This is a genomic window from Saccharibacillus sacchari, from assembly GCF_037722395.1.
Taxonomy (GTDB): Bacteria; Bacillota; Bacilli; order Paenibacillales; family Paenibacillaceae; genus Saccharibacillus; species Saccharibacillus sacchari_A.
This window is the reverse complement of the sequence record NZ_JBBKAR010000033.1, coordinates 461,371-692,056: the sequence shown is the minus strand read 5'-3', so window position 1 is coordinate 692,056 and position 230,686 is coordinate 461,371. Positions and strand designations below refer to the sequence as shown.

At 52.0% G+C, this 230,686-nt stretch carries 197 protein-coding genes and 3 CRISPR repeat arrays (1 of these 200 cut by a window edge); of the genes, 44 read left to right on the top strand and 153 right to left on the bottom strand.

Features of this window, described 5'->3' with window-relative positions:
- Positions 1–297 precede the first annotated feature (297 nt).
- Positions 298–588 carry a DUF3221 domain-containing protein gene (locus WKI47_RS11905; RefSeq protein ID WP_340227337.1) on the top strand — a complete coding sequence of 97 codons (291 nt, stop codon included), beginning with the start codon at positions 298–300 and terminating at the stop codon, positions 586–588.
- A gap of 92 nt (positions 589–680) precedes the next feature.
- Here the strand turns inward: WKI47_RS11905 and WKI47_RS11900 are convergent, their stop codons facing one another.
- From WKI47_RS11900 to xerD, 6 genes are all read right to left on the bottom strand, one after another.
- On the bottom strand, positions 681–947 hold the full coding sequence (locus tag WKI47_RS11900; RefSeq protein WP_340227336.1) for a hypothetical protein: 267 nt from the start codon (positions 945–947) through the stop codon (positions 681–683).
- A gap of 143 nt (positions 948–1,090) precedes the next feature.
- Positions 1,091–2,197, bottom strand: coding sequence for a hypothetical protein (locus WKI47_RS11895; RefSeq protein ID WP_340227335.1), 1,107 nt, complete (start codon positions 2,195–2,197; stop codon positions 1,091–1,093).
- Between the two features lie 134 nt (positions 2,198–2,331).
- Positions 2,332–2,766, bottom strand: coding sequence for a peptidylprolyl isomerase (locus WKI47_RS11890; protein ID WP_340227334.1), 435 nt, complete (start codon positions 2,764–2,766; stop codon positions 2,332–2,334).
- Positions 2,767–2,957: 191 nt separating this feature from the next.
- Positions 2,958–4,292, bottom strand: coding sequence for a diaminopimelate decarboxylase (lysA, locus tag WKI47_RS11885; protein WP_340227333.1), 1,335 nt, complete (start codon positions 4,290–4,292; stop codon positions 2,958–2,960).
- Between the two features lie 113 nt (positions 4,293–4,405).
- On the bottom strand, positions 4,406–5,236 hold the full coding sequence (locus WKI47_RS11880) for a purine-nucleoside phosphorylase (RefSeq protein ID WP_340227332.1): 831 nt from the start codon (positions 5,234–5,236) through the stop codon (positions 4,406–4,408).
- 54 nt (positions 5,237–5,290) lie between these two features.
- Entirely contained in the window at positions 5,291–6,175 is an 885-nt protein-coding gene (gene xerD / locus WKI47_RS11875) for a site-specific tyrosine recombinase XerD (protein WP_340227331.1), read from the bottom strand.
- 205 nt (positions 6,176–6,380) lie between these two features.
- On the opposite strand from xerD, the gene WKI47_RS11870 reads away from it, so the two are divergent.
- A complete protein-coding gene (locus WKI47_RS11870) occupies positions 6,381–6,545 on the top strand; it encodes a hypothetical protein (protein WP_340227330.1) in 165 nt (54 codons plus the stop codon).
- Positions 6,546–6,593: 48 nt separating this feature from the next.
- Here the strand turns inward: WKI47_RS11870 and WKI47_RS11865 are convergent, their stop codons facing one another.
- The 3 genes from WKI47_RS11865 to WKI47_RS11855 all read right to left on the bottom strand — a co-directional run bounded on the left by WKI47_RS11865 (position 6,594) and on the right by WKI47_RS11855 (position 8,882).
- The gene (locus WKI47_RS11865) at positions 6,594–7,052 is read right to left on the bottom strand and encodes a Fur family transcriptional regulator (protein WP_340227329.1); all 459 of its coding nucleotides are present in this window, start codon (positions 7,050–7,052) and stop codon (positions 6,594–6,596) included.
- Between the two features lie 112 nt (positions 7,053–7,164).
- Positions 7,165–7,728, bottom strand: a complete 564-nt coding sequence (locus tag WKI47_RS11860) for an NUDIX hydrolase (protein WP_340227328.1) — start codon at positions 7,726–7,728, stop codon at positions 7,165–7,167.
- Between the two features lie 26 nt (positions 7,729–7,754).
- On the bottom strand, positions 7,755–8,882 hold the full coding sequence (locus WKI47_RS11855) for a M20/M25/M40 family metallo-hydrolase (protein WP_340227327.1): 1,128 nt from the start codon (positions 8,880–8,882) through the stop codon (positions 7,755–7,757).
- Positions 8,883–9,266: 384 nt separating this feature from the next.
- Between WKI47_RS11855 and prli42 the strand changes: the two genes are divergently transcribed.
- A complete protein-coding gene (gene prli42 / locus WKI47_RS11850; RefSeq protein WP_084778204.1) occupies positions 9,267–9,362 on the top strand; it encodes a stressosome-associated protein Prli42 in 96 nt (31 codons plus the stop codon).
- Between the two features lie 328 nt (positions 9,363–9,690).
- Here prli42 and WKI47_RS11845 read toward each other — a convergent pair whose 3' ends face one another.
- From WKI47_RS11845 to WKI47_RS11825, 5 genes are all read right to left on the bottom strand, one after another.
- Positions 9,691–11,112, bottom strand: a complete 1,422-nt coding sequence (locus WKI47_RS11845) for a dihydrolipoamide acetyltransferase family protein (RefSeq protein WP_340227520.1) — start codon at positions 11,110–11,112, stop codon at positions 9,691–9,693.
- Between the two features lie 67 nt (positions 11,113–11,179).
- Positions 11,180–12,163: an alpha-ketoacid dehydrogenase subunit beta gene (locus WKI47_RS11840; protein WP_340227326.1), complete on the bottom strand. Its 984-nt coding sequence runs from the start codon at positions 12,161–12,163 to the stop codon at positions 11,180–11,182.
- A gap of 1 nt (position 12,164) precedes the next feature.
- Positions 12,165–13,202 carry a thiamine pyrophosphate-dependent dehydrogenase E1 component subunit alpha gene (locus WKI47_RS11835; protein WP_340227325.1) on the bottom strand — a complete coding sequence of 346 codons (1,038 nt, stop codon included), beginning with the start codon at positions 13,200–13,202 and terminating at the stop codon, positions 12,165–12,167.
- A 343-nt stretch (positions 13,203–13,545) separates the two neighbouring features.
- Positions 13,546–14,967: a dihydrolipoyl dehydrogenase gene (gene lpdA, locus WKI47_RS11830; protein WP_340227324.1), complete on the bottom strand. Its 1,422-nt coding sequence runs from the start codon at positions 14,965–14,967 to the stop codon at positions 13,546–13,548.
- 88 nt (positions 14,968–15,055) lie between these two features.
- Entirely contained in the window at positions 15,056–15,268 is a 213-nt protein-coding gene (locus WKI47_RS11825) for a Ni2+-binding GTPase (protein WP_340227323.1), read from the bottom strand.
- 605 nt (positions 15,269–15,873) lie between these two features.
- On the opposite strand from WKI47_RS11825, the gene WKI47_RS11820 reads away from it, so the two are divergent.
- The 8 genes from WKI47_RS11820 (at position 15,874) to WKI47_RS11785 (ending at position 24,631) form a co-directional block, all read left to right on the top strand.
- Entirely contained in the window at positions 15,874–16,725 is an 852-nt protein-coding gene (locus WKI47_RS11820; protein WP_340227322.1) for an STM4015 family protein, read from the top strand.
- A complete protein-coding gene (locus tag WKI47_RS11815; RefSeq protein ID WP_340227321.1) occupies positions 16,722–18,029 on the top strand; it encodes an STM4014 family protein in 1,308 nt (435 codons plus the stop codon). Before WKI47_RS11820 ends, WKI47_RS11815 begins: the two co-directional genes overlap by 4 nt.
- The gene (locus WKI47_RS11810; protein ID WP_340227320.1) at positions 18,026–18,829 is read left to right on the top strand and encodes an STM4013/SEN3800 family hydrolase; all 804 of its coding nucleotides are present in this window, start codon (positions 18,026–18,028) and stop codon (positions 18,827–18,829) included. The genes WKI47_RS11815 and WKI47_RS11810 overlap by 4 nt, the downstream gene beginning before the upstream one ends.
- Positions 18,830–18,849: 20 nt before the next feature.
- Positions 18,850–20,214: an STM4012 family radical SAM protein gene (locus WKI47_RS11805; protein WP_340227319.1), complete on the top strand. Its 1,365-nt coding sequence runs from the start codon at positions 18,850–18,852 to the stop codon at positions 20,212–20,214.
- Positions 20,211–21,101 (top strand): STM4011 family radical SAM protein, encoded by an 891-nt coding sequence (locus tag WKI47_RS11800; RefSeq protein ID WP_340227318.1) that lies wholly within the window; start codon positions 20,211–20,213, stop codon positions 21,099–21,101. The genes WKI47_RS11805 and WKI47_RS11800 overlap by 4 nt, the downstream gene beginning before the upstream one ends.
- Positions 21,098–21,670: an adenylyl-sulfate kinase gene (gene cysC / locus WKI47_RS11795; RefSeq protein WP_340227317.1), complete on the top strand. Its 573-nt coding sequence runs from the start codon at positions 21,098–21,100 to the stop codon at positions 21,668–21,670. The genes WKI47_RS11800 and cysC overlap by 4 nt, the downstream gene beginning before the upstream one ends.
- Positions 21,671–21,786: 116 nt before the next feature.
- Positions 21,787–22,929 carry a DNA alkylation repair protein gene (locus tag WKI47_RS11790; RefSeq protein WP_340227316.1) on the top strand — a complete coding sequence of 381 codons (1,143 nt, stop codon included), beginning with the start codon at positions 21,787–21,789 and terminating at the stop codon, positions 22,927–22,929.
- Between the two features lie 139 nt (positions 22,930–23,068).
- A complete protein-coding gene (locus tag WKI47_RS11785; RefSeq protein WP_340227315.1) occupies positions 23,069–24,631 on the top strand; it encodes a methyl-accepting chemotaxis protein in 1,563 nt (520 codons plus the stop codon).
- A gap of 100 nt (positions 24,632–24,731) precedes the next feature.
- Here the strand turns inward: WKI47_RS11785 and WKI47_RS11780 are convergent, their stop codons facing one another.
- Both WKI47_RS11780 and WKI47_RS11775 read right to left on the bottom strand, forming a co-directional pair.
- On the bottom strand, positions 24,732–24,872 hold the full coding sequence (locus tag WKI47_RS11780) for a hypothetical protein (protein ID WP_340227314.1): 141 nt from the start codon (positions 24,870–24,872) through the stop codon (positions 24,732–24,734).
- 176 nt (positions 24,873–25,048) lie between these two features.
- Positions 25,049–25,960 carry a hypothetical protein gene (locus WKI47_RS11775; protein WP_340227313.1) on the bottom strand — a complete coding sequence of 304 codons (912 nt, stop codon included), beginning with the start codon at positions 25,958–25,960 and terminating at the stop codon, positions 25,049–25,051.
- A 410-nt stretch (positions 25,961–26,370) separates the two neighbouring features.
- Here WKI47_RS11775 and WKI47_RS11770 point away from each other — a divergent pair, with 410 nt between their 5' ends.
- Positions 26,371–28,347: a stalk domain-containing protein gene (locus WKI47_RS11770; RefSeq protein ID WP_340227312.1), complete on the top strand. Its 1,977-nt coding sequence runs from the start codon at positions 26,371–26,373 to the stop codon at positions 28,345–28,347.
- A 125-nt stretch (positions 28,348–28,472) separates the two neighbouring features.
- On the opposite strand, the gene WKI47_RS11765 is transcribed toward WKI47_RS11770, so the two are convergent.
- The 4 genes from WKI47_RS11765 to WKI47_RS11750 all read right to left on the bottom strand — a co-directional run bounded on the left by WKI47_RS11765 (position 28,473) and on the right by WKI47_RS11750 (position 31,311).
- Positions 28,473–29,066: a GNAT family protein gene (locus tag WKI47_RS11765; RefSeq protein ID WP_340227311.1), complete on the bottom strand. Its 594-nt coding sequence runs from the start codon at positions 29,064–29,066 to the stop codon at positions 28,473–28,475.
- A gap of 165 nt (positions 29,067–29,231) precedes the next feature.
- Entirely contained in the window at positions 29,232–30,299 is a 1,068-nt protein-coding gene (locus WKI47_RS11760) for a GTPase (RefSeq protein WP_340227310.1), read from the bottom strand.
- Between the two features lie 93 nt (positions 30,300–30,392).
- Entirely contained in the window at positions 30,393–31,034 is a 642-nt protein-coding gene (locus WKI47_RS11755; protein ID WP_340227309.1) for an SDR family oxidoreductase, read from the bottom strand.
- 28 nt (positions 31,035–31,062) lie between these two features.
- A complete protein-coding gene (locus tag WKI47_RS11750) occupies positions 31,063–31,311 on the bottom strand; it encodes a hypothetical protein (protein ID WP_037289356.1) in 249 nt (82 codons plus the stop codon).
- A 193-nt stretch (positions 31,312–31,504) separates the two neighbouring features.
- Here WKI47_RS11750 and WKI47_RS11745 point away from each other — a divergent pair, with 193 nt between their 5' ends.
- Positions 31,505–32,431, top strand: a complete 927-nt coding sequence (locus WKI47_RS11745) for a copper amine oxidase N-terminal domain-containing protein (RefSeq protein ID WP_340227308.1) — start codon at positions 31,505–31,507, stop codon at positions 32,429–32,431.
- A 4-nt stretch (positions 32,432–32,435) separates the two neighbouring features.
- Here the strand turns inward: WKI47_RS11745 and WKI47_RS11740 are convergent, their stop codons facing one another.
- From WKI47_RS11740 to WKI47_RS11650, 19 genes are all read right to left on the bottom strand, one after another.
- Positions 32,436–32,990 carry a YdhK family protein gene (locus WKI47_RS11740; protein WP_340227307.1) on the bottom strand — a complete coding sequence of 185 codons (555 nt, stop codon included), beginning with the start codon at positions 32,988–32,990 and terminating at the stop codon, positions 32,436–32,438.
- A gap of 244 nt (positions 32,991–33,234) precedes the next feature.
- On the bottom strand, positions 33,235–34,041 hold the full coding sequence (gene spo0A / locus WKI47_RS11735; protein ID WP_340227306.1) for a sporulation transcription factor Spo0A: 807 nt from the start codon (positions 34,039–34,041) through the stop codon (positions 33,235–33,237).
- A 376-nt stretch (positions 34,042–34,417) separates the two neighbouring features.
- Positions 34,418–36,148 carry a DNA repair protein RecN gene (gene recN / locus WKI47_RS11730; RefSeq protein ID WP_340227305.1) on the bottom strand — a complete coding sequence of 577 codons (1,731 nt, stop codon included), beginning with the start codon at positions 36,146–36,148 and terminating at the stop codon, positions 34,418–34,420.
- Positions 36,149–36,302: 154 nt separating this feature from the next.
- Entirely contained in the window at positions 36,303–36,752 is a 450-nt protein-coding gene (gene ahrC / locus WKI47_RS11725; protein ID WP_340227304.1) for a transcriptional regulator AhrC/ArgR, read from the bottom strand.
- Positions 36,753–36,835: 83 nt separating this feature from the next.
- Positions 36,836–37,699: a TlyA family RNA methyltransferase gene (locus WKI47_RS11720; RefSeq protein ID WP_340227303.1), complete on the bottom strand. Its 864-nt coding sequence runs from the start codon at positions 37,697–37,699 to the stop codon at positions 36,836–36,838.
- Between the two features lie 51 nt (positions 37,700–37,750).
- Positions 37,751–39,655 (bottom strand): 1-deoxy-D-xylulose-5-phosphate synthase, encoded by a 1,905-nt coding sequence (gene dxs, locus WKI47_RS11715; RefSeq protein ID WP_340227302.1) that lies wholly within the window; start codon positions 39,653–39,655, stop codon positions 37,751–37,753.
- Between the two features lie 242 nt (positions 39,656–39,897).
- Entirely contained in the window at positions 39,898–40,803 is a 906-nt protein-coding gene (locus WKI47_RS11710; protein ID WP_425355453.1) for a polyprenyl synthetase family protein, read from the bottom strand.
- Positions 40,800–41,081: an exodeoxyribonuclease VII small subunit gene (gene xseB / locus WKI47_RS11705; protein WP_340227518.1), complete on the bottom strand. Its 282-nt coding sequence runs from the start codon at positions 41,079–41,081 to the stop codon at positions 40,800–40,802. The genes WKI47_RS11710 and xseB overlap by 4 nt, the downstream gene beginning before the upstream one ends.
- Positions 41,082–41,088: 7 nt before the next feature.
- Positions 41,089–42,450 (bottom strand): exodeoxyribonuclease VII large subunit, encoded by a 1,362-nt coding sequence (gene xseA / locus WKI47_RS11700; RefSeq protein WP_340227301.1) that lies wholly within the window; start codon positions 42,448–42,450, stop codon positions 41,089–41,091.
- Between the two features lie 15 nt (positions 42,451–42,465).
- A complete protein-coding gene (folD, locus tag WKI47_RS11695; RefSeq protein ID WP_340227300.1) occupies positions 42,466–43,326 on the bottom strand; it encodes a bifunctional methylenetetrahydrofolate dehydrogenase/methenyltetrahydrofolate cyclohydrolase FolD in 861 nt (286 codons plus the stop codon).
- A gap of 407 nt (positions 43,327–43,733) precedes the next feature.
- Entirely contained in the window at positions 43,734–44,186 is a 453-nt protein-coding gene (gene nusB / locus WKI47_RS11690) for a transcription antitermination factor NusB (RefSeq protein ID WP_340227299.1), read from the bottom strand.
- 332 nt (positions 44,187–44,518) lie between these two features.
- Complete coding sequence (locus WKI47_RS11685) at positions 44,519–44,752, bottom strand: DUF2273 domain-containing protein (protein WP_340227298.1); 234 nt, start codon at positions 44,750–44,752, stop codon at positions 44,519–44,521.
- A 12-nt stretch (positions 44,753–44,764) separates the two neighbouring features.
- Positions 44,765–45,304, bottom strand: a complete 540-nt coding sequence (gene amaP / locus WKI47_RS11680) for an alkaline shock response membrane anchor protein AmaP (RefSeq protein WP_340227297.1) — start codon at positions 45,302–45,304, stop codon at positions 44,765–44,767.
- Positions 45,305–45,371: 67 nt separating this feature from the next.
- Positions 45,372–45,791 (bottom strand): Asp23/Gls24 family envelope stress response protein, encoded by a 420-nt coding sequence (locus WKI47_RS11675; RefSeq protein ID WP_037293297.1) that lies wholly within the window; start codon positions 45,789–45,791, stop codon positions 45,372–45,374.
- Positions 45,792–45,872: 81 nt separating this feature from the next.
- On the bottom strand, positions 45,873–47,261 hold the full coding sequence (accC, locus tag WKI47_RS11670; protein ID WP_340227296.1) for an acetyl-CoA carboxylase biotin carboxylase subunit: 1,389 nt from the start codon (positions 47,259–47,261) through the stop codon (positions 45,873–45,875).
- On the bottom strand, positions 47,258–47,734 hold the full coding sequence (gene accB, locus WKI47_RS11665; protein ID WP_340227295.1) for an acetyl-CoA carboxylase biotin carboxyl carrier protein: 477 nt from the start codon (positions 47,732–47,734) through the stop codon (positions 47,258–47,260). Before accB ends, accC begins: the two co-directional genes overlap by 4 nt.
- A 181-nt stretch (positions 47,735–47,915) precedes the next feature.
- Positions 47,916–49,169 carry an aspartate kinase gene (locus tag WKI47_RS11660; protein WP_340227294.1) on the bottom strand — a complete coding sequence of 418 codons (1,254 nt, stop codon included), beginning with the start codon at positions 49,167–49,169 and terminating at the stop codon, positions 47,916–47,918.
- A gap of 342 nt (positions 49,170–49,511) precedes the next feature.
- Positions 49,512–50,069 carry an elongation factor P gene (gene efp / locus WKI47_RS11655; protein ID WP_340227293.1) on the bottom strand — a complete coding sequence of 186 codons (558 nt, stop codon included), beginning with the start codon at positions 50,067–50,069 and terminating at the stop codon, positions 49,512–49,514.
- A gap of 53 nt (positions 50,070–50,122) precedes the next feature.
- On the bottom strand, positions 50,123–51,193 hold the full coding sequence (locus tag WKI47_RS11650) for a Xaa-Pro peptidase family protein (RefSeq protein ID WP_340227292.1): 1,071 nt from the start codon (positions 51,191–51,193) through the stop codon (positions 50,123–50,125).
- Positions 51,194–51,412: 219 nt separating this feature from the next.
- Here WKI47_RS11650 and WKI47_RS11645 point away from each other — a divergent pair, with 219 nt between their 5' ends.
- Together WKI47_RS11645 and WKI47_RS11640 are read left to right on the top strand one after the other, a co-directional pair.
- Positions 51,413–52,414: a DUF1385 domain-containing protein gene (locus tag WKI47_RS11645; protein ID WP_340227291.1), complete on the top strand. Its 1,002-nt coding sequence runs from the start codon at positions 51,413–51,415 to the stop codon at positions 52,412–52,414.
- Positions 52,415–52,420: 6 nt separating this feature from the next.
- Positions 52,421–52,807: a hypothetical protein gene (locus WKI47_RS11640; protein WP_340227290.1), complete on the top strand. Its 387-nt coding sequence runs from the start codon at positions 52,421–52,423 to the stop codon at positions 52,805–52,807.
- Positions 52,808–53,302: 495 nt separating this feature from the next.
- Here WKI47_RS11640 and WKI47_RS11635 read toward each other — a convergent pair whose 3' ends face one another.
- The 12 genes from WKI47_RS11635 to adhE all read right to left on the bottom strand — a co-directional run bounded on the left by WKI47_RS11635 (position 53,303) and on the right by adhE (position 70,941).
- Positions 53,303–54,889 carry a family 10 glycosylhydrolase gene (locus WKI47_RS11635; RefSeq protein WP_340227289.1) on the bottom strand — a complete coding sequence of 529 codons (1,587 nt, stop codon included), beginning with the start codon at positions 54,887–54,889 and terminating at the stop codon, positions 53,303–53,305.
- Positions 54,890–55,059: 170 nt separating this feature from the next.
- Positions 55,060–55,485, bottom strand: coding sequence for a transcriptional regulator MntR (gene mntR, locus WKI47_RS11630; RefSeq protein ID WP_340227288.1), 426 nt, complete (start codon positions 55,483–55,485; stop codon positions 55,060–55,062).
- A gap of 223 nt (positions 55,486–55,708) precedes the next feature.
- Positions 55,709–56,512 (bottom strand): metal ABC transporter permease, encoded by an 804-nt coding sequence (locus WKI47_RS11625; protein ID WP_037289398.1) that lies wholly within the window; start codon positions 56,510–56,512, stop codon positions 55,709–55,711.
- Positions 56,513–56,524: 12 nt separating this feature from the next.
- On the bottom strand, positions 56,525–57,301 hold the full coding sequence (locus WKI47_RS11620) for a metal ABC transporter ATP-binding protein (protein WP_340227287.1): 777 nt from the start codon (positions 57,299–57,301) through the stop codon (positions 56,525–56,527).
- A 77-nt stretch (positions 57,302–57,378) separates the two neighbouring features.
- A complete protein-coding gene (locus WKI47_RS11615) occupies positions 57,379–58,392 on the bottom strand; it encodes a metal ABC transporter solute-binding protein, Zn/Mn family (RefSeq protein WP_340227286.1) in 1,014 nt (337 codons plus the stop codon).
- A gap of 231 nt (positions 58,393–58,623) precedes the next feature.
- Positions 58,624–60,681, bottom strand: a complete 2,058-nt coding sequence (gene metG / locus WKI47_RS11610) for a methionine--tRNA ligase (protein ID WP_340227517.1) — start codon at positions 60,679–60,681, stop codon at positions 58,624–58,626.
- A 441-nt stretch (positions 60,682–61,122) separates the two neighbouring features.
- On the bottom strand, positions 61,123–61,410 hold the full coding sequence (gene yidD / locus WKI47_RS11605; protein WP_340227285.1) for a membrane protein insertion efficiency factor YidD: 288 nt from the start codon (positions 61,408–61,410) through the stop codon (positions 61,123–61,125).
- The gene (locus WKI47_RS11600) at positions 61,407–61,871 is read right to left on the bottom strand and encodes a Fur family transcriptional regulator (RefSeq protein WP_340227284.1); all 465 of its coding nucleotides are present in this window, start codon (positions 61,869–61,871) and stop codon (positions 61,407–61,409) included. Before WKI47_RS11600 ends, yidD begins: the two co-directional genes overlap by 4 nt.
- 226 nt (positions 61,872–62,097) lie before the next feature.
- Positions 62,098–64,515, bottom strand: coding sequence for a copper amine oxidase N-terminal domain-containing protein (locus WKI47_RS11595; RefSeq protein ID WP_340227283.1), 2,418 nt, complete (start codon positions 64,513–64,515; stop codon positions 62,098–62,100).
- 226 nt (positions 64,516–64,741) lie between these two features.
- A complete protein-coding gene (gene pflA / locus WKI47_RS11590) occupies positions 64,742–65,479 on the bottom strand; it encodes a pyruvate formate-lyase-activating protein (protein WP_340227282.1) in 738 nt (245 codons plus the stop codon).
- Positions 65,480–65,584: 105 nt separating this feature from the next.
- Positions 65,585–67,849 carry a formate C-acetyltransferase gene (gene pflB / locus WKI47_RS11585; protein ID WP_340227281.1) on the bottom strand — a complete coding sequence of 755 codons (2,265 nt, stop codon included), beginning with the start codon at positions 67,847–67,849 and terminating at the stop codon, positions 65,585–65,587.
- A 476-nt stretch (positions 67,850–68,325) separates the two neighbouring features.
- Complete coding sequence (gene adhE / locus WKI47_RS11580) at positions 68,326–70,941, bottom strand: bifunctional acetaldehyde-CoA/alcohol dehydrogenase (protein WP_340227280.1); 2,616 nt, start codon at positions 70,939–70,941, stop codon at positions 68,326–68,328.
- A 560-nt stretch (positions 70,942–71,501) separates the two neighbouring features.
- Between adhE and WKI47_RS11575 the strand changes: the two genes are divergently transcribed.
- A complete protein-coding gene (locus WKI47_RS11575) occupies positions 71,502–72,218 on the top strand; it encodes a Crp/Fnr family transcriptional regulator (RefSeq protein ID WP_340227279.1) in 717 nt (238 codons plus the stop codon).
- A gap of 33 nt (positions 72,219–72,251) precedes the next feature.
- On the opposite strand, the gene WKI47_RS11570 is transcribed toward WKI47_RS11575, so the two are convergent.
- From WKI47_RS11570 to WKI47_RS11535, 8 genes are all read right to left on the bottom strand, one after another.
- Positions 72,252–72,998, bottom strand: coding sequence for a hypothetical protein (locus WKI47_RS11570; RefSeq protein WP_340227278.1), 747 nt, complete (start codon positions 72,996–72,998; stop codon positions 72,252–72,254).
- Between the two features lie 153 nt (positions 72,999–73,151).
- Entirely contained in the window at positions 73,152–73,481 is a 330-nt protein-coding gene (locus WKI47_RS11565) for a winged helix-turn-helix transcriptional regulator (RefSeq protein WP_037289418.1), read from the bottom strand.
- A 95-nt stretch (positions 73,482–73,576) separates the two neighbouring features.
- Positions 73,577–74,260, bottom strand: a complete 684-nt coding sequence (locus WKI47_RS11560) for a uracil-DNA glycosylase (RefSeq protein WP_340227277.1) — start codon at positions 74,258–74,260, stop codon at positions 73,577–73,579.
- Positions 74,261–74,514: 254 nt separating this feature from the next.
- On the bottom strand, positions 74,515–75,246 hold the full coding sequence (locus tag WKI47_RS11555; RefSeq protein WP_340227276.1) for a ThuA domain-containing protein: 732 nt from the start codon (positions 75,244–75,246) through the stop codon (positions 74,515–74,517).
- A 44-nt stretch (positions 75,247–75,290) separates the two neighbouring features.
- Complete coding sequence (locus WKI47_RS11550) at positions 75,291–76,259, bottom strand: sugar phosphate isomerase/epimerase (RefSeq protein ID WP_340227275.1); 969 nt, start codon at positions 76,257–76,259, stop codon at positions 75,291–75,293.
- A 474-nt stretch (positions 76,260–76,733) separates the two neighbouring features.
- On the bottom strand, positions 76,734–77,816 hold the full coding sequence (locus WKI47_RS11545; protein WP_340227274.1) for a Gfo/Idh/MocA family oxidoreductase: 1,083 nt from the start codon (positions 77,814–77,816) through the stop codon (positions 76,734–76,736).
- Positions 77,809–78,579 carry a sugar phosphate isomerase/epimerase gene (locus WKI47_RS11540; RefSeq protein ID WP_340227273.1) on the bottom strand — a complete coding sequence of 257 codons (771 nt, stop codon included), beginning with the start codon at positions 78,577–78,579 and terminating at the stop codon, positions 77,809–77,811. Before WKI47_RS11540 ends, WKI47_RS11545 begins: the two co-directional genes overlap by 8 nt.
- A gap of 24 nt (positions 78,580–78,603) precedes the next feature.
- Positions 78,604–79,695, bottom strand: a complete 1,092-nt coding sequence (locus WKI47_RS11535; protein ID WP_340227272.1) for a Gfo/Idh/MocA family oxidoreductase — start codon at positions 79,693–79,695, stop codon at positions 78,604–78,606.
- 183 nt (positions 79,696–79,878) lie between these two features.
- On the opposite strand from WKI47_RS11535, the gene WKI47_RS11530 reads away from it, so the two are divergent.
- Positions 79,879–80,703: a helix-turn-helix domain-containing protein gene (locus WKI47_RS11530; protein ID WP_340227271.1), complete on the top strand. Its 825-nt coding sequence runs from the start codon at positions 79,879–79,881 to the stop codon at positions 80,701–80,703.
- Positions 80,704–80,762: 59 nt separating this feature from the next.
- Here WKI47_RS11530 and WKI47_RS11525 read toward each other — a convergent pair whose 3' ends face one another.
- Positions 80,763–81,149 (bottom strand): hypothetical protein, encoded by a 387-nt coding sequence (locus tag WKI47_RS11525; RefSeq protein WP_340227270.1) that lies wholly within the window; start codon positions 81,147–81,149, stop codon positions 80,763–80,765.
- A 322-nt stretch (positions 81,150–81,471) separates the two neighbouring features.
- On the opposite strand from WKI47_RS11525, the gene msrA reads away from it, so the two are divergent.
- Positions 81,472–82,446: a peptide-methionine (S)-S-oxide reductase MsrA gene (gene msrA, locus WKI47_RS11520; RefSeq protein ID WP_340227269.1), complete on the top strand. Its 975-nt coding sequence runs from the start codon at positions 81,472–81,474 to the stop codon at positions 82,444–82,446.
- Between the two features lie 118 nt (positions 82,447–82,564).
- Here the strand turns inward: msrA and WKI47_RS11515 are convergent, their stop codons facing one another.
- Positions 82,565–83,098, bottom strand: a complete 534-nt coding sequence (locus tag WKI47_RS11515; RefSeq protein ID WP_340227268.1) for an NADPH-dependent FMN reductase — start codon at positions 83,096–83,098, stop codon at positions 82,565–82,567.
- Between the two features lie 237 nt (positions 83,099–83,335).
- On the opposite strand from WKI47_RS11515, the gene WKI47_RS11510 reads away from it, so the two are divergent.
- Together WKI47_RS11510 and WKI47_RS11505 are read left to right on the top strand one after the other, a co-directional pair.
- Positions 83,336–84,628: a hypothetical protein gene (locus WKI47_RS11510; RefSeq protein WP_340227267.1), complete on the top strand. Its 1,293-nt coding sequence runs from the start codon at positions 83,336–83,338 to the stop codon at positions 84,626–84,628.
- A gap of 260 nt (positions 84,629–84,888) precedes the next feature.
- Positions 84,889–85,314, top strand: a complete 426-nt coding sequence (locus WKI47_RS11505) for a DUF2188 domain-containing protein (RefSeq protein WP_340227266.1) — start codon at positions 84,889–84,891, stop codon at positions 85,312–85,314.
- A 143-nt stretch (positions 85,315–85,457) separates the two neighbouring features.
- Here WKI47_RS11505 and WKI47_RS11500 read toward each other — a convergent pair whose 3' ends face one another.
- The 3 genes from WKI47_RS11500 to WKI47_RS11490 form a co-directional block, all read right to left on the bottom strand.
- Positions 85,458–86,159, bottom strand: a complete 702-nt coding sequence (locus WKI47_RS11500; RefSeq protein ID WP_340227265.1) for a YitT family protein — start codon at positions 86,157–86,159, stop codon at positions 85,458–85,460.
- A gap of 388 nt (positions 86,160–86,547) precedes the next feature.
- Positions 86,548–87,048: a Crp/Fnr family transcriptional regulator gene (locus WKI47_RS11495; protein ID WP_340227264.1), complete on the bottom strand. Its 501-nt coding sequence runs from the start codon at positions 87,046–87,048 to the stop codon at positions 86,548–86,550.
- A gap of 21 nt (positions 87,049–87,069) precedes the next feature.
- Positions 87,070–88,044, bottom strand: a complete 975-nt coding sequence (locus WKI47_RS11490) for a helix-turn-helix transcriptional regulator (RefSeq protein WP_340227263.1) — start codon at positions 88,042–88,044, stop codon at positions 87,070–87,072.
- Positions 88,045–88,203: 159 nt separating this feature from the next.
- Here WKI47_RS11490 and WKI47_RS11485 point away from each other — a divergent pair, with 159 nt between their 5' ends.
- On the top strand, positions 88,204–89,082 hold the full coding sequence (locus WKI47_RS11485) for an SDR family oxidoreductase (RefSeq protein WP_340227262.1): 879 nt from the start codon (positions 88,204–88,206) through the stop codon (positions 89,080–89,082).
- 520 nt (positions 89,083–89,602) lie between these two features.
- On the opposite strand, the gene WKI47_RS11480 is transcribed toward WKI47_RS11485, so the two are convergent.
- Entirely contained in the window at positions 89,603–91,066 is a 1,464-nt protein-coding gene (locus WKI47_RS11480; RefSeq protein WP_340227261.1) for a serine hydrolase, read from the bottom strand.
- A gap of 320 nt (positions 91,067–91,386) precedes the next feature.
- On the opposite strand from WKI47_RS11480, the gene WKI47_RS11475 reads away from it, so the two are divergent.
- Entirely contained in the window at positions 91,387–92,427 is a 1,041-nt protein-coding gene (locus WKI47_RS11475) for an LLM class flavin-dependent oxidoreductase (RefSeq protein ID WP_340227260.1), read from the top strand.
- A 406-nt stretch (positions 92,428–92,833) separates the two neighbouring features.
- Here the strand turns inward: WKI47_RS11475 and aspA are convergent, their stop codons facing one another.
- The 3 genes from aspA to ald all read right to left on the bottom strand — a co-directional run bounded on the left by aspA (position 92,834) and on the right by ald (position 95,975).
- On the bottom strand, positions 92,834–94,258 hold the full coding sequence (aspA, locus tag WKI47_RS11470) for an aspartate ammonia-lyase (RefSeq protein WP_340227259.1): 1,425 nt from the start codon (positions 94,256–94,258) through the stop codon (positions 92,834–92,836).
- Between the two features lie 128 nt (positions 94,259–94,386).
- Entirely contained in the window at positions 94,387–94,842 is a 456-nt protein-coding gene (locus WKI47_RS11465) for an OsmC family protein (protein WP_340227258.1), read from the bottom strand.
- Positions 94,839–95,975, bottom strand: a complete 1,137-nt coding sequence (gene ald / locus WKI47_RS11460) for an alanine dehydrogenase (protein ID WP_340227257.1) — start codon at positions 95,973–95,975, stop codon at positions 94,839–94,841. Before ald ends, WKI47_RS11465 begins: the two co-directional genes overlap by 4 nt.
- 301 nt (positions 95,976–96,276) lie before the next feature.
- Between ald and WKI47_RS11455 the strand changes: the two genes are divergently transcribed.
- Positions 96,277–97,356: a bifunctional 3-deoxy-7-phosphoheptulonate synthase/chorismate mutase gene (locus tag WKI47_RS11455; RefSeq protein ID WP_340227256.1), complete on the top strand. Its 1,080-nt coding sequence runs from the start codon at positions 96,277–96,279 to the stop codon at positions 97,354–97,356.
- A gap of 603 nt (positions 97,357–97,959) precedes the next feature.
- Here WKI47_RS11455 and aroC read toward each other — a convergent pair.
- On the bottom strand, positions 97,960–99,015 hold the full coding sequence (gene aroC / locus WKI47_RS11450; RefSeq protein WP_340227255.1) for a chorismate synthase: 1,056 nt from the start codon (positions 99,013–99,015) through the stop codon (positions 97,960–97,962).
- Positions 99,016–99,126: 111 nt separating this feature from the next.
- Here aroC and WKI47_RS11445 point away from each other — a divergent pair, with 111 nt between their 5' ends.
- A complete protein-coding gene (locus WKI47_RS11445; RefSeq protein ID WP_340227254.1) occupies positions 99,127–100,017 on the top strand; it encodes a LysR family transcriptional regulator in 891 nt (296 codons plus the stop codon).
- Between the two features lie 40 nt (positions 100,018–100,057).
- Here WKI47_RS11445 and WKI47_RS11440 read toward each other — a convergent pair whose 3' ends face one another.
- The 4 genes from WKI47_RS11440 to WKI47_RS11425 all read right to left on the bottom strand — a co-directional run bounded on the left by WKI47_RS11440 (position 100,058) and on the right by WKI47_RS11425 (position 107,291).
- On the bottom strand, positions 100,058–101,416 hold the full coding sequence (locus WKI47_RS11440; protein WP_340227253.1) for a serpin family protein: 1,359 nt from the start codon (positions 101,414–101,416) through the stop codon (positions 100,058–100,060).
- A gap of 45 nt (positions 101,417–101,461) precedes the next feature.
- On the bottom strand, positions 101,462–102,739 hold the full coding sequence (locus WKI47_RS11435) for a serpin family protein (RefSeq protein WP_340227252.1): 1,278 nt from the start codon (positions 102,737–102,739) through the stop codon (positions 101,462–101,464).
- A gap of 30 nt (positions 102,740–102,769) precedes the next feature.
- Positions 102,770–103,945 (bottom strand): serpin family protein, encoded by a 1,176-nt coding sequence (locus tag WKI47_RS11430; RefSeq protein WP_340227251.1) that lies wholly within the window; start codon positions 103,943–103,945, stop codon positions 102,770–102,772.
- A gap of 214 nt (positions 103,946–104,159) precedes the next feature.
- The gene (locus tag WKI47_RS11425) at positions 104,160–107,291 is read right to left on the bottom strand and encodes a PAS domain S-box protein (RefSeq protein ID WP_340227250.1); all 3,132 of its coding nucleotides are present in this window, start codon (positions 107,289–107,291) and stop codon (positions 104,160–104,162) included.
- Positions 107,292–107,765: 474 nt separating this feature from the next.
- On the opposite strand from WKI47_RS11425, the gene WKI47_RS11420 reads away from it, so the two are divergent.
- Positions 107,766–109,964, top strand: coding sequence for a hypothetical protein (locus WKI47_RS11420; RefSeq protein WP_340227249.1), 2,199 nt, complete (start codon positions 107,766–107,768; stop codon positions 109,962–109,964).
- A gap of 282 nt (positions 109,965–110,246) precedes the next feature.
- Here the strand turns inward: WKI47_RS11420 and WKI47_RS11415 are convergent, their stop codons facing one another.
- From WKI47_RS11415 to WKI47_RS11365, 11 genes are all read right to left on the bottom strand, one after another.
- On the bottom strand, positions 110,247–110,732 hold the full coding sequence (locus WKI47_RS11415; protein WP_340227248.1) for a NusG domain II-containing protein: 486 nt from the start codon (positions 110,730–110,732) through the stop codon (positions 110,247–110,249).
- 12 nt (positions 110,733–110,744) lie between these two features.
- On the bottom strand, positions 110,745–111,569 hold the full coding sequence (locus WKI47_RS11410) for an ATP-binding protein (RefSeq protein ID WP_340227247.1): 825 nt from the start codon (positions 111,567–111,569) through the stop codon (positions 110,745–110,747).
- Positions 111,570–111,773: 204 nt separating this feature from the next.
- On the bottom strand, positions 111,774–113,270 hold the full coding sequence (locus WKI47_RS11405; RefSeq protein ID WP_340227246.1) for an ABC transporter ATP-binding protein: 1,497 nt from the start codon (positions 113,268–113,270) through the stop codon (positions 111,774–111,776).
- A gap of 7 nt (positions 113,271–113,277) precedes the next feature.
- Positions 113,278–114,063 carry an energy-coupling factor transporter transmembrane component T gene (locus WKI47_RS11400; protein WP_340227245.1) on the bottom strand — a complete coding sequence of 262 codons (786 nt, stop codon included), beginning with the start codon at positions 114,061–114,063 and terminating at the stop codon, positions 113,278–113,280.
- Positions 114,048–115,784: an ABC transporter ATP-binding protein gene (locus tag WKI47_RS11395; RefSeq protein ID WP_340227244.1), complete on the bottom strand. Its 1,737-nt coding sequence runs from the start codon at positions 115,782–115,784 to the stop codon at positions 114,048–114,050. The genes WKI47_RS11400 and WKI47_RS11395 overlap by 16 nt, the downstream gene beginning before the upstream one ends.
- Positions 115,765–117,609 (bottom strand): ABC transporter ATP-binding protein, encoded by a 1,845-nt coding sequence (locus WKI47_RS11390; protein WP_340227243.1) that lies wholly within the window; start codon positions 117,607–117,609, stop codon positions 115,765–115,767. The genes WKI47_RS11395 and WKI47_RS11390 overlap by 20 nt, the downstream gene beginning before the upstream one ends.
- Before the next feature lie 34 nt (positions 117,610–117,643).
- Positions 117,644–118,267 carry an MptD family putative ECF transporter S component gene (locus WKI47_RS11385; RefSeq protein WP_340227242.1) on the bottom strand — a complete coding sequence of 208 codons (624 nt, stop codon included), beginning with the start codon at positions 118,265–118,267 and terminating at the stop codon, positions 117,644–117,646.
- A 175-nt stretch (positions 118,268–118,442) separates the two neighbouring features.
- Positions 118,443–119,450, bottom strand: coding sequence for an AraC family transcriptional regulator (locus tag WKI47_RS11380; protein WP_340227241.1), 1,008 nt, complete (start codon positions 119,448–119,450; stop codon positions 118,443–118,445).
- A gap of 207 nt (positions 119,451–119,657) precedes the next feature.
- The gene (gene cntE, locus WKI47_RS11375; RefSeq protein WP_340227240.1) at positions 119,658–120,875 is read right to left on the bottom strand and encodes a staphylopine family metallophore export MFS transporter CntE; all 1,218 of its coding nucleotides are present in this window, start codon (positions 120,873–120,875) and stop codon (positions 119,658–119,660) included.
- Between the two features lie 69 nt (positions 120,876–120,944).
- Positions 120,945–122,579, bottom strand: a complete 1,635-nt coding sequence (locus tag WKI47_RS11370) for an amidohydrolase (RefSeq protein WP_340227239.1) — start codon at positions 122,577–122,579, stop codon at positions 120,945–120,947.
- Positions 122,580–122,716: 137 nt separating this feature from the next.
- Positions 122,717–124,636: a hypothetical protein gene (locus tag WKI47_RS11365; RefSeq protein ID WP_340227238.1), complete on the bottom strand. Its 1,920-nt coding sequence runs from the start codon at positions 124,634–124,636 to the stop codon at positions 122,717–122,719.
- Positions 124,637–125,124: 488 nt separating this feature from the next.
- Here WKI47_RS11365 and thrS point away from each other — a divergent pair, with 488 nt between their 5' ends.
- Positions 125,125–127,089, top strand: coding sequence for a threonine--tRNA ligase (gene thrS, locus WKI47_RS11360; RefSeq protein WP_340227237.1), 1,965 nt, complete (start codon positions 125,125–125,127; stop codon positions 127,087–127,089).
- A gap of 112 nt (positions 127,090–127,201) precedes the next feature.
- On the opposite strand, the gene WKI47_RS11355 is transcribed toward thrS, so the two are convergent.
- From WKI47_RS11355 to WKI47_RS11335, 5 genes are all read right to left on the bottom strand, one after another.
- Positions 127,202–128,245: a hypothetical protein gene (locus WKI47_RS11355; protein ID WP_340227236.1), complete on the bottom strand. Its 1,044-nt coding sequence runs from the start codon at positions 128,243–128,245 to the stop codon at positions 127,202–127,204.
- A 36-nt stretch (positions 128,246–128,281) separates the two neighbouring features.
- On the bottom strand, positions 128,282–129,385 hold the full coding sequence (locus tag WKI47_RS11350; protein ID WP_340227235.1) for a hypothetical protein: 1,104 nt from the start codon (positions 129,383–129,385) through the stop codon (positions 128,282–128,284).
- Positions 129,386–129,732: 347 nt separating this feature from the next.
- Positions 129,733–130,893, bottom strand: coding sequence for a hypothetical protein (locus tag WKI47_RS11345; protein ID WP_340227234.1), 1,161 nt, complete (start codon positions 130,891–130,893; stop codon positions 129,733–129,735).
- A gap of 160 nt (positions 130,894–131,053) precedes the next feature.
- Positions 131,054–131,227: a hypothetical protein gene (locus tag WKI47_RS11340; protein ID WP_340227233.1), complete on the bottom strand. Its 174-nt coding sequence runs from the start codon at positions 131,225–131,227 to the stop codon at positions 131,054–131,056.
- Positions 131,227–132,594: a DNA-binding protein gene (locus WKI47_RS11335; protein ID WP_340227232.1), complete on the bottom strand. Its 1,368-nt coding sequence runs from the start codon at positions 132,592–132,594 to the stop codon at positions 131,227–131,229. The genes WKI47_RS11340 and WKI47_RS11335 overlap by 1 nt, the downstream gene beginning before the upstream one ends.
- 357 nt (positions 132,595–132,951) lie before the next feature.
- Between WKI47_RS11335 and WKI47_RS11330 the strand changes: the two genes are divergently transcribed.
- Positions 132,952–133,374 (top strand): hypothetical protein, encoded by a 423-nt coding sequence (locus tag WKI47_RS11330; RefSeq protein WP_340227231.1) that lies wholly within the window; start codon positions 132,952–132,954, stop codon positions 133,372–133,374.
- 224 nt (positions 133,375–133,598) lie between these two features.
- A complete protein-coding gene (locus WKI47_RS11325) occupies positions 133,599–133,982 on the top strand; it encodes a hypothetical protein (protein WP_340227230.1) in 384 nt (127 codons plus the stop codon).
- 112 nt (positions 133,983–134,094) lie between these two features.
- Here WKI47_RS11325 and WKI47_RS11320 read toward each other — a convergent pair whose 3' ends face one another.
- The 12 genes from WKI47_RS11320 to WKI47_RS11265 form a co-directional block, all read right to left on the bottom strand.
- The gene (locus WKI47_RS11320; RefSeq protein WP_340227229.1) at positions 134,095–134,760 is read right to left on the bottom strand and encodes a hypothetical protein; all 666 of its coding nucleotides are present in this window, start codon (positions 134,758–134,760) and stop codon (positions 134,095–134,097) included.
- 16 nt (positions 134,761–134,776) lie between these two features.
- The gene (locus tag WKI47_RS11315) at positions 134,777–135,847 is read right to left on the bottom strand and encodes a Kiwa anti-phage protein KwaB-like domain-containing protein (RefSeq protein ID WP_340227228.1); all 1,071 of its coding nucleotides are present in this window, start codon (positions 135,845–135,847) and stop codon (positions 134,777–134,779) included.
- Positions 135,848–135,874: 27 nt separating this feature from the next.
- The gene (locus tag WKI47_RS11310) at positions 135,875–136,285 is read right to left on the bottom strand and encodes a DUF3592 domain-containing protein (RefSeq protein ID WP_340227227.1); all 411 of its coding nucleotides are present in this window, start codon (positions 136,283–136,285) and stop codon (positions 135,875–135,877) included.
- Positions 136,286–136,905: 620 nt separating this feature from the next.
- Positions 136,906–140,346 carry a DUF5704 domain-containing protein gene (locus WKI47_RS11305; protein WP_340227226.1) on the bottom strand — a complete coding sequence of 1,147 codons (3,441 nt, stop codon included), beginning with the start codon at positions 140,344–140,346 and terminating at the stop codon, positions 136,906–136,908.
- Complete coding sequence (locus tag WKI47_RS11300) at positions 140,346–141,569, bottom strand: S-layer homology domain-containing protein (protein ID WP_340227225.1); 1,224 nt, start codon at positions 141,567–141,569, stop codon at positions 140,346–140,348. The genes WKI47_RS11305 and WKI47_RS11300 overlap by 1 nt, the downstream gene beginning before the upstream one ends.
- A 286-nt stretch (positions 141,570–141,855) precedes the next feature.
- A complete protein-coding gene (locus WKI47_RS11295) occupies positions 141,856–142,824 on the bottom strand; it encodes a DUF1186 domain-containing protein (RefSeq protein ID WP_340227224.1) in 969 nt (322 codons plus the stop codon).
- Positions 142,825–142,973: 149 nt separating this feature from the next.
- On the bottom strand, positions 142,974–143,153 hold the full coding sequence (locus tag WKI47_RS11290; RefSeq protein WP_340227223.1) for a glycine zipper family protein: 180 nt from the start codon (positions 143,151–143,153) through the stop codon (positions 142,974–142,976).
- 45 nt (positions 143,154–143,198) lie between these two features.
- A complete protein-coding gene (locus tag WKI47_RS11285) occupies positions 143,199–143,639 on the bottom strand; it encodes a hypothetical protein (RefSeq protein ID WP_340227222.1) in 441 nt (146 codons plus the stop codon).
- A 3-nt stretch (positions 143,640–143,642) separates the two neighbouring features.
- Positions 143,643–143,846 (bottom strand): helix-turn-helix transcriptional regulator, encoded by a 204-nt coding sequence (locus tag WKI47_RS11280; protein WP_340227221.1) that lies wholly within the window; start codon positions 143,844–143,846, stop codon positions 143,643–143,645.
- Positions 143,847–144,059: 213 nt separating this feature from the next.
- Complete coding sequence (locus tag WKI47_RS11275) at positions 144,060–144,287, bottom strand: hypothetical protein (RefSeq protein WP_340227220.1); 228 nt, start codon at positions 144,285–144,287, stop codon at positions 144,060–144,062.
- 14 nt (positions 144,288–144,301) lie between these two features.
- Positions 144,302–145,855, bottom strand: coding sequence for a response regulator (locus tag WKI47_RS11270; protein ID WP_340227219.1), 1,554 nt, complete (start codon positions 145,853–145,855; stop codon positions 144,302–144,304).
- Between the two features lie 20 nt (positions 145,856–145,875).
- On the bottom strand, positions 145,876–147,651 hold the full coding sequence (locus WKI47_RS11265; RefSeq protein WP_340227218.1) for a sensor histidine kinase: 1,776 nt from the start codon (positions 147,649–147,651) through the stop codon (positions 145,876–145,878).
- A 226-nt stretch (positions 147,652–147,877) separates the two neighbouring features.
- Between WKI47_RS11265 and WKI47_RS11260 the strand changes: the two genes are divergently transcribed.
- From WKI47_RS11260 to WKI47_RS11235, 6 genes are all read left to right on the top strand, one after another.
- Positions 147,878–148,408, top strand: a complete 531-nt coding sequence (locus WKI47_RS11260) for a sigma-70 family RNA polymerase sigma factor (RefSeq protein WP_340227217.1) — start codon at positions 147,878–147,880, stop codon at positions 148,406–148,408.
- On the top strand, positions 148,405–149,262 hold the full coding sequence (locus WKI47_RS11255; RefSeq protein WP_340227216.1) for a hypothetical protein: 858 nt from the start codon (positions 148,405–148,407) through the stop codon (positions 149,260–149,262). Before WKI47_RS11260 ends, WKI47_RS11255 begins: the two co-directional genes overlap by 4 nt.
- A gap of 474 nt (positions 149,263–149,736) precedes the next feature.
- Complete coding sequence (locus WKI47_RS11250) at positions 149,737–150,105, top strand: hypothetical protein (protein ID WP_340227215.1); 369 nt, start codon at positions 149,737–149,739, stop codon at positions 150,103–150,105.
- 60 nt (positions 150,106–150,165) lie between these two features.
- Positions 150,166–151,506, top strand: a complete 1,341-nt coding sequence (locus tag WKI47_RS11245) for an ABC transporter substrate-binding protein (protein ID WP_340227214.1) — start codon at positions 150,166–150,168, stop codon at positions 151,504–151,506.
- 114 nt (positions 151,507–151,620) lie between these two features.
- A complete protein-coding gene (locus WKI47_RS11240) occupies positions 151,621–152,493 on the top strand; it encodes a sugar ABC transporter permease (protein ID WP_340227213.1) in 873 nt (290 codons plus the stop codon).
- Positions 152,493–153,323 (top strand): carbohydrate ABC transporter permease, encoded by an 831-nt coding sequence (locus tag WKI47_RS11235; protein ID WP_340227212.1) that lies wholly within the window; start codon positions 152,493–152,495, stop codon positions 153,321–153,323. The genes WKI47_RS11240 and WKI47_RS11235 overlap by 1 nt, the downstream gene beginning before the upstream one ends.
- 68 nt (positions 153,324–153,391) lie before the next feature.
- Here WKI47_RS11235 and WKI47_RS11230 read toward each other — a convergent pair whose 3' ends face one another.
- A complete protein-coding gene (locus WKI47_RS11230; protein WP_340227211.1) occupies positions 153,392–154,519 on the bottom strand; it encodes a YeiH family protein in 1,128 nt (375 codons plus the stop codon).
- 126 nt (positions 154,520–154,645) lie between these two features.
- Between WKI47_RS11230 and WKI47_RS11225 the strand changes: the two genes are divergently transcribed.
- A complete protein-coding gene (locus tag WKI47_RS11225; protein ID WP_340227210.1) occupies positions 154,646–155,524 on the top strand; it encodes a LysR substrate-binding domain-containing protein in 879 nt (292 codons plus the stop codon).
- A 49-nt stretch (positions 155,525–155,573) separates the two neighbouring features.
- Here the strand turns inward: WKI47_RS11225 and WKI47_RS11220 are convergent, their stop codons facing one another.
- From WKI47_RS11220 to WKI47_RS11185, 8 genes are all read right to left on the bottom strand, one after another.
- Positions 155,574–157,088, bottom strand: coding sequence for a glycoside hydrolase family 30 protein (locus WKI47_RS11220; RefSeq protein WP_340227209.1), 1,515 nt, complete (start codon positions 157,086–157,088; stop codon positions 155,574–155,576).
- 37 nt (positions 157,089–157,125) lie between these two features.
- Positions 157,126–158,766: a sugar ABC transporter substrate-binding protein gene (locus WKI47_RS11215; protein WP_340227208.1), complete on the bottom strand. Its 1,641-nt coding sequence runs from the start codon at positions 158,764–158,766 to the stop codon at positions 157,126–157,128.
- A gap of 18 nt (positions 158,767–158,784) precedes the next feature.
- Positions 158,785–159,699, bottom strand: a complete 915-nt coding sequence (locus WKI47_RS11210; protein ID WP_340227207.1) for a carbohydrate ABC transporter permease — start codon at positions 159,697–159,699, stop codon at positions 158,785–158,787.
- 13 nt (positions 159,700–159,712) lie between these two features.
- Positions 159,713–160,690 carry an ABC transporter permease gene (locus WKI47_RS11205; protein WP_340227206.1) on the bottom strand — a complete coding sequence of 326 codons (978 nt, stop codon included), beginning with the start codon at positions 160,688–160,690 and terminating at the stop codon, positions 159,713–159,715.
- 233 nt (positions 160,691–160,923) lie between these two features.
- Positions 160,924–161,928, bottom strand: coding sequence for a LacI family DNA-binding transcriptional regulator (locus WKI47_RS11200; protein WP_340227205.1), 1,005 nt, complete (start codon positions 161,926–161,928; stop codon positions 160,924–160,926).
- A gap of 209 nt (positions 161,929–162,137) precedes the next feature.
- Positions 162,138–163,487 (bottom strand): serine hydrolase domain-containing protein, encoded by a 1,350-nt coding sequence (locus WKI47_RS11195; RefSeq protein WP_340227204.1) that lies wholly within the window; start codon positions 163,485–163,487, stop codon positions 162,138–162,140.
- A 104-nt stretch (positions 163,488–163,591) separates the two neighbouring features.
- On the bottom strand, positions 163,592–163,819 hold the full coding sequence (locus WKI47_RS11190) for a hypothetical protein (RefSeq protein WP_340227203.1): 228 nt from the start codon (positions 163,817–163,819) through the stop codon (positions 163,592–163,594).
- On the bottom strand, positions 163,800–164,771 hold the full coding sequence (locus WKI47_RS11185) for an ATP-grasp domain-containing protein (RefSeq protein WP_340227202.1): 972 nt from the start codon (positions 164,769–164,771) through the stop codon (positions 163,800–163,802). Before WKI47_RS11185 ends, WKI47_RS11190 begins: the two co-directional genes overlap by 20 nt.
- Before the next feature lie 297 nt (positions 164,772–165,068).
- A CRISPR array of direct repeats spans positions 165,069–165,832; the repeat unit is 32 nt; unit sequence GTCGCACCCCGTGCGGGTGCGTGGATTGAAAC.
- Between the two features lie 202 nt (positions 165,833–166,034).
- Between WKI47_RS11185 and WKI47_RS11180 the strand changes: the two genes are divergently transcribed.
- Positions 166,035–166,529 (top strand): hypothetical protein, encoded by a 495-nt coding sequence (locus WKI47_RS11180; RefSeq protein WP_340227201.1) that lies wholly within the window; start codon positions 166,035–166,037, stop codon positions 166,527–166,529.
- A gap of 14 nt (positions 166,530–166,543) precedes the next feature.
- Positions 166,544–166,771 (top strand): hypothetical protein, encoded by a 228-nt coding sequence (locus tag WKI47_RS11175; protein WP_340227200.1) that lies wholly within the window; start codon positions 166,544–166,546, stop codon positions 166,769–166,771.
- Between the two features lie 249 nt (positions 166,772–167,020).
- On the opposite strand, the gene cmr6 is transcribed toward WKI47_RS11175, so the two are convergent.
- The 21 genes from cmr6 to WKI47_RS11070 all read right to left on the bottom strand — a co-directional run bounded on the left by cmr6 (position 167,021) and on the right by WKI47_RS11070 (position 193,054).
- On the bottom strand, positions 167,021–167,830 hold the full coding sequence (cmr6, locus tag WKI47_RS11170) for a type III-B CRISPR module RAMP protein Cmr6 (RefSeq protein ID WP_340227199.1): 810 nt from the start codon (positions 167,828–167,830) through the stop codon (positions 167,021–167,023).
- On the bottom strand, positions 167,827–168,228 hold the full coding sequence (cmr5, locus tag WKI47_RS11165) for a type III-B CRISPR module-associated protein Cmr5 (protein ID WP_340227198.1): 402 nt from the start codon (positions 168,226–168,228) through the stop codon (positions 167,827–167,829). The genes cmr6 and cmr5 overlap by 4 nt, the downstream gene beginning before the upstream one ends.
- A complete protein-coding gene (gene cmr4 / locus WKI47_RS11160) occupies positions 168,228–169,136 on the bottom strand; it encodes a type III-B CRISPR module RAMP protein Cmr4 (protein ID WP_340227197.1) in 909 nt (302 codons plus the stop codon). Before cmr4 ends, cmr5 begins: the two co-directional genes overlap by 1 nt.
- Positions 169,133–170,485 (bottom strand): type III-B CRISPR module-associated protein Cmr3, encoded by a 1,353-nt coding sequence (gene cmr3 / locus WKI47_RS11155; RefSeq protein ID WP_340227196.1) that lies wholly within the window; start codon positions 170,483–170,485, stop codon positions 169,133–169,135. Before cmr3 ends, cmr4 begins: the two co-directional genes overlap by 4 nt.
- Positions 170,454–172,361: a type III-B CRISPR-associated protein Cas10/Cmr2 gene (gene cas10 / locus WKI47_RS11150; protein WP_340227195.1), complete on the bottom strand. Its 1,908-nt coding sequence runs from the start codon at positions 172,359–172,361 to the stop codon at positions 170,454–170,456. The genes cmr3 and cas10 overlap by 32 nt, the downstream gene beginning before the upstream one ends.
- Positions 172,298–173,785 (bottom strand): type III-B CRISPR module RAMP protein Cmr1, encoded by a 1,488-nt coding sequence (gene cmr1, locus WKI47_RS11145; protein ID WP_340227194.1) that lies wholly within the window; start codon positions 173,783–173,785, stop codon positions 172,298–172,300. Before cmr1 ends, cas10 begins: the two co-directional genes overlap by 64 nt.
- Positions 173,786–173,811: 26 nt before the next feature.
- Positions 173,812–174,828 carry a DUF6602 domain-containing protein gene (locus WKI47_RS11140; RefSeq protein ID WP_340227193.1) on the bottom strand — a complete coding sequence of 339 codons (1,017 nt, stop codon included), beginning with the start codon at positions 174,826–174,828 and terminating at the stop codon, positions 173,812–173,814.
- 407 nt (positions 174,829–175,235) lie between these two features.
- Positions 175,236–175,526, bottom strand: a complete 291-nt coding sequence (gene cas2, locus WKI47_RS11135; protein WP_340227192.1) for a CRISPR-associated endonuclease Cas2 — start codon at positions 175,524–175,526, stop codon at positions 175,236–175,238.
- A gap of 16 nt (positions 175,527–175,542) precedes the next feature.
- Positions 175,543–176,571 carry a type I-C CRISPR-associated endonuclease Cas1c gene (cas1c, locus tag WKI47_RS11130; protein ID WP_340227191.1) on the bottom strand — a complete coding sequence of 343 codons (1,029 nt, stop codon included), beginning with the start codon at positions 176,569–176,571 and terminating at the stop codon, positions 175,543–175,545.
- Positions 176,572–176,586: 15 nt separating this feature from the next.
- The gene (cas4, locus tag WKI47_RS11125; protein WP_340227516.1) at positions 176,587–177,243 is read right to left on the bottom strand and encodes a CRISPR-associated protein Cas4; all 657 of its coding nucleotides are present in this window, start codon (positions 177,241–177,243) and stop codon (positions 176,587–176,589) included.
- A gap of 35 nt (positions 177,244–177,278) precedes the next feature.
- On the bottom strand, positions 177,279–178,184 hold the full coding sequence (gene cas7c / locus WKI47_RS11120; RefSeq protein ID WP_340227190.1) for a type I-C CRISPR-associated protein Cas7/Csd2: 906 nt from the start codon (positions 178,182–178,184) through the stop codon (positions 177,279–177,281).
- Between the two features lie 26 nt (positions 178,185–178,210).
- The gene (gene cas8c, locus WKI47_RS11115; protein ID WP_340227189.1) at positions 178,211–180,166 is read right to left on the bottom strand and encodes a type I-C CRISPR-associated protein Cas8c/Csd1; all 1,956 of its coding nucleotides are present in this window, start codon (positions 180,164–180,166) and stop codon (positions 178,211–178,213) included.
- Positions 180,163–180,834: a type I-C CRISPR-associated protein Cas5c gene (gene cas5c, locus WKI47_RS11110; protein WP_340227188.1), complete on the bottom strand. Its 672-nt coding sequence runs from the start codon at positions 180,832–180,834 to the stop codon at positions 180,163–180,165. Before cas5c ends, cas8c begins: the two co-directional genes overlap by 4 nt.
- Before the next feature lie 25 nt (positions 180,835–180,859).
- Positions 180,860–183,202 (bottom strand): CRISPR-associated helicase Cas3', encoded by a 2,343-nt coding sequence (gene cas3, locus WKI47_RS11105; RefSeq protein WP_340227187.1) that lies wholly within the window; start codon positions 183,200–183,202, stop codon positions 180,860–180,862.
- Positions 183,203–183,519: 317 nt separating this feature from the next.
- Positions 183,520–185,086: a CRISPR direct-repeat array (repeat unit 32 nt; unit sequence GTCGCTCCCCGTGCGGGAGCGTGGATTGAAAC).
- A gap of 284 nt (positions 185,087–185,370) precedes the next feature.
- The gene (locus tag WKI47_RS11100; protein ID WP_340227186.1) at positions 185,371–186,246 is read right to left on the bottom strand and encodes a DUF4261 domain-containing protein; all 876 of its coding nucleotides are present in this window, start codon (positions 186,244–186,246) and stop codon (positions 185,371–185,373) included.
- Positions 186,247–186,330: 84 nt separating this feature from the next.
- Complete coding sequence (locus WKI47_RS11095) at positions 186,331–187,083, bottom strand: esterase family protein (RefSeq protein WP_340227185.1); 753 nt, start codon at positions 187,081–187,083, stop codon at positions 186,331–186,333.
- Positions 187,076–188,248, bottom strand: coding sequence for an ATP-grasp domain-containing protein (locus WKI47_RS11090; protein WP_340227184.1), 1,173 nt, complete (start codon positions 188,246–188,248; stop codon positions 187,076–187,078). Before WKI47_RS11090 ends, WKI47_RS11095 begins: the two co-directional genes overlap by 8 nt.
- A gap of 200 nt (positions 188,249–188,448) precedes the next feature.
- Entirely contained in the window at positions 188,449–189,309 is an 861-nt protein-coding gene (locus WKI47_RS11085) for a GNAT family N-acetyltransferase (protein WP_340227183.1), read from the bottom strand.
- A 364-nt stretch (positions 189,310–189,673) separates the two neighbouring features.
- Positions 189,674–190,453 (bottom strand): glucose 1-dehydrogenase, encoded by a 780-nt coding sequence (locus tag WKI47_RS11080; RefSeq protein ID WP_340227182.1) that lies wholly within the window; start codon positions 190,451–190,453, stop codon positions 189,674–189,676.
- Between the two features lie 331 nt (positions 190,454–190,784).
- Positions 190,785–192,371 carry a HAMP domain-containing sensor histidine kinase gene (locus WKI47_RS11075; protein ID WP_340227181.1) on the bottom strand — a complete coding sequence of 529 codons (1,587 nt, stop codon included), beginning with the start codon at positions 192,369–192,371 and terminating at the stop codon, positions 190,785–190,787.
- Positions 192,368–193,054, bottom strand: a complete 687-nt coding sequence (locus WKI47_RS11070; RefSeq protein WP_340227180.1) for a response regulator transcription factor — start codon at positions 193,052–193,054, stop codon at positions 192,368–192,370. The genes WKI47_RS11075 and WKI47_RS11070 overlap by 4 nt, the downstream gene beginning before the upstream one ends.
- A gap of 223 nt (positions 193,055–193,277) precedes the next feature.
- Here WKI47_RS11070 and WKI47_RS11065 point away from each other — a divergent pair, with 223 nt between their 5' ends.
- Genes WKI47_RS11065 through galU form a run of 3 tightly spaced genes read left to right on the top strand, consistent with a single transcriptional unit; the run spans position 193,278 to position 197,716 of the window.
- Positions 193,278–195,593 (top strand): glycosyltransferase family 39 protein, encoded by a 2,316-nt coding sequence (locus tag WKI47_RS11065; RefSeq protein ID WP_340227179.1) that lies wholly within the window; start codon positions 193,278–193,280, stop codon positions 195,591–195,593.
- 39 nt (positions 195,594–195,632) lie between these two features.
- On the top strand, positions 195,633–196,793 hold the full coding sequence (locus WKI47_RS11060) for a glycosyltransferase family 2 protein (RefSeq protein ID WP_340227178.1): 1,161 nt from the start codon (positions 195,633–195,635) through the stop codon (positions 196,791–196,793).
- Positions 196,793–197,716 (top strand): UTP--glucose-1-phosphate uridylyltransferase GalU, encoded by a 924-nt coding sequence (gene galU / locus WKI47_RS11055; RefSeq protein ID WP_340227177.1) that lies wholly within the window; start codon positions 196,793–196,795, stop codon positions 197,714–197,716. The genes WKI47_RS11060 and galU overlap by 1 nt, the downstream gene beginning before the upstream one ends.
- Positions 197,717–197,967: 251 nt before the next feature.
- Positions 197,968–198,598: a CRISPR direct-repeat array (repeat unit 32 nt; unit sequence GTCGCTCTTCATGCGGGAGCGTGGATTGAAAC).
- A gap of 1,061 nt (positions 198,599–199,659) precedes the next feature.
- Here galU and WKI47_RS11050 read toward each other — a convergent pair.
- Positions 199,660–200,505: a hypothetical protein gene (locus tag WKI47_RS11050; RefSeq protein WP_340227176.1), complete on the bottom strand. Its 846-nt coding sequence runs from the start codon at positions 200,503–200,505 to the stop codon at positions 199,660–199,662.
- Positions 200,506–201,029: 524 nt separating this feature from the next.
- Between WKI47_RS11050 and WKI47_RS11045 the strand changes: the two genes are divergently transcribed.
- The 4 genes from WKI47_RS11045 to WKI47_RS11030 all read left to right on the top strand — a co-directional run bounded on the left by WKI47_RS11045 (position 201,030) and on the right by WKI47_RS11030 (position 205,520).
- Positions 201,030–202,229, top strand: coding sequence for an alanyl-tRNA editing protein (locus tag WKI47_RS11045; RefSeq protein WP_340227175.1), 1,200 nt, complete (start codon positions 201,030–201,032; stop codon positions 202,227–202,229).
- 190 nt (positions 202,230–202,419) lie between these two features.
- Positions 202,420–204,135, top strand: coding sequence for an ABC transporter ATP-binding protein (locus WKI47_RS11040; protein ID WP_340227515.1), 1,716 nt, complete (start codon positions 202,420–202,422; stop codon positions 204,133–204,135).
- A gap of 64 nt (positions 204,136–204,199) precedes the next feature.
- Entirely contained in the window at positions 204,200–204,535 is a 336-nt protein-coding gene (locus WKI47_RS11035; RefSeq protein WP_340227174.1) for a hypothetical protein, read from the top strand.
- Positions 204,536–204,884: 349 nt separating this feature from the next.
- A complete protein-coding gene (locus WKI47_RS11030; protein WP_340227173.1) occupies positions 204,885–205,520 on the top strand; it encodes a YtxH domain-containing protein in 636 nt (211 codons plus the stop codon).
- 69 nt (positions 205,521–205,589) lie between these two features.
- Here WKI47_RS11030 and WKI47_RS11025 read toward each other — a convergent pair whose 3' ends face one another.
- From WKI47_RS11025 to WKI47_RS10925, 21 genes are all read right to left on the bottom strand, one after another.
- Positions 205,590–205,940 carry an ATP-binding cassette domain-containing protein gene (locus WKI47_RS11025; RefSeq protein ID WP_340227172.1) on the bottom strand — a complete coding sequence of 117 codons (351 nt, stop codon included), beginning with the start codon at positions 205,938–205,940 and terminating at the stop codon, positions 205,590–205,592.
- 17 nt (positions 205,941–205,957) lie between these two features.
- A complete protein-coding gene (locus tag WKI47_RS11020; RefSeq protein WP_340227171.1) occupies positions 205,958–207,259 on the bottom strand; it encodes an ABC transporter ATP-binding protein in 1,302 nt (433 codons plus the stop codon).
- Between the two features lie 99 nt (positions 207,260–207,358).
- A complete protein-coding gene (locus WKI47_RS11015; RefSeq protein WP_340227170.1) occupies positions 207,359–208,864 on the bottom strand; it encodes a hypothetical protein in 1,506 nt (501 codons plus the stop codon).
- 58 nt (positions 208,865–208,922) lie between these two features.
- Positions 208,923–209,702, bottom strand: coding sequence for a glycosyltransferase family 32 protein (locus WKI47_RS11010; protein WP_340227169.1), 780 nt, complete (start codon positions 209,700–209,702; stop codon positions 208,923–208,925).
- Positions 209,699–210,781 (bottom strand): glycosyltransferase, encoded by a 1,083-nt coding sequence (locus WKI47_RS11005; RefSeq protein ID WP_340227514.1) that lies wholly within the window; start codon positions 210,779–210,781, stop codon positions 209,699–209,701. Before WKI47_RS11005 ends, WKI47_RS11010 begins: the two co-directional genes overlap by 4 nt.
- A gap of 309 nt (positions 210,782–211,090) precedes the next feature.
- Positions 211,091–213,043, bottom strand: a complete 1,953-nt coding sequence (locus tag WKI47_RS11000) for a fructose-specific PTS transporter subunit EIIC (RefSeq protein WP_340227168.1) — start codon at positions 213,041–213,043, stop codon at positions 211,091–211,093.
- Positions 213,044–213,184: 141 nt separating this feature from the next.
- A complete protein-coding gene (gene pfkB, locus WKI47_RS10995) occupies positions 213,185–214,096 on the bottom strand; it encodes a 1-phosphofructokinase (protein ID WP_340227167.1) in 912 nt (303 codons plus the stop codon).
- Between the two features lie 3 nt (positions 214,097–214,099).
- Positions 214,100–214,846, bottom strand: coding sequence for a DeoR/GlpR family DNA-binding transcription regulator (locus WKI47_RS10990; protein WP_037289568.1), 747 nt, complete (start codon positions 214,844–214,846; stop codon positions 214,100–214,102).
- Between the two features lie 38 nt (positions 214,847–214,884).
- Positions 214,885–215,160 (bottom strand): hypothetical protein, encoded by a 276-nt coding sequence (locus tag WKI47_RS10985; RefSeq protein ID WP_340227166.1) that lies wholly within the window; start codon positions 215,158–215,160, stop codon positions 214,885–214,887.
- Positions 215,161–215,167: 7 nt separating this feature from the next.
- On the bottom strand, positions 215,168–216,253 hold the full coding sequence (locus WKI47_RS10980) for a suppressor of fused domain protein (protein WP_340227165.1): 1,086 nt from the start codon (positions 216,251–216,253) through the stop codon (positions 215,168–215,170).
- 157 nt (positions 216,254–216,410) lie between these two features.
- Positions 216,411–218,396, bottom strand: a complete 1,986-nt coding sequence (locus tag WKI47_RS10975) for a methyl-accepting chemotaxis protein (RefSeq protein WP_340227164.1) — start codon at positions 218,394–218,396, stop codon at positions 216,411–216,413.
- A gap of 51 nt (positions 218,397–218,447) precedes the next feature.
- Positions 218,448–220,427, bottom strand: coding sequence for a methyl-accepting chemotaxis protein (locus WKI47_RS10970; RefSeq protein ID WP_340227163.1), 1,980 nt, complete (start codon positions 220,425–220,427; stop codon positions 218,448–218,450).
- 427 nt (positions 220,428–220,854) lie between these two features.
- On the bottom strand, positions 220,855–221,634 hold the full coding sequence (locus WKI47_RS10965) for a hypothetical protein (protein WP_340227162.1): 780 nt from the start codon (positions 221,632–221,634) through the stop codon (positions 220,855–220,857).
- Positions 221,627–222,505, bottom strand: a complete 879-nt coding sequence (locus WKI47_RS10960; RefSeq protein ID WP_340227161.1) for an ABC transporter ATP-binding protein — start codon at positions 222,503–222,505, stop codon at positions 221,627–221,629. The genes WKI47_RS10965 and WKI47_RS10960 overlap by 8 nt, the downstream gene beginning before the upstream one ends.
- The gene (locus tag WKI47_RS10955) at positions 222,502–222,879 is read right to left on the bottom strand and encodes a GntR family transcriptional regulator (protein WP_340227160.1); all 378 of its coding nucleotides are present in this window, start codon (positions 222,877–222,879) and stop codon (positions 222,502–222,504) included. The genes WKI47_RS10960 and WKI47_RS10955 overlap by 4 nt, the downstream gene beginning before the upstream one ends.
- A gap of 423 nt (positions 222,880–223,302) precedes the next feature.
- Positions 223,303–225,315 carry a serine hydrolase gene (locus tag WKI47_RS10950; protein ID WP_340227159.1) on the bottom strand — a complete coding sequence of 671 codons (2,013 nt, stop codon included), beginning with the start codon at positions 225,313–225,315 and terminating at the stop codon, positions 223,303–223,305.
- A gap of 130 nt (positions 225,316–225,445) precedes the next feature.
- Positions 225,446–225,913 carry a hypothetical protein gene (locus WKI47_RS10945; RefSeq protein WP_340227158.1) on the bottom strand — a complete coding sequence of 156 codons (468 nt, stop codon included), beginning with the start codon at positions 225,911–225,913 and terminating at the stop codon, positions 225,446–225,448.
- 95 nt (positions 225,914–226,008) lie between these two features.
- Positions 226,009–227,208, bottom strand: coding sequence for a slipin family protein (locus WKI47_RS10940; protein ID WP_340227513.1), 1,200 nt, complete (start codon positions 227,206–227,208; stop codon positions 226,009–226,011).
- A 1,169-nt stretch (positions 227,209–228,377) separates the two neighbouring features.
- On the bottom strand, positions 228,378–229,148 hold the full coding sequence (locus WKI47_RS10935) for a DUF4253 domain-containing protein (protein ID WP_340227512.1): 771 nt from the start codon (positions 229,146–229,148) through the stop codon (positions 228,378–228,380).
- A gap of 215 nt (positions 229,149–229,363) precedes the next feature.
- Positions 229,364–230,557 (bottom strand): hypothetical protein, encoded by a 1,194-nt coding sequence (locus tag WKI47_RS10930; protein ID WP_340227157.1) that lies wholly within the window; start codon positions 230,555–230,557, stop codon positions 229,364–229,366.
- Positions 230,554–230,686, bottom strand: partial view of an ABC transporter ATP-binding protein gene (locus WKI47_RS10925; protein ID WP_340227156.1) — the 3' end only. It continues 803 nt past the right edge of the window; 133 of the gene's 936 nt are visible here — the last part of the coding sequence; the start codon falls outside the window, past its right edge — the gene reads right to left on this strand; it ends in the stop codon at positions 230,554–230,556. Before WKI47_RS10925 ends, WKI47_RS10930 begins: the two co-directional genes overlap by 4 nt.

Below are 230,686 nucleotides of genomic sequence, written 5' to 3'. Positions count from 1 at the left end.
TGTCTCACTGGGAAAAGTTGATTGAAATTTTGAGTTGAAGTTTTCCAAGTTCAAAGGCGTCTTTCACTGAATTTCCCTCTCCGTCTTCTCGCTTCCAGCTACGTTTAGATTTCTCGACAATCTGAGGTCACACAAGTATCCTATTTTAAAATATTTAATTTTTTTAAGGGAGTGACGACATGAAAGCTTTTTTTTAAGTGGGTTTTGTTGGTAGGCGTCGTTAGCGGTTGTGCGGAGGAAGCGGAGACAAGGATTACGGCAGAGCAGAACTTGTCTGAAGGCATACGAAATTCTGGCGTGATTATCGATAAGCAGGATGGGCGTGTTCTGTTGGTTCGTAGTGCGGAGAAACAGGATATTTTGAATGGCGCTATCGATAATATATTGGCCGAAAATAACGAAAATGCGATCTGGGTCCGTATTCCGAAAGATGATTATTTATCCGTGTCCAAAGGAGATATTATCCGATATTTTGGGAAAGAAATAAACGCGGTCGATATGTCTTTTCCTGCGCAAACGCAAGCGGTTCGGATCGAAGTGATGACTCCGGCTGATTGGACTGATGAAGAGCGTACAAGGTTGGAGTGATTTGGATAAAAAAAGAGACTGTCCCAAGCTTTAATGTTAGCTTTGGAGACAGCTTCTTTTTGTTTACGCAAATTATTGATCGAAATCCGGAATCAACGCTTCTTTTTCCGGTTTTGGTTCGACTTCGGTGCTGCCGATCCGCCTTTGTTGTGTGGATTTCGCTTGACGTTGGGCGTCGGAGCAGGCGGTGCCGAGCTGAATTTATGCTTTTTCCCGGAATACCAAAATCCCCAGGCGCAGATGACGAGGATCATGAACGGATACATGGCGGTGCCGTTCGGCCAGGGAAGAACAAGCAGCATAAGAAGCGCGATCACGAAGAAGATGGCGTAGCCGATTTGAAAAATGCGATGCATCATGGGATAAAGCTCCTTTTTCGGATGGTATCGGATGTGCAAACTTAGTTCATTTAACTATACACCATCTGTTGCGAAAACGGTTAACTTTGGCGTTCCATAAAAAAGCATACCCTTAAGTTTAGCAGGTATGCTTGACTTCTTCTTTATAAATCCATCCAAGAGTCCAAAATTCCGTTGGTGAAATTCAAATACGTATCGCCGTAAATCCAAGTATCTGTCGAGATGTAAACTCCACTGTAACTGCTGGTATCATCAGGATTTCCCCAAGCCATCAACACCATATCCTTTGTCATTCCTTTTGTGATTTTTTGTCCGGCTATTAGCTCCCAGGCTTTCGATTTCCATGCCGGATACATCTGCTTAGGATCGGTCACGTAAAAATGAGTCGCGATGACTCCTCCGGGGAAACCTCCTAAAGGAACTCGAAAAGATACGACAGATCCACCGGCTCTTCTAGCTTGGATAACTGCATCACCTTTATCGACATCCAGATTTAGTATTTTGATTTTTTCAGTATGGTAAAGCGGATTAGAATATGGCAATGCATGTTTATCTGCCCATACTATTTTGTTTTTAAAAGCTCCTTTAATCGATTCATATTCGGCATACGTACAAAAAGTATCAGGATCATGTCCGTAAACGATTTTTTCGATCACTTTCCCGTCAACCATTTGTATCGTAAACTCGGTCACTTCAGTTCCCCATGACGAAACATCAGTCACCCAACCTGATTGTCCTTGTTCGTAAACGTATACTTTTGCACCCATGTACCATCGTACTTCGTTATATACTTGTTTTGCATTATTTATTTTTTTGATCGTATTCTGATAAGACTCGTAATCTTTCCAAAAAAACACGGAACTCAACTGCGGCTCGTATCTTCCGGAATAGCCCGTTACGGACGTAAACTTTTCAATCGTGACATACGTAGTGTTTTTGTAAGCGATCGAATTAGATTTGTCGATCGTAAATGTACCTTTGGAAGATTTGACTTTCAAATTTTTTCCGCCCTCTAAAGTCACTCCTTTCAAGCGACTTATCGTTTTGATCGGTACATATACCTTATTGTTTTCGGCAAAATAAGTCTTTTGTGCAGAAATCACAATATTATTGTCTATAAAAACTCCGATTTCCTGCAAATAGTACGCATTGTTCAACGGGTCTCCGGCTGCGTCGGCGGATTTCGCAAAAATGTTTACCGTTAACGAACAGAATACAATCAAACATAAAATTTTAGCTATCTTTCTCATCGTTTCAACCCCTGATCTCTTTTTAAATGAGTAATAACCTAACTAACTATACTACATATTTTGGTATAAACTCTTATTAAAAACAAAAAAGCTACCGGAAATTTAATTCCGATAGCTTTTCTATTCGGTTAGAATTACTCCGTTACAACCTTAACTTCTTTCATCTTGTCGCCTTGTTTGACGCCGTCGATCAGTTCCATGCCGCTGATGACTTTACCGAACACCGTGTGGACGCCGTCCAGGTGCGGTTGCGGGCCGTAGCAGATGAAGAATTGGCTGCCGCCTGTGTTTTTGCCCGCGTGAGCCATCGACAGAACGCCTTTGGCGTGCTTCGTTGTGTTCGTCGAAGTTTCGCAGTCGATCTGCCAGCCCGGGCCGCCTGTGCCGGTGCCGTTCGGACATCCGCCTTGAGCGACGAAGCCCGGGATTACGCGGTGGAAAGACAGTCCGTTATAGAAACCGGAGTTTGCCAGTTTCTCGAAGTTCGCGACTGTGTTCGGTGCTTCTTCCGGGTAAAATTCGATTTCGACGTTGCCGCCGTTTTGAAGCTCGATATATCCTTTTTTCATCAAATTCATCTCCTTAAAGTTCGTATGCTACGCGATTTGGCCGAAAGCTGTTCAAACCGAACGCTTCGGCGACCTTAACCAGTTTACCCGAAACGTGCGCACAAAGCAAAGTGTACGGAAAAGAAATGAAGGGCTTGTCAAAAGCAAATCAAAAAAGACGGCTTCCGCCGCCTTTTCCGGTTAGCTACGATTTATTTCGCTTCGACGCCTTGTTTTTCCAAACGAGCCGGAATCACGTCATTGCCCGTGATATTGTCCAGACTCTCACGACGCACGATCAGATCGCTGGAACCGTCTTTGACGAATACGACGGCCGGACGGCGAATACGGTTGTAATTGCTCGCCATCGCATAGTTGTAAGCGCCTGTGCAGGCTACAGCCAACAGATCGCCGGCGTTCGGCGTCGGCAGCTCCAGATCCCAGATCAGCATGTCGCCGCTCTCGCAGCATTTGCCGGCAATAGAGACCGTCTCTTCGTTCGCGTCACCGGCACGGTTGGCCAACAACGCTTCGTATTTCGATTCGTACAGAGCCGGACGCGGATTGTCGGTCATGCCGCCGTCTACCGCGACGTATTTGCGTACGCCCGGGATATCTTTGCTCGTGCCTACGGTATATAGCGTCGTACCTGCATCGCCTACGATGCTGCGGCCCGGCTCTACCCAGATCTGCGGCAGCTGTGCGCTGATTCCGGCAAAATGCTTCTTCACCGCATCCGTGATCGCTTTAACGTATGCTGCCACTTCCAGAGGCGTATCGCCTTCCGTATAACGGATACCGAAACCGCCGCCCAGGTTCACGACTTTGAATTCAACACCCAATTGCTCTTTAACTCCACGCGCAAAACCCGCTACGCGCTCAACCGCCATCTCGAAACCGTCCGTCTCGAAAATTTGCGAACCGATATGCGAGTGCAGACCCAGCAGTTCCAGGTTAGGCAGCGATGCAGCAGCTTTTACCGCTTCGATCGCCGTTCCGTTTTGGATATCGAAACCGAATTTCGAGTCCGTCTGGCCTGTGGAAATGTATTCGTGCGTGTGCGCTTCGACGCCCGGCGTTACGCGCAGCAAAATGCTCACCTTCACGCCGCGGCCTGCCGCGATCGCCTGAAGCATTTGCAATTCCGTGAAGTTATCCGCCACGAAGCAACCGATATTGGCATCCAGCGCCATTTCGATCTCGTCCGGCGTCTTGTTGTTGCCGTGGAAATGGATACGCTCCGCCGGGAAACCGGCTTGCAGCGCGGTGTACAGTTCGCCGTCGGATACAACGTCGAGCGACAATCCTTCTTCGTCGGCGATGCGGCACATTGCTAGCGTACTAAAGGCTTTGCTCGCGTAAGCAACCTGGAAAGTCAAACCGGACGCCTCGAACGCTTGACGGTATTCGCGGGCGCGACGGCGGATCAGTTCTTCATCCATAATATACAGCGGGGTTCCGTACGTTTGCTTCAGTTCAACAACGTCGCAACCTCCGATTTCCAAATGCCCTGCGGCATTGATTTTGCTGGTTCCGTGCAGATACATGTGAATTCCTCCGATGTGTTCCGGGATTTGTACCCAGTATAACAGACCTTACATCTGGCACTGAATGGATTAAAGCGCAGTTGTTTTGTATTTTTGTTCGATAGCCAACCTGCTTACATATTTGGGATGATCTCCAGTACGAGATCGAGGAACTTTTCTTTTACCAATTCCGCTGTCTCCATCACTTCGCTATGGGACAAAGGCTGATCCAGAATGCCGGCAGCCATATTGGTGATACAGGAAATGCCAAGCACCTCGATGCCTGCATGACGCGCGACAATGGTCTCGGACACGGTCGACATGCCTACGGCATCGGCACCCAGCGTGCGCAGCATACGAATCTCGGACGGCGTCTCGTACGACGGGCCGAGCAGACCTGCGTATACGCCTTCTTTAAAAGTAAAGCCTTGCTTGCCCGCCGCTGTTTTCGCCACTTCGCGCAGTCTGCGACTGTATGCTTCGGACATGTCCGGGAAACGAACGCCGAGCGTATCATCGTTGGGGCCGATCAGCGGACTTTTAGCCGTCAGATTGAGATGGTCCGACAATAACATCAGATCGCCTGGATTGAATGAAGTGTTGACACCGCCCGCTGCATTCGTTACCAACAGCCCGCTTACGCCAAGAGCTTTCATCACGCGCACCGGAAATGCCGTAACTTGCGGGCCATAGCCTTCATACATGTGAAAACGGCCTTTCATCATCACAACAGGGCGCCCCTGAACCGTACCCAGCAGCAGCTCACCTTCGTGTCCTTCCACGGTCGATGTCGGAAAATGCGGAATATCTTCATAAGCAATGGATACAGCATTTTCGATCAGATTGGCAAGAATCCCCAGACCCGAGCCGAGAATCAGACCGATTTCCGGCTTCAGATCTGTTTGTGAACGGATATAATTCGCCGCTTCCTGGATGCTGCCTGCGATCATTTGCGGTGTGGTCATAATCTTTCACGCTCCATTCCTGTATTTCGAGCATGCTCCGGGCACAGCTTCCCGCTATGCGCGCGGATGATGCAGCTCGTAGACTTCCTTCATATTTCGCTTCATCACATGGGTATAGATCTGCGTAGTCGAAATATCCGAGTGCCCGAGCATCTCTTGAACCGAACGCAAGTCCGCACCGTTTTCAAGCAAATGAGCCGCAAAAGAATGGCGCAGCGTATGCGGCGTAATGTCTGTCTCGATTCCCGCAGCGGAAGCATATTTTTTGATAATCTTCCAGAATCCTTGCCGAGTCAACCGCGTACCCAGCTGATTCAAAAATAAGGCTTCTTCTCCGCTTCGCTTGACCAGTTGGTCGCGCATCGGGCCAAGATACGCCGACACGGCCTCTGCCGTCATCCTGCCAATTGGCACAATCCGTTCTTTGCCAGCCGCACCGCAGCGCAGAAACTTAAGCTCCAGATCGATGTCCCCCAGATTCAACGATATCAGTTCCGATACCCGAATGCCTGTCGCATATAACGCTTCCAGCATCGCCTTGTCCCGAACGCCTTGGGCAGCGGATAGATCCGGGGCTTCCAACAGGCGTTCCACTTCCGATACGGTCAATACGACCGGCAACTTTTTCTCCGGCTTCGGTGTGTCCAGATCCATCGACGGATCTTGCACCACGAGCGATTGCCGGATCAGATAATGGAAAAAGGAACGAATGGAGACTGAAGCGCGAATGACCGTGGACGACGCCTTGCCAGAACGCTTCATCTCATTCAGATAAGCAGCGATATGAGACTTGCGAACCTCGTCCACAGCCGTCACCCCTCGCCCCTCCGCAAACGCAATAAATTGCGCCAGGTCACGTCGATACGATTCCAACGTGCTCGCGGAACGTCCTTTTTCCTCCGACATGTAGGTGATAAACGCGTCCAGATGCGTATTCACTAATGGACCTCCTCCAAACTTTCCTCAGGAAAGCCGCTTGCTCCCCCGTCCAGGCGGGCCGCCGAATCCCTTTTGAACATAAAGATTCCACGGAGAAAAGTAATTTCCTGCTTAAAAGATGAATTTCCGTATTTGAGTGATAACGAAAATAAGGGAACTCATCTTACAAAAAAACGAATTTCCGTATTGGAGCGACAGCGAACATATGGAAATTCGCCCGGCGAAAGATGAAATTCCGCGTTTGAGCCACCAAGCGAAAACAAGGAATGTCATCGAAAGCCCTGCTCTTGATACTATTAATGCCATTGAAATTTTCACCATCAAAAAAAGCCCCGACGGATCACTTGCGATCCATCGGAGCCGACTTTAACATACATAATCGCCTTGCATCGAACGAAATCAACCTGGAATTTGCCGCTTACGCGTTGTCGCCTTCTTCTTTCGCTCTGCAACGATGGCAGATCCCCTGAAAGTCAAGTCGGTGATCCAAAACGGTAAACCGGTATTCTTTCTCCAGTCGTTCTTCCAGCGGCAACAGCCAGTCTTCACGAATCTCGTCCATCGTTCCGCACTGCACGCAGATTAGATGATGGTGGTGGTGCTTGTTCGATTCGCCCCGTAGATCATAACGCGAAACGCCGTCCCCGAAGTTGAGTTTCTCCACCACGTGCATTTCGCTGAGCAGTTCCAGCGTGCGGTACACGGTTGCCAGGCCGATCTCCGGCGCCTTCTCCTTGACCAGCATGAACACGTCTTCCGCGCTCAGATGGTCTTCTTCGTTTTCCAGCAAAACGCGAACGGTGGCTTCCCGCTGGGGCGTCAATTTGTATCCTTTGGACTGCAGTTGTTGTTTAATTTTATCGATCCGCGCTTCCATAGCTTCTCCTCCCCCTCGGAGCATGCCCGTTCTTGCCGGCCGTTCTCCAGTCAAACTCACGTTCCCTATTATAGAAGTTACAGGGGTTTAAAGTCAAACGTTTACGGCACGTTTACAGCGGCCATTTTCCCGTCAACTCGCGGATTTGCCAAGCGTATACGGCCATAATCGTTTTCGCATCGCTAATCCGTCCTCCGCGAATATGAGCAAAGGCCTCGTCCAACGTGATTTCAGTCAATTCCAAAAACTCATCTTCATCCGGCTGAAGTGTTCCGGCCGTCAGTTCCTCTGCAACGTAAAAATGGATAATTTCATCCGCGAATCCCGGCGAAGTATAAAAAGAAGACAGGTGGATCAACTCCGGCGCTTTGTAGCCCGTCTCTTCTTCCAGCTCACGCGCCGCCGCTTCGCGAGGATCTTCGCCCGGCTCTAGTTTACCTGCCGGAATCTCGATCTCTGTACGGCCAAGCGGCTGACGGAACTGCTCGACAACAAGCAGCTTGCCTTCACGGATCGGCAGCACGGCTACCGCACCCGGATGCTTGACGATTTCGCGGCTGGCTGTTGTCCCGTCGGACAACTCTACCGTATCGATCTGCACCTTGATAATTCTTCCGTCGAAGATCGGCTGACTGCCTACCGTTTTTTCCCACAGTTTTTCTTTGCCTGCTTCCATAACGTTCTCCGCCTCTCCTAGTGGATTTAGCCGCGTACCGATTGACGAACGATCTCGACGATAAAGTCGGCCAGCTTGCTCAGGTCTTCGACCTTGATTTTTTCTTCCGTCGTATGAATATTTTCGTATCCTACCGATAGATTAACCGTAGGCACGCCGAAACCGTTAAATACATTGGCATCGCTGCCGCCGCCCGATTGGAAGGTCCGGCCGCTAAGACCCAACTGTGCCGCTGCCTTTTTTGCCAATTGAACGACTTCAGCGTCATCCGTATGATTGAACGAAGGATACACGATCACGCTCTCGAACACGGACTTCGCTCCAAATTCGGCACATGCGGATTCCAGCGATTCCTTCATGGAAGCGATCTGCGCCACTACTTTTTCCTGCACGGTGCTGCGCGCTTCGGCATACAGCTTCGCAAAATCGGTCACTACGTTGGTCGCGCCCCCGCCCGAAAAACTGCCGATATTCGCTGTCGTATCTGGATCGATCCGTCCCAGCTTCATGCGCGAGATCGCTTTGCCGGCAACTTGGATCGCGCTGATTCCGTCTTCCGGATTTACGCCCGCATGCGCGGACTTTCCGTGAATCTCCATCGAAATTCTGGCCTGGGCGGGTGCCGATACGGCGATCTCGCCGATCTTGCCATTCGAATCGACCGCAAATCCGAGATCCGCGTCCAGTAGCGAAGCATCCATCGCACGCGCGCCCATCAGACCGGATTCTTCGCCTGCCGTAATGACGAACTGGATCTGCCCGTGCGGAATGTCCTGTTCACGCAGCACGCGGATCAGCTCCAGCAATGCGGCAACCCCCGCTTTGTCGTCGGCGCCCAGAATGGTATCGCCCGAGCTTGTGATCCAACCGTCCTCATGCACGATCGGCTTGATTCCGCGTCCCGGCAGTACCGTGTCCATATGGCAGGTAAAAAACAGCTTCGGCGCATCCACGCCTTCCGTCGCCGGAAGAAGCGCAATCAGATTCCCCGCTCCGTGACCGGAACGCGATGCCGAGTCGTCTTCGACAACCTCCAGGCCATGCAGCTTGAATTTGCTTGTGAGCACGTCGGCGATTAACCGCTCGTTTTTCGTTTCGCTGTCGATTTGCACCAATTCCAGGAATTCGTGCACCAATCGCTGTGTATCGATCATAAAACTTCCCTCCGCTTTCCTGATACGTTAAAATAGATGCTATGACGGAACGCTCGCTTTCCTCCGAGAAAAGCGGCCATGCCGTTTCTTTCTCTATCTTACTCAAAAAGAGGGGAAAAACCAAAGAGGGGTGTGCGTGGGGTGCGTTTGTGGGGGGCGGCTGCGGGAGGTGTCTGTTTCGGTCGCGTGTTGAAAACGGGAAATTGCGATCGTTTCACTCCTACACAGACACCTCCCTCCGCCTACTACGCACGTATTTGGTAAGGGGTAGGGAAAAGAGAAAATGCCTTTGAAGAAGCTTCTTCAAAGTATGCGATTTAGCGTTTCACTTTTTATTTAAACGGCTTATACACTTACATTCATGAAAAGAGGTTTGAAGGCTTCATGCAGAACAAAAAATGGTTTAAAATTTTCATTTGGTTAATGATCGTCGCAATGGTAGGTTCGGTATTCCTCGGTTTGCTTCAAGTTTTCGTATAAAATTATTTACAGCACTATTCATACTCACTTGAAAAAGGAGCCTGTGACGATACAAGTCACAGCTCCTTTTTAGCATGTCTTTGTTCTTGCCTTATATCTTGTGCAACCAAACAGAGCCCGGACAGCTAAGTCCGGGCTCTGTTCTCCCCCAAAGAAAGTCCATTTGAAGCGAAGCGAATAGGCGGAGGGAGAAATTCAGTTCAGGACGCCCTTGAACTCGGAAAGATTCCGCTAAAATTTCAATCGACTTTTCCGAGTGAGACAGCGGCCTGAACGAATTTCTTCCGCAGCCGCCTTCAAGCGCCCTTACGAACAGGACTTTCAAACCTTAATAGAGTTTCGTCTCCGCCGAATAGCCTTCCAGGTTTTCTTTGACCCGCTGCAAGAAGCGGCCGCAGATCAAACCGTCCAGAATCCGGTGGTCCAAAGACAGGCAGAAGTTTGCCATGGAGCGCACGCCGACCATGTCGTTGATCACGACCGGACGCTTTACGATCGACTCGAACGTCAATTGCGCGGCCTGCGGATAATTGATGATCGGCTGCGACAGAATCGAGCCGAAGGAGCCGGTATTGTTCACGGTGAACGTGCCACCCTGCATATCGTCCAATTTCAAGGTACGCTCGCGCGTGCGGCGGGCCAAGTCGTCGATTTCCATCGCCAGACCGGCGATGTTTTTCTGATCGGCTTTTTTGATCACGGGAGTCAGTACGGAATCCTCCGTGCCTACCGCCAAGGAAATATTGATATCGCGCTTCACGATGATTTTGTCTACCGCCCATACGGAGTTCATGATCGGGTAGTCTTTGATCGCGTTGACGACCGCTTTGATCACGAACGCAGGGTACGTCAGATTGACGCCTTCTTTGCGCTTAAACTCGTCTTTATGCGTATTGCGCAGTTTGACCAGATTGGTCATATCGACTTCGATCATCATCCAGCCGTGCGGAATCTCGGCCACGCTTTGACGCATCCGCGTCGCGATCGTGTTGCGGATCGGCGTGATATCGATGTACGTTTCGTTGCTGCCGCGTCCGCCGTCTTCGATCTCGATTTTCGGCAAAGGCGGATTTTCGCTCAGATGCAGACCGGAGTGGCGAACCTCGTTTTGCGGCGACGAAGGTGCGGCAAAGATCGGAGGCTGCGGCGCGCCCGACGAAACTACAGTCGGCTGCGGCGTCGATTGCACGGCGGGAGCCGTCGGCGCGGGCGCTTGAGTCGCTCCGCCACGCTCCAGGTACTGAAGCACGTCTTTACGCGTGACGCGTCCTCCCATGCCGCTGCCCGGAATAACAGCCGGGTCCAGGTTATGCTGTGCCGCCAACGCTTGGACAGCCGGCGAATACCGGGCTCTCATGCCGCTTTCGGCATTACCGGAAGACGTCGCACCCGGCGAAGCAGGACGGGGAGCAGGCGTCTGCACGGCAGACGTTGCAACAGGAGCTGCCTCCGATCCCCCTTGCGGTACGGATGGCATCGAAGCCGAGTCGGCCGCCCCGCCTTCTGTCACGATCCGGCAAATGATCTCGCCTACCGCGATCTCCTGGCCTTCGGAGGCCAGCAGTTCGCCCATGACGCCTTCTTCCGTAGATGGAATCTCGGCGTTGACTTTATCGGTGATGACTTCGCAAATCGGTTCGTACATCTCGACGGTATCGCCCGGACGTTTCAACCACTTGGCGATCGTCGCCGATACCAGCGATTCGGCCAGTTGCGGCATCGTAATCTCTTTTTGCGTGGAATTCGATATACTCATTACGTTCACTCCTTTATGGCTGCAAACCGAAACTTCGTTGAACCTTTGTCGGTTTTTCCGATCAATACAGCGCCAGTTTGCGCATCGCGTCCAACAGTTTGTCTTTGCTCAACATGAAGAACTTTTCCTGCGGCGGGTTGATCGGCATAGCCGGAGCATCCGGTCCGCAAAGACGTCGAATCGGCGCGTCGAGGTCATATAGACATTCTTCGGCGATAATCGCAGCCACTTCGGCGCCTACGCCGCCTGTTTTGTTGTCTTCATGCACAATCAATACTTTGCCTGTGCGACGAACGGCTTCGACGATCGCTTCGCGATCGAGCGGCTGAATCGTGCGCAGATCGAGGATATGGCTGGTGATGCCTTCCTGCTCCAGCTCTTCGGCTGCCTGCATAGCGAAATGCAGCGGCAGACTATAACTGATGACCGTGATATCGTCGCCTTCGCGCAACAGATTGGCTTTGCCGATCGGAACGATGTAATCGTCTTCCGGCACGTCTTCTTTGATCAGTTTATAGCATTTTTTATTTTCGAAAAAGAGTACCGGATCGGGATCGCGTACCGCGGCTTTAAGCAGTCCTTTGGCATCGTAAGCCGAGTAAGGCGCGATAATCTTCAGTCCGGGAGTACCGAAAAAGATCGATTCCGGACACTGCGAGTGGTACAAGCCGCCGAAGATCCCGCCGCCGATCGGCGCGCGCACCACGATCGGGCAATCCCAGTCGTTGTTGGAACGGTAACGGATTTTGGCCGCTTCGCTGATAATCTGGTTCGTCGCCGGAAGCATGAAGTCCGAGTATTGCATTTCCGCGATCGGCTTCATTCCCACCATAGCCGCTCCAATCGCCACGCCTGCAATCGCCGATTCGGCCAGCGGCGTGTCGATCACCCGATCCTCGCCGAACTGATCCTGCAATCCTTTGGTTGTGGTGAATACGCCGCCTTTAACGCCGACGTCTTCGCCAAGCACGAAAACGGAAGAATCGTTCTCCATTTCTTCCTTCATCGCCAAGCGAATGGCATCAATATACTCCATCATCGGCATATCAGTTATTCCCTCCCTGTCCGTCTTCATCGCCCGCATAGACATGCAGCAGCGTATCTTCCGCACGCGGATACGGAGCCTTGTCCGCATATTCCGTCGCTTCTTTCAGTTCCTGGGCCACTTCTTTGAGATAAGCTTCTTCCTGCTCTTCGCTCCAAAGTCCGGCTTCGATCAGGTACTGCTTATAGCGCGGAATCCCGTCTTTTTGCCAGTTCGCATCGACTTCTTCTTTGGTCCGGTAAGCCAGATCGTTGTCCGACGTGGAATGCGGTGACAATCGGTACATCATCGCTTCGATCAAAGTCGGTCCTTCGCCGCGAACGCCGCGTTCCCGAGCTTCGCGCACGACACGGAACATTTCCAGCGCGTCATTGCCGTCCACCTGGAATCCCGGGAAGCCATAGCCCAGCGCGCGATCGCTCACTTTGCCCGCAAGCTGCTTGGCAATCGGAACGGAAATCGCGTATTGGTTATTTTCGCACATCATAATGACAGGCAATTTCTGCACGCCTGCAAAGTTAGCCCCTTCATGGAAATCGCCCTGGTTGCTGGAGCCTTCGCCGAACGTCACGAACGATACGGCACCTTCGCCGCGCATTTTCGAAGCCAGCGCCGCGCCTACCGCATGCGGAACCTGCGTCGTTACCGGGCTGGAGCCTGTCAATACGCGCAGACGCTTGCTGCCGAAGTGACCGGGCATCTGACGGCCGCCACTGTTCGGATCTTCCGCCTTAGCGAACGCAGACAGCATCAGCTCGCGTGGAGTCATGCCGACGGCCAGCATAAATCCGTAATCGCGATAGTAAGGCAGGAAATAGTCTTTTTGCGTATCGAGCGCGAAAGCTGCGGCTACCTGCGCGGTTTCCTGTCCGATACCGGATACGTGAAAATTGATTTTGCCCGCTCGTTGAAGCAGATGGCAGCGCTCGTCGAATTTGCGTGCGAGCAGCATATATTTGTACATGTCGACGGCACGGCGGTCATCCAGACCAGCCGCCTCGTGCAGAGTCTGCGGTACGATCGTTCCTTTTTGGCTCATTACGGGAACCTCCTTAATTGTCGTCAAACGAAGGGTTGATGTTCGATTTCCTTTTACGAGGTTGAAGCCGTTAACTGCTTCTAACACAACGTCTTAAAACCTGGTACTAATTCTTAACCCGAACCTATTATAATCCTTTTTTCGCCGAAAAGAAAAGCGCCGCTTTAACGCAATGTCGTACACGGTGCAAAAAGTCGGAACGTTTAAGCGCACGACGTCTATCGAATAACACACTTCTTTCGATTTTATTGTCCTCTTTTCTGCCCGACGACGCAAACAGGCCTGCTCCTCGGGATGAGAAACAGGTCTTTTCGGCTTGCGATCATCTCGCATTTAATTCGGTTTAGACATTGATCGCGTTCCCGTCAATCGCCAGCATCGCTTCACCCAGCGCCTCCGAAAGGGTCGGGTGCGCGTGCACGGAGCTTCCTACTTCCCACGGCGTCGCATCGAGCACAGCGGCAAGCGCAGCTTCGGCAATCAGCTCGGTTGCATGAGGCCCGATGATTTGCACGCCTACAAGGTCGCCCGTTTCCGTATCCGCTACGACTTTCGCAAAGCCTTCCGCATGTCCTTCAACAAGCGCTTTGCCAATCGCGGAAAAAGGCACTTTTGCTGATTTGACGCTACGTCCCAGCTCGCGTGCGCGACTTTCGCTTAAGCCGACGCTCGCGACTTCCGGCTGCGAATAGACACAACGCGGGATAAAGGCCGGATCGTACGCATGCGTTTTTTCGCCTGCCAGGTGCATCGCCGCCGCGATGCCTTCATGGCTCGCCGCATGCGCAAGCTGCAAGCCGCCGATGCAATCGCCGATCGCGTAAATATGCGACTCTCCGGTTTGGAAATTGGCGTTGACCGCAATATTGCCATTCACGACGCGAATATCCGTATTTTCCAGGCCGATTCCTTCCACATTGGCAGCACGACCAACCGAAACGAGCAGCTGCGAAGCTTCAAATACCTGTTCCTCGCCTTGCTGCAGCGCTTTGATCGAAATTCCTTTTTCCCCCGTCGAAAAAGTGTCGGTCTGAAGCTGAATCCCGGTTACAATCTTCACGCCGCGACGTTCCAGAGATTTGGCCAGCTCACGCGCGGTTTCTTCATCTTCACCCGGCAAGATCTGCCCGGCGAGTTCAACCACCGTAACTTGAACGCCGAAATCGCATAGCATGGATGCCCATTCGATCCCGATCACGCCTCCGCCGACGATAAGCAATGATTCCGGAAGGCTTTCCAGCTCTAGTGCTTCATCGCTGCTGAGTATGTATCGACCGTCCGGCTCCAGACCCGGCAGGACGCGCGGGCGCGAGCCGGTGGCAATAATCAGGTTCGCGGGTACGATCGTTTCCATCTCACCATCCGGAAGCTCAACAGCAACAGCCCCGCTGCGCGGCGAAAAAATCGAAGGGCCAATAACGCGTCCGCTGCCTTCGATCACACGGATTTTATTTTTGCGCATCAAATACAGAACGCCCTGGTGCAGCTTATCGACGATCCCGCGTTTACGCTCCTGTACTTTCGGGAAAACCAAGCGGCTGCCCGCACTCTCCACGCCGTATTCTTCCGCATTTTGCAGCAGCGAAAAGACCTCGGCACTTCGCAGCAGCGACTTGGTAGGGATACAGCCTTTATGCAGACAGGTTCCCCCCAACTTCGCCTTTTCGATAATGATGACTTCCTTGCCGAGCTGTGCAGCCTTGATTGCGGCTACATAGCCCCCGGTTCCCCCGCCAAGCACCGCGACATCGCATGTAATGGTCATAACTCCTATTCCTCCGTCTATGTTCGATTCGCTCAGGCAGTAGTTCAGCCTTTCGCGTTCTTCTGCTTAAATACGTGCTTATTGCAGATCACTCATATAAAGCGTCGCGCAGTTTGGTCGACATTGTCGGTTTGCGACCATTGGCCTTCAACAGCGCTTCACGCAATCTTTTGTTCTGCGCTTCGGTCTCTTTGAAACGATGCAGCACATCCGCAATCCATTCGGCGTCTTCCGCTTTTAGCGCCCCGGAATGTTGTAGATGTTGCAGACGTTGTACATCTTCAGCCCGATATTCGCTCATATTCCTTCATCCTTCCGTTTCCTCTTCAAAGCTGTCGCTTATCCACCATGCGCCTCTGTATATTCAGACTTCCATGCCGGTTTCAAACCGTATTATCTAGTAGCTTGTCTTGCTTTAATCTGGGGTTTTCGCTTGCCTGAAACGTGCATGGTTCTAGTACGTTTCAGGCAAGCGTAACCCTACATTAACTCGAGACAAACTATTAGTATCTTGACCGCATCAAATCTAAGGTTTGCGTTCATCGGAAACCCGTACGGTTTGAGCGGGGTTTCGAGGGGCGTAGCCTAACCTCTTAAGCGGTCAAGGTACTAGGGCATGTTTGAAAACTCAACGACGTGCATCTTTTACCGCCTTTTCGCCCGAGTTCGAGCACACGTCCTAGCATACCACGAGTCTACTTATTTTTCTCCGCTGGTGTTGATTGTGTCGAAAAATCCGCAAGTTCCGTGGAGTCGATATGCCGATATGCGTTTTTTGCGATCTTTTTTACCATGAATAAAACAGGAACATAAGTTCTTATTTTTAACTTGACTCCGTTCTCTGACGATGTTAGGTTGTTTTTAGGATGCTGATTAACCATTTCACCATTTTCGGGAGGGATTGACATGACGGAAATCAAACTTACGATCGGATATGACGAGTACGAAGACGGACAAAAGATGGAGACTTTGATTGCGGAATTGGCAGAAAAACCGGAGGCCGCGCAATTATCGAGTCTCATTATAGGCAGTTGGGGCGGCGCTTACGAAGATTCGTCGGAGTCGATCGTGGCCGAACTTGTGCGTCAGAAAGATCGCTTCCCTGCACTTCGCAGCCTGTTTGTCGGCGATATGGATTACGAAGAATGCGAAGTCTCATGGATTATGCAGTCGAATCTGAATCCATTATTCGCTGCATTCCCGGAACTCCGGTCGCTTACCATCAAGGGCAGTACCGATCTGGCTCTGGGCGAGGTCAGACATGCCAAGCTTGAAGAACTGATCATCATCTGCGGCGGCCTTGGCAAAAGCGTGCTGGCTTCGATTGCCGCCGCCGAACTCCCAGCGCTCAAAAAGCTCGAACTCTACATAGGCGTGGACAATTACGGCTTCGACGGTGGAATCGAAGACGTCATGTCTGTGGCCAAACCGGGACTTTTCCCAAATCTCACTTATCTCGGCCTAAAAGACAGCGAAATTCAGGACGAAATTGCGGTCGCTATCGCTCAATCCGATATTCTCGACAATCTGGAGACGCTGGACCTTTCCGACGGAACGCTCAGCGACGAAGGCGCGGAAGCACTGCTTGCCAGCGAAAAGATTCGTCGTCTGCCGCAACTTGATCTTCATTACCACTTCATGTCCGAGGCTATGACCCGTCGCGTTGCGACAGAACTGCCCAATGCAGACGTAAGCGATCGCCAGGAAACGGAAAAGTACGACGGCGAGGAATACCGTTACCCTGCTTTGACCGAATGATCGGGCAAAACGCCGGAAGTCCTTTTCCCGGGCTTCCCGACGCCAGAATTACCCCGCTGCTTTTGATCGCCCATGCCGACGGAGAACGCACGGACGGCTTGAGACGGGCAAGATTGTCGCTGGGTTTGCCGGAGCCGATCATCGTTTCGTACGAGCAGCTGCTTGCGGGCGTTCCTTTGCATGCAGCCGCTGAAAAAGCCGGACTGCCGACAGGAACCGCGCCGTTCATTCGCCTGGATGCGCCCGGCGAACACTTTGGCGTCGAACGGGCTTTGATCGCACTCGGGTCGCCCGAGCACGATGACGGCGATTCCCTGCTGCCGCTGCGCGAACGACGCGATCCGTATCGACTCTCCGAAAAAGCCGCATTGTCGCTACAGGAACAACCGATCCGACTCATGCACCCTTCCCAATGGTTTCGCGGGTTCTGCCGATTGTTGGATCGAATTCGCGGCGAAGCCCTTCAAGCTTGGCCGCAAGCCCGGTTCTGGCATGACCCGGCTGATATCGCGACGATGTTCGATAAGCGGGCTTGCCATCGTCACCTCAGCGCAGCAGGCGTTAAGGTTCCGACCTTGCTGGCCGAACCGGAGACGCTGACGGGATACGAAGCCGTGCGCGAAGCCATGCTGGGCAAGCGGATACATCGGGTATTTCTGAAGCTGGCTTTCGGCTCGGGAGCTTCGGGCATTATCGCTTACCAGATCAATCCAAAAACCGGGGCGGAGATCGCCACAACCACGATGGGGGCGGAAGTTTATGTTCAACGCCCCGGCATCTTTTACAATTCCAAAAAAGTCCGTTCGCTGACCGACTCCGAGTCTATTCGGACGCTGATCGGCTATCTGTGCGGACACGGCATCCATGCCGAACGTTGGATTCCCAAAGCTTCGCTGGACGGTCGGCCGCTCGACCTTCGTCAGCTCGTCGCTTTTGGCGAAGCCGGACATACCGTGGTTCGCGTCGGCGAAAGTCCGATCACGAACCTTCATCTGCGCAGCCAGCGAGTAACTCCCGCTGCATCGGGTTTGTCCGATGAAGTGCTCACGGCAGCCAAAAATGAAGCCTTGGCTGTCATGCGTGCGTTTCCCGCTTCTTTTTCGGCCGGAATCGATGTGCTGACGGAACGCCATACCGGGCAGCCCTATATCGCGGACGTCAATCCGTTCGGCGACTTGCTGCGGCGGGTGCTGCACGACGGACTTGATCCCTATGCGTGGGAAATGCAGCGCTGGACGGAATCCGGCGGCGCAGAAGCGGATACGGATACGATCGGAAGCCTGCAAGGAGGAACACAAGAATGACGCCAGAACAAAGTTCCATCGATATGAACAAGGTCGTGGGGACGCACGATATGATCATGATTACGCTCGACACCTTGCGCTTTGACGCAGCCGTGCTTGAGCAGGACAATTGCCCGAACCTTTGCGGCAGCGGTCCCTGGGAAAAGCGACACTCGCCCGGCAGCTTCACGTACGCGGCACATCATGCTTTTTTCGGCGGCTTTTTGCCAACGCCGGCCAATACCGATAAAGCTTCGCATGTCCGCTTGTTTCATTCGCGGGGCACGGGACTGAAGACGCATCCGCACACCTGGCTATTCGACACGCCGGATATCGTCTCGGGTCTTGCGGCTGAAGGCTACCGGACGCTTTGCATCGGCGGCGTTATCTTTTTCACGAAAAAAGTACCGCTTGCCCGCGTGCTGCCCGGTTACTTCCAACGCAGCTTTTGGCGGATGAACTTCGGCGTCACCAATCCGCAATCCACGAAAAACCAGGTGGATCACGCGTTAAAACTACTGGCGGATATCCCGACGAATGAACGGTTCTTTTTGTTTATCAACGTCTCTGCGATTCATGGACCTAACCATATGTTTTTGCCCGGCGCCAAGCGTGATTCCGTAGACAGCCAGCGGGCTGCACTTCGTTACGTCGATGCACAGCTGGGCCGATTGTTCGATGCGGTTCGCGCCCGAAACAATCCGGCATTTTGCATGGCCTTCTCCGATCACGGCACGGCCTACGGGGAAGATGGCTACGAAGGACATCGCCTGGCGCATGAGACCGTTTGGAACGTCCCGTACCGGGAATTTATGCTGTAAAAAGAAAAGGAGCGATTACCATGACCGAAACGGCCATCTATGACATCGAGCAGGTCCGGGCCTGGAAACGGGAACTGGACGCCGCTCCTTACCGTTCTTATCTCTATTCCTACCCGCATAAGACTGCGTATCGTCCGTTCGAAACGCCGAAGCCGTTATCCGGGCTTTGGCAAAACGAACCCGCGGAAAGTTTTTTTCTATATATGCATATTCCATTTTGCGGAGCACGCTGCGGATTCTGTAATCTGTTTACCCTGCCGGATAAACGCGAGGATGTGCATAAGCGCTATGTGGACGCGCTTGAACGCCAGGCCAGGCAGTGGGCGGGTCTCGCTTCGCGTCCTTTTGCGCGCTTCGCGATCGGAGGCGGTACGCCGACATTGCTGCGTGCCGACCAACTAAGCCGACTGTTCGACATCGCGGAAGATATCATGGGCTTGGACCCGTCCGTGGCTTCGATTTCGGTGGAAACTTCACCCGAGACGGTTGATCCAGAGCGACTTCGTATTCTCAAAGAACGGGGAACCGATCGCGTGAGCATGGGCATTCAAAGCTTTATCGAAGCGGAAGCGGCCGCGATCTACCGCCCCCAAAAGCCGGACGAAGTCCGCAGAGCTTTGGATTTGTTGCAGCGCTTTGATTTTCCTTTGCTCAACCTGGATTTGATCTACGGTCTGCCGGGACAGACATTGGAGACCTGGCTTTATTCGCTGGAGCAAGCGTTGAGCTACGAACCGGGTGAGATTTTTCTTTATCCGCTTTACACGCGGGAGCATACTATTCTCAAGCCCGGGGACGTGCAGGGCGGAGGTCCGCAGGATCTGCGCATGGACATGTACCTGGCGGCTTGCAAGCGGCTAGAGGAATGCGGTTACGAACAATTTTCGATGCGGCGATTTGCCCGCAAGGAGACGGTCGGTTATGACCCTTCCAAACGTCCGCTTGCCTATGGCTGCCAGGAGGAAGGCATGATGGGGCTGGGTTGCGGCGCCCGTTCGTACACGCAGCATGTGCATTACGCTTCGCGTTACGGAGTCAGCCGCAAAGCGACGGAAAGCATTATCGCCGATTACGTGGCTGCGGAACGTTATGATCAGGCGGATTACGGCTTTGAACTGAACGTGGAAGAACGTCAGCGGCGCTTTGTGCTTAAAGGCATTCTGCATAGCGAAGGGCTGCCTCTGGATGAGTACGCGCAACGTTTCGGTAGTGATGCGTTCAGGGATCTGCCGCAACTTCATCTGTTGACCGAATCCGGATTGGCCACGATAAAAGACGGCATTTTGCGGATGGGCCGCGAAGGTCTCGGCTACTCCGATGCGGTCGGCGACTGGTTGATCTCCGAACCCGTTCGCCACCATATGCATGAGTTCGTGCTGCCATGAAAGCAACTCTTTATTTCCGCGGTTCATTGTCGTCTTGCAACTACTCTTGCCCGTATTGCCCGTTCAGCAAAACGACGGATAGCGCCGAGACACTGGCCAAAGATCGGCGTCAGGTCGAAAAGTTCGTCGAATGGGCGGCCGCTCAGGAACACTCGGGACATCGACTCTCTGTATTTTTCAATCCTTACGGCGAAGGACTTGTTCACTCGTGGTATCGGGAAGCGATCATTGCCCTCTCCCATATGCCGCATGTCGATCGGGTTGCGATTCAAACCAATCTGTCCGCCAAGCTGGACTGGACCGATCGGTTGAACCGGGACACAGCCGCATTTTGGGCCACCTATCATCCGGGCGAGGTTAGCGAAGAACGGTTTCTCGGCCGCTGCCTCGAATTGCATCGGCGCGGCATTTTGTTTAGTGTCGGTAGCGTAGGCGTACGAAGCGCGTTCGACCGGATCGACTCGCTCCGGCGCGCGCTGCCGGAAGAGGTCTATCTGTGGATCAATGCGTTCAAAGACCGCAAAGATTATTACGAAGAGCATGAGATTCGACAATTACGCGCAATCGATCCGTTGTTCGAGCTGAACCTGCCGGATTACGCCAGTCTCGGGCAATCTTGTCGAACCGGGGAAACGGTCTTCTTCGTTCAAGGCCCCGGGATCGTCAAGCGCTGTTATAGCGACCGACGCGTCATCGGTCATTTGTATCGGGACGGTCTCGAAGGGTTGTCGAAGCAACGCCCTTGCGGAATGAAAAGCTGCGGCTGTTATATCGGTTACGTGCATATGCCGAAGCTAAGCATGGAAAGTCACTACGGAGACGGCTTGCTTGAACGGCGCGGCTTGCGAGAACAGTTCGTCACTGCTTATTCGGGAGGTAGCGCATGACTCATTATCAAGCAACGGAAGCGGGTCGTACGTTCTGGTTGACGGGATTGCCCTGTTCAGGCAAAACGACGACAGCGCTTGCGTTCGCGAAAGCCCTTTCCGAACGTGGAGCCGCAGTCGAGATCCTCGACGGAGACGAGCTGCGTCGCCGGATCGGCGGCGGTCTGGGATTCAGCCAGGAAGACCGGATGGAAAATGTACGCAGAGCCGTTTATCTCTCAGGGCTGCTGAACAAACACGGCGTAACTACGATTGTTTCTTTAATCAGCCCCTATGCGACGATGCGCGATTACGCCCGTTCCGAACTTTCGGGATTTGTCGAAGTGTACATCCAATGTGCATTGGAAGAGTGTGAGCGCCGCGATGTCAAAGGCATGTATGCGCTAGCCCGCCAAGGCAAAATCACCTCGTTTACCGGCATATCCGATGTGTACGAGCCTCCTGTATCGCCGGAATTGACGTTGCGCACAGACCAACATTCCGTTCAGGAAAATGTATCGAAATTGTTGCAGCTATTCGATCATAATAAGCTTGGAGAGCGTATTCGTACGGAATCAGCGACGCCTTAGAAATATGGGTACCCTATCGTGTAAACCCGGACATTCTTATGTCCGGGTTCTTCTGTTAGATTAGAGAAAACGTATCATATACATCCGCGATCCGCGCGGTTCCAAGGAGGCATTCTATGCCAGAACCATTAAAGCTTATGTACAACCGCAGTTTTTTGCAGGATTTTTCGGCCAAAGTCAAATCTGCCTACCCTCCTTTTCAAGACGCTGATTTCGTTACCGATGTGCTTGACGGAGACTGGGAAGAACTTGAATTAAAGACACGGATGCGCCGTATTTCGATCATACTTGGTCGTTATCTGCCTGAGCCTTTTACTGAAGCACTCGATATTCTGTATCGGATTGACGAATCCTGCGTCGGATTCCCCTATCTGTTCTTCCCCGACTTTGTCGAAGTCCATGGACAGGCTGAATACGATTTTGATTCTGCTCTTGACGCCTTGGAACGGTTCACATCGAAATCTTCATCCGAGTTTGCCATACGGGTCTTTCTATTACGCGATCCAAAACGTACGATGGTTCGCATGCTTCATTGGGCGAACAGCGACAACGAGCATGTACGAAGACTCGCCAGCGAAGGTTGTCGTCCGCGTCTGCCTTGGGGACAAGCTCTTCCGATATTCAAAGCAGACCCGACACCCGTATTGGAGATTTTGGAAAAATTAAAAGCCGACTCCTCGCTCTATGTCCGCAAAAGCGTAGCCAACAACTTGAACGACATTGCCAAAGACAATCCGGCCCTCGTCAAACAGACTGCCCGAAATTGGTATGGAACCCATCCTTTAACCGACTGGATTGTTCGCCGTGGTTGTCGGAGCTTGCTCAAAAAAGCCGATTCCGAGATCCTGTCCTTATTCGGGTATTCGTCTTCGCAGTCTCATACCAACGAAGCTCTTATTACCGAAGCCTCCCTACAAATCCGGCCGCAGGCCTGCTCCATTGGCGGCGAGACCGAACTGCATTTTAAGCTGCAAGCACGCTCCGGCGAGCCTGTGCGTATTCGCGTGGAATATGCGATCGACTTTGTCAAAGCTTCAGGCCGAGCGTCGCGCAAGCTATTTATGCTCGCAGATCGCACACTGGATGGCGGAGCTTTATTATCCGGAACACGCAGGCATCGTTTTGCCGATCTTACGACCCGTAAGCATTACCCGGGCTTGCATCGAATTGTCCTGCTTGTTAACGGACAGGAATATGCGGAAGATTTCATGACGCTGGAACCCGAACATACAGAAACGATTACCAATGAGTCAAATTAGCTCGCGGTTAAGCTACTAAATATGCCAACAAACGTATTTTTTCGGAATGCGATCCAAAAAACCGATTGTTAACTTGCCTTCCTTTTCGTATAATGTTAAAAAACATTACATATCTTTTTGCGAAAAGGGCGTGCTATCGATGAAAACCAACCGCATTCCGAATCTTTTGCTTGCTTTGCTTGGTCTAGTGGCAGCTATTGTGCTTTGGATGGATTCTTCTCGACAACTGCTGCAAACGTTATGCTTGGCGCTCGCCGTCGTAACCGGAGTAGCTATCGTGTTCTTCACATTGCAACGGACGCGGCCTCGGTCGTCCAAACTCCAAACCCTCGAAGCCGAAAACGATTCAGAAAAACTCAAAAGCTTCGTATTCGAATCTCAGGTAGTCTCGGATCGATTGCTAGGCGTCGTCGAGGAAGTCCAGGGATCTGTTCGCACGTTAAGTTCCGTCACTGAACATTCGGAACGAGCCGAGCATGAATTGGATGCGCGCAGCACGGAAGCCGCAGCTCGTACGCAAGAAGCCTCCGCCCTGCTGGAAGAAGCTTCGCTCATTTCAGGCCGATTGGTCGCAAGCGCAGCAACCATGGCGCGCGAAAGTCTGGAAGCCGGCTCCGCAGCCGGCGAATTGTCAGATGCTTTGAACTCCGCGGATCATGTCATGACGAATATATCGAGTCAAAATGTAGCGATTGGCGAACGGATTCATGAATTGACTCAACATATGACGGATATCGAAGCGGTCAACAGCTTTATTCGGGATGTCGTGGAACAAACTTCGCTGTTGGCACTCAACGCCTCTATCGAAGCCGCGCGTGCCGGCGAAGACGGACGCGGATTTGCCGTTGTCGCTCAAGAAATCCGCAAGCTGGCTGCGCAAAGCGGAGACGCTCTTGGACGGTCTGCGGCTACTCTCGGATCTGTCGTCTCCGGCGTTAGCCAGGTAACGGAAGCGATGGCAGCAAGCCGATTGGCGGTGGAACAAGGCGTAAGCGAGATGCGCCGCATGCGACAAGAGATGGAGCAGCTGCATCGCAGCTTGGGCGGCGTGCTGGACTCCGCGAAAGATACGGATACTTTAAGCGGGGTTCAGCAGGAACGGATGACGCGAGGCGTAATGGCATTGACGGCCGCGGCCGAATTGACCAATCATACGACACAGTCCATGGAACAGCTTTTTTCGCATATTGCCCGGCAACGTGATCAGATCAGCAAGCTTGCGAGAATCGGCGAAGAGATGCGCAGCGCTTCTACCGAGCTATCCGACATGGTGAGCAGCTTCCGATTTGATCAGAATGGGAGTCTTGCCAGCAGCGATATCGAAGCTATTCGCGGGGTATTGGAAGCAGCCGCCAAACAAGCCTCTTCACTGCCTACCGATGAACGTGAGCACAACCTGCTTCTTTCCGGATATATGGAGCGCTCTTCGTCTATCGAAGCAATCTGGTCCAACCGTACGGACGGCTCGTTTATTTTTTCCAAGCCGCAAGCCGGATTGCTTAATGCCAAAAGCCGCGAATGGTGGCAGCAAGCGATGCAAGGCGAAGTGTATGTCTCGCCTGTATATGTCTCAGCCATAACCAAACGTCCCTGTCTCACGGTGTCGGCAGCGATTGTCGACGAACAGGGCGAGCGTATCGGAGTCGTTGGCATGGATTTGTCTTTGGACACAGAGGCAACCGATCAAATCCGCGTATCTTAACACGCAAAAACAGGACCGCCTACCGAATGTCTTTCGACGATCGGCAGGCGGTCCTGCTTGTTTTGCGAATCTATGAAATTCTTGGCATGAATAACGTTGGTTAACGTACGGAAATCTCGGCTTGCTGTTCCCGTTCCGTTTCGAGTTCCTCGTCCGATTTACCTTTTTTCGAACCGTAAAGAATAAAATTCACTTCTTCCAGTACGTCCGAAAACTGTTGCATCTGTTGATCACTTTGCATGGTTGTTCCTCACCTTACTCCAGTCTGTTGTGTCGTGTCCACACTTCGTATTTAACCAAAAACCCAATTTTGAAACTTGCTTGCTCGGGCAGCGGTTCCGGACACGATTCCTCAACATCATTGAAGCAGCCGCCTTTATTATTATCGGCAGACGAACCCCATTCCATAATATCCATTTATTTCTTTTTGTGTTTGACACGGGATTTTTTTTCTTTTTGCTTGGCAGAAGCTCTTTGCATGCGTCGCTTTTCCAGCTCCATTTCCCGTTTCAAATAAAGCTCCATCGTATTTTCCGGATTATCCGAAGCAAATAACATAAACTTTTTCAAATGCTCGTTATACTTGTCTTTGCCGAATACCCGACCGTTTTCGCTCAGGAAAAGCTCCAGCATCCGATGCGGATCTCCCGTATTTTTCAGCGTCTCGAACTCTTGCAGCACGCCCAAAATTTGCGAAGCGATACGTTCCGAACGATCCTTGATCCGCTCTTCTCCAAGCCGCAGATCTCCCGGATAGGCATGGGACAGGATCAGAAAAATTCCGCCAACGCCGTATAAGGCCAGCATATCCGCCATATCCACCGAATCCGAACTGACGCGGCTTGTCCATTCCAGCGAAGCCCGATCCGGATGCGTGAAGATATTCAAAAATCCGTAGACGTCAGTCAACTCGAACGAAATATGCTCATACGCATACTTCATGACGCCAAGGTTGCTTCCCATCACTTCCTGGGCAGCGTCATGATCAATCGTTTCGGGAGCCGCACGATATTGGAACAGCCGCGCAGCATGCTCGAAAGCGACTCGAATCTGCACGGGGGCTTCGACGACCAATCCTCCCTCTCGCAGCAAGACGGCCGCCGATAACGAATTTGCGATTCGCTGAAGCAAAGCTCCGGCATAATAATCGTCCTCTCGCTCTGTATACTCACGAGCAATCTCGATTAATTCATGCATGTAACCCAACATCTCATCGCGAACCGAACCCGAGTGTTCCGGAGCCTCCAGCAGCGACGCTGGTCGCCATTCAACCTGTCCATCGCTTTGCGTTCCAGCACCCTGCTTCAAGCGTTCGTCTTTTCGCGCCATTGGCTCCTCCTCCTTTCAAGCTTTTAAATCAGTTCCTTTTTCCACATTTCTTCCTTCAACATGCGTCCCGATCACAACGCCGACCGGCTCTGCGCCAGTCGAAAACCAAATTTCGCATACAAGGCACGAAGAACTCGTCATACCCGCGCTCACGACGATACAACTCGGCATGCGGCGCAATTACTTTCTCTAAATCTTCCGGTCTATATGTGCGAATCGCTTTCTTTTCATCCCCCTGTCACATCTCTTCCATTGTACCGGGTGCTCGGTCTGCGTTTCAACTTCAACTCCGTCTATTTTGATGACAAAATCCTCATCATTCCGGCTGTGGACAAAAAAGGAATTTAAGCCTGCTTGGTCGAATCCTTTATACGAAACGTTACTTGAAAAGACAGGGGTCATGGGAAGAAATGAAAACAACTCAATTTGCAAAAACAGCACTGGCTGCGGGAATCTTGTTGGGAGCCGTTATTCCGACACCGCAACTATGGGGAAACAGCGCCTATGCGCAGTCATCCGCCGATTCAAGCATTGCAAGCGGACTCGACAACCGAAATTACATTCTCGACGACGGTTCGCTTCGCGCGGAAGGACAGACCATCGGTTCGGCACAAGAGCCATCGCCGTTTATCGGAATATCCAGGGATTCGCATACGGGGGAGCACTACGCCTGGACAAAAAGCGGCTTGGTCTATCAATGGAGCGATCTCGGTATCACCGGAGCGCCCGAGCTGATCAAAGGTCTGCCCGCCGTGGCTCAGGTATCCGAGGATGTTATGCTGGCCGAATCCGGCGACGTAATCGGCTATACGAATATCGGACTGCCTGGCGGCATCCGGATTTCGGCTCACTCCTCGGGATTTGCCTTGCTGACCGCAAACGGCGAAGTCTGGCGCTATCGCTCGGATTATTCCACGAATAAAGTTAAAAAGCTGGCCGACCTGCCGGGTGCGAAAGATATTCAAGCAACAAGCAGCTCTGCGATGGTACTGGGATCGGACGGCACGGTCACCAAGTTGGATGCCGAAACAGAATCAGAGCCCGAGATCTTCGCGACCGGAGCGGTATCTATGGCTTGGGTCAAGGAAGAAGCCAGCAACGACCTCTATATCGCAAAGTCTGACGGAAGCCTGTGGAAATACGAATACGGCAACGCCAAGTCCGGCAAAGCGATCGCTTCCGTAAAAGGCGCCGTGTCGGTGAACGCTGCCGAAAAAGGACTCTTTGTACGTTTGGGCGATGGAACATCCGGCTTTTACGCGAACGGCAAATGGACCGCTGTCGCTCCGGCCCGCCTTCAATCGGCAACCTTGACGCTTTCCCGTACTTCTGCCGCAAAAGGCGATGTCGTCAAAGTCACCGTGGACGAAAAGTTTACAGACGGCGCTAAAAGCAAACGTACGCCGGCAGCTAGCGAGCTAAGCGTTTCCGATCCCAAGGTCGTCTCGGTACAAAAAGACGGAAGCCTCAAAGCGAATGGACTCGGTTCCGCTACGATAACCTTCAAGTCCAACGGCATTTCCGCCAAAACGACATTGATCGTGAAACAAGGCGGCGCAATGACCGGAGCCGGTCTGGTAGGCGGAAGCGCATACCTCCCGGTTCGTCCGGTGTTCGCCGCACTCGGCGCAACGGTAACGAACGCGGGCAGCAATTGGACAATCGTATACGGAGAGACGAAGATCCAATTGCAAAAAGGCAGTGCCAAAGCGACGGTTAACGGCAAATCCGTTACCTTGAAAAGCAAAGTTCAAACACTCGACGGCCAAACGGTCTTCCCGGCCAGCTTTTTGTCGACCGCGATTCCGGGTGCTTCGGTCAAATGGGACAGCAAGCTTCAACAGGCCGTTGTGTCGTTAGGGTCCGCGTCGTTGGAAGTCGAATCGAAACAAACCGCTCTGCTCAAGAAAAAGCAGCAGCTCGGAAGCCTCGCCCAGTACCTGGGCAAATCGTATTGGATCAATAACTACAGCGGTGCCGGGGTACGATTCAGCAAATTGACAATCGCGGATATCAAGATCGCAGAAAGCGATTACGGTCATTCCTACACCCTGATCTTCAAAAATGCCGCAGGCAGCCAATTCGCATCGGCCGAATATTACGCGGAAGCCATTCCTGAAGTACTCGGCGATCTGGATGAATTTTTCCCGTTCGATCCTCAAGTCCAGTACGGCGGCAGCGACAAGATTTGGAATTACATCCGGGGTCAATTCGTCGCCGCAGGCATGAATAAACAGCATGTTCTATTATCGTGGGGAGAACCTTCCGAAACCAATATCCAGAACAGCCCGAAAGGCCCGGTCGAAGTTTGGCTTTACGTAAGAAAGGGCGGAACAGACTGGCAAGCCGTCGCATTTTTGAATGGAACCGTCACTATGATTTACTAAGCAACGTTACTACAAAAGATCGGAATGGATTTTCGGGAACGTGGCCCTCAAAAAAAGCGATTCGCCGCTCGGCGAATCGCTTTTTTTATGCTCAGCACTGAGATTGATGGATCGTTTGGGATAATTTATTCAGCGATGTGCGTCTGTGCTTTCGTTTGCTTATCCGCAGGATACCGATGCTTCTCCCAATCTTCCGCCGTCATCCCGAACAATACATGATCTTCCCAAACGCCGTTGATCTTCAGATACCGTTCGGCCAGCCCTTCGCGACGGAAGCCTGCCTTTTCCATTACCCGAAGCGACGGCGCGTTGCGCGGCATGACGCCTGCTTGCACACGGTGCAGATGATGCTTGGTAAAAGCAAGTTCCAACACTCCGCATACAGCCTCGGTCATATACCCTTTTCCGTTATGCGCTTCATCCAGAAAATAACCCAGATTCGCGTTTTGAAAAGGCCCGCGCGCGATCCCCGTCAATGCGGCACGTCCTAGCAATTTCCCGTTCTCTCGCAGGCGAATCGCATACACATAAGCCTGATCCCGGATACGCCCCTGCTCACTTTGCATAATCTCCGTCCGTTGCCCTGCAAGCGTCAGGTATCCGTCTGAACGAATCGGCTCCAGCGGCTCCAAAAATCGCTGATTCTCCAACCGGAGCGCCAACAATTCCTCGGCCTCCTCTGGGGTAAATGATTGTAATTCCAGCCGTTCGGTCAACATTCAAACGCCTCCTTGACATTGTTTTGCTGTAATATCCTGTACTTTTCCGTTCATCGGAAGTCGTGTTTTTCATTATAGCAGAATCCACTTGGAACGCCGAGGATATACCTTTCAAAAAGAAAAAAGTCCCGCAGATGCGGAACTTTTCCTTGCTCTTTGTCAATCTTATTCCGGTTCGCCCGGTAATTTCTTCCCTTTATCTTTTCGGTCGCGGAACGTCTTGTACAACTTGGAGACGGAGTCCGGCGTAACATCGATTCCGCGCTCGTACGCATACTTGACGGAATATCCAAGAGCCAGCGTTACCGTTCCGGCGACACCTGCTGCGGCCACACTACCGGCTCCCGGGAAAAACTTCACGATCTGCGAAAAAATCGTCCGTCCCAGATTGCCGACGATTGCCGTAATTACGATTTCTTTTGCGGCTTCGCGGCTGATCGGTCGTTCGTACAGCGTGGCGAGTTTGGTGAGCAGCCCGATCTGTAATGCGGTCAGCGGCACGATATCGGCCCCCGGCAGCGGAACCGCTCCGATGGCGCCTGCCGAGGTCGATGCCGCAATAATCCATTTATTCGCAATCGAAGACTTTTCTTTGATCGTGCGCGCGAACAGAATGTCTTTATTGTTTTTTTTTAAAAGTTCAAGAATCGCATCGCGCAATGTATCGACATTTTCACCCGTACGCGAAGAAATCGGAATGACATCGTAGTTATGCCCGGTCTCCCGGCGCACTCTCGCGACCAGCCGATCCACTTCGTCCGCCGCGTCGATTTTGTTCAGCACGATCAGGATGTTGGGATTGGCTTTCTCCACGATTCGGAATGAACGCTGCTCGCTTTCCGAGAAAACGGTTCCTGCCGCATTAAGGAAAAACAGCACGACGTCCGTTTTTCGAAAATAGTCCAATGTCGTCGCGGAATTTTCTTTGTTCACGTCGTTCAGGCCGGGCGTATCTATGAAAAAGATTTTGTCTTTATACGCATGCGGATGGATTGCCGTTGTCTCGCCGGGCTCGGCGCCTACGCCGGCAACCTCCTCGCCCACGATTCGGTTGATCGTCGACGATTTGCCCGCATTGACATCCCCGACCAAAGCGATCAGGATTTCTTTGTTCAACTGTCCATTGATCTCTGCCATTTCTTTGTCGAAGGCATCGTCTGCGGCGTGCCGGATCTGACGCTTCATTTCATTTTTTTGCGCTTCCGTGTAAGTCCCTTTACCGATCGATTTCATTTCACAGCCGCCCTTTCCCTATCCATATCGACTCCATGCCGCATATACGATATCGTTAACCGGAAAGTTTCGTTGCTGAACCAGTCAGTCTGCTCAACTACCGAATGCTTCGCTGATCGGCGTATCGCCGGAGATCAGATCGAAAGCGCGTCTATAGGTGTTGCGATCTTCCAGCACCGCCGCAATCACTGTAGCCACATCGTCACGCGGAATGAAGCCAGGCTCCAAGTTTTCGGCCGCCGAGATGCGTCCCGTGCCCGGATCGTTTTTGAGTCCGCCCGGACGCACGATCGTATAGTCCAAGCCTGTCGTTTCGAGCATCCGGTCTGCATAATGCTTCGCTGCATAATAAGGTTTGATCGCTTCCGACCAGTTTTCGCGATTGTGAGCCTGCATGGCACTGACGATCACATACCGCTTAACACCCGCTTTTTCGGCCGCTTCCATTGTTTTCACGGCGCCGTCGAGATCGATCAGCAGCGTTTTATCCAAGCCTGTCGATCCGCCCGAGCCGGCCGTGAACACGATCGCATCGCTGCCTTTGATCGCTTCGACCAGCACGTCCACACGGTCTTCAAGGTTGGCGAATACAGGTTCAATCCCTTCCGCCCGAAGTTGGTCCGCCTGCTCCTGCTTGCGAACCATCGCTTTGACCTGATGCTTGCCTTCGTGTGCCAACAGCCGAATCAATCGACTTCCGATCTGTCCGTTTGCTCCGATTACCAACACGTTCATGCGATATTCCTCCTTAGGATTGAGCGCTTCAACGAATGCTGAATGCGACTTCCGATACTTTAGCCAAATTGACGCTGATATCGCGCCCTTCGCTTTCAAAAGTCATGCAGCCGTCACCTTCGGGACGTTCGCCGCGAAATGCCGGAACGACGTAGGCCTCTTTCAATTCCCTGACGGCAATCTCCAATTCGGCCGGAGTCAGTTCTTCGCTGGAGTCGAAAGCATATTCTTTTTCAATTCCGTTGTCGTATAAAATTCGAATGTAAATGCCTCTCATGGTTGTTTCTCTCCCTTTCGGCTCTGAAGAATCTTTTAGCGACTCCTCTCTTCATTATCTCAAACGAAATCGCGGAAACCAAATCAGGGAGCCACAACTTCCTTTGCTGTCGCTTTTGCCTATGCAGAAAGATACGGATGCTTTATGATGAAAATACGACTTTTCCATTTACAGACAAAGGGGGCTGCACGGATTGAAAAAAAGAATACTTTTGACGGCCACGTTGGCTTTCGGCCTGTTCGCGGCTCAGGCAAACGCCGCCACGATGCAAGTAACCGTGGACGGAAAAGCGATTGCGTTCAACACCGAACCTGTCGTCAAGCAAAACGTCACCATGGTCCAGTTCGCTCCTATTTTCCGCAGTCTCGGCATTTCGTTTGCCTGGAATCAAAAACAGCAGCAGGTGACGGCGATCAAAAACGATACCCGGATGATTTTGACGGTAGGCAGCCGAACGGCTTACATTAACGGACGCGCTGTACGCATGCAGCAGGCACCGGTATCGATCAACGGAAATATTTTCGTGCCGTTGCGTTTTGTCAGCGAAGCGACAGGCGCCCGCGTAGATTTGTCCGGCAACCGGATCGCGATCGCAAGTACGAGCGGATCTTCCGTTACGCCCGCTACGGTTCCGGCTTCGGGCAGCGACGATAACGCCAAGCAGGCTGCTTCGGAAAGCGCTATTACCGATTATCTGTATGCCCATTACGACACGCTGTATACGCCAGACACCGGCTACGAAGTCGATTACGAGACGTTCGTGGACGAAGACGGGGATTACAACGTGACCGTACTGCTGGACAATTTCGAAGCTTCCGGGACGCTGTATGCGGAAACAAAATCGGACAGCGACGTTTTATTGGATTTTACGGGCGATTTCGCGACGGATCTTGCGGAGACTTTCGATCTGGACCTGTTGGTCGTCCATATTGCGCTTGCCCCGGTTTTGGATGAGATTCCGGCAGGGCTAAGCGAAGACGACGTTTATGCGCTGGATAACGGGAAATGGATGCTGCTGCAACCGATTTTCGGCGGTATCTACGATTTCTCGCAGCGCTATGCCGAATTTTACGATCTGACCGTCGACGAATCGGACCCTATAGCTTCGGCGGAATGGTAAACCTTTACTCGGTGGACAATTCGCTTTCGGTTACCCACATATGGTTGGTGACTGGTTGTCCGCCATCTGTCGGCGTATAGTCTACCATGTAGATTACGCCTTTTTCCGCTGTATCCACCGTCGCTTCCGCGCCTTTCATGCCCGGCATATGGCCGGCTTCGATCGTCACCGTATCGCCTGCGTCCGGCACGCTTTCCGTTTGGCTCCGAAGTTCTTCTTCGATTACCCATTCATGATCGCTCACCGGCTCGCCGCCGTCCGTCGGCGTATACGATACCGAATATATAGTCGTATCGTAGGCTCCCGTTACCGTCCCTTCGGCTCCGTCCATACCCGCCATATGATCCGAACGAATAACGACTTTCGATCCGACGGGATAAACCGGATCAGCCGCTTCTTTCAACCCTTCCGGCATCGCTCCCGACGAACCGTGATCCATCCCGTGCATATCGGTATCGCCGCTTTGCGCCGCGGGGGCAGGCGTTGCGGAATCGGAACATCCTCCCAACAACGTAATTCCCGCCGCGGCCGCAATTGCATAGATCCATCTTTTTTTCATTCATAAATCCTCCTTGAATAATAATGTCTTCATTATATACCCCATAGGGGTATATTCCGGACTATTCTTCCAACAATTTTTTGAATAACGCTAAAAGGATTGCGAGTCAAAAATCTTAACGTTTACCAATCCGCAACACAAATAGCCGCGTTCTCCATGAAATCATAGAGAATGCGGCTATTTTACGATGACATACTTATCGGAACGCTGTGGAGCTGGGTGTCGTCGTTAGCTTCTGCCTAACTCAGCTCACCTTATGCTCGATCCGCAATTTATCCGCGATCATCGCGATGAACTCGGAGTTCGTCGGCTTCGACTTGTTGATGCTCACCGTATAGCCGAACAATTCGCTGATATTCTGCACCGATCCGCGTGACCAGGCCAGCTCAATCGCATGGCGGATCGCACGCTCGACGCGGGACGGAGTCGTTGCGTATTTCTCGGCGATCGAAGGATACAGAGTCTTCGTAATCGAACCCAAAATCTCGATGTTGTGATAGACCATCGTAATCGCTTCGCGCAAATACTTGTAGCCACGTACGTGCACCGGAATGCCGATCTCGTTAATGATGGATGTGATGCTCGCATCAAGCGTTTTCCCTTTCGCCAATGTGCCGATGCTCGGCTTAGGCGTTGGTGCAGCCTGCGGAGGCGCAATCGGGGAAGACGGGATGTTCAGCATCTGCCGTACCCGGCTGACCAGCACTTCGATATCAAACGGCTTCAAAATGTAGTAAGCCGCTCCTAGTTCAACCGCGCGCTGCGTAATATTTTCCTGGCCGAATGCCGTCAGCATAATCACTTTCGGACGTGGGTTTAGGTTCATGCTTTGAAGCTTCTCCAGTACGCCCAGCCCGTCCAGATGAGGCATGATGATATCCAGGATCAGAATATCAGGCGCGCGTTCAACGCTGCGGAGCAATCCCAGTACCTCTTCCCCGTTAAAGGCGACCCCGGTTACCGTCATATCTTCCTGGGCGGAAATGTGTTCCTGGAGCATGTGAACGAAATCCCGATTATCGTCCGCAAGCATAACTTCGATGTTTGGCAAAGCCTGTTCCTCCTTATCATCCGGCTGCAAAGCCGAATCCTCTGTAGTATGTTAACCGTCGAATAGGGTCAACATAATCGTTCATCGAACCGTTTCTGTCTCTTTTGAACCTCAACTCTCGTACAGCTTCCATACCGTAAAATTCGACACGGTTCGAAGATTCCCTGCCGGCCATGTCAAATCTCCGCTCTCTCTTAGTATATCGGGTTATACGCCGATTTCAAACAAAAAATCCCAAAACCGTAAATTAGCACAGATGACGAATCCGATTTCGGGTTTTTCTCTTTTTTCGTGCCTTCGCAACAGAACCAAAGCGGAGCCGACGGCTCCGCTTATTTGGCCTTGCTCACAGTTTTGGGATCTAATCAATCGTCGCTTAGGAAGCACGATCATTCTTGCTTTCCTCAGCGAGTTTCAGCATTTCCTGCGCATGATGCAACGTTTTCTCTGTAATTTCGACACCACCGAGCATCCGCGCCAGTTCGGTTACCCGACCTTCGTCGTTAAGCGATTCGATCCGGGTCATCGTACGCTCGCCCTCTACCCGCTTTTCGATCAGGTACTGATGGTCTGCCATACAAGCAACCTGAGGCAAGTGAGTGATCGAAAAGACCTGACAATTACGGGACAGCTTCACCAGCTTCTCCGCAATCGATTGAGCGGCTCGTCCGCTGACGCCCGTATCGACTTCGTCGAAGATCAAGACAGGCACTTTATCATGCCTTGCAAAAATGCTTTTGAGAGCCAACATAATCCGTGACAGCTCACCGCCGGACGCGATCTTGCCCAGCGGACGCAAAGGTTCGCCTGGGTTGGGTGAGATCAGGAATTCTGCACTATCGACGCCCTGACGGGTCAAACGTACACGACGGCCTTCAAACTCAAAGCCACGGGCGTCCTGGATCGGTTCCAGACGAACTTCGATTGAAGTCCGCTGCATTTGCAGATCCTTCAGTTCGCCTTCGATCTGCCGTGCCAGGTCACGCGAACAATCGCGGCGCAGCGCGCTCAGCTCGCGGGCCAGAATGAGGGTCTTTTCCAATTGCTTATCGCGCTTGGCGGTCAAAAGTTCGAGTCGTTCGTCCTTGTTTTCCAGCATATCCGTCTCGCGATGAATGCGGTTGTAGTATTCGAGAATTTGCTCCACGCTATCCCCGTATTTCCGGCGCAAGCCGGAAAGCAGGTTCAAGCGATCTTCGACCTCTTCCAGTCTGCCCGGATTAAATTCGATATTTTCACGATAATCCCGAAGCTGGAATACGGCATCCTCCAACTGGTAATAAGCGTTGCGAACCTGTTCAAGAATGGGTTGCATTGCTTTTGGATCATAGTTCTCTACGTCCTCCAAACTGGAAATGGCGGAATTGATCGATCCAATCCCCTGTTCCCCGTAGAGCAGATTATAACCTTCCGAGACAGACTCCATTAGCTTTTCGCTATGAGCCAGCTTGGAACGTTCATCCGCCAGCTCTATATCCTCGCCGACCTTAAGCTTGGCTGTCTGAATCTCCTCCAGTTGAAAACGGTACATATCGAGCATCTGCAAAGACTTCTGACTGGTCTCACGCAATTCTCTCAATTCCCGTTCCAGCTTCGCCAGCGCGGAATATTCTTGTTGATAGGCAGCCTTGGCTGGCGCAATCATGTCACCGCCATAAGCATCCAGCAGTCCCAGATGGCTCTCCGGACGCAGCAGCGACTGGTGCTCGTGCTGACCATGAATATTGATAAGCTGTTCGCCCACTTCGCGCAGCATCGTCAGGTTGACAAGCTGTCCGTTAATGCGGGACGTGCTTTTCCCTTGTGTGTTTACTTCACGTCGGATCACCAAATGCTCCTCGGATGAAGCGGATATACCGAGTTGTTCGAGCGTTTTCCATACGGGATGCTCCCCCGATAGTTCGAATAAAGCTTCCATCTCCGCCTTATCGGCGCCGTAACGAATCAGTTCCGAAGAACTTCTTCCGCCGGAGATCAAACCCAGTGCATCGATGATAATCGATTTACCTGCGCCAGTCTCACCGGACAATACATGGAATCCATGATAAAAATGGACGTCGACGGCTTCGACGACGGCGAGATTGCGAATGGACAATGCAACTAGCATGCACTCACCTCGTTGATAGTCTTCTCCGTCTCCATCCCGCAAGCTTTGGGAGGAGAGGATTCAGTTCCATTATATTCATGCGAACACTTGTTTGAAAAGTGGCAAATTGAAGAATACGAAAAAAAGACTCGTTTTCTGCTACATAAAATCAATTTCAGGAAATGAATCCCATAATCTGACCGATTACTTTCGGGCTGTTCTCCGGCTCTCTACAGATCAGTAAAATCGTGTCGTCCCCGGAGATCGTCCCCATGATTTCCGACCATTCCATGTTATCAAGCAATGCTGCGATCGAGTTGGCGGTTCCCGGCAGACACTTCATGACCACCAGATTGGCTGAATGATCGATATGTACAAAGTTGTCCACGAGTGCGCGCTTAAGCTTCTGCACCGGATTATAGCGCTGATCCGTCGGCATCGAATATTTGTAATGACCGTCATCAAGCGGAACTTTGATTAACAGCAGCTCTTTGATATCCCTGGATACTGTCGCTTGCGTAACTTGAAAACCGGCTGCGCGCAACGCGCCAACCAGCTCATCTTGAGTCTCGATATCCCGGCTTGAAATAATCTCCCGGATTTTGATATGTCGTTGTCCCTTCATAAGACTCCCCCTATGGTCATTAATCGATCAGCGATCACTAAAATTCGCCGTTCGTTTCATAAACGCATCCAGCACAAAGAAACTCACCGTTCGGCGGATGAGTTTCTTTGGAAATTTCGAGCGGCTTCCGCCGCGGTATTCGAGGCCAGCTCACGAATAACATCTTCGCCAAGCGGCTGCGTTTCTCCTTCTGATAACTTCAGATACGCAAGAAATTCAACATTGCCTTCCCCGCCTGTAATCGGCGAGAAGGTCAAGCCTCCGATTTCGAACCCGAGTGCATTGGCGAAGCTCAACACTTCGTTCAATACATCCTCGTGTACTTTGCGATCACGCACGACGCCTGATTTGCCTACCTTATCGCGACCCGCTTCAAATTGTGGCTTGATTAGCGCAGCCACTTCGGCCGGCCGTCGCAATAACTGAACCAGAGGCGGAAGAATAAGGCGCAAGGAAATAAACGAGACATCGATACTCGCAAAGTCAGGCTGCGCCCCCGTCAGTTCCTCAGGCGTCATATAACGAAAATTGGTACGCTCCATCACGCATACGCGTTCATCGTTGCGCAGCGACCAATCTAGCTGGTTATAACCAACATCGATCGCATACACGTAGGAAGCCCCGTTCTGCAAAGCGCAGTCTGTAAATCCGCCAGTCGAAGAGCCAATATCAAGCATAACCCGTTCCGACATCCGGATACCAAACGTATTGATTGCCTTTTCCAACTTCAGCCCGCCGCGGCTAACGTAAGGATGTATGGCGCCTTTGACATGCAAAGCTGCATTGCGGGACACTTTCATGCCGGGTTTTTCGATCCGCTCATTATCGGCAAAGACAAGGCCAGCCATAATGGCTGCCTTGGCTTTTTCGCGGCTTGCATAATACGCTTGCTCAACGAGCAGAACGTCGATTCTTTCTTTGGATACTTTTTCTTTTGGCTCGGCCATAATCAGGCTCTCTTTCTGTGTAAAATGCGGGCGTTCGCCTGCGTAAATCATCTACGAAGGCAAGCCTGCTTTCAGTGCCAGACGGCTGCCGGTTACGGCTTCACGAACCAGGTCCGCAGCATTCTCGGCCGTTAAGCCGGACTCCTGCTGCTGCTCCTTGATGCTTCCATGCTCGATAAAGCAATCCGGCACGCCCAAAATTCGAACCTCGGCATGTGCGATTCCTTTGGACGCGTAGAATTCAAGAACAGCACCGCCCAAGCCGCCTGCTTGGGAAGCTTCCTCCATCACCAGCAGCTTAACCCCGCGATCCGCAAGATCGGTCAGCATCTTCTCGTCAAGCGGCTTCAGGAAGCGGGCGTTTACCACACTGGCTTGAATACCGGAAGATTTAAGCAATTCGGCGGCGGCAAGAGCGGTCTGAACCATAGGGCCCACAGCTAAAATCGCGCAGTTTTCACCCTCGCGGACCGTTTCCCAGCTACCGATCGGGATGTTTTTGAGTTCTGTATCGAGCGGAACGCCCAGACCGTTGACCCGAGGATAACGGAAACCGATCGGCCCCTGATTATAATCCAACGAAGTTTTCATCATATGACGCAATTCGTTCTCGTCTTTTGGCATCATCAGCACCATATTCGGAATATGACGCAGGAATGCAATATCATACACGCCTTGATGCGTCTCGCCGTCTGCGCCGACAAAGCCCGCACGGTCAATCGCAAAGATGACGTTCGCGTTATGGCGGCAAATATCATGCACGATCTGATCGTACGCACGCTGCATAAAGGTGGAATAGACGGCAAATACCGGCTTCATGCCTTCCATCGCCATCGCGGCGCACAGCGTTGCGGCATGCTGCTCGGCGATGCCGACGTCGATCATTCGTTTCGGGAAACGTTCGGCAAACGCCATGAGTCCCGATCCGCCCGGCATTGCCGGAGTGACTGCAACAATTCGCTCATCCTGCTCGGCTAATTCAATCAATGTACTGCCGAACACTTCAGTGTACATCGGATTGCCGGCTGATTTAAGCGTTTTACCGGATTCGATCTTGTAAGGGGAAATACCGTGCCATTTATGCGAATCGGCTTCCGCCGGCTTATAGCCTTTGCCCTTTGTCGTCACGACATGCACAAGCACGGGGCCCTCGATGTTATCCGACTGACGGAACGTCTCCATCAATTTGGGCAGATCGTGGCCGTCGACCGGACCGATATACTTGAAACCCAATTCCTCGAACAGAACGCCGGGTACCATCATGTACTTGAGACTGTCTTTCACTTTTTCCGCCGTTCGAGCCAACTTGCCGCCGATAGCCGGAATCTTTTTGATCAGCGATTCGACATCGTCTTTCGCGCGCAGATAATGACGGTCCGAACGGACGCGGCTCAAATAGTTGTGCATCGCACCCACGTTCGGAGCGATGGACATCTCGTTATCGTTGAGCACGACAAGCAAGTTCTTTTTCTCGTGCCCGATATGGTTAAGCGCCTCAAATGCCATACCGCCTGTCAAAGCACCGTCTCCAATAATCGCGACGACTTTATTGTCTTCGCCTTTCAGATCGCGCGCCATCGCCATGCCCATCGCCGCGGACAGCGAAGTGCTGCTATGGCCGGCTTCCCAGACGTCATGTTCGCTCTCGGTACGTTTAACAAATCCACACAAGCCTTTGTATTTACGCAGCGTATCGAACTTATCCTGGCGCCCCGTCAAAATCTTGTGCACATAGGCTTGATGACCCACGTCGAAAATAAATTTATCTTTGGGACTGTCGTAGCAATAATGCAAAGCCAGCGTCAGCTCGACCACGCCCAAGTTGGAAGCCAGATGGCCTCCTGTTGCCGACAGCTTTTCGATCAAAAACTGACGGATTTCCTGAGCCAATGGTTCCAATTCTTCGGCCGGCAGCTTCTTCAGATCGCCGGGTTGATTGATTTGTGGAAGGAGCATATGTCATTCCCCGCTTTCCTTCATTTTCCTGAAATTCGGTTGCGAACGATTTTTCGAATAAGGCCATACCCTACGCAATAAAGCGTTCAGGTATTGCCGTAGTATCGGTTATTATATCGTTTTTGGGGAAACAAAGCCAATTTATGGCTCCCGCCTCCCTGCTTGCACGTCGCCGATTCATCTGATGTTCAATACCCAAGCAAGCGAGCGGCGAAACCGATCTTCCTCGAATTCGTTACCGATTAACGATCCCGTTCAACCAAATAATCGGCGATTGCAAGCAGCATTTCCGCCGATTCCAGTCCAGCGCCAGATACCGCAGACTTGGCTTCTTCGCTTAAGCGACGCACTTCTTCGCGTGACTTGTCGATGCCGAGAAAATACGGATACGTGACTTTTTCCATCTTCACGTCGCTCTGCGTCTTTTTGCCCAACTTACTTTCATCGCCAACCAGATCGAGAATATCGTCCTGAATCTGAAAAGCCAGTCCGACGCCTTTTCCGAATGTCCGCAACGCTTCAAGCTGCTTCGCAGAAGCTCCTGCCGTGCGTCCGCCCGCAATAAGCGAAAACATAATCAGGTCGCTCGTTTTGTGCAGATGAATGTATTCCAGTCTTTCAAAATCGGTCGTGCCTTGTTCGCCTTCCATATCCGCTACTTGTCCGCCTACCATGCCGCGCGGTCCGGCGTATTCGGCCAGGTCGGATACGATCGCGATCGCCGCATCAGGCGGCAGCAAACCTTCTTTGGCGAGCGAAGCAACGACGTAAAAGGCATGCGTCAGCAAGCCGTCCCCGGCCAGAATCGCCATCGCTTCGCCAAACACCTTGTGGTTGGTCGGCTTGCCGCGGCGCAGATCGTCGTCGTCCATGGCCGGAAGATCGTCATGGACAAGCGAATACGTATGTACCATCTCGACGGCAGCCGCCACGCGGATCGCCGCGGCACGGTTTCCTCCAAGACTTTCACAAGCGGCTACGACCAATAATGGACGCAGACGCTTGCCTCCGGCGTCCAGTGAATACTTCATCGATTCCAGCAATGCCGGCGGCATATCCCATTCGGCCGGAAAGGCTACGTCAAAGTAACTTTCCAGATCGGATGCGACTTTTTTCATATACGGCTCAAGCTCGAAAACGTTGCTCAAAAGTTGTCCCCGCCTTCCGCTTCACCTGCAAAGTTTCGGCGCCGAAGCTGTCCGTCCTCTTCGACGATCGTTTCGATTTTGCGTTCCACCTGCTCCAGCTTTTGGCCGCATAATTGCGACAATTGCATGCCACGTTGAAACAAATCGATCGCTTTTTCGAGCGGTACGTCGCCTTGTTCCAGTTCGCCGACGATTTGTTCAAGCTGCTCCATAGCCTGCTCGAAATTCAATCCGGCAACTTCTATCGGTTCTTGCGCCTGATTCCCATTGGATTGCATACCCGCGTTATTGTCCACTTGCATTGCCCTCCTCCGTCGTTTGAATGACCTGACAGTCCAGACTTCCGTCGTTGATTCGGACAATGATCCGGTCGCCTTCACGCACTTCGCGCGCAGATTTGATCAGTTTCTTTTCATTCTCGTCATAAACCAGGCCATAGCCCCGTGCCATAACCTTAAGTGGACTTAAAGCATCCAGTTGACGCACACTGCCCAATAAACGCTGACGACGGTCTTTGACCGCCATATTCATAGCGCCGCTCAACCGTCCGTCCAGCGTTCCCAATTGACGGGCGGCAAGCTGAAGCTGTGCGCCGGGATAGAAACGCGCAAGACGGCCGTGGAGGCGCGTATGCTTATCCCGGCTTGCAGCAAACTTGGCATCCGTTCGCGACGTCAGGCGGCGTGTCAGCCCGTCCAGACGTTGCGCATGCGGCTGAAGCGCACGTTCCGGCTGCCTGAGCACGGCAGAACGCTGCAAGCGAGCCAGACGTTCGCGTTCTTGCGCAGCGCGACGAAGCAAAGCTCCGCGCAGCCGATGCTCCAACTGCGAAATGCGCTGCTGAAGCTCGCGTCGATCCGGCACCGCAAGTTCCGCGGCGGCGGTAGGCGTCGCGGCTCGCAGGTCGGCAGCAAAATCAGAGATGGTAAAGTCGGTCTCGTGTCCCACGGCTGATATGACAGGAATGGCTGAATCATAGATGGCACGAGCCACGATTTCCTCGTTGAACGCCCACAGCTCTTCCAGCGATCCGCCGCCCCGGCCCACGATCAGCACGTCCGCTTCGCCCAAGCGGTTCAGGATGCGAATACCGCGCACGATAGACGCAGCCGCTTCCTTCCCCTGTACAAGCGCCGGATATAGCATGACCGGAACGCCCGGAAAGCGGCGCCCCAGCGTCGTCAGAATATCCCGTACGGCGGCACCCGTTGGCGAGGTAATAACGCCAATCGCGCGCGGCATCGTCGGAATTTTCCGTTTCCCGCCCTCGTCGAACAGCCCTTCGCTTTCGAGCTTTTTTTTCAACTGCTCATACGCAAGATACAGACTGCCGACACCGTCGGGCTGCATCTCTGTTAGGTAAAGCTGATACTGACCGTCGCGCTCGAAGACCGAAACGCTGCCGAGTGCGACAACTCGCGTGCCTTCGCGCGGAATAAACGGCAGCCGTTTATTGTGCGAAGCAAACATGATTGCCCGCACACGGCTGCCGGTATCTTTTAACGTAAAATACATATGTCCGCTCGAATGATGCGTAAAGTTCGAAATCTCGCCGCGCACCCACACTTCCGGCAGCAGCGGGTCCGCTTCGAACTTCTGGCGGATATACCGGTTCAGCTCCTGGATCGACAGTATGCGCTGCTCCATGTCCGGAAGCTCCGCTTAAGACAAGCCGTGCGCGCGTTTCGCGGCAACCAGCGTGTTTTTCATGAGCATGGTAATCGTCATCGGGCCTACTCCACCCGGTACCGGCGTGATTGGGCCGGATACGGAGCTTGCCGATTCAAAGTCCACGTCGCCAGCCAATTTGCCGGTGTCCAGACGGTTGATGCCGACGTCGATGACGACAGCACCCGGCTTGATGTAAGAAGCGTCGACGAAGTTGGCACGGCCTACGGCTACGACCAGAATGTCAGCCTGGCGTGTCAGTTCCTTCATGTTGTCTGTACGCGAATGGCACATGGTGACCGTTGCATTCTCGCGTTGCAGCAGCAGGGACACCGGCTTGCCGACGATGTTGCTGCGACCGATGACGACCGCATGTTTGCCGGACATTTCGATGCCTGTGTACTTAATCAATTCGATGACACCAGCTGGCGTACATGGCAGCAAGCTATCGTCGCCGATCACCAGGTTGCCCACGTTCACCGGGTGGAAACCGTCGACGTCTTTGTCCGGCGAAATCGCGTTGATGATCGCTTTTTCTTCGATATGGCCCGGCAGCGGAAGCTGAACGAGGATACCGTTGATATTGTCTTGTTCATTCAGCTTGTGCACGAGCGCGAGCAGTTCTTCCTGCGGCGTATCGGCTTCAAGGCGGTGAACTTCGGAATAGTAGCCAAGGTCTTCGCAAGCTTTGGCTTTGTTGCGCACATAGACCTGGGAGGCCGGGTCTTCCCCGACGAGCACGACGGCAAGTCCAGGTACGCAGTTTTGGGCTGCAAGGGCTTCAACTTCGAGTTTCAGGGTCTGGCGAATTTCGTCCGATACTTGTTTTCCGCTGATAATTTGGGCTGTCGTCATGATTTTATCTCTCCTTTAAAATGGGGTCTAGGTGGGTGTTAGGCTGCGAGGGGAGTTCGTTTCGATCGCGTGTTGAACTCGGGAAAATGGATTGGATTATATTAAGGAATTTTCCCGAGTTCAAAGGCGAACGCTAATAGCATATGCTTCCGAAGTGCATTTCTTCGAAATGCTTTAGCTCCTACACTGAACTCCCCTCTCCGCCAGTTACGTTAGTGAAGGGGCGAGCTAAAAGCATTTTTTAGGGTAGGAAAAGCGTAATTCGCTTGAAGGCGAATTACCAAACGATTATCTGTTCGCTTCTATTCAATTCCTGGCTCCATTAAATGTCTAGCTATATACTTAACTAATTTATCAATGCTTATTGACTACTGAAGCTTTTCTTATCTGCTTGTTTAGTCGAACTCTTATTTCAGCTTGCTTTTCAGCTCGTCGGCGTCTTGGATCATTTTGCCCAGGACGCCGTTGACGAATTTGCCGGATTCTTCGGTGCCGAAATGTTTGGACAGTTCGATGGCTTCGTTGACGGCTACTTTGGCCGGGACGTCTTCGGCGAAGATCATTTCGTAAGCGGCCAGGCGCAGGATTTGGCGGTCTACGCGGGATAGGCGGCTGATTTGCCAGCCTTTGAGGTAGCCTCCGAGCAGATCGTCGAGTGCGATTTTGTTGGTCCATACGCCGTTGACCAGCGCGAGGACGTATTCGGTAAGGCGGTCGGCATCTTCGAGTTTGACTTCGCCTTCGTTTTCGTTGCCGGCCTCCGAAATCAGCATCGAAACGGCATCAAGTGCTGCCACTTCGTTCATTTCCATCTGGTACAAGCTCTGTACCGCAAGTTCTCTTCCCAATCGTCTTTTCATGGGTGCCTCCTGTAATCATCTTCTAATATAGGGCTTCCGTACATGCAAAAACCTGTGAAACGCTTCTCCCGGTGTCCGAACGCTGTTTTTCCCGGGAAAAGCGAGCCGGACGGCTAAAGCTTAAAACCGTGCCAGTCTCGCATTCCGGCGAGAAACGCCGCCTGTCTTGCTCAGAAGACGGACGCAAGCAGTTCTTCTTATGGCTTGTCTTCAATCCAAACAAGCTATTAGTCCGGCGTAAAAACGTCTCACAGGCTTTCGCTCAACTTGCTATCGCAAAAAATAGCGACACAGCTTGTCTTCGCGTTTTGCAGATCATGTTCTTGCTTCTTTTACCGAAACGGCCGCCAGCGTTCAGCCAGTTTCCCCCAGATTTCACCCCAGGGAAGAAGTGGACCGGACTGTAAATCTTTTCGTCGGCCAATCCAAAAGCCAAGCAGAGTCAAAAGAGCTACGACGACCATATGCCAAAAGCCGACGACCAGATAAAGCAGGCCGAAAAACAATCCGCACGCGGTCCAGCTTAGTCGGCCTCCGTACACGGCCCAAATTTCATTCCATTTCATGGGCGCACCTCTCTATTCCACGCGGCTTTTGAAGGCCTGTTGCTGTACCACGCCAGCCACGTAGACAGAGACGGAGGCCACAGGGATTCCCGTGATTTCCTGCACGAATTCCTTGACTCCGCGCTGAATCTCATCCGTAAGTGCAGGGATTGGATATTCGCCGTCGACGACCGTTCGGATTTGTACATCAAGCCCCGGTTCGGTCATGCGAATCCGCGTTCTGGGTTCTTTGACCCCTTTTACACGGGCAGCGGCTTTCAGACACAGATTTTCGATCGTCTCGACCGAGATCTGAATCTCGCCAAGGTCTGTGCGTTGATCGACAGAATGCAGATGTCCCCGACTGCGTCGAAGCGAGACGAACAGCATCCTTAAGCTGATCAGAATAAGCACGGCGAGTGCGGCGATCAGAATCGACAGCGTCGGCAGATCGAATCGGAAATCGACAGGAACCTGAACCGATCTACTGAGCAGGAGGATTGCGAAGACGCTCAAGATCAAAATCGTTACACTGTATACAAACAGCAGCAGACGGTCTACAATTTTTGCCACTTACAGCCAAGCCCCCTCAAAACGGTAGTAAACCCCGACTTTACAGGTCGGGGGTTGGAAAAAATCGTTATTTCACCCGGGGAGTGCCGAGATCGAGTTCTTCAGTCCGTCCTTCGACTGCTTTCGCTCTGAACTGCACATCATGCACATGCACATTGACTTCGATAACGGATAGTCCCGTCATCATCTCGATCGAACGTTTCACGTTGCGTTGCACCGCTCCAGCGACTTCCGGCAAACGGGAACCGTATTCCACGATAACCGATACGTCCACCGCTGCTTCGCGCTGGCCAACTTCGACTTTTACGCCCTTGGACAGATTTTTGCGTCCGAGCAGCTCGGCGATGCCGCCGGCAAACCCGCCGCTCATGCCTGCGATACCTTCCACTTCGATTGTAGCCAGGCCCGCGATCACTTCGATCACTTCCGGCGCGATCTGGATCTCGCCGATCTCCGTGCGTTCAAATTCTGTAGGTAAGCTGCTCATACGATACCATCCACCTTATGGATTATTTATTCCTTCAATATATCATTTGCCGCCCAATGTGACAAACGGTGTTTATCACGTTTAGACTTCGTTTTCTTCAAGGAATTTGATGTCGAAATCACCGCGCACGAAAGTCTCGTGGTTCAACAGACGCTGGTGGAACGGAATCGTTGTCGCAATACCTTCAACCGCAAATTCCGCCAATGCCCGTTTCATCTTCGCAATCGCTTCGTTACGGGTCGGCGCCCAAACAATCAACTTTGCAATCATCGAATCGTAGAAAGGCGGAATGCTGTATCCCTGATAAGCTGCACTGTCTACACGAACCCCAGGTCCACCTGGCGGCAAGTAGAAGCTGATCTTGCCTGGAGCCGGCATAAAGTTGCGATCCGGGTCTTCGGCATTGATCCGGCATTCGATCGACCAACCGTTGATTTTCACATCGGCTTGGGTGAAGGAGAGCGGATTGCCTTCAGCAACCGAAATCATCTCCTGGATCAGATCGACGCTCGTCACCATTTCCGTAACCGGATGCTCAACCTGGATACGCGTGTTCATTTCCATGAAGTAGAAGTTATCATCCGGACCGAGCAGGAACTCCAGCGTACCCGCTCCCGAATAATTAACGGCGTGCGCAGCACGTACCGCTGCTTGACCCATCGCTTCGCGAACTTCTTCAGAAAGAACGGAGCAAGGCGCTTCTTCGATGAGCTTTTGACGACGGCGCTGCACGGAGCAGTCGCGCTCGCCCAGGTGAACAGCATTGCCATGCTTGTCGGCGATGATCTGAATCTCAACGTGCTTCATGCCTGTCAGGAATTTCTCCAGGTAAACGCCCGCGTTGCCGAACGCTTTTTCCGCTTCCTGTTGGGCAGCCACGATCTGCTGACGCAGCGTTTCCTCGTCTTCGGCCAAACGAATGCCTTTGCCGCCTCCGCCTGCCGTTGCTTTGATGATCACCGGATAGCCGATGCCGCGAGCCAACTCCACAGCCTCTTCGAGATCTTCAACCAGGCCTTCGGAACCCGGAATAACCGGTACGCCAGCCTGCTGCATGGTCGATTTGGCAACCGCTTTGTCGCCCATCTTCGTGATTGCTTCCGGCGAAGGTCCGATAAAGGCGATGTTGCACGATTCACAAATTTCTGCGAAATCCGCATTTTCGGCCAAAAATCCGTAACCCGGATGCACGGCGTCGCATTCGGTGAGCGTAGCCACGCTCATCAGGTTGGTGAAGTTCAAGTAACTGTCTTTCGATGCGGTCGGTCCGATACAGTAAGCTTCGTCAGCGAGACGAACATGCAACGAATCGCGGTCGGCTTCGGAATAGACCGCAACTGTCGAGATCCCAAGCTCACGGCACGCACGAATAATCCGCACAGCGATTTCGCCGCGGTTGGCGATCAGAATTTTATTGAATTTCGTCGTTTCCAAATGTATACGTCCTCCTTCCGTTACCGGGTCGCTCATTCCGCTCGAACCAGGAACAGAGGCTGTCCATATTCGACCAACTGTCCGTTCTCGACAAGCACTTCGACGATTTCGCCTTTTACTTCGGCCAAAAGCTCGTTCATCAGCTTCATGGCTTCGATGATGCAGACGACCGATTTTTCGTTGACGCGGCTACCCGCGTTGACATAAACATCGGCATCCGGCGACGGCGAAGAATAGAAGGTACCGACCATCGGGGAGACGATTTTATGTAAAGACTCGTCTGGTGCCGAAGCTTGAGCAGGAGCCGTTGCTGCTGCCGCAGCTTGTGCGGGAACGGCTTGGATCTGTGGCTGCTGTTGGATCGCAACAGGAGCTTGGAGAGCCGAAGCATCAATGCGCGAGCCTTTGCGAATGACGACGCGTGCGCCTTCTTCTTCCAATTCCAATTCCTGAACCGACGTACGGTCCAATAATTCAATGAGTTCTTTAATTTCGCTTATTTTAAACATTCAGGCACGCTCCTTAGCATTTTCAGGCTTGTGCGGGTATTCAACCAGCTTTTTGTAACATGCACGGCAAGCCGTTTACTAACGTTATGTATTATATCACAACACCGTAAAATAAAAAGAGCGGTCTCCCGGAGGAGTTTCCCGCCCTTTTCAACTTCTCTGATCCCTTGCTCCGCCTGGCTTAACGACGATCTTGCGGGCCTCCGACAAATGCCTGTTCCTGCGTATCCAGGTTGTAGGCGGTATGCAGGGCCCCAATAATGTCTTTTACTTTTTCGCCTTCGATGACGCAAGACACTTTAATTTCCGATGTGCTGACCATCTTGATGCTTACGCCCTGATCGGAGATCACGCGGAACATTTCCGCCGCTACGCCAGGGTGGCTAACCATGCCTGCGCCTACGATCGACACTTTGACCAGATCGGTCTCGGAAGTCAGCTCACGGTAAGGGAGACGTTCGCGCGTGCTTTCGATAACGTTCAGTGCGCGTTCGACTTCGGCGCCGTTTACAGTAAACGAGAAATCGGCTTTGCCGTCCTGCGATCCGCTCTGTACGATGATGTCGACGTCTACGCGTTCCGCAGCCAAAGCTCCGAACACGCCTGCCAACACACCCGGTACGTCCGATACGCCCAGAATACTGATACGCGCTACATTTTTATCATAAGCGATCCCGCTTACTACGACTCCCTGCTCCATGCTTGACTCCTCCTCCACTACGGTTCCTTCATTATAGGTAAAGCTCGAACGAACGATCAGACGTACGCTGTTATGCTTCGCGTATTCAACGGCACGAGGATGCAGCACCGCCGCGCCCAGATTGGCCAGTTCCAACATTTCGTCATACGAGATCGACGGCAATTTGCGTGCGCATTTGACGATCCGCGGATCGGTCGAGTAAATACCGTCCACGTCCGTGTAAATTTCACAGGCATCGGCTTTGATCGCAGCCGCGAGCGCAACTGCCGTCGTATCGGAACCGCCGCGGCCAAGCGTCGTAATCTCGCCGTCTTCGCTCATCCCCTGGAATCCGGCGACAATAACGATTTTGCCTGCGTCCAACGCTTTGATTACACGATCCGGACGAATATTGAGGATTCTGGCGCTGCCATGATTGGCTTCGGTCTCGAATCCTGCCTGCCATCCGGTAAAAGATACCGCTTCATGACCGATGGCCTGAATCGCGATCGACAGCAGCGAGATGGAAATCTGCTCTCCTGTGGTCATCAGCATATCCATTTCGCGCGCCGGCAGATTATCGCTTAAGCGCTTGGCCGAGTCGATCAGATCATCCGTGGTGTCTCCCATCGCCGATACGACAATCACACATTGGTGACCTTCTTCTTTTTTCTCAGCGATTCGCTTAGCAACCCGCTGCATCCGCTCGGTGTCGCCGACAGAACTGCCGCCGAATTTCATAACGAATAATGACAAAACGTGTTCACTCCCCCGCATGTTTCCAAAGCTCGCTCGTCAGACAAACGGCTCCGGTCTATTTTATCGCTTTAAATGAGTATAATACGAAAACGCCTCAAGCTTCCATTGTTTTTCGGAAAATTGTTTACACTTTTCTGCATAAGTTTGTATAAAAAAAGCTCTTCACCCGCTAAACGGCGTGAAGAGCTTTTAAATTCCATGCCTGAATCAGCAAAAACTAATACCTTGGCAAGCTACTACCCTATCAACCCTAAAAGTAAGGTTACGTACGTCTGAATCGCACCTAAAGCGTGTGCGTTTCAGTCAAACGTAATCCTTTGATTAAGAGTTGACAAGCTACTAAGCACGGGAAACGTATTTACCTTCGCGAGTATCGATCAGCAGCACGTCGCCTTCGTTGATGAACAGAGGCACTTGAACGTTATGACCGGTTTCGAGTTTCGCGTTTTTGGATGCGCCGGTCGCCGTGTTGCCTTTGATGCCCGGCTCGGTTTCCACGACTTTCAGCTCGACGCTCGTTGGCAGGTTGATCCCGAGGATTTCGCCTTTGTAGCTGATAATATGAACGTTCATGTTTTCGCGCAGGAATTTGAGTTCCCATTCGAGTTGTTCGCTGGTCAGCGCGAATTGGTCGTAGGTCTCGTTATCCATGAACGTGTGTTCCTGGCCGCTTGCGTACAGGTATTGCACGCCGCGGTTTTCGATCTGCGCGCGACCGATCGTTTCGCCGGCGCGGAACGTGCGCTCAACGGTGTTGCCGTTGCGCAGGTTTTTGAGCTTGGAGCGCACGAATGCCGCGCCTTTACCCGGTTTTACGTGTTGGAATTCGATAACGGTGAAGATGTCGCCGTCGACTTCGACGGTAAGGCCTGTTTTAAAATCGTTGACTGAGATCATAGAGGATCCCTCCTTGGAATGGTTGCGTTGCTGAAGTAACTTCTAAGATTGCCTTATGCCATCGGCAGAAGGGTAAGCTCTTTGGTCGAAGAGGTGATGATCTCGATTCCCGTCTCGGTAATCACGATATCGTCTTCGATTCGTACGCCGCCGAAGCCCGGAATGTAGATACCCGGTTCTACGGTTACGACCATGCCCGGCTTCAGGATATCATCGCTGAGCTTGGACAGACGCGGGCTTTCGTGCACTTCCATGCCAAGTCCGTGTCCCGTGCTGTGCCCATAGTTTTCCCCATAGCCATACGACGAGATAATATCACGAGTGAGAGCGTCCGCTTCGCGGCCGGTCATCCCCGGACGAATCTTGTCGAGCGCATTGAGCTGGGCTTCGAGCACGATGCCGTAGACTTCGCGATGACGATCGCTCGCTTCGCCAAGCACGACCGTACGCGTCACGTCGGAGCAATAGCCGTTGAGCAAAGCGCCAAAGTCAAAAGTAATGAATTCGTTTCCTTGCAAAACGCGAGAGCTTGCTACGCCGTGAGGCAGTGCCGAGCGCTCCCCGGAGGCTACGATCGTATCAAACGACGACGAAGTTGCCCCGTTTTCGCGCATGAACATTTCCATCTGCAAATCGAGCTCGCGCTCAGTGACGCCAGGACGAATTTTCGTCAGGATATGGCTGAAGGTACGGTCCGCCAGAACGGCCGCTTCGCGCATGATCGCAAGTTCTCCCTCGTCCTTGAAGATGCGCAGGCCTTCCACAAGACCCGACACCGGCACGAGTTCGACGCCCGCCAGCGCTTCCTTATAGCTTTGATACGTCGCAAATGTGACATGTTCCTGCTCGAAACCGAGTTTCGCCGAAGAACCAAGCAGTCCCTTAACCGTTTCCATCACCTTGGGTGCATGCTCGACCACTTTGAAATCTTTGGCCTGCTGAGGCGCCTGCGTCATATAACGGAAGTCCGTCAGCAAATAGCTTTCCGTTTCCGTGATGAGCACATATCCGGCGGAACCGGTAAATCCGGTCAGGTAACGACGGTTAATGTCACTGGCCACAAACATTGCGCTAACGCCTTGCAAAGCCATCGCTTCGCGCAATTTGTTTACACGCTGCTGCATATTTTCTCCTCTTTCCCGGTGAACCTATATCAGTTCGTATTTTCCAGAGCTTCAAGCGAAATTACCACAGTACATTCTATCATACGCCCGCCCCCTGTGAGAAGCCTTTTTACGCGCAATCCGTATAGGCCCAGAAGCCGCCTGTTCGCTGGTATTTGCCCGTAAAATCCGATACAATGAAAAGAAATGTCTTTTAAAACGTTTAGGAAGGTGAAGGTTTTGTCTGAAAAATCTGCTCCCGTCGCCTACGGCGGACAAGCCGTGATCGAAGGAGTCATGTTCGGCGGCAAGCACGTCAACGTCACCGCGGTGCGCCGCAAGAGCGGGGAGATCACTTTCCTCGAAGTGCCCCGTGAAGAAAAAAGCTGGGTGCGCTCGCTGCGCAAAGTTCCGTTGCTCCGCGGTCTGGTAAGCCTGGTCGACTCCAGCGTCAAAGGCTCCAAGCATCTTAATTATTCGTTCGACGCTTACGCCGACGACGAGATGACGCCTGAAGAACGCGAAGAATTGAAAGCGAAAAACAAAAAAGGCGAAGCAAAATTGAGTCTCGGCGCTATCGTCGGCGTAACCGCCGCGGCGATCATTTCCTTTATCGTCGGCAAAATCGTTTTTACGCTGGTGCCGGTGTTCGTCGAAGACTTTTTGTTCAAAGGTTCGTTCGCCCATCAGATCTACCACAATCTGGCAGAAGGCGGCATCAAGCTCGTGCTGTTGCTTCTGTATCTGTACCTGATCTCGTTGACGCCGCTCGTGAAGCGTTTGTTCCAATACCACGGGGCCGAGCATAAAGTCATCAGCGCGTTCGAAGCCGGAGAAGAATTGACGCCGAAAAACGTGCAAAAATATACGCGGCTGCATTACCGTTGCGGAAGCAGCTTCATCATGCTGACCGTCATCATCGGCATTCTGATTTACTCGCTGTTCAGTTGGGATTCGCTGCTTGAACGTGTCGTGCAACGCCTGCTGCTCCTGCCCGTCGTTATGGGCGTATCTTTCGAATTCCTGAAGTTCACCAATGCCTTGCGTGATGTTCCGGTTCTTCGTTATCTGGGTTACCCAGGGCTGTGGTTGCAACTGTTGACGACGAAAGAACCGACGGACGAACAAGTCGAAGTTTCGATCGCTTCCTTCAACCGGATGCGCGAAGTAGATGCCGTTTATCAAAAACAAGGCGTTCCCGCCTCGGCGCCGAACGCCATACTCGATCCTCTGGAGGGTTGATGTCCGATGAAAAGACCGGGAATCGCAGGCTGGATTATTCTGGCGCTCGCCGCGCTGGGTATCCTCCAACTTCTCATGAATCCGTCGATCACCTGGCTGATTCCGATTGCAATCATTGCTGTGGTGGCGATCTTGTACTTTGTTTTACCGAAAACCCGTCGTCCCAACGGTTATCGTACGGCAGACGGTAAGCGACCTAAAATCAAGCCTTCGGCTCGTACGCAGGAAAAAATGGCACGTATGTCGTCTTCCGGTTCGTCCAAGCCGTCCGCGCCTCGCGGCGGCAAAACGCCTGCACCTTCGAAAAATTCGAAGAAAAAGAAGAACTATCCGTTCCAGGTGATTGAAGGACGTAAAAATAAGGAAGACGAGGACGTGCCGAAGTTTCATTAAGCTGCGGGTGTGGAGCGGAATGCCGGAGGGCATAGCTTGTAGGGTTTCTGGGTGGAGGAACTGCGGCGCGGGCGGGGAGACGTTTCGGGTTCGGCCGCCGTTTTTTTCGGAAAAATGGATTGGATTATAACAAGGAGTTTTCCGAAATACAAATGCTCTCTCACCTCGAAACGTCTCCCCGTTGGTAGGCACTTCGGTTGATCGAGGAACATCAGGCATTCCGCTCATTTTGTGGGTAAGGATTGTAAAAAGCCAGGCCGCGGTAATTTCGCGGCCTGGCTTTTTTCTTGTGAATGAAGAAACCGTGATAGAAAAAACGAAATTCTGAAACGCAAGAATTCTTGGAATCCAATAGCTTGAACGACCTTAGATTTGATGCGGTCAAGGTATTCGTAGCTTGACCGCTTAAGAGGTTAGGTTACGCCCCTCGGAAACCCACTTGAACCGTGTGTGTTTCCGATGAACGTAAGCCTTAGATCTGATGCGGTTAAGCTACTAATTCGCCCAATATTGTTCCAAAGTCGTTTGTACTTTACCGGACAGGATATGCTGGGCGCGGAAGAAGATGTTGCCGTCGACGTTTTGATGGCCGAGGGTATAGGCCAAGTGGTCGGTCAGTTCGCTTGCGCCGCTCCAGCCGGCTTCCGTTGTTCCTACTTTGTAGGCGGCTTCGCCGATGTAGAGTTTGACGTTGGTTCCGGCCACGACGTCGGCCCACCAATCGACTACGGTTTTGTAGTTTGCAGCTGTATTGGCATTGCTCCAATACACTTGCGGCGCGATATAGTCGACCCATTCGTTTTTGATCCAGGTACGGGCGTCGGCGTAGGTCGTATCATAAGCGGTTACGCCTGCGCGGGTGTTGGAACCGAGCGAATCGGTCGAAGCATTGCGCCATACGCCGAACGGACTGACGCCGTAACTGACGGCAGGCTTTGCGGCATGTACGGATTGTCCCAACTTTTTCACGAAATCGTTGATGTTGGCGCGGCGCCAATCGGCTTTGTTGGCAACCGACGCGCTATTGTACTGTTTGTAGGTCGCATCGTCATTGAATTTCTTCGAAGACGATTCTCCGTACGGATAGAAATAATCGTCCAGATGCACGCCGTCGATATCGTATTTATTCACAACTTCCATGACCTCATCAATCACGGATTGACGGGCATCCGGGATGCCTGGATTGATAAACAATTTACTATCGAAATTCACGATCCAGTCCGGATGGGCTTTCGCTACATGATTGGAAGCGAGGCCTGTTGTCGAAGAACCCGTGCTGGCACGGAACGGGTTGAACCAAGCGTGGAACTCCATCCCCCGCTTATGCGATTCCTCGATCATAAAAGCAAGCGGGTCGTAACCCGGATCTTTGCCCTGCGTTCCGGTCAATACATTCGACCACGGAACCAATGTGGACGGGTAAAGCGCATCTGCGCTTGGACGCACCTGCACGAATACGGCATTAATGCCGGTTTCCTGGAGCTGGTCCAGCATGGACGCGAACTGGGCTTTCTGCTTGGTCGCATCTTTGGACGACGGCCAATCCAGACTGGATACCGTCGCGACCCATGCACCGCGAAGCGCGGTCAGATTGCCTTGATTATCCGGTACGCCCGGTGTCGGAACGCCGATCGGACCATCCGGTGTGGTCAGCGTAATCGTCTGGGTAGCCTGACTCCAATTTACGTTAAGGCCCAACCCCTGGCCGACAAAGCGCAACGGAACCATAATCCGTCCGTTCAGACTCGTGACCGAAGCTTCCAGTTCCACAGAGTTGCCGTTCACGTAGGCTGTTTTCGAGCCGAGCGGGATCGAGAGCAGCGTGCCTCCTTGATTGATTTTGACGACCTTATCGCTTTGTGACCACTCGATCTGAGCGCCGAGACTCGTACTGACCAGACGCATCGGCACAAGTGTCGTATTGGATACGATATAAGGGTCCGCGTCGCCCTGAATCCGTTGTCCGTCCAGTATGATTTGAATAACCGATGCCGCGCTCGCTTTCGTTGTCCCAAGTCCGCTCCATGCCGGTAACAGCAGCAGCACGGCCAGAAATACCATAATTCCTTGACGCCATTTCATGTTTCCAAGTCCCTCGTTTCGAATTGATTTCGTTTCGCGCCTTTTCAAACAGGCCTTAACCGTTATACGCAAACCACTTGCTGATTGTAGCGGTAAACGGACGAGAAAACTTTTCGCAAAAAAATCGCAAGCAAAAAGGCATCTGTGCCCAGTGGTCACAGACGCCTTTTCTAATTTTCGGTCGTTGTATCATTCTGGAGTGCTCTAAGCTCTTCCAGACGCTTCGGATCGCCATTGAAATATTCGACCAGCGACTCGATTTGCGTGATTGAATTCCAGCTCAGATGATGCTCAATGCCTTCCACATCCGTGTAGATATGGCTCTCTTCTACCCCGATCAGACGCAAAAATTCTTCCAACAGCTGATGGCGGTCCACCAGTCTTTTGCCGATCTTTTTGCCTTTGCTTGTAAGGATCAACCCGCGATATTTCTCGTACACCAGGTACTCGTCCTTATCAAGCTTCTGAATCATCTTGGTGACTGAAGAAGGATGAACTTCCAACCCTTCGGCGATATCCGATACCCGGGCGTAGCCCTTTTCCTCAATCAGCAGGTAGATACGCTCCAAATAATCTTCCATACTGGGCGTTGGCATCCGCTTCCCTCTTTTCCTTGACTTGAGGCCGCTTTTACGCGACTCTCTCGATAATGACGCCGATGAACACATGCCTCGCCGCTTCAAAAATGCAACTTGCGAGACCTGCGTTCATGATGCGTCAGCCTTGCATGTTCATAACGCCAGCAAAAAACGGCTCTTACTATGATACCTTTATTCGAAGCCTATTGGCAAGTTCATGTCACAAAAAAAGAGGATACCGTTAGACGGTATACCCTCTTCGCGCAACCAGCGTTAGCAGCAGCATCAAAATCAGCAAAAGGACAATCGTAGCTCCCGGCGCAAAATTCCAAATACCCGCAACGATCAGACCTACAATCACGGCGATCTCCGCTACAGCCACCGACAATATGATCGACATGCGGAAGCTTTTAGCCAAGAACAAACTGCAAGCAACCGGAATCGTCAATAGTGCCGATACCAGCAGCGCACCGACGATCTTGATGGCTGTACTGATTACAAGCGCCGCAAGCACCGTAATCAACATATTCAGCAACTTTACAGGAAGTCCGCTTACCGCTGCCGCATCCTCTTCGAACGTGAGTAGGAACAACTCCTTGTAAAAGAAAACCACGACAGCCACCACGACCACCGTAACGCCGCCTACCAGATATAGATCGGTCCGGCCCAGCGTATAAATACTGCCGAACAGATAGCTCGTGACGTCCGTATTGTAGCCTTGCCCAAGCGTGAACAGGAACGAAGCCATCGCCACGCCGCCCGACATGATCACCGCAATCGAAAGCTCGGCATACCCTTTGTATGCACGGCGCAGCTTCTCGATCGCAAAGGATGATATTACGGCAAACACCAGACCGACCACGAGCGGATATACATTAATCAAAAAACCAAGCGCGACCCCTGCGATCGTCACATGCGCCAGCGTATCCCCGATCATCGATAGGCGACGCAGCACAAGAAACATGCCGATCAGCGGTGCTGTCAATCCAATCAGCAGTCCGCCAAGTAAAGCACGCTGAAAAAAGTCACTGAACAAAATTTCCAAATTACCGTCTCCTTACCCTTGCTCCGCCGATCCGACAAGCGGTATCGAATGTTGCAGGTTCGTTTCGCCGCAATCCAGATCGTCGTGCGAATGACGCACGAAAAACTTGATTTTTCCGTTTTGCTGCCTTGGTTCTTTGCCCAGATAGTCTTCCAGGCGATCAATATCGTGCGACACCATCAGGAAGGTGATATTGTGATGCTGGTGCATATGCCGAATCAGCTCGAAAAAGCCGTCCTGCGTCTCTGCGTCGATTCCCACCGTCGGCTCGTCCAGCACAAGCAGATCCGGTTGATTGATCATCGCGCGCGCCAGAAATACCCGCTGCTGCTGACCGCCGGACAGACGTCCGATACGTTTGTCCGCGATGTCCTCGATCCGCATAACCTGAAGCGCGTCTTCAAGCTTCGCTTTGGCGTCTTTGCCCATTCGACGGAACAAGCTTTTGTTCGTGTAAAGCCCCGAAGTCACCACTTCACGTACCGTCGCCGGAAAAAGCATGTTCAGTGCATTTTTTTGCGGCACGTAACCGATTCGTTCCCAGTCGCGGAAACTGCGGATCGATTCGCCGAACAAACGGATCTCCCCGCTCGTCGGCGGCATCAATCCCACCAGCATTTTGAGCAGCGTCGTTTTGCCGGCTCCGTTGGAACCGACGATACCGACGAAATCACGTTCTTTGACGCTGAAGCTCAGGTCTTTCATGACATGCTGGTCTTTATAGGAAAAGGACACGTCGCGTAGCTCGATCATCGGCTGGTGACAATCCACAGTCGGAAAAGCGGACATGGCATTCCCTCCTTTTTATCTGCGTCCACTCAAACACGCGGCTCGGCAGATTGCCGAAACCGCGCACTTGTCTCTTTCTATTGTAAGGCGAGAAGAAGATTTTGCAAATTCTTTTGCATCAAACTGAAGTAATCATCGCCGTCTTTGGCTTGTTGCTCTGTCAGGCCTTCAACCGGATTTAACACCAATGTCTCAACCCCGGCTTCGTCCGCCAGCGTTTTAGCCAATTTATCCGATACCAGCTCTTCGAAGAAAATATAGCGAATGCCTTCTTCCTTCACCAGCTTCGCCAGATTCAGCATATCCTGAGCACGCGGCTCAGCGTCCGGGGACAGACCCATGATGGCATGCTGCGACAACCCGTAATCACGCGCCAAATATCCAAATGCCTGGTGGGAGACCACGATTTCTTTATTCGTCAGCGGGGACAGCTTCTCCGTGAATTCGGCATCCAGTTGTGTCAATTTGTCGGCCAAAGCTTCATAACGCTCGTCGTAGCCCGCTTTGTGCTCCGGATCAGCTTCGACGAGACTGTCGCGGATATTCCCTGCCATGATCAGCGCCGATTTCGGACTGACCCAAGTATGGGGATCGGTATGTTTGGCATCGGCAGATTCTTCGGCATGTTCGTCCTCCGAATGTTCTTCGCCTTCATGGTCGTGATCTTCTTCGGTAGCCCCGTGATTGTGTCCGTCGTCTTCGGTTGTCAGAATCAGATCGACGCCCTGACTAACCTCCACCGCTTTGACTTCGGAATCCGAATCCAATCCTTTCAGAAAGTCCGGTACCCATCCTTCAAGCCCGGCACCGTTATAGAAAAAAAGTTGAGCTTTCGACGTATTCACGATATCCTGACCGCGCGGCGTCCAGTCATGCGGTTCTACGCCCGTCGGCAAAAGATTGATCACATTTGCATCTTCGCCTCCGATGGCAGAAGCGAATTCGTAGATAGGGTAAAACGTAGTGACCACATTGACCTTGCCTTCAACAATGGTTCCGGTCGAGCTTCGCCCACAAGCGGATAATACAAGCAATGCCACCAATGCCAAGCCGATAGCCAAGCGTCTTACATATTTGTTGTTGCGCTGCATATTCAGAAACACTCCATTTCCTATAGAAAAATCGGATTCCAGGCAAGTCTGCCCTAATCGTAACCTTACCGATTATAGGAGTCTGATTCGGCGTTGTCAACCTTTTTCGATATATTTACGATTAGAGCGCGTCTTCGTTTGCACATAAGAAAAAACCGGACTTCTCCACGGCGGAAGAAATCCGGTTCTTTCATCGCTTTCCTGCTTGTCGGAACAAAACGCGGGAACGTTTTATTTCACAATGGCACCGTTCGGCATCGAATCCGGTACCGTCGCCAATGTCAGTTGATCGCCGTGCGATGCCGCCAGGATCATGCCACGGGATTCTTCTCCGCGCAGCTTCACCGGCTTGAGGTTGGTTACGCAGATTACTTTGCGGCCAATCAGCTCTTCAGGCGCATAGAACTTCGCGATGCCCGACACGACTTGACGTTGTTCAAAGCCAAGGTCAAGTTGCAGCTTCAGCAGCTTATCGGCTTTTTTGACCGGTTCGCAGGCAATCACTTGAGCGACGCGCAGTTCCACTTTGCCAAAGTCGTCGATACCGATCTCTTCTTTCGGTTCCGGTGTTTCGATCGGCGCCGCTGTTTCGGCCTTCGTAGCTTCTTCCGCTTTCGCCACAGTGCCGCCGCTCATCGACTCGACAATGTTTGCCACTTCGACTTCCACATCGAGACGCGGGAAGATCGGATCGCCTTTTTGCAGCTTGGTTCCGGGAGCAATGACGCCGAATGTCTTCGTCGTGTCCCATTCTCTCCATGCCGCCGCTTCTTCGCCTGCTATACCGAGTTGGGTCCAGATCAGCTTCGGGGCACGAGTCAGGAACGGTTGCAGCAGCAAGGACGCGATACGCAAGCTTTCGATCAGATGCAGCATCACCGATTCCAACTCGGCTTTGCGGCTTTCGTCTTTGGCAATAGCCCACGGCTGCGTCTCGTCAATATATTTGTTTGTGCGGCTTACGAATTGGCTGATAGCCGTCAGGGCAACAGAGAATTCCATGCCGTCCAGCGCCTGCTCGACTTTATTCACCGCCGCGATCGCCGCTTCTTCCAAAGCAGCGTCAAACGGCGTAACTTGTCCGTTGTAAGCAGGGACTTCGCCGCCTACGTATTTATCCACCATCGCGACCGTACGGTTCAGCAGATTGCCCAGATCGTTTGCCAAGTCGGAGTTGATGCGCTCTACAAAACTTTCCGGCGTGAATTGTCCATCCGAACCGAAAGGTACTTCGCGCAGTACATAATAACGCAGCGCATCCAGGCCGTAACGATCGATCAATTTGACCGGATCGATTACGTTGCCTTTGGATTTGGACATTTTGCCTTCACGAGTCAGGAACCATCCGTGACCGAACACTTTTTTCGGCAGCGGCAGATCCAGTGCCATCAGCATGATCGGCCAGTAGATCGTATGGAAACGCAAAATATCTTTACCCACCAAATGCACGTCGGCAGGCCAATATTTTTCGAACAGCGCCGGATCTTTCGAACCGTAGCCCAGTGCCGTGATGTAGTTCGACAACGCATCGATCCACACGTATACGACATGCTTCGGATCACTTTTGACCGGAACGCCCCATTTGAACGTGGTACGCGATACGGCCAGATCTTCCAGACCCGGTTTGATGAAGTTGTTGACCATTTCGTTTTTGCGGGACTCCGGTTGAATGAAGCCTGGGTTGTCTTCGTAATATTTCAGCAGGCGGTCCGCATACTTGCTCATTCTGAAGAAATAACACTCTTCTTTGACGAGTTCGACCGGATGGCCGCTTTCCGGGCTTTTGCCGCTGATGACTTTATTGTTCTCGTCGCGCACAACGTCAGCCAATTGCGACTCGGTGTAGTACGTTTCGTCCGGGATACTGTACCAACCTTCGTATTCGCCTTTGTAAATATCGCCTTGCTTCAGCAACCGTTCGAAAATATCCTGAACGACTGTAATATGACGTTCTTCCGTTGTCCGAATGAAGTCGTCATAGGAGATATCGAGCTTATCCCACAGACTGCGAATCCCTTCGACGATCCCGTCAATGAACTGAATCGGCGTCTGGCCGGCTTCTGCTGCTTTTTGCTCGATCTTCTGCCCATGCTCATCCGTTCCCGTCAAGAAACGCACGTCATAACCGCGCAGTCTTTTGTAGCGGGACATTGCATCGGCGGCTACCGTCGTATACGTATGTCCGATATGCAGCTTGCCGCTCGGGTAATAGATCGGCGTCGTAATGTAAAAACTTTTTTTCTCTGTCATGCTCTTCTCTCCTTTTAAAAAAGATTCGGAGCGGAAAATATCAAAAAGACTCCCGCCCCATAAAATGGGACGAGAGCCGTAAGCTCGCGCGGTACCACCCACATTCCCTTCGTTCTCGCGAATCGAAGGCTCTGCCGGTCACATTCGACCGTCCATTAACGCTGGAACACGCCTTGCACTCACTCTTCGCCGACCGAACTTGTTCAATCGTCCAAACCGGATAAGGCTTGTCCGCTGATTCAACTCGTCACGTCGTAGCTTGTACAAAGTTCCTCCCGGACCATATTCGAAGGCTCTTCCAGACCGGTTCGCAGCGTATTTCCCGGTTCTCTGAGGCTGGTGCTTCCTTCTACTCATCCGTTCTTCGGACTTCATTATTAAAGGTGTAACGCAATATCACGATTGCGTTACACCAAAATATACCGAAGAAAAGCCCGCGGTGTCAAGTATACTGCCGACAAAAAAAGTCCACGTTCCCAATCAAACGCGGGTTCCGTGAACTCCTCCGTGCCCTTCGTGATCATCCGATTTTGACTCTCGGGAAATGCGTGGCGGTACCGGATCATAGCCGCCGGCATGCAGCGGATGGCACTTTGCGATTCTTTTCGCGGCCAACCAGCTTCCTTTTGCCGCCCCATGCTCCTCAATGGCTTCCAGCGCATACGCTGAACAAGTCGGCACGAACCGACAGCTTGGCGGCGTAAGCGGGGAAATGAACTTCCGGTAAAAACGGATCGGTCCCTGGACGGTCCGGCGGGCGATTTTCATCGCGCTTCACGCTTCCCGGCAACTGCTTTAACCGGCTCCTGCGCTACTTCTTCCCGGCAATCCTTGCAATAACCAAAAACTTCGAACTTATGCTTCACGACCTGGAAATCATCCGGGGACTCCGTCAACTGCATCGGGCAAAACGTAATCGGATACGTTTTTTCACATTGCAGGCAGATCATATGGTGGTGGTGATGGTCTTCGCTGCAATGCAGCTTAAACTTCACGCCTTCTTCAAATACGATCTGCTCCAGCACGCCAAGCTCCTGCATCACGCGAAGATTACGGTAAACCGTGTCAAAGCTAAGTCCTTTGTATTTTTGTCCCATATAGTCATAAACATCCTTGGCCGACAGATAACCGGGCGCTTCCGCAAATAATCGTGCCAACGTTTTGCGTTGATCCGTGATTCGCAACCCTTGTTCAGCCATGATCTCGATAATACGTTCCATCGAAAGCATCGGTAATCCTCGCCTCCTGCCGTGTCCGGCTTATTACTTGGAGCGTCTTTATTCGTAACGCCCTTCATTAATAATGCCCCAAATGAAGCACAGAGTCAATCAACTGCCTATCCATAGAAAAGCGAAAAGCCCGGCTCCGCAAAAAGCAGAACCGGGCTTTCGATCATCCAATATAACGCCTCTCCGATACGGATGAAGCATAGGAAGTCGCGGTGTCAGAGATTCACTACTCTTTGCGTGCCGGCATCTGGCTGAAGATCAGATTGACCGATAAGTTGCTGCCCGGTGCCGGAGTGAACTCCAGATCCACGCTTTCCGTGCTGCTACCGGTACGATACACGACGCCGGCTTCGCTCGACGTGTTCAAAGCCGCGCCGACCAGGCCCAGACTTTGCCCGGACAACTCGACGAGCTGACCGTTCACTACGATCCAGCCTGCGTATTTGCCGCCGCGTCCGTTGAAGGTAATCAGCGTGTTCGGAGCGACTTTGTCCAGATGAATCTTATACAATACGCCGAAGTTGCCCGCGTTCGATTCCGGCGTGTTATTCGGCGCATCGACGCCCGTCAGGTTCAGGTCGTCCTTGTTGTCGCCGATAATGAGCTTCGTCGGCGTTGGACCGCCTACAGGCTCGAACACGTCGATGATTTTGGTCGCGAGCGGGTACGTACCCCGGTTGTGGACGCCGTCGCGCGCGGCGGTGGTCAACGTTTTGGCCGCCTCGAACGGATCAAGTCCCGTATCGATCATCAGCGTGCTGTATGTGATCGGCTGCGTCGAAGTGACGTCGGCGATCAACGAAATTACCGTTTTGTTCGCCATCGGAATCGCGTTCAACTCGGTCAAAATGATTTTGCTTTCGCCCGGCTGAAGCGTGACGCTCGACTTTTTCGTGCCGTCGATCGCCGATTGGTGATAACGCTGCACGGACACTTTGCCCGCCGCCGTTGCAAACGGGCTCGGTCCGCCGAAGCCGCTGTCCAGCGTTTGAATCGTCGTCGGCGTCGCGTTATTGTTCGTCGCTACGACATACATGGTTACGCGCTTGCCGGTATAGTTCGCGTGGTGGATCATAAAGCGAACTTTGCCGGACAGCGTATCTTCGTACATTTTTCCTGTGCTGTATACCGATTCCGGGCTATTGCTTCGATACAAGGTCACGTCGCCAAGCGTATCGTAACGTTCCACTTTTTGCATGGACGGAACGCTGCCGCCATCAAACAGGAATTTGCTTCCGATCGGCACGAACAACGCGTTGTACTCATCTTGCGTGTACAAAACTTCGTCGGTAATCGTAATGGTCTTCGTGAACGTATTCGTAGCGCCATCTTCATCCGTTACGGTCAAGGTAATGGTTTGAAGACCCGAAACGAAATAAGCCCCCTTCTGGTTTTCCCATACACGGCTGTTGGCTTCCGGCAAATTGCCGTCCGGATCGTAACTTTGGTCCGTATAATTAACCGGTTCGCCCAGGCGGTACGTGTCTTTGTCCGTCATGAATTGGGCTACAGGCGCCTGGTTCGGCGCTTCGACCGTTACTGTCTGGCTGTACGGATCACTCCATTGCCCTTTCGAATCCTGGACGGAATACGTGACCGTATAGGTTCCGGGATCAGTAAAGACATCCTGACGACCTTCCCAACGCTCATCGACGATATCGTAACCGCTAGGCGATTGCGATTTCGTCGTATACGTCACCATCGTCTCGCCGGCAATGATTTTTTCCGGAGTCACGGTGAACGATGCGGTAGGCTTCGAAGAAATCGTCAACGTGATCGTTTTGGCTTTATAGTCGATCTTGTAAGGAATACCGAGTGCTTGCGTAATCGAAGTCAGCGGCACCATAAAGGTACTTTTTTCCTGATACGACGTTCCCTTCATCTTGGTAGGCACTCCGTTTACCGTGTAGGTATCGGTTCCCAATTTGAAGCGCAATTCATCTGTACCTTTTGTAATGACGGTTTCTTTCGTTTTTGCATCGTATGTAAGTTTGAGGCCTACACGATTAACAAACGAACGAGCAGCAATGTACGACACACCGTTTTTAGCAGCCATTGGCTGAGCAGCGGTATAGGTCTGTCCGTCCTGATACATTTTGTCACCATTGATAATCAGAACGAGCTGATCCGTTCCCAGTGTCGTCGACGCGTCGAATGTTGGCACCGTAGGTGTTGTTGTACTCGGAGTCGTTGTACTTGGAGTCTTCGTTGGTGTTCCAGTGCTTGGCGTAGTCGGTGTGGTGGCCGGGTTCTCCGTAGCCGGTACAGTTGTTTCGTTGGTTGGAGTTTCCGTTGTACCCGTTCCGTCAACAGGCGTTTGCGTATCAGTAGGCACGCTGCCTTCAGCTCCTGTCGGATCTGTCGGGGATTGTTCGCTTTGCGAAGACTGTGCATTTGTAGATGCTGCCGGATCGGCAACAGAGTTTGTAGCTTCATTAGTTGTTGCGTTCGGTGTAACTTGCGTCTGTGCCGCAAGCTTCTCCGTATAGGTTTTGGACGCTCCGTCTTGTTGTACAACTTCTCCTTGTACAACAACTGGCGTATTACCCGATGTCGCTGCTGCCTGGGCCGATGCCGGAGGTAGCATGGCTGCTGCCTGCACAACAACCAGCAGAGCGATGATCGTGATTTTCTTCAGATTCATTTTACGACTCCCTTTATAGCTGAATTTGGTCCTTCTCTCGCTGAGCACATAGATTTAGACGCACCAGTCTGTTAAAAGTTTCTGTAAAACACTAAAAAAAGCGCCCTTCCTATAAGAGGAAAGGTCGCTTTTTGTAAACGTTATGCAAGCATTTACACAGTTATCAACCTGTTAATATTTAAAAAGATAATTTCTTGAATTTTAGGTATTGAGCCGACAAAAGCAGTTATGCCATTTGCATGTTACGGCCTTCTTCAATCAGCTTGTATGCACGTTGGACCTGTTCGTCCGTTGGAGAATCTACACCTTCCAGCGGATATTCCCGACCAAGTTCTTTCCATTTATAAATGCCCATTTGATGATAAGGAAGAATTTCGAATTTCTCAACGCCGTTTAACGTTCCGATAAACTTCCCAAGATCTCGCAGGTTATTTTCATCGTCATGAATGCCAGGTACGAATACGTGGCGAATCCACATTTTTTTGCCGTGCTCGGATAACCACTGTGCCGTACGCAGCGTTTGTTCGTTGCTGACACCGGTCAGTACTTTATGCTTGTCGTTGTCGATATGCTTAATATCCAGCAGAACAAGATCGGTTACATCCATCAGATATTGAATTTTATCGGGATTGTTGAAGCCGTTACTGTCGAGCGTAGTATGCAGTCCCCAACGTTCTTTCACTTCGCGGAATACTTCGGCTACAAATGCAGCTTGCAGCGTAGGTTCGCCACCCGAGATGGTTAAACCGCCGCCGGAAGAACGGTAATAATTCAGGTACGGCTCTATTTCGGACAATGCCTCTTCTACGGTTACCTCTTTGCCACCGTCAAAATTCCAAGTATCGGGATTATGGCAATACTGGCATTTCATCAAGCATCCTTGCATAAATAATACGAAGCGAATTCCCGGGCCGTCTACCGTCCCGAATGTTTCCAGTGAGTGTATGCGTCCTTTGTGACTCATTCGTCGTCACCCTTTCAATAATAACGGCGCTCACATCCCGCGAGCGCCGTATAGTTGATGTTGAATGAACAGGTAGCCAGCGTGAGGATTAACGCTTCGGCTTACTTACATATTGGAGTGGAACGTACGGTTGATAACATCCAATTGCTGTTCGCGAGTCAGCTTGATGAAGTTAACGGCATAGCCCGATACGCGAATGGTCAATTGTGGGTAGTTTTCCGGATGTTCCATAGCATCCATCAGTTGTTCGCGGTCGAACACGTTCACGTTCAAATGGTGGGCATTGCTACCGAAGTATCCGTCCAGCATCGCAACCAGGTTCGATTTACGTGTTTCTTCTTCTTTGCCCAGTGCTTTAGGTACGATCGAGAAAGTATTCGAAATCCCGTCAAGGCTTTCTTCGTAAGGCAGTTTGGCAACGGAGCTCAGGGAAGCCAAAGCGCCTTTTTTATCGCGACCGTGCATTGGGTTAGCGCCTGGTGCGAATGGTTCGCCAGCTTTACGTCCATCCGGCGTCGTACCTGTTTTCTTGCCGTATACGACGTTCGAAGTAATCGTCAGTACAGATTGGGTAGGCAGCGAATCGCGGTATGTTTTGTGTTTGCGGATCATACCCATGAATTTCTCAACCAGTTGCACGGCGATTTGGTCAACGCGGTCGTCGTTATTACCGTAGCAAGGGTATTCGCCTTCGATTTCAAAATCGATCGCGATGCCTTGTTCGTTACGGATCGGCTTAACTTTTGCGTATTTGATTGCGCTCAGGGAGTCAGCGGCTACGGACAGACCCGCGATACCGCAAGCCATTGTACGCAGAATGTCGCGGTCATGCAGCGCCATTTCAATACGCTCGTAGCTGTATTTATCGTGCATGTAGTGAATGATGTTCAGCGCGTTCAGGTATACTTTGGACAGCCATTCCATCATTGGCGTGTAGCGTTTCATGACTTCGTCATAGTCGAGATACTCGGAAGTAATGGCTGGGAATTCAGGTCCGACTTGTTCCCCGGACTTCTCGTCTTTACCGCCGTTGATTGCGTACAGCAATGTTTTTGCCAGGTTGGCACGAGCGCCGAAGAATTGCATTTGCTTACCGATACGCATTGCGGATACGCAGCATGCAATACCGTAGTCATCGCCGTAGATCGGACGCATCAGATCATCGTTTTCGTACTGAATCGAGCTTGTTTCAATCGAAACCTTCGCACAGTATTTTTTGAAACCTTCTGGAAGTTGTTCCGACCACAGTACAGTCAAGTTTGGTTCCGGTGCAGGTCCCAGGTTGTACAATGTGTGCAGGAAGCGGAAGCTGCTCTTTGTTACTCTGGTTGTTCCGTCTACGGACATACCGCCGATGGATTCGGTTACCCAAGTTGGGTCACCGCTGAACAGTTCGTTGTAGTCAGGCGTACGCAGGAATTTGACGATACGCAGTTTCATAACGAAATGGTCGACCAGTTCTTGAGCGGTTTCTTCAGTCAGAGTGCCTTCAGCCAAATCGCGTTGCACGTAGATGTCCAGGAAGGAAGATACGCGTCCCAGCGACATTGCCGCACCGTTTTGTTCTTTGACTGCTGCCAGGTAACCGAAGTACACCCATTGGAAAGCTTCTTTGGCATTGGTTGCCGGTTTGGAAATATCCATGCCGTGCAGTTTAGCCATTTGTTTCAATTCTCCGAGCGCGCGGAATTGTTCCGAGATTTCTTCGCGCAGACGGATCGTATTTTCGTCCATGCCGTCGCCGATCGTTTCGTTATGCTCTTGTTGTTTTTGTTTCATCAGGAAGTCTACGCCGTAGAGAGCTACGCGACGGTAGTCACCGATGATGCGGCCGCGGCCGTAAGCATCCGGGAGACCCGTTACGATACCCGATTTACGAGCGGCGCGAATTTCCGGTGTATAAGCATCGAATACGCCTTGGTTATGCGTTTTGCGAATATTGGTGAACGTATCAACGATCGATTGCGGAACTTCGAAGCCGTAAGCTTTACAAGCATCGATAACCATCCGAATCCCGCCGTAAGGCTGGATAGCACGTTTGAAAGGTTCATCTGTTTGCACGCCTACGATTTGTTCTTTTGCTTTATCCAAGTAACCCGCGCCGTGCGAAGTGATCGATCCCGGAGTGTTGACGTCTACGTCCCACACGCCGCCTCTTTCTCTTTCTTCTTTCGACAACTGGGAAACGATTTTCCAGAGATCATTTGTATTTTGCGTAGGACCCGCCAAGAATTCTTCATTACCTGTGTAAGGAGCGATGTTCTCGTCGATGAAGTTCTTCGTATCCACGTGGTTTGTCCATTTACCTGCTTTGAAATTTCTCCATGCTTCCGAATTTGCGCCTGTGATTTCTTTTTCGATAACCGACATGTGATTACCTCCGTTTATATGTTTGGCTGAGATCACGGGAGGAAGAGGCGTTCCGCGTCTCGCTTCAGATCCCTTACTGTCGGCAACCGTGCCAACAAAGTGAAATTTATCACATTCATCGAAAGAACTAGGCTAATCTTTTCTGTATCGCCTCTCGATGTGATTGGGGACCTTTTATGCTTTTATTATGCCTTTACTGCCTGCGGATTACTGTGACATTTCTCACAGAAATCCATTTTTTTATGATCTTTATCACTTTTAAAGCCGTTTTCTGAATAACACATCATTTCATGACTGTTTTTCACATTTACATGATAGCTAACTTTCTTTGTCTATCACGAATATGAAATCAAAAAAAGCGGCGCACTCATCTATATGAGCACGCCGCATCGTAGATACGAGAGTTTTGTTGCTTGAAGGGCGTCGGAAGCCCGAGCGGATCAGAGATGGTCCTTTTTCAGAGCAAAGGCAACGTATTAGTCTTCGAATCTGCCATAGAAGGCGTCGCGGTATACGTCAGCCAGTTCGGTTACGAGCGGCAGTTTAGGGTTAGCGGTTGTGCATTGGTCTTCAAACGCGCGGTCAGCCAGGTAATCAACGCGCGATTCAAACTGCTTCGCATCGAAGCCCAGTTCTTGGAACGTAGCCGGGATACCCAATTTTTCGTTCATTTCGCGAATAGCTTTGATCAAGCTTTTCACGCCTTCTTCGGTCGTTCTGGCCGGCAATCCCAGAATGCGGGCAATTTCGGCATAACGCTCGTCAGCTACAAAGTGCGAGTATTTCGGGAACGAAGCGAACTTCGACGGTTGTTTCGCATTGTAGCGGATAACGTGAGGCATCAGGATGGCATTGGTGCGGCCGTGAGCGGTATGGTATTCGCCGCCCCATTTGTGCGCCAAACTGTGGTTGATGCCGAGGAAAGCATTAGCGAACGCCATACCGGCAAGCGTCGAAGCGTTGTGCATTTTTTCACGGGCCAACTTGTCGCCGGTCAGCGCCGATTTTTCCAGGTTGGCGAACACGAGCTGGATCGCTTTGATTGCCAAGCCGTCGCTGTAGTCGCTGGCCATAACCGATACATAAGCTTCGATCGCGTGAGTCAGAACGTCCATGCCTGTGTCGGCTACCGCGACTTTAGGCAGCGAGTACACGAATACCGGATCGACGATCGCCACGTCTGGAGTCAGTTCGTAATCGGCAAGCGGATATTTGGTATTGCCTTTTTCCTTATCTGTGATAACGGCGAACGATGTCACTTCCGAACCTGTACCCGAAGTCGTAGGGATTGCGACGAATTTCGCTTTGCGGCCCAGACGAGGGTATTTGTAGATCCGTTTGCGGATATCCATGAATTTTTGTTTCAGGTTGTCGAAGTCGGTATCCGGATATTCATAGAACAACCACATGCCTTTCGCGGCATCCATCGGCGAACCGCCGCCAAGAGCGATAATGCAGTCCGGTTGGAAACGTTCCATCATGGCGCGTCCGCGTTCAACCGTTGTGGTCGATGGATCAGGTTCGACTTCCGAGAACACTTCGATCGCAACCGGAGTTTGGCGTTGACGCAGATAATGCTGAACGCGTTCCACATAGCCGAGCTGTACCATCATTGGGTCTGTTACGATTGCCACACGGGTGATGTCCGGCATTTTAGCCAGGTATTGCGTTGCGTTCTTTTCGAAATAGATCTTGTCCGGAACTTTGAACCATTGCATATTCACGGTACGGCGCGCCACCCTTTTCACGTTAATCAGGTTCACAGCGGTTACGTTCGACGATGTCGAGTTACGGCCGTAAGATCCGCAGCCCAGCGTCAGCGATGGCAGGTTCGTATTGTAAATGTCGCCGATCGCGCCATGCGTCGAAGGCGAGTTAACGATGATCCGGCCTGTTTGCAGGCGGTTCGCGAAACGTTGGATCACCGCGTCGTCGTTCGAGTGGATCGCCGACGAGTGGCCCATGCCGCCGAATTCGACGATTTCCGCGGCGCGAGCGATACCTTCGTCCGCCGTTTTAACTTTGTAGCAAGCCAGAACCGGACTCAGCTTTTCGGCCGACAACGGATATTTCGTGCCTACGCCTTCGATCTCGGCAACCAGAATTTTCGTTGTTGCCGGAACCGTGATGCCGGCCATTTCCGCGATCTTCACAGCCGATTGTCCGACGATGGCCGGGTTGACCGCGCATTTTTCCACGTTCATGGCGCTTGGTGTCAACTTGGCAATTTCATCTTTATTCAGGAAGTAACAGCCGTTTGCAATCATTTTCTTTTTAACCCGGTCAAAAATCGGTTCTTCGATGATAACCGCTTGTTCCGATGCGCAGATCATGCCGTTATCGAATGATTTCGACAAAATCAGGTCGGTTACGGCTTGGTCGATATCGGCTGTTTTTTCGATAAAGGCCGGAACGTTACCAGGGCCTACGCCGAGAGCAGGCTTGCCGCAGCTATAAGCCGCACGGACCATTGCGCCGCCGCCTGTTGCCAGAATCAGCGCCACGTCGTTGTGGTTCATCAGAATGTTCGTTTTGTCCATCGAAGGTTTGTCGATCCATTGGATACAGCCTTCCGGTGCGCCTGCTTTAACCGCTGCTTCATGCAAAATCCGGGCAGCTTCCGAACTACAGTATTGCGCAGATGGGTGGAATCCGAATATAATAGGGTTACGTGTCTTAATCGAAATCAGCGCTTTGAACATGGTTGTGGAAGTCGGGTTGGTTACGGGCGTGATCCCCATCACGATCCCTACCGGTTCCGCAATCTTCTGGAAGCTGTCATACTCATTGTCCTCAATGACGCCTACCGTTTTATCATTTTTGATGCTGTGATAAATGTATTCTGTTGCGAAAAGATTTTTTGTGATCTTGTCTTCGTACACGCCGCGTTTCGTTTCTTCAATCGCGATCTTGGCGAGATACATGTGCTTGTCCAGGCCGGCCAGGGCCATTGCTTGCACGACGTTGTCGATTTGTTGTTGGTCCATTTGCATGAACGCTTCCTGAGCTTTTTTCGCGTTATCAATCAGTTTTTGAATGTCCTGTTCAGCGGTTGGTTCAACAGTACGGGCGGCTTCATTTTTCACTGCCATTTCCCTCATCCTCCTCAAGATGTTTGCGTTGTTTTCTCTACGTCACAAATCATAGCACACCGTTTTTGGTTTGGGAAGTGAAAATTTTCACAAAATAATTTTTAGCACTTTTCCGCCGCTTTTTCCCGTTCTCCTCCGACATTTCCTTACATTAATTGTCCTCGACTTCATTCCGCCAAAAAAATTTAAAATCATTTTTCTGTTTGCGCTTTTTACTCGCGGAAGAGTGTTCCGAACTTCAAATCGCTTTTCTATTCGTTGCTTTTTCCGAGTAAAAAAACAGCGATATCTTCAACCTCGGGACGATCATTTCCCTCCAAAATAAAAATATAAAAATTTACGTAATAACAATTGACAAAAGCGCCTGTATCATTCATGATAAAAGTATAAAGTGAAAAAAGTCACAATGTTTGATATTTCGTCACCGTTTTTCACTCCACTAACCCCAAAAACTTGAAATTTTCAGTTATAATTAATTTAAAATTTGATTAACCAAAACGCGTCAGTCAATGCTTTGCCGATCAATCGAAGTGTGCGCTTGCGCAAAGGAGATGTTAACGATGAGTCAATACCACCATGCCACTAATCACCGAGGCAATACCGGATGTTTTTCGGATCAAAATATGAAACGTCTGGAAGTCGTCATGAAGGACCGCCATATTCCGGAAGGCTCGCATTTGTTTTGGGAGGGAGATCTTGCCGACAAGCTTTATTATATTAAAAGAGGCCGTGTCAAGCTAACCAAATCGACCGATGAAGGCAAGGAACTCATCCTTTACATGTACCAAAGCGACGATATGGTCGGGCAAGCGGACCCTTTTTTCAGCAGCAAGCATAGCTTTACGGCTGAAGTGATCGAGGATACCGAAGTGGGCGTTATCGAACATAAGGATCTGGAAGTGCTGATCTGCCAACACTGTGACTTTGCGATCGATTTCATGAAATGGATGGGTATCCATCACCGCCTGACGCAAACCAAATTCCGCGATCTTATGATGTACGGCAAGCCGGGCGCTCTTTGCTCGACACTGATTCGCCTGGGCAACACTTATGGCGAAAAGCACGGCGAAGGAACGCTGATCAATAAAAAAATCACACACACCGATCTGTCGAATATGATTGGAGCTACGCGCGAGAGTGTTAACCGGATGCTTAGCGATCTGCGTAAAAAAGGTGCTGTCGAGTATGAAAATGGCATGATCGTGATTACCGACCTTGCCCTGCTTCAAGAAGTCTGCCACTGCGAACTTTGTCCAAACGAAATATGCCGGATCTAAGCGATCCGGCTTTTTTGCGCGCTTTTACTCCGATTAGAATCGCTCTAGCGTCAACTCCACATAATCTCCCGGCTGCAAAGGCATATCAAAACCCCGATCAGGATTGAGCTCTTTCCCGTTCATCTTAAGCACCCAGGTCTCCCGTGGCTTGGTCATATAACCTTCTTGCGTATCCGGATTGGCTTTCACCAGCCTGATGCTGCGATCGTTCTCGGACATGGTCACCAATCCGCTGGCTTTCAGCACATCGCGAACCATCGTTCCCTCTGTATACGGATGCGCATAAGAACCGCCCAATGACGGATTCAACTCTCCCCCGCTGATCAATAAGGTGTTAACCGGCGCTCCGTCATTGCCCGGCGCTTCGATATAGAGCAGAATTTCGTCCCCGGCTTGAACACGTGCGCTGAAATCATCCCCGGGAATCTCTTTTCCGTTCTGCTTAACCGACCATACCAATTCGGAATGAAGCTCCGTATCATCGACTGAAGCAATTCGCCCTTCATTATCGAATCGGACAATGCCGCTGCGTTCCAGAGCATCACGGATCGTATCTTCGGTTCGGTAAGAACTGATCAGCGAGCGATTCTCATTTGGCATATAGATGCCTCCATCAACGACCAGTCTGAAGTTTTCGCCGCTATTTGCTTCTGCTTCAGCTGTTGGATCGGCTGAAGGCTGTCGAAGCAACACGGCTGTCGCCGCTACCGCTGTAACAAGCAGGATGGCAAGCACGAACAGCAGCACACGTTGATCGGGCAGCTTCATTTTAGTCCGCATTGGCCCCCGTTCCCTTCCTCCCGAAGTGTAACCGATTTGCTCGGTTCATCTTGTTTATTGTAACAAAATCAGCAGGCTTTTCTCAAATGTGCAGATCACGAAATAAAAAAAGAACCCCTTTGTCTACAAAGAGGTTCTTTGCGGCTCCATGGATCAGTCGACCCAAGACTCCGCCCACATCTGAATTTGCTGCATAACCGGCTGAAGCGCGCGGCCTTTTTCCGTCAATTCGTATTCGATCCGTACAGGAGTTTCTGGATACACATGACGAACCAGAATCCCTTCACCTTCCAAATCCTTCATCCGCTCGGACAACATTTTGTCGCTCATCATCGGAATTTGGTTGGAAATGTCTTTAAACCGCTTCGGACCGCTCATCAAAGTCTGAATAATCAGACCGTTCCAACGCTTGCCCAAAAACGAAAAAGCCGTCTCAAATCTCGGACAAAGCTGCATCGACACTTCATGTTTTTGCTCTATCATAGATGATCACCTCTTAGAAGATTCCCTCTGAAGAGAAACTTACGATTTGTTAGTTTATTTCATATTAACACATTTCCAAGAAAAAGAAAATGCCTTCACGAATTATTTTTTACCGCTAAAAAATTTCTAAGTGCCGTCAAATCGCGATCAATGACCTCTTCAAGCGAACGATTGTAAATGACAGCGGCCGGATGGTACAGCGGAAAAATCGAATACGAGCGTTCCCCGAACACATAACCGGAAATCGGGTCTTCCGGATCTTCAAGCTGAAGCACCGGACCTTCGATCGCTTTGCCATGGAGCGAAGAAATAGTCTCATGACTGCCGATCAGACGATGCAGACCGATATTCCCCATCGGTACGATGACTTGCGGCTGAACATACTCGATCTCAAAATCCAGAATCGGCGCATGAGCCAACACTTCATTTTTGGTCGGCGTGCGATTGGAACGGCTGATCCGCGGAATGGTTCCTTCGGAAGCCCCTGCCACGACTTTGTCTTTAAAAGGTCGGCTGCGTACAGCACTGGAAATATAGATATCCTGACGTGTCAGTCCGAGCTTCTCCAAGTACTGTTCCAACACTTTCCCCGCCTGCCCTGTAAAAGGACGCCCTTCCACAATTTCCGTCGCGCCCGGCGCTTCCCCAACAAACATGATCTTTGCCGGAATGGCGCCTTGACCGAGCAAAAATCCTTCAAGGTCATAGCCCTCGGATCTGCGCAGGCACGCCTGGATAATCTTTTCTGTCACAGGCGCGCTGCCGAATTCCACCTTCATAGCCATCCCCCTTTCTTCACTCGCCTTTTCATGATTTACCGGTATTGCTCCTATTTTACCCCAAATCCGATATTGCGCCAAGCTTAACCAGGCTCTTCTCCACAACTTTGTTAACGCTTTCTTCATTATAAATAGAAAAGCCGCCCTCCCGCATAAGCGAAAGGACGGCCGCGCAACGTTCAACCGCTGCACGCCTTTGATATTCATGTTTCCCTAAAGTCGGAATTCGTTTGTTTAACGTCGGCAGAGATGTTTTAAACGAGTTCCGGAGCGTGCAATGGACGTACCGGCTGCGAATGTCCGTATACCGGTTTGGCCGCAGTCGTCGGATAAGCCCAACGAATCGAATTGGAAATCACGCGAATGATATCTTGGTTGTAGTAAGTCGGGTACGTCTCATGGCCTGGGCGGAAATAGAAGATCTTGCCGGAACCGCGGCGGAACGTGCAGCCGCTGCGGAATACTTCGCCACCGGAGAAGTTGCTGATGAAGACGATCTCGTCCGGAGTCGGAATGTCGAAGAACTCTCCGTACATTTCCTCGTGCTCCAGAATGATATTTTCACCGATGCCTTCTGCGATTGGGTGGGACGGGTTGACCGCCCACAAAATCTCTTGTTCGCCCGCTTCGCGCCATTTCAGATCGCAGCCCGTTCCCATCAGCTTTTTAAATGGTTTGGAAAAGTGACCGGAGTGCAATACGATCAGACCCATGCCTTCGCGCACGCGTTGCGCCACGGCTTCCGCGATCGAATCGTCGACCAGTTCGTGCGCCATGTGGCCCCACCAGATCATGACGTCCGTCGAGTCCAGCACTTCTCTCGTCAAACCGTGGTCGTCTTCTTCCAGCGTGCATGTGCGGATCGCGAACCCTTCCGGTGTCAGGGCGCGCTCCAGTTGTTTATGAATCCCGTCTGGATATACGGCTTTCACTTCTTCATCTCTGCGTTCGTGTACGAATTCGTTCCAGATGGTTACATTGATCATCTTAGGTATCCCCTTAATTGTGACTGTAGTTTGGATGTCTTATATTAAACCCACCACATCTCTCCAGCAGGCTCTTCAATGATAACCTGTTGGAGATTGCGTACGGCTTTGCTGAATCCTTCGTCGACCGACATCAGCCCGTCTTCGTGCTCAATACTAACAACGTAATCATAGTTTTGCAAACGCAGTTCGCTAATCATGTCCGACCATACTTTGAGGTCATGGCCATAGCCGACGCTGCGGAAATTCCAGGCCCGATCCTGCATCAACGTGTAGGATTGCATATCGGTCAGACCGTGCATATTGACGTTGTTCTGGTCGATCGTGATGTCTTTGGCATGGAAATGGTGGATCGCTCCCGCGCGTCCGAGAATGCGGATCGCTTGAACCGGATCGATGCCTTGCCACCACATATGGCTCGGGTCAAGATTGACGCCAACGGCTTCACAAGTCGCTTCCCGCAAACGCAGCATGGTTGCCGGCGAATGTGCCGAGAAACCGCCGTGCAGCTCGATGCCGACTTTGACTCCGTGATCCTGCGCGAACTTTCCTGCTTCTTTCCAATAAGGAATGACTTTGTTTTCCCATTGCCATTTCAGGATATCCTGATAATCGTTCGGCCACGGTGCGACTGGCCAGTTCGGATACTTGGCGTCCTCGTGGTCACCCGGACAACCGGAGAATGTATTGACAACCGGCACGTCAAGACGTTGTGCCAGTTCGACGCTTTGTAAAAACACGTCGTGATCGGCTTTGGCGAGTGCTTTTTGCGGATGAAGCGGGTTGCCGTGGCAGCTCAGCGCACTGATGATCAATCCGCGCGAGTCTACCGCTTTTTTGAACGCATCCAACTTCGACTTATCGGCCAGCAGCTCTTCCGGGTTGCAATGCACGTTGCCCGGATTTCCGCCTGTAGGGATTTCTACCGCTTTGAGCCCTTTTTCCGCAATATAATCGAGCGACTCTTCAAATCCCCGTTCGTTGAACAATACCATAAATACTCCAAGCTTCACGAACCGAACCTCCTTAGTTATTATATCCGTATTTTGAAACTGATCTGAATAGGAAAGAGGTGCCAATAAGCGCCTTTTTCCGACAAAAGTTATTGGGGTGAAGTTCCTGTACGGGTTGGAAGCGAGGGGCTACGGAAGAAAGTTCGTTTCGGTCGCTTGTTGCCCCGGGGCAAAGGCGAACTATGGCATAGGCTTCCGAAGTGCATTTCTTTGAAATGCTTCAGCTCCTACACTGAACTTTCTTCCTCCGCCGTATAGCTTCGCAAAAGCAAAGGAACTTCACTTTTTGGAAAAAGTTAAAGAACTTCAAGAGCTAAAGATAAAAACTAAACATAAGAGCTAAGTGAGCGAAATGACGACTCGCTCACTGGCGCCAAGGGATTAAAAGAAAATCGGGAGAAAAATAAAGTTTTAAAGCCTTGCACTTATGGAACGCAGAGAGCGTTTCAAAAGATCACTTTTCGGTGAGAAGTTTTAGTTGAAATATACGGCTTTGCCGGTTTTGGCGGACTCGTACAGGGCTTCGAGGATTTGAGTGACCACGAGAGCTTGTTCCGGTTTGACGACCGGATCTTTGTCTTCGAGGATCGCTTCGAGCCATTGGCGAGCTTCGCGGTCTTCGGCGTTTTCGGAGCCGCCGTCGTAGAAGGCTACGCCGCCGGAGCCGAAGTCGACTTTGGTTTCGACGAGACGGCTGCGGTTTTCGCCGTTGATGTGCAGGCCGTCGGCCATGTCCGCGCCGCCTTCGGTGCCGCAAAGCAGCGTTTGGGCTTCGCCGAATTTGCGCACGTTGAGCGCCCAGCTGGATTCGAGCACGATCGTTGCGCCGTTTTCCATTTTGATAAAGCCGAACGCGGAGTCTTCGACTTTGAACTGTTCCGGGTCCCACGGGCCGAAAGCGTTGGCGGCATTTTCGCGGCTGCCGAGTTTGTGGAACGTCGAGCCCATAACGCTTTGCGGCTTGTAGTTGTCCATCAGCCAGAGAGTCAGGTCAAGCGCATGCGTGCCGATATCGATTAACGGGCCTCCGCCTTGTTTTTCTTCGTCGAGGAATACGCCCCAAGTCGGAACGGCGCGGCGGCGCAGCGCGATAGCTTTACCGAAGTAGATATCGCCAAGCTCGCCTTTTTCGCACATATCTTTCAGGTGCAGGCTGTCGTCGCGGAAGCGGTTTTGGTACGCGATCGACAGTTTTTTGCCTGTGCGTTCCGCCGCCTCGATCATGCTGCGTGCTTCTTCCGTTGTCTTAGCCATTGGCTTTTCGCACAGCACATGCTTGCCGGCTTCAAGCGCCGCAATCGTGATTTCCGCATGGGAATCGTTGGGTGTGCAGACGTGAATGACTTCGATGCTTGCGTCCTTCAGCAGTTCGGTGTAATCCGTATAGACTTTGGCACCTTCAGCGCCGTATTGGTCAGCCGCTTCTTGGGCACGGGATTCGACGAGGTCGCAAAAAGCGACGAGTACAGCTTTATCTTGTCTGGACAGAGCGGGGAGATGCTTGCCGTTGGCAATACCTCCACAACCGATTACGGCGATGTTAAGCGTTTTAGACATTCAATTTTGCTCCTTCTGCTGCGTATTTTTTAACCCATTCCATGCTTGTCGCAATGCTTTCGAGCGGCTGGCCGCCCGCACAGTAGTCCTGTTCGACGACGATCCATTGCACGCCCGCTTCGATAGCGGCATCCGCGATCGCTGCAAGGTTGACTTCGCCTACGCCCAGCTCGGCCGTAATGGCTTTACCGTCGGCATCGCGTGTCATGTCTTTCAAATGGATGATCGGCAGGCGTCCTTTGTAGCGCTGGATGTATTCCACCGGATCGTAACCGCCGTAGTGTACCCAACAAGTGTCCATTTCCACTTGCAGATCTTCAGCCGGAACGGCATCGTACATGGCATCGAACACGGGCTTGCCGTCTACTTCTTCCGTCATTTCGAAATCATGGTTATGGTAAGCGAGCACGGCACCCTGTTTGCGGGTACGCTCGCCAAGGTCTTTCAGGTTAGCGAAGACTTTGTCCCATTGACGGTCTTCTTCTTGCAGATAAGGCACGATCAGGGTGTCGTTGCCGATTTGTTTGTTGTAAGCGATCTCTGCGTCGAGATGTTCAAGCAGCTGCGTGTATGCGGTATGCGTACCCAGCGCCGTCAGTCCGAGCTCGTCGAGAATCGACTTTACTTCTTCTGCGCTATGACCGAAAAACGCATGGAATTCTACGCCTTTGTAACCCAGAGCGGCTACCTTCTCAAGTGTTCCGCGGAAATCTTTTTCCATTTCTTCGCGTACGGTGTACAACTGCAATCCTACTTGTGCCATTGTGTGCTCCACCTTTTCATCAAATTATAATTTGAGCGAATCATGTCTTGCGGCAGGAACTTTGTACGAGCTGTCGAGCGTGATATGACGGCTTTCCGCAGAAGAGTGCATAAAGGCATGCATGGCTTCCAGCACGTGATAAGCCAGCTCTCCGCTCGCCCGGTGGCGACGGTTTTCCCGAATGCTTTTGACCATGTCTTCGACGCCTAGTCCCCGCTCATTGCGGGCGCTTTCGAAAATAGGCGGAAGCACTTCCCAATTTTCCGAACCGGCACGGCGCAATCGGACGTCCCCGCCGAAGAAGTTCGGATCAGGCAGCGATAACGTCCCTGCCGTTCCGTAGATTTCCATCCGCGGCAATTCGGTTGCTCCGCGTACATCGAAGCTCATAATCATCGTGACGATCGGTCCGCCTGCGAAGTCCAGCGTCCCCGCCAAATGGGTCGGGGTCTGAACCGAGATCGGCGTTCCAGCCTTTGGCCCTGAGCCAATAACGCGATCGGGAATCTGGATGCCGGTCGATGAGCTGATGCGCTGGATCGGTCCCAGCAGATTGACCAGCGCCGACAAATAGTAAGGTCCCATATCGAACATCGGACCTCCGCCGTAGGCATAAAAGAACTCGGGGTCCGTATGCCAGCCTTCCGGACCTCCGCCAAGCATAAAAGCAGTTCCTGCAACGGGACGGCCGATCAGGCCTTCCTCGATGGCTCGGCGAGCCGTACTGACCCCTGCGCCGAGAAAAGTATCCGGCGCGCAGCCGACAGTCAGATTGCGCTTGGCCGCCTCATCGAGGATCAGACGCGCATCCTCCAGCGAGACCGCGAGCGGCTTTTCCCCGTAAACGTGTTTGCCTGCCTCGATGGCGGCCAGATGTACGGAAGCGTGGCTGGCGGGAATCGTCAAGTTGATAATCAACTGTATCGATTCGTCTTCCATCAACTCTTCCATCGTGCAAGCGGTTGCAATGCCGAATTCGGCGGCACGCTCTTCCGCTTTTGCGGGTACCCGGTCGGCGAGCGCAACCACTTCGATCCATTCGCTCGCGGCTAGGTTTTGTAAGTATATGGCACTGATGTTACCGCAGCCGACGATTCCAGTCTTCATGCGTGTCAAAAGAACACCACTCCTTCATGTCGATGACCAAGTTGCTTGATGACCGAGACGTTCTCGGTTTTATAGTTCGTGGTTGGTTCGCTTTCATGGTATTGCATATCGTTTTGTATTAAAATGAAGAATATAATCGAAACATGAACAATCTGGTCATTATTTTATTTTCTTTTTCAAGGAGTAGCTGATATGCAGACGACTGACCTCCCGTGCCAAGTATTTACCGCAGGATTTTCTTTCCACCGTACACCTTTTCACGTTCATCGAACGGAGGGACTTGGCAGTTATCTGCTTCGCCTTCAGACGGACGGCACTTCCGAAGCGTTGGTCGATGGAAAAATGCAACGGATTGAAGCCGGAGACCTGCTGCTCTACGGGCCAAATGAGACGTACGAACTCAAAATTTTCCCTCCTTCGCCTACGGATGACCGCGAGCGGCCTATGGAAAGCGGGGATTACCACATCTTTTTCGGCGGCGAATGGATCGATCGTTGGTGGAACGAACGCAAGCGGCCGACAAAAATCAATATCCCGCTGAGCGAAGGACTTCTGGGTTTGTTCCGGCAGATCGTGATCGAACAGCGTCGTATTTCCAATCCGGACCCGCGCATCTCCGATTATTATTTGCGTATTTTGTGCCTGGAAACGGATCGTTTGCTGAATGAACAGCCGATCTCGTCAGGCAAGACCTTTCTCGCTTATCGGATCAAGCAGTATATCGAAGAAAACGCCTCCTCCCTGTTCAAACTCGAAGACGTTTCCTCTTACGTGGACATTAGTGTCTCCCGTTGCGTCCATCTGTTCAAAGATACTTTCGGCATCAGCATTATGCAGTATGCCCTCGAAGTACGGCTTGATATGGCAAAAGAACGGATCGTATTCAGTCCGATGCCGCTGGAACAGGTCGCGGAGACATCGGGGTTTGCGAATTATACGTATTTCCACCGGGTATTCCGCAGCAAGTTCGGCATGTCACCGAAAGAGTTTCGGCATACGCGGCAGGAGAAAATGTAAAAAATCCCGTTCGAACGCTTTATGGCGCTTGAACGGGATTTCGTTATGGTCGGACAGGTCTAGCCGTTCGATTCACGTTTCTTTTTCTTCATCTGTTCGATCTCCTCAGCCACGACCATGCCCAGATCTTCGTTGCCGAACATCGTAAGGACGCCGAGCAGCGTATCGTCGGTAATATCGCCGGCTTCTTCTTTGGAAACGGTCAGCTCCAACCCGCGCGCCAAGCGCTCGTTCGCGTGCTGCTCCGGGTAGGCTCTGGAATACAGCTCCACCGGATCGAGATCGTTATTGATACACCACTGCGCATAGACGAGAATCATCATGTCTTCCTCCTGACGGTAGACCTGGACGATTTTCTCCTGCGTTTCCTTTTCCAGCTCACGCCGTCCTTCCGTGCTCTCGTAACGCTCGTAGTCGATATCCCGGTTATCATCGTAATCGCTCATGGTTTATCCTACCTCCTTTCGTTGTCGATGAACAAGGTGCGCTGCACGGCTTCAATAAAAGTCATGCAACAGCTTCCTTTTCGAGTATACGCGCCCGGAAACGGATTGGCAAAGCAACAACGATCCTGCGCAACGTGTTGATTCGTTGATCTCTGAGACGTTTATCTAATACCTTGTCAGCTCTTAAAGGTACGAGGCTTGTAGCCGCAAAGAAGCGCCAGCACTTGCGTAAGCTCTAAAAACGTTTATAATTTAAAGTATAACTTCTAATTTAATTGCGCATCAAACAATTGATTCAAATAAAAGTTACGGAGGGATCTACATGGCCGATTATCCATCTTCTATGATTCAAAAAGCAACGTTTGCGGGAGGCTGCTTCTGGTGCATGGTCACCCCGTTCGAAGATTTGCCGGGCATCGTGAAAGTCGTTTCCGGCTATACGGGCGGACACACGGAAAACCCGACTTATAAAGAAGTATGTTCGGAGACTACGGGCCACGTCGAAGCCGTTCAAATCACGTACAACCCCGAGCTTTTCCCTTATGAAAAATTGCTGGAGCTGTTCTGGCAGCAAATCGATCCTACCGACGGCGGCGGACAATTCCACGACCGTGGCTCCTCTTACGGTACGGCTATCTTTTACCACACGGACGAGCAACGCATCAAAGCCGAAGCTTCCAAAAAAGCTTTGGGCGAAAGCGGACGCTTCGACAAACCTATCGTAACGCCGATCCGGCCGGCCGAAACGTTCTATGAAGCGGAAGAATACCATCAGGATTACCACAAGAAAAATCCGGGTCACTACAAACGCTACAAAAAAGCCTCGGGCCGCGAAGCGTTTATCGAGGATCATTGGAAAACAACGGTGAACAAAGACGATCTCAAACAGCGCCTGAGCGAAATGCAGTATAATGTTACGCAAAAAAACGGCACCGAGCCTGCTTTCCACAACGAGTTCTGGGACCACCACGGCGAAGGCATCTACGTCGATATCGTCTCGGGAGAGCCGCTGTTCAGCTCCCTCGACAAATACGATTCCGGCTGCGGCTGGCCAAGCTTCACCCGTCCGATCCGCGAGTATCAGGTGAAAGAAAAAGTCGATCTGACGCACTTTATGATTCGTACCGAAGTGCGCAGCAAAGAAGCCGATTCCCATCTGGGTCACGTATTCGACGACGGTCCGGGTCCGGACGGCTTGCGCTACTGCATCAACTCTGCGGCACTGCGGTTTGTGCCTGTGGAAAAGCTCGAAGAAGAAGGGTATAGCGAATATCGCGCATTGTTTGCTCAATCCTGAACGCAGCTTTATCCAGCGAACGAATTGGCTTCAAAACGCTCGAACGCCTGACCAATCACGCAAAAAACGGATTCCGTCTGATGACGGAGTCCGTTTTTGTTTGAAGCTATCTAATATCCTAAGCATGAATCCGGCGAATAAGATGCACGAACGTATCGACCGCTTTGCGAATACGCAGCTCGGTCGCCTGATCGGACGGATCGCCGTTCTCGTCGAATTTGCGCTGATCGCTGCCGATCGATATCCATTCCGGGCAGTTCAAGCCGTGCAGGTTGCGCACGATGGCCTGCAAAGCGCCGAGCGAAGACACGCCGACCGATCCGCCCGCCGAGCTTGCGGACAATACCGGTTTGCCTTCGAAATATTCGCTGTTCAGGAAGTCCAGCGCGTTTTTGAGCACGCCGGAGATCGAAGAATGGTATTCCGGCGTCGACAAAACGACAGCCTGCGCCGATTTGACGGCTTGCGACAGCTTGAGCACTTCTTCGTGACCGTAGGCTTCTCCCGGACCGTATAAAGGAAGCTGATGCTCGTACAGACTGAAGACTTCGGTTTCGAATCCTTGCTCCTCCAGCAATTTGGCGACATAGCGGATCAATACGGTGCTGCTGGCCTGCTCGCGGTTGCTGCCGGCGATCAATGTGACTTTCATGGTTAAGCTCCTTCCGGTTTTCGGTTTATCGGTTTCGTTCGCGAATATGCCGCGCGGCGCGGCAATACGCGACCATGTGTGTCATCATAACAGGAAATTTCAAATTTGAAAAATCGTCGTTTGCCGTTTTGGTCAGCAATCAGATCGCGGTCCAGCGGGTAATGGACACGGATAGCGGTTTGAAAGCGTTACCGGGAATGTGTCAATTCAGCCTACCGCGGGAAAGGAAACGGACCAATGACGAACAACGCAAACGGCGAAGAAAACGGCGAGTCTTGTTCAACGCAACCCGGCCGTTCGGCGCCGAGCGAACGCGGACGACCGCCTTTGATCCGCTACGTATCGGCCGCTTTGCTGGCGAGAGGAGCCGATGCCGGAGCTGCCGTCGGCTTCGTCATGCTGGCTTCGGCATCGGGCGCACCGGCCGCGCACGGGGCTTTGATGGCCGCGGCGTTGACAGCGCCGCATGTGTTCGGCTCGCTGCCGTCGCGGCTGCTGGACCGCGCCAAAGACGCCCGGACCGTGCTGGCCGGCGCGGCCGTTCTGTACGGATTGTGCATTTGGGCCGCGGCGCTCGGCTTCGGGCGTTTGCCTTTGGCGATTCCGCTGCTGCTGGCCGCGGCGGCGGGCTTTTGCGGTCCGCTGCTGACCGGCGGACTGAGCAGTTTGTTGGCCCCGCTGATGCCGGGGCAAGAACTTCGGCAACGCCGCGCCGAAAGCTGGGACGCGCTGACCTACGGCATCGGCGGCACGCTCGGCCCTGCCGCCGTCGCCGCGGCGGCGGCCGCTTTGAGCGCGGGCTTCGCGCTGACGGCTTTGAGCGCCGCTTCTTTTGCGGCGGCTCCGCTGCTGCTGGCTTTGCCGAAGGCCGCGCGGCCGGAGCGCGGCGAACCTGCCGGCAGGCCGCCCCGCGCAGCGGGCGAACCGCAAGCGAAGCCGCGCGGCGTGCTGCGCGCGCTTGCCGCGATCGGCCCGCTGCGCCGGGCCACGCTGCTGACGATGGCGGCCGCGCTGCCGGGCGGCGCGATCTCCGTGCTGGCGGTAGCTTTCGCCGAGCGAACCGCGCAAGCCGGCGGCCCGTCCGGCGGTTATCTGGTCACGGCGTTCGGCCTGGGCAATCTGGCCGGTTCGCTGCTGCTTGTCCTGTTCCCGCTGCGCGGAAACCCGGAAAAGCAAATGCGCGGCTGGACCGCAGCCGTCGCGGCAAGCTTCGTTTGCTGCGGGTTCATGCCTTCGTACGCCTGGCTTTTTGCCGCCTTGCTGCTGGCGGGAGCGGCCAACGCGCCGTTTTTCGCCGCGGCTCTGGCGGTTCGTTCCGCGTACTCGCCGGACGGAATACGCGCCCAGGCTTTCGCCGCGATGGCCGGGATCAAAACGGCCGCAGGTTCGGCCGGAACCGCGGCGGCCGGTTTGTTGATCGGCTTCGGCCCGTCCGCGCTGTTTTGGGCGGGCGGCCTGATCGTCGCGCTTGCTTTGCTTGCGACAGGCCAGGACTTGGTCAGAGACAAAAGCAACGTTGCGCCGAGCTGAGATTGCATGTCTACCTACAAAAACATGAAAATACGCATCATAGCGAGAAAATAAGTGGATATGCGCATTTATTGACAAGATCCCGATCGAAACCTCTTCCGATCCGAGATTCACGAACAACCATAACCGTATAACAAGCGATTGAAGTCTTTATTTTTTCCATACAAGGCTACTCAAAAAACGCTTAGTTTATCTGCCGAAAGGGTAGTAAATACTTTCAGCCCCGATCATTCAGCTTTTAACGAATAGGAGGAATCTTTATGCCCTGGGACAAAAACGATTACCCGCAGTCCATGAAAAACCTGGACGAGCGCGTTCGCAACAAAGCTGTCGAGATCGCTAACGCTTTGCTGCGAGACGGCTACGAGGAAGGACGCGCGATCGCCATCGCGACTTCGCAGGCCGAAGAATGGGACGAAAACCATCCCGAGCCAGGCGGCAGCCGTAACAAAGACCATTCGGGCGGTCACGGCGACGAAAGAAAATCAAAGTCCGGATCGTCCGACAGTTCCGCGCTGCACGTCGTTTCGCACGGAGAGCGTTGGGCAGTCAAAGCAGAAGGCCAAGACCAGCCGTTGTCGGAACACGAACGCAAAGAAGACGCCGTACGATCCGCCCGAAAAGAAGCGGACGGTCGCGACGCGCATGTCTACGTGCATAACCGGGACGGCAAAATCCAATCCTGACTTTCGCTTTTAAATTTCTGAAGACCGGATATGCAAAAAAACCGTTTCGGCTTTCTCCATCGCGGGAGAAAATCGGAACGGTTTTTTCAAAAAACGAATGGGGAAATTTGCGGCTCCGGGCCTTCCCCTGCAACCCTATATGCTTACACTCTATTCAAACCTTTGACTTCCGGTGCGGCTTGAGGCACATGACGTTTCGATGGCGCGAACAAACGCGTGATCGAAGTCAGACCTTGACGCAAAATTTGCGGTTCGACGGTCCATGTGATGACTTTGCCTCCGATGCAGACGGCAGCGACCGTATACAACGTCTCGGCCAGCGGCAGATACAGCAGCGACAGCAGCAGTACCGACGCATCCATCAAAATGAATACCGTACCGATCTTGAGTCCCGTTTTCTCGTGCAGCCAGATCGCCGCGCAATCGTCTCCGCCGGTAGCTCCGCCTGAGCGAAGAACCAGACCTCCGCCGATCCCGGTCAATATGCCCGACAGCAACGCGGCAAGCCACAACTGTCCGTGCAGATCGAAGTTCAGCGTAGAGAAATGCTCGATGCCGGCATAGAACGCAGTGAACGAGCCCGCAGCAAGTACGGCCGGTCCCATGTTCCTCCACCCTTTTTTCAGAGCGAATAACAGCATGAACGGAATATCGAGAATCAGAATCGTCAACGCGGGCGACAGCCCGAATGCGTATTCGCCGAGCAGCGAAAGCCCTACAAATCCGCCTTCCGAAAGATGGTTTTGAAAATTAATGTGATAAAACGCGAATGCCATAACGAATGTGCCTGTTAAGATCGCGGCCGCCTGCGCGGACCGCTTCATCCTTTTCCCTTTTGCCTTCATACGATGATCTCCTCATTTTCGCAGTATTTGTCCAGTCGACAATTCGCTGCGAGCCAGAGGGGAAAACCGCAAGGCGTTCATCCTTCGCATGGATGTCCCTTCCCTTCGCAGTGTTTGTCAACAACGATAATCCGACAAACTTTCTACGAGGGACGCTAAGTATAGGAGAGATCGTAACGTTTCCAGATTGTCCTTTGGGGAATACTCCTTCGGGGACTCATGGTATCCTGATCCTTTCTGTGTTTGGATGTGAAGTCTGAGCATTATATACCCAGCGCTGTCACCTTTCTAAACCATTTTACCACAAAGCTTTTTGGGAAGCGACAGAACGAATATGGTTTTTTGTCATTTTCATGTAAAAGAAGATGGTTTTCTTTGTAAAAAAGACCTATTTCGATGCCCGCAGCAAACGGTTTACCGTTTCCCGACGCAAGCCGATCAACTGTCCGATTTCCTCCTGCGTGAGCAGATCCGTCAGCGGTTGTCCATAAGTATAGCTCGCCATCCAGCGCTGCAACAGCTCCAAACGTTCTGCCGGCGTCCCCGCCGTCAAGTGGTCGATCCGCTGTTGCATAAACCGGACCTTTTCCTGAAGCAGCAAAGCGATTTCCAACGCTTTTTTCGGATCGTCTTCCAGACTTCGGTACCAATCAGCGGCTAGAATCGGCTCAACCTCGCTGCGTACAAGAGCGGTTGCGGTGCCGTGCGTTTCTTTGGGACTGATTAGCGAATGATGAGGCACGACCTCACCTGCGTAAAAAACATTAAATAAAATCATATTTCCGTTCTCGTGCAGACGCGTGACTTTGAACAATCCACTATGTACGCGATACAGGTACTTTCCGTCGTCCCCCTGGCGAAACAATATTTCTCCTTTGTGCAAAATCATGCGTTTCCCCTCTTTCCTTCATCAATCCGGGCATACCCGGTACATTTTTCTAACCTTATCCGCTTCGGCAGCTACCGCTTCAGCAAATGCCAACGGCTGGGTGACGCGAACCGATACGCCGAAACCAAGCACGAAACGTAAAGCAAACTCCGGTGTCGCAAGATCGGCTTCCACTTCGTATTGCCCGTGCTCGATCGGCTCTGCGCGCAAAACGCGAACATATCGTTCTTCCCGAAAAGCCTGAAACGCTTCTGCCGTCATGACGCAACTCACGTGGTAATGAGGCAATCGATCCGGAAATGTGCGCAATGAATCTCTCCAGTAGGCAGCCAAATCAAAATGCTCGGGGTACGTAAAGCACTTCTCCGACAACTGAATATTCAGCATTTTGGACACTCGGAAAGTCTTGATAGATTCCCCTTCCCGCGCAGCCAAATACCAAACGCCGCGTTTGACGATCAATCCCAGCGGCTCCACGAGACGGTTCGGATTTTTCGACGCCGTAGCCTGATCCTTCACATACCCAAACGCCAACAAACGCTCTTCCCATACGGCTTCCTGACAGACAGCGAGCGCTTCCGGCGTTGCTGTCGCACGTGTATGCCAGCTGCTCTCATCAATCAACAAGCGGCGTATTAAAAAGTCAGCCCCGTGTCGCTCAGGTTCCGGATAAGCCGCTCTAAGTTTTTGCAAAGCCGCCTCGTAATGTCCACCCAGCCCCACATCGCGAAGCGGACCGGATGAAGCCCGAAGCAACAGCGCAGCGGCCTCATCGGGCGTCATTCCGGTCAGACTGCTGCGGTACCCTTCCATCAGGCTCCAACCTCCAAAACGCCCCCGATGTGCCACGATCGGAATGCCCGATTGCCCGATCGCTTCCAAATCACGGCTTACGGTACGCGTCGTCACTTCCAGTTCATCTGCCAATTCCCGCGTAGACATTCTTCCCCGGCTTTGCAGCAGCAGCACGATTTTCATCAGTCGGTCGCCTCTCACGGAAGGACCTCCTTCGTATTCGGTTTCTTTTTTATGTAAGTCCATTATATAAGACAAAGGTTGTCATCTATTATGGCCTATATTGAGAATGCGGGCAATGTTCAATCCAATCGGGCAGCGCGTTTCCCGACAACGAAAATGACAGGAGAGGTTGCCATTATGCCTACGAATAAAAGGCCATTGACGGGTAAAGTTGCTTTGGTCGCAGGTGCGACAAGAGGAGCGGGACGAGGCATCGCGCTTGAGCTGGGAGCGCTCGGCGCCCATGTTTACGTCACCGGACGCACAACAAGGCAACAAGCATCCGATATGAAAAGAAGCGAAACCATCGAAGATACGGCAGAAATGATCGAAGCACGCGGAGGAACCGCCACGGCGGTGCAGACGGATCATTCCGATCCCGGACAGGTGAAAAGATTGGCGGAACGTATCCAAAACGAACAAGGCGGTCTGGATATTTTGGTCAATGATATCTGGGGCGGCGACGATCTGACCAACTGGGAGCATAAGCTGTGGGAGCATTCGCTGGAAGACGGTCTGCTGATTCAGCGGCGCGCCGTGCATACGCATCTGATCACGTCGCATTATCTGCTCCCGCTCATGCTGGAACGACCCGGAGGTCTGGTGCTGGAAATTACGGACGGCGTGGACGACCGATTCCGCGGCAATGTCTACTACAGTCTGGCTAAAGTATCCGTGATTCATTTAGCTAAAGCGATGGCCGAGGAACTTCGTCCGTATCGGATCGCCGCTATTGCGTTAACGCCAGGATTTTTACGTTCCGAGGCGATGCTGGAGCTATTCGGCGTAACGGAAGAAAATTGGCGGGATGGGGCAAAAGTAGAGCCGCATTTTATCGCCTCGGAGACGCCCGCTTTCGTAGGCCAAGCCGCCGCACAACTCGCCGCCGATCCCGAAGTCATGACATTCACGGGACAAGCCTTGAGTTCGTGGGGACTGTCGGATCGATACGGGTTCACAGACGCGGACGGCGGTCGTCCTCATTGGGGACGCTACGCGGAGGAAAACGGACTTTAATTTTCTTTTTGAGGCTTGCTCGGTCGGCTGCGGGGGAGGTCGTTTCGGTCGCGTGTTGACTTTGAGAAATTGGATTATATTTGATATGGGATTTCTCAAAGTCAAAGGCGAACGCTTCGCTCCTACACGACCTCCCCCTCCGCCTCCCTTGGGCCTCAGGGAAAATAAAGGCTTGGGGATGGAAAGTGGGGGAATATTGTTTGAGAATTAATTGTAATTAATAGCTTAATTACTTTTTAAATAAACACGCTAACTTTTAGTATTTCTTTTACAATGATTATAATAAAAAAAGCTGCGGCATCATGCCCGCAGCTTCAATCTTTTAATAACAAACGTAGCTGGAAGCGGGAAGACGGAGAGAGAAATTCAGTTCAAAACGCCTTTGAACTCGGAAAATTCCTTATAAAACTTCCAATCGACTTTTCCGAGCGAGACAGCGTTTTGTGGAGCATTTCGAAGAAATGCACTTCGGAAGCATACGCTTATAATTTCTCTCGAAGTCTTCTCGCTTCCCTCCCCCTCAATCGCCAAAAGCCAATGTTCTGACTTCAGCCGTCATGGCGTTGGTGTCCAGGCCGCCGTGGTTGCTAAGGAGGATAATGACCGTGCCGTCGTTCAGTCCCCGGCGGATGCCGGTGGTGTAGCCGTCTCCTCCGCCGCTGTGGAAAGCGACGCGATTGGCGCCTTCGCCGTCGACATGCCAGCCAAAGCCGTAGTTTTTGTACGGGCTTACGGTGTACATACGCTCCATCGTTTCCTCGGATAATACTTTTCCCGCGCTCAAAGCTTGGGACCAAATCAGCATATCGTCAAGCGTAGAATATAAGCTGCCCGTGCCGGAAGGGGAAAAATAGTAGTAGTCTACGCTCCTCCATGCGACCGCTTGCCAATCATATTCGTAGCCGGTCGGGATTTTGGTCTGTCTTGTAGCGGTGCCGCTGTGCTTCATGCCGAGTGGGTCCAGAATTTGAGTTTGTACAAAGTCCGCGTATTTCATGCCGGAAGTCTCTTCGATGATGTAAGCCAGCAGGACGAATCCGCTGTTGCTGTACATATAGTCGGTGCCCGGCGCGAATTTGAGCGAGCTTTTTTTGATTTCTTCTACAGTTTCCGACAACGGGATTCCTTCTTCGCGTTTAAAATTCAGCGCGATACCGGAAGTATGCGACAGCAACATCGCCAACGTGATTTCGTCGCCGCGAGGATAATCGGGAATATGCTGGGCAAGCGTATCGTCAATGCTCAGTTTTCCCTCTTCGGCCAGCTTCAGGATCGAAGCGGCAGTGAAAGCTTTGGTCAGGGAACCGAGACGCATTTGGTCGGTTGGACGAATCAAGGTCGAAGCCGAAGACAACCCGTACGATTTACGCATCAGCACTTCGCCGTCTTTGGCAATCAATACGCTGCCGGAGTAATTTTCGTCTTTGAGATAATCGTTGACCGCCGAGAGTTTGGTAGTAAAAGTCGTTTCGCGATCTGTTTTGAGCGAGAGATTCAATACACCGCCGCTGGTCGCCGGATTCACCGTTGCATGTAGGGGTTCGGTCAGTCCGCGCAGCGGCACGGTCAGCACCCCGTTTACATAACGTGTTGTGCCCGGCATTTGCAGCTCATAGCCGTTGACGGATACGGTGGTGGAATCCGGTCGGTAAAGCAGCTCGTCCCCGTTCAACGTGACGATTGCCGCGCGCTGCGCTTTATCCCATTTCACCTTCGCCCCCAGCGAGACGGCTCCTTCCCGCACGGGTACATAGGTCAACGAACGATACGTATAGACACTGCTCCCCCATTGCGCGGGCTGACCGTCGATCTCGGCAACGATCGAAGAGATCCCGGCAGACGCCGCTGCAAGAGAAATACTTGTATTTGTTGATGAAGTTTCCTGTGCGTAAGCGGGCAATGCGCTCGTAGCCACTGCAAATGCCAGTCCCGCGCTAAATGCGAGTTTACTCCAGGCAGAGCCTTTCTTTCCGTGTAGCTTCATGTTTGTAAATCCTCCTGTCATCCTTATCGTGCGGTTCTGCACCTTATTCTTTGCTGTCTGCCTACTTATTATGTATACCGAATCTCAGCCTATTAGTTGTGTGCCTATCATACTTCGGCTAGCTGATAATTGGATTTAATATAACTATACTTTATATAGTTAGTATTATTTTGATTATTATTTACGATTATGATATGCTTATAAAGCGAAATGGAGCGTGAGTACGCCTATGTTTGATCACCGACGTACCGTTTGACTTGAACATTATTATTAATATGAGCTTCATTTGCGAAATGAGGCTTTGAAAGGGGAACATAGATATGCTTAAGCTCGGCATTCTCGATCAATCGACGATAACAGAAGGAAGCGGCCCTAGAGAGGCGCTTCAGACGACTACGCGCTTGGCTATTGAGGCGGACCGTTTGGGTTACAGCCGTTTTTGGGTCTCGGAGCACCATAGCTCGAAAGCACTGGCCCATTCCAGCCCCGAGGTGCTAATTGCGCATTTGGCCGCCAACACTTCCCGTATCCGGCTCGGCTCCGGCGGTATCATGCTACCTCACTACAGCGCTTATAAAGTGGCGGAAAACTTCCGTCTGCTCGAAGCGCTGTATCCCGGACGGATCGATCTCGGCGTAGGACGCGCTCCGGGCGGACGCCCGCTTTCGACAAGAGCGTTGCAGGAAGGCCATTATAACAACGTAGATCCTTATCCGCAGCAAATCGTGGATCTGATCGCTTACCTGAACGACGCCGTACCGGCGGATCACCGGTTTGCAGGTTTGAGCGTATCGCCTTCGGTCGACACGGTGCCGGAGCTATGGTTGCTCGGATCAAGCGGCGGCACGGCACGTCTGGCTGCGCAAACCGGAGCCTCCTACGCATTCGCGCAATTTTTCGGGACGCCAGGCGGGTCGGACGCGACAGCCTTTTACCATGACAACTTCGAGCCTTCGTTAATGTCGCCAAACTCCAAGTCGCTGGCGGCGATCACGGTGGTCTGCGCGGATACGCAAGAAGAAGCGGAACAGCTCGCTTCCAGTTCCGATCTGTTCTTCCTCGCGATGTACAAAGGCATGGAGCTTCCTTACTTGCCATCCGTGAAAACGGCGACCGAATATCCGTATACGCCTTATGATCGGGAGCAAATCGCGGCAACCCGTGCCTACCGTGTAGTCGGTACACCTCAGCAAGTCAAAGCCCGTCTGCTTGAACTGGCGGAAGAATACAAGACCGATGAGCTGATGATCGTCTCGTCGATTCATGATCTTGATGCGCGCTTGAAGTCCATTCGGTTGGTGGCCGAAGCATTCGGTCTGGGCAACGAACAATCGGAATCGGCGGAAGAAGTTCAAGCGTAATCGAAGTTATGAGGATCCAAAGACTGTGCGGTATGGCCGCGCAGTCTTTTTTGTTTCTCTTTTTCCGAAATTCATCGCTATCATCCCATAACTCTCCTCCCCCGGCAAGCGCCATGATAGTTACGACTTCCCAACGAGCAAAAAGCCGTTATCAAAATCCCAAAGGAATTTCAATAACGACTACCTACAAAAAGTCCAACGTAACTGGAAGCGAGAAGACGGAGGGAAAAATTCAGTGAAATACGCCTTTGAACTTGGAAAACAACCATCTAAAATTTCAATCCCGTTTTCCAAGTGAGACAGCGTCTTGTGAAGCATTTCGAAGAAATGCACTTCGGAAGCCTATGCTGGTAATTTTTCTCGGAGTCTTGTCGCTTCCCACGCACACATGACTTTACAAACCCATCTATTCCCGCGTCAACTGCGAAGATCCCGCGATCCCCGGCTTCGTCATCTCGAACGGATTCAAAATGATATCCAGTTCTTCTTCGCTAAGCACGTTGTGCATCAGGCATAGATCGCGCACGGAACGGCCGGTCGTCATCGCTTCGCGGGCGATACGGGCGCAAATTTCATAGCCCAGGTACGGGCTAAGCGCCGTGATCACGCCAACGCTGCGCTCGACGTACTCGGCGCAGTTTGCTTCATTGGCTTCGATGCCGTCGATGCAGTGCGTGCGGAACACGGTCAACGCCTGGTTCATGATGCTGATCGACTGAAGCAGATTGAACACCAGCACCGGCTCCATCACGTTCAGTTCGAGCTGTCCGGCTTCGGAAGCCAGCGAGATCGTATGATCGTTGCCGATCACCTGGAACGCCGTTTGGTTGACCACTTCGCACATCACCGGATTGACTTTGCCCGGCATGATCGACGATCCCGGTTGACGCTCAGGCAGCTTCAGCTCGGCCAGTCCCGCGCGCGGGCCGGAAGCCAGCAGACGGATATCGTTGGCGACCTTCGACAGGTTGATCATGCAGATTTTCAGCGCGCCGGACAGTTCCGTGTAAGCATCCGTGTTTTGCGTCGCATCGACCAGATCTTCGGCGTGACGCAGCGGCATGCCGCTGATTTCAGCCAGCTTGACCACGACCGTATCCATATATTTCACGTCCGCGTTAAGACCCGTGCCGATTGCCGTAGCGCCCATGTTGATCTCATGCAGCAATTCTTTGGAGCGGCGTACCCGATGCAGGTCGCGGCCCAGCACGCGTGCATACGCGGCGAACTCCTGACCCAGACGGATCGGAACGGCATCCTGAAGATGCGTACGGCCCATTTTAATAATATGATCGAATTCGCGCGCTTTGTTCTCGAACGAACGCTGCAAGCGTTCCATCGTATCTTCAAGCATCTCGACAAGCGAGAGTGCCGCAATATGAATCGCAGTCGGGAACACGTCATTGGTGGACTGCGCCATATTGACGTGAACGTTCGGGTTCAGATGGAAATAGTCGCCTTTTGCTTTGCCCATCAGTTCAAGCGCGCGGTTGGCAATCACTTCGTTCGCGTTCATATTGATCGACGTGCCTGCGCCTCCTTGAATCGGATCAACGATGAATTGCGTGTCCCATACGCCATCCATCACTTCGCCTGCGGCTTCGACAATCGGTGCTCCCAGATGTCCCTGCAGTCTTCCTACTTCCATGTTCGCAAGAGCCGCTGCCTTTTTCACGATTCCGAGTGCGCGAACCATCGATTCATGGATCCGGTACCCGGTAATCGGGAAGTTTTCGATCGCTCTCATCGTTTGTACGCCGTAATAAGCGTCAGCTGGAACTTGTTTGGCTCCCAGGAAGTCTTTTTCTATCCGAAACTGCGGTTGCATCATATTCCGTCCTCTCAGCGCTGTCTGGGGTATGCCTGTATCCGCCTGGCATACCGCGAGCTGTGTATTTGGTGTGAATGTAAAAGGTTGAATCGTTCTTTTTCGTATATCGGCTTTTGGCCGACAAGGATTTAGTCCGCCTGCTCGGCCACGACGATCGTCGGCTCTGCCGATACTTCGACGTTCCCCTGAAGCGCACGCGTGATCATACAGGAGCTTTCGGCTTTGTGAGCCAGACGCTCCGCCTTCACTCGAACCTCTTCGTCTTGACCTGCGGCCAGTACGAGCAGCGGCCGATGCGTAATCGATTTGTACGTAAAAATGTTATTCGTGACGTCCACGATCCCGTCCGACTCAAGGGTCAGGCTTTGCACGGCGATCGAAGAACGTTCCAGCATCGCGGCAAGCGTAATGATGTAACAAGTGGACGCCGCTCCGAGCAGCATCTCATCCGGATTCGTGCCGATTCCCGGCCCGCCCATCGGCTCAGGAATAGAGATTGCGGTCTTCAGCTCGCCACTCTCAATGGTGCCGGAGCTGTTACGCCCTCCGTCCCACTGCGCCGTGAGCCGAAATACATGGTTCATGCGATCGTCTCTCCCTTTTCGCTTAAAATTGTTTCTATTTCAGTATACGCCAAACCGTGCGCTTCCGCGACCGCCTTATACGTGACTCGTCCTCCGCAGGTATTAATGCCTTTGGCGATCGACGGATTGTCCAGCGCGGCCTGACGGAAGCCTTTGCGCGCGATCTGCAATCCATACGGGGTAGTGACCATGTTCAGCGCCAGCGTGGAGGTTCGCGCTACGGCTCCCGGCATGTTGGCTACGGCATAATGCAGCACGCCATGTTTCTCGTAAACAGGATTGTCATGCGTGGTGATTCGGTCGATCGTCTCGATAGAGCCGCCCTGATCGATCGCCACGTCCACAATGACCGAACCGGCCCCCATCGTTTTTACCATCTCTTCGGTTACGAGCTTGGGCGCGCGGGCTCCCGGAATCAGCACGGCTCCTACAAGCAGGTCGGCACGCTCTACCGCGGTCTCCAGATTGTGTTTGTCGGACATGAGCGTCTTCAAGCGTCCGCCGAACAGATCGTCCAGTTGCCGCAGCCGATCCGCGCTAATATCCAGCAGCGTCACGTCGGCCCCGAGCCCTATCGCCATTTTGGCCGCGTTGGTGCCGACGATGCCGCCGCCGACGATCGTCACTTTACCGGGTTCCACGCCCGGCACGCCGCCGAGCAATACCCCTTTGCCGCCGAACGGCTTTTCGAGGAAATGGGCTCCGATCTGGATCGACATGCGCCCGGCCACTTCGCTCATCGGCGTAAGCAGCGGCAGGCTGCCGTTGCTCAGTTGAATCGTCTCGTAAGCGATGCCCGTGACTCCTTTTTCCACCAATGCCCGGGTCAACGCGGCTTCGGGCGCAAGATGCAGATACGTGTACAAAATCAACCCGGCGCGGAAAAACGCGTATTCGGCTTCCAACGGTTCTTTGATTTTGACGACCATCTCGGCCGCCCAGGCTTCGGCAGCGCTGTCTACCACCGTCGCGCCTGCCGCTACGTAATCTTCGTCCGAAAATCCGATTCCGAGTCCCGCGCCGGATTCTACCCGAACCTGATGCCCTTCAGCGATATACGCTCTTGCGGATGCTGGCGTCATTCCGACGCGGTTCTCGTTGTTTTTGATTTCTTTCGGCACTCCGATCAACATGCTTATCCCCGCCTTCTGGTCCCCGAAAGACGATGTTCGCCCGGCCGGGACAGTTTGGTTAAAGTTCCCAATTCCATTTTAACATGGGGATCAAAAAAAGAAATCGGCCTTTTTCTTGCGTTTTTTTGTTTGAAAAAGCTTTCACGTCTTGCTATGTATACGCTTCGCGGATTAGAATGGGAGAAATACGCTTTTTAATCCTGTTCCGAAACAACGCGGTGAAGCGGAATGAGTATTGACGCTCTTCTGCATTGACGTCAGCGAAGGAACAAGGTAACAGCTCAAAGGAGACTATGCAGACATGAATGAAACATTGGAACAGCTGCGGGCCAGCGTCGACGGAATCGACTCCCAGCTACTGGAACTGCTCAGCAAACGCGCCGAATTGGTGCACCAAATCGGACAAGTTAAAGAAAACCAGGGCGTACCCAAGTTTGAGCCGGAACGCGAAAAAGAAATCCTTGACCGCGTAACGGGCCTTAACAAAGGACCTTTCTCGGACAGCACGCTGAAGCATCTGTTCAAAGAAATCTTCAAAGCGTCGCTGAACATTCAGCAAGAAGACCACAAGCGCCAACTGCTGGTTAGCCGTAAAAAGCGTCCGGAAGACACGATCGTTAAATTCAATGGTGTCGAAGTCGGCGGACCAAGCCCGATCCTCGTCGCGGGCCCTTGCTCGATCGAGTCGCGCGACCAACTGCGTACCGTTGCCAAAGCGCTCAAAGAGTCGGGTATCAAGGTTATGCGCGGCGGCGCGTTCAAACCAAGAACGTCCCCTTACGACTTCCAGGGTCTGGGTCTGGACGGCTTGAAATTGCTGAAAGAAGTGGCGGACGAGTTCGGTCTGGCAACCATCAGCGAAATCGTACACCCTTCGCATATCGAGATCGCTGCCGATTACATCGACGTGATCCAGATCGGTGCGCGTAACATGCACAACTTCGAGCTGCTGAAAGAAGTCGGCGGCGCGAAAATCCCGGTTCTGCTCAAGCGCGGTCTGTCCGCAACGCTGGATGAGTTCATCCACGCGGCTGAGTACATCATGGTTAGCGGCAACGAGCAAATCATGCTGATCGAACGCGGGATCCGCACGTACGAGACAGCAACGCGCAACACGCTGGATATCTCGGCGGTTCCGCTGCTCAAACAAGAAACTCACTTGCCGGTCATGGTCGACGTGACGCACTCGACAGGACGCAAAGATATCATGCTTCCTTGTGCAAAAGCGGCTCTGGCAGCTGGCGCAGACGGCATCATGGTCGAAGTTCACCCTGATCCGCAAACGGCTTTGTCGGACGCTGCCCAACAGTTCGATATTCCGCAATTCGGCCAATTCTGGGACGGGTTGAAAAACTCCGGCCTGTTCGGACCTCGCTCGTAAACCCTTGAGAACGGGAAAGGCCTGGGGGAGGCGGCGGGAATTCGCTCAGTTCGCTGTCTCAATCGGGAAGCGGGATAGATTGTACAAAGAAAGCTTCCCGATTTCAAAGGCGAACTTCACGAACTCCCCTCTGCCGGGTAACTTGTCTCACTTAAATCATAGGTTTACGTTTGTCTGAAACGCACATGGTTTAGGTGCGATTCAAACAAACGTAACCTTACATCAGCTTGACGCAAGTTACTCCTACGGCCTTTCCTTTGCCGGCTTTTCAAGCGGCATTTTATGAATAAAAAGAAAAAGAAGCACTGCGTATATTTCGCAGAGCTTCTTTTTACGTCGAGAAAGTCTAACGTAGCTGGAAGACAGAAGGCGGAGAGAGAAATTCAGGTCAAGACGCCTTTGAACTCGGAAAATTCCTTATTTAAATCCAATCCATTTTCCGAGTGAGACAGCGAATTGTGAAGCATTTCGAAGAAATGCACTTCGGAAGCATATGCTTATAATTTCTCTCGCAGCCTTCTGTCTTCCCTCGCTTACGTGACTTTTTCGACAGAGCGAAGCAACTCTATGCAATATCGCAGAGCTGCTTTTTCGCGTACAAACTTAATTTAATAAAGCAGCCTGGCGTTTGAAGTGGTCTTCGACGACCAGGCATACCATGCTTTCGACGACGGGAATGATTCTCGGGCAGATGCACGGGTCATGTCGGCCGACCGTGGAGATTTCCGTTTCCGTTCCGTCTACCGTCAGCGTCTGTTGTGGCTTGGAGATCGACGAAGTCGGCTTCACGACGACCCGGAACACAATGTCCGCGCCGTTGCTAATACCGCCGATAATGCCGCCGCTGTTGTTCGTCAAAAAGCCGTCGCTGTTCATCTGGTCATTATGCTCGCTGCCCAACATTTTCGCCGCCGCGAAACCCGCGCCGAACTCGATGCCTTTGATCGCTCCGATCGACAACATGGCTTTGGCCAAATCCGCGTCCAATTTATCGAAAGCGGGTTCTCCAAGCCCCGGAGCCACTCCCCGTACGACGCACTCCACGATGCCTCCGCAGCTATCGCCTTCGATCGCCAACGATTCGATGAGCTTCACCATTTTCTCCGCCGCTTCCGGATCGCAGGCTCTGACCGGATTTTGTTCGATAAAGGATTCAACAAACCGCTCGCATTGAATGCCACCGATCTCGGACGTGTACGCGAGCACGCTGACGCCTCTTTTTTCAAGCAGTTTCCGGGCTACCGCTCCTGCCGCGACCCGCGCAGCCGTTTCTCTGCCGGAAGCCCGTCCGCTACCCCGGTGATCCCGGATTCCGTATTTTTTGTGATACGTAAAATCGGCATGACCGGGTCTGAACGAATCTTTGATATCGCTATAAGCGCTCGGCTGCATATCATGGTTGAACAAAATGATACAGATCGGCGTTCCGGTCGTTTTGCCTTCGAACACGCCTGACACGATTTTGATTTTATCGTATTCTTTGCGCGGCGACGTGACCGACGACTGACCCGGTTTTCTGCGGTCCATCTGAACTTGAATATAGGATTCTTCCAGTTCGACGCCCGGAGTCGCCCCGTCTATAATCACGCCTACCGCTTCACCGTGAGATTCTCCAAAAGTCGATATTTTCAATCGTTCTCCAAAAACGTTGCCTGGCATACAACCACATCCTTCTTCTCGTTATGCTGCTTGCAACCAGTATAACGCAGCGTATACTATTAATGAAATTGATAACATTGTTATCTGTCATAGAGAAGGATGATGCCATAGATGCAAGTCAACTTGGAGTTCTACAAAGTTTTTTTGAAAGCGGCCGAGACCGGGAGTTTGACCAAAGCGGCGGCCGAACTGCATATGACCCAACCTTCGGTCAGCTATGCCATCAGTCAACTGGAGAAAAGCACGAGCCTGATTTTATTCCAACGGCTGTCCAAAGGCGTCCGTCTCACGTCGGAAGGTCAACTGCTGTACGAATCGCTCTCCAAAGCTTTCCAGTACCTGGAGCTGGCCGAGCAACAAATCCATTCGCTGAAAGAACACAAAATCGGATCGATCCATATCGGTTCGACCGGAGGAATCATCAAAAACATGCTGATGCCCGGCCTGGATGAGTTTCGCCATCATTATCCCGGCATTCGGATCAAACTTTTGCAAGCCCAAACAAACGAGATTATTGCCCATGTCGAACAAAATAAGTTGGATATCGGTTTTGTTTATCTGCCGATCAAAGCGCCGAATCTAAGCATGCGGCCTTTAAAATCAATGGAAAACGGCTTTGTGGTCGGGGAAAAGTTCAAACACTTGGCTGCGGCGCCTTTAACGATCGAGCAGCTTTTGGAAATCCCTTTGCTGCTGTTGTCATCCGGAAGCACCACCCGGATTTTTCTGGAACGATGGTTTGCCGATCACGGACACCAAATATCAGCCGATATCGAGTTGAACAGCATCGATCGGCTCGTCGATTTCGCGAAACGCGGTTACGGGGCGGCTTTTGTCAGTACCTCTTTTGTCGAGAAAGAATTGGAACGCGGCGAGTTATTCGTTGCGAATACCCGAGATCAGATCCCGGCTCAAGAACTCGGCATGATCACAAGAAAAAATAAAACGCCGCTGATCCACAGCTTTACCGAAATGTTATCGACGCTATTCCAATCGTCTTGACGTTGCGTTTAACTCTCGGCAAGTACGGATATGCTTCTCGCTACTCTTCCGCCGGATTGCCGACTTCGCCCATGAATACGATAGCGCCTGTCGTGCGATCGGTAATCGCGAAAAAGAACGGACGGTTGAGCTTAAGGTCGAACGGCTCTCGCGGAGCCGGCGCAGATGTCGTTTCGGCTCCGATAACGGTCACGGCAGCGGCTTCGGTGCCTTCTTCGTTCACTTCGATAAAGGTATCGTGCGTGACGAAACTGATGAAAATACTTCCGGGTTTGGCTCCGCCTGCAACGAGTCCGCCGAGTTCGGCTTTTTCGTCGTCGAAAGCATCGGTCATGCCGAGCGCGGACAGCGTCGCTTTCAGCGAAAATTTATCCTTGAGCTTGAAACGCGGGAGTTCGATGCTGCCTTCGTTGTCGGACAGATTCTGGCTCCATTCGTTGAATTTGGGCAACTGCTGCTGTTTGAAATCATCCAGCGAGCTATTTTCGTCAGGCAAAGCCAGAATCATGCCGAAGTTCTTCGTTTCACCGTACGGCAGGCGGACAGCTTCGAATCCGTCACCGTCCAGATAAGCGTATTCGCCGCTTTGGCGCATCGTTGGCACAGTGACTTCTCCACCAATTTCCGGATAGAACGGCAGATCTTCGGTTTGTCCCTTTTCGAACGGCTCACTCCAATCGCCTTTGAAATACATCGCATTCATTAACAGCAAAACAAGATCCGGGCTAAGTGGCGGATCGATAACTTTGGGAATCTTTCCAGCGGTGTTATCGGACGCCCACTTATTGAGAATATCAGCGGCTTGTTCGGACGAAAAGTCTATCGCTTGAACTTGCGCGCCATAGCTTTTTTCCATCTGCTCCACATAATCCTTATCCATTTCAAAACCCTGACTGCTCCACAGCGAATTGGCGATATCCATCTTCACGGCAGGATCGGAACCCCGCAGCAAATCCCGCAGGATCATTTGACTATCGGCCAGCACTTCGGGGGACATGCCGTTCAGATGCAGCATAGCGTCCATTTGTCGCTCCGTCTCGCCTTCGGCTCCGCCTTTTAACATGGATAGCGCGATGCCGATTCCTGCGGGAGAGATCATGCGGTTGGGTCCCGGATCGGCTTCGCCGGGCTCTTCCTCCAGCTTGGCGTATAGATCCAAAGCAAACCGGTTCGTCGCCGCGGCAAGCTCCGGATTCGCGTCTTCTGCCGTATAAGCGGAAGTATAATGCGATTCGGTCTTGGATGTTCCGTTCGAACATCCGGTTACCGCAACGACAGCCAATAACGAACATAACGGCAGTATTTTAAAAAAAGCTCCTGTGCTAAACATTCCCGTTTTACGTTGACTCCAGCCTTTGTTCCGTCCATCTTTTCGATTGCTTGGGTTTGCCTTACGCATCTTCGATAGACCCCCTTTTTGTCGGTCGAGCGCGTTTTTTAAAAATCAGGATTCCAATGGATTGCCGACTTCGCCCATGAATACAATCAAGCCCGTTGTTCGATCCGTAATGGCGAAGAAGAAAGGACGATTCAGCTTCAACTCGAACGGTTCATTTGAAGGCGCGGCCGAACCTGCGGCGAAGGCGGTTGTCACAGCGGCCGCTTCCGTTCCTTTCTCGTTGACGTCGATGAATGTGTTTTGTTTGATCTTGCTCAAGCTTGGGCCACGGGCATCTGCATCTTGTCCCTCCAACAATCCTTTCAATTCAGCCCGGTTGGAGTCAAACAGGGACGGCATTCCGAGCGCGATCAACGTCTGATTGAGCTTCAGATCATCTTCCAACTTGAACCGAGGAAGTTCGATGCTGCCTGGCTGCTGCTCCATTGCAAGGCTCCATGTCTCGAAATTGGGCAGGTCGCTCTCTACGAATGCTTTTACCGAAGATCCTTCATCCGGCAAAGCCAGAATCATACCGAAGTTCTCCGATTCTCCGTAAGGCAGACGAATCGCTTGAAACCCTTCACTGTCGACATACTCGTACCGCCCGCTTTGAAGCATGGTCGGGACCTCAAGCGTCTGACTGTCTTCCGTTGTAAAAGTCCGCTCTTCCGTCAAACTTTTCTCAAACGGCTTGCTCCATTCTCCTTTAAAATACATCGCGTTCGTTAACAGTAAGACGGTATCGGGTCCAGGCGGCGTATCGATCACATTCTCGATCGTGCCATGCGTATGATCCGATGCCCACTCATTGATGATTTTTACCGATTGCTGCGAAGTGAAGTCCAGCGCCTGGATTCGAGCCTCGTAGTTCGATTTCATCTTTTTTACATAATCGCGCTTCAACGCTATTCCGTCCTGACTCCACAGCGAATTGGCGATCTCCATACGCACGGACGGGTCAGAGCCTCGCAGCAGATCACTTGCAACCTTTTGTGCCTGATCGAGGGCTTCTGACGTCATTCCGTTCATATGCAGTACCTTACCCAGCTCCTGCGCCGACTTCCCTTCCGCTCCGCCCTTGAGCATGGATAGCGCGATCGCAAGACCGGCAGGCGATACCATCCGGTTTGGGCCTATACTCTCCGCATCGGCATGTGTGTCCAGAGCGGTATAGAACTCCAAAGCAAAGTCATTCATAGAAGCGGACAGCTCAGGATTATGATCTTCTGCCGTATACGTAGACGTATAATTCGACGCCGATCCTATCGCCGCACAACCTGCCGTTAATGCAAACACAGCACTCAAAGCCAGCATTCGAGCAGCGTGTTTTCGAACGTTCATTTGCGACTTCCCCCTTTTGCCGACAATTGGCTACGCCTGAACCGGATCAACCAGATCACCCATAAACAGAATCAATCCCGTCGCTCGCTCCGTAATCGCAAAGAAAAACGGGCGATTGAGCTTCAATTCAAACGGTTCGTCCTGCGGAAAAGCTGCGCCTGCGCGGGCAATCCCGGTTACGGCCGCCGCTTCAGTACCTACCTCGTCCACCTCGATAAAGGTCTTATGTGCCACGGCTCCGATCGGTTGACCGTTTCCTTGCCCCATGCCGCCGAAGTCGGATTGAAGCGGGTCGAAAGCTTTTTGTATGCCCAGACCGATTAAAGCTTCATTCAACCGCAGCGATGTCTCCAGTTTGAACTTCGGCAGTTCGATCGCCCCTCGCGCCGATCTCAATTGCTCGTTCCATTCCGCCCATCCGGGCAGTTGCTCGGCATGGAAGTCCGCAAGCGTCCTCCCCGGATCGGGAAGCGCCAGCAGCATATCGAACGTCCGGGCTTCGCCATAAGGGATACGAACCGCCCGAAATCCTTCCGCATCCAGATACGCATAACGACCGCTTTGCTTCATTGTCGGTATGTCAACGCTTTTTCCGGTCCCGGATTCTGCTACAAAAAATGGACGATTGGCTGTCAACGCGGGGTTAAAAGGTTCGGACCACTTGCCCTTGAAATAAACGGCGTTCGCCAAGTAGGTGCTCAAGCCGGTTAACGTTCCTCCATCCACCAACTGATCGATTTTTCCATGCGTCGAGTCGGATACCCAGCGATTGATGATATCCGCCGCCTCCGGCGCTCGAAACTCGATCTCCCGACTGACTGCTCCGTAATAAACGCGCAGCGCTTCCTTGTACGTTTCGGACACGGGATGCCCCACTTGGTTCCATAACGCGTTGGCAATCTCCAACTGCACCGAAGCATCGGAGGAAGACAGCCGCTCCCGCAATTCCCGTTGCAGATGATCCAGCGAAGTACCCGTCTCAACCGTCGCATCCAATGCCCGATCCATTTCGCCAGCCGTCTCGCCCAAAGCGCCCGCGCGCAGCATCGACAACGCAAATCCAATACTCGCAGGCGAGATCATCCGATTATAAGAACCTGAAGATTGTGGATCGTCTTGCGACCCATTCAGCTTGCCGAACAACCCAATTCCAAACGTATTGACCGAGTGCGCGAGCGATTCCAACGAATTTGTTTGCTGCTTCATAGATCGATTGTCCTCCTTTTACCAGCGCTGTGTGTCTCACCTGTACTCTCTTAACGCTATTACTCTTCAAAGACTGCCGCCTTATATGTTTACCAACGCCTCGGCCCATAAAAATGTTGCTTGAATTGGAAAAATAACGTGTAGAACTCATAAAAAAAGCCCCCATTGCAAGCCTAAGCTCGCAATAAGGACTTTCCAAACAAACTGATATCCGTTAAAAGCTTTCCGAGTTCGAATGTCCTCTCTCGCGCAGGCGCATCCGGGCCATGTTCAATACCCGCTCCACCTCGGATGCCACTACAGGTTTACTGATAAATTCATCCATACCGCCGGACAGACAACGATCGATATCTTCTTCCCGTACAAAAGAGCTTACGCCCACGATCAACGGCGTTCGGTCCGGCGGCAGCTGCGTACGAATCTGCGCAGCCGCTTCGACGCCGTCCGATCCCGGCATCCGCACATCCATGAAGATCAAATCATAGTCGCCGGATATCGCCTGTCTGATCGCTTTCTCTCCGTCCTCAACGATGTCGGCGTAGCAGTCAAATCGGGCTAGCATCGCTTCCAGGACTTTCCGGTTTACCGGATGGTCTTCGGCAATCAGGATACGCAAATCTTGACTTGGCTGCGAGGCTGCGGGCGCAACGGTTGGCTGGATCGCAGGCGCAATATTTTCTTCGATATCCAGCATGCCGGGAAACGGCTTGCCTTCCGTCTCCGGAATCAAGAAACGAAGCAGGAAGCGGAATGTCGCGCCTTCTCCTTCTTCGCTATCAACCGAAATCATGCCGCCCATCAATTCGACCAGCTTACGGCTAATCGAGAGGCCGAGTCCGGTTCCTCCATACTTGCGATTCAAGATCGGATGCAATTGGGAAAAAGGCTGGAACAGACGATGCTGCAACTCGCCTGCGATTCCGATCCCGGTATCGATCACCGCAAACTCGATCCAAACCTCGTTCGGGGCGCGAAACGCTTTGGGTGCTACGCGCAGCGTCACGCTCCCTTGCTCGGTGAACTTGATGGCGTTACCGACCAGATTGATCAACACCTGGCGCAAGCGTTCGCTATCGGCAATCAAGACCGAAGGGACACGTTGAACCGATTCGTCGATTGCAAATTTCAAAGCCAGATTTTTCTCCGTCGCACGCGGCAGGAACAGTTGGATAACGCTGACCAATACCTCGCGCAACTCAACAGGCTCAGGCTCAATCTCCATACGGCCCGCTTCGATTTTACTGATATCCAAAATTTCGTTCAAAATCTTCAACAGCGCGTGGCTGCTCTCGGAAATGATATTGGCGTACTGAAGTTGCTCCTGCTGAAGCTCCGTTTCCCGCAGCAGGTCCGTCATTCCGATAATCCCGTTCATCGGTGTACGCAGCTCGTGGCTGACAATCGACAGGAACTCCGACTTCGCCCGATCCGCGCGCTCTGCCGACTCTTTTGCCCGAATAATTTCTTTTTCTCCGGTCACGTCGCGGAAAACAAGCACCGCTCCCCGTCGTTCATTACGGTCCAAGATCGGCGTGAACTGGTAGGAAACGAGGAAGCTTCCGCCGTCTTTTCTCCAGAAAACGGCTTCAGGCTGCGCATGTGCCACGCCGGAATCCAGCGCATCCAGCAGCTCCGCTCCCCCAGCCTGATAAGCGCTATCCTGCGTTTGCGCCTGGCGCATCATTTCCACATAAGAACGACCGATTGCTTCCCTGCCTTCATAACCGAGCATGGCCGCGGCTGCCGGGTTGGTGAACATGACACGTCCGGCCGTATCAAAGCCTATAATCCCTTCCGAGACCGTATTGAGCAGCAGCGAATGCTGGTAGCTGAGCGCCTCGATCTGCGAGATATATTGCTTGCGTTCCGTAATGTCGGTAATGATCGCATACACGCCGGACTGGTCTTTTTTGGAACCGATCGGTACATACGCGACGCTGATATGGCGAAGGCGTCCATCCCGACGATAAAATGAAGTCTCGAAAACGCGGGATTCCCCGTTTCTTGCCGCCTGAAAATGATTGCGTGAAAGACCGGCGTATTCCTTCGGCTGGAGCATCCCCATACGCAGGCGCTGCATCTGTTCCCGGCTATAGCCGCCAATCGTTTCCATAGCCGGATTGATGGTCAGGATGCGCCCTTTCATATCCAGCGAGATGATACCGGAATTATGGTTCATGAACAGCGAACGATACCGGCTTTCGCTGCTGCGCAGCTTCTCCTCGATCCGCACGCGGGCGGTTACGTCCTGCACGATTCCTATCACCTGAAGCGGCTCTCCCGTCGTGCTGTCCCTGGAGATTTCCCATACGCCGTAAATGGTCTTCTCGGCTCCATTCGGCAGCTTGATCCGATACGTGACGTCTCCGTCTTTGCCGTTTTTCAAAATGGAAGCGATGCTCGATTTCACGTTCTCCTGATCGTCGGGATGCGTAAGGCGAACCAGGCAATCCGCGCTGCTCTCAACAGGCTGGATCGAATAATCGAAGATCTCCCGCATCTCCCGCGAAAAAGAAAGACGCATCTGCACCAAATCCCATTGCCACGATCCGATGCTGGCAAGCTGCTGGGCTTTGGCCAATACGACGTCGTTCATTTTGCGTTCGGTCACGTCGCGGGCAATTACCAATATGCGACTGACTTCGCCGTCCGAATCGCGGATTAGCCGGAACGAAGTATCTACCCAGCGGACACTGCCGTTTTTGTGCAAAACGCGACGTTCGAACGTTTGGTTTTCGGCATACAACGTTCCTTCGATCGTCATTTTCGTGGCGTCGCCGGAATGGTAAAACGAAGTGCGGTTCCGCCCCAGCATCTCCTCCGGCGTGTATCCCAATGTCCGCTCGACGGAAGGCGAAACATACAATAATGTGCCATCCGGCTTGCTGAAGGAGATCATATCGGGGGTATTTTGTGTAATCAACTTATAAATCTCACGGGTGCGTTCGCTTCGGTCGTCCAAAGCAACGTTGCGCTCGGACACATCCTCGATATAAAGAAGAATGAACGGCGGTTCGTTCTCGCCGGGAAGCTCGCATTCCACCTCTATCCATACGATATCCCCGCTACGGCGCGCAAGGCGAATTTCAACAGGTCCAAACGATCGCGGATTCTTTTTCCATTCGTTGAACGAATCCAGAAGATCGAGTGCGCTATCCGTTTCGGCGCGAAGCAGCTGCAGATAACCTTCGCCCAAAAGTTCGTCTGTTGTTCGATCCACGATACGGCTTATGGCCGGGTTTGCACCGACGCAGTTGCCGGCCGGATCGAGGATAAGAACACCGGTTGATATTTTATTGTATATACGTGCATATAGAGAAGCGTTTGGAATATCGGACGAGGTCAAGTTCATTCTCCTTTAAAAGGCTTTTCAACAATATGCGTACAAGCGGCAAAACGCCCGGGCAATTCGCAAATTCAGCTTACCGCTCCGTGAAGCAGCCAGTCGGTGAATTTACTTGCACCCGGACAATATGCCGATTCGGCACGCCTATCAGCCTTACCGTTAAAAGTCTATTCTTATCGTTTACCCAAATCCGCTACTTTTATACCGGGTTTGAGCCTTCATCCGTCAAATTTCGCGCTCAGTTGCTTCCTGAACACATCATTTGCCGGGCCGCTACGATTATAACATAGAAGCAACAAGGAAGTCGGTTGCCGTTTTAAGATGACTTTGGTAAATCACTATGTAGAAAATTGTCGAAAACATCTATTAACGTTATGTAAAGTCCGCTATAGTTAAAACAACTAGAAAATCCGGATGATTTCCGTTTGATTCGGTGTGAGCCGAAACGAACCTTTTATCCTGAAGGAGGAGCCTATGAAACGAATCAAACCTTCCGCTGCGGCGAAGTCGTCTATGCCATCCAACCGATCGCATAACGAATCCGACCTGTCATCTACATACAGCCTAAGTGAAGAACGAATTTCGGCGATGCCGCTTCCGCTCCTAGCCCCGCTTCTACGCGAGTTAAACGAGTCTTCCAAGCGAAAGATGGCACAAGTTCTTGAGCTGTCTTTTGCCCGTCGGGGAACATCTAAATGGCCCGAAGTGCTGTTTGCCAAATCCATGCTCGATCTATCCGCGCGGGCGCGTGGCAGCAGGGAAATTAGACGCAAGCTGGCCGAGGCTCTGGTTGCCGCTATACGTCCTCTGCTTGATTCGACCGATCCGGCCTTTTCACCTGAACGCTTCGATGAAAATCCAGCCGATTGGACTCTCCGTTATGGCAAATGGCATTGTTATTGGGCTTTATACTTTTCGTCTTTGGCTGATCCTTTTGAAGAAATTGGGCGGTTGCGGCTCGGACGAGTGGCTGAAGAAACGACCGTCGAAGCTCCTCCTGCGGAAATCCCTGTAGAAACGGCAGCCGCGCTTGATCCCGCTGCTTCGCCTACTCGCAATGAAGCGGCCGAGCAGCGTCGTATTGAAAAGCTCAATAAGCGGATCGAGGCATTGGAAGAGCGAGCGCGTCGAGAAGAAGAACGAGCACGTCGAGCGGAAAAGGAAAGTACGGACGCCAAGCGCGAAGCAGCCAAGCTGCAAACAGAGTTTACTGCAAGCAAGCTGGAGCTGGAAGCCGAACGGCGGCAAAATGAACGCTTGACGGAAGAACGTGAATCTTTTGCAGGACGTCTTGCCGAATCGAAACGCCAGCATAAGCAGGATCGGGGTCGTCTCGAAGAAGAACTGACCGAAACAAGGCGGATCGCGGAAGCTTTGGAAAGCCGGATTCGCACGATGCAGGCAGAAAAAGAGTCTGTTGAATATGAGGAGAATCAAGGTGCTGACCATACTTATGAGGAGCGTTCGTTGCCCGACTCAGATAGCGCGCAGCGTCCAGAAACTCCAGATCCAGAATTGGTATCTCCGTCTTCGGCAACAAACGTAAACGACGCGGAAGAGGCCATCCGCCGATTCGATGCCCTGTTGCGACGGGATCTGCGCGAAGCGGGATCTGCGCTGCCAGGTGGTCACGAGCCGGGAGATCCGGAAGCGCGAACGCATATGCGGCGCGCGCTTGATCTGCTGGACGCCGTGGACGCTTACGTCGCAGGCCGAAAGATGATGTATGGCATCGATGTACTGGTGGATGTCCGTCACATACCGCAAGCAGAGACTGAAGCACGAGAAAACAACGGCATGGCCGAAGCGCTGGAACAATTCGAATCGGATAAACGCGCAGAAGAAGACGGGCAATCCGGCACTTTCTATCGCAGGGATCACGGCGGTTATATCGTATTGGAAAATGGGGAGAGCTTCAATATCACGGAATCTATGGTGTACAAGCACCAGCTTCAGCATGAAGCCGAAGTGTTGTGTATGCCGAGACCCGACGGTCATGGCGGAACGCAGTATGAAATCTCGCTACAATTCCAGGGTGACGATACCTTCTCCCCCGTTCGCCAATACAACGGCTATGCCGAGCAGGATGAATACGGAACCTGGTATGCCGTAGATATGAACGATGCGGACCGCCGTTATCCGATCCATACGCGCGATTTGGATATTCAGCGGCCTGTCGACGGCGCTCCTTGCATCTTCAATGTCGGCGAAGAAGAAACGGTAGCCCGTCTTGCCCGCGTTTATCGGGACTTCTCCGCTCCGGATGCGCCGCAAAAACGGGAATCTTCGTTGCTGCGCTCTTCCTCTTCTTCCTCGGGCAAGCCCAAGCGCGAAGGCCGTAAAAGCAAGCCTGAACCTTTCCTGCAAGGCTGCACAGTCGTGGTTATGGGCGGACAACGCAAATGGTTTGAAGATGTGGTCGTGGAAAGCGGAGCCGAATACGTGCATGAGAACGGCGTGCGGCCGGATCTCATCGCGTCGGATCTGCGGCGGGCGCAGGCGCTGTTCCTGCTGATTACGTCGACGTCGCACCGTGCTTCTTGGGAAAGCGTCGAGCTGGCGAAAGCGGCGGAGATTCCGTACTTTATTATTCAGGGATCGAAGTCGAATTTGCGGAGTATGTTGTGGGAGAACCGGGACGCCATCAAAGGGGCGAACCGGGGCGACGTTTGATTGTCGGCTGAGGGGTAAAGCCGTTCCTATTCGCTGGGTGGAAGCTGGGCGGCTGCGGGAAAAATTCGTTCAAAGGCGTTTTGAACTGAATTTTTCCCTTCGCCTATCGCTTCGCTGAATAGGAACGGCTTTACCGGGCGCGGCAAAAGTATGCCGCGCCGGTAAAAAGAGTAAGAAAAAATAAGTCAAAAGCGTAATGGCAAAGAAATTAAGCCCTGTGGTTACGGAGATTCGTAGCCACAGGGCTTTTGTGCTTTATGGAGCATGGCATCGCAGGTTCGATTAAGGGCCGATCATGCCGACGACGGCGTCCAGACCGTCGTCTTGACCTTCGGGCGGCAGGACTTCGACGCGGACGCGGGTGGGGACGCAGACGATTTGTTGGTAAGGGCGGGAGATAAAGCCCATGTCGAGTGCGATACGTTTGGGTGCGTCGGAGTAGGTCATCCGGATGCCTTTGTCGTAGGCTTTTAGCTTGTTGTGGCCGAATTCGGTGCGGATATCGATTTCGCGTTCTTCTCCGGTCAGCGGCACGCGTTCGTATTCTTCGCCGTTGACGGTGATGACGGCGACCAGGGTGTCCGTGGAAGCAGCGGCTTCGGCTTCGCGCCATTTTTGCCAGACCAAGACGGCGCCGGCCAGAACCAAAATAGCGGCGATAAGCATAAGGTCGCCGCGTTTGATTTTCAGCTTGGGCTTGGTTGGTTTGGGCTGTCTCTCATTGGGACTTTTACCGGGTTCAGGGAATTGTTCTCCGTTGTCCACCATGTTCATTCTCCTTCAGGCACGTGCTCCGGCAGTTGCCGGGGCCGGGGCATATTCTTCGTAGGACAGGCCGATATGCGAACCGTCCATCGGTTGCCTTTCGATGATCGCTTTGCGTTTGGCTTTAAGGACAATTTGCTCAATGTCAGCGAAGCTGCAACCGCCGAGCAGACGGCAGGCTTCGGCTTCTGCACCTTCTTCGCAACCGAATTCGCCGATCAGCAAGCGGATATAGTCGCGGCGATATTTTTCATCCGGCAATTGGTAGGTCATCCGCGTATCGAAACGACGCCAGATGGCCGGGTCCAATTCGGTCTCCAGGTTCGTGGCGGCCATAAAAATGCTGCTATCGCCGAACTCGTCCAGACATTGCAGCAGCGTATTGACGGCACGCGCCATCTCTTTCACTTCGTCGCCGCTTTCGCGTGTACGCGCCACGGCATCGAATTCGTCCAGGAACAGCACGCACGGCACGACCGACGCATAATCGAAGATTTTGCGGATATTGCTGCCGGTCTCGCCCAGATGGCTGTGGATCAACGCGTCCAGCCGAACGACGATCAAAGGCAGACCGAGCGAAGCGGCGACGTGAAAAGCGGTCAACGTTTTCCCCGTTCCCGGCGGTCCGTACATCACGACTTTGTTCGGAATCGGCACGCCATGCTCGTTGAATTCTTCTCTCCGTCCCAAAATCGTCATAAACTCTTCCACGATCCGTCGGTTCCGCTCCGGCAAAACCAAATATTTAACTTTGCGTACGCAGTCTTTTGCCTCATATATCGTAGCCATATCCGTGCCTTTGGATCTTGGCAGGCGTGCGGCTGTAGAAGATTTGCCCATTCTTTCACGTACTCCTCTCGATGCCTCTCAATCTGAAGCTTATATCTGCACATTTAACTAATAGTAATCATTACTATTTAACTACGAAACACTTCCGATGTCAAACGCTGCGCGCAAAAAAAGCACCTTCCAGACGGACTGGAACTCCGACCAGAAGGCGCTTTCGATCAACAGGCGAGCCTTTGTCTTAGCAATAAGTAACCCTTACCCCGCAGGCTCACGCAGTGCAATTAATGCTTCTGCAAAAGCTACACTTCCTACCTGTATATCCTGCCGCAATCGCCCATCGCCAAGCAGCAGCAGACGGTCACACGCTTCCAGCATCAGTTCATGGTCATGCGTAATCACGAGCACCGCCGTACCGGATGCCGCAAGATTGCGCAACAACCGTACGACGCTGCGCATGCTGCGCCCGTCCAGACCGGAAGTCGGTTCGTCGAGGATCAATACATCGGGCTGACCCATCATTCCGGCGGCAAAAGCCAATCGCTGCTTTTGACCGCCCGAGAGTGCTGCCGGATGGCGATCGCGCAATTCCCAAAGTCCCAGCTCGCGCAATAATTGCTCGGCGCGCGCCGGGGCTTCGGTTTCTTTTTCCCGTGTCAGCATCAGTTCGCCGAGTACGCTATCCGCAAACAACTGGCAATCGCTATCCTGCATAACAAAAGATATTCGGCCCAGGCGGCGAGAAGCAGACAACGGCTGTCCGCTCAACGAAACGAAGCCCGACCGCTCCCGCAACAGACCGCATAATAGCTTGGCAAGCGTCGACTTGCCAGCTCCATTCGGCCCGGAGAGCGCAACGATCTCGCCTTGTCTCAGCGTGAAACTAACGTCTTCGAAGGCGGTTCGGGAACGAAAACCGGGAATCTTGACGCTTATACCAGACGCACGCAGGCGCTCACGTTCACTCCGCATACTTGAAGATTGAACTTCGCCTGAAGTCTCGAATATCGGCGAGCGCAAGCTTAGCTGTTCCCGCTTTTCGCGGCTTAATGCCAGCAATTCGCGAGGAGTCCAGACCGACGAGATCGAGCCATTTTCCATATAGACAATTCGGTCGGCGATCGGCAGCAACTCGTACAATCGATGCTCGGCCAGCAGCAAGGTATGCCCCTTCTGCTTCAACTCACTTAACAAACGGGACAACCCGGCGGCAGCGGCCAGATCAAGGTTCGCGGAAGGCTCGTCCAAAACCAACAGCCCAGGCATCGTAAGCCGTGCTGCGGCAAAAGCGACTTTCTGCTTTTCCCCTCCCGACAATAAACGTACATCCGCAGCCAACAGATCTTCCAGCGACCCTTCATCGGCCAGCTCCCGTATCCGTTCGCGGATCGACTCTGGCGGCATGCCGGTATTTTCTCCGCTGAAAGCGATCTCGTCCTGCACGACGGCATTGAAAAATTGACTGCGCGAATCCTGAAATACGCTGCCCGTCAACTGGCTGAACGCCCAGCTTTCCAAGCTGGCGGCCGAGCGGCCGAACAGTTCAACTTCCCCCTCCAACACTCCTTCGTAAAAGTGCGGAATCAGCCCGTTCAACAGCCGCATCAGCGTCGACTTGCCGCTACCGGACGGTCCGGTCAACACCACGCATTCTCCCCGGTATAGGGTAAAGTCGATATGCCGTAATTGCTCCTCCGATTCCATGTAACGAAAAGATACGTCTCGCAGACTGGCTGCTACTTCCCGGTTCGTCACGATCCGTTCATCCTCCCGTTCCCCACATCATCCAAGCAGCGGTAGCCCCTATAAAAAAAATCGGCGCCGCATAATCCTGTAGATTCAGTCTAATGATGTATATACTTGTGCGTTTCCCTGGTGCTTCGATCCCTCGAACCGAAGCGGATGCGGCCAGCTCATCGGCAATCTTGAGACTGCGCATCAGCAAAGGAACAATCCGGTATTCGAACATCTTGAGCGGGTTCTTCCAGTTCTTCAGCTTTGACGCAGACAATCCTCTTAAACGCGCCGAAGTCTGCACCGATTCGTATTCCAGCCGGAGCATAGGCAAGAAACGCAGGGCGACCGCCAAGGCAACCAGTAACCCTTTGGGCAAATGAAGCCTCTGCAAGGAAGCGATCAGTCGCCCTGAAGGAACGAAACCCAGCGGATAAGCCGCCATCACGACCGGAAGGGTACGAAGCAGCAAGCCGAGCATAAACGCCACGAAATCCAGCACCGTCACGCCTGCGGATATAGACCCCGCATAAGCCACGGCTAACAACGCCATACCGATTAGGAACGATAGCCCAGCTTTCCACAACCCTTGTACAGCCAAATAGAGCGCCAACACGAAAGTCAGTGCCAATGCTCCTGTCCAAGAAACAAGCGCACAGGCCGCTCCCGCCAGCAGTACGATCAGGAGCTGGGAACGAGGGTCAAACGCAAGTCCAGACCGTTGACCTCTTGCTTGGGATACATCCCGATTGTTAGTAACCGCCAAAGAAGCACGACCGAATTCAGGGCGACCGCTTCTTACTTCAGGCTCCATCCTCCCGCCTCCTGCTGTAAGTTCCACAAGCGCGCGTACAATTCACCTTGCTCCAAAAGTTCATCATGCGTGCCGGACTCCGCTAGTCGACCTTCTTCCAACACCAGAATACGGTCGGCAGCCTGGATCGTTTTCAAACGGTGGGCGATCAAAATAACCGTTTTGCCGCGCACCAGCTCGTTGATCGCCTGTTGTACCGCAAATTCATTTTCCGGATCAAGCGAAGCTGTCGCTTCGTCCAGCAGAATGATCGGCGCATCTTTTAAAAGAGCCCGGGCAATCGAGACACGCTGCTTCTCTCCGCCGGACAGCGTAGAACCGCCTTCGCCGACCGGCGTGTCGTAGCCTTGCGGCAAAGCGCTGATAAAGTCATGGCAGCAGGCACGCCGTGCCGCTTCTTCGATCTCGGCCTGTGTAGCCCCGGCACGACCCACTGCGATATTATTGCCGATCGTATCGCGGAATAAATAAACATCCTGGAACACGACCGAAATCTGCTCCAGCAGACGTTCGGGATGAAATTCGCGAATCGGTTGTCCGCCGATGCGGATATCGCCGCCTGTCGTTTCCCAAAAGCGTGCGATAAGTCGCGTCACGGTACTTTTCCCGCTGCCGGAAGGTCCGACCAGCGCCGTGATCGTGTTCGGTTCAATCGAAAAAGATAGATCGCGCAGTACGGGCTTGCTTGGGTCATAGCCAAACTGAACGTTCTCGAACTGGATCGTGCCGATTTTTGCAGGCTGCGTCCCCGGTAAAGGCTCCTCGGCGCGAACGTCCATGATCCGTGCCGCGCTGAACGCCGAATAACGCAGCTCGCCGTAGTTCATCAGCACGACGGTCAACGGCTCGAACACTTTGGTTCCGACCAACAGGAATAGCAAGAAAGTCGGCAGCGTCAACGACCCGCCCGCGAGCAGATACGTCCCCGTGATGATCATCAGCGTCATTCCCGATCGGGCCAGCAGCATCGCGCCCATGATCATCGGTCCCATGATGCCTTCGAGCCGGATCGAAGCTTTTTTCAATTCGTCAAACGACAAACGCAACCGCTCGAAGCGCGCTCCGCCGACGTTATGGGCTTTGATCTCGCGAATGCCGCCCAAGTACTCTTGCAATCGGCTGGCGGCTTCGTTTTTGGCTTGGACATGGCCCGCGCTGAGCTTGGCTTGGACACGATCCGTCGCCCATAGCAGCAAAGCGCCGACAGGTAAAGCGGCAAACAGAGCCAGCGCCATACGCCAATCGAGGAACAGCAATCCGCATAACGCAAGCAGCGGCAGCATGACGGCACTGATGACCTGCGGCACGTTATGCGAGATCGTATGCTCCACCTGGGCGTAATCGCTCAGCAGCAGATTGGTCAGATCGGCAGGATCTCTTCGCCCGAAAAAGCCAAGCGGAAGCTTGCGAATATGCTCGGCCAACTCCATCCGACCGTCTGCGGACAGACTGTAGGCGGCACGGTAGGTTTTGTCATACAGCAGCGAAAAAGTCGCATATTCGGCCGCGATCCACAGCAGCAACACGCCGCATACGATCCACATCCGGGTTGTATCCAGCCCCGCCGCCGGATTGGCAAACGATTGATACAGCGTATTGAACAGATCGACCAGCAGGATCGCCGGAACGATCTTGACCAGTCCGTCAAAGATCGCCGACAGCGCCGCAGGCATCAACGTACGCGGCTTGCCTCCGGTAATGTTATGGAAATACGAGTTCATCGTTAACCGCCTCCTTTCCCGCTGCCGCGTGCTGCGCCTTGCCGACGTTCCAGCCGGATGCCGCGATATGCGCCTGCCACATCCGTTCATACAGACCGTTCAGGCTGCGCAGCTCCGCGTGCGTGCCTTGTTCTTTGATTATGCCTTTTTCGATCACCAGAATTTGCTCGGCGCCTTGAATGGTGGACAGCCGGTGAGCGATAACGAGCACGGTCTTGCCTTGCACCAGCTTCGCCAGTCCGCGCTGGATGTTATGTTCGTTCTCCGCGTCGGCATACGCCGTCGCTTCGTCCAGCACCAGAATCGGCGCGTTTTTGAGCAAGGCGCGAGCAATCGCGATCCGCTGCGCTTCGCCGCCGGACAGATACGTGCCGCCTTCGCCGATCTTCGTGTCATAGCCCCTTTCCAGCTTCCCGATAAATTCATGACAGCAAGCGATTTTCGCGGCATGAATGACCTCTTCACGGCTCGCGGCCGTATTGCCCATCCGAATATTTTCCTCGATCGTATCGTAGAACAAATGCACGTCCTGAAACACAAACGACACCAGACCCATCAGCTTCTCCGTCCCCATCTCCCGGATCGGAATCCCGCCTATCGCGATCTCGCCGGAACGCACGTCCCAAAAGCGCAGCAATAGATTCGCGATCGTCGATTTTCCGCCGCCGGAAGGGCCGACCAGCGCGGTCATCTCTCCGGCTCTCGCCGTCAGGTTGATCCCGTCCAGCACCGGCTTATAATCCGCCGCCTCCGGTTCCGCGTACGAGAACGTCACATCGCGAAAGGTAATATCGTAAGACGAAGGCTGCTTGGCCTGCCGAGGTTCTGCCACGGTCGGTTCCGCGAATACGGACTCGATGCGCTTGTAGCCTTCCAGCACTTCCCGCAGTCCACTGCCGACATACATGAGCTTGATCAGCGGAGCCGACAGACTTGGGGATACGATCAGGAACAGAATAAACGTGATCGCAAATGCCTGATCGCCCGTGCGCCCGCTGAGCAGCAGTACGCCGACCGGAGCCGCGAACGTGAACAACGAACCCATCAGCACGGAAAACAGACTATACGAGCGTTTGTACAAATCGGTAATTTCCAGCGAGACGTCCCGGTAGCGATCCACCGCGCCGCGAAAAGTCAAAAAAGAGTTCGCCGTAATCCCGAAAATTTTAACCGCAGGCATGCCGCGCACGTATTCGACAGCCGTGGCATTCATCTCTTCGCCCGCAAACTGGAACTCCCGGTAATAACGCTGACCATTGTCGCTGCCGTACATTCGAGCTTGAATCAACATCCCGACCCCGATCGGCAACAGCAAAATAAGCGCCATGCGCCAATCCAGCCAGAACAGATAACCGAGCAGCGTCAGCGGCACGATGATTGCGCTCACGACATCCGGTAGCTGGTGCGCGATAAACGACTCCACTTTTTCCACCGCAACCTCGATTATTTTTTTTAACTCGCCCGAAGCCGTACGCACATGGTAGCCCATCGGCACCTTCGCCACGTGCTCGGACAGCTTCACCCGCATCTCGTACAGAATCCGGAAAGCGGCAATATGCGAGCACATCGCGCCAACGTACAGAGCGGCTAACGCCGCCACCAACGCTCCCAAAGCCAGAAATCCCAAACGTACAAGCACAGGACCGTCGATTCCGGCAGGATTCTGCGCAGCTTGAAGCAACGATTCCACAATCTTGTATACGACGATAAACGGGATGATCTGAAGCAAACTGGACAGCACGGAAAAAAAGCTCGCCGCGATCAGCAGTCCTTTGCGTCCACCCGCGATATCGAATAGGCCCGCGAGGCCCGACTTGCGTTCCATCTTGACTTGCACCTCCTTCGGTATTCGCTAACTGTTAACGGATCATGCCGGACTTCACGAAGTGCTTGCGCAGCAAGCTTTTGCCCAGCAGACAGCCCGATAGCGTCATGACGAACGTAAATAACGAACTGCCAATCATCCAGAGCGGTGACTGCGAAAATCCGATAATCGCTTCAAGCGTCTGCGGAGCAAACATATCCTGTAGCGCCGGACCGCCGTAAATGTACACCATCGCGAACGAACCCAGCCCGAACACCATGCCATATACGCCAAAAGCAATCGACTGTCGAACAAAGCTGCGGTACGCTTGCGGGCCGCCTCCAAGCAATGCCAGTTCGCCGAGAATGCCTGCCACCGCAAGGAACGCCAACATAAACGGAACGCCCATCATCGTATAAAAAAGGCCCGTCACGAGCGCGAACAGCAGCATCGCTCCCCGCTTGCCGATCTTCATCGCCATGATCAGGTAGACGACCGACGAGAAGAACAGACAAACTCCCGCGATCAACGGCATCGCCGTTATCCCGATCAGCGGCGTCATCGCCATGCCGACAATCGCATTGACGATATAGATCAACACGGTGAAGACCCCGATCAGTATGTAATCTTTGGTGAGCAACGCGGTGCGCTTTGGCTTGATTCCCGCCGTATTTTGCATCTTCCCATCTCCTCTGATAAAAATAATCATTACGATTAAAAAGACAGAGACTTTGCCCTTATCCGGCCTTCGGCTCTTATTCTTTTCGTTCGCATGGATGACATTTTCGCATAGGTTCAGAGGAAGCCGCTACCCAAATCGGGAGTAAAAAGGCCGCAATCGGGATTTTTGCAGGTTAAGGCTTGATCCGACGGCTTTGCCGAAAATAACGGGAAGGCGCATCCCCGTATTTTTCGCGGAACTTCTGCGCAAAATGGCTCGGCTTGCCGAAACCTGCCAACAAAGCCGCCTCGGTCACATTGGCTTGTCCGGTGTCCAACAAACGATACGCCTCTTCGAGCCTGCGCTCGATCACATAGGCATGAACCGAGATACCGAACAACAGTTTGAAGCCGCGCTTCAGTTTGAATTCGTTAAGCGAGACGCGCTGGGATAACTGCCTCAGACTCGGAGCGTCGAGCAGGCTCGCATCCAGAATTTCGCGGGCCAGCAGCAGCGCTTCCCGATCCGTTCGGGACAGCCCTCGCGCAGCCGACGTACGCATCGACATCTCATGCGCGTACGCGGCAGCCATCTCGATCGCTTTTCCTTCCAAAAAAAGACGTTTCAGATCGTACGCATACTGGCATTCCGCCATTTCAAGCAAAATACGTCGAACGGCATTAGGCAGCGTTTCTTTGCGGAATACGCCGCCAAACGCAGGTGCCGATTCGGGCAAAGGCGCACCGACAGCCGCTTCCAGACGCTCGGTAAAAGATCGGTCCATGCGCAGCGAAAGCCCCCAATAATCCCCGCCGCCGAGGTAGCAGCCTGTGCTATCGAACTCGCCTGCGCCGGAGACCAGCATCTCGCCGTTTTTTAAAATATAAGAAGCCTGGCCTGACGGTCGGCTGGTTGTCCACTCTACATTTTCGCCCAGACAAAAGCTCCAACTGATGCCCGGATCACGCTCCACGCTGCGCATGGTAACGTCTTCTCCAAAGGTCATTCGGCATGTTCTCAGTTCCAGCGAAGCGTTCAGCGTCAGCTTTTCAAAACTGCCCAAGCCGCTGTCTTGAGGAAGTTCTGCGCGCGAAGGAGCGGCTGGCGAGCCGTCGTACATGAGGTTGAGAGCATCGCTGATGCGGCAAACGGGCCGATGGATATTGTTCACGGTAAATTCGGCAGGCTTCAGTACGCTCATTTTGCCTTCCTCCTTTGTCAAGATGCTTGGATTATCTAATTGATAATAATTCTCATTGTAGCATAGAAAAAGCGGGCCCGACGAAAATTTTCGCCGACCGGACAAGGGAGGGGCGTGAGGAAGCCGGTGCGTTGCGGGAAAAATTCAGTTCTAGTCGCTGTCTCATTTGGAAACGTTGATTGAAATTTTTAGTAGAGGCTTCTAAGTTCAAAGGCGTCTTTCACTGAATTTCTCCCTCCGCTTGGCTTCTTTTACGTTCATCTTTTTTCCGTTGACGGCTGCCACTGCAAAAGCGAGTAAGGCCAGAATGGTGCAGCAGGTGAAAACGGTTGGGTAAGACCAGGTTTGGGCGATCCAGCCGAAAACGAAGCCGCCGAGGGCAAAGCCCAGGTCGTAGGCGGACATGAACAGGCCCATTAGGGTGTAGCGGGCTTTGGCAGGCAAGGCAAAAGATAGATATGTGGTTAGTGTCGGATAAAGAAAAGCAAGGGCCAAACCGTTGAAGATCGCGGATAGGTACAGCAGGCTTCCGAGATTTTGCGGCATGGCGAGCATTTGGGTTCCGATCGCGGAGGCTAGAAGAAGGCCGAGAATCAGGGCTGCGCTCCAGCGGCCGTCGGACGGGATTTTTTTGCGGAAAACAAAACGGCAGACGACTACGGTCGCGCCTTGCGTGGCCAGATAGACGCCGACGCTTCCGCTGTTGGCGGAGATAAGATATAGCGGCAAAAAGGTGGCGATTGCGCCGAATATGCAAGAGGTCAGCAGCATAATAAACGTGCTAACGCCAAGCGGGCGGCTGCGGCCGATTTCTCCGAACGATTCCAGCAGTCCGCGCAGCGTGTACGACTGTTGCTGTGCGGAGGCTTTCGGTAAAGGCAAAGAAAATCCGGCTGCGATCGCCGCCAACGCCAACAACAGCATCGCTCCGCCGAAAGCATAACTTCCTCCGCGTTCCCATAATTCCACGGCAAGCAGCGGACCGACCAGAGAAGGCAGCATGGTGGAAAGTGTGTATAGGGACAATCCCTGGCCGCGGTCTTTGTCCTCCAAACGCTCGACGATTCCGGCTTGCATGGTCATGGAAAAGAATGCCGTCGCCGCGCCTTGCAGCGCTCGAAGCCAGATATAGCCTTCAACGCCGGATACGGCGTATAACAGCAGCGTAATCGCATGAACGGCCAGCAAACCGCGCATCACCGCGAGCGGTCCGAACCGGCCGATCCACTGACCCGCAAGCGGACGAAGCAGCATGCAGGTCAACATATATGCGCCCATCATCAAGCCGATCCCGCCTTGTCCGAATCCTGCATCGGCGCTGCGCAAAGGCAAGGCTACGGTCAATACGGAGTTGGCAAAAAAGAATAAAAAAGCAAGCAGGTACAGACGTATAAATCCCGCGGATGCGGGGCCGGTGCGATTCAATCGTAATCCTCCTTCAAACGAGAAAGCGTGCGTGTATCCGCACGCTGCTCTTTTTCTTACGTTAAACGATTACGCACGGTAAGCAACTTGACCGTTCACGACGGTCATAAGTGCTTTGGCTTGCAGCAGGGATTGCTCGCTTTCGGCGATATTCCGATCCAGCACGGTAAAATCGGCAGCGAAGCCTTCGCGCAGTTGCCCCCGTTCCTTCTCCTCGGCTGCGGCCAGGGCGCTTCCTTCGGTAAACAACCAGAGCGACTGCTCCAGACTCAGTCTTTCTGCGGGCAGATACCCTTCGGCCGGTTCGGCTGTATCCGGACGGCGACGCGTCATCGCCGCATGGAAGCCCAGAAGCGGATTCAGCGGTTCGATCGGCGCATCGCTCCCGCCTGCGCAGGTCACGCCTGCGTCGATGATCTTTTTCCAGGCATACAGATAATCCGTTCGCTTCGGCCCTACCCGATCCAACACCCACGGAAAATCGCTGGCGACAAAGCGCGGCTGAATATCGGCTATCAATTGCAGCCGAGCCATGCGATGCAACAGTTCAGCGTCCAATACTTGGGCATGGATAAAACGGTCGGGCAAATTGGTGATCCCTGCGCCTGCAAGCGGGAACTTTTCCATCGCCGCAAGCGTCAGGTCCGCCGCCCCGTCTCCGATCGCATGGACGGCAATCGGGAATCCCAGCGAACGGGCACGCGCGGTAAGCCGATGCAGACGTTCCGCCGTATGAATCGCCATGCCGCTTGTATGCGGAGCATCATGGTACGGCGAATTGAGCAGAGCCGTCCGTCCTCCGATCGCCCCGTCCGAGAAGATCTTGACCGCGCCGATCCGCAGCCATTCGTCACCGTCGCCTGCCTTCAGTCCCAAGCGTTCCGCTTCGTCCAGATAATCATGGAAAATGAGCTGATGCGAGCGGAACAACACGCCTTCTTCGCGCAGCTCGCGGTGAATGCGGCGCATGACGCCGATTCCGCCCAGATAACGCAGATCCTCGGTATGCGCGGCGGTCAATCCCAGACTCAGCGCATATTCGCAAGCGGCGCGGATCGTGGCTTTTTTGGCAGCGTAATCCGGTTCGGGCTGCACGGCGATGAGTAATTTGCAGGCTTCTTCATAGACCCAACCGTTCAGCCCGCCTGACTCGTCCCTTCCGAAAGCGCCGGATGGCGGATCGGGTGTCTCGTTCGTTATACCGGCTCGGCGAAACGCTTCGGTATTGGCGAGAAACGCATGGAAACAGGTGCGCGTGAGGTAAAGCGGGTGCTGCCCTGCCGCCTCGTCCAATTCGGCAACACTGGGCGCGACCGCCGGAGAAAACGCATTTTCATTCCAGTTCAATCCGAACATCCATTCCCCCTCCGTAGTCTGCCGAGCACGTTCGCGAATTTGCCGGAGCATCTGGTCTTTGGATGACGTATCGGAAAAATCGAGCGCCGACAGCTTCATGCCCTGCATCGACAAGTGCATATGCGAGTCGGTCAGACCCGGCAGCACATACGCTCCGTCCCAGTCCACGATTCCGTATTCATGGCCGGACAATTGAAGCTGTAGCTCCTCTGTCGTCCCGATCGCCTGGATCAGGCCGTTCTCCACATATACGGCATCCGGTTTATTTGGCGCGGAATGAAGGCCGAACCGGCCGTTTTTAAATAAAGTTCCCTGAGGATGAACATACGACTGCGTTATGGGAATCATTCCTTTCTGTCTATCATCAACTTCGTTGAGTGTATCATACCTGCCGGAATTTGAGCACTTGGGCTTGGATTGAATCCACGCAAAAAAACGGGCCTCCATTGCTGAACCAAGGATGCCCGTTACGATAAAAAAAGTATCTATGCCTGCTCCAAATCCGCAAGTCCGTAGACTTTCTTTTCCAGTTTCTTTTTGTCCTGCTCCAATCCTTTGCAAGCTTGCTCGGAACGGCGAAGCTCTTCCCGATATTCGGCCTGAAGCTTCGTTAAGCGTGAAATCTCGGTATCCAGGAAACCGATTCGCTCGCGCTCCGCGGCAACCACGTAACGTTCGCCTTGCCCCCACTCCCCGTCGCTATGCAGCGCTTCGTCAGCCATACGCTCCAGGATGCGATCCTGCTTGCGGCGAAGGTCGATCAAGGTTACGCTGGATGCGGCATAGTTAAGCGTATATTTCACCAAACCCGTAAAGCCTTGTCCGCGCTCTTGCCGGGACGACTCGGTATCGCTCATCCGGCGGCGGTTCTCCGCATATTCCTCCAACAACTGGTCAAAAGATGCCGAGATGTGCGGAAGCTGCATACTGCTCACCCGAAGCTTGTCGACCAACGAGGAACGAATCTCCGTGATCCGCTGTTCGGAGCCGTTGCGTTCGGTCTGTGCCGCTTCAAGCTGTTCCGCGCAGCTCGCGGATTCCCGGGTATAGTAGTCGATCCGATTATTTTCTTCTTCCAACTCTGCCCGCAGCGTGCCGTACTCATTGGCATGGGAACGCCATAGCGCCAACAGCGGCTCGTAATCCGCTTCCAGTTCGTCTTCGGACACCAGCTCTGGCAGGAATAACTGCGTTAGCAGCAACGGCAAACGTCTTCGCTGCGGATTCAGATTGCGGTAAGCCGACAAAGGCGCTCCTTTCGCACCGCCCGGGATCACTTGCAGAAATGCAGGACTGGCGGATACGGTCAAAAAGTCGATCCGGCGTCCGTACAATTCAGAAGTTTCGCCCAGTCCCAGCAATCCTTTGGCCGAGGCCAGTAGCGTCATCGCAGCCTCGTAGTAACCGAATCCCTGCTGCTGTTCGAGCGCTGCGAGAAGAATCTTGGCTCCGTTCGGACGCGGAGGTTCGACAGGCGCGGCGGGTTCGGTAGGTTCGGCAGCACCGTCGGCATGCAAGCGTTCGCTTGCCGAAGCCGGCCCCGAAGCGGCGTCCAAGCCGGGTTCGACGGGACCGTCAAAAGTATCTTCGCGGCGTTCTGTCGATCCTTTTTCCAACCGTACGCTTCCGATCGGCGCATCCGGGTCCAGATCTAAAAGAGAAGCCGATTCGGAATGCGGCGGCGAAGCATTTTCCCAACCCGGCTCCGCGATTCTGCCAAAGTCCTCTTCTCCAACTTCACGTGCAGCCGTACGGTGATCGATCTGCCCGGATAAGAAAGGATCGTTATGCGGGCTATGCTCCCGGCTTGCCGCTTCCGGCGATTCGGCGATGCCTTGAGGAGGAGTGTCCAGCTCGGTGTCCGAGTGGTCCTCCGGCGGCGCCTCCCATAACTCGGGCAGATCCGGCAGCAGCGATTCGACGCGGCGCATATAGATCTCCCAATCCTGCTGCGGCGCGGCATCCAGCAAGCGGCCGAGCGCCTGCATCAGCTGGACGATCTGATAGTCGATCAGCGCTTCCAGCTCGCTTGTTTCGGGGTGATCTTCCCGGTAAGTCTGATAGTTCCGATCCTCTTCGGCTACGCCGATCTCGATATGCTCCACGATCCCTCCGGCGAACTCTTCCAGCTCCGCGGCCGTCGTCAACGGCATACCGACCAGCTTGGCTCGCTTCGCAAGCTCCAGCAAAATGCCGAGCCGCAGATCATCGTCGCTCCAATCGCGGTACGCAACCGCTTTTTCCTCCAGCTTTCTGGCAAACCGCTCCGGCTCGCGCTTGATCCAATCGCGGATTTTCGATACCAGTAGCTCTTGCACCGCCGTATCGCAGCAAAGCACGTAAAACACTCTCAACTCGTCGCCGCCCAGTCTGGTTAACGCTTGGGCAAATGTATGTCCGTACATGGTCTACACCCCTTTTAGGCGAATCTCTTCGTAGTTTTATTCTAACCGCTGGCAGGGGGTTGGTTCAAATTTTCTCCTTGACCTTTCCTAGATAGCCCTCTATAATCCAATATCAACGAAACATTCGGCTTTGACCGGAGACAATATTCCCCGAGCGCACCGTCCAGAGAAAGAAGCGATTGCTGAGAGCTTCTGCGGAGAGCGGCCCGGAATTACCCCTTCGCAGCCGCGAAAGCGAACGCCATGTCCGCTGCCGATCCTGAGTGGGTCCGCACGGTGGCCGGTAGCTTCCGCCGATTGATCCCCGTTACCGGATTCCAAGTAAGGGTCATGACTTGTTGATCGGAGCATCCGCTGCGAAAGTCATGGCTGAATGAGGGTGGAACCACGAGCCGAGCGCACTCGTCCCTTTCCGGGAGAATGTGCTTTTTGCGTTTTCCGGAAGATCGTCTGCGCTCGCCACCCCACTATACTTGGAGGAATGCAGCATGTCTCAATTATCCAATCTTAACGTCAATTCCGGTTCGAACGATCGCGAACGGATTGATATCACTTTTCCTAACGGCGATGTACGCCAGGTCTTGTCTGGCACTTCGGTTCTCGATATCGCCCGGTCCGCAGGAACTTCGCTCGGTAAAAATGCCGTAGCCGCCCGCTTGAACGGACGCCTGGTCGATCTGTCGGAATCCGTGCGCGGACACGCATCGCTCGAAATCCTGCTTCCGGCGGACGAGGACAGTCTCCCGATCTATCGCCGAAGCGCCGCCAGCCTGCTCGCCCAAGCCGTGAAAAGGCTGTACGGCGGCAATGCTGCGGTTCGGCTGGGTGACAGTCAAGTTGCCAAAGACGGCTTTTACTATGAGTTCGAACTGCCTGCCGCTCTCTCCGCCGACGATCTGCCTGCGATCGAGCGCGAAATGCGGAAGATCGCCGAGGAGAACCAGCCGATTCGCAGCCGTAAGATCAGCCGTGCGGAAGCGTTAGCTTTGTTCCGGGAGCGCAACGAGCCTTACAAAGTCGAACGGCTTGAAGAATCGCCGGAGAGCTTGGAGCTTCGAATCTATGAGCAAGGCGAATGGATGGACCTTTACAGCGAACCGCTGCTCCCTTCTCCCGGACGGCTCAAAGCGTTCAAGCTGCTAAGCGTCGCCGGTGCTTACTGGAACGGCGATTCGGAGCGTCCGGTGCTGCAACGGATTCAAGGATCGGCTTTCCCGCGCAAAGAGCAGCTCGACGAGCATCTGCTGCTGTTGGAGGAAGCCAAAAAACGCGATCACCGCAAACTGGGGCGCGAGCTGAAACTGTTTATGTTTTCGGACCAAGCGCCGGGAATGCCTTTCTTTTTGCCAAACGGAATGTCGCTTCGCACAGAGCTGGAGAACTTTTCGCGGGACATCCAGCTTCGCAGCGGCTATGACGAAGTTCGGTCGCCGTTCATGATGAACCGTCGCTTGTGGGAAGAATCGGGACACTGGGACCATTACAAAGACAATATGTATTTTTCCGAATTGGATGATGAAGCGTTCGCGCTCAAGCCGATGAACTGTCCGGGGCATATGCTGATGTACAAAAACGAACTGCGCTCCTACCGCGATCTGCCGATCCGCATGATGGAGTTCGGCCAGGTACACCGTCACGAATACTCCGGCGCGTTGAACGGGCTGATGCGGGTGCGGACTTTTTGCCAGGACGATGCGCATTTGTTCGTACTGCCGAATCAGATCGAAGACGAGATCGGCAAAGTGATGGATCTGATCGACCGGATGTACCGCGTGTTCGGATTCGATTACCGGATTGAACTGTCCACTCGTCCCGAGGATTCCATGGGTTCGGAAGAGTTATGGGACGAAGCGGAAAACGCGCTGCGGCGCGTGCTGGAAGATCGCGGCGTGGAGTATGTGCTGAATGAAGGCGACGGTGCTTTTTACGGGCCGAAGATCGATTACCATGTGCTGGACGCGCTCGGACGCAGCTGGCAGTGCGGCACAATCCAGCTCGATTTCCAAATGCCGGAGAAATTCGATCTGTGGTATGTCGGCGAGGACGGCGGCAAACATCGACCGGTCGTGATCCATCGCGCGATTTACGGCTCGATCGACCGCTTTATCGGCATTCTGATTGAGCATTATGCCGGAGCTTTTCCGCTGTGGCTGGCTCCGGTGCAGGTTCGCGTGCTGCCGGTCTCCGCTCATTACGACGACTACGCGTTCGAGGTGCGGAAAATGCTGCGCGACGCCGGACTTCGGGTCGAAGCGGACGTTAGCGGGAACAAGCTCGGTTACAAAATGCGGGCGGCGCAGCAAGATAAGGTGCCGTACGTGTTGGTGGTCGGGGAAAAGGAACGGGAATCCGGCAGCGTGAACGTGCGGCGCTACAACGGGGGCGAGCAGGTGATGATGTCGTTGGATGCAGCGATCGAAGCGTTAAAGGAGGAAAAACGAGTAAACTCGTAAAAGATTTATTGGGTTTAGTGAAACGGAACACGAAAAAGCGCGCAGACTTGTAGCCTGGGCGCTTCTTCTTTTAAAATGTGAATCGTTGCATACCGCGTTTTGTGGAGCAGCGTTACGGAACCAAGCGTCCCCGGAAAATCCGGATCGCGTCGGACAAATCCGAACTCGCGCGGCTGATCGGAATTTCGAGTTTTTCGTTTTGCAGCACATTGTTCGCTTTGTTGATCGCGACCTTCAACTCTCCGAACGCCGATGCCGGATATTGACCGGAACGGATACCCGCCGGCGATTCCAGCAGTTTGCGCGCCGTAAGCAGGTTTTCGGAAAGCCAGATCGAGCTGCCCATCGCGTTTGCCGAAGGGAAGTAACTCAGATAAGCGGCTTTTCGCGCATTGTACGTCGTAGAAGGATCGCTGATCGCGCTTTGCGCTCTTGCGGATATTTCCCGATGCCGTTGCAGTTGAGCGGCGTAATCTTCCGGTTTCGCTGCGGAGGCTGCCAAGTTCTTCGCCAGCGAAGCTTCCCTTTCCGCGATTACCCGTAAATATTCCTGCTGAACAGCGGCATCCGTCGGCGTCGAGCGGTTCTCCGCGATTCCGTAGCTTACATAGTTTTTGAAGGTTTCCACGATCAGGGACGTGCTGTTTTCTGGATTTTTAAAAACTTCTATTGCTTGGCGCATCATATCCAACCGAGCTTGCGTTTTCGGCGAAAAAGGTTGACTTTCGAATCGGTAGATCGCTTCGATCGAGCGTTGGATCGGATTGACTTGGCTGCTCGCGCCGTTACGGAAGCGTAAGGCCAAAAAAGCGTCGTATTCTTTGACGAATTTGCGGTATGTTTCCCGCAGCTTCGTGTCCGAAACGGAAGGGTCGAACACTTGAACGAGAGCTTCTTTGGAGATTTTGTACAAGTCCGCATGTTCGTCTACCCCGGACGCGATCTGCAAAGCGTTCTCGGCTTCTTCATTGGATAGAATCAGCTCGATCAATTGGATTCTGGCTTCGCTTTGCAAATAAGCGGAAGAACCGGCTTCCGCGCTGACGGCCGACTCCGCGGCTGTGGTCGCGGTACCCAGCGGAAGCGCGCCTCCGGCCAGAATGGCAGCGGCAGCGGCGGCAGCCGTCCACTTTTTGATAGGGAATTTTTTATTCATTCGTTAACCCTCTTTTCAATTACAGGATGTGATGGATCAAGAAGTCGGCTTTATACGCAGTAGAAACTTCATTTGCGCCTGCGACAACTCGGTATTCGCCTGCTTCAATTGTTCGAGCGTCGTTGCCGTTTCCAGCACGCGTTCCGCTTGGCGCAGCGCGCGTCTCAGATCGCCGAACGCGGACTGCGGATATTGGCCGGGACCGATGCCTTTCGGAGCGTCCATGTGTTTCCACACAAGCGCGATAAAGCTTTTCAATTCCTTGTATTCTTCGCTATTTTCGATCGGACTATTGCGTTTCAATTCGTCGACCAGCGTCGCGTAACGTACTTCCAGATTGCCTTCGCCCATTTTCACCTGGTTGGAATTGGCTTTGCCGCTTGCGAGCTGTTCCAACGAAGAAGCCGCTTGTTCAAAAGCGTTGACGGAATTGGCGTGATTGCTCGCATTGCTTCCGAGCGCGGCCAATCTGGCCTGAATATCCGCGCGGTATTTCGCGGCCAAATTCAGATAAGGTGCCGGATCGTATTGCAGAAGTTCGCCGGCTTGAGCCGATTTCGGCATGTATACGTCTTTGAAAGCTTTGATATAACTGCCTTCGTTCTGCCAACCCAACTCTTGGGCATACTTTTGCGCATCCCATACGGCATGGAGCACGGCGCGTTGAGAAGCAGTCAACTTACTTTCATCTTGTCCGATGCTGTCGTGGTAATACAATACATAAGCCAATGTGGAAAATAATTTTTGAATCTGTCCGTCGTCGATATAGAAATCCACGTAATCGCTCAACGCTTTTTCGTAATCCTGCTTGATCGCCGATAACTCCGCCTGCGAAGCCGCCGGATCCAGCGTTGCCACATACGCTTTGTTTTGCAGCGCAATCAGGTCGTGATACCGGTAAGAATCGGGATCGTAGCTGTAGGACTGGGTAATATCGAGAGCGTCTTCTTTATAAGAATTCAAATTGATCAAAGCGACGCGAAGCGGATCATTCAAATAAGCGAGCGGTATCGAAGCTTGGGTCGATCCCCCCGGCTCTGCTGCGTGCAAGGCAGAAGGCTGGAAACCGATTCCGCCAAAGCCGACGGCAAGAGCCAAAGCCACCGTGGACGCACGCAAGAAACGCTTGTTGGTAATCATCTATCAAATCTCCTCCTCGAATCGTACAAGTAGTAATCAACGCAAAAAAAACGGTTTCGAAATCTCTGGTACTATTCTGCTTCCATACGTTCAAGCGATTATTCATCTTGCCGAACCGTATTATGTACGCACGTTTACCTCGCTAACTATCCTCCTTATTCATATATTGGAACTTACTAGCGTATATAAACCGCTTTCTAAAGATTCGACTCATAAAAAAACCCCTTGTAAGGTTTTTATTTTTCATATCGACAGAAAACACGCCTTTTTCCCGACGTTTTAGGAAGAAAGGCGTGTTTTATTCGACATATTGAAAATCGTACAAGTATTAATCAACAATAAATCAATCAGGAATTGCGGCTATTTTTGAATTCGTTCACCGCCGAAGCGAGCGCGGTTTGCGCTTTTTTGATTTGCTCCGCCGTCGTGGACGTTTCGAGTGCGCGTTCCGCTTTGCCGATCGCGCGCTTGAGCGTACCGACCGCGGAAGCGCCGTATTGGCCTTTTTCTTTGCCGGTCGGCGAATCAAGCAGCGGTTCGGCCGCTTGAATGCTTGCTGCCAGCGTCAGACCTTGCGTAAGCGCCGCATAAGTCGTTTCGACGCCGGATTGTGCGGCATCCAGTTCGTTTTTGCCGGATGTCCGATCAAGAATCGCTTCGAGCGTCGCCGCAGACGTATCGTAAGCTTCACTCAGGTCTTCCACCAGATCGTCGTCGATGTTTTCCGTCCGCGCTTCGATATTCGCTTCGTATTGTTTTAAAACAGATGCGTAGTCGGACTTGTTGAACGCCGCTACATCATTGGCTTGTGCTTCGCGCAGCAAAAATTGCTTATACGCGGACAGCACGCCGTCTTTGGTCGAATCGGCAGCGAGTTTGTTTTGGGCTTCTTTTATGCCTTGCTGGATCAATACTCCGGATGCGTCGTTGGTGCTTTTAACGTCGGACAACAGCTTTTTCAATACGTCCGATTTGCTCAGCGCCTGCCCGTTGTACCGATCGAGCGCTTCTTCCAACTTGCGCGAAGTGGAGTAGATCCGATCCGCCGGCGCGTCCTTATCCGCTAACACTTCAGCCGCGCGGTTGCGCGTCTCTGTCAGCACAGCATATGACTTCTCCGACGAGTCCAACGGGAAATGCTGTACCGCCCGCAGCGCCATCACTTCAAGATTGATTAAAGCCGAACGCGTCGCCGCGACCGAAGCTTTTTTCGAATCGACGGAGATGACCGGCAAAAAGACTTCCGCATCGCCGACTTTGGTGACGGATGCAGTACGCACGACGCCCGGAGCGGCTGCGGAAGCGCCTACCGACGAACCTGCTTGCGTAGAAGACGTAGCATCGGAAGATGCAGTCGCCTTATTGTTCGGAACAGCCTCTTTCGCCTCCGATTTGGGTGAACCGTCCGCGAAAACATGAGGGATTGCATACACACCGCCCGCCACGACGGCAGTCGCCACGACCACCGCTGACCATTTTTTTGCCTGACTCGATCGTTTCTTTTCCATGTGAACGCCTCCTATGTATAGCATTGTGGTTCTACCTCCTTTAAACCATTGAAGCGTTAACGAATCGAAAAAAAGCCCCCTCTTTGAAAAAGAAGGAGCGCATGAAATACTAGCTAAGTTGGTTCAGAATCAGAATTTTGTTATGACTTGGCTAGCTTAATTACCAACCGCCTATTCCAGATCCATTGCCAGTAGTTCGGTAAACAACTTCAACTTTAGGCGTTGTTTGTGTTTCTGACGAATCTGCAGATGTAGTATTCAATAAATTGCCGGTTGAAAAAATTGAGAAAACAATCAAAGACAAAACAAAAGATTTTTTTAGAACTTTTTTCATTATATTAGTAACCCTCCTATAAGCTTTTCATATTGAACTATTTGTTCATAAGATGCTTTGCTCCTGTAATTCTCAAACAAAGGCACATACTTCATAAACATTGTTGTACTTTTAATACTAATTGCTGTTGTTAAGCCTTTCAATAAGTAATCCAAGGACTTTTTGTGTTTTTTTTGCTCAGCATACCAAATCGCTAGATTGTAACAAATAGACATTTGTCTACTAAAGTTATTTGTACTATGATAGTATGAATTTTCATAAGAGAAACGATCTAACTTCTGAGAAAATTCATGCAGCAAAGGATCAAGCGGGTAGTTGTATTCTATTGCATGCTCAGTAATGAATAAAAGTGCTACTAGTAGTTCTTCAGGATGTTTTCTTATAAATTTAACACACTGATGAAACGCCTTTTGATCTCCATTTGCTACTTTTAGGTACATTTCGTTTGCTCTAGAATGAAAATTAAACTTTGAAACTTCGTTTTTCGCTTCTTCATCAAGTCCCGGGATTCTATTTAGATCATTGCATTTTGAAATATAATATGCCACCTGTTCATAATTTTTATTATTAATCATGATACTTTGCATCGCTAAATAACTATAACCGTAGTATACAATCAAAGCATATTCCGTTTGTTCGTAAATATCTAAACCAATCTTATCGTTTAAAGTTGTATTTCTATTTTCAAAAACGATTTTACTCAAACGTGAAAGTTCTCTAGAATATATTTCTGCTTCATCATATTTATCAAGCGAAAAATATACATTCACCAGTTTCATCAACCCATCCAACCGATGATGATCCGGCAGTTTGTCGCAGAACGGTTCGAACTCGATCGCCGCCCGTAAATTGCGTTCGTTATCTTCACCCAGTGCCGCGCGGAACAACCGATAATGACTCACCGCCAAACGTTCCGACTGATGGTACTTCTCGTTTTGCACGATACACTGATAAAACACGACTGATTCTTTAACCTTGCTACTCGTGTATAACGTTTCCCCGATCTCGAAGATCATGTCCAAATGCTTTAGATCTTCCAGCAGCCTGGACAATACCTTTTCGATACAATCGTTACGTTCAAGCTCTGCACAGCGGATCAAAAACGGTTCCACGCGGCGGCGGTTCGGCCTTCCGTCATAGAAACACTCCTCGATATACAGCTCGAACATCCAACCTTCTTCCTGACCGAATGCTTTCGTGATCCGTTCCAGCTGGTTAAGCGAAATCGGTTTGGGAGGATTGCTGTTCAATATTGCACTGAAAATGCCTCGATTGATTCCCGAAAACTCACCGAACTCCGAAAAATTCATTCCCATTTCTGCGATTCCTTTTTCAATCTCGGACCGCAGCGTCATCGTCATTTCCATCTCCACACCTCTTTCGCTTCAAAACGCTTCCTGCATCTACCAATTACCTATCCAACTTACTTCCGGAAAAGTTGTAAGCACTTAATCCTTCCCTTACAATTAATTTACAATATACAGAATAAATAAACATTGGTCAATTTCTTTTTGCATCCATATTTGAACAATAATTGAATGATTTAAATCCTTTAAGGCCAAGGCTTTCAAAATGGAAATCGACTTGCCAAACTAATTTGACGAACATGTATTTAAATTCATAATTATGATATTCATATTCGTTTATTAATAATATAAAAATATTCAATGTAACTTTTCCGAAATAAAATTCGTCGAATAAATCATAAGAGAGGAGGAAATTTTTTGAACAGACTTGCGTGTCTACGAAGCAGTATTCTCCTGATTGCCTTGAGCTTTGCTTTTTCAATCCTGCTAACGGCGTGCGACGATACGACCCCGTCTCCATCCAAAAATGAAACGTCCATATCTTCAACCGCACCCGATCAACAGCAAGACCCAGAAACAAAAATGCGGGAAATCGCGTGGAACAGTTTAAACACTCGGCAGCAAGGCGATGTGCAAGGAAACTGGCAGGAAGCCAAAGTCAAGCGGGTGGAAGGAAGTTCGATCTGGTACGGAATCGCGATGGATAACCAAAATGCGGAAATGCCGGATGACATCGTTCTGGTGACTTTTAATACGCTTCAAGACTCGATGCTGGGTCCGCTGGTTATTTATATCGATGCCGAGACTGAACAGCGTATCGGAGTAGGCGTTCGTGAATAAAAGGCGTCAGAACGCTACCGTAAAATAACCGCAGGACATTCCTGACGGTTATTTTTCGTGCTCCATATGTCAAAATTTTGTCAACCGCAAGTTCGATTTTTGTTAAATTTATTTTTTGGACAAAAAAGGTATTTATTATTATCGAATTCCAGGTGTATAATCGTCGCAGGACTAAAAATGGAATTTAAGTCCTAAAAAATATAAATTTTAGAGGAGGATTATTCATGTCTTATCCTGTTTCGGATTTTACCGCTTCTGCAATCGGTGAGAACTCGTCGGCGGAACGTCGGGATGGTATGACGGTCAATTCGGAAGTGTCGATCAACGGCTCGCTGAACCTGTACGATATCATCAAATTCAATGACGGAGGCTGTGTCTACGGCATCACGCTTACCGGTTCTCCCGGCGTTTACGATTACGTGTTGAACGTGGATGCGCAAGGCCCTTCCGGCTTCGGCTCCGGCTCGGGATATTTGGCTTTCACGGACAAAAGCGGCGACACCTATAAACTGAGCATCTACAGCAGCACGAGATCGGTACATACCGTGCGCTACAACAGCGAACAGCCGGAAATTGTGAAGATTGAGTGGAATGATCATTCGATCTAAATGCTTTAAGCCCCGGCTTCTACAGCAGAAGTCGGGGCTTTTTCAACGAGTTGTTTCCACTATGGACATAGTTTATCACACATCGAAAGGATCGTTCTTGATGCAAACTCATTCAGTCCATCGTTGCATCCGTATTCGAACCACTGATAACGTATAGGTTCCCGTATAACGACTCGCCTCGAACTTTCTCGCCCAAGTCAATGTCTCTACCCTTCACCAACAAGACAACCTCGCGCCGAAGCTCTTGATCCTCCGCTTCTTCTTGCTTGCTATGCGCCGAGATCGTCCCTTTGAACACCCGATAGCCGGATACGAAAAACAGCGGGCAGGTCGCGATCGTCTCCGTTTTCACGAATACGGCAATAATGAACACGATCATCAACAGCGAAACGGCGAAGTTGGTGATCGACGAATAATCGAGCGCAAGCCGCGGAAGCAGCAAAGTCATAAGGAAAAAGGTATAATCGCTGGCGGGCAGTTTTTCGAAGCGGCGCACGGCGTAGGTTTGTCCTCCGCTGCCCGAATGTACTTTTTTCCCGATATCGCGCAGCAGCCAGGTGATTACCCAGCGATACAACAGCAACGAACCGCCTAGCACGGCTAACAGGAAACCTACTTCCGCGATCCAAAGATGCCCTCCGAGCATTTTCGATAACGGTTCCTCCCGAATCGCGTATGGCAGCAGATCGTTACGGTACAAAAAGCCTCCGATCATCAACAGCAACAACGGGGCATAGGCAGTCGTCCAGAGGATGATCGGTTCTTTTTTACTCCACATGTCTGAAAATCCTCCTCTATACGCCCATATCCGCCCGTTGTTCGGCACTGTCAATAGAGTCGGTCAAACCGAATTCTTTCGTCAAAAAGGACTGGACGATTTTGTTCCCGAAAAAGCGCAGCAGTACCGTAGGACGACTTCCTTCGGGATAGACGACTTGCTCGTTTTCCAAATCGAGAAACTCGTACAATTCCCATAGCGGCGCGTAGGCTTGACGGTATTCGCGTTCGCGATCTGCGGTGGCCGGAATGGCGTTTCGGATCGTGCGCAATTCGCTGCAACGGTCTTTGAAGTTTTGCTCCAGCGCCTCCATTTGTTTCCGGCTCATTTGCGCGACCGTTCTTGTATGGAAAAAGGCTGCGCAATCGCGCTTGAAGCGCTCTTTATCCGCTTTCGCGATCGCAAAAAACGGCATGTCCGTGAGCTTGGCGAGATTATGATCACGGGCTTGGACAATATGATCGCGATAATCGAACACGTATTCAAAAGACTGAAGCTTTGAGATGTACAATTCATTTTCAAACAAAACAAATTCGATCTTCCCGCCCAACTCGATCAATTCCTCGGAAGCCTCCGTCAGTTCATTCGATCTGCCGAACGCCCACTTTTTGCGGGACGCGCTTTGTTTGGGTTTGCGGTAGAAAAAGAAGTAGAGTCGATGCCCGTCAACTTCCAGTTGGACGACTTGGAACTCCGTATTTGACGTTTCCAATAGGCGATCCGGGTGGGCCAGTGCTTGGAGAAGGCGTTTTTTGCGTTCATAGGGGATTCCGATCGTTTCGTCCAAAGTCAATCGGGCCAGCTGGTCTTGCTTTTGGACCTCCAAATGGTATTCGCCAACCACGAATCGACGGATTCCGTCCGAGTCTGCAATTTGCAACGAACGGGTCTCGCGAAGAATTTGTTGTTTGAGCCATGTGTTCAGACTTTCGGATAATGTGAGCGATTTGGCACGGTAATAACGATCCGCTTCTTTTTGCTTGCGGACAAGGGAAAAAGCCACGTTGATTTCACGCAGCTCTTCCGGGGTAGATAGACGGCTGATTTTCGTCAGCGGATGGTTCGGATCATTAATCGCTAAGGTCATGGATGGTCTGGCTCCTTTGGCAAAAAGTTAGGCAAACATCCCGCTAAGCGCTGCGCCGATCGCAACGAATACGATACCGACGCTTAGGGGAATTACGGATAACAGTATGCTTGTAGCTGACCTTAATTTGAATCGGGCCGGATCGTCTCGCAGATAGTAGACGTCAACCGGGATGCCGATCTTGTAGCTTCTCCATGACGTGCCGACCTTAGAGCGTTCTTCCAGTAGACCATCCGGAGTGTTAAAACGTACAATCGGGAAATAATACCGCATCGTGCGATTGGAGCTGCGTCTAATCTCTTCGGCGTATTCGACAACCTCGCCTTTCGAAACTTCGGCGTGCCGCATAAAGCTACGATGCCGCAGCCATACAAATACGCCGATCCCCGCAACGATAACCCCGATTGCGAGAAAAAGTAGTCCCATCCATTGGATCAAGGGAATCCCTCGCTTTCTTTTGGTTCGTTTTCGTTTCTGCCTGCTTTCTCTCCTGATTATTACCCGTTCTGGAGCGGATTGAGTTAGGCAGAATCAAGGGGAAAAGTGCGAACCTGAAGCTCCCGTAAAATCCCCGGGAGGTTCGCACCCAAGCCGCGTAAGGGATTGAATGATTTCGGTTGTGTTTTTGTCCGGTTTTCGGTAGGCTGAATTTGATGTTCGCACTTTTTGAACTGGGGTGCCTTGCCGGGCTTGGGTTGAGAGTGGGTGTAGTCGCACTCCTTGCGGGTGCGTGGATTGAAACATCCGATTTTACCTTTTTACTTCGTACAAGTAGCGTCGCACTCCTTGCGGGTGCGTGGATTGAAACTTGGCCGGCAGATGCTTATCCGGCCCAATCAACTCGTCGCACTCCTTGCGGGTGCGTGGATTGAAACAAAATCAAAACGTTACTTAATATAGCAGATGCTTTAGTCGCACTCCGTGCGGGTGAATGAATTGAAAACCCGAGGAGTTCGGGAATTCAATCATGTAAGAAGGATGTTTATCTTAGCTAAAAAAATGAAAGACCCCTTTTATTAAAATAAGAAAAGGGGTCTTTCTAAATGCTATGTTCCCATTTAATGATTCACTTCCGCCTGAAAATCATCCTTGTATGACTTATCTGCGTTGTAAAAGACGATATCTCCATCTCGCAAGGTGAATGTATTTTTCCATGAATCTTGCACGCTGCTTTTAAACCCTTCCAGCGTCCATTGATTCATAAGCGGGGCGTTGACGTACTGCAAATGCGGCGCGTTCAGATTCCCGTTTTGAATACTCTCGATATTGAAGTTCAAAATGATGTAGCCGTCTCGCAGAAAGATCGGATCGCGCTTGGTCAAACCGCCGTGCGTACGTCCGTACTCCGCCAGGTTGGTTCCTTTGGCAACGACATACGGATCGCCGGGCAGCGTGTAGTGTCCGTACCACTTCTGCACCGCTGCGTTGGCACGCGCAAAATCGACCGAACCTGGGAGGTTGGCCTTCGGTCCGATCAGGGTACGGGTTTGCTCCGGCAATAGCAGGAGATCAAAGCCGCCGATCGGCGTTTTTTGTTTGGTGAAGCGGCGGATATAGTCAGCGATGAACATCTCCCGGCTGACACCGTTCATTTCCGCAAAGGTATAGTAGTTGTCGTATTTGTACCTCGCGGTATCGGTTAGTTCCTCCTCCGGTACGTTTCGCAGACGATCATTCAAGATGATGTACCGTTCCTCGGTGTCTTCCGGCGAGCCCACCTGGATGAAGGTGCGGTGATCGTCGTTGTAGTACAGATCGGCCGGCGTTTGCGCCTTGCCGTCTTTGCTCACGAAAGTGAAGCTTGGCGTGATGCGGATACCGTCGGTTTTACCGAACATATTGCCTTTGGTCTTCAGATCGAACTTGATGTGGTAGCCCGTTTTGACCGTGATGTTCTTCATGCCCTCAAGCGGGTTGCTACCGGGCAGAATGGGCAAAGTGAACGGCGAGGTGTTGCCACGCGGTGCTCCATCGATTCCGTTAAGACCTGTCCAATAGGTATTGCCCGTATGGACGGCGCTGCCTTCTTGGGTGCGGAAGACCATCTCCCAGTTGTAGTCGGCGACGTCGGTGATATGGAAGTCGTAGAGACGGCCGATGACTTCGACGTTGACGGTGTCGGATGCGACGTGGTGGATCAGATCGAAGTTCGCATCTTGCTGGGTCGGCTGGATATCGGGTGCGTTTTCGGCGGTGTTGCGGAACGTGACGGTGTAGTCGCCTTCATCGACCCATACCGGGAGGAAGAACTCGGTGGTGAGTTGGCCTACCGGGATGTTGATCCAGGTGCCTTTTGGGTAGAACGTGTTTCGATCGGCGGCATACGTATCGAAGGGGAAGTAGACTTCTTTGCTTCGATAATACTTCGCGTAATCGCGATTGCCGTAGCCTGGGTAATTTTGATGTTGACCGCTTGTCGGTATGGTGATGGTAAAGGGTCGATCCAAGATGAAGGCTTGACGGCTGTAGTTTGGCGTTGTTTTCTGGTTGTGCGTTGCGTCATTGGATGTCGACGAATAGTTCACGACTGGTGTGTGGACGGTGACCGGGTTGATGCCTGAAATTGGGTAGGTATCGCCGTCTGGAGCTTCGTAGTTTGCGTCAAGCCCTGCGTACGTGATCGTCCCCATGCTTGGTGCGGCCATCCGGTTAGTTTTTGTCCGTGGGATCATGTGATCCGGACTATAGAGTACGTCGCGGGAAATCATGGTTCCGTTTGGTATTTTGCTTGGAACGGGTGTTTCTTTTTCCGCTTCCCGGTCACTCATGATCGTTTGTCCGTTGAATACGACTTTGTCGTTTTTACCTTTGATTTGACCGACGGCTTTCTCTAAGTAGCCTTGCGCGATATCTGGATCGTAGGTCGGGGAGGGTCTTGATGTTTTCCCATCGACAACGATTGGCGGATGCGGCGCGGTGAAGGGTGCCGGGGTTTCCGGTGCGGTGTACGATCCGTCTTTTTGAAGAACTAAAGTCGGTGGTGTGTAGCCTTTGGGGTAAATCGTGATGCTGTCCCCTTCAAAGGCATAGTTTTTGAGTTCGGCACTATCGATCTGGTAAATGCCTAACTTTTCGACGGTCCAATAACTAAAGTATCGTTCGGTTCGAAGCGGATATGCAACTTCGTCGGAATCTTCTTGTGGATCAGGTAATTTGGCTGGAACCGGAGGTGTTGCCGGATTGGGTTTACCCGGGTCCCATTTAAGCGTGTATTGAAGCGTGACGGGTACTTCATAGATGCACGTGACTTTGTGTTCTTGGAATTCGTATTGATTCAGATAATTTTTTGTTAAGACGTTTCCGTACAAGCTTTCTGAGGTCGGGATGCCTTGCAGGACGTCAAAGGTTTCGCGATCGCGTTGATCGGCTTTGATCATAGCGCTCGGTGTCGGTTGCATCCCCGCATCGTCACCTTCGATAGTGCGTCCTTCGCGTACGTTGCAGAATCCCAGCGAAGGTTCTTCGGGTCCGTCTTTGATGAATACGCGGTACTTGTCTGGATATTGGTACGTGTATGAGGTGACGGCAAATTTATACGCAGCGTAGTAGAACATCATGGCTTGGGGTTTCGGGTTGTTATTGTTGTATCGGGCCATAGGATCGCTACTGTTTTCGCGCAGGTAGTATTTTATACCATCCGCATCATGTTCTTGCGTAAATTGGATCGTGGCGTAGCTCAGATTACGTGTGCCGCCTTGTCCGGTGTCATTATTTTTGATTTGTTCCGGGGTGAGTCCGACCATGATGGCTTGCAGTTTGGTGCTCGGGTGGGTTTTACCGTCTATACCGAGAGCCGTGTTATTTACTGTTCCGTCGTAAAGTACCTTTGCGCGATCATCCTCTGGGTCTGTTGGCGGCGTCGATGGATTCTCGGCAATAATGGTACTTGTTTTGTTATCAATAGCGGTAACGGGAATCGGTAATGTGCCATCTTCAATCTCGCCCGCACGGAAACCGCTGGTTATGGAATATTGCACAGTCATTGTAACTTTTTCACCAGGTGCGGCGCTGTAATAGGGTGATTTTGGTTCCTTGGCTGTAGAGATGACCCCTTTTCGTTCGTAAGACCCTTCGCCGGGTGACCAGGTTTGACCATCCATGAGTCGATTCCAAGCAAAATATGAGCCGGCAGAACCGTTATCTTTGGATTGAACTTTGGTCTTTACCCCGTCAAGTTCAACATCTCCCGTGTAGGACGGTGCATTGACGATGATTGTTTTTACTTCTGTGGTGCCTCTGTAAAATGTAATTTTCTCAATTGTATTGTTTCCGCCAGCACGTTCATCAAGTTTCGCGATGGCTTTTGCGTTTTTGCTTAATTTGACAGCACTTCGATTTTGAGGGCTTACGATATTGGAATCTGCGGTATATACGATGTTTTTGGGTGTCGGTGTGGCGGCTTCGGCTAAGCCGCCCAGAAAAAAAACACCCAGCACGCTACTTGTAAAAAGCAGTGTGCTGAGTCCGACAAGTAGGGCACGTTGTCGGTTTTTGTTCATTAACGGGTACCTCGCAGTCTGATCAGATCGACTTCGGTGCGAAGACTTCCGCCAGCAGGTGTGTTCAGTTGAATCAGGATATCACTGGTTTGGATGGTTCCGCGTTTTGGGATAATCATGGCCGGGATGTCACCGTCGTTATTGCGATATACGGAAGCGACTTTGTTCAATTTACCTTCGTTGAAAAAGGCGTTTAGGTTAGGGCTGTCAAAACCGAGAATGTTATATTGTAAGCGATCGATTTTCAAGTATTTTTTCGTGTCTTTATTGAATACCGGACCGCCTTTGAAATACAATACGTAGCTGTTCTTCTGATCTTTGACGAACAGATTTGTCACAGTTGGGCGATTGTTATACCATTTCAGCGTATTCACATTCCCCAGCAGGGCGCGGTTCGGATCGTTCGGATCGGCGAGATCGATGGCGATCAGGGCGTCAAGCTTGCCTTGATACAGACCGTCTTTCGACGTGATGGTCATGTTCTTTTCGTTCCACATTTCCTCGATCGAGGATTTGCCTTTATTCTTCCAATCCGAATCCGGCGTGACAAACATTTCCGGCATCACCGTGAAGATGTTGGTTCCGTGCCAGAGGATTTCCGCCGCGCCGGTTGCATACAGGTCGGAATCAAGTTCGGTGCCGGTATTGACGCTCAAGATACGCTCGATGATGACCACCGATTGTGCGCGCGTCGTGAGGCCTTGCGGGGCCAGTTGCCCTTTACCTACGCCTTGGATCAGGCCGGACTTGGTGGCGAGATACATCCATTTGTCGTTCTCGGATGTTTTCTCGCCGATCGCACGGGCTGCGACGCGGGCCATTTCTTCGCGGGTCATTGTTTTGTTCCAGCCGGAATCGTTATTCGCGAAGTCACTTGCCGAATACAGTCCGGCTTTCGTTGCGGCGTTGACGTATTGTACATACCATTTGCCGCTTGCAGGCGTCGTTTCCAGCTTCATCGCCGCAACCACCATTTTGACGAATTCCGCGCGGCTGACCGACGTATCCGGTTTGAACGTACCGTTGGTGTAGCCGTCGACGTAGCCTTTGGCTACGGCCTTCTGTACGGCGCTGTATGCCCAGTGTGTGCTTTTCACGTCCGAGAACGAATTCGAAGTTGTTGCGGCTTCGGCGGAAGGTACGACACTGCTTCCCCAAATAGCCCCTACAACCAACACAGCTCCAAATAAGCTACTGCCCCATCTTTTCCAACTGTTTTTCATTTCTTTTTCCCCCTCAATGGATATGTATCTAAAAAGCTTCAGTATAGACCACTTCTATTGTCGCTCGGTTGCATGAATTGGGAAAGTCCCATTTTTTGTTTTCAAAGAACAGTTCTACAAAAAACTTGATCAGGACATGTCTTAAACGCAAAAAAGCGGACGTTTCCCTTCCCAAAAGGAAAGAATACGCCCGCGTGCTTCGCGAATGTTACACTACTTTATTCAAAATAATAGATTTCAACAAAGAAAGCAAGCTTTTTATCCCTTGTTGATGTACCCATCAAGCTCAAGTTCCACAGCACTTTTTATATTTTTTCCCACTCCCGCATGGGCAAGGCTCATTTCTCCCTACCTTCTGAGAAACGGCTTGTTTTTTGACCACGCGAGGAGCCCACTCCAAAGGCTCATTCTCTTCGTTTTCATCCGCGTATGCCGATTCAGACAGCACCTTCAAAGGCGCAGCCGGTTTGACATAGCAAACCCATTGCTTCAGCTCACCAATTGCATCATCCAGCGGTTGACCTGTAAAATTGTTATGGGCGTCCCGCAGTACTTTTTCCATCGGACGCGCAATCGAATCTTCAATATCTTCTTTTACGATCATTTGTTCATCCACTTTGCCTGCATCCATCAACTGATAGATCGTTTCGCTAATCTCGGCAGGATACAGGTTTTCAGCGTGCAGCACAATTTCCGTGATTACGACTTCCTGATGGGAACCGGGAAGAGACGTTTTCGCCAATCGGTTAGCTAGTTTTTCAAAATAAAACAGAACCTCCAACCGATCCAGCTTTCCCTCCAAAACCAAAATTTCCATGGCTTGCGTCGCGCATCCACGTGCAAAAGGATAAGCTTTTTCGTTTTCCATTAATGACTTCAATTTCTCCCAATCGCCATCATACGTCGAAGCCAAGACGCGTCCGCAAGCTTCGGTCAGATCATCTCCGAAAATTTTATCCAGTACGGCATATTTTAACGTCAACAAATCAAGCATGATCGGAAAAGCACGTGTTGCTCTCAACTGGCTCAACAGATAATATGAATACGCGACGCCCATATCAAAATGATCTTTTGTTGCATATTTTCGAGGATTTTGATAAACGTTCTTCAGCTTATCCAGCATGATCGGCACGCTCTGCTCAGGATGAGCAAGCAGCGCCTCCATCTCTTTCTGCGGAAACCGATAATCTTCAACATAACGAATGCTGTGTAATACCTGCTGTGCCTCTTCTTGCGTCCGAATTTCTATAGTCATAAGCTCCTCCTGCTCTCATCACGCCAAAACGATCGTCAACAACACCCCAATCCCGATAAACACAATCCCGATTCCCGCAACGATGATCCCGATCCCTATAAAAAGAAATCCCATCCACTGAATCCGAATCATCCTCCCGTTTTAAAAAGTTACTGCTTTTCATCCTGTTGATTACGTTTGGATTCGCCGAATGCCGTACCCAGCGCAATACCGATAGCCATGCCGATCGGCAGACCCAACGCAATATTATCCATCATTAATCCAAACAACAGACCGAACGAAGTACCAAGCGCGATCCCGATGCCTATCGACTGCTCTTTCGTTTTCATCGCTGTATCCTCCCTTGTCCAATTTCTTCGTAGTACGAACTATATTCAATTCCGTTTCGCAAAATAAATCCACATGGAGTAAAACAAAATCACCATGAACAGCAAAGTCCCCAGCAGAGCAAAGAACACCGCCGCACTCAAAAACCCTGCAATAACCGTCCCCACACCCAATGCGGCAAACATCACCAACGCCGTCATCGAAGCCGTTTTTTGAATAATCAAGCTGAATCGTTCGTCATTTTCTTCGATCTGCATCTTTTTCAGCGCGGTTTCGCTTCTGGAGCCTTTGATGTTTTGGACCAGGAAACCCAGAATAACCAGCTCTAGACCGAAAAAGATGCCTTGATGAAAGCCTTTCGTGAAACTGTTGAGAATCGGTAGCTCCGAGCGGTATACCATAAAGCCCGTATAGATCAACGCCACGCCTACCGCCAGTACAGTCAATACGCGAATACGAGTCCTTACCTTTTGCTGAAAAGTATCCATAAACTATTCCTCCACTTCGCTGAAATCAAATACATCTTCGATCGACAGTCCGAAAAAGCGGGCGATCTTGTAAGCCAATACCAAAGAAGCCGTATACTTGCCGACTTCGAGCGACGTGATCGTTTGCCGGGTTACGCCGACGGCCAGTCCCAATTCCTCTTGCGACAGCTTGCGCTGTTTCCGCAATTCCGGGATTCGCGTTTTCAACGGTACTCCTCCCTTTCAACTTGCAATGTCTGCTTTGCAAATTTAGTATAGTTAACTTTGCATTTTTTTGTCAAGCGAGCTTTGCAAAATAATATTCATTCGGTAAAAAACAAATAAAAAACGAGCTTCCGGAATCTGTTCCGCAGCTCGTTTTCACGTTCGATTCGCTATCTATTCGATTGTTTCTCTTATCTCTCGCATTCGGTCGGAACGTCACAACTGAATCAGCCCGTTCACCAGCAAAATCAATCCAAAGCCCGCACACAATATGCCGCCGACCGTTTTCGCGCGGCTGCGGCGGCGGTCGTAATATTTCGGCCAGATCACGTACACGCCGAAAGCGATCAGCAAGATTCCCATCCCCAGGCTAAAATAGTGCATGATTCCGGTTATGGCTTCGGCACCTTGCCGGACGGCTTGGTCGCGGGGCGATTCTTCCATGAATCATCTCTCCTCTAAACGTTGTCTTTGTATTCCGTCGGACTACAGCCTGCATATTCTTTGAACACTTTGGAAAAATAATGCGGATCGCCGAAGCCGAGCGCATCCGAGACATGTTTGACCTTTACGTCCGGCTCCGAGGCCAACAAACGTCGCGCTTCGTCGATCTTCAGCTCCATATAATGATGCACGAACGTGCTGCCTGTATACCGCTTGATCAGCCGACTGATATACGAAGGACTGACATGGAACTGCTCCGCGGCTTCGGCAATCGAGAGCTGAACGTACAGATTTTGCCTGAGATAACGGTCGATTTGCCCGAACAATTCTTCGCCGCCTCGCTTGCCCGGTTCCTGAAGCCGATCGAACTGTGCCGCGCACCATTCATAGAGCGACTCCGCGAATGCTTCCGGACTTGCGGCAGCGAATAACGCGCGAAGCTCTTCGTCGTAAACGGCTGCGCCATTTCGTTTTTCACCCTCTGCTTCTGCCGCTCCGTCTTGTCCGCCCAACCCGAATTCATCCACCAAAAAGCTCACCAAGCGCTCCAAGCCCATCATCCGCGCCGAATCGTGCAGCCAATGCGACAAGCTTTGCCGAAGCAGCAGCAAAAAACGTTCCTTCTGGCGCTGGACGATCCACTCCGCAAGCTGAACTTGAATCGCCAGTTTGGTTGCTTCGCTTGTCCCGACCTCTTGCTCCCCCGCCAACGATGAAGCCAAGCAACCGGATACCGTCAAGCGATCCCGCATCGTGCGTTCCAGCTTGCCGTATACGGCGGATAATGCACGTAACTCCACAGGTTGGACAGCAGCTAACGCGACCGCAGACAATCCGGCAGCGTTCAAAGCCCCGACCACAGATATTTCGCCGAAACGGGAACGCTCCACAGAAGCTTGGTCCAGGGTTGCTTGGTCTTCACTTTGATTGTATACGCCTTCATCTTTTAGTATAACAAACTGTCCCGCTTGCTGAGAAGGCAGTACGGTCAACTCGTCCGCTCCGAAACAACGGGCTAAAGCAGCCGTAACCTTTTCAAGCTCCCAACCGCTTTTTGATTCCGTTGCAAAAGGACGCTGCCGCACCAACACCAACTTCTTCTCTCCACCCAGCAGTTCCGGTTCCAGCGGCATTTTCGCCAAATAATCATAGTCCACCACGCCTTCCAGCAAACGCCGGTCGCTCTGCTGCTGCTCGCGAAGCTGCTCCAAAAGTCGGCTCAACACGTCCACCAACTGCCCTTGATCCACAGGTTTGAGCAAATAGTCGAACGCCTGCAAATTGAGCGCGCGGCGCGCATATTCAAAGTCGCTATAGCCGCTGATCAACACCGTTTGCAGCCGTGGATTCAGCTTTTTCGCCTGCTCGATCAGTCCCAGTCCGTCCAGCTTCGGCATCCGAATATCGGTGAGCAAAATATCGGCCGGCTGAGACTTCAATTGCTCCAGCGCCTCCAATCCGTTCGAAGCGGTCGCCGCCACGCGTACGGGCAGGCCAGCGGACTGGATCAGCATTTGAATATTTCGCAGAATGGGCTTGCTGTCTTCTGCGATGATCGCGTTATACATGTCCTCCACTCCTTCCAAATTTAATAAAAATCTTCCGTCAGCGACGCAATGATCTGGATCGCCGCTCCCCCGCCGTGGTCGGTATGGTTATACATATTGAAAAACAACCGATTTTTGTACATGAGCTGCAACCGATGCGCCGTGTTGACGATCCCCATACCGCCGAACCCCGTTTCACGTAGCGAGTCTTCGCCGGAAGATTCCGTAGATCGGATCAGTTCCAGCGTGTGCGCAATCGTCTCCGGCGAGAAGCCTTCTCCGTTATCCCGCACCTCCAACGCCCATAATCCGTTATAAAGTTTCACCCGAATTTCGATTCGCCACGGCGCGTCCGCATTTCCGAAAGCGTGTTCGATACAATTTTCGACAAAAGGCTGGATCACCAATCTCGGCAGACGGATCTCTTCGAACGCCGGATCTTCATCGATTACCCATTCCAAATCATCTTCGTAATTGTGCCGCAAAAGTGCCAGATAATCCCGGGTATGCTCAAGTTCTTGGGTCAAGCTCACATGCTCGTACGGCGAGGAGACGATATACCGCAGACTGTCCGATAGGTTTTTGCACATTTCTGAGACGACTTCGTTTTTTCCTTCCTGCGCGGCGATACTGATCAGATACAGCGTATTGTGGATAAAATGCGGCGCGATCTGCGCTTGCAGCGCCGAATTGCGAGCGACCGCTTCTTCGTGCACGGCCAACTTTTCCCGCTCGATCGAGACTTGCAGCCTGTCGAGCAACCCCTGGAACGACTCGCTCAATTGCAGCAGCTCGTTGTTCGACGAAGGGGTCTCCACTTTGGTATCGATATTGCTATAATTGATGCGCCGCATCTGATTGCGCAGCTTACGGATCGGCAGCAGAAAGCTTCGGGCGGAGAAATACATATAAGCGGCGGAAAAAAGGAACAACGACGCGATCAGCAGCATGGAAAGCGTCGCGACCGAATTGACCGGACCGAGCACCACCTTTTTCGGCGTCACGGTATAGGTGGTCCACCCCGTCTCGTCCGACCGGTAGTACGCGACATAATCGCCGGCTTGATTGACGGATACGCCGTTCAGGCTTGAGGTCGGAATATCGAAGTCAGGCGTGGCGCCTTCGGAAGGATTCGACTTGTAAATGGTGCGCCCGTCGTAATCGATCACGTAGACTTCGCTTCCCGAACTCCCCGCCGCAACAGAACGCCGAAGCATCTCCTGTTGAAGTTGGATCGCCATATACCCGAACACTTTTCCATTTTGATTGAGGATCGCCCGGATAAAAAACACCCGATTCGAGGTCGGACGATACAGGGAGTAACCGTTTTCATTCCAGTTTATATCGCTTCCGCTCTCTTCCAAAAAAGGCAGCAGCGACGAAGGGTTGCCCGACGTGCCGATAAAAGTGGTTAACAGGCCGCCGCGCAGATCGTAAATCGCAACGTCCTCGATATTCATGCTGGGACCGATCGATTGAAACATGATTTCTCTTAACTTTCGGTTCAGCGACAAGCCTTCTACCGATAATCGCGAAGAATCGCCGGTCGGCATCAGGGTGAAGATCTCTTTACTCGACAAAATCCGCTGCGAAAGCTGATTTTGGCTGTCGACGTAGAGATTGAGTTGATCGCCGATTTTGGCTGCGGCGAGCCGCATCTCGTTCTCGGTCTTTTCCCGCAAAGGATGCACGACGATTGTGTTCACATAGACCGCGAAGCTGCCCATGACGATCAGAAGGAGTACGGCGAACGCCAGGAAAAACTTGGTTTGCAGACTGGCCTGGCCGCCGCCGAGTTTGAATTTTCGGAAAAGCACCGTGCGACCTCCCTCTGGCGTATTGATGTTCATACTGTACAACCAAAACGAAAAATCGACAAGAGTCCGGAATCCGGCCTGCCTCAACGTGCCAAGGTATTCCCTTCTTCTTTTTTCGACCTTTTTTTCGAAGCGTAGAACTATTTGGCGGCTTGCGAAGTCTAACGATTAGCTCTAACCGATCGGGGCTTGCGAGCACTTTTTATAAGGAGGACGATTCGTCGCAATGATATTCATCAGACCCAAATTCAAAGGCCGACCTTCAAAGGAAGAACAATTCAGCGAACAGCTTACCGGCATTCGGGAAAAGCTGTACCGCCTGGCCTACTGCTATGTGAAAAACGAACAGGAAGCGCTGGACATCGTATCCGAAGCGACGTACAAAGGCTTTCTCGCTTACGGCAAAGCGCAATCCGTGACGTATTTCGATACGTGGATGTCGCGCATCGTCATCAACGCCGCGATCGACCATATCCGCCGCAGCAAGCGCAGCGTGTCGATCGAAGACTACGGGAAAGAACTGGTCGCTTCCGAACCAAGCACGTCCACGGAAGAAAAACTCGATTTGTACGAAGCATTGGATCGGTTGGTGCCGGACGAGAAAACGTATATTATTTTGAAGTTTTTTACGGATATGTCTTTTCGGGAAATGGCGGAGGTACTCGATATCTCGGAGAACACGGTCAAATCGAAATTTTATCGGATCTTGAACAAGCTTAAAGCTCAATTGATTGAAGGAGAGGTGGATGAACGATGACAGGAAAAGAACGCTATGACCGCATCCCGATTCCGGATCGGCTGGACGACGTGATGCAAGACGCGCAAAAGCGGGCTGCGACTCGGACGCGAAGATTCAGCAGTGCGTCGAGGCTGGCCGTCGCCGCTGCCGCTTGCGTGGTGCTGCTGCTTGTCGTGAACGTTCCCGCTGTCTCGCACGCCATGACAAATATTCCGGTAGTGGGCAAGATCGTGCAGGTGCTGCAATTCGGCGGCGGTGGCGAACGGACCGACGGGGTTGCGGTAGATACGGCTGTGGTCGAAGAAAACACGCTGCGGATCGGATTCGGTTCGGACGGTCAAGCGACGACGAAGGTTCCTTCTTATACGGTGAAGCAAAAAGACGCGCCGAACCGGTTGATTTTCACCTTTAACGGGACGCGGGAATTCGATTACGACAAAGTAGAGCAGGATCTGCGCGGCTTGTCGCTGGTGAAGGATGTGTACCGGAATGTAATTTTGGACGATTCGGCTATGCGGTTTGTCGTGGAATTGAAAAACGGCGTGACGCATACGATTACGGAGTTCCGGGAACCGGCAGGGTTGGAACTGAAGTTGACCCAGGGTGCGGCCGAGAAGCCTTATGCGGTGTATGGGTTGCGGAGCGAGGAAATGCCGATGGGCGAAAGCTTGGCGATGCTGGAAGAGCTATACGGGAACGAAGACTTGTCGTTTGTGAAAGTTGCTTCCGGCGAGTATGTAGCGGTGATCGGGGAGTATCGGACGCAGGAAGAAGCGGAGGCGAAGTTACGCGAGGTTGAGGAAAAGGCTGGGATCGGCGTTGGGGAAAGCGAGTTTGGTGTAGAAAGTTGGATGAGCGATGAAAGGCCGTGAAGTCAAAACGTACAGGTCTGAGCGTGCGTGAAACCATTCGCGGCAATGTGTGAAAACGGTTTGCTCGGAATCCGAGGAAACCAGGAACGCGCATAGGCGAAATCCGACCGCACGGTTAGAAAAGCAAAATGTTGCAGGTATCCATCATCGATGGCGGTTCTTCTTTGAAAGCGGAGAATGCGCCTAAAATGATGGATGCTTGCAGCATTTTTTGGGTTGGAGGGTTGGCGGGTTGAAGAGCGATTAGGGTGAATTGAGTGAAAACGTAAATGCGGTAGGCAAAGAGCGAGCTTGCGAGGAAAATAAGTGCGAATCTGCAATTATTTTGTTCGAAAATTGGAGTATGGAGAAAATAAGTGCTCTGATGCAATTATTTTTGTGTTTTCCGGCGGATTAGGCGATGTGGGCTGAAAATAAGTGTATCTGAGCACTTATTTCCTATTTTCGGGCTGAATGGGAGGAAATAAGTGTATTATGGCATTTATTTTTCGAGCAGGCTGGAATGAAGAGTGTGTGACGGAGGAATGGAAATCGAAGATGTACGAGGCTCAGGAAAAGCAAGGTGGGATGTGTAACTTGCGGAAAGATAAGGCTGCGAACGAGAATTTCGTTGTGAAAGGCGAAGGCTACGCGGCTTCTTTTTCCTTTCACAATACCTCGTTCTTCGCAAGGAAGCTCGATTTCATGAGCCTTTTAAAAACCTGTTCGCTCGAACTGGAGTTGGCTGAAAAAAGCAGAGCGTGCCGTTCCGCTTTTTTCAGCCTTCGAGCGTTGTTCAGTATATTACCCCTAAAGAGTAAATCACAGCCATGTACCCGCTCCTCCCCACCCTCTATAATCTAAACATGAAAGCGGATTCAATATGATGGCGGTTCAAGTTCAACATTCACAGGGGGCGATAACATGAAGCAAAAGACAAAAAAGATTGCGGCAGGATTGCTGGGTGGGTTAATGGCGGTATCGTTGGCGGCTTGCGGCGGAGGCAATGCTTCGCCGGGCGCTTCTACGGCAGCTGGCGGCGGTGGCGACACAGGCAGCAGCAGTAGCGGCGGCGGAAGCGGGACGACGATCGAGCTGGCGATTTCCAAAAGCTCGCAAGACTCGGCTTTCGTGCAACAAGACTTGCTGGACGCGTTCGAAAAAGAAACGGGCATCAAGGTCAACTTGCAGCTCCTTCCCGCCGAGCAAACGGCGACGGTGCTGCAAACGAAGCTGGCGGTCGACGAGACGCCGGATATCATCCAGTACAACCTCGCAAGCGCGACGACGGATCTGAACTTGGAACGCAACTTCGAAATTCTCGACGACGAACCGTGGGTGAGCCGTTTGGAAAACAAAGAAGTGCTGTCCGCTTACGGGCACGTCTACAGCTTCCATGTCAGCCAGGACACCGGGATGCAGGGCGTCGTGTATAACAAAGACATTTTCGACGAGTTGGGTCTGAGCATTCCGAACAATTTCGAAGAATTCCTCGCGGTGTGCGAAAAGATCAAAGCAGCCGGCATCACCCCGGTATTCATGCCTTACAAAGACAACTGGGCGGCGAACGTGTGGCCGGCGGCGGCTTTCGCGGATTACGCCGACAAAAACGAGCCGAACCTGTTCGACGAAATTAATTCCAACAAGAAAAAGTGGTCGGACGTACCGGCTTTCGCGGACATTTTGCAACAACAATACGAAGTGTACGAAAAAGGCTACACCAACGGCGATCTGCTGAGCGACAGCTACGATATGGCCGTAGGCAAATTCCTGAACAAAGAAGTCGCGATGATGTTTATGGGCGACTGGCTGATCCAGAACGTCGCGGACAACGATCCGAACATGCGCCTCGGCCTGTTCCCGATCCCGTATACGCAAGACGCCAAACTCGGCGCAAGCCCACTGGGCGGCCAATTGTTTATTCCGAAAAAAGCGAAACATATGGCCGAAGCGAAGCAATTCCTCGATTACGTGTCGCGCAAAGACGTGGCGCAACCGATCGTCGACAAACAAAAATACGTCTCGATCTTCAGCGACGTGACGACGCCGGAGCTGCCGGAGTACAAGCAGGAGATCGTCGACAACTACATTACGCCAAAGAAAACGGTGTTGACCGTGGATGCGCATATGCTGGTTGACCGTAGCGAACTGTACCGGTTGCTGCAAGACGAATTCGCGGGCGGACTTGACGCGCAAGGCGTATTGACGGCATGGGACGAGAAATTCGCGCAACTGATGAAAGACAAAGAGGTCGAAGGCTTCTAAGCTCGCGACCCAATCCGCCACATATAAAGACTACTGAATAAAGGCGTCCGCCAGGACGGGGGTCGAGCACGATCGGTCCCCTGTTCTGTCTTGCGCATATGGAGTGTGAAAAAGATGAAAATATCGAGAAAACTATACTCGTACTACATGATCTGGCCGGCTTTATTGATCTACTCCGTCTTCTTCGTCGTTCCCGCCATCATCGGCCTGTTCTATTCGTTCACGGACTGGCGGTTGGACCGGGTGGGGCTTAACTTTATCGGTTGGGATAACTTCGAACGTATTTTTACCGACAAAACATTGCTTCTTGCCATTAAAAACACGCTGATCTTCGCGGTCGTGACCGTTATCGGCAAAAACCTGATCGGTCTGGCTTTGGCGGTCGGCTTGAATATGCGATTGAAATCACGCAATATTCTCCGGGCTATTTTCTACTCTCCGTCTATTCTGAGCGTGCTGGTGATCAGTATCGTGTTCACGCCGATGCTGCGCTCCGAAGGCACGATCAACCGTATTTTCGAATCGGTCGGGCTGGACTTTCTCGCGCAAAGATGGCTGACCGATCCGCAGATCGTCATTTTCACCGTCGCCGCGATCTCGATCTGGCAGCATGCGGGCTTCCAAATGGCGATCTACCTGGCGGGTCTGCAATCTATCCCGAAAGATTACTACGAAGCGGCCACGATCGACGGCGCCGGCGCTTGGAGAAGCTTCCGCAGCATCACGCTCCCTCTCCTGCTTCCCGCGCTCAATATCAACCTGATGCTGACGCTGATCGGCGGTCTCAAAGTCTTCTCCGAAGTATTCGTCCTTACCGGCGGCGGACCGGGCAACGCTTCGCAAGTCGTCGGCACGATCATTTTGCGTTCGTTCGGCGAAGGCAGTTGGGGCTTGGGCACGGCGGTCAATACGCTGCTGTTCGCGGCCGTCACGATCATCGCGATTCCGCTGCTTATCTTTATGCGCCGCAAGGAGGTATCCGAATAATGAGCTATACCCGTAAAATGGCCTGGCGGAATGTTCTGGTCGAAGGCTTTCTGATTCTGATGTCGCTGATTATCATTTTGCCGATGCTGGTCATGATCTTCGGCAGCTTCATGAACAATATCGAAGTAATGAAGTTCTCTCTGCGCCTGCCGACCGAATGGCATTTTTCCAACTATGTCACCGTGTTCAAAGAAGGCGGATTGGCGCGCGCGTTCTGGAACGGTATTCTGATCACGGGCGTGTCGTGTATCGTGAATATTCTGACCTCGTCCGCCGCGGCGTTTATCCTGACCCGGCGGGATACGAAGCTGTCGAATATTCTGTACATGTTCTTCTTCATGGGCCTGATCGCGCCGATGTCGACGATCACCACGATCCGCGTCGTGCAATGGTTCGGCTTTTACGGCAGCATCACGAGCGTTATTCTGATCTACGCTTCGCTTAATACCGCATTCAGCGTCTTCCTGTACAGCGGCTTTATCCGTTCGATTCCGAAAGCGCTGGACGAAGTGGCTTTCCTCGAAGGAGCGGGCACGCTGAGCGTCTTTTTCAAAATCGTCACGCCGCTGATCCTTCCGGTCAACGCGACGGTCGCGATCATGGTGTTCATGTCGGTCTGGAACGATATCACCATCCCGCTGTACTTCCTGACGGATAGCTCCGACTGGACGATGCCGCTCTCGGTCTACAACTTTTACGGAAAATTCAGCCGCGACTGGAACCTGATCTTCGCCGATCTGGTGCTCACATCGCTGCCGGTATTCATTCTGTATCTGTTCTGCCAAAAGTACATCGTCAGCGGTCTGACCGCCGGCGCGGTAAAAGGTTAGTCGGTCATCAAACGAAAACGGACTTCCCCTGGAACGCAGCGGGAGTCCGTTTTTGTTATTTTCTTCTATTATAAGATCATGCCCAGTGTTAAAAAGGAAAGAAGCGTCGAGACGATCAACATGACCAACAGCGGACGAAGGGCACGACTGCGCAGATCTTTCAGATTCACATTCAACCCGAGTCCAACCATCGCTGCGGTCAGCATCCAGGTCGTCAACGTGCCAATCCCTTCGAACAGACCATCAGGCACGGGAACGACCGGTCCAAGCACATAACTCCCAAGCAGACTCATCAGCAAAAATCCGACTAAAAACCATGGAAAAGCAAGTGCAGTCCGGTTATGGTCCGACGGTGCAGCCGCAGACTTCCGATCCTTTTTCTTCATCAAAACGATAAAAACCAAACAGACTGGCAGCAGTAAAAAGACTCGGCCGAGCTTGGCTAACAATGCCGCTGCCAGTCCATCCGTGCCGGCCGCCGCTCCCGCCAAAGCAACGTGCGCCACTTCATGCAAGCTGAGTCCCGCCCACATGCCATATTGCAATGAGCTTAACGGAAGCAGCGGAAATAGCAGTGCATACCCCACCGAAAATACAGTCCCGAGCAAAGCGATCATGCCCACAGCCGCAGCCGTATCCTCTTCTTCGGCTCGAACGATCGGCGCAAGCGCAGCTACGGCTGCCGCTCCGCAAATCCCCGTTCCGATTCCGAGCAGCAGTGACAGATTCCGATCGGCTTTGAACCATTTAGCCAAGCCGAGCGTCGCGATGATCGCAAAAGCAATCACCAGCGCATCTTTGACCAGCAGCCCCAAGCCTTCGCTCAGCACCAGCCCCATGTTCAACTTCAGTCCATACAAAACGATCGCGATACGCAACAGCCGTTGGGACGAGAACACGATACCGCTCCGCAAAACTTCCGGATAGCCGAACAACTGACGATACACCACCGCAAGCAAAATGGCACAGGCCATCTGGCCGACGCGATCCAACCCGGGAATACGCGCCAGCTCATACCCTAACCAAGCGATAGCGAATGTAAAAAGAACGCCGCCCAGACCGCTTTTTCCATGCTGATTCCACCGTTTGCGAATGATATCCAAACCTGCGAATACACGGCGATTTCTTTCCGTATGGGCGATGTCGGATGTTTTCGTATGTGGGTAAGTGTTCTTTTTCCGACGTGTCACGATCATGCCAATCCCCTCCTGTCCTCATCTTAGGCGGAGACTGTATATAAGTAAAATTATGATTTATAATGATGACCATAAGCATTTTCATATGCACTTTTGAAAAAGTATGCGCAGAAAAGAGGCAAAGACATGGATCAGCAGCTTCGGATTTTTATGAAGGTCGTGGAAAAAGGCAATTTCTCGCGTGCCGCCGATTTTCTCCATATGACTCAGCCTGCCGTAAGTCAGCATATCCGTACCCTGGAGCAATCTGTCGGTGCGCAATTGTTGGAACGAACCAACAAATATGTACGCCTTACCAAAGCCGGAGAAATCGTTTATGCGCATGCACGCGATATTCTCGGCTTGTACGGACGGATGCAGCACTTGGTGGATGATTTATCGAACCACGCCGGAGGTCCTTTGACGATTGGAGCCAGCTATACGTTCGGCGAGTACATTTTGCCCCGAATCGTGGCTGAGCTGAAGTCTCTGTATCCCGATATCTCGCCTTCCGTCACGATCGGCAATACCTTTTCGATCGCCGAGCAGGTTCGGACCGGAGAGCTGGATGTGGGGATCGTCGAAGGACATCCGCGGGATATGAAGGAGCTTCAGGCGGAAGGATTGGCCGAGGATCGGATGGTGCTGGTGTCGTCGCCATCGAGTCCGGTCGAATCCTTGGATGCTCATCATACCTGGATTCTTCGGGAAACCGGTTCGGGAACACGCGAGGCTGCGGACGATGTGTTAGAACGGCTGGGCGTTACGCCTGCCGAAACACTCGTCTTCAGCAGCACGCAAGCGATCAAGGAGGCGGTGATTGCCGGACTTGGCATCAGCTTATTGTCGCAGTGGGCGATTCGGCGAGAACTTGCAAGTGGCGAGCTGAAGATCATCGACGTGCCGCTGCTTCCGCATATCCGGCAATTTTCGATTGTGACCGGATCTCCTTTTCGCACCAAAGCGTTGGACGTATTTCTGGAGCTTTTGCGGGAACGGCGGGATTTGACAGGACTTGCTCCCTAATGCCAAACAGGCAGCCTCTTCGCGCTCGAAGGGCTGCCTGTTTTTGTTTTTACGTTGCCGCGTGCCGTAGGGACAACGCGCTTTTGGATTCAAGCCTAAAGCTGATCTTGTCGTCGGAAAGCGGCGGGTTCGAGAACGCGGAGAAATTCCGTTGCGCCGGCGAATTTTCGGACAACTTTAGAGAGACTTGCCGCGATTGTTCCCCGTCGTTGAACAACACGACCGCAAGCGAGCCGTCTTCGTTTTCGAACGCGACGGAGCGGATATCCGCTTCGGCGCACGATGAACCGATCATCTGCGCGCCGGGCCGGATGACTTTGCTGAAATGCGCGAGCGCGTAATAATCCAGCGTATACGTCAGCGCGCCGTCGGCCTGGTTCACCTGCACGATGCCCCGGCAAGTGCTGCGCCCGAAGCCCGGCACGGTCGGGCCGTTCTGCTCGTCCAGCGCCATATTCCACAGCACGAACGATTGGCTGCGATTGCGCAAGATCTCGATGCCCGTGCGGATCACGTTCGAAAAGGCCTGCTCGAACGGAGGAATCCATTCGCCGCCGGAACCTTCGGTGAAGTGGACTTCTTTGCCCGGAAACGCTTGCCATACGCTCGACTGCGCGGAAGGCTCGCCGCCGTACCAATGCCAGGCCACGCCGTCCACGGCGTCGCCCGCTCCTTCCAACACCTCCAACGGATACTCCGGCCGATCCCAGTTATGGTCGTAGCACAAAATTTTCGCGTGAATGCCCGCTTGTTCGAAAGCCGGCTTCAAATGGTCGCGTATCCATACTGTTTGCGTATCGGCGGGCATCAACATGCTCGGGTAATGCTGCGGCTCGTACAGCGATTCGTTTTGCGGCGTCACGGCATAGATGGGCAAACCGCGTTCGGCGTAAGCCTGAATATACCGGACGAAATAATTCGCGTAGGCGCCGTAATATTCGGGCTTGAGGCTGCCGCCCAGCATCGAACCGTTACTTTTCATCCAGCCCGGCGCGCTCCACGGCGAAGCCATCAATTTGAGCCGAGGGTTCAACTGCGCAGCGCGCTGCAACAACGGAATGATATCGGCTTCGTCATGCGCGATCGAGAACTTTTCCAATCGGGCATCGGTCTGTCCGTCTGGCAGATCGTCATAGCTATAGATACTGCGCGCGTAATCGGAGGCTCCCATCGGATTGCGCAGCACGGACAAACCGATCCCTTGCTGTGCGTCGAACAACTTGAGCATCAGTTCTTCGCGCTCGCGTTCGTTCAATACCTGATGGATCAGATAGGCCGACGAATCGGTAAACGAAGCGCCGAACCCGTCCATGCGCTGACCGCGTTCGGCAAAGTCCAGCGTGACCTCGGCCCCAGCGATTTCGGTAACGCCTTGATCCGGCGCGTCGGCCGCCGCAGCAGCTTTCGCCGATCCGGCGTTTTGCTTTTTTTGTTGATCGGCAGCCGCTTTTTCATGGATAGCTTGTTCGCGACTGTCCGATTCTTCCGCGCGCAGTTGTTCGAGACTCAGTTCCCGGAACAATTCATGCTCGCCTCGGGAACGGTACAACGTCCACTGGGTCATCCAATCTCCCCGCTTTCCGTTTGCTTTTTGTATACGTTTACTTCAATCCCAGTTTTTCTTTGTTGGCCGCCATTTTTTCGCTGCGGGTCTTCACGATATCGGCCCAGCCGTTTTGCTCCTGGAACGCTTTGTATTCGTTCAATACCGCATCGAACGCCGCTTCGTCTTTGGCACGGATCATGCTGACGAGCGTCGTGTTCCATTTGGTGTTGATCGCGGTCAGCGAGCGCGCTTGCGGCGTGCCTTGATCCGGGTTGATATTTTCGAGCAGGAAATGCGGAACCAGCTTGCCTTCGCCCCATTGCTGCATCTGCTTGACGGATTCCGGGAACGCATCTTCGCTCAGCGCTTTGTGCTTGTCATGGCCGAAAAACATAAACTCGCCCATCCGGTAGTCTTTTTTATAACGGTCGGCGTCGTCTTTTTGCAGCTTTTTGATCTCCGGCAGCAGTTCGACTTTGCCGTCCGCCGTTCGGGTGTACGTCTCGCCTTCGATGCCGTAGTTCATCAGCATTTGGCCTTCTTCGCTGAGCAGGTACGTGTAGATCTGGATCGCTTTGGCCGGGTCGGCCGCTTTTTTCGTCACGTAGGTCACCATCCAGCCGGTAATGCCGGATTGGTTCAGCGTCGGTTCATGGCCTGCCGTGCTTTGCGGACCGTCGATCGCGATATACGCCTGGTCCGGATGCGCGGTCATAAAGATTTGCAGATTGCCGCTTTGCTGAGGCGTGCCGTCGAGCAGCATCGTGGCGTATTTGCCGACTTTCACTTTTTCTTCGAACGCCGTTCCGTCGTCCGCGAAACTGTCGTCGCTCAGATCGCCCGCGCGGTACGCTTCGTTCAACGTTTTGAGCCAGGTCAGATAGTCTTCGTCCAGATTCCGGTCGTAAAACTCCCCGTTTTCCGTTTGCAGCGGCACGCCGAGAAAATCTTGAAGCGTATCGCCGAGCGACCCGGTTCCTTCGCCGATCGAGTTGAAGCCAAACGGAATCAGCGCCGGGAATTTTTGCTTGATCTGTCCCATGACCTCAACGAACTGCTCCGGCGTGCCGATCTCCGGGCTGCCGAGCGCTTCGTATACGTCCTGCCGGATCACGAACGCCGTTTTCGCCGGAATCTCGCCGCTGTCGTAATCCGCTTGCGTATTCGAATAGTTCGGGTAACCGTACGTTTTGCCGTCTTTGAGCTGGAACCAGTTCAACGTGTCCGCTGCGGCCACTTTATTGAAGTACGGATCGTACTGCTCGGCCAGATCGTTCAACGGCAGCGCCCAGGTCGCGGCTTTTTGCGCGACGGCGGAATTGGAATCGAACACGGTAATCAGATCGGGCATGTCTCCGCCGGCGAAAAAGGTGTTCAGCTTCGTATCGTCGCCCGTGATGAACTTGATATCGACGTTGAGGTCTTCTTTGATCTTTTTCGTGACCAGGTCTTTGCCGAAATCCGTGTTCCACCAATCGGCGTTGACGTACCAGGTGAGCGACGTGGATTCGGCTTTTTTGTCCAACTGCCAAGCCGGCGTCTCGGGATCGGGCGTGTACCGGCCTTCCAGCGAGACCGGAGCCGCAGCTTCGTTGTCCGAACCGCCTCCGCAGCCGGTCAGCAGCAGCGCCGTCGTCAGCACGCCCGCTCCCCATTTCCAGACCGTATTTTTTAAAACGTTTTTATTTTGAGCCATAGTTGATCCCTCCGTTTTTTATTCTTTGACCGCGCCCAGCATCATGCCGGAAATGAAGTACCGTTGCAGCAGCGGATAGATCGCCAGAATCGGCAGCGTCGTAATCACGATCGTCGCAAGCTGTACGCCTTTGGTCGTCGTCTCGATTACCACGGAACCGCCGATATTTTGCATAGACTGGGTTTGCGATTGCACGATAATCTCGTATAGCATCATTTGCAGCGGATACAGCGATTGATCGGTGATATACAGCTTGGTCGTCATGAAGTCGTTCCATTGCCCGACCCCGTTGAACAGCGCGATCGTCGCCAAAGCGGGCATCGAGAGCGGAATGAATAAGCTGAGGAACACGCGCCAATCGCCCGCTCCGTCGATCTTGGCCGATTCTTCCAGCGCGTCCGGCACGTTGCGGAAAAAGTTCATCAGAATCACGACGTCGTAATAACTGAACAGCGCCGGTATGATGTACACCCAGAAGCTGTTGAGCAGCCCGAGCGATTTGATCAGCAGATACGTCGGGATCATCCCGCCGGAGAAGAACATCGTGATGACGCCCATCGCCACGTATAATCTGCGACCTCTTAAGTATTTTTTGCTCAGCCCGTACGCGACCATCGCACAAAAGAAAACGTGCGTCGACACGCCGATGATCGTTTTGGACACGGAGATGAAAAACGCTTGCCAGATGCCCGCGTCCCGGAATACGGCGCGGTAATTTTCAAGCGAAAACTCCGTCGGCCAAAACACGAATCCGCCTTGCGCCAACGCCTGCCCGGAGCTGAACGACGAGACGAGCACGTTCCACAGCGGAACGACGATCGCCACCGTGAAGATCAGCAGCAGCGTGATATTGACCGTATCGAACACGCGGCTGTCCAGCCCTCCTTTGATCCGGGTCGGCTTGATGCCGTTCGGCTTGGTTACTACTCCCATAGGTTCGCCCTCCTCACAGCACGGATTGGTTATCGTTCATTTTGCTTGTCACTTTGTTGGCGGTCAGCAGCAAAATGACGGATACGATCGACACGCCGAGACCGACGGCCGTCGCATAAGAGAAATCGCCTTGAGCCAGACCCATGCGGTACACGTACGAGTTGATGACTTCCGCTTTTTCCCGGTTTTGCGAATTCATCAGCACCAGCGTCTGGTCGAGGTTCGATCCCAGCAGGCCGCTGATCGTCAAGATCAGGTTCAGGCTGATAATCATCTTCATGTTCGGCAGCGTAATATTCCAGATCTGCCGCAGCCGCCCCGCTCCGTCGATCTTCGCCGCTTCGTAATACGTCGGATCGATTTTCGCCATGATTGCCAGATACAGGATCGTACCCCAGCCGGATTCTTTCCAGATATCCGACAGCGTGGCGATCCACCAGTATTTGTTCGCGTCGAGCAGGATGTTTTGCGCATTGGAGATCAGGCCGAGATCCAACAGCAGTTGGTTGAACAAGCCCGTCGTGGAAAACCACGTAATCATCATGCCGCCGAGCACGATCCACGACAGAAAGTGCGGCAGGTAAGACACGGTCTGCACCAACTTTTTGAACCGGTTAAAACGTACTTCGTAGATCATGATCGCGAGCACGATAGGCAGCACGAACCCGATCGCCAGTTTCAAAAAGCTGATCGCGAGCGTATTGACGACGGAATCCCAGAAGTAGCGGTCCGACAAAATGATGCGGAAGTTCTCCAATCCCACCCACGGCGCGCTGTCCAGCGTGTCGATGACGGTATAGCTTTTGAAAGCGATGGTCAGACCGTAGATCGGCACGAAGCAAAACACGATCATAAACAGGATGCCGGGAATGACCATCGTTTGAAGCTCCCATTGACGGACGTAATCGACTGCGAATTGTTTGACCCGCCGGCCGATCGAAGGTTTGGTTTCGGAAGATCGACCGGGCGAGGTCCAAGCGGATTTAGCCATCGGAAAGCTCCTTTCGGTATACGAGCATGAATGATGCAAACTTTTATTAAAACGTTTTTATTTTCGGATAAAAAATAACGGCTGAAGATCAACTGCGACTATGCTTCTCCTTTCTGCAAAATGGATCTTGGACATACGCTACGCTTGCTTAAAATGTGAACGGTTACATTTCAGTACGGAAGAAATGCCGGAATAACGGTTGGTGCCGACCGCTATTCCGGCTGCGTCCGCGCTCAGTTGATCGGAACGTGGCTCGAACCGCGCAGAATGAGTTCTCCGGTCAACGTCTGGCTATGTCCCTGCTCTTTGCCCTGAATCATGCGCACCAGGTGATCGACGGTCAAAATGGCCTGGCGGGCGATCGGATTGCGAACGGTCGTCAGCGGCGGGGAAAAATACTGCGCGATATCCACGTCGTCGAATCCCACCACGCTCACGTCGCCCGGCACTTCGTACCCGTGCACTTTGAGCGCTTGGATGCAGCCCATCGCGCTCAAGTCGTTGCCGGCCAAAAAGGCGCTGGGCAGCTTGCTTGCGTTCGCGCGGATAAACGCTTTGATCGCGTTGAACGTGCTGTCTTCCTCGAAGTAGCCCTGGATGATGTAATCGTCGTCGATCGGCAGATCGTACTCGCGCAGCGCGGCCAGATAGCCTTCGCGGCGGCGCACGCTGTCGAACATCGTGTCCACGCCCGAAATGTACGCGATCCGTTTATGTCCCAACCCGATCAAGTATTTGGCTGCTTCGTACCCTGCCGTAAACGAATCGAACGTCACGCTGCCCATCGTCTCGTTGCTGAATTCCCGATCCAGAAACACCGCTTTGATCTTGTCTTTTTGCATGACTTCGATATCCTGCTCGTCGATCTTCAACTCTTCGTAGATAATCACCCCGTCGACGCGCCGACCGAGGATATTGCTCATGATGACCTGCTTGTCTTTCGTCACGAACACGTTCAGCCCGTAGCCGTGCCGTTCGCACTGTCTGGACATCGTCTCGATCAACTTGTAGAAATACGGACCGGACACGCTGGTCGTGAAAAAGCCGAGCATCATCGTTTTGCCGGATTTCAGCATCTTGCCGTTAAGATTCGGTACATAGTTCAGCCGCTGCGCGACTTCAAGCACATGCAGTTTCGTCGCCGGATTCAGCACGTCCACGTCGTTGAGCGCGTTCGACACCGTGGAAATCGACACGCCGGCTTCTTTTGCGACATCCCGGATCGTAATTTTTGCCATGATGTGAGTTCCTTTTTTATAAAAACGTTTTTATGAATTTAAAAATAGCATAGTCGCCGTTCGGGAGCAAGCCCTATTTTGAAAACGGTTAAAAAGACCGTGCCGAAATCGAATCTCGATGTTCGGTACGGTCTGTCGGTAGTGAAGCGAAGATTGCTTTTGGCTTCATATGGGTTTGCTTTCGCGGACAGCGATTGGAAGATCTTCCTCTAAGCGTTGAACAGCGCTTCCCCGATCAGCTTCGCCGCGCGGTCGGTGCTCATCTCGCCCAAACCGAACATTTGCTTGAGCTGCCCCATCATGCTCACGCCCCGGTTGCTCAGGATCACGAACCCGGATTGCAGATCGCGGTTGAACGCCATAAAGCTGCTCGCTCCGTAGGTCGCGCCGTTATGCCAATGCGTGACCGTGCCGTCCTGACGCATCGAGCGCATCCAGGCATAACCGATTCCGACGCCTTTGGACAAAGCGACCGACGCTTGTTCGTGCTGGCAGGCCAGCAGCGCGGCTTCGAAAGAAGCGGCGGAAGGATGCTGCCCGAGCTGCGCTTCCAGATAGGTCAGCATATCCGGCAGCGTGGAACGCACCGCGCCCGCTCCCGCCATAGCGGACGTAAAATCCCAATGCGGCATCGGATGGCCGCCGGGCGCGAACCCCGGAAGCAGGATCGTACCGGGCGATTTCGACGGTGCGGCTGGCGCCGGGCGTGGCGCTTCGACGACTTCGGTCGCGACCGGAACACGGGTAAGCGTAGCGACAGCCGAAGACGAAGTCGCTTGAGCAGAGTCGGAGACGGCTGCCGAAGACCCAACGACGGAATCGGAAGTTGCGGCGGCTGTGTTTTCCGTAGGATCGGCTCCGTTAGAATGCGGAACAGCTTCCCGACTCGTAACCGTAGCCTTTCTATCGCTTTTGGCATCATTATCGGCTTGCGGATCATCCACGATCGGCATGACGGTTCCGCGCATCTCCAGCGGATCGAACAAATCCCGGCGCAGCGCGTCGGGCGCGGTAATGCCGGATGCCCGGCTCAATGCCCAACCCAGCAGGCCGTAGCCGTAATTGGAATATCCGTGTTTGGCTCCGCTGCGCGGACTTTCTTCCCGTACCGCTTGCAACAGATGCTGTTCGAAATAAGCGGCGTACGGGTTGGCTTTGTTTTGCTGCATGGATACCTTCACCTGATTTTTTGCCAAACGGGCCAAGCCCGACGTATGCGTCGCCAATTGCCGGAGCGTCACGCTGCGGGCAAATTCGCTGTCCGCAAGTTCGGGAACCAGCTTCGACAAAGGATCGGACGCTTGCCATAATCCGTCCTGCTCGCCTTGCGCCAAACGCAGCGCGGTCATCGTTTTGGTGATCGAGCCGATCTCGTATAGGGACTGCGGCTGCTTTTTGTTTTTTTTCATATAAGTCCGGCTGTCCATTACACCGTTTTGCGGCGTCCAGTACATTTTTTCTCCGCGCACGATCCAGCCGATCGCCGGCGTATGTTCCGGCAGCGACGCCCAGCGGAGCAGCTTTTTGTGGGTTTCCAAACTATGCTTGACGGCATCCATAAGTAAAGCCCTCCTGTTATCGATATGGTGATGCTTGCAGGGGGCAAAGATCCGGCAAAAGAGCGGCAATGATTAGGGATATATCTTTTGGGGACCGCGAGAAATTACAAAGAATGTTCCCGGTCTTTGCGTTTTTGAGCGGCCGTTCCGAACACGACGCCCAGTATGATGCCGATTGGCATCCCGACCGCCAGATTTCGGATCGCGATGCTCAAGATCATGCCCAGCACCGTGCCGATCAAAATCCCCGAACCGAGTGCTCTTTTGGGCCTGCTTTCTTGTTCTATGCCCCGTTCGTTGACTAGACGGTTTTCATTGCGGTTTCGATTCATCGTCGGCTCCCCTTTCCGTTTCCTGTCCGCCGATGTTCAATCCCTGCGCAAGCTGACGGTAAAAAGAATCCGTGTCCGTATCGTCGGGCAGCCCGGCCGTTTGACCGTCGCCCAGCTCCAGCACGATCCACGGACCGCTTCGGGTTTTGGCAAAATCTATCGTGAAAAATCGACTTTCGATCGTTTGGATCACAGGCAAAAACTGTTGCAGCGCGGCGTTAAACTCTTCATCCTCGCCCGCTTCCCAATACGTGGACACGAATACCGGCTGTCCGTCCAACACGAACACCCGGATCTCCCGGGACAGCGGCATGCCGCTCAGCGGATGGCGGGACAGCACTTCAAGTTCGGCAAAAGCGCGGAATACCAGCCCTTCGTTCAACTCGCTGCCTTGCAATTCCAAAAAGCGGCGTACCGTCCTTCTCACTCGCTGTTCGTCCAACGCGTCCGGGATATAACAAGCTTCATCCCATTCGTGCTTGCGGGACTTCACGTAGTCTTTAACGATGACCGGTTTGTTTTCAAAAAGACGCACGGCTTCGACCGATAACGACTCCGCCGCTTCCATAGATACCGGATCGGGTAGCGGAAACCAGATCGACTTCGGAGTCACCTGTTCGATCTTCGCGTATGATTCCGGCAAATGATGCGTATGGCGATACTGCTCAGGCGTATGAATTAAACGCAGGTTGCGCTTCAGCAACGCTGCATACAAATCTTCGTACTCGCTCGGCCGCAACATCCAGCCCCGATACAGAGCGGATTGAAGTTCGGAACGTTCGGCGATCCGTTTGACCGCTTTGCGCGGATCGCGATCAAGCAGCAACGTTTCCAGGTGGATCAAGCCGGTGTCGAACCCGGCTTCGGCCGCGCTCCGATACTCATCGGCATAACTGTCGTCGACTTCCTTCGGACTCATTGGAGCAGAAACGAACAGAACAGTAAATGTCATCTGGAATGCTCCTTTCGAAAAGCGAATACCGGACATTCCGGTCCGTATCCTTCTTTTCATGGTAAAGTAATGCGGAGAGGTTTGCAATTTTGCGCGGAACATGAACCATTCGCTTTCCGTAGCCAAAAAGCGCGAACCTCAAGCTCCCATGAAATCCCCGTGAGGTTCGCACCCCGCGCCGTATCAAGGATTATGCACTTGGAGTTGTATTTTAAGCCGGTTTTCAGTACGCTGAATTCGAGGTTCGCACTTTTGGGCTTGCAAAGCCTTGCGGGGAAAGGCTTGAAGGTGGGAACAGTCGCACCCCGTGCGGGTGCGTGGATTGAAACCGGTCGGCAGCCACGCTGGAAGAGTGTCCGCCACGTCGCACCCCGTGCGGGTGCGTGGATTGAAACTGGGATAAGAATAATTATTACTAGGAGGAAAACAAAGTCGCACCCCGTGCGGGTGCGTGGATTGAAACTTTCAAAACATCCCCGTGGATTTTTCCGATAATTTGTCGCACCCCGTGCGGGTGCGTGGATTGAAACAAAAGAATCACTTTGCACGTGGTTTCGCTGAAGGTCGCACCCCGTGCGGGTGCGTGGATTGAAACGTGTTCGGGATGCTGGTACATTATCGGGATTCGCGTCGCACCCCGTGCGGGTGCGTGGATTGAAACGACTAAAGACCGCGAATCGTATGAAGGGATCGGCGTCGCACCCCGTGCGGGTGCGTGGATTGAAACCAATGTATTCAATGTGAGTTTCAACCCGATCTCCGGTCGCACCCCGTGCGGGTGCGTGGATTGAAACGCTCAGAAGATCGGGAACTCAGGTATACGACGACGGTCGCACCCCGTGCGGGTGCGTGGATTGAAACGTAATTTTGATAGTTTACCCGAGCACAAACAGCGTGTCGCACCCCGTGCGGGTGCGTGGATTGAAACTCCCTACTTCCACCTACAACCCAATCCGTTAACCTGTCGCACCCCGTGCGGGTGCGTGGATTGAAACCTGTTGGGACGAGGAAGAAGGTTATTACAAGCGTGTCGCACCCCGTGCGGGCGCGTGCATTAAACCTTTTCTGATTGCTTCAGTACTGCACTTTATTCAATACCGTATAAGTTGAAGAAAACGTTCTGCCACCTAAAATTCACTTCTAGTAACAGCGAGTCATTTGGAACATTAGAGCCGCCGGCAGGCGGTTTTTTACATACGTCGCCCCGTGCGGGTGCGTAGATTGGCGCTATCGCTCGACACTGAAACTCAGAAAAGAGACTACATGATGCCGCAATGGCAGCTTTTCGACTACAAACGCCAAGCTTACCCAGCAATACTGGAAAAATTAAGCTTAAGCGAGGCTAATTCGTTAAATAGTATCGGCTGGGAAAAAGAATTTAATTGGCCCAGTGTGATACTTGATCCAGCCAAAGGTCTTGCTCAAAAGCTAGTTACAATCTCTGATCTGCATATTCAAGGGGCGCTTTCTTATCGTCACGATGAAAACTTTATTTTCGTTGACCTCTTTGAGAGTGCGCCGACTAATCGCTTTACAAACTCTAGTCGTATTTACACGAACGTGACCGATATTCTACTTGGCTGCGCCTGCCTCGAAAGCCTTAATTCGCCGACAGCCGAAAGTTATATTGCGTTCGATTCAAAAACATTCCTTATGGATTACTATGAGAAACGCTTTGGCGCCAAAAGAATCAGGTCTCAACAAATGCTCCTTTATCCTCCTGACTCAATGCGTCTGGTTAGTTTATACTACAAATAAGGAGGTGCTACTTCATGAGACCTAGAAGCCGAATAGCAAAATCGTCTATAAAAACGACGATCCGTGCAAAAATACCGGTAAGCGGTGTGATGATCGTACCGCCTACAGACAGCCAAGATACTATTCGAAAACAAGTTCAAGAATATATTCAGCTTCAGAAAGAAACTATGGGGCCAGAAGATTACGCTCAGATGCAATCGGAGATTGCTAATTTCAGAAAAAGATTGTTGAATGAAAAGTAATATCGGGAGAACTGACTCCTTTTTATGAGACAGTGATCAAAACACCGTGCAAGCATATACCAGCCAGTCGCCGGAATCTTATCGGTGACTGGTTACCTAGTTTCGTCAGAACCCCAATCGAGTTCTATTAAAAAACACCTTCAAGGTTGTCACCTATCTTACAATAGGCTCCAATCTCTTGAAGGTGTTTTGATTTATTTCGATTATGAGGTTAGCCTCTTGCATAGGAAAGCTACTTTTCAAAAGATTTCATTCAACTACAAGTTCCATTCTTCCATAGCCTACATTTGTTTTTGCTCCGATGCCTTCGTGCTTCAGCGCCCACACCAAAATCTGTTTGGCCAACTTCAACCATTTCTGTGCTTCATCCGCGTCACCTTCGCAAGTTAACACGATTTGGAAAGTTCCAGTTACCGATAAAAAAGGAATTGGGATGGGAGAGTCATCATCACGAGGAGCAAATCCGTCGTTGTACTTGCTCTCATTCCCCTCTGCGATCACGATCTTGTTATATTCTGAATGATGTGGAGTCAATACGTCCAGTTTCAGTGCGTCAGCTGTACATTCTGGAATAAGTAACGCATCATGAAAATTCACGAATCCTGCTGAAGTCTGAGAACCAAATAAGACTACGTAATCGGCTCCTCCTTGTCGCAACTCTTCAAATCGTTCACCTAACACGGCGTCTGCATAATGCGCAGCGAGTCCTTTAAGCGCTGTTCCCGGTAGATAAGGCAATCCGTAGATGGGATGCAGAGCTAATCCTGTCTCTAAAGCCGTAATGCCACCATGATTAATCGCCAGATTAGAAATAGCTTTCATTTTAAAAGAACTAACCTCAACCTGTCCGAAATTTTCTTTTTTTGTATACCTATTGAAGCAATACTCATACCAACGATTTTTATTTTTGCCTCCGGAAGTCCACTCTTCATGGTACGTCTTAATCAAATCTGTATAAAACTCTTGTTTGCCACTGCTGTTCTTCACGACACTTTGCAAAGAGAGCTTATTAAAACCTGCATTGAACACCCCTTTATTCAAGGCGAGATGGACATTCATGACTTGCCCACCTCCAATTCATCACTTTCTGCCTGCTCAACCTTTAAAATTCCTTCCGCATAACGTTTAAACCACACGGATGCGCTTAGCACTTGGCGAGAGGCATACAAGTAATCACGGTTCGTTGAGGTCGGTGTGTTCAAAACACTGTTCCAATCCTTGATATCCAGGGCAAGCTTCAAATCATTTAAATACCGCGTACAAGGATGTTTCGGATCTTTTTTTCCTTTCGCCTCAAAAAATGCAACCGCAAGCCGCAAACCGTTTGATAACACTAAAGAAGGAAAACGATGACATAACTGCCCGTACCCCTTTCCCTCTAGCGTTTTATCTTCTTGTTTCTCTCTACTAATAGCTTTGTATGCAACTTCTGCATAGAGCTGCTGATTCGATTTCATCAGATCGTACCTCCTGCATCAATCTTGCAACGCACCCGTCCTTTTCCTACTGTTGCATTGCCACCGATTTGCAGAATACTGCTGGCCTTTAGTTCAAATAGCAGGTTAACTTTCGCCGACGAATTCCTTTGATCGCACCAGATCAGACCGTAAAACAAAGCTTCTGTCGGCACATATTCTTCATTCCATAGTGCACCATTATCGACTGTCTTAGTCTCCGTCAAAATTCGAATTCGAGGCGTTACCTCACAGCACATCGTAACAAAATATTGGAAAGCATCATCCGACACCAATACAACACGCTCTTGCCAAATTTTCTGTTCATCCTCCGAATCAAACAATAATTTGCCAATGTTCGCTGCCCATGTATCGAAGCGTTCTTCCTTCCGACTAGAAGCCGCGAACTCATCCAAATAAACCTCTGCAACATTCTTGCTAGCGTCCGATATGATAACAGATGTTTTAGTCACCCATGACTGCACACCTGTATCGATCTGATTGGCAAATTCCTGCAAGCCTTCAAGCTTAATCTTCTCCAAATCCTGCCCTGCCGCTTCAGTATCACGGCGCAGTCTTCTGAGCACCAGCGGGCAGGTCACATAAGCGAATGTCCCATAACGACTTGCTACCGGGAAAGCCAAGATTCGTCCATCCGTCATCACCAGTGCTCCAGCATTCGCATCCTGATCGCCGCCTGTTCCAAATGCTTCTTTCAACCATGCTTCATTCCTCCATTGCGTCTTATAGAAATCCCGCTGTACTCCCTTCATGCTGCTTCCGGGAATCAACGGCCATTCTGTTACTTTCTCCCGCATGATCGGCATATCAATGACGCCTACGCCCTCACCGTTACCAACATGGAGCGGGGAAAGGGTATGTAACCAATATAGAGAACTCGTTTGTGTCATTGATCATTCTCCTTTTCTTTTTCTGTATGATCTGTCATTTGCCAACTGCCCCATAAGGCAAGCCCAAATCCATCTTCACGATCATGCGCTTCTGCCCGGCGATTGCGATCGGATACCGACTTTAGCCATAATTCCTGCGCAAGTTCCGATGGATCACCTTCAAGCACTTCAAAGAAATAGACGCTACCTGCTGGAACCATACGGCGCACCATTCTTTCCTGCGGTAGTCTTTGATCTCCATTTGTTCGTAAATCGTAAGCCCAGCCCGATACAGGTTGCCAACGCGGTACACAAGCCCAGCGTAGTTGAAGCTTGATGTTAGTCTTCCATAGATATTTGGCGTTTCCGTTCTCTTGATATTGACCTCGTTCTTTCGAAACCAAGTTTTCATCCAACCAACCTGGAATCCACCCTTTACGGAAGTATGCAGGAGTTGCCAATACCATACGAATATATTTTTCGTTTTTTAGGTTTTCACTGACCATTGGAGGACAATTCCAAAAAGAAGAGTTGTCGTCTACATGATCATGAGGCTCCACCTCATGCAAGTGAACCAATCTGCGTTTGCCGCCCAATGTATGCAGTTCGGAGATATCGCCCAGTTCTGTGGAGATCGGCGCACTAGAATCCTCGATCCAAGCCTCAAGCTTTAGATCATCAGGGAACACCAAGGATTCGGTGGAGAACAATTCTCCCTCTTTGACACTGTAGGTTTCCGGATCGACCGAAGTATGTGTACGTTCTTCTTTGTCGAAAGCCTTCATAAGTAATGGAGCTACAAACTGGCTAGCCTCAGACGATGGCGAATTCGATGTCAACCAATTCTGCGGCTTGCTTTTATGCTTATTAATATAAGTCGATTCCATTAACCAATCCAGCATCCACTTTTCCGACACATAAGAAGGAGCGTCTTTCCATTTCTTTTGTTTACCTGAACCAAGCGGCAACCATAACGTATCTTCAAACAATCCCTCTTTACCTACTCCCCAACATCCAGAACTAGCTTTATCATCTGTACAAGGTTTCTTAGGCCTGATAGGGTAAGCGGTAACTAGAGGCTCCGTTTGGTTACTCGATTGGGCTTGATGCCATTCCAGATCAAGAGGAGCCAAGAAGTATAGACTTTCTCTCCACCGATATAGCGGCCCGCGAACGTCTAACTTTTTCAAGTTTTCTCTGACTGACGGGCTGCTCTCCTTTTTAATCAAAGCTGTACGGATACTCCCAGCGAAAGTATTTGGCAGCACATCATCTAGAGTATGCGCACGAATCCCCGGTACTCGATCAAAAGGTCTTCCGTCACGGATCAGAATCGGATCAAGAGGAGATACTTGCAGTTTCTTCTTCATAAATGACGCCCTCCTTCTCCAGATGAATCGCTAGAATAAACTGTTCGGCCATGTGTTTAAGTTGATGTAACGGTTCTACCGATGATGATAATAGGAAGACCTCTTTAAGCTCTGTTATCCAAGCTGCAATCTTCTCTTTAGGCACTTTATCGGGCTTTTTCTTCACTGCAAGCCGTTCAATCTCATGCCATAATAGATCCGCTAGCTTAGAAGGATCAGACTCGTATAACCATTGGCTCGGAGCTGTGAACGATTCATAGGTGCGATAGAGCTCTCTTAGTTCGTAAGCAAATTTGGCGGAAAACAACTTATCGCCAATCATCCATCGCTGAATTTTCTTCATCTGATCGGCAGGATTATTAAGGAAGGGGAGCACAACGCGCATCAAGTCTCCTCCACCACGTTTATGGAAATGGATTGCCAGTGTATCTCTCGTTATCTTGGCTTTCTTTTCTGCTGCATGAGCCAGTTGTCTGACTTCTTCCAAAGGTTCCAACATATGAACGATGGCGATACCTGCTGATAAGGTGAAGGCTGTATCTGAGTCGGAAAAGGTATACTCCTGCATGTTACGAGCAAAAGATTGCCGCAATTTCTGCACCGCATCCAAGCACTGATGCAGCGGCAAATAGCCCATGACATCATCACCGCCACCATACACAAGAACGCCTTTATGCTCTTTCATAATGCCAGAAGCTGCAATCGCAAACTGTGAAAGGCCTTCAGAAAATCTCCTGTGACTGTCTTCATCCTTAATCCGACGTAGATGATCACCCATCCGATCTCCGTCGGCTACCAGAAATGCATAGTAAGGTGAAGGCTGCTTCATACGGAATGGCTTATTGCCACTCTGGTAAAGGGATTCTAATTGGGTAGTGATTTCGTTTTTCTTCTCTTCTACTTCTGGAGCTTTCAATCCCCCTTGCTCCTCAAGAAAATCTTCAATGCGGCGGGCATAGAAAAGTCGAGCATCATATTCGCCATCTTTTCTCATCAGTTGATCTTTGGATGTCATACCCAGACAGTTAGCAATAGCCTGTAGATAGTGATCTACTTTTTGCTGAACACCTTTATACTTGTTGATATAGGCCTGATAAGGATGAAACGCCGTCTCGCAAACCGAGTAGAATTTTTCTTTTTGAGGATAAATTTCAAACGCCATTCGTTTGACAACCGAGATCGCGTCTAAAGTCTCAAAGGCCTTGATCCCTAGCTTTGCGAGTTTAGGGTCTTCAGGTCTGCCCTTTGACCATACCGACTCTCGCCCTCCATCTAATGAAGACTTGACCTCTCCGAACACACGCCCTGGATTATTCGGTCTAAAGTCTCTTAGTGTCTTGCGTGCAGCTAGCAACTCTTCAACATGCTGCAAAGCCCGACTATAAGGGGTTTCTTCCTCTTTTCCATCTTCCGCAGGCTTGTTCTCCCAATGCTCCAGCGTTGTCCATGCCGCGTTGAATTCGATCAACTCATTAATCTGTCTTTCCCACATTCCGACATTAATAAAAGACTTCATCTTATCTTGAGCGGCTTGGGCAGTCTCCATCCACTTGTCGGTGATCGTTCGTCGAACATTTCGAACAAAATCGCGCGGATTATCCGTATCAACTACGCCAAGAATCTTATTCGGTGCACTGACCTGATCCCAGTTGTTATTGACAATAACCGGATAGATGAGTTTGCCCTCCGACTCTTCAAACTGCTTCGCTCCCGCTTTGGCAAGTTCCGACAGGATATACGAGCCAAACCATAAGTCGCGAGTTCGACGGGCTTGGGCGATGAATTCTTGGACGGGGCCTATGGTGAAGAGGATTAGGGTTTTCTGTTTTTTGAGTAACGATTCTGATTGTTTGAATTCCTGATTTGAGTTTTGCAAAACCGTTCAACCTCCTCGCTATTTAAAAATGCTTTTACTGTAGAATTGTAATTTTTATTCTTTCTGCTCATAGGACTATCGCTATATAAAGAACGAGGATAAATCTCATCTTTCTGTAATTGCTGCGCTTTGAGTCTTTTTTCAACTTCACGAATATGCTTTTTTTCATCGTTGTTAAGCCTTTTTTCATCGATTGGAACAAGATCTAACTCTAACTCTTTCAATACAGGTTGATTTAAAACAATAATAGCCGCAAACCCTTTATTTTCTTGAATCGCAATCGTTTTAAGGATTAGAGGAGATGCTAAACGAGTTTTCCCTTTAGGTAGAAGCTGTGTAGTGTAGGGTTCTCGTTTATCTGTGTATGAATTGTCTAAGACTTTATTTTGTCTAAACTTGAAAATAATTGGTAAACCTAATTGCGCCCGTGGAAAACTTACAAGTTTGCTTGGTTTTGTACTAGGATGAGGAGTTTCATGAGCGATTTCTTTCATTCCCGTAATTTCTCGGACAGAATCAGGTTCCGGCCACAGAGAACGTTTATTTCCTCTAAGCACCTTATGCCGGAATCTCCTGTAGCATTCTATTGATTCATACCAGCTACCGCGAAGTCGAGTACCCGGTTCATTTTCGCGACCTAGTAAGCAGTTTTCCATTCTCCAGTTATCATCAATCTGATCTTTAACAATTACTTTTCCACTTAATGTCGGCCACTCTTTTAAAGTATCAGTTGTTTTGAGATCATTTAATTCAAAATGTTTCATCCGCTCATTTAGCCAATTCATAAAGTTTTGACTAGAATTAACGTCGCTTCCTGGCGATACATTATGGCAATATAGGCTTCCTCCTCCTCTCCGCGTTCTTGCTCCTATACCACCGAAATTAATCCAAGCCCACACCGCTGCTTCCCAATCAAGTTGCCATTTTTTAAATTCTTCAGGGTTTGATTCCTTCAGTAGAATGACTTTTTGAGACCATTGCATACATAGTCTAAATTCACATTGTAAGATGTAGTGGACTGGCTTTGAACCGCGCGCTCCATCGTTAACTTTTTGGAACAAGTATGGTGGATAGGGAGCGTGATTGTCATAGCGTTGAGGGGCATAGGATTGGATTTCATTATTTCTGATATGTTCAATCCAAATTTTCATTGAGCTTGGTTGTTGAGTGTCTCCAAAAATTTCAATTTCCCTTTTCCTTAACTCATATGTTGTAGCAAAGGTAGCTCCTCTGGTTGCTCTCCACCAAAATCTGAGCTGTCCTTTAATCGAGCTCACATGGACTGGACGATTCTTATCAATTCGTCCAGCCTCACTTCCTCCTCCAAACATCGGCGTAACTGTTTTGACGTTATAACTACTATAGGGCAAGTTCTCTAATTGGTAAGAAGAAAAATCTACTGTAGGATTATCCAACCATCTCATTCTAGAATTCCTCCCTTGCTCTTCATTTATGATTTAACGATATCTTGAAATACTCTGGCATATGCAAAGTGAGGGAACATCATAGGATTATTGATCAACATTAACAATTGATTGAGCTGGAGATTAAGTGACAACAAAGAATTATTGGGAATTTCCAATTGTTTAAGTGTGTTTGTTATTGAAATCGCATTTCTGTCTTCTTCAAGTTTAAAGTGAAGCTCTTCAAATTGTTTAGACAGTTCTTTTATCCGGTGCTCCGCTTTCTTCTTATCCTCTTCATTTAGTTCTTTTGGTTCTTGCGGTTCTTTTTTTACAGCGTTCGGTATAACTACAAGTGCTTCATTTTTTATTTCTTGCTCTTCTTCTAGACTTTCAGCTTCATTCAAACGTTTGCCCCACCAACCAAGAGTTTTTTGTTCATTTTTAACAAGAACCTCGAATCTTTTTCGATCTTGTTCCGAGTGTGAATCACCTTGCTTGAGAATGATAAAATCAAAATACACACCCAACTCGTTTTTCTTCTTTTCTAAACTCTCATCTTTCACTAGAACATGATTACTAGCAAATATAAGGATCGGTCGTGATCTTCTTTGTGTTGTGTTAGTAATCCCCGTTGCATAACCGCTTACTATTCGCGCGATTCCAGACGCTGAAGGTTTCAATTTACGAATATCTTTGGCCCATTCTTCTAATGCTGTAGTTGATGAACTTGAACTCTTGCATTCAATAGCTACGACCACTGCTTCTATCGGAATAAATTTTAAGGTATTGTGCTGGAAAACATATGGAGTGTAGGCTTCATCATAGACTGCAATGTCTACTTCTTTAGAACGTTTACCTTCAGAATCTATAATGATTACTCCTTGTGCAATTGAATATTTCAAAGGAATAATGTTTCTGAAAAGCTTAAGCCACATTTCTTCTCTATAATTACCTGTTGTAGTTCCATGCGAGGATGCGATATCAACTTCTTCAGACATCATTTGATTTAAACGACCATAGTTTTTCTCAATTCGCGTGAATACCTCTGAAACTTCTGGCATTTGAATTCCTCCATTTCTTTTTTTCCATGCTACTACATATAAGAGATAAGTTACCTATTTACCATTGTATCTTAATTATCCCTGATAGTCACGATACCAAAATCAGAATTTTCATGATTTTGTTGCTACAGATTTGAAAGCAATATATTTACCGATTTTTTTGATAAAGGTGCGAACCCGAACCTCCCGTGGAATCTCCAAGATGTTCTCCCCTGTACTATGTAAGTGCTAAAAAGGGGAACGGTCGTCCCCCGCGCGGATACACAGATTCCAAACAGCAACTCTTTTGTGCTCTCTCCGATAGAACTACTGTGTAAACACTATCCGCTCCAAACACATCAAAAAGCCCGTCCATCAATTCCGATGAACGAGCTTTTTTCGCATTTATTCACACCTCACCCATTCCCTCACAGCAACAACAACCCCTCCGGATCATACCCCGCCTTCGCTCCAACATGCTCCACTTTCCTTTTCCAATTCGCGCCGAGCATATAATACCGCAAGCTATCCGTCCTCGAATCCATGACTTCTTCAAGCTGCGTCTTCAGTTGCTTGAACTGCACCGGATCTACGAGGCACTCGAACACGGAATTTTGTACGCGCTGACCGTAGTTCTGGCAGATCTTCGAGATCGTTCGCAGTCGCTTGGCGCCGTCGGGGGAAGTGGTCTGCACGTCATACGTGATTAGCACCATCATCGCTTATTCAACTCCTTCACTTCCACAAAAACGGCGGATAATCATCCAAATCCCCGCGAATATGCCGAGCCAGCAGCAGTGCTTGCGCATACGGCAGCAATCCCAGCGGAATCTTTTCTCCCAGGTAAGGATGGGTAATCTCTTCCTGCTTCCTTTTCTGCCAGGCCGCCAGCACTTCTTTACGCGCATCATCCTTAAGCAGAACCGCACCATTTTCCTTCACAATAAAAGACTTCGCCGACAACTGCCGTCTGTTCACCAGCGACAGCACCAGCCGATCCGCGAGATACGGTCGCAGCTCTTCCATCAGATCCAGTGCGAGACTGGCACGTCCGGGGCGATCCCGATGCAGGAAGCCTACGGCTGGATCAAGCCCTACCGTTTCCAGCGCAGACTGCACATCAATACGCAGCATCGTGTACAATAACGCGTTAAGCGGATCAAGCGGAGGGCGGCGATTACGCGTTTTAATATGGAACAAGTCTTTATCCGCAAGCACCAGCTCATTCATCGCATTAAAATAAATCCGTGCTGCTTCGCCTTCCGCTCCCCGAATCGTATCGCCCGTCGGCATTTTCAGCACGGACAGCGACAAGCGCTTAAGCACAATCACAGCTTCTGTTACTTTCGCTGCATCAATCTCGGCCGCATGGTCACGCACGGCACGCCTCAGCACATTACGCGAATTGATGATTTTGGCCTGAATAATCCGCCCGGATATCCGAACCGCTTCCGCGCCGTCCGCCATCCGATATTGACGACGACGCAGCAGCACATTGCCGTTCACTTTGCCCTGAATGCGTGCCTGGAAAGCGCCGTATTCGCTCAGAAAGGTCAAGCCGACTCCACGATCCGCACACAATTGAAACAAAGCCGGACTCGCGCCTGTGTAGCCGAACGTCACGATCTGCTCCAGATTATGCACAGGCACGCGGAACTTCTCCCGTTGCTCCTTCTCGCCCATCAGCACCAGCACGTTCTCGCCATCCCTAGCCAGATAACTGTCCGCTGCCGTAACATAGAGCGTATTCAGCAGCTTTCTCATACCGATCCCCTCCGTTCAATCGTCCGGATCGTCATCCAGATAGGTACTCATATACCGTTCCACGCCACTATTTTTCATTCTCGGCAAACAAATTTGCATCAACGAGCACGACTTACACCCGGCGCGATAGCGAGCTGGAGGCGTCTCTCCATGTTCGAACAACTCACGCATCCCAAGCAGATAATCTTCGACTCTTGCACGCAAGCTCTCCGTAAAGAAAACGCCAACCCGACGCTCTCGTTCCCCGTAAAATAAAGCCCCTTCTTCGATCGTGACGCCTAGCATCTCCTCCAGACAAATCGCCTGCGCACATAGCTGCACCTCATCCCAATCGTCGGGTTTGGGCTTGCCACGCTTATACTCGACGGGAAAAGGAACCCATCTCCCGCGACGCCCGGCAAGCTTTGCACTGGTTCCCGGTGGCGTGTCCTCGTCAGCAGCATGAAATTCCACAATATCCGCTTTTCCGCTGAGTCCCAGACGTCTGGAGACAAGAGGCATCGCACGTGAAATAAGCAGTGAGCCCCTTTTTTCCGTAAACGCCGGGTTGTCCGCTCTTGCATGCAGCAGTTGGCCTTCGTAGGTCTTGATATTTTCTTCCCATTGCTGCTCGATATGAATCAACGCCCATTGACGCGGACAGAACGAGTAATGCTGAAGACCCGAAAGCATAAGCAACTCGTCGTCGCCGTAAATTCGCTGCCTAATCATCGCTCGGTGACGGTTACGCCTTCGGGAAGCCCTTCGCTATTCATTGAAATCTCATAGTCGGAATACGAGCGGGCCGGAGCGTCGACGATCTTCCGCGCTTCGATCCGTTCGAACAACCGATGCGCCGGGGCATTGCCGAGCTTAGATGCGTGTTCGAACACAATCAGTTTACGCAACGCCATCTGTCCTCTCGAAGCGGAACGGTCGTGTTCGAACATATGCGTCAACGACTCCCACAGCAATTCCAGATCTTCCGGGCCAAAATGTGTTTTCTCTGCCAGATGCCCCGAGACATACCCGTCCATCCGATACAGCGCGTACGGTACGATATGCTTGCGGCCCATCTCCCGATCCTTTTCCGCACCTTCTTGCGTAACGGCTTGGCGGGTAATCGTCGTCTCTTGGGAAAAGATTGGATCGATGCTGCGGGCAAACGTAAACTGAACGGGACCGCGCACCTGTCCGCAATTCACCTTTGTCGTCATCACGGCACCGAAAGTGCGGACATCGTAAAAGTTATCGCACATCCAATGCGTCAGCAGCGCGGCTTCGGCACGATCTTTCGGCTTCAGTTCTTTCAGCTTCTCCACATCTTCTTCGCGCACGCTGCGGTAGGCGTTGCGATGTTGTTCGTTCAAGACGGCGCCTTCGGTCACATAGATCCGATGACCTTCTCGCTGCTCCCGTGTGATCTCCACGTAATTGCGAATTTTGCGCTTCAAGCAGACGTCGGTGACGATCCCATGCCCCGTCTCCGGGTCGATCCGCGGCATATTGCCCATATCCGGGTCGCCGTTCGGATTTCCGTTTTGTACATCGAAAAAGATCGTGAATTCATGCCGATGAATCGTTGGAACGTGGGGCTCTGTCGTCTGTTCTTCGCGAACTTCTACATCTGTCATTGAGTGAACCTCCTATTTGAATGGTGTTATACAGTGACTTCAACGTCTTCAGCGTCATCCAATTCTTCTGACACGCCTTCGGCAGGACCGTCGCTTTTCGCTGGAGCCCGATACGCGGTCTGATGATAGTAACCGAGCATGAACAACCCTTGCTGCTTCAAGTCCAAATGATTCGGGAACTCATCCACCCCTTGCAAAATTCCGGCAATGTCCCGATCGCGGAAACGCCCATACTCAGCCTTAGCCATATGATGCTGCGCCAACCGAAGCAGAATCGGGAATACAGCAGCAGGCGTTGCGGAAGCCGAGCCGAAATACCGATCTTTAATCGTCGCATTCAAACGTCCAGGCCCGCCTGCCGCATCCATCTGAGCACGTTCCAACACCGAAAACAACCGCCCCAGCCGATAAGCCACAGATTGTGCTTCCTCATTTAACATAGGCGTTAATGCCTCCTTGATCTCATTCTGTTGATGAATACGCGCGTAACGGGCCAGATAGGCTTTAATAACGGAGGCTCGAATCCAGGCACTTCGGCCGTGTTCGCCATAAGGCGACATTTGCCCATCCACCCGCGTACGATTGACAATAGCTGAATACACCGAGTAAGGCAGCGCACCACCGCTGAGCATCGCCCGAAACCACTCGCTTTCTATCGCCCCGGAGATATTTTGCTTCATTTTGCTCATATCTCCTGTTTGTCGTACAGTTTGGAGCATGATATTGAATAAAGTCGGCAGGTCCGGTCGATGCCCGTTCGGACGCTCCATAGCCATATCCGATGCGTATTGAGTAAGTTTTTCATATAATTCCTCGAATGAACTACGCCAGAAAAAACGAACCGCTAACCGGGCATTGTTGCCTGACATCCCCAGCACGTAGAAGGAAGCTTCTTTTGCAGGCAGCATCGTCGCAGTGACGGAATCCGCCCGCTTTACGCGCCCAAGCAAGTCCTCGATCTGACGGGTTAACGTTCGGTTTTCTTCACTGGAAGGCTGCTCAAGTTCCTGACGTTCCGCTTCCGCCGCCGTTTCTTCGGTCTGATCCGTTTTCCTATCGAAAAAAGCCCCGAACATCCCTTCCTGCAAATTCCACTCTTCCGCGGGCTCATCAGGTAAACGTTGTGCCCAGAATACAACAGTCATATCGCCCATACGGCGCAGACGGTTTCGTTCGGAAAGCAGAAGATGATTGAGCGCTTTGGCATATCCGACCGAAGCCGCTTCGCTAACCGGAGCGTTGTAGCTTTGCTTTTTGCCATAGGACTCAAGCGCGGGAAAGTTAAACGAGACGATGCTCGCTCCCGAAGATTGGGCATTTTGCACGCCTTTGATATTGACCTTATGGATTTTGGCAATCGGTTGCTCGGATTTTCCGGTAATCAGGCAATCTCCAATCAGTGCATCTCCATCTGCTTGTGCTGTTGCCACCGCCTGATCCCACACTTCCAACACTTCCGGAATCTCATGAATATACCGTCCGGCTCCTATTACGCGAAAAACCAGATTATTATCCGTTGTGCCTACGATTTTTAAAAGTTCACTGTGCAGCGGTAACTTGACTGTAATCGCTTGCGGATTCCATTGTTCGTAAAATCGAATAACAGCACGAGCTTGCTCGCTATTTGACGACGTGAGCAACCTTTGATGTAACTCGACACTACTGGCGTATTTGGCGGGTGAAGTTTTGATCCCCGATTCCCCGCTATCCGCCAGAATGCCGAGTACATATTCCGCTTTATCCGACAGAAAAAAAGGCTTGATTCCGCTGGTGCGAACCGGGTGTTCGGGAACCATCATGCGCACGGGAACAAGCTTTTTACCTTTTTGCACACGAATATCTATGATGTTCCGAAGCTGTCCGTTCTCATCGATCTCCAAAACAAACGACACCTTATCCGAGCTATAGCCTGGTTTGGACATTCCGGAAGTAGGATCTTGCAGCAGCTGTTCGTATCTCTCATACAGCGATTGCACAATCATGACCGCACCTCCCGCTTATGTAGATTCGGTACGTCAATCACACCACGATTCATCACCGCGCGGAAAAACTTGGGAGAAATCTCCGCGCCGTATTCCAAGTCCCATAACATCCATTGCAAATCCCGCTCCGGCCGATTTTGATAAAAGGACTTCGGCATTTCCGCCCCCTCTTCCAACAATTCGAAGCTCGCGGGAAACTCCCGACATCCGAAATACGGCTGATGATAAAATTGCCCACCTCTTGCCCGTCTGGAAAAAATGCTGTAATGCTTGTCCGGGTTGTCCGATTCTCCTGCGCTGTCCGTCATTTCAAAATGCGCTTCGATCACGTACGCCACGTCGCGAAGCATCACGGTCATGCGTTGCTGTCTTTCCTCCGGCGCCGTCTGGTTCAACACAACGTCACGGCCATTCATCGCGGACTTGATCTGCGTAGCCGAAATTTTATTTTCCACCTCATTGCGGCGCACCGAATCAAAAGCAATCTCGTTCAACACCTGAATCCGATCTACCACCCAGCGAATGGCCGGCTTCCAGTGGATCGCTTCCAGTATCCCGCGTGCCGCCGAAGGGGTCATAACATCATAACTCACCCGTTCTGCTTTCATCTCCGGGCGTGTAAAACAGGCTCGTTCTCCCCACACGTGCAGCTTGATTCCGTATCCCAATTGGGTTCCTCCTATCTGTATCCGTTTACATAATCCACAGTTCGCGAGCCGCGCTTTCTTGCGAATACGGCTTGATCCCCGTCTTGTCGTCATACCAAGCGTTAGCACGAGTCAGAGCAAAAATCCCTTCGCGAACCTCTTCCAACTCTCCAGCCCGGACATATTCACGAAATTCATGGGGGTATAACTGAACGGTGTAGGGCTGAAGCGAGCGCATAATGTGGCGGATGGAATGGGGTTCGCTTTTCAGGCTATTGAGCAACTGTCTGGCTTTTCCTTTATAGTACGGATCGTCAGGATATTCTCCTTTTTCCTGCGCAGCCTGTCGTTCAGCATCATCAACGTAAGGAATCAGCAGCGTCTCCATCGGGGAGTCGATCAGACGGAATTTATCCGCAACCGTCCTGAACGGGAAAGCCATATTTTTCGCGTCTTCCTCCAGCATGGGCAAAATGCCTTCGGTATCGGTCTGATCGCGTTCGTCGTTTTGTCCGTAAAAAAACAATTCCGCGAAATATTCCTTTACGGCTTCGATCGACAACGGACTTTGACCTCTGCCTTCGAACTTGATCAGCAGGCCGCGGGCAATCGCACCCGTTTGACTCATCCAGCCTTTCGGCAATCCTTTTTCCGTTTCGAATACGTGTACCTTGCCCAGGCAAGATTGTCCTGCTCGTCGAAGACGGCCGTTCCGGTTGCAGCGTCCCGCCGCTTGCGCAATCGAGTCGATGCCCGCCAGTTCCCGGTAAACGGTAGGGAAGTCGATGTCCACTCCGGCTTCGATCAATTGCGTGCTGACGAGAATGCAGGGGAGGTTGTCGTTCAGCCGCTTTTTTACCGTATCCAAAATATCTCGGCGATGCTTCGGACACATTCGCGCACTGAGATGGTACAATTCGTCCTCCGCGTAGTGATCGGACAAGGTGCTATAGAGCTCCCTCGCATTGCCTCGTGTATTCACAATGCAGAGCGCTTGCCCACCTTCTTCGGCGATCTGTTCCGTCAGTTCGGTCCAGCTCATTTTTCCATTGAATTGAACCCGTACCCGCTCGAACTGCTCGTATCGATACTGAGGATCGGCAACGGTCTCATGAATTTTGGCGTGAGGCAGCAGCTCGGAAGCAGGCGGTTGGGTCGCGGTACAGAACAGCACCGAGCAGCCGTAATTGCGCACCAACTCATTCAGCGCATACAGACAAGGCCGGAAAAAACCGCCGTTCATCATCTGAGCTTCGTCGAGGACGATGATGCTTCCCGCGATATTATGCAGTTTGCGTGTTGAAGAACGCCGTGCTGCGAATAGTGATTCAAAAAACTGGACGTTCGTCGTTACGACTAACGGTAGTTCCCAGTTCTCCTCCGCCAGCTTTTGCCGCTCGGTTGTCTCAAAAGCCTCCGTACCTTCGCGATGCGGCTCATGTTGAAAGTTGGAATGGTGCTCCAACACATGCTCCGCGCCGAGAATATCGCGAAACTCTTGCGCATTTTGCTCAATGATCGACGTATAGGGAATGACATAAAAAATACGCCGTAGACCGTGCTGGACCGCATGTTCCAAAGCGAACCCCAGCGATACCTGCGTCTTCCCGCTTCCCGTCGGCAAGGTGAGACTGAACAATCCACGCGGATCTTTTGCACGCCGAACGGTTTCTTCAAAAATCTCGGTGCGCCAACGATCAATGTCTCCGCGCGGGGTATGAAACTTGGCGGAACGGTAGGCGTAAAACTTCTGCTTGAGCTGTTCAAAAAGCTGAATCGTTTGTTTGGAATCGACGGTATCCCGTTTGCGCAAAGCATGCTTCGCCGGATCTGAAAAAGCTTCCGTGTTCAACGAATCCGCATCCACGAGACAAGAAAACAGCATTCGGGTAAAAAAGGAAAACTGGAAGCCCGGCGCCGGGCCTGGTTGTAAAGGAAAAGTTGTCGGTGCGTCCGGTATGATGATCTCCGTGTAGCCTGCGCTGTAATCTTCCACCTGATCGGTTCGAGCCAGTCGTTTGCGTAAGCAGGCGTTATGATCCGCTTCAGATGTGCCGTAATCCGGCAGGCCGGCATGATGCCCCGCGATGATATAGGCGAGTAAACGGGCTGCTGCTTGTTCTGACCCATTCCTCGACCAGTGCTTCACAAGTGCTAACGCTCCCGCTGTCGCATGATCCACCTGCTTCGAAGAACCTTCGAGTCTTTTTTGAAAAGCCCGCGAATATTTGCCTAGATCGTGAAGACGCCCGGCCGCTTCCGCCCACTTACGAGCTTGAAAAACTTGCGCCATATCGCCTGCCAACTTTTCGACCTCGGTTAGATGGAGCTTGAGCAACTGCCAGTTTTTTTTGTCGTCCGATTCCGTGGTATGGGCGTAATAGAGCAACGATCCTCCTCCTTTTGGATTGGATTTCTGTAAGGAAGATTGTACACATACATAATTCCATTAAAAGGATTTGATTTCCTTTTTCCTTTTAGATCGGAGTGTGGAGTTTTTGTGAATGAATTAAAGAGAGGATAAATGAACGATAAAAAGTGCGAACCCGAAGCTCCCATGAAATCCCCGAGAGGTTCGCACCCCTCGCTGCGTAAGGGATTGGAGGGTTTTGCTTGTGTTTTTGTCCAGGTTTCGTTAGGCTGAATTTGAGGTTCGCACTTTTCGCCCCGGGAAGCCTTGCGGGGCAAGGGCTGAGAGTGAGTGCAGTCGCTCCCCGTGCGGGAGCGTGGATTGAAACACGGATAAGGTGACGTCTTCAAAGCCCGGAGCGGAGTCGCTCCCCGTGCGGGAGCGTGGATTGAAACCGCTTCGCTCTGCTTGGCAGTAATATCCTTTTGGTCGCTCCCCGTGCGGGAGCGTGGATTGAAACTTCAGATGCAGGCCGAAGGATACAACCGTCTCCGTCGCTCCCCGTGCGGGAGCGTGGATTGAAACAATTGAGCAGCAACCAGATTGACGCCATGACCAGTCGCTCCCCGTGCGGGAGCGTGGATTGAAACCCTGTCACTCTCTTTAACGCGTTGTCCTACGCGCGTCGCTCCCCGTGCGGGAGCGTGGATTGAAACGGCCGGAATCTCTTTAACCAGTCCGTCCATATCGGTCGCTCCCCGTGCGGGAGCGTGGATTGAAACGGTATTAATCGGCTCTACAGTAGGAGCTGACAGCTTGTCGCTCCCCGTGCGGGAGCGTGGATTGAAACAGGGATGCCGCGAGCTTGGCGTATTGGTATACGCCGTCGCTCCCCGTGCGGGAGCGTGGATTGAAACTGCACCGCGAACTCGAAGATCGAATCCTTGTTGAGTCGCTCCCCGTGCGGGAGCGTGGATTGAAACTGCGCTACGAGTCGGCAGCGTCGGTATAAGGCACGTCGCTCCCCGTGCGGGAGCGTGGATTGAAACAACTCGTCCTGCTTTATCCGCTCCCAAGTCACGGCGTCGCTCCCCGTGCGGGAGCGTGGATTGAAACAGGCGCGGCGGCCTATAGGCGGCCTATATATGAAGGGAGACGATGGTCGCTCCCCGTGCGGGAGCGTGGATTGAAACCAGTGACAAGCTCTTTAGCATTCGCAGCTTTAACGTCGCTCCCCGTGCGGGAGCGTGGATTGAAACATCGTCGAGCATCGCGATCGCCTGAGTGCACAGGTCGCTCCCCGTGCGGGAGCGTGGATTGAAACTGTTGAGGGACATCGTGTCGTTATCCGCCAACTGCGTCGCTCCCCGTGCGGGAGCGTGGATTGAAACGGGACGACGAAGGCAACGAAATTAAAAAGATGGAAGGTCGCTCCCCGTGCGGGAGCGTGGATTGAAACCGGTTCGCAAAGCTTTTAAGGTAAAGGACTACGAGTCGCTCCCCGTGCGGGAGCGTGGATTGAAACTGTATAATCCCAGGAATCGGAATCAGCGTAGCCGGTCGCTCCCCGTGCGGGAGCGTGGATTGAAACGTTTACGTGGGGGCGGAAAGCGATGCCTGAATTGTCGCTCCCCGTGCGGGAGCGTGGATTGAAACTTGATTTACAGACTTTACAGTAGGTCGAAATTCTTGTCGCTCCCCGTGCGGGAGCGTGGATTGAAACAATGCTGATCGTCTGAACATGGACACGGTGTTCATCGTCGCTCCCCGTGCGGGAGCGTGGATTGAAACGAGGACTCGATGTACTCGTTAGCTTGGAACATCGTCGCTCCCCGTGCGGGAGCGTGGATTGAAACATTTTTGAATTGTTCTACAAGAAACTGAATTTCTTGTCGCTCCTCGTGCGGGAGCGTGGACTGAAACCACCGTAGGGAAGCGTAAATCCAAACGACATTCAGCCGAATCTGCTTTTACCATTTTGGTCGCTTCTTTTCACGAACATGCAGCAAATCACAACCCTTTGCCTCAAATAAAAAAGAATCACCAACATACTCGTTGGCGATTCTTTCTACATCATGTTCAAGTTGAAATCAAAAGTTTTTTCTTTTTCGAAACCGGCGTTTTTTTGACGGAATGAGTCGACGCTTGGCATTGGCGATGTGAAACTATGTTTTTCATGGCAAGCCTCTTTTTATCGACCAAGCGTCTCAACCCTCTTCGATCTTCACCGTCATCCCCTCAAGCGCCGCTCCCGCCGATCTCACCAGCTTTAACTCCCGATTCGCTCCGAACGAGACCTCTTCCCCGCCCTGGAACCGGATATTCCGCGAGATCGCGTAGTGCACGACCGAGAAGGTCAGCTCGAAAATCTCGTTCCCCGAGCGGGGCGAGTCCAGCAGTTCGAATTCGTCCGAGCCGAAGTCGGCCATGCCGTGCGTATATGCCGCTCCTCCGTGCGCTCCGCCGTACAATCCAACGAACACCCACAAATTCACCGGAAGTTCCTGTTCTTTCAACAACTCCGCACTCGCCAAATAATCCGCCCGGCTGACGAGCAACGGCGCCGAGTAGACAGCAAGCGCATTCATTTCTCCGTCCAGCAAAGCCGCGACCGTCTGCGTCAGAAAGCGGTGTCCGCTCAAACCATTCGGTGCATTGCGCAGTGTCACGAGCAATTGTGCGGCATATCCCGTAATCTCCCGCTCCGCATTCGGCCACAGTTGATTGTACTTCGCATTCTCTTCGGCCTCGCTATTCGGCAGCGGTGCAGGTATGTACTCGGCCGTAACCGTCATGCCCCGATAATGCGCGATTAGCTGCCCGTCATGCAAGCCGCCTTCCGCGTCAGCGCCCTGAATCCGTACTTTCTGGATCACGCCGTCCAATTGCGGCGGCTGCGAGGTTTGCAGCAAAATATGCCGCGTCAGCGTAACCGTATCCGGCCGATGGTCGGGGATAACGCTCCAATCGGCGTTTTCCCGAATCGAACGCGGCTCCCGGTCCAATATTCTCGAAGTCTCCCTGCCTGTCGTTTCCTCTTCTTCTTCCGTCAACTTTTTAAACCATTTTGCGAAAAAACTCATGGTTGCCTGGCTCCTTCCGTTTTCCGATGAACCACGGACACCCGAGCCATCCGGGCATCCGCGCCGTTTTTCCGGAATGCTTTTTTACAACAAATCCTGCATATAATACCGGACTTGCTTTCTCCACCAATGCCAATCGTGATGCACGTCGTATCCCCAGAAATCCAGACGCGCGGGAATCACTTTATTGTACAGCACTTCGCCGAGCCGCGCCGTTTCTTCCCGCATCTCGTCTTCCCATTCGCCTTGCCCGCAGCAGATCACGATCCGGCTGCGGCGGTATTGCTCCAGTCTCCAATCGTCGGTCAACCCCGGCAAATAGTCGAGCGGCGAGTTGTAGTAGACCGCGCCTTCCCGATACCCGCCGAAAAAGTGATTGACCGAATACACACCGCTAAGCGCAAGCAGCGTATCGAAATATTGCGGATGCCGGAAAAAGAAATTCCCGCTGTAATACGCGCCCATCGAGCACCCGCTAATCAGAATCTTTTGTTCGTGTCCGCCGTTGTTATGACGACTTTCGTGCAAAATGCCCGGAATCAGCTCCTGCACGATATACGCGTCATACTGCTCGTGGCGACCAATCCGGTCCTGGATATTCCAATGCGGCGAGAAAAACGTTTCTTCATCCAGCGTATCGCACGCCCACACCTGCAATTTCCCGGCGTCGATCCATTCGGCCAATTCGTCGATCATGCCCGAGTCTTCGTATTGGTAAAAGCGTCCGAGCGACGTCGGGAACACCAGCATCGGTTTGCCCCGGTGGCCGTACACTTTGTATTCCATATCGCGGCCGAGCGCCGGACTGTATTCTTTTCGATATTGCACGTTAACCATGATGCACCGCCTGAATATAATCCGCGATCTCGCGTACCCGGTCCAGCGAATCCGCCCGGAACTGATACGCCCGATCGCCGCTGGCCCGACTGAAGATCGCGTCGATCTCGTCGTAACGGACTACGGCATCCCCCAGCTCACGCAAAATATCCTCATGGCTGTGCACGTAATCCTTGCGGTCTTTGCGGCTCGCGTACCCCGTGAAATGCCGGCCTTCCGGCGGCGCGCCGCTTCCTCCGTGCACGACCGTTCTCGCCCACAGCGAATAAACGTCCGTTTCGTACGAGTAATTGATCGCGTCCGTCATCCAGGCGCCCGGCGGCCGCATATTGACTTCGAGCGCGATCAGGCGGCCGTTTTTGTTGGATTTGAACAGCTCGATATGGAAAAAGCGTTCCCGAATGCCGAAAGCCTCCAAAATGCTCCGTCCCGCTTTTTCCACCTCGGGATCGACGTTTTTCAAGCAAAAATAACGCAAATGATCGTCGTCGCTGACCACCTTCATAATGCTTTGCTCGAACCGATGGCTGGCTTGGAACCGCACCACACCTTCATGGTCAATAATCCCGTCATACGTCAAAATAATCCCGTCGATAAACTCTTCCATAATAAACTCGGTGTCGTCAGGCCGCGTATGTAGGAAATAATCCAGCTCTTCCTGATCGCTCAGTTTGTACGTATGGCTCGCGCCCGACCCCAGATCCGGCTTGACCACCACCGGGAAGCCGTTTTCCGCAATAAAAGCCGCCGCGCTGATCCGGTCCGGATTTTTCAAAAAGCGCACCGTGTCCACGCCGCTTTTGCGGAAAAAGTCTTTCATTTTCGATTTCTGTTTTAAGTTATCGACAAAGTCGGCTTTGGTGCCGTCGATATTGAAATCCGTGCGCATCTGCGCGTCGCTTTCCAGCCAATATTCGTTCATGGACTCGAAACGGTCGATTTTGCCGTATTTATGCGTAAAGTAGCCCACCGCACGCAGCGTCTCATCCTGATTCTCCATATTGTCGACGCGGTAATATTCCGTCAGCGCGCCGCGCAGCCGTTCAGGCAGGTCGTCATAAGCGGCGTCGCCGATACCCAGCACCGTCGCGCCCTCCTCATGCAGCCGTATCGCGAACTCGCTGCTGCTGCCGGGAAAGTGGGGAGAGAAAAACACAAAATTCATAATCGGACCGCCTCCATCGCAAGATTGTACTTAATTTATCAGTCTGCGGGGTTTTCGTCAATTTACCGGGATTCTTTGGTGTATGTAAAAACGCCGCCGGACACCATCCCGGCGGCGAAATTCGTTGCCTTATCCGGCAACATGAACGGGGATGCACGGTTGCGTCAGCTTGTCCGCCTCCGCCCCCGATCAAGCCCGCTTCACAATCTTTTTTCCAACCGGATGACCGACTTGATCTTCGACGCGTGCGGCGCCAACTTCCGGTCGGCCAACCGAAGCAGCTCCGTATTGTCGCCCGGCACGCTTAACATCAGATGCGCAAAATGCTCCGTCAGTCCGTGCAGGCGATTCACTTCCGCAAACAGCGCCAAGCCGCTTCCGTGCACGCCGTAACCCGGTTTGACGTACAAAGAACGCAGCGACAACAGATTCGAAGCCAACCGTTGAACCCCAAGCCAGCCTGCGATTTGTCCGTTCACTTGCAGCAGCGTACTGTACTGCGGATGCAGCAGCCGCTCTTCTTCGAACGGATACAGCCCTGCGGGAATCATCGACGATATTTGTTCCAATTGCTCGCGTTCTTGCGGCGTAACGGACAGCAAAGGCTTCAACCGCGCGCCTTGCGGCAAACGCAGCCGTTGCAGCCAACGCTGTTGCATATGATCCGCCGAGCGTAACGTGTAACTGCGGATCTGAAGGCTTCCGGAAATATAACCGCGCTTGTGCAAAAAGTCTTTTTCCAAACAAGGTTCTCCCTGGCGCTGAGTCAATGTGACCCGCACGACCCGGCAGCCGGTTTCCGCCAATTGACGTTCGGCTTCATATAATAACCGTTCTCCAACCCCCAGATTGCGAAAAGCTTCGGGCACATGCAGGACGCTGATACTGCCGACGCCGGAACGAGGATGCGAAATAGCCAACGCCGTTCCTGCGAAAGCACCGTCCGCTTCGGCCGTTAAACCGATTGTTCCGGGCGGAAGCGGATCGGACAGATTAGGTAAAAAGTCACGAAAATAATCGGCCTCTGCCGAACTGATCTGAATAGAAACGATCTTCCTCACCTTCCGTTCTATGTAATTCTTGTTGATGAGTTGGAAACGGAAACGCTTTGATTTTGATTAAATAATAATTCAATTTTTGTTAAAATCAATAGACGAATTCCGATATTTGAAAATTAAAAATCAGAGTCGAAAAAATCAAAAAATCGAAACGTTGCGAACTCCATTTACCTCCTGTTAAATCCTTTATTATCCAGGCTTTAAGTCGAGGAGTTACCTTTTTTTCGCCTGCTGTTGTTTATACCCGAAACAAGGCAAACTGTACCAGAATCGTGGTCGAACCCGCATAAAAAAACAAGCGTTCCCCCAAACGGGGACGCTTGTTTGTTGCATCCAATAAAATGAATATCATCCATTTTTTTATTAATCAACGACTCGTATAACCGGCATCCACATGGATCGTCGTACCCGTCACGTACGAAGACAGATCTGAAGCCAGCCACAGACTCGCCTGCGCGACTTCTTCCGGTTGCGCGAAACGTCCGAGCAAGCTCAGCATCGGCGCGAATTCTTCGGCCGTCTGTCCCGTTTCTTCCAGCGCGCCACGCAGCATCGGCGTATCGATCGCGCCCGGCGCGACATTGTTGACGCGGATTTGATGCACACCGTTTTCGAGCGCCGCGACTTTGGTCAATCCGATAATCCCGTGCTTGGCCGCCACGTAAGCCGGGTTGTTCGGCTGCGGGCGGAACCCGCTGACCGAAGAAATATTGACGATCGAACCGCCTTCGCCCTGCTTGATCAACTGCTGAAGCTCGTATTTGAGACATAGCGCCGTGCCGGTCAAGTCGATCGAGATCAACTTGTTCCAGTACGCTTCGTCAAACTCCGCGGTCGGCGCGTTATCCGGCGTGAGTGCCGCGTTGTTAATGGCGACATCCAATCGGCCGTACGTGTCCACGGTTGCTTTGACCATCGCCTGCACCTGTTCGCTGTTCGAAATATCGACCTTTTGGAAAAAGGCGGTTCCCCCGGCTGCTTCGATCTCCGCTGCCGCGGCGCGGCCTTGTTCTTCGTTCATATCCGCGACGACGACTTTGGCGCCGGCCTCCGCGAACAACTTCGCCGTAGCGAGGCCCATGCCCATCGCGGCCCCGGTTACGATTGCTACCTTGCCTTCCAAAACAGGAAACGTCAATGTTCTCATCCTTTCGCGTAAACATTTTCTCGGATTTGAGCGTAACGAAGCCGCTTCGCTGTTGCTGCCGTCTGCAAGTTCTGCCGGATGACTGGTCTGGAATCGCTATCATTCACTCATCCTTTAAGTGTAACCTTCGAATTTGAAAACTTCAAATTAAAGCCAAACCGTCAGAAAAAGAGTGGCGCGCAAAATGCTCATTTATGCGTATAAGCAACGATTTCTTGCCGGAAAAGCCGATTGCGGCTCTATTCTTGCGTATAAGCAACAATACAGGCCTTCCATCGCTATATCTGCGGGTATCCGAAGTCCACTGTTGCTTTTTCGCAAGATTGAAGCCTTAAATAATCGGCAGTACCAGCCTGAACGTGCTGCCTTCACCCGGAACGCTGTCCAGCTCCAGCGTCCCTTCATGCGCTTCCGCAATCGCCAGCGAGATCGCAAGACCCAGTCCCGCGCCGCCGCTTCGGCGCGAGCGCGACTCGTCTCCGCGATAAAACCGTTCGAATACTTTGCGTTGCATATCCGGCGCAATGCCGGGGCCGTTGTCGCGCACTTCGATCAATGCTTGTTGCCCGCGAAAACGAATCGCCAGCAAAATCTCTCCTTGTTGCGGATCGGTATGCTGCACCGCATTGGCGAACAAATTCAGCACCACCTGCTTCAGCTTATCGGGATCGCCAGATACGCTGACGGTTTCCGCTTGTTGCGTATCCAGTCGGATATGCCGCTGCCCGGCCAACATGCGTAAATGCGATTCCAGTTCGCGCAACAGCTTCTCCGGCGAAAAAGGAACGCGTTGCCATTCCGGTCTTCGATCCAGCTTCACCAGCATGAGCAAGTCTTCGACCAACTTGGTCATCCGCTCGGATTCCCCGTGCATGCTGCGCAGCGCGGCGCGCAATTGCTCCTCGCTGATCCGGCTGCCCCGCAGCAGCACTTCCAAAAAGCCCCGAATCGAAGTCAGCGGCGTCCGCAGCTCGTGCGAAGCGTCCGCGATAAAACGACGCATCCGCTCCTGCGATTCTTTTTCCGCTGCAAAAGCTTCTTCCAACCGTTCCAACATCCCGTTGAACGACAAAGCCAGCCGATCGATCTCGGCTTGTCCCTGCTCCGCCGGAAACCGTTCGCTCAGACGTCCCGCATCCATCACCTTGACGGTCTCGACCATGCGCGCCAGCGGCGAAAGCGATCTGCGCAGCACCGGACGGTACAGCGCGAATCCGCCAGCTAACGCCAGCATGGACAACCCCGCAAAGATCGCCAATTGCCGCCACAGGATCGCGGTCAGCGGCCCGGTCGGGATGCCGATCTGAAGCATGGGCATCCCGCCGCTGCCGAAACCGCCTGCCGGGCGCAGCACCACAAGCTGCTCCGTGCCGTCCGCGTCGGATGCCAGCACATAGTTCACTTTGCGTGCGGGCTGCAATACTTTTTCGCGGAGCAGGCTGTAATCCTGTTCGCTTAAACGAGGAGCCGGCACCCCGTACTGCGCGTTCAGATCGTCGATTTCACCGTTCGGATCTACCGCGGCCAACGACAACCCGCCGAGCAGAAATTCGCGGCGTTCCGGGTTGTTCCCGTCCCCGGCGGCACCCGGCTCGGCGGCGCCTTCGTCCACGTTCGCATTTTCGGAAAAAGCCGATTCTTCGTCTTCAAGCTCCGAAGGAGCCGAGCGTTGAGGCAGCGTGCGGGGCAAATCCGATTGCTCGGAGCGCCATTCCTCGATCAGAAACGGAGGAAGCGAGCGAAACTGCGCTTCCAGCGTCTCGGCCTGATTTTGATACAAAAAATTGCGCATCAAAAAATACTGGAACCCCCCGATCAGCAGCAGCAAAACGGCCAGCACGAATAACGAACGCGCCAGAAGCTGGGCGTAGAGCGTTTTTTGCGCCGGCTTTTTCGTCGTCTGTCCGTCCGTCTTCATGACAGATCCATCCGATAACCGGCGCCGCGCAGCGTACGGATCAAACGGTGTTCTTTATCTCCCAGCTTGTCGCGCAGCGAACGAATATACACCTCGACGATATTTTCCTCGCCGCCGAACTGGTAGCCCCAGACGCTGTCGAGAATTTTGGTTTTGCTGAGAACGATCCCGTGGTTGAGCACCAGGAATTTCAGCAATCCGTATTCGGTCGGCGATAGCGCCAACGCTTCGCTCCGGTACAAAATCTCGCCGCGACGCTCGTCGATCCGGAACGGCCCGATCTCCACGCCGCCGAGCAGATTCGGAAATTGGTTCCGCAGCCGGGCCTGAATGCGTGCCAGCAACTCTTCAAAGCTGAAAGGCTTCACCACGTAATCGTCGGCTCCGAGCGTCAGCCCCGCGATCCGGTCGTCTACCGCGTCTTTGGCGCTGAGCATGATCACCGCCACGTTTTCTCCGCGCTCCTTGAGCCTGCGGCAAACGTCGAACCCGTTCATCTCCGGCATCATGATGTCCAAAATGACGATATGCGGGTGAAACTCCTCCGCTTTGCGCAGCGCTTCCCTACCGTTCTCCGCCGTGCAGACCTCGTACCCTTCTCCCGCCAGTCCCAACTCCAGAAACTGCAAAATATGAGGTTCATCGTCGGCCAGCAAAATTTTGACGCCTTTTTCGCCTGTCAAAAGATCTCCTCCGTTTCGCTCCGAGCCGCTCGCCCGGATGACTTCTACCGCCCATTATGCCCTATGTCGCCTTCTTTCAGCAAACATTCAGTTGGTTCTCAGGATGATTTCAGGTACAAGCGTCACAATGGGAACCAACAAGGCCCGCAGCCGGAGACTCCGCGCAGACGATGCGAGTTGCATCCTGCGGCTTTAACGTTCATTTAAGGAGTGACTTGACTCAATGAAATCCCAAGCGAAATTTCGCCCGGACTTCTGGCTGCTCGCTACGGCGCTGATTGCCCTGTTTTTGAACGGCTGGAACATCTGGGAAGAGAATTACGCCAACACGTACTACACGGTCGCGGTCGCAAGCATGATGGAAAACTTCCATAACTTCTTCTATGCGTCGCTCGACTCCGCCGGATCGGTCACGGTCGACAAGCCGCCGGTCGCGTTCTGGATACAGACGATCAGCGCGCTGATTTTCGGCCTGCACGGTTGGAGCGTCATCCTGCCGCAAGCGTTGGCAGGCGTCGGCTCCGTCATCCTCGTCTATCTGCTCGTTAAGCCTTCCTTCGGCACTTGGGCCGCTCGGATTGCCGCATTCGGCGCAGCGTTCACACCGGTGGCCGTCGCGGTTAGCCGCACGAACAACATCGATAGCCTGCTGGTGTTCACGCTGCTGCTCGCGAGCTGGCTGTTATTCCGAGCCGTACGAAAAGGCGGAATCTGGAGCCTGCTCGGCGCATTCGCGGTGATCGGCATCGGGTTCAACATGAAGATGCTGCAAGCGTACATGGTACTGCCGGCTTTTTACCTCTTCTATCTGCTGGCTGCCAAGTATGGTTGGAAAAAGAAAGTGATGTCGCTCGTTGCAGCCACCGCGGTAGTCGCCGTTGTCTCGGTCTCTTGGGCGGTCGTCGTGGATTCGGTGCCTGCGAGCGAACGACCGTTTATCGGCAGCAGCGGAACCAACTCCGTACTCAATCTGGCGTTCGGGTATAACGGCGTTTCGCGTTTGACAGGCGACCGCAGCACCGGAGCAGCAGGCGGTTCCGGCCAAGGCTTCGGAGGAGGAATGCCGAACTTCGGCGGACAAACGTCGAACGATGACGGGGGAAATTCGGGAGGCGACGGTTCCGCAGCCAACAACAGCCAAGTCATTCCCGGAAACGGAGCAGCCGGCGGGCAAGCGCCTTCCGGCGACGGAGGCCGAGGCAACTTCGGCGGATTCGGCGGCGAAGGCGGTATGCCGGGCGGCCAAAATGGCGGATTCGGCGGCGCAAACGACGGAGGGGCACCAGGCGGCAACGGTGGCGGCGGAATGTTCAATACGGGCGAAGCAGGTCCGTTGCGTCTTTTCCAATCCGAGCTGTCCGGGCAAGCAAGCTGGTTGATTCCTCTTGGCCTGATCGGAGCCCTCGCCATATTGGCGAGCTGGCGCAGACGGAACTTCACGCACAAGCATAAGGAGATTATTTTCTGGTTAGCCTGGCTAGTTCCGGTCGCAGGATTCTTTAGCATCGCAGGCTTTTTCCATCAATACTACCTCATTATGCTGGCTCCTCCCGTCTCGGCATTGGCCGGGGCAGCGATTACGGAAATGTGGGACGCCTACCGTAACCGGGAAGAATGGTCTTCGTGGCTGCTGCCCGTCTCCGTACTTGCAACGACGGTATTCTCGTGGTTCATTCTTCATCCGTACGACGATACGATTGGCAGCTTCTGGTCGATCGGTGTACTGATTCTGGGCATTGTCGCAGCTGCGTTACTTGCGGTGTTCAAGCGTGGCAGTAACAACCGTTTACAGCAAGCTTCGCTCATCGCGGCACTGGCGGCTATGTTTATCGGTCCGATCTACTGGTCGTTCACGCCGATCGTGTACGGTCAAAATTCACAGTTACCGGCAGCCGGTCCCGATGGTAGCAGTTCAGCATTCGGAGGCGGTGGCGGCGGACGAGGAAGCTTCCCTGGCGGAAGCAATTCGGAAAATGGATTCCCAGGCGGGATGGGCATGCCGGGCGGCAACGGTCCTGCGACGGCAACCAGCAACGCCGCTACTGACGATGACGCGGCGAACACCGGAGCCATGCCCGGTAGCTCGGGTCGAAATAATGGCGGATTCGGCGGCATGAATGATTCGGAATCCGCCAATCAGGAGCTGCTCGCTTATCTGCGTGAACACAATACGGGCGAACAATACCTGATGGCCGTCACCAACTACACCACCGCTGCTCCTTACATGATCGACGAAGGCGAAAGCCTGGTTATTTTAAACGGCTTCAACGCTTCCGACGAAGTCTATACGCCCGAGACGCTCGAAGCACTCGTCCGCAGCGGCAAGGTCAAGTATTTCCTGCTCGGCGGCGGGATGGGCGGAGGGCGCGACGGCAATTCGGAGGTCACCGACTGGATCACGGAACATGGCACCGAAATTCCGTCTTCCGAATGGCAAACCACAGCGGACACGGATACGGACACCTCAACTGCCGATACGCAGAATCCTTTCGGCTTCAATGACAACCTGACCCTATATGAAGTGACTTTGCCGGAGTAACGATTCGACAAGTCCAGACCTTTCAAGGAGGCGAATACGATGAACAATCAAGCGCGAATTTCCGTCATTATCCCTATGTACAACGAAGAAGCGGTCATCGCCGAGACGTACCGCCGTTTGTCGGACGTCATGCGCCGGACAGGCGAAAGCTATGAGCTGCTGTTTATCAACGACGGAGGAGTGGATCGCTCGCCGGATATCATCCGCGAGCTGTCGCACCGGGACGAGTCGGTCAAGCTGATCGATTTCTCCCGTAACTTCGGTCACCAGATTGCGGTCACGGCAGGTATGGATTACGCGTCCGGCGATGCGGTCATCATTATCGATGCGGATCTGCAAGATCCGCCGGAGCTAATCCTCGATATGCTGGACAAATGGCATGAAGGGTACGAGGTGGTCTATGCCAAGCGCTCCAAGCGCAAAGGCGAATCTCTTTTCAAAAAATGGTCGGCCTCTCTCTTCTATCGCATTCTCCATGCTTCGACCGAGGTGCCGATTCCGGTCGATACCGGCGACTTCCGCCTGATCGACCGCAAAGTCTGCGACGAGATGAACCGCCTTGGCGAACGTAATCCGTTTGTACGCGGACTGGTGAGCTGGACAGGCTTCCGGCAGGTTGCGATTGAATACGAGCGGGATGAGCGTCTGGCGGGCGAGACCAAATATCCGCTGAAAAAGATGATTAAACTGTCCCTGGACGGCCTGACTTCCTTTTCCCATAAACCGCTCAAATTGGCCGGTTACGCCGGGGCGATCATGTCCGTAGCCGGATTTGTGTATATGCTGTACGCGGTCGCGATGGCTTTGTTCACGGACACTACGATGCGCGGCTGGGCCTCGACGATCTGCTTAATGCTGATCTTTAACGGCGTAACCTTGATTATGCTTGGCGTAATCGGCGAATATATCGGGCGCATCTATGACGAAGTCAAAGGCCGTCCGCTCTACATCGTTCGCGAAACGCATAATATGCAGCGGGTTCCTTCGCGGGAAACAGATACTCGCAGCCGTTTTGCACCCGAAGCCTATGGAAAAGAATCCATGTACGCGTCCTCTGCCCATCAACGCGAAACAGAATCCGTGGTGCATATCGAAGCGAATGAACATACGCCTTTCCGGGATCGCACTCATTATCCAACCGGACACGGAAATGCCTCCGGTCACGTCGTTCACCATAGCACGAGAAGGAGTGATCGCTGATGAGAATCCGAAAAGCCGTCATTCCGGCCGCAGGCCTGGGAACGCGTTTCCTCCCTGCGACCAAAGCCCAACCGAAAGAAATGCTCCCGATTGTCGATAAGCCTGCTATTCAATATATTGTCGAAGAAGCGGTCGCAGCCGGAATCGAAAGCATCATTATCGTGACGGGGCGCAACAAGAAGTCCATCGAAGACCATTTCGACAAATCGGTAGAATTGGAACAACAGCTCGAAGCGAAAGGCAAGCTCGACTTGTTGGAAAACGTACGCTCGATCGGTTCGATGGCGAGTATCCATTACATCCGTCAACGCGAGCCTTTGGGACTGGGTCATGCTATTTTGTGTGCGAAACAGTTTATCGGAGACGAACCTTTTGCCGTGCTGCTGGGTGACGACATTATGGTCTCCGATCCGCCCGCACTCAAGCAAATGACTCGTTTATACGAAGAAACGGGGCGCCATATCGTAGGCGTTCAGCCTGTTCCGTATTCGGAAGTCAACAAATATGGGATTCTGGTGCCTGGCGTTGCGCAAGGCCGGGTACACACGGCGGCTGGCCTAATCGAAAAGCCTGCTCCGCAAGAAGCCCCGTCCAATATGGCGGTCATGGGCCGCTATATCCTGAATCCTTCGATCTTCGAGATACTCGAAGCGATCCCGCCCGGCGCGGGAGGCGAGTATCAATTAACCGACGCTTTGCACGCTGCCTGCGTCGAGGACGGATTGCTCGCTCTTGAACTCGCCGGCGATCGCTACGACATCGGCGATAAATTCGGCTATATGAAAGCGATCCTGGAGATCGGCCTGCGCCGCCAGGAGCTGTCTCCGATGCTGCTGGATTATCTGCATGAACTGGTCTCCCGCCCCGAATATGCTACTGTATCGGCTTCCGGAGTAAGCGCGATGCGGCAGTCGGGCGATTGAAGGATGCGGTTGTCCGAATAGTTCGGAATAAAGACTTCGGTCCTCGTGTGGGGATCGAGGTCTTTATTTTATAGAAGAAAAAAGTGCGAACCTACAGCTCCCATGAAATCCCCGGGAGGTTCGCACCCCGCGCTACGTAAGGGGTTGGAGGGTTTTGCTTGTATTTTTGTCCAGGTTTCGTTAGGCTAAATTGGAGGTTCGCACTTTTCGGCCCGTGAAGCCTTGCGGTGTAAGGGCTGAGGGTGGGTACAGTCGCTCTTCATGCGGGAGCGTGGATTGAAACAGCCTTTATAGAGAGGGTAAAAATATCGAGTCTCTAGTCGCTCTTCATGCGGGAGCGTGGATTGAAACGCTCCAAGGCTGCCAAACCCCACCAACATTGTAAGTCGCTCTTCATGCGGGAGCGTGGATTGAAACACATAATAGTTGGAGCTGCTGGCATCCTGCATAGGTCGCTCTTCATGCGGGAGCGTGGATTGAAACCTATCTGTAAGACATTATCGTAAGATTCCAGACGGTCGCTCTTCATGCGGGAGCGTGGATTGAAACACTGGTGTAGTAGCAGCTGGTGCAGAACACTGCAAAGTCGCTCTTCATGCGGGAGCGTGGATTGAAACGGGAGATCGAGGTTTACCGGATCTACCATGTGCTTGTCGCTCTTCATGCGGGAGCGTGGATTGAAACCAGCCTGCAATCGTCAAACCGATGCGCGCGATCGTCGCTCCTCATGCGGGAGCGTGGATTGAAACGCACTGTTGCGCCCTGGGTAGCGGAACGCGCTGCCGTCGCTCCTCATGCGGGAGCGTGGATTGAAACCCTGGATTTGCAGCGCACAGCGGGCAAACCTCTTGTCGCTCCTCATGCGGGAGCGCGCATTGAAACACAACCTTGAATACGATTGGTTACAATTAGGGCGTGTTTGAAAACTTGGGCGACGTACATCTTTTACCGTCTTTTCGCCCGCTACCGGAACCGTGCCTAAAGCGCGTACGGTTCCGGCGACGCCGCGTCACGGTTTCTTGACGTGCCCCGGCACGACTGCGAAACCCTTCCTTGTTGCAAACGAAAATTCGGCAAAATCTGCTTCCTTCGGAGTTTTCAAACACGCCCTAGTACATGATGGTTTTAACACGTAAATAAAATCAATTCTCAACAGATCGCAAAAACTACTCCTACAGGATCGCCCAAGTACTCGTTTTGATTGTTGACGTTTTGCACACATTTTATGAGTTTCAACGGCTGATTTTCAAAAATGTTGATGAAAAGTCAACACATTTTCGATTGAACGCCGATTTAAGCAGAAAATGTGCAAATATGTTGCCGAAACGTCAACATTTGCAAAAAAAGCACGAGTTAGAGCTGAAAATCTTGACGTTTTGTACACAATCGAAACCAAGCACCTGTGTCGGTACCGAACACGAATGCACAAGGGGCTAATCTATCAACAAAACCTACAGCTCGACTCGTTCGTCGTTCATTGTGCAAGGCATTGATGATCCCAAGCATTTGCCCAAACCGTTCAAAGGGACGTTTAAAGGAACGTTGCTGAATATTTCATTCGTTTACTTTTTAACGCCACTATGTACGAGTCAAGTTGTTTCTCACACAAGAGCGCAAATTGAAAAATGCTAAAGCTTAAGCAAATTTCGCATATCCGGTGTCGCCAACAGCGTTAATGTGCATTTCCTCCAACTTTTTCTCATTCCAATTTTTCCCTTTAATCTTTTTAGCTATGTATTTCCCGGTCTATGTAAACTCTTTTGTCGCTGGGTTGCAGCATTTGAGAACACCCTATTTTTTTACCGTTCATACACAAAAAAAAGCGGACGAGTTCCCTTCCCAAAAGGAAAAAAATACGTCCGCGCGCTTCGCGACTTTTAAATCTATTAATTATAAAAAATGGATTATTCATCAGAAAGCAAACTTTTTCATTTTCGACTCACTTACCCATTCATCGCCCAATTTACAATTTCATCTTTCCGGTCAAAATAAATAGTCGGGCTATATCCATCGAATAGCGCTCCATCTTCATCCTTTTCGCCCAACCACAATTCCAGATCCCCATAATAGCTGAAATTAACTGAATCCAGACGCAGCAGGGCTTGAAACTCTTCCAATCCCAAAACCTCTCGCTCCTCTTCGCTACCACTCTTCCACAGATAAGCCTTGGCAGCGTTCACATACGCATCCAGTCGTTGCAACCGCTGATTGACCGTCGGCAGCATTTCGATCAGCTCATCGCGAGTAGTCGCTTCACAAGACACCTCGGCTTGCGCTTTTTCGCCCCCAACCGAACGAGTCAACCAATACCCGCCGATTTCCGTATTATACGTCCACTCATTTTCCCATTCATCCCGATAAAGGCCCGCTTCTCCTCGACGTTTGGTAGGAATCGAGAGAAAGTCATGCTCCAACTGTGCTTCATAGTCCGGATTGTTTGCCTCCCTAATCAGATGTCTGAAGCCGAATCGCTCCGGTTCTGCTGCCAATACACGACCATCCTCAGCCGTCAATACAACTTTGCTTCCTTCCATAGCTACGTCTACGATCGTAAAGGATGACGGAATCTCGATCAGACTATCCATCCCGCCTCCGCCTTCCCGATGCTCGGACAGAATGCCTTGTTGACGCCCGCTTTCGTCTACAGTGGATACTGTAAAACACAATCCCTCACTTTGGGCAAACAACACTTTTCTGCTGCGAAGCTCTTCCAGCGCACTCAAATCACCCAAAGCCGCGTTCCGTATCAATGCCATATCTGCCGGATTTTTTTCAAGATCGATTGCCATACTTCATCTCCCTTTCGTGGATTGGAATGTATCGACTGACGAGCACTTTAGGAGGAAGTATAACATGACATCATCACCGAGCCAAACGAGCTAAAAGCGAGAATGATGTGTGAACAACGCTTGATGCGCCTTGAACTTTTTTCCAATTCACGGCAGGCGCGCTACTTATTCTGGTGCTTGCAGGTGCCAACTACGTCGCTTCTTACCTTTTTTACCGCAAACATGTCCACGCCTGAGAAGCATTCATTCCTCCTCTCCAAAAGAACCTTCCGCGATCTCGCGAAAGGTTCTTTTTTTACGCCATAGCTCGATCCGAAGCAGAAGCCAGATCCGCTAGGGCACCCGTCGCCAGGATCACATGCTTGGCTTCATTTCAACCCCACGGTGTCTGCTCCTCTATTACACGCCGAACTCCTTCACAGCGTTGCCCAAAATACGGATATGGGATACGATGCAAACAGACTCTTCCGCGGCTAAAAAAAGGTTCCTTTTTATGCCGGACCGGAAACAAAAAGGAGAACGTCATGACGCATAAAATCTACTACGATTCCGCCTATTCTCAAGAGTGGACAAGCATTATTCAAGAAATCGTTCCAGGTGAAAACGGCTTCTATGTCCGACTGGGCAAGACGGCTTTCTATCCCGAGGGCGGCGGGCAACCGGGGGACTCCGGCTGGATCGGCGAAGTCCGCGTGCTGGATACACAGAGTCAAAACGGCAACATCCTGCATCTCGTCGAGGCGCCGCCTGGGGAACCTGGGAGCGAAGTATCTTGCCGACTGGACTGGGAGCGCCGCTTCGATCATATGCAGCAGCATAGCGGTCAGCATCTGTTATCCGCTACGGTGCTGGATCTGCTGGGCGCCGCCACGTTGAGTTTCCATCTCGGTGAAGACTACGCCACCATCGACGTGGAACGTGCAGAGTGGACACAGCAGGAATTGGATGGAGTCGAACGGGAAGTCAATCTTCGCATCATGCGCAATCTGCCGATCAAAAGTTATTTTGTCAGCAGCGAGGAGGCCGCAAACTTACCGCTCGTCAAAGCTCCTTCCGTCGAGGGAGAGGTGCGTATCGTCGAGATCGAAGGCATTGAATACAACGCTTGCGGCGGTACTCATGTGAACGCCACGGGCGAACTTGGCTTGCTCAAGCTGCTACGTGCGGAGAAGCAAAAAGGAAATCTTCGCCTCACTTTTAAAACGGGACTGCGTGCACTCGACGAATTCGTCGCACAAACCAAAGTACTCAGCACCCTCTCCTCCAAGCTCAGCACACCCAAGGAAGAACTTGTCGAACGATTGGAAAAATGGACCGAAGAGGATCGGCGCAAACAAACACAGTTAAATACGCTGCGGCAGCAACTGGACGAATACGTCGCCGAAGAATTGCTCAATGAAGCGACACATGCGGGAGGCCCGATCGCGAAAGTATTCAGTGACCGGACCCTAAAAGAACTGCAAAGCCTCGCGACCGCCCTGACAGCACGCAATGCCCGGCTCCCGGTCCTGCTTGCTTCGTTGACGGAGTTTAAATTGATTCTCGCTCACGGCGGCGAAGCCGGGTTCTTTTGCGGGGCGCTTTTCAAAGAAATGCTGCCGGCCTTCGGCGGTCGCGGCGGAGGTAACGATCGAATGGCTCAGGCCGGATTCGCAACAGAAGCGGAGCTGACGGCTTGTTACGACATGTTGAAGCGGCGGCTGAGTGAACATGAAGCGGTATAGTTGATTCCGGCAACCCGTAAACAAAATACTTGTTCGTATTTTTTTGTATTTTTATCTTGCCGTTTTGCTCGTATACAAGCTATGATAGAGAATGATTCTCAATAGACGCTGTTCCGACGGGTCGGCCAAACGCTTCGGATCAGAGATTGAGGAGTACAGATTAAGAGAGAAAAGAGGGATTGGCATCAATATTTTGAAACGTTTCTTCGCATTTTATCGGCCTTACAAAGGGCTGTTCATTCTCGACTTCTGCTGTGCCGTATTTGCCGGTCTGCTTGAACTCGCGTTTCCGATTGCGGTCAACACGTTTATCGACGACCTGCTTCCAGGTGGCAACTGGACCTTGATTCTGGCAGCATGTATTGGGTTGCTTGCCATCTATGCGTTGAATACGGGCATGCAGTATGTCGTCACGTATTGGGGGCATATGCTCGGGATCAATATCGAGACCGACATGCGCAAAAGCCTTTTCGGCAAATTACAAAAGCTGTCGTTCCGATTCTACGATAATCATAAGACCGGTCATCTGATCGGCCGGATCACGAACGACCTGAACGATATCGGCGAACTGGCCCACCACGGGCCGGAAGATGTATTTATCGCCATCATGACCCTTGTCGGTTCGTTTATCCTCATGTACAGCATCAGCCCGGAACTTGCGATCATCACGTTTATTATCATTCCGGTTATGGCTTGGATGATTATCTTCTTCGGTCGCCGCATGACGCGTACATACAGCCGACTCTTCGGTAACGTAGGTAACTTCAACTCCCGCATCGAAGACAACATCGGCGGTATCCGCGTCGTACAATCGTTCGCGAACGAAAAACACGAAAGCGAACTGTTCGACGTAGAAAATCAGGATTTCCGTAAAACGAAGCTGATGGCCTACAAAACGATGGCAGGCAGCATGTCCGTCAACTATATGATGATGCGATTGATCAGCGTACTCGTTCTGGTGTTCGGCGCATGGTACTTTATTCGCGGCGAGATCCAGATCGGCGAATTCGTGGCTTTCCAATTGCTCGCGAATGTCTTCTTCCGTCCAATCGAGAAGATCAATGCCGTGATCGAGAGTTACCCAAAAGGGATCGCGGGCTTCCGCCGTTACCTGGAAATCATGGACACCGATCCGGATATCCAGGACGCGCCGAATGCCAAAGAAGTCGATTCCCTCAAAGGCGAAATTCACTTCAACAACGTTACATTCGGTTATGAAAAAGAACGCCCGATCCTTGACGATATCAGTCTTCAGGTTCATCCGGGCGAAACGGTAGCCTTTGTCGGACCATCCGGTGCGGGTAAAACGACGATCTGTAGCCTTTTGCCTCGCTTCTATGAAGTCCAGGCCGGTTCGATCACCGTGGACGGCATGGATATTCGGGACATGACGCTGGAATCGCTTCGCAAACAGATCGGTATCGTTCAGCAGGACGTATTCTTGTTCTCCGGTACGATCCGCGAGAACATCGCCTATGGCAAACTCGATGCTTCGCTGGAAGAGATCTGGGATGCCGCTGAACGTGCGCATATGGCCGACGTTATTCGCGCGATGCCTGAAGGCATGGACACCGTCATCGGCGAACGCGGCGTGAAGCTGTCCGGCGGACAAAAGCAACGTATGGCGATCGCACGGATGTTCCTGAAAAATCCGCCGATCCTTATTTTGGACGAAGCCACATCGGCACTCGATACCGAGACCGAATTGGCGATTCAAAAATCGCTGTCGGAGCTTGCGATCGGACGTACGACGCTCGTGATTGCCCACCGTCTGGCGACAATTCGGAATGCGGATCGTATCATCGTGGTCAGCAAAGACGGCATCGCCGAAGAAGGCAAACACGAAGATTTGATCGAAACGGGCGGGATTTACAGCCGTCTGCATCAAGCACAGTTTGGCAGCTGATTAAAGAGGGTTAATGTAGGGAAGAAGTTCAATCGCTGAAGTCGACAAGGAGATGAAAAAGCCGATGGACGAAACAACGAAACGGCGCATGGCCCGAATCGTCATGGGCACGCTGGCCGGAGCCGGCGCCGCCTGGTTTCTCACTTCCCGCAAAAGCGCCGGTGCCCGGCAGCAGATTCGCAAAATAGCTGTTCAGACCAAAGAAAAAGGTTTGGAGTTGGGACACGAGACGGCTGAAAAAACACGCGACCTTATCGCGCTCGGACGCGAAGTCCGAAGCGACGAAGATTGGAAAGAAGCCATCGAGACGCTTGAAATTCAACCTTCGGCAGAAGCAGACGCTTCCCCTGCCTCCCCCTCTGAAGCCACGCCGCATTTACAAGTTGTGAAAAAGGATTAAACAATTGGGCGCTCCTCCTCGGAGCGTCTTTTTGCTTGAAGCAAGAAGCGAAACTGTCCCCTTCCCGTCAATCGAGAAATTCGATCCGGCTCAATGCCAGCGGAGGGGAAAATTCAGGTCCAGACGCCTTTGAACGCGGAAAGCTGAAAGCTTTTTGCGTGAGACAGCGTCTTGTGAAGCATTTCGAAGAAATGCACTTCGGAAGCATATGCTGGTAATTTTCCCCGCAGCGCCCCCCATTGAGCCCGCCCTAAATCAAATTCCCTCGATTTTCCCCCTGCTAACTCTGTTCAGAAACGTAACTATGGGTAATATTAAAGAAGAAGACTTTTAGACAGGAGGCTTACATATGTCAAATTCAACTTTAAAATTTATTGCCGGTGTCGCGGCCGGGGCCGCAATCGGAGGAATTACCGCTCTACTGTTCGCTCCGCAGCGCGGATCGGAGACGCGCCGGGTTATCGCGGACGGTGCAATCGACCTGAAAGACAAAAGCCTGGAGCTGAAAGATCGCAGCGTCGTGGCGGCGATCGATCTGAAGGACAGAAGCGTTACAGCAGCTATCGATCTCAAAGACAAAGGCCTGGAACTGAAAGACCGTGGCGTTACTGCCGCGATCGACCTCAAAGACCGCAGCGTCGACACAGCGATCGCGCTTCGCGACAAAGGTCAAGCTTCGTTGGAAAACGCCAAGGACAAAGGTCAAAACGCGATCGCGGTTCTGCGTGCCAAAGGCCAAGCCGCAGCGGAAACCAGCCGCGAACTAATCGCTTTCGGCAAAGAAGTCGGCGAAGTCGCGATGGAATGGAAAGTCGAGATCGAAGCCGCCGTTCGCGATCTGAAGATCGAGCTGGAAAAATTCCAGAGCGAGCAAGAGAACGATACGCAGCTTCAAGACGATATCGCCAAGCTCAAAAAGCAAACCGAAGAAACCGCGGCTGTCGTCAAAAACGCTCAGCAACGCATCGCTAATGCCAGTTCTTAAATGGTTCAGAATTCATGCCCTCGATCATCGGGGGCATTTTTCTTTGATCGCTTTTGCGATTCGTCCTAATCAATTGTGCTCCTTTTCCATTAATCGGCTATATTCCCCGCCCAGAAGCAGCAGTTCATTCGATCTCCCCGCTTCAACCAAATATCCTTCTTTAAAAATCAACACCTGATCTGCAAACTTCGTTTCCTCCACACGATGCGTGGTGACGATTCGCGTCACGTCCTGATTCCTGTTCAACAGCGACATCCAGAACCGATCTGCATTTTCCCTATCCAATCCCGCTGTAGGCTCATCGAGGAGCAAGCAGTCACTCGGAATAAGCAACGCCCGCACCAGTGCCATCCGTTTCTTTTGCCCCACCGACAAGTTCGTACCATTATCCCTTAGAATCGTCTCATATTGCTGGGGCATTTCGCAGATCAGGAAGTTCAGCTAAACTGCTCGGCTAATTCTTCAACGATTCTCCAGTCTACTTTGCGTCCCAGACTGAGGTTATCTCGAATGCTGACATCGAATAATAGGGGATCTTGTCCGACGAATGAGGAAATGCGCGACGCGGTTCCTTCTGAAACGATTGCTCCCGAGGTCGGCGCATATTCTCCTGAGATCAATTTCAGGAACGTCGATTTCCCCGAGCCGCTTTCCCCTAAAATGACGATAACTTCCCCTTTTCGCAGGGTACAGTTGACCGAGCAAACAGCATCCTTTTGCTCGCCCGGATAACGAAATGACAATTCACGAATGACCAAATCCCCTTCTTTTGTTGCGCTTCGTTCTTTTACCGAGATTGATAAAAACGCCAGCACACGCTGGGCAGAGGCCCACGCACTGTAAACCTCAGACGCTAGATCGCTTGCATTTCTGGCCGAAAAAAAAATCATTTCGATCGTAACGAGAAAACCGACCAGTTCGCTGATCTGCATCTCATTTCGAAGCACACGCTTTCCTCCCCACCACAAAACCAACACATAAGCAGCTATTTCCGAAAAAGCTGCACACACCTGCATCAAACTTTGGGCTAACGTCCGTTTGACCTCGGCACATTGGGAACGCACGCAAACTTTCCTAAAGCGCTCGATCCCCCATTTTTCCGCATGCAAAAAGCGCAAGTCGCCGGTTCCCCGAATCAAGCCGGATAATGTTTCAAACGCTTGCGATAACGAATCCTGAGCAGTCCGGTTAACCTTGACCATAAGTTTGGAAATGAACAGTGGAGCCAGCGAGCCTAGCAGCAGAAACGGCAGAATCATCAGGGTCATCTCAGGATCGAAATTCACCAAAGCGACACTCGCCCCTGCCAGTTGAACCACTGAATGGACGATTTGTGCCAGTAGTGTTCCGTATAACCGGGTCCATGTCGGTAAGTCGGAGGAGATATACGCTTGTATGCGCCCGTTCGGCTGTCGTTCATTTTCAAGCAAAGGAATATGAAGCAAATGAGCCAGGACGTCAACTCTCATTTGCGCAAGAATCCGCTGATCCAGTTTAGCTCCGATGTATCGAATAAGTAGAGACACCGTCCAACTCATGCCCCAACTACATATATACAACCATACGTAGCTATTTACCTTCTGCTCGGGATCAAGCTTAACCAACTCGCCTACGATCAGCCCGAATAGTAAAGGTCTGGACAGGTTTAATCCCGCTGTAACCACGCCGAGCATAATCGTCAAACCGACCCATAACCGCTCATTCCATACAGGCAGTAGCATTCTTTTCAACGTATTCAACAAGCTTCTCCTCCTTTTTAGGCAAACAAAAAGGAACTGCCTCTAAAAGGTCAGTTCCTTATGTTTACTCGATACGTATTCGATTTTTATCGACGTGCTCTAACGCTTAAAGACTTGTCCGACCCGAGAGACGACTGCCATAAGTTCTTTTCGCTCGGTCAGAAGATTTGCCGCCAATACGACCAGCCCCGCCCACACGGAAACGCCGAGCGCCAGTAACACCCAACTCCATAATCCGTCGGCACGAACCGGAAGAAACGTCTGGAAGGGCAAAATAATGATCGCACCCGCTACAAATACCCGCACCAATCGCAGCAACGTCGGCCGAAAAGGAATACCGATCAGCTTATGCGCATAGAGCAGATCGATCGCCCGATACGCAAGTCCCAGCATACTGCCGATCAGTACGCCTTTTAATCCCAAAGGGAACACCAGAATCGTCGACGCGACCAGTACGATAACGGCTTCAATGATGGCACGATGCCGCGTCTGCTTGAAATGTCCGGCTGCGATAATAATCGTGGACTGCGGAATCTTCCAATTTTCCAACACGCCGATCCCTACGAATAGCAGGAGCACAATCGCATCCTCGTAATTCGTCGTGCTGATTCCATTCGTATACACATGCACGAACGGAAGTCCGAGAATCCAGGCGCACGCATACACGAAGGTCAGAATCATATAGAACAACAGCTCATACTGCGAGTACGAGACTTGCAGGTTGCGTCGCAGCTCTTTTTGCGTGAATAATTGGCCGAACCCCGCCGTAAATCCGTTGTTGAAGACGCCAATCAGCATATTGATGCCTGTAAACACAAGCGCATACACCGAATAAATACTCACGTCGGTCAGCGTCGCGAACAACGTTAACAGAATCACCGGAGAGCCGAAGACCGCCATTCTGGACAGCTCATGCACCAATACATTGTTCCGGTTCGCCAACGCGCTCAGATCCGGTTCGACGTCGAATCGAACATCCGGGTACTTGCGCCGAACATACCACGTAATCCCTACGGCCTGCAACATCTGAGCACCGAGCGCGGCAGCGTACACCCATGGATAATCGGCGCCGCTCTGTACCATGCTGACGATAATCAGCGTGTTGGCCACCAGATAGACGATGCGGAAGATCGACAGGATGTAATTGGATTGCGAGGCAGTCAGCAGCGCATTGTATTTGGCGATGGTAAAATAATTCAGCAAACTGGCACAGCCTACGGCTGCAACCAGCAACAGGACATCCGAATAGGCAATGCTCTCTTCCATGACGAACAGCGGATAGACGAACATCAAGATCAGCACGATGCCCGAAGCGTATAAACCGACCTGGCGATACGTTTGCCGAGCAGCCGCCAAAATACGGTTAACCGCAGTCTGGTCGCCTGCCGTCAACGGCTTGTATAGCGAATAATTGAGCGCCCCCGAGATGCCGACTTCGATCAGATACAGATAGCCGATAAACTGCACGACCGAGACAACCAGCCCGTTGACGCTTGAACCGTAGCTTTCAATAATCAGACGGGGAATGATCAGACCCGCACCGAAATTGATCAGCTGCATTAAAATTGCGGTCAGCGTATTATAGAGGGCACGTTTTGTTCGCAAGGGACCTTTCCTTTCGAGTTAAGCTTCCGAAAATCGGTATTTGTTTCGATCAAAAGCACTAATTTCCGTACTTCTGTTTGAGTTTGGCATAGTTTTTATCCCCAAGAACGGTTCGGGTCATGCGAAGCGCAAAGCCGATCGGCTTGCCGAAATGACGCCATGCGAAGCTTTTGCTGCGCCGGATTTCTTTCTCGGTCAGCCATGAGCCTGCAAAATGGTGAACCGCGTGGCTTTCTTCCGGAATCGGACGATCGACGGCTCTGGAGTGGTCGGCGCTCCAATTCAGCGGGCAGAAGACGTCTTGGGGATAAAGGGCAAAACCGTCGAATGTCTGATACCGGTTATTCGGCACGAATCCCAGGCTACTGCAATATTCGGTAATAATCGTGACGTTGGTCGTGATCTCCATGTTGCCGTCGGGCTTGATAAAAGGACGATCGTCGTAATAACTCATAAAGTCTCGGATGATTCCGCTGCCCGCTTGGGCTCCCATAACCGCCGTCGGAATGCGTTTCGGCGTTTCGAAACCGGAAAAAGCCTCATGATGCAAAAAACGGTCGAACGGCTTCAACACCTGCACGTCGGTATCCATATAAATGCCGCCTTGCGTGTAGAGCGCATACAACCGCACGTAATCGCTGACGAAAGCGAACCTGCGCGCTTCGTAAGCCTGGCGAACGAAAAGATTCGATTCGATATCGAAGCTGTCTTCGTCCCAACGCACGATTTGATAGTCCGGCAAATGCGTTTTCCAGCTCTCGATACATTTAAGGGCCAGCTCCGGCAGCTCTCCTCGCCCGAACCAGCAATAATGAATAATTTTCGGAATCCGATTCAAGCCGGTTCCTCCTTTCGACTTGCTTTGGCGCGGGTTTGAGCCATATCCGCAATGCCGATCGGCTGCGTGCTGCTCGCAAGACGCTGTTTGACTTTGGACAGCGTCGCAAACAGGCCCAAATACCAGGCGGCCGAACGGTACATGCGCTTTCCGCAGATTCGGGCAAAAACCCGCATCGGCATCCAGATCGTTCGGTCTTCGCCGGCTTCCCGCATACAGGTCTCAAACGACGCGTGCCCGCCCGCTTCGACCAGCCCGCGATGCACGTTCGCGACTCCGGCCCCCGTTTCCAAGCTATGCAGGCAAGCATTTTGAACCCGTTCGAAAAAGAGCCGGGTCAACAGTGCGCGGTATACGGCACGATTCGCATAGTCGGCGTAGTAATCCGAAAATCGGTCGACCAGAAAAAGCTCTCTTTTCAAGTAATCCGGTTTGGGGCTTTTCATTAAAGAGTTCTCGCGCTGCATATAAAAATAAAACGAATCGGCAACCGACGCGCAGACCGAGGCATGCTTCAAAAAGCACAGATTGAATAATACATCCTCGCTGAACACATTGCGGTTCGATTCGAAATACAGCGAATTTTCCGCGATAACGCTTCGGGCATATAGCTTGTTCCAGACGGTGACCCCAAGCGTTTTGCTGTTCCAAAAACGATCCAGCCCAATCGTGCGCAGCTCCAGCTTTTCGCTTCGCAAGCCAAGCACCGAGCTTTCCATGCGTCCGTCCTCGTAAGCCAGCGCGTAATCGCAAGCGCACATCTGGGCTCCGTGCGTTTCCGCCTGACGATACATCGTTTCGAACATTTCCGGCGCGACCCAATCATCAGAGTCGACGAAACCGACGAATTTTCCGTTCGCCGCTTTTAATCCTGTATTTCTTGCGCCGCTCAACCCTTGGTTTTGCTGCCGGATCAATCGGATTCTGGAGTCGCGACCGGCGAAATCCGCGGCGATCTTCGGAGAACCGTCTGTCGATCCGTCCTCCACGATAATAATCTCGATGTTTTGCAAGGTCTGCGCAAGCAGACTGTAGAGGCATCTCTCCAGATAACCTTCTACGTTAAATACCGGTACGATGATGCTTACCAGCGGTTTCAGCTTCTTCCGCCTCCTTATTAGATTCGGTTGGGTAAGTCCGCGTTTATTCGGAAAGCCTGCGTCGTTTTATGTATGTATGGAAAAGAGTACAACGGCTGCGACGGCTTGCGGGATCTATTTTTCGTTCCCTGATGTCGAGTGTACTTAACCCGACTACGATCAGCTTGAATCATATTACCTTTTTTTTCATGAATACATCGAAAAAGGAATGATCATATAAAAAAGAAACATCCGTATCGCCCAAAGTTTGGGCAACACGGATGTTTGACGAAAAAGGTTTTTAGACGATTATGCGGCTTTTTTAGCTGCGATTTCCGCGCGTTGCGCCAGCGTTTTTTTCCAAAAACCGAGGATCAGGCCGGAGATAACCGAACCGATGACGACAGTCAGCAAGAACAACAGCGCGTGGTTAGCCAGTGCAGCGACGAAGATACCGCCGTGTGGAGCCGGAACGTTGATTGCCCACAGTTGAGTCAGGCCGCCCGCTACCGCGGAGCCGATGATGCAGGAAGTCAGGACGCGCAGCGGATCAGCCGCTGCGAATGGAATCGCGCCTTCCGTGATGAAGCTTAGGCCAAGCACGTAGTTCGTGATGCCGGATTTGCGTTCTTGCTCATCGAATTTGTTTTTGAAGAAGGTCGTTGCAAGCGCGATTGCCAGCGGCGGAACCATACCGCCTGCCATAACCGCTGCCATCCAAGCGCCATCGCCTGTGGAAGTGAAGATCCCGATCGCGAAAGTGTAAGCTGCTTTGTTGAATGGACCGCCCATGTCGATTGCCATCATGCCGCCGAGCAGCAAGCCCAGCAGAACCGCGTTACCTGTACCCAGGTTTTCCAATACGTTCGTGATCCAGGTGTTCAGACCGCCGAACACCGGATCGATCACGTAGTACATCACGATCCCTGTCAGCAGCAGACCGAAGACCGGATACAGCAGAATTGGCTTCAGACCTTCGATGCTTTTCGGAATGCCTTTGAATACTTTGCGAAGACCGATGACGATATAACCGGCCAGGAAGCCCGCTACCAGACCGCCGAGGAAGCCCGCGCCCGATGTCGAAGCCAGATAACCGCCGACGATACCCGGCATCAGGGCTGGGCGGTCGCCAATGCTCATCGCGATAAAGCCTGCGAGGATCGGAATCAGGAAGTGGAATGCTCCGTCTCCGCCGCCGATTCCCATCAACAGTTTGAAGATCGGATTTTCCGCTCCGCCGCCGCCGTATTGCTCGAACAGGAACGAGATCGCAATCAGAATACCGCCGCCGACCACGAACGGAAGCATATGCGAGATGCCGTTCATCAGGTCTTTGTAGATTTTGCCGCCTACGCTGATTTTGGCGCCTTTGTCGGAACCGCCTGTCGCTGCTCCGCCTTCATGACGGTAGATCGGCGCATCGCCGCTGGCTGCTTTGCGAATCAGTTCTTCGGATTTGCGGATACCGTCGCTGACTGGACGTTGGAGAACCGGTTTGCCGCTGAAACGGGCCATCTCGACGTTCTTGTCCGCCGCGATGATGACGCCGCTTGCACGAGCGATCTCGTCGGCCGTCAGTTCGTTACCGACACCTTCGGAACCGTTCGTTTCAACGCGAATATTCACGCCGAGTTCTTTGGCTTTTTTCTTCAATGCGTCTTCCGCCATGAATGTGTGCGCAATGCCGGTTGGACAAGCGGTTACCGCTACGACGAACTTGTCGGAATTGGGGTTGCCCACGATCGTGCCGGATGCGGCGGAAGCGCTTGCGTTCGCAGACGAAGCAGAAGCTTGGGCGCCTTCGGATTCCGCTTGGGCGGCATTGAACAATGCGGTAACTTCGGCCGGTGTGCGAACATTGCGAAGCTTAGCCAGGAAATCGGGATCAAGCAGCATGCGCGACAGCACTTTGAGCGCTTGCAGATGCAGATTGGATTCGCCTTCCGGAACAGCGATCATGAAGAAGAAATGCGCAGGCTGTTCGTCGAGAGATTCGTACTCGACGCCGGCCGAGCTTTTGCCGAACACGATCGTCGGCTCGTTTACCGCGCTCGTTTTGGCGTGCGGCATGGCGATGCCTTCGCCGATCCCCGTGCTGGATTGCGCTTCGCGAGCCAGAATCGCTTGCTTGAACGCCGCGGCGTCGTTGATTCTTCCGCTTTTATTCAAAGACGCGATCAATTCGTCGATAACGGCTTCTTTCGTAATGGACCGCAGGTCCAGGATCATGACCGGTTCAATCATCAGGTCCGTAATTCTCATCTTGTTCCACTCCTCTGGAGGTGTTGTCGGCGCGCGGTTTCCGCACGCCGTTTATTGCCTTTGCCCTCGCGGGCCTTGCTTTGACTTGCCGGGTGCTTGACCGACAGCTCGATCAAGCCTGCGCGATCTATCGGTGAAGCATTAAACGGGATTCACTTGAACCTGCGACAGCAGCGAATCAATCTTCGCCCGCTCGGCCAGGTCATCCGAGAACGCGGTAGCACTGCCTGAAGCCGTACCGGTACGGAGTGCTTCCAGCGGGTTGTTTGTTTTGGCCAATGTGCCGACAAATCCCGCAATCATGGAATCGCCTGCACCGACGGAGTTGCGTACTTCTCCTTTGGGAACGTTGGCGTGGTAGACCTGTTCTTCTGTCACCAAAAGCGCCCCGTCGCCCGCCATGGAAATCAGCACGTTTTTAGCGCCTTTTTCCAGCAGTTTGCGTCCGTACTTGATCAGGTCTTCTTGACCTTCGATCTCAACGCCGAACAGTTCGGCCAGTTCATGGTGATTCGGCTTGACGAGCAACGGACCGTGAGGCAATGCCTGGAGCAGCGCGTCCCCCGTGGTGTCGATCACGAATTTCGCGCCGCGTTCCTTGATTACCGCAATCAGTCGATCGTAGAACGAACCGCCGAGCGAAGGAGGAACGCTACCCGATAGAACCACGATATCCTCTTCGGTAAGCGCTCTCAGCTTCTCCACCAGCGCATGGGCTTCCTTGTCTCCGATTTGCGGCCCTTGGCCGTTAATCTCGGTCTCGCCGCCATGCTTCAGCTTAATATTGATCCGCGTATCGTCTTGTACGTTGACGAAATCCGTCACAATCGATTCGGACTTGAGTACATCCTCGATAAAACGTCCCGTGAATCCTCCCAGGAAACCCCATGCTGTATTTTCAACGCCAAGGCGACTCAGAATCCGCGATACGTTGATTCCTTTTCCCCCGGGGAGCTTCAAATCACGCTTCATACGGTTCAATGCGTCCAGCTTCAAATCTTCCACTTCCACGATGTAATCGATAGAAGGATTAAGCGTTACGGTGTAAATCATGATTCATCCCTCGATTATTTTGGTTTTCTCAAGAATCGACTTTCTCCACCGCTCGGGAATCGAGTCGGTAATGATCGCGGCTTCCTTGAGATCGAATAATTTGGCAAAGGCCACTTCTCCAAACTTGCTGGCATCCGCCAATACATACGAACGTTCCGCCAACTGCCGCGCACGGCGCTTGATTAGCGCTTCTTCCGGGTCAGGCGTCGTAAATCCAAATTCGGCGTTCACACCGTTGGTTCCGATAAAAGCTTTGTCGAATCGGAAGTTGTCCATATTTTGAAGAGCAATACTGCCGATGACGGCTTTCGTATGGCTTTTCATCATGCCGCCAAGTAGATAAGCACGAATATTTTTGCTGACCAGTGCTTCGACATGCGAAAGTCCATTCGTCACGACCGTAATGTCTTGTGCTTCGATAAAAGGAATCATAGCGAGCGTCGTTGTCCCCGCATCGATGTAAATACATTCGCCGTCCCGAAGCTGACGAGCCGCTGCGCGACCGACTGCATTCTTTTGCTGAACGTTTTTGAACGTTTTCTCTTCCATGCCGGGTTCTTCGCTCCGACGATGCAGCAGAGAAGCCCCACCGTGCACACGCTTGAGCAGATGCTGCGACTCCAGGTCGATCAAATCGCGCCGTACCGTTGATTCGGAGGTACCCAGCAGCTCGACGAGTTCCTGAAGCTTGACTATTCCGGAAACTTGTAAGCGCTGTAGTATGATTCGGTATCTTTCTTCTGTCAACATATTGATTCCTCCATCTGCCACTCATTGTAACCTACGCTTTAACAAAAAACAATCACTTTTCTCCAAAAACATTCAAAATATTTCATCAGGAATCTAAAAAGTTGAAAACCCTTCATTTCTTGCGGGTAAAGCTTTGGTAACGCTTCCCTGTTCAGGATTCTTCTTTCCTCAAAAACGTTCAATCTTTCAAAATCATGCTTGTCTTTGAACCTATTATCGGATGCAAGGTTTTGACATTTTAGTGAAACCGCAAAAAAACCGCCGCCAACCCAAAAGACCAGTCGGCGCGGTTTGTCGTGCAGATCGAAAGCCATCTATTCGTTAACCGATCGTCTCCACAATATTCCCATCCGGATCGCGCATCAGTGTTTTGACAATACGAATGGTCAAGCTTTCCATCGTATCCAGTTGGAATTCGCTTTCTTTGGGCACTAGACGGCGAGACAGTTCAGCTACTGCATCCGCATTCAGGTACAATTGCAGCGCGTTATCCAGTTCCGCTATTCGGTTCTGTACATCGGGAATCATCACGACTCCTGTATCGGGACCCATCAATGTCAAATCCCGATCGTGCAGCAGGCGTCCCGACAAAATACGTGCCAACGATTCCGCCTGTTTGGCGCCGAGCTGAAGCGTATAGGAATTGCCTTTAAACAGGTTTCTTTTCTCTTCCCAGCTCAAACTTTCGAAGTATAGTACGCCTGTGCTTGATCCTTCCGTACGTACGCCCATTTCGGCAGCAGCTCTGATCCCGGCATCTTCAAGCAACGAACGACGGGTAAGATCGGTCAGATACAGGGGGAGATGCTGCTTGGCTAATTCGAGAAAACTCCGTGTATTCCAGACTTTGATCATATCCAGCTCGTCTGCCGTAATCCCAACCACCTGCAAAAATTGGAACTTGCCAAAAGGAGAGATGGCTTCCCCCAGTTCCGGATCTTCCACAAAAGCGACAGCCGTAATCGGCGTGTCCCTTTCTGCTTCAATCGGACCGTTGGCATCCAGATGGTGTCCGGACTGGAACCCGTTTCCGCTGTTAAAAACGTACCGCGCCAGGTTCTGAAGGAAATTGATCGCCCAGGCAGGCGGTTGTTCTTCGCCTTCACGCGCCAACCGCAAGGTCAATTCAAAGCCAAAACCGCTGTACTCCGTATTTTCGGATTCCTTTTCATACAGCTCTGTGAACCCATACGTCACATAATGCCAGTGCGGGACCGGCTCTTCGCAAGCATATACGCTGACCCCGTTGAGCGGATCGGGTCCTCCCAATTGATACGAAATCAGCGTGCCGTAATGAAAAGGTTCGACTCCCGGATAACGCTTATTCAATACCGCGTAAATCGCATCCCAACCCGGTGCTTGATCATCCTGATCGCCCTGCTCCCGCAATTCTTCATCTTCCTTCATTGTTCACGACTCCCTTCTGTGGATTCGATGCGGCTTGAGCGCTTCGGCTCGGCCTTTCTCTACTTTCAGTTTACCCGAAGCCGGGCTTTTTTAAAAATATGCACAAAAAAACGTTCCCCATGGCGTCTGCCATAAATAGGGGAACGTTTGGAACGAATTATGCCGATTCTTCCGTTTTGAACTTCGCGATTCTCGCGCGCAGTTCATCGGCGCTCACGGACACTTCGCCCGAGAGATCGGAAATGCTGGAAATGGCCTGAGCCTGCTCTTGCGTCGAAGATGCCGCTTCTTCCGTGCTCGCTGCGCTTTGCTCCGCAACGGCCGCGATATCGGTCATGATCGAAGAAACATGATCCGCGCTGTGTTTCAGCTCGTCCGATGCGATAGACACTTCGCGAATCCGGCTCGTAATGCCATCGACCGAGCCGCGAATGACGTCGAACGCTCCGCGCGTAGAGGCTGCCGCTTCGATCTGTTTATCCACGGTTGCCTGGAATTCCTGGATTTCATCAATGCTTTGACGACCGGCTTCCTGCACGCCTGCCAGAAGCGTATCGATATCCGCCGCCGAAGCGCGGGTCTGTTCCGCCAGCTTGCGTACTTCGTCCGCGACCACGCTGAAGCCTTTGCCATGCTCGCCTGCACGCGCCGCTTCGATCGCCGCGTTCAGCGCCAATAGATTCGTTTGCTTGGCAACCGTATGAATCAGGCTAACAGCCTCGCCGATCTTCACCGTCTGATCGCCGAGGCGGCGGTTGGCTTCTTCCACGCGTCCCGCAGAACTACGGCTGGCTTCGGTTAAATCGCCTTGCGAAGCCACGGCTTCCAGGCCGCCTTTCATCGCTTCGGTTACTTCGTCCGCGCTAGATGCGGCAAGGCCCGCGCTATTAGCGATCGCTTCGATCGATTCGTTCATATCGCCCAGTTGCTCGACTCCTGTTTGGATCGAGGACGCTTGATCCGTTGCGCCTTTTGCCAGTTCTTCGATGACGACCGCGATTTGATCCGAGATATGCTTCGCGCCTTCGGCTTGACCGTGCATGTATTTGGCCGAATTTTCTACCCCTTCGGCAGAACCGGCCGCCGCATGGATCAGTTCACGCAGGCTCGCCGACATTTCGTTGAACGCCGTGCCGAGCTTGCCGATTTCGTCTTTGCCTTTCACATCCACGCTAACCGTCAGATCGCCTTCGGACATGCTTTGCGCGCTTTTTTGCAGCAGGATCAGCGGTTTGATCAGACGGGCTGCGGCGAATACCGCCACGACGGTCAGCAGCACGGCGAGCAGCAGAATGCCTCCGATAAACAGGTTGCGCATTTGCACGTATTCGGCAAACGCATAGCTTTTAGAAACGGAAGCGGCGACCACCCAACCTGTTCCTTCGACTTTTTGATAGTACAGAAGCTGAGGTTCGCCTTTGTACGTGTATTCCAGACTGCCCGAATCGCCTTGCAGCAGTTGGCTCGCGATGCCCGCATAATCGGCGATCTCGCTCAACGGTTTGTTCACGTCGTCCGCATCCGGGTGCGCCAGAACGACACCCGTTTTATCGGTCATAAACGCGAATCCGCCGTCGACCTTGATATTGTTAATCGTTTCCGTAAGCTTGGACAACCGCATATCGCCGGCCAGCACGCCGGCAAAATTGCCGGACGAATCGCGAAGCGGATACCCGATCGAGACGGCATATTGCTTGCTGGCCGCATCGAGATACGGATTGCTGAAGTTCAACGCGTTGGCCGCTTTGGCTTCTACGTACCACGGCCGTTCTTTCAATACGTAGTCCGCGCCCGGTTTCCAGTCCAGCCCGTCGACCAATTTGCCGCTTTCCAGGCCGACGTACATATCGCCGATCTTGTCTTTGTTCGAATCGGCTTGGAATGCTTGAAGATGTTTAACCTGGATTTGATCCAGCGGAACGGAAGCCTGAAGCGTCAGCGCGGTCGTTTCGACCAGTTTGGCATTGGCCGCGACCCAACCGCCGATTTGCTCGGACGTGTTGGTGGCCGTCGCGCGCAAGCTGTCACTGATCGATTCTTCCGCTTCGTTTTTCATGCTGCTGAGTGCCGCGATACTGATACTTCCCGTGCCAACCAACGTTACGACGACCAATAGTGCGGCCAACTTCATTTTCAGGTTCATCCCAGACGCCTCCCTTGATAATCAAGATAGATCCGATGCTGATGCGTTTATTCATTCCGTTTTGAACTTGGCGATTCTCGCGCGCAGTTCATCGGCGCTCACGGACACTTCGCCCGAGAGATCGGAAATGCTGGAAATGGCCTGAGCCTGCTCTTGCGTCGAAGATGCCGCTTCTTCCGTGCTCGCTGCGCTTTGCTCCGCTACCGCCGCGATATCGGTCATGATCGAAGAAACATGATCCGCGCTGTGCTTCAGCTCGTCCGATGCGATAGACACTTCGCGAATCCGGCTCGTAATGCCATCGACCAAGCCGCGAATGACGTCGAACGCTCCGCGCGTAGAGGCTGCCGCTTCGATCTGTTTATCCACGGTTGCCTGGAATTCCTGGATTTCATCAATGCTTTGACGACCGGCTTCCTGCACGCCTGCCAGAAGCGTATCGATATCCGCCGCCGAAGCGCGGGTCTGTTCCGCCAGCTTGCGCACTTCGTCCGCGACAACGCTGAAGCCTTTGCCATGCTCGCCTGCACGCGCCGCTTCGATCGCCGCGTTCAGCGCAAGCAAGTTGGTTTGTTTCGCCACGGTGTGAATCAGACTAACGGCTTCGCCGATCTTCACAGTCTGATCGCCGAGGCGGCGGTTGGCTTCTTCCACGCGTCCCGCCGAGCTGCGGCTTGCTTCGGTCAGATCGCCTTGCGAAGCCACGGCTTCCAGGCCGCCTTTCATCGCTTCGGTTACTTCGTCTGCGCTGGATGCGGCCAGACCTGCACTGCTCGCGATCGCTTCGATCGACTCGTTCATATCGCCCAGTTGCTCGACTCCTGTTTGGATCGAGGACGCTTGATCCGTTGCGCCTTTCGCCAATTCTTCGATGACGACCGCGATTTGATCCGAGATATGCTTCGCGCCTTCGGCTTGACCGTGCATGTATTTAGCCGAGTTTTCCACGCCTTCCGCCGAACCTGCCGCCGCATGGATCAGTTCACGCAGGCTCGCCGACATTTCGTTGAACGCCGTGCCGAGCTTGCCGATTTCGTCTTTGCCTTTAACGTCGACGCTAACCGTCAGATCGCCTTCGGCCATGCTTTGCGCGCTTTTTTGCAGCAGAATCAGCGGTTTGATCAGGCGAGCGGCGGCGAATACGGCCAAAGCTCCCAACAAAACGGCAAGACCGATAATGCCGCCGATAAACAGATTACGCATGTGCACGTATTCGGCAAACGCATAGCTTTTGGATACCGAAGCGGCTACAAACCAGCCTGTACCGTCCACCTTTTGATAATAAAGCAATTGCGGTTCGCCTTTGTACGTGTACGTCAAGCTGCCGGAATCTCCGCCTTGCAGGATCTGATCGGCGATGCCCGAATAATCGGCGATTTCTTTTAGCGGTTTATTGACGTCATCCGCATCGGGGTGAGCAAGTACAACGCCTGTTTTATCCGTCATAAACGCGAACCCGCCGTCGATCTTGATGTTGTTGATCGTATCCGTCAACGTGGACAGCTTCATATCGCCCGCGACCACCCCGGCAAAAGTACCGTCGGCTTCATGCAGCGGATACCCGATCGAGACGGCGTAATCGCCGCTGATCATGTCCAGGTAAGGATTGCTGAAGTTCAGCGCATTCGCTGCTTTTCCTTCCGTATACCATGGACGCACTTTGACATCGTATCCCGCTTCCGGAACCCAGCCGGAGCCGTCGATCATACGCCCGTCTTCCATCCCCACGTAGATATCGGACAAATTGTTTTTGTTGGATTCAGCTGTATAAGCTTGAAGCTGGCTTTCTTTGATTTGATCCAAAGGGACTGAAGACTCAATGATTTGAGCCGTTGTCTCCACGACTTTTGCATTTTTGCCAACCCAGCCTCCGATTTGCTCTGCTGTATTTTCAGCCGTACTCCGCAAGTTATCGCTGATTGACTCTTCGGCTTCATTTCTCATGCTGCTCAGCGCCGCGATGCTAATGCTGCCCGTACCCAAAAGGGTCACGACTACCAACAAAATAGCCAATTTCATTTTCAAATTCATTCCAATGACCCCCTTGATTGTGCCAATCTGCCTAAGCAAATACCTATCCATTATCACGACAACCCTTGAAGGCATTCGCGCCACTCGAAAAGGAAAAGCATGCTTTGTTTCGATATTTATCGACATAATCAGCAGAAAATTTAGCATAAAAAGGAGAAGGAAAAAGAAAAAGTGCAAAAGCATTTGCTTTTGCACAAGTGAAACGTTTTTCTAGGGATGGTGCGAATAATTGATCTTTTTTTCACAGTTCTCTTCATTTAAAGTATTCACGATCAGGGATGTAATAGTAGCTTGTCTTGCTTCAATCTGAGGTTTGCGCTTGCCTGAAACGTGCATGGTTCTGGTACGTTTCCGTCGGAGACTTCGTACACGGGTTAGGTACGAAATCTCCGGCAAGTGTAACCCTACATTTATTCAAGACAAGCTATTAGAACGTTCTTCGGCGCGTGAATAACCAGGCTCCTGCTATAAAGATAAGGCTCAGTCCCAAATTTATTCCAACCGCGTTAATTAGCGAATCGTTGAACAATAAAGCCAGGAAAAAGTCAGCTACGTGTACGCGCAAAGATGCAATGGATGTGCCGATCGGAATCGCGGCGATCAGGACGGTCCAGATGATCCACGATATCGGCGACTTTAGTCCGGAGAACAGCAGATTGAACAGCGTCAAAACGAAGAAATAAAACACCGACTGGTAAATAAACGCTCCGACGGTCCCGAATTGCTCCCAGCCGAACACTTCGATCAAATTGTACGTCTGGCTATAGATTCGAACGAAATTTTGCTCAAACGGCCACCACAAGCTATTTACCAAAGCCAGCAATAACGCGGATACGGCATACACACCCAGCAGTCCCGTAAAATACCGGCGACGCGAATCCCCAAAATTCATCATGGGACGGAACGTTTGCAAAGGCAGGATAATCGCCAGCAAAGGCAGAAGCGTCAGCAGCATATTGGCCGAAGATACATTGACATTCTCCATTTCGGAAGGCACTTCGATCTGCAATTCGTCGTTACCGGTAATTTCCCGAAGTTCCCCCACGGCTGCCGCGACGTCCTGCGCGTCCTGTTGGGGATCGCTATCCAACGCCGCATTGACGATAATGCCCGTCGCCATCGAGACCGCGATAGCCGCAAGCAAGATCCATACGGCAAGCTTCATGCGCAACCAGGATACCCGGAGCTGCACTTTCATTTTATTCATCCGTCTGTCCCTCCTCGATCAGGTAAGCAAAAAACTTTTGCAAAGGCACGCCTTCGATCGTCAGCCCCTGGCTTGCGGCTTCCCGATGATCGTGCTCCGTCAACTCCCCGTACACGACCGCCATGCCCGCATTGCCGTAACGTTCGCCGTGAATCACGCGTCTGCCTTGCAGAAAATGATCCAGCCCCGCGCCCAAACCGCTGATCATATGCGCACGGTCCCGAATCTGTTCAACCTCTTCGTGCATCAAAATGCTTCCCGATTCCATAATAAAAACTTGCTCGACCACGGTCGCGATTTCGTCGATCAGATGGGTGGACAGCAGGATCGTGCGCGGATGCTCGGCATAGTCTTCGATCAGCATCCGGTAAAAACGTTCCCGCATCAGCACATCCAATCCCAGCACCGGCTCGTCGAAAATCGTCAACGGCGCCCGGCTGGCCAGTCCGATCAGATTGCCGACCATCGACTCCATGCCCCGCGACAACTGCCGCATTTTTTTGCGTGGATTCAGCTTGAATGTCCCGAGCAGCTTGGAAGCAAATTTCGCGTCCCAATCCGGGTGGAAAGCTGCGGCCATCTGCAATACATCACGGACTCTGGCATTGTTCGGGTAAAAGTTTTTCTCCCGTATGTAGCAGGTTTGCGTGGGCACATCCCCTTTTTTGAGCAGATTTCCGTGAACCGCGATTTCTCCGCCGTCCGGAAAGATCCCACCGGTAATCATGTTTAAAAACGTTGTTTTCCCCGCACCGTTTCGGCCCAGCAATCCGTAAATGGTATGCTCGGCAAGATCCATGTTCAGGCTATCCACGGCATCCGTGCGTCCATATGCTTTGCTTACCTGTCTGACTTCAAGAACTGAACTCATTTTCGTTGTTCCTCCTTTTCGCGTTGAATCATTTGGATCACGTCTTCGGTCGTCATTCCCAGCTTTTCCGCTTCTTCCAACAGTTTGACCACCAGATCACTGTAAAATCGTTCGCGGCGTTTGGCCATGATCTTCTCCTTCGCTCCGACGGCTACGTACATGCCCAGCCCTCGTTTTTTGTAGATGATGTCCTCATTCACCAGCAGTCCGAATCCCTTGACGATCGTGGCGGGATTAATCTGGAATATGCGCGAAAACTGCGTGGTCGAAATAATCTGATCTTCTTCCGCATAAGTGCCATTTAGAATGTCGTCTTCAATTCGCTCTGCAATCTGCTGAAAAATAGGCCGGCTCTCGTCGAATGGAATCGGCATTTTGACCACCTTTCTGGTTTGTTAGTCATGTAACTAACCATAATGGTGTAGATGGTTTTTGTCAATAGGGAAAAGCCTGCGAGTTGTCGCAGGCTGGGGATTGCAGTTCCTGTTTGTTTTGGGTGAAAGCTTGGGCGCTGCGGGAGAAATTACAAGCATAGGCTTCCGAAGTGCATTTCTTCGAAATGCTTCACAAAACGCTGTCTCGCTTGGAAAACCGGATTAAATTTTGAGTTGAAGGTTTTCCAAGTTCAAAGGCGTTTTGAACTGAATTTCTCCCTCTGCTAGAGCTTTTTTCACATTACAACTACAAGATAAAGTCTAACGGGTTCTTTTCTTGGTGCAGAAAATAGGTTGTTCAATATCTCGATTGATTTGTATAGGATTCAGGTTTTTCTCGAAAGCGAACGCCTCTTGCATGGATCACTTTGTGACATTGATCAGTTTGACCAATGTAATCGCGGCTTCTTGGCGCAGCAAAGGGGCGGTTGGGTGATAGTCGTAAGTACCGTCCGGATCGCGCTGCACTTCGAGGTCGGAGAGTTGGGAATCGATCATGAATTTGACGCCGTCGGCAGCCCAATACGAAGGAGGATTCGAAAAAGTTACGGTACTTTCGGTTAGGGAAGTGCCGTAGCTTGCGGAAGCGATACGGAAGATCATCAAAGCGGCTTCTTCGCGCGTGATCGGCTGGTCGGGGCGGAAGGTTCCGTCCGGGTAGCCCATGATTCCGCCGAGCTCGGTAAATAGTTGGATGGCTTGCGCGTTTGGATCGCCTTGGACATCGGTGAAGCGCGAAGGCGTATTAACGAGTTGACTGTTTGCGACTTTTGCGAGTTGTCCGACAAATTCGCTGCGGGTCACGGCTTGTTCCGGTCCGAAATTCGGTTCTAATTCTTCTGTGGACAAGCCCATCAAGCGAATCGCTTCGATCGAATCGGCATAGGGATTGTTTGAATCCACGTCGGCATACGGCTTGAAATCAGGCATTCGTTCATACCAGGTATCCCTGAAGTAGTCGGAATAAAAGTAATCGGCCCGATCGCCCTCGTCTTGATGGAATCCGACCCAATTGCCGTAACTGTCTTGGAACAGATCTTGCCCGGAAGGCTTTAAGCGGAAGTTCAATATTTCACTTGACTGGAGTTGCAAAATGCCGTTTTCGGCGGTGACTTTCGCATAAAGATACGGTTGGCGAAGGTTGCGGTAATAACCTTCGTATTTCGCCGATTCTTCGGCAGAAACGGATGGTACATCGGAGTTTATGGACTTCTTTTCAATCGCTTTCGGATAATAATGGTCCATAAAGGACTGGAAGATGCCGTCGTACGAAGCAGTGGCATCCGTATTGGTCACGTACATAGCAGCGACTCCATGTTCAGGCAGCAGCCACATGTAAGAATGGAACCCATAAAAGTCTCCGCCTTTAGCGGCTACGACTTCTCCATTATACGATTGACGAGAAAAGAATTCGAAACCATAACCGGTAATAGGCTGCCGATCAGACATTTGAAAATGAGTCTTCCCCATATCGGCTAGCGTTTCCGGCTTTAGAAGTTCATGATCGCCTTCGCCCAGCATAGCCAGCATGAACTTTGCCATATCGGAACCTGTCGTGACCATTCCGCCTGAAGGAGCAATAGCGGGAGGCAATCCGTTTTCGTAAAGCCCGATTTTCGCTCCGCTTGAATCGTAAGCGCTCGCCAATCGTTCTTTCGTTTGCTCGACACGACCAAATCCGCTATCTTGCATCCCGAGCGGTTCGAATATATTTTGCCGGATGACGTCTTCATAAGGCATATCCAAAACTTTTTCCAATATGTAGCCTTGAAGAGTAAACGCAAAATTATCATACCGATACACGGTTCCCGGTTCACGCACAACGCTAGGCATCGACTGTTCAATAAAATGATCAAGCGTTTTTCGGGCTTCGGGCGGCATCGCCAAGCTGACATCGCCTTCGCCACGTTCGAATCCGCTCGTATGCGTCAGCAGATCGGCCATCGTGACAGGGACGTCCGTTTGATTGGGAATACTCAAGCCGTCCATATACGTCTGCACGTCGGCATTCAATTCGATCTTGCCTTGTTCGACTTGCTGCATGACCGCGGCTGCCGTAACCGTTTTAGATACGGACGCCATGGCAAATAACGTTTGATCCGCATCGACGGGCGTTTGCGTCTCGACGTCAGCGTAGCCGTACCCTTTGTTCAACAATACCTTTCCGTCGCCGACAATCGTGAGCACAGCTCCGGCTTGCTTAAAGCGGTTGGTCATCAGGTTATCCGCGAACTGTTCAATCTCTACCGGATCGCTTGGGCCGCGGGGCGAAGCCCCAGCAGCGATCACGACTCCGGATGCTTGTGGAAGAACCAATAGCAACGTCAGGAATAAAGCCGTTACCGACTTTGTTGTTACTTTTCGTGATTGGAACATCCTGTTTCCTCCTCCTTTTTTTGTTCAATCCCTGCTCATACGTCTCAAGGTTGATAACGGTTTCATTTCCATGCCAAAAAACCGCCTTTAAAAAGACGGTTTAGGTATTCAATTCTTGCTTATTCGACGCTTAATCAAAAGATTCGTGATGCAGATCCAGCATTTTTTCCAACAGCCAATTATCCCGCTCCAACTGGGAATAATCGTCGGCTTGCCATCGGCTCACGATTTCTTTAAGCAGCTGCACATTGTTATAAATGTCGCGTTTTTGACCGCCTTCGATCATTTGATCAAAAAGGTTCAAACGCCATTTGGAGGATAAGAAAATCGGTGTAGATTTCGGATTTAGCCTAGCTTCCGATAAAGATTGCATCATGCCGACAATCACGAACTCGTCAGGCCATTCGCCTTTTTTCAGCGAAGCGAAAATTTCAAGTTCCGGACGGTCATTGATCACGACAATATTCGGAGCGTCGGCGATCGGATTCGGGGCAACCGGATAGGCGCGCTTGTCGGAATTCGACGATTGCGCCGCGTAGGCGCTTCCGGAACTCAATAGGATCGCGGCTGCCAATACGGTAGAGATGGTTTTTTTCAATTCGTTGTCTCCTTTCAATAAGCAGGGTTCTTGATAAAGACGCAGATCAGCCGCGATTCGTTTGCTCTAACCCTAAATTTATAAATTCCACTCGATCACTCTGCCCGATTGACTTCCTCTGAACCGATCTTTTTCCGATCTTCTTCTTGCCGAAGTCCGAGTAGCCCGTTCATCTGCTCCAGCATATTGCCTCCGCCGCTGAGCGAAATGGTACCGATTTTTTCGCAGATTTTCTCCACGAATTCAAGCTCCTTGAGCCGGTACAACGTCGCATTTTCATCCATCAGTTTGGCCGTATTCAGCAAGCTTCGGGTAGACGCCGTCTCTTCGCGCCGAGTAATCATGTTCGCCTGCGCTTTCTTCTCGGCCAACAGCACCGTATTCAGAATCGCACGAATCTCTCCCGGCAAAATGACGTCTTTCAAGCCCGCTGCCAGAAATTCGACTCCGTACTCCACGCCGCCCGGCTTCAATCGACCCAGCACGTAATCGCCGATTTCCTGTTTCATTTTCAGCAAATCGTCCAGTTTCAGCGTACCGACATACTCGCGCAGCAGCAGCTGGAGTTGCACATACACCTGCTCTTCGAAGTTTTTGATTTCTGCCGCCCGAAGCGGATCAGTGATGCGATATTGGCACACAAAATTCAAACGCAACGAAACTTTATCCTCGGTCAAAATCTCCTGTCCCGTCATATCGAGCTGTTGACGGCGCAGATCGAACTTTTTGACCGTGACGGCTTCCGAACCGCGCCAGAAAAAGCTGCGTCCGGGCGAAAGCTGCCGCTGCAAACGGTTGTCGAAGTATAAAAGTCCGACTTCATGGCTGGCTACATCCACCGTCTGGATATAATTCGCGCCGATCTTTTCCAGCAGCACGCGACTTATGTCAGGGCCGATCTCCGGCGTGCGAATATCCACCCGGACAAAGGTATGCGTAATCGGCTCTTTCCAGTAGGCATACGTTCCGGCCATCAATACATCACGGAAGCGCCCGTTTTCCAAATGCAACACATATTCGCTGTCGCTGACGTCCGTCACATTCAACTGGCCCATCAGATCAGCGTCGTGGCTGAACAACCGTACATCTTGAGCATCAACCCCGCCAGTCGATGTTGGTCGATAGTCAAACGGTTCGTTCGTTTTTTTGAATACCAATGTACGAAGCCCTTCGGTCCAGGCAAAAAAACGATACGAACCCGGCATTAACGTCCGTACGTAGCGCCCCTGCTCGAAAAGCAAAGCACGCTCGTTATCCCCGACCTCGACTTTACGCAAGCCTGCTCCCAGCACCATCGTGCCGAATGCCAACACATTAGCAGATTCACCGGGACGGATATCCTTCCCCGGAAGCCCCGGAATTTTGCGCCCATGCGCCTGATTTATATGAGATTGATGTTGAAAATTTGTCATGAATAAGTTCCTCCTTGGAATCTTTGGGACGGAAGTTCACCTATGCTCATGCACGGAGCCTGGCTTAAGCCGACTTCAGTCACGCAGGGAAGCGAAAGATTCGTACAGCCGAATATGGAAGCCAACTTCGAATCCACAACGATGTATTTTCTTTCTGCCTCTGTGCCCAACCTTCACCGACGCATCCACCAAAGCCGCAAAGCACCTTCGCATATCGGCCCCCTATGTAAGCAGCGCCAGCGGAACTTCCCGTCCTCAAAGATTTTCGTTTGTGTCTCCATTTGAAGTGGAGAATGCTCAACCAAGAGCTCGCATCTAAAGCGAGTGGGGATTCGAACCCCGCAAATAGTACTTTTCTGTTGCGAACGCTGCTTCCGGTATACCGCCAGCGCATCGCGCCCGGCACCGCCGAACCGCATCGAAGTCCGTGCCTAGGGAAGACCATTCGCGAATCCTTCACCGGATCTGCTTTCTATTGTGCCCGATCTTAAAGCCGACCAACAGGGCGCAACTATGGCGACTCGCTTTTTGGGCATGGAAAAGAAGCTGCCCTCGAAAGTCACGTAGGTGGGGGAAGGGAGAAGACTGCGAGAAAATTTATAAGCATATGCTTCCGAAGTGCATTTCTTCGAAATGCTTCACAAGACGCTGTCTCACTCGGAAAATGGATTGGATTTGAATTATGCTCATACTGCGCAAAACTCAAGAGAAGCAGCCGTCGTCCACATGGACCGAGAAGCCAAGCCAGTCTACACCACTTATTTGACCTCTTAGCCGGGTGAAAAATATGAAACGCCAAATAAACCCAACTTTCTTTAAGAAAGCTGGATCTCTCGACACGCTGAGAAGCTGCCCAATCGACAGCTTCTCTTCTTTCTTATCTCTTCTCTCCCCCGAATATTCTATAGAAACGAAGCTCCTAGCGGAGGGAGAAATTCAGTGAGAGACGCCTTTGAACGCGGAAAGCCACCGGCTTTCTGCGTGAGACAGCGTCTCGAACGAATTTCTCCCGCAGCGCCCCAGCTTCTTTACCGAACAGAATATTCCCTCCTTCAATCCCACCAAAAGCTCCAATCACAGTTCCCTTTCAAATAAGCCGCATATTCCCCGATCGAAGCATATCCCTCCAGCACATACGAACAAAACATAAAATGCTCCCGAGCCAGCTCCAGTGCTTCCTTATCGCTTTCCGGCAATCGCGAAGCGCGCAGCAGCCACGAATCTTCGGTCACTGCCGTAGGAACGGCCCCGTATCGCTTTTGCCAATCCCGGAATATGATCGCCTGCTCTACCGGCTGCGGACACTCGTTATAACCGCCCATTGGCACGATCAGTGCAGCTATCCAAGCCTCCGCTTCCGGCAGATCCAACAACAGCAATGCACCTTCTTCATTACGCTCGACCCAAGCTGCATCGGGCAAAGTGCCTTGAAGCTCTGAATCCTCTTTTTCCCCTATTCCAACATCAAGCCGTTCATCCAACAGTTCGCTTTGCTCCGCCCATAACGCTGCATAAGCCTTGTAGATCAGATGTCCGTCGTCGGAATCGGAATCTGTTGCTTGCAACCCGCTATCCGTTAAAGAATTATCAACCAGACTTTTCAACACCTCCAATGCAGACCTGCTCTCGACTTCTTCCGACTCTTTTTCAACATACCCTTGAATCGAATCCTCGCCGTCTGCCGCTTCTTCCAGCATTTCCTCGATATTATCGCCCGCAACGATCAATATCCGCTTTAGACCCTGCGAAGCTTGAATCGGATATTCCATCTGCTCTGCCGAAGCAACCGTCACCTCGTAGCCCTGCAACAAATTCAACACCATGTCACTCACCGCCAATTTCCTCCTCAAACCTATGTCGTTCGATCTCTTCTGCTTCTACTATACGTCTATCCAATCGCTGAGTGAATAAGCACGGTGCGAAAATGCCAGATAAACGAACGGATACGCGCAGCATAAAACGTACAGGATCAAAAGGACCGGTGTGAGCCAGCGACGGATTTCAGTGGATACGGTGTAGATGTACGAGATAGGTTGATTTACCATCCGATACGCCTGCTTTCCCGTTTCCATGCGACATACAGCAGTCCGCTTGAAATCGCCAGCAAAACGGCCAGTTCGATAAACGTCTGAAACGGACCCCGTCCCAACCCTACGCTAAGAATATTGTTTAACATCGGATTTAAAAAGTAGTCCCCTTCAAAAAACAAGATTAACGTCAAAGCAACCGCTCCGGCCAATACGATATAATTCGGTGCGACCGACGAAAAGAACACGGTCAACAATGCCGCGATCCAGCAAAGAGCCACTACAGCGGCATAGGTCACACACATATATTGCAAGAAGCTCATATCGTACCAGAAAAAGCCTCCTCCTTTTCGACTGATATCCGCTCCCATCAAACTCCAAGTTCCGCTGAAACGATAAGCCAACAGCAGAACGACAAACAGTACCGCCGCGACGAATGTTCCCGCTAACAGCGCCGCGCCTATTTTGATACGAAACAGCCCTTTCACCCCTGATTTCGATGCCGCTTGTATCTCGCCTAGCCCTGAGCGACGGTCGCCGATATGGATATGCATGACAAGCAGCGAGGTGATTAGCATAGCCGCTATAGCGAGTCGATTCAAAAGGTTTACAGAATTATAGTTGTTTAAAAAGTCAGTAGGCAGCACCGATACCCATTCGCGGCTTCTGATTTCCGCCACTCGTTCTTTCTCTTTTTCATTCATACCTACTGTATTCGAATAATTATCCTCATAATAGTCTATCCACTCGAACGACGCTTGCAGCTCTGCAAACAAATCCCGAGCCGGCCCGGCTTGGATGATTCGCCATAGCGGCATCGTCCCTCCGTCCGCCATACCGGATCTTTTGATATACCGTTCGTAGCTATCCAGATTGGCTTTGGCGAATGCGGGCGTCGAACGGATATAAGCATCTGCTTCCGCGATTTTCGGCGCCAAAGACTGTTTGAATTGTTCCGCCTCGGCTGCGCTGATTTGATCGCCATACTTCGCTTCCATATCTACGGCAATGGCCGTATTCCAGTTTTTGAACTCTGAGCCGGGATACAATACATGGAACGGATACAACCACAACCCGCCAAGCAATAGCACCAACGCCGCAAACCCGATCCTTTTCGGCATAAACAACTTTTTGAACTCCAGCCAAACCAACGAAAGCTTCGATCTGCCGTAACTGTTTACGGAACCATGCGCAATCGTCTTCATATCTGCACACCTTCTTCCCTGACACCAGCCAACTCACCCGGAAACAATCTCTGCTTCGCCGTCTGTCGCTCACCATCCCGATACACGTATAAAAACACGTCTTCCAATCCCGGCTTCATCAGTTCCCAA

Excerpts from the sequence above, each read along its gene's own strand:
- WKI47_RS10935 (WP_340227512.1), bottom strand. The coding sequence starts at position 229,148 with ATGGTGTTGAATTTGTTGCAGGGCTACGAGGTGACGGTTGCTTCGGCA.
- WKI47_RS11305 (WP_340227226.1), bottom strand. The coding sequence starts at position 140,346 with ATGAACAAAAACCGACAACGTGCCCTACTTGTCGGACTCAGCACACTG.
- WKI47_RS11685 (WP_340227298.1), bottom strand. The coding sequence starts at position 44,752 with ATGAAATGGAATGAAATTTGGGCCGTGTACGGAGGCCGACTAAGCTGG.
- WKI47_RS10965 (WP_340227162.1), bottom strand. The coding sequence starts at position 221,634 with ATGAATAAAATGAAAGTGCAGCTCCGGGTATCCTGGTTGCGCATGAAG.
- WKI47_RS11455 (WP_340227256.1), top strand. The coding sequence starts at position 96,277 with ATGAATGAAACATTGGAACAGCTGCGGGCCAGCGTCGACGGAATCGAC.
- WKI47_RS11870 (WP_340227330.1), top strand. The coding sequence starts at position 6,381 with ATGGAAATTCGCCCGGCGAAAGATGAAATTCCGCGTTTGAGCCACCAA.
- WKI47_RS11555 (WP_340227276.1), bottom strand. The coding sequence starts at position 75,246 with ATGATCAATGTAACCATCTGGAACGAATTCGTACACGAACGCAGAGAT.
- WKI47_RS11530 (WP_340227271.1), top strand. The coding sequence starts at position 79,879 with ATGCAGACGACTGACCTCCCGTGCCAAGTATTTACCGCAGGATTTTCT.
- cas8c (WP_340227189.1), bottom strand. The coding sequence starts at position 180,166 with ATGATTGTGCAATCGCTGTATGAGAGATACGAACAGCTGCTGCAAGAT.
- WKI47_RS11465 (WP_340227258.1), bottom strand. The coding sequence starts at position 94,842 with ATGAACCATGTATTTCGGCTCACGGCGCAGTGGGACGGAGGGCGTAAC.
- WKI47_RS11635 (WP_340227289.1), bottom strand. The coding sequence starts at position 54,889 with ATGAAATGGCGTCAAGGAATTATGGTATTTCTGGCCGTGCTGCTGCTG.
- WKI47_RS11200 (WP_340227205.1), bottom strand. The coding sequence starts at position 161,928 with ATGGCAAAAATTACGATCCGGGATGTCGCAAAAGAAGCCGGCGTGTCG.
- WKI47_RS11195 (WP_340227204.1), bottom strand. The coding sequence starts at position 163,487 with ATGGATGCCGTCAAGCATAGTTTGGAAACCCACAAAAAGCTGCTCCGC.
- WKI47_RS11045 (WP_340227175.1), top strand. The coding sequence starts at position 201,030 with ATGACGCATAAAATCTACTACGATTCCGCCTATTCTCAAGAGTGGACA.
- WKI47_RS10970 (WP_340227163.1), bottom strand. The coding sequence starts at position 220,427 with ATGAATTTGAAAATGAAATTGGCTATTTTGTTGGTAGTCGTGACCCTT.
- pflA (WP_340227282.1), bottom strand. The coding sequence starts at position 65,479 with ATGAGTCACAAAGGACGCATACACTCACTGGAAACATTCGGGACGGTA.
- WKI47_RS11415 (WP_340227248.1), bottom strand. The coding sequence starts at position 110,732 with ATGGTGGACAACGGAGAACAATTCCCTGAACCCGGTAAAAGTCCCAAT.
- WKI47_RS11800 (WP_340227318.1), top strand. The coding sequence starts at position 20,211 with ATGAAAGCAACTCTTTATTTCCGCGGTTCATTGTCGTCTTGCAACTAC.
- pfkB (WP_340227167.1), bottom strand. The coding sequence starts at position 214,096 with ATGATTTACACCGTAACGCTTAATCCTTCTATCGATTACATCGTGGAA.
- xseA (WP_340227301.1), bottom strand. The coding sequence starts at position 42,450 with ATGGAGCAGCGCATACTGTCGATCCAGGAGCTGAACCGGTATATCCGC.
- WKI47_RS11210 (WP_340227207.1), bottom strand. The coding sequence starts at position 159,699 with ATGGGAGTAGTAACCAAGCCGAACGGCATCAAGCCGACCCGGATCAAA.
- lpdA (WP_340227324.1), bottom strand. The coding sequence starts at position 14,967 with ATGACCATTACATGCGATGTCGCGGTGCTTGGCGGGGGAACCGGGGGC.
- WKI47_RS10985 (WP_340227166.1), bottom strand. The coding sequence starts at position 215,160 with ATGGCTTTCGATCTGCACGACAAACCGCGCCGACTGGTCTTTTGGGTT.
- WKI47_RS11755 (WP_340227309.1), bottom strand. The coding sequence starts at position 31,034 with ATGAACGTGTTGGTAATCGGAGCAAACGGACAGATCGGAAGTCGATTG.
- WKI47_RS11505 (WP_340227266.1), top strand. The coding sequence starts at position 84,889 with ATGCCCTGGGACAAAAACGATTACCCGCAGTCCATGAAAAACCTGGAC.
- WKI47_RS11895 (WP_340227335.1), bottom strand. The coding sequence starts at position 2,197 with ATGAGAAAGATAGCTAAAATTTTATGTTTGATTGTATTCTGTTCGTTA.
- WKI47_RS11525 (WP_340227270.1), bottom strand. The coding sequence starts at position 81,149 with ATGAGCGATTACGATGATAACCGGGATATCGACTACGAGCGTTACGAG.
- WKI47_RS11180 (WP_340227201.1), top strand. The coding sequence starts at position 166,035 with ATGATGCCGCAATGGCAGCTTTTCGACTACAAACGCCAAGCTTACCCA.
- WKI47_RS11095 (WP_340227185.1), bottom strand. The coding sequence starts at position 187,083 with ATGGTTAACGTGCAATATCGAAAAGAATACAGTCCGGCGCTCGGCCGC.
- WKI47_RS11815 (WP_340227321.1), top strand. The coding sequence starts at position 16,722 with ATGATCGGGCAAAACGCCGGAAGTCCTTTTCCCGGGCTTCCCGACGCC.
- WKI47_RS11350 (WP_340227235.1), bottom strand. The coding sequence starts at position 129,385 with ATGATTACCAACAAGCGTTTCTTGCGTGCGTCCACGGTGGCTTTGGCT.
- WKI47_RS11780 (WP_340227314.1), bottom strand. The coding sequence starts at position 24,872 with ATGCAAAGTGATCAACAGATGCAACAGTTTTCGGACGTACTGGAAGAA.
- WKI47_RS11430 (WP_340227251.1), bottom strand. The coding sequence starts at position 103,945 with ATGAAGCAGCAAACAAATTCGTTGGAATCGCTCGCGCACTCGGTCAAT.
- WKI47_RS10950 (WP_340227159.1), bottom strand. The coding sequence starts at position 225,315 with ATGTTCCAATCACGAAAAGTAACAACAAAGTCGGTAACGGCTTTATTC.
- WKI47_RS11320 (WP_340227229.1), bottom strand. The coding sequence starts at position 134,760 with ATGTGGAGTAAAAAAGAACCGATCATCCTCTGGACGACTGCCTATGCC.
- efp (WP_340227293.1), bottom strand. The coding sequence starts at position 50,069 with ATGATCTCAGTCAACGATTTTAAAACAGGCCTTACCGTCGAAGTCGAC.
- WKI47_RS11480 (WP_340227261.1), bottom strand. The coding sequence starts at position 91,066 with ATGAAGCTACACGGAAAGAAAGGCTCTGCCTGGAGTAAACTCGCATTT.
- WKI47_RS11420 (WP_340227249.1), top strand. The coding sequence starts at position 107,766 with ATGAAACGAATCAAACCTTCCGCTGCGGCGAAGTCGTCTATGCCATCC.
- WKI47_RS11900 (WP_340227336.1), bottom strand. The coding sequence starts at position 947 with ATGATGCATCGCATTTTTCAAATCGGCTACGCCATCTTCTTCGTGATC.
- WKI47_RS11440 (WP_340227253.1), bottom strand. The coding sequence starts at position 101,416 with ATGCGTAAGGCAAACCCAAGCAATCGAAAAGATGGACGGAACAAAGGC.
- WKI47_RS11765 (WP_340227311.1), bottom strand. The coding sequence starts at position 29,066 with ATGTTGACCGAACGGCTGGAATTACAATCATTTACCCCAGAGGAGGCC.
- WKI47_RS11035 (WP_340227174.1), top strand. The coding sequence starts at position 204,200 with ATGGACGAAACAACGAAACGGCGCATGGCCCGAATCGTCATGGGCACG.
- folD (WP_340227300.1), bottom strand. The coding sequence starts at position 43,326 with ATGACGACAGCCCAAATTATCAGCGGAAAACAAGTATCGGACGAAATT.
- WKI47_RS11140 (WP_340227193.1), bottom strand. The coding sequence starts at position 174,828 with ATGCCAGAAGTTTCAGAGGTATTCACGCGAATTGAGAAAAACTATGGT.
- cas2 (WP_340227192.1), bottom strand. The coding sequence starts at position 175,526 with ATGATGGTGCTAATCACGTATGACGTGCAGACCACTTCCCCCGACGGC.
- WKI47_RS11445 (WP_340227254.1), top strand. The coding sequence starts at position 99,127 with ATGCAAGTCAACTTGGAGTTCTACAAAGTTTTTTTGAAAGCGGCCGAG.
- WKI47_RS11190 (WP_340227203.1), bottom strand. The coding sequence starts at position 163,819 with ATGAATCGAAACCGCAATGAAAACCGTCTAGTCAACGAACGGGGCATA.
- WKI47_RS11370 (WP_340227239.1), bottom strand. The coding sequence starts at position 122,579 with ATGATTCCCATAACGCAGTCGTATGTTCATCCTCAGGGAACTTTATTT.
- WKI47_RS11485 (WP_340227262.1), top strand. The coding sequence starts at position 88,204 with ATGCCTACGAATAAAAGGCCATTGACGGGTAAAGTTGCTTTGGTCGCA.
- ahrC (WP_340227304.1), bottom strand. The coding sequence starts at position 36,752 with ATGAAGGGACAACGACATATCAAAATCCGGGAGATTATTTCAAGCCGG.
- WKI47_RS11230 (WP_340227211.1), bottom strand. The coding sequence starts at position 154,519 with ATGATCGTGACACGTCGGAAAAAGAACACTTACCCACATACGAAAACA.
- WKI47_RS11025 (WP_340227172.1), bottom strand. The coding sequence starts at position 205,940 with ATGCCCCAGCAATATGAGACGATTCTAAGGGATAATGGTACGAACTTG.
- WKI47_RS11410 (WP_340227247.1), bottom strand. The coding sequence starts at position 111,569 with ATGGGCAAATCTTCTACAGCCGCACGCCTGCCAAGATCCAAAGGCACG.
- xseB (WP_340227518.1), bottom strand. The coding sequence starts at position 41,081 with ATGCAATCCAATGGGAATCAGGCGCAAGAACCGATAGAAGTTGCCGGA.
- WKI47_RS11740 (WP_340227307.1), bottom strand. The coding sequence starts at position 32,990 with ATGAAAAAAAGATGGATCTATGCAATTGCGGCCGCGGCGGGAATTACG.
- WKI47_RS11510 (WP_340227267.1), top strand. The coding sequence starts at position 83,336 with ATGACGAACAACGCAAACGGCGAAGAAAACGGCGAGTCTTGTTCAACG.
- WKI47_RS11300 (WP_340227225.1), bottom strand. The coding sequence starts at position 141,569 with ATGAAAAACAGTTGGAAAAGATGGGGCAGTAGCTTATTTGGAGCTGTG.
- WKI47_RS11770 (WP_340227312.1), top strand. The coding sequence starts at position 26,371 with ATGAAAACAACTCAATTTGCAAAAACAGCACTGGCTGCGGGAATCTTG.
- WKI47_RS11820 (WP_340227322.1), top strand. The coding sequence starts at position 15,874 with ATGACGGAAATCAAACTTACGATCGGATATGACGAGTACGAAGACGGA.
- WKI47_RS11790 (WP_340227316.1), top strand. The coding sequence starts at position 21,787 with ATGCCAGAACCATTAAAGCTTATGTACAACCGCAGTTTTTTGCAGGAT.
- WKI47_RS11100 (WP_340227186.1), bottom strand. The coding sequence starts at position 186,246 with ATGAGTTTTTTCGCAAAATGGTTTAAAAAGTTGACGGAAGAAGAAGAG.
- WKI47_RS11245 (WP_340227214.1), top strand. The coding sequence starts at position 150,166 with ATGAAGCAAAAGACAAAAAAGATTGCGGCAGGATTGCTGGGTGGGTTA.
- WKI47_RS11435 (WP_340227252.1), bottom strand. The coding sequence starts at position 102,739 with ATGAACGTTCGAAAACACGCTGCTCGAATGCTGGCTTTGAGTGCTGTG.
- WKI47_RS11545 (WP_340227274.1), bottom strand. The coding sequence starts at position 77,816 with ATGTCTAAAACGCTTAACATCGCCGTAATCGGTTGTGGAGGTATTGCC.
- WKI47_RS11475 (WP_340227260.1), top strand. The coding sequence starts at position 91,387 with ATGCTTAAGCTCGGCATTCTCGATCAATCGACGATAACAGAAGGAAGC.
- WKI47_RS11600 (WP_340227284.1), bottom strand. The coding sequence starts at position 61,871 with ATGCTTTCGATGGAACGTATTATCGAGATCATGGCTGAACAAGGGTTG.
- cmr3 (WP_340227196.1), bottom strand. The coding sequence starts at position 170,485 with ATGAAGAAGAAACTGCAAGTATCTCCTCTTGATCCGATTCTGATCCGT.
- cas4 (WP_340227516.1), bottom strand. The coding sequence starts at position 177,243 with ATGCTTTCGGGTCTTCAGCATTACTCGTTCTGTCCGCGTCAATGGGCG.
- WKI47_RS11215 (WP_340227208.1), bottom strand. The coding sequence starts at position 158,766 with ATGGCTCAAAATAAAAACGTTTTAAAAAATACGGTCTGGAAATGGGGA.
- nusB (WP_340227299.1), bottom strand. The coding sequence starts at position 44,186 with ATGAAAAGACGATTGGGAAGAGAACTTGCGGTACAGAGCTTGTACCAG.
- WKI47_RS11255 (WP_340227216.1), top strand. The coding sequence starts at position 148,405 with ATGACAGGAAAAGAACGCTATGACCGCATCCCGATTCCGGATCGGCTG.
- WKI47_RS10975 (WP_340227164.1), bottom strand. The coding sequence starts at position 218,396 with ATGAACCTGAAAATGAAGTTGGCCGCACTATTGGTCGTCGTAACGTTG.
- WKI47_RS11400 (WP_340227245.1), bottom strand. The coding sequence starts at position 114,063 with ATGGAGCCTGAAGTAAGAAGCGGTCGCCCTGAATTCGGTCGTGCTTCT.
- WKI47_RS11595 (WP_340227283.1), bottom strand. The coding sequence starts at position 64,515 with ATGAATCTGAAGAAAATCACGATCATCGCTCTGCTGGTTGTTGTGCAG.
- WKI47_RS11065 (WP_340227179.1), top strand. The coding sequence starts at position 193,278 with ATGAAATCCCAAGCGAAATTTCGCCCGGACTTCTGGCTGCTCGCTACG.
- WKI47_RS11250 (WP_340227215.1), top strand. The coding sequence starts at position 149,737 with ATGGCATTTATTTTTCGAGCAGGCTGGAATGAAGAGTGTGTGACGGAG.
- WKI47_RS11840 (WP_340227326.1), bottom strand. The coding sequence starts at position 12,163 with ATGCCGATGATGGAGTATATTGATGCCATTCGCTTGGCGATGAAGGAA.
- WKI47_RS11385 (WP_340227242.1), bottom strand. The coding sequence starts at position 118,267 with ATGCAAAATACGGCGGGAATCAAGCCAAAGCGCACCGCGTTGCTCACC.
- WKI47_RS11380 (WP_340227241.1), bottom strand. The coding sequence starts at position 119,450 with ATGAGCGTACTGAAGCCTGCCGAATTTACCGTGAACAATATCCATCGG.
- WKI47_RS11285 (WP_340227222.1), bottom strand. The coding sequence starts at position 143,639 with ATGGATACTTTTCAGCAAAAGGTAAGGACTCGTATTCGCGTATTGACT.
- cysC (WP_340227317.1), top strand. The coding sequence starts at position 21,098 with ATGACTCATTATCAAGCAACGGAAGCGGGTCGTACGTTCTGGTTGACG.
- WKI47_RS11395 (WP_340227244.1), bottom strand. The coding sequence starts at position 115,784 with ATGAACTCGTATTTCCATAACATTACCGGAGGCAAGCCGCGTACGTTG.
- lysA (WP_340227333.1), bottom strand. The coding sequence starts at position 4,292 with ATGTATCTGCACGGAACCAGCAAAATCAATGCCGCAGGGCATTTGGAA.
- aspA (WP_340227259.1), bottom strand. The coding sequence starts at position 94,258 with ATGATGCAACCGCAGTTTCGGATAGAAAAAGACTTCCTGGGAGCCAAA.
- WKI47_RS11515 (WP_340227268.1), bottom strand. The coding sequence starts at position 83,098 with ATGAAAGTCACATTGATCGCCGGCAGCAACCGCGAGCAGGCCAGCAGC.
- WKI47_RS11365 (WP_340227238.1), bottom strand. The coding sequence starts at position 124,636 with ATGTACGGACATACATTTGCCCAAGCGTTAACCAGACTGGGCGGCGAC.
- WKI47_RS11675 (WP_037293297.1), bottom strand. The coding sequence starts at position 45,791 with ATGAGCAGCTTACCTACAGAATTTGAACGCACGGAGATCGGCGAGATC.
- WKI47_RS10930 (WP_340227157.1), bottom strand. The coding sequence starts at position 230,557 with ATGAAGACGATTGCGCATGGTTCCGTAAACAGTTACGGCAGATCGAAG.
- WKI47_RS11620 (WP_340227287.1), bottom strand. The coding sequence starts at position 57,301 with ATGTCCGCTTTTCCGACTGTGGATTGTCACCAGCCGATGATCGAGCTA.
- WKI47_RS11890 (WP_340227334.1), bottom strand. The coding sequence starts at position 2,766 with ATGAAAAAAGGATATATCGAGCTTCAAAACGGCGGCAACGTCGAAATC.
- WKI47_RS11565 (WP_037289418.1), bottom strand. The coding sequence starts at position 73,481 with ATGATAGAGCAAAAACATGAAGTGTCGATGCAGCTTTGTCCGAGATTT.
- WKI47_RS11720 (WP_340227303.1), bottom strand. The coding sequence starts at position 37,699 with ATGGCCGAGCCAAAAGAAAAAGTATCCAAAGAAAGAATCGACGTTCTG.
- WKI47_RS11560 (WP_340227277.1), bottom strand. The coding sequence starts at position 74,260 with ATGAAGGTGGAATTCGGCAGCGCGCCTGTGACAGAAAAGATTATCCAG.
- WKI47_RS10960 (WP_340227161.1), bottom strand. The coding sequence starts at position 222,505 with ATGAGTTCAGTTCTTGAAGTCAGACAGGTAAGCAAAGCATATGGACGC.
- cmr4 (WP_340227197.1), bottom strand. The coding sequence starts at position 169,136 with ATGACACAAACGAGTTCTCTATATTGGTTACATACCCTTTCCCCGCTC.
- WKI47_RS11860 (WP_340227328.1), bottom strand. The coding sequence starts at position 7,728 with ATGGAAGCAGGCAAAGAAAAACTGTGGGAAAAAACGGTAGGCAGTCAG.
- WKI47_RS11835 (WP_340227325.1), bottom strand. The coding sequence starts at position 13,202 with ATGAGCCAAAAAGGAACGATCGTACCGCAGACTCTGCACGAGGCGGCT.
- WKI47_RS11225 (WP_340227210.1), top strand. The coding sequence starts at position 154,646 with ATGGATCAGCAGCTTCGGATTTTTATGAAGGTCGTGGAAAAAGGCAAT.
- WKI47_RS11495 (WP_340227264.1), bottom strand. The coding sequence starts at position 87,048 with ATGATTTTGCACAAAGGAGAAATATTGTTTCGCCAGGGGGACGACGGA.
- WKI47_RS11775 (WP_340227313.1), bottom strand. The coding sequence starts at position 25,960 with ATGGCGCGAAAAGACGAACGCTTGAAGCAGGGTGCTGGAACGCAAAGC.
- prli42 (WP_084778204.1), top strand. The coding sequence starts at position 9,267 with ATGCAGAACAAAAAATGGTTTAAAATTTTCATTTGGTTAATGATCGTC.
- WKI47_RS10955 (WP_340227160.1), bottom strand. The coding sequence starts at position 222,879 with ATGCCGATTCCATTCGACGAGAGCCGGCCTATTTTTCAGCAGATTGCA.
- WKI47_RS11855 (WP_340227327.1), bottom strand. The coding sequence starts at position 8,882 with ATGATCGATACACAGCGATTGGTGCACGAATTCCTGGAATTGGTGCAA.
- cmr5 (WP_340227198.1), bottom strand. The coding sequence starts at position 168,228 with ATGAAATCGAATCAGCAGCTCTATGCAGAAGTTGCATACAAAGCTATT.
- cas1c (WP_340227191.1), bottom strand. The coding sequence starts at position 176,571 with ATGAGAAAGCTGCTGAATACGCTCTATGTTACGGCAGCGGACAGTTAT.
- WKI47_RS11805 (WP_340227319.1), top strand. The coding sequence starts at position 18,850 with ATGACCGAAACGGCCATCTATGACATCGAGCAGGTCCGGGCCTGGAAA.
- WKI47_RS11570 (WP_340227278.1), bottom strand. The coding sequence starts at position 72,998 with ATGCGGACTAAAATGAAGCTGCCCGATCAACGTGTGCTGCTGTTCGTG.
- cmr6 (WP_340227199.1), bottom strand. The coding sequence starts at position 167,830 with ATGAATGTCCATCTCGCCTTGAATAAAGGGGTGTTCAATGCAGGTTTT.
- WKI47_RS11185 (WP_340227202.1), bottom strand. The coding sequence starts at position 164,771 with ATGACATTTACTGTTCTGTTCGTTTCTGCTCCAATGAGTCCGAAGGAA.
- WKI47_RS11030 (WP_340227173.1), top strand. The coding sequence starts at position 204,885 with ATGTCAAATTCAACTTTAAAATTTATTGCCGGTGTCGCGGCCGGGGCC.
- WKI47_RS11295 (WP_340227224.1), bottom strand. The coding sequence starts at position 142,824 with ATGACTATAGAAATTCGGACGCAAGAAGAGGCACAGCAGGTATTACAC.
- WKI47_RS11240 (WP_340227213.1), top strand. The coding sequence starts at position 151,621 with ATGAAAATATCGAGAAAACTATACTCGTACTACATGATCTGGCCGGCT.
- pflB (WP_340227281.1), bottom strand. The coding sequence starts at position 67,849 with ATGTCGGTTATCGAAAAAGAAATCACAGGCGCAAATTCGGAAGCATGG.
- WKI47_RS11270 (WP_340227219.1), bottom strand. The coding sequence starts at position 145,855 with ATGTATAACGCGATCATCGCAGAAGACAGCAAGCCCATTCTGCGAAAT.
- WKI47_RS11080 (WP_340227182.1), bottom strand. The coding sequence starts at position 190,453 with ATGAGAACATTGACGTTTCCTGTTTTGGAAGGCAAGGTAGCAATCGTA.
- WKI47_RS11050 (WP_340227176.1), bottom strand. The coding sequence starts at position 200,505 with ATGGCAATCGATCTTGAAAAAAATCCGGCAGATATGGCATTGATACGG.
- WKI47_RS11750 (WP_037289356.1), bottom strand. The coding sequence starts at position 31,311 with ATGAGAGGCATTTACATTCGAATTTTATACGACAACGGAATTGAAAAA.
- aroC (WP_340227255.1), bottom strand. The coding sequence starts at position 99,015 with ATGCCAGGCAACGTTTTTGGAGAACGATTGAAAATATCGACTTTTGGA.
- WKI47_RS11785 (WP_340227315.1), top strand. The coding sequence starts at position 23,069 with ATGAAAACCAACCGCATTCCGAATCTTTTGCTTGCTTTGCTTGGTCTA.
- recN (WP_340227305.1), bottom strand. The coding sequence starts at position 36,148 with ATGCTAGTTGCATTGTCCATTCGCAATCTCGCCGTCGTCGAAGCCGTC.
- WKI47_RS11340 (WP_340227233.1), bottom strand. The coding sequence starts at position 131,227 with ATGAAAAAAGTTCTAAAAAAATCTTTTGTTTTGTCTTTGATTGTTTTC.
- WKI47_RS10980 (WP_340227165.1), bottom strand. The coding sequence starts at position 216,253 with ATGAAGGAAGATGAAGAATTGCGGGAGCAGGGCGATCAGGATGATCAA.
- WKI47_RS11325 (WP_340227230.1), top strand. The coding sequence starts at position 133,599 with ATGTCTTATCCTGTTTCGGATTTTACCGCTTCTGCAATCGGTGAGAAC.
- WKI47_RS11640 (WP_340227290.1), top strand. The coding sequence starts at position 52,421 with ATGAAAAGACCGGGAATCGCAGGCTGGATTATTCTGGCGCTCGCCGCG.
- cmr1 (WP_340227194.1), bottom strand. The coding sequence starts at position 173,785 with ATGAGATGGTTGGATAATCCTACAGTAGATTTTTCTTCTTACCAATTA.
- WKI47_RS11290 (WP_340227223.1), bottom strand. The coding sequence starts at position 143,153 with ATGAAAACGAAAGAGCAGTCGATAGGCATCGGGATCGCGCTTGGTACT.
- mntR (WP_340227288.1), bottom strand. The coding sequence starts at position 55,485 with ATGCCAACGCCCAGTATGGAAGATTATTTGGAGCGTATCTACCTGCTG.
- WKI47_RS11000 (WP_340227168.1), bottom strand. The coding sequence starts at position 213,043 with ATGAGAATTACGGACCTGATGATTGAACCGGTCATGATCCTGGACCTG.
- WKI47_RS11825 (WP_340227323.1), bottom strand. The coding sequence starts at position 15,268 with ATGAGCGAATATCGGGCTGAAGATGTACAACGTCTGCAACATCTACAA.
- yidD (WP_340227285.1), bottom strand. The coding sequence starts at position 61,410 with ATGAAAATCGCCCGCCGGACCGTCCAGGGACCGATCCGTTTTTACCGG.
- thrS (WP_340227237.1), top strand. The coding sequence starts at position 125,125 with ATGTCTCAATTATCCAATCTTAACGTCAATTCCGGTTCGAACGATCGC.
- WKI47_RS11575 (WP_340227279.1), top strand. The coding sequence starts at position 71,502 with ATGAGTCAATACCACCATGCCACTAATCACCGAGGCAATACCGGATGT.
- WKI47_RS11760 (WP_340227310.1), bottom strand. The coding sequence starts at position 30,299 with ATGAAATCGATCGGTAAAGGGACTTACACGGAAGCGCAAAAAAATGAA.
- accB (WP_340227295.1), bottom strand. The coding sequence starts at position 47,734 with ATGTTTAAAATAAGCGAAATTAAAGAACTCATTGAATTATTGGACCGT.
- WKI47_RS11865 (WP_340227329.1), bottom strand. The coding sequence starts at position 7,052 with ATGGAAGCGCGGATCGATAAAATTAAACAACAACTGCAGTCCAAAGGA.
- WKI47_RS11205 (WP_340227206.1), bottom strand. The coding sequence starts at position 160,690 with ATGGCTAAATCCGCTTGGACCTCGCCCGGTCGATCTTCCGAAACCAAA.
- WKI47_RS11260 (WP_340227217.1), top strand. The coding sequence starts at position 147,878 with ATGATATTCATCAGACCCAAATTCAAAGGCCGACCTTCAAAGGAAGAA.
- WKI47_RS11060 (WP_340227178.1), top strand. The coding sequence starts at position 195,633 with ATGAACAATCAAGCGCGAATTTCCGTCATTATCCCTATGTACAACGAA.
- galU (WP_340227177.1), top strand. The coding sequence starts at position 196,793 with ATGAGAATCCGAAAAGCCGTCATTCCGGCCGCAGGCCTGGGAACGCGT.
- WKI47_RS11275 (WP_340227220.1), bottom strand. The coding sequence starts at position 144,287 with ATGGAAGAATCGCCCCGCGACCAAGCCGTCCGGCAAGGTGCCGAAGCC.
- WKI47_RS11355 (WP_340227236.1), bottom strand. The coding sequence starts at position 128,245 with ATGAATAAAAAATTCCCTATCAAAAAGTGGACGGCTGCCGCCGCTGCC.
- WKI47_RS11090 (WP_340227184.1), bottom strand. The coding sequence starts at position 188,248 with ATGAATTTTGTGTTTTTCTCTCCCCACTTTCCCGGCAGCAGCAGCGAG.
- WKI47_RS11075 (WP_340227181.1), bottom strand. The coding sequence starts at position 192,371 with ATGAAGACGGACGGACAGACGACGAAAAAGCCGGCGCAAAAAACGCTC.
- dxs (WP_340227302.1), bottom strand. The coding sequence starts at position 39,655 with ATGCTCCTTCCACAAATCAATCAACCCGGCGATCTGAAGAAGCTGCCG.
- adhE (WP_340227280.1), bottom strand. The coding sequence starts at position 70,941 with ATGGCAGTGAAAAATGAAGCCGCCCGTACTGTTGAACCAACCGCTGAA.
- WKI47_RS11650 (WP_340227292.1), bottom strand. The coding sequence starts at position 51,193 with ATGCAGCAGCGTGTAAACAAATTGCGCGAAGCGATGGCTTTGCAAGGC.
- WKI47_RS11235 (WP_340227212.1), top strand. The coding sequence starts at position 152,493 with ATGAGCTATACCCGTAAAATGGCCTGGCGGAATGTTCTGGTCGAAGGC.
- WKI47_RS11335 (WP_340227232.1), bottom strand. The coding sequence starts at position 132,594 with ATGGAAATGACGATGACGCTGCGGTCCGAGATTGAAAAAGGAATCGCA.
- WKI47_RS11540 (WP_340227273.1), bottom strand. The coding sequence starts at position 78,579 with ATGGCACAAGTAGGATTGCAGTTGTACACCGTACGCGAAGAAATGGAA.
- WKI47_RS11615 (WP_340227286.1), bottom strand. The coding sequence starts at position 58,392 with ATGCAGCGCAACAACAAATATGTAAGACGCTTGGCTATCGGCTTGGCA.
- WKI47_RS11500 (WP_340227265.1), bottom strand. The coding sequence starts at position 86,159 with ATGAAGGCAAAAGGGAAAAGGATGAAGCGGTCCGCGCAGGCGGCCGCG.
- WKI47_RS11390 (WP_340227243.1), bottom strand. The coding sequence starts at position 117,609 with ATGGAACGCAAGTCGGGCCTCGCGGGCCTATTCGATATCGCGGGTGGA.
- WKI47_RS10940 (WP_340227513.1), bottom strand. The coding sequence starts at position 227,208 with ATGGTGCTGGGAGCAGGCTTGCGTAAAGTCGAGGTCGGGGATAACGAG.
- accC (WP_340227296.1), bottom strand. The coding sequence starts at position 47,261 with ATGAGCGACCCGGTAACGGAAGGAGGACGTATACATTTGGAAACGACG.
- WKI47_RS10990 (WP_037289568.1), bottom strand. The coding sequence starts at position 214,846 with ATGTTGACAGAAGAAAGATACCGAATCATACTACAGCGCTTACAAGTT.
- WKI47_RS11345 (WP_340227234.1), bottom strand. The coding sequence starts at position 130,893 with ATGGAAAAGAAACGATCGAGTCAGGCAAAAAAATGGTCAGCGGTGGTC.
- WKI47_RS11880 (WP_340227332.1), bottom strand. The coding sequence starts at position 5,236 with ATGACCACACCGCAAATGATCGCAGGCAGCATCCAGGAAGCGGCGAAT.
- msrA (WP_340227269.1), top strand. The coding sequence starts at position 81,472 with ATGGCCGATTATCCATCTTCTATGATTCAAAAAGCAACGTTTGCGGGA.
- WKI47_RS11220 (WP_340227209.1), bottom strand. The coding sequence starts at position 157,088 with ATGACCCAGTGGACGTTGTACCGTTCCCGAGGCGAGCATGAATTGTTC.
- WKI47_RS11315 (WP_340227228.1), bottom strand. The coding sequence starts at position 135,847 with ATGACCTTAGCGATTAATGATCCGAACCATCCGCTGACGAAAATCAGC.
- WKI47_RS11175 (WP_340227200.1), top strand. The coding sequence starts at position 166,544 with ATGAGACCTAGAAGCCGAATAGCAAAATCGTCTATAAAAACGACGATC.
- ald (WP_340227257.1), bottom strand. The coding sequence starts at position 95,975 with ATGTTGATCGGAGTGCCGAAAGAAATCAAAAACAACGAGAACCGCGTC.
- WKI47_RS11810 (WP_340227320.1), top strand. The coding sequence starts at position 18,026 with ATGACGCCAGAACAAAGTTCCATCGATATGAACAAGGTCGTGGGGACG.
- cas7c (WP_340227190.1), bottom strand. The coding sequence starts at position 178,184 with ATGACAGATGTAGAAGTTCGCGAAGAACAGACGACAGAGCCCCACGTT.